The sequence below is a fragment of the Amycolatopsis sp. cmx-8-4 genome, assembly GCF_046548675.1.
GTDB lineage: Bacteria > Actinomycetota > Actinomycetes > Mycobacteriales > Pseudonocardiaceae > Amycolatopsis.
Window position 1 is genome coordinate 110,292 of sequence record NZ_JAEBDZ010000003.1, and the last position, 225,474, is coordinate 335,765.

Genomic DNA, 225,474 nt, shown 5'->3' on the forward strand with positions numbered 1-225,474 from the left:
TCGCGTCGACGTTCTGGTTGACGTCCACGCACTTGCCGAGCACGCCAACCAGCCGGCCCTTGTGCGGGTACAGCCGCTGGACGGTCCACACCCGGTTCGGCGAACCCGTGCAGGGCTGGATCGCCACCGAGGTCGCGCCCTGGGTGGAGTCCAGGCACTTGCCCGACTTCGGGTTGACCAGGCTGCCGTCCGGCCGCAGCTGCCAGAACTGCGCGGGATCACCCGTGCACTGGTACGACCACACCGGCGTCCCGTCCGCGATGGTGCCGCCCTTGACGTCGAGGCAGCGGCCGAGCGCCCGGATGCTGCCGTCCTTCGCCAGCGTCCAGGTGTCGGAGAGGGAGATCACGCAGCCGACCGTCCCGACCGTCGCCTGGTCGGCCACGACACGGCCGGTGACGTTGAGGCAACTGCCGTTGCCGTCGGTCAGCTGGCCGAACGTCGCGTTGCGTTCGCTGGGCGTCCAGATCTGCTGAGCCTGGCCGTTGCAGTCCTGGAGCGTGACCGCGGCGCCGTTGGTCGAGCCGGCGGCCGAAGCGCACCGGCCCGCGCCCAGGTTGAAGATGCGGCCGTCGGCGAAGACCTGCCACTCCTGGGTCGCCGAGGCCACGCACGCGACCGCGACCACCGCGGTGCCGGCGGCGGTGCCGCTGTTCTGGGTGTCCGCGCACTGCCCGAGCACGTGCAGCGCAAGATCACCGGTGGTCCACTGCTGTCCCGGCCCCGACGTGCACGACGACATGTTGACGACCGTGTTGTTCGGTGTGCCGCCGTTGAGGTTCAGGCAGGCACCGCCGACGCCGGTGATCGGACCGCTGCCGGCGATCCGGTTCGACCGCACCCGCAGGTTCCGGAACTTGACCTGGTCACCCGTTCCCTGCCCGTCGAGGCTCACCATGGTGCGCCGGGCGAACCCGGCGGGCGCGGTGTACTCGTTGACCTTGGTGCCGTTGAGCAGCACCGTGATCTTGGGACCGGAGAGCGTGACCTCGAACGTGTTCCATTCGCCGATGGGCTTCGCGGCGGTCGCGGTCGGCGCCTTGAGGCCCTTGACGGCACCGGTGGCGTCCGTGCCCGTCGCCGCAGCCGGACCGATCACGATCTTCGCGGCGGCCGGGGCCCCCGCGATGCGCGACAACCCGACGTTGATCGCCGACTGCGAGTTCGCGCCGACGGCCTTCCAGTCCAGCCGGAGCGAGTAGTCGTTGTCGAAGAGGTCCGCGGGGTTCCACGGACCACCCGCGCCGGCGACCGTGCCGAACTCACAGCCGTCCTGAACGGCGGAGGTGGTGCCCCACCGCGCCAGCGACGTCTCGGCGCGGCCGTCCAGCAACGGGAGGAATCCCGGCTCGTCGGCGGGGGTGACGCAGTTGCCCGCAGCCGTGGCTGCCGCGCCGCCGACGAAGTAGCCGGCGACGTCGGCAGCCAGTTCGACCTTGCCGTTCTCGGTCGCCGCGGTGAGCTTGCCGCTCGAGCCCAACGGCACGAGCGCGCTCGCCGCCGCGGTCTGTCCCTGATCGGCTTGCAGGGCCGGGAACGTGGCCCAGCCGGTTTCGGGAGCGAACAACGAAACTCCCGTGGGCAGCACCTTGTCCGCGGCGGCCGCCGTGACGAGGACGCCCGTGGCGTTCGACGGCACCCCGGCGACTCCGCCGACCTGCGCGGTCACCGGCACACCACGATCGACGGGCGCGACGGCGACGCCGGTACCGGCGCGCGTGTCGAGGACCCGGGTCGCACCGGCGCTCGGCACGAACTTCGCCCCGGTGCCCGACGCGAACCAGCCCTGCAGGTCGACCGCCAGGTGGGTGAGGCCGGCCGAGTTCCGCACGCGGATCTTGCCGTCGTCACCGATCCGGACGATCGCCAGGTTGGACCGGCGCTGCCCGACGTTGAGGTACAGGCTGCTGGTGTCCGGGGTGTAGCTCTGCGGGTACGCCGCGATGCTCGCCGGCGCGGTCGCCGCCATCGCCGTCAGGTTGACGGCGACGGCTGTCGCGTTCGTCGGAACACCGGCGGTGCCCCGCACCTGGATTGCGTACTCCTCGGCGGCTCCGAGCGCGCGCGGGTGCGCGCTCGCCGAGTCGCGCGTGTCGAGGAGCCGCGCGCCGCCGCTCTTCGCGGTGTACAGACCCGGACCGTCCGAGCTGAAGTAACCGGCGAAGTCGACCGTCACCCCCGGCGTGCCGACGGTGTTGCGGATCCGGACCGCGCCGTCACCACCCAGCGGGACGACGACCGTCAGCGCCGCCTGCCTGCTCGTGTAGACGGGGAACCGGATCGGCTGCGCGGCACCGGGGTTCTCGGCGGTGAACTGCAGCTCGGTCGGGCCGTCGGTCAGCCCGGCGGTGACGGTGAGCACGACCGCTTTCGCCCCGGTGGGAGCGCCGGGAACGGTCAGGGCGAACGTCTCCCCCGCGGTGAAGCGGCGCTGGTGGCCGCCGACCGCGGTGTTCGTGTCCAGGATCCGGACGGGGTTCGTCAGTGGGTTGTAGCCGGTCTGAGTCGGCGCGGCCGCGGCGCCCGGCGAGCCGAGCGCGAGGATTCCGGCTCCCCAGTCGTTGGCCGCACCGCCCGGCACGGCCTTCGCGTTGGTCTTCAGAAGATATTCGAGCTGCGAGGCATCCAGCTGGAGGTTGGCGCCCTTGAACAGCGCCGCCGCCCCGGCGACGTGCGCCGCGGCCGCGGACGTCCCGCCGAACCCGGTCGGGCCGGAAGTGAACGTCGAAACCTGGTCGAACCCGGTGATGTCCGGCTTCACCCGGCCGTCGACGGTCGGGCCGTGACTGCTGTAGTCCTCGAGCACGCCGGAGTTCGGCTTGGTCGCGCCGACCGCGATCGCGTAGGGCGAGCTGGCCGGTTCGGCGATGCTGCCGGCGGGCGTCGGCCACTGCAGCGCGCCCCCGCCCAGCTTGGTCACGTAGAGGTCGAACGGCGTCGTGAACGGGGCGTTGTTGTTCTTGATCCAGATGTAGAAGGTGCCCGCGGAGCCGGTGTTGTTGGTGAACGACGTCTCCTCGACCGGTGCGGCCCCGCCGGTCGTGTCCCGCTGCGAAATCGTCGACCGGGCCAGGACGTGGGGATCGTTCACCCCGGTCGGGGCGATCGCCTGGTCGGTGACGTAGACGTCGAGGTCCTTCGTCGTGAGCGGCCAAGCGTCCCAGCGGAGGGTGACCGTCGCGGACTGTCCCGCGGGCAGTGCGAAGTTGTTGACCTCGGAAGCCCCGCTGAACTCGACCCAGCCGTTGCCGCCGCTGCGGTCGGCCGCCTGGCCGGCGAAGTGGAGCTTGCCGTAGTTGCCGGCCGCCGTCGACCAGAGGATCCCGGCCTGCCGAGACCGCTGGACGACCTGGGCCGGGCTGTTCACATCCGGTCCGGTGCCATCACCGCGACCGGCACCCGGCACGGTGATCGCGGCGCTGATGACCTGGACCCCCTGCTGCTGCAACCAGTCGGCCGCAGGCGCGAAGCCCATGTCGTCCTGCACGCAGGACAGGTAGAGCTGAGCGTCCGGGGCCATGTCGTGGACGACCTCGGCGACGTTGACGCCATGGGTGTCGTCGACGGTCGCGTCGAGGCAGTTCGAACCGTTGGTGACCAGCTGGGTCCCGGTCGGCAGCTCACCGGCGGCCTGAGCGTCGGCGAGCCCGCCGAAACCGACGTCGAGGATCCCGATCTTGGTCCCAGCACCCTTGTACCCGGGCTGGATCCAGGCGTCCGCACCGGACGGGCCGACGCCCTCGGAGGTGATGCTCGCGGGCAGGACGCGCGTCGGGCGTTTCACCTCGTGCACGCCGGGCTGATCGCCCAGCGCATCGATCTTGTCCTCGGGAACGGCGGCGCGAACCTGTCCTGTTTGGACAGCGGACACGGTCCCGCCGACGTTCTTGACGGCCTGGCGCAACGCGGTCTCGTTGTCGCCGCGGACGTAGAGGAGCACGTGGCCGGCCTTGTCCTTGGCCACCCGCTCCTTCGGTCTCGCCTTGGCCACCGACTCCGCAACGGGCGCATCCCCCGGAGCCGCCGCGTCGGCCGGCAACGTGAGACAGCTCACCGCCAGGGCTGTGGTGGCGGCAATGACTGCCGCACGTCGCAAGATTTTCATTTTTCCTTCCGATCACATTACCTGAAGAATCCATTTATTCAACACCGCAGACACCGCTTCGACAGAAGGTCATCGGCGACGACGAAACCGGTGGACTACAAACCCTGCGACCAGCCCGAAAATTATGCTGACCAATAGCCCCCACGGGTAAGGATCGATAGTCGCACCACCTCGACCGATCAGATGGGAAATTCCACCCAAAATCGGTCGATAGAGAACAAACACCGCCACAAAGGTCAACCACCCGATCCACGCCGGCGTTCGCACAAGCTTGTGGATCGCGCCACCTTTCAAGAGTGCCACTCCTATTGATTCACGCGTACGCACGGTGCCCTCCCTGTCGAAAGTTCAGCCTGGACACAGTCGGAGTAAACATCATTTTTCGACCAGCCAGCCCCAGACGATGCCAAGTCCGCCACCGATTCCGGCGCCGAACCCGGCGCCGTTGGCACCAGCAGCGACACATCCCCCCGGGCCGGCTATCAGACCACCGAAACAGCCTGTGACCGCGCCTATCGCTCCACCCGCCAAAGCGAAGATCCCGGCGTCACGGTTGACCTTGTCCCAGTTGGGATGAAAGACGCGGTACCAGTCGATTCGATCTTCCACCTTGCCTTTGCAGGTGTTCCCCTGACAGTTCGAGGTGTTCCCCCAGAAATCTGGGGGAACGGGAACCGGCAAGACGTTTGGCTTGACGTTCTCCATCCCGATGGCATGAGGATTGGCCCCGACGACGATCTCTGGGTCGTTCCACGTGGTCTCACTCGTCGAGATCGCATTCTCGCCGTGTGGCATTTGAATCGGTGGAGGTACTGCCCAGTCCGACGAATCGGCCGCACTGGTCACCTCGTTCGCCTCCTCGTAGTGGCGCTGGGCCGTGTCGGTCAGCCTGAAGTCCGGGTTGCTGCTCGCCGGCCGCGAGGACTCGATCGGACGCACCGTCTGACCGGGGCTCTGCGTCGGAGCGGGCTTCCACGCGTTCTGCTGCCACAGCGGCGGCGGTGGCGGGCCGTGCGATCCACCGTTGGTGTGTCCCGAACCGCCGCCGGACTGCGTTCCGGTGCCGGAACCGTGTCCTGATCCGTGGCCGGATCCGCGCCCACTGCCGTGCATCGTTGTGGTGCCGGATGGTGCGACCGGTGCCTTCGGCGGCGGATTCACTCCCTTCGGTGGCTTCGGCGATTCGGCGTCGTCGCCGTTGTTGCCGTAGACGTCGCCCTCGAACGGGTTCCAGATGCTGTGGCCGCTCGGGTCGCTGTTTCCGACCGCGTCGCCGTTGCCATACGTGTAGCGGTTCGTCGCCGCCGACGGGTTCGGCGATAGGTTCCAGTCGTCGCGGCTGACGAAGCCGCCCCGGTTCGGGTCGTACCAGCGGGCCGTCATGTTGACCAGGCCCGTGTCCGGCGTTGTCCAGTCCCCCTGGTAGCCCAGGTTCGACGTCTCACCCGACGACGACGTCACCGTGCCGAACGGGTCGTACGTGCGCTGGCCGTCGACCACCGCACCCAGGTAGCGGCCCTCCACGTCTCCGTGGCGGTCGGCGAACAGCGTTTTCCCGCCGGCCGCTCCCTTGTCTCCCAGCGCCGTGCCGTCCGGGAGGCGGGAGACCTTGCGCGTGCCGTCGGTCACCGTCTCGTTCGAGAGGCCGTCGTACGTCAGTGCCGTGCCGTTGCGGTTCACCACCCGGTCGTTGCTGTCGTACTGGTTCGTCGACGTGCCCTCGCGGACCAAGCGATCGAACGCGTCGAACCCGTTGGTCGTCGTCACGCTGCCGCGTGTGACCGACTGCAGCGTGCCGCGCTTCTGGTACGCGTACGTCGCGCCGCCGCCGGAGAGCAGCTGGTTGCGCTCGTTGTACGTGTACGCCGAGCCGTTGACCGACGTGCGGTTCCCGGCGTCGTCCCAGCCGTAGGTCGTGGTCTGGGACCCGGCCGTCCAGCTCTTCAGCCGGCCTGCTCCGTCGTAGCCGTAGCTGTTCGCCGTGGTGGCGCCCAGCGAGCGCGTCGACGTCTTGGTCGTGACCTTGTCGTCGTTGTCGTACCCGTAGGTGTCACCCAGCAAGACACGCGAGCCGACGTCGGTGAGCTGGGTCAGGCTGTCGGATGACAGCCGGCCCAGGTTGTCGTAGCCGCTGGTGCGCATGATCCGGCCCGCGACCGCGCGGTCCTGGGTGACGGACAACCGGCCCACGGCGTCGTACTTGTAGTCCGTCGTGCGGCCGGTGAGCGGGTCCGCGGCCGACGACAACCGGCCGGCGCCGTCGTAGGTGAACGCCGTGTTGCCGGCGGCATCCGACCGCATGGCCAGCGTGCCGTCGCCGTTGTAGGTGTAGACGGCAGTTCCGGACGCACCCTGGGACGTCCGCAGGTTGCCGCGGTCGTCGTAGCGGTAGTTCGTGTCACCGCCCGGGCTGCCGATCTTCGCCAGCCGTCCGGCCGAGTCGTAGCCGTAGGTCCGGTCGGCGGTGGCGTTCTCCGCGCCGGCCCCGTGTTCCGCGGCCAGCCGGTCCTGCTCGTCGTAGTCGCGGGTGCGGGTGACCCCGCCGGGCGCGGTGAGCTTCGCCGCGCGGCCGGCCGCGTCGTACGACGTCGTCCAGGTGCGGTCCGCCGGCGCGGTCGCCCCGGCGACCGACGGCTCGACCACCGAATCCGGCAGCCCCCACGGCGTGTAGGTGTAGTCGGTCGCGTGCCCGTTGCCGTCGATGAAGTGGCTCCGGTTGCCGAGCCGGTCGTAGCCCGTCCACGTCGTGATCGACTTGGCCGAGTCGACCTTTTCGACCTGCTTCACGAGCCGGTTGAGGAAGTCGTACCCGTAGTCGACGGTCCGTCCCTCGGGCGACTTCGTGTGCAGCACGTTGCCGTTGCCGTCGTAGTCGACGGTCGAGGCCCGCTGCTGCTGCCCGCCGAAGACCTGCGCCGACCCCGTCATCCGCCCGGCGAGGTCGTACGTGTTTGTGCTGGTCAGGCCGGTCGCGTCGGTCGTGCTCGCCTCGCGGCCGGCGTTGTCGTACCCGTACGTGACGGTCCGGTTCGTCGCGTCGGTCGAGCTGACCGGTTCGTCGGCGCCGTTGTACGCGGCGGTGCTGACGAAGTTCTGCGGCGACGTCGTGGACGTGACGTTCCCGGCGTCGTCGTAGCCGGTCTTGGTGGTGTAGTAGACCGGCTGACCGTCGTAGCGTTCGACCTGCGACGCGGTGATCTGCCTGCCGAAGTCGTCGTAGGTGAACTCCTGCCGCGCACCGGCCGGATCGGTCGTGCTCGTCAGTTCGCCGTTGCCGTCGTAGCTGTTCTTCGCCACCGACGGCGTGTCGCCGACCTGCGGCAACGTCGTGGTCAGCACGTTGCCGTACGGGTCGTAGGTGCTGGCCGTGACGTGGTTGAGCGGGTCGGTGACGGTCAGGGCGTTGCCCGCGTAGTCGTACTTGGTGCGGGTGGTGGGCACGATCGGCGTCGTGGTGCCCGGCGGCGTGTACGCCGGGAGCGTGCCCGACGTCGCCCGGCCCATGCTGTCGCGTTCGGTCGTGGTGACGTTGCCGGACGCGTCCTTCGACTGCGTCACCTCACCGAAGGTGTTGCGCCCCAGCACCGAGCTCGTCGTCACCCCGGTGGTCTGGACACCGTTGACCCAGACGTCCACCGCGGGGTTGATCACCGAGACCTGCTGCCCCGTGGCGTCGTAGGTGTACTGCGTCTCGACCTGGCGCCGGTCCGACGTCTTGATCGCGAGACCGCGTTCGTCGTAGGTGGTCGTCGACGAGAGGATCAGCCCGGACGCCGCGGTGGTGTCCTCCCGGCTGAACTGCCCGTCCGGGGCGTAGGTGTAGTCGGTCGTTTCCACCCGGGACGGGTCGGCCGCACCGGTCGCGGACATCCGGGTGACGTTCCCGGCGCCGTCCCGGACGAACGTCGCCTTCCGCTTCAACGCGTCCGGGTCCACTGTGGACTCGTTGACGTATCCCGCGGCGTCGTAGCTGCTGGCCGTTTTCCGGCCGCCCGCCGTGACGTCCAGGCTCACGTTGCCGGCCGGGTCGTACGTCCGCTCGTCGAGGACGACGTCCCGGGCCGGACCACTCGGCGGCCGGTAGTTCTCCAGCGTGGCCTTCCACAGCAGGCCGTCGCCGTAGTAGCTGTAGCGCGTGGAGCGGTCCATCGCGTCCTGGACGCGCTCGAGCCGGCCGGTCGGGTCGTAGCTGCGGTTCTCGACCCGCAGGATCCCGGGCTGCCCCGGCTTCGACGGGTCGGCGCCGATCCCGTCGGCGACGCGCGACAGGAGCCGGTGCTGGTCGTCGTACTGGTCGGTCCACTTGATCCCGAGCACGTCGGTGGTGACGAGCTTCAGCAGGTCGGCGGAGTACTCGTAGGTCACCACCCCGCCGTCGGGGTACGAGACGCCGACCTGGTGGTCGAACTTGTCGTAGCTGAACACCGACTTCCGCGCGACGTCACCGCCGGTCGCGTCGGTGACCTCGATCTGCAGGAGGTTGCCGTCGCCGTCGTAGGTGTTCGCCGTCACCGGCGTGTGCGTCACACCGGTGACCGGGTTGACGACGCCCGGCGCGGTCACCTTGGCGATCCGGGACTGCGGGGTGTACTCGAACGAAGTCGTGCCGTAGTTCGCACCGCCGGCGTTCCCGAGTCTCTGGGACGTCTTCCGGCCGATGCCGTCGTAGGCGAACGTCGTGACCAGGCCCTTGACGTCCGTGCCGGAGTAGAGGTCGCCGTTCGCGAGGTAGCTGTTGCGCGCGACCTGCCCGCGGCGATCGGTCACCTGGAGCAGCACCCCGGCCGGCACCTTGCCGTTGTCGTCCGCCGCGGCCTCGTTGCCCTGCGCGTAGACGCTGACCTCGGTCGGCGCGACCGTCTGCCCCGCCGGGATCGGGAACGTCGTGGTGGTCAGCCGGCCGGCCGTGTCGTAGGCGTAGGACGTCCGGTAGCGGGTGTCGGTCGCGCTCGACGACCGCGCGTCCGAGCTGGTCGCCGGTTTGTCCGCCCGTGGATCGAGCGGAAACGCCCCGGAGACGTAGGTGAAGTACGCGGTGTTGCAGCTGTCCACGGCCCGGCACGTCTTGCGGCTGAGCACGTTGCCGCGGTCGTCGGTCGTCTGCTCGACCCGGCTGCCGACCTCGTCCACGATGGCTTTGACGAAGCCCTTTTCGTTGTACTCCCAGGACTTCGAGAATCCGCTGTGGAGCGTCGAGGTGAGGCGGCCGCCCTGGTCCGCGTCGAACTTGTACGTCCAGTCGGGGTAGGGGCCGTGCAGCGTGACCGTCCGGTCCGCGTTGACGCGCACCGGCGCGTCGAGCGTCCAGTTGCGGCCGTCGTGGTCGGTCAGCGTCTTGACCCGGTCCGCGCGGTCGTCGTAGGTGAGCTTCGCGAAGCTGCGGTTGTCCTGCGGGAGGGTGATGCCGGTCAGCTCGTCGACCGCCTGTGCGGCGTCGAAGTGCTGCTTGACCGCGAACGGGCTCAACGTGTGCTGGTAGAGCGCGACCTCGTCGATCGCCCCGGAGAAGTAGAAGTCACCGCCGTTGGTGGACGGGTAGTTCTTGCCGACCCCGCCACCGACCGACAGCTTGCCGAGGGTTCCGTGGTCGACGATGCCCGCGATCGTGCCGACGGCAGCGCCGTCGAGGTACAGGGTCTGGGTGTTCACTTCGGACGTCAGGACGGCGTGGTGCCAAGTGTTGTCGTTGACCTTGGCCGCGCTGACGACCTGGCTCGGACCCGTCACGTTCCGCGCGGTGAAGCCCCCGTAGAGGGAACCGTCGACGCCGACGTACAGCACCGGCCGCGCCTTGGGGGAGGAGGTACCCGGGAAGGCCTCGTCGGCGTAACCGAGCAGCGTGCCGCTCGCGCTCGTCTTGAACCAGAGCTCCGCCGACGCGGACATGTTCTGCGACAGCAGGTCGTCCGGCAGCTTGAGGTAGCTGGCCATGCCGTCGAACACCGCGGCGGTGTCGCCGGTCCCGGCGAGCGCGCCGCCGGCACCGAAGCCCAGGCCGTTCTGGGGCGCCGCGTCCGCGCCCGGCGTCCGCGCCGCGACGTTCGCCGCGCTCGCACCGCTTTCCTCGTCGAGCCGCCAGTAGCCGCGCGGGCCGTCGTCGAGCACCGAGCTCCGGTAGTGCGAGCCGGTGGCCCGCCCGTAGTTCGTGCAGTTCGGCGCGGGTCCCGGGGCGCAGACGCTGGTCAGCGTGTCGCCGACGTAGGTGTAGGTCCAGCTCAGCGGCGCGTCCCCGGTCTTCGGCGCCGGCGTCTGCACCTGGGTCACGTGCGCCCCGGTCCAGGTGACGGTCAGCTTCCGGTGGGAGACGTCGTTGACGATCCCGTCGACCCGCCCGTTCGCGTCGTGCGTGAGGGTCTCGGTCAGGCCCGCCGGGTCGGTGATCGTGATCAGCTTGCCCGCGTTGTCGAACAGCCACCTGGTGCCGCTGACGTCGCGCAGGGTGTAGTAGCCCGTCCCGCTGTCGTAGACCAGGTCGACGTTCTGCCCCATCGGCGGTGCGAACGTGCCGTCCGGGTTGCGGCCGAAGCGGGCCTGCCTGCCGTTCGGATAGGTCAGCAGGACATCGGTGACGACGTTCTGCGCGGAGCGGTTCGGCACCAGGCGCGTGTCGAGCCGGGACGCCCAGCCGACGCCGAAAGCGGTGTCACGCCGCGGGTCGAGGCTGTTGTACGTCCGGGTGATGGTGAGGTCCGGTCCCACGGTGGCGACGCTCGCGTCGGTCACGGCCGTCGAGTAGTTCCCGATCTGCGGGTCGAGGCCGGGGCCGTTCACCGTGTCCGGGCTGCCCGCCAGGTGCGAGGTGATCTCCGGCTGCGGCACCCGCGTGGTCAGGGCGAGCTTGGCCGCCCAGTCCGGTGACGGGCTGACCGTGTCGTGCGTCTTGATGCCCCAGTAGTAGGTCTTGCTCCAGGCCAGCGTGCCCGGCGGCGGCGTCCAGCTTTCGGGGCCCCACCCCGACTCGGTGCAGTTCTGGGTCAGCGCGACGTCGGTGCAGATCCGGAAGAGGAACTTGAAGCCCTTGTTCGGGTAACCGTCGTCGTCGACGGCGCGCGCGAACAGCGTCGGGGTCAGCGACTCGACGATCCCGCCGTTGCCCGGCTGCTGGTAGTTGGACCCCGGCGGCACGTTTTCGACCTTCAGCTGTGCCTGGCCGTAGGGCACGCCGTACACCGCGTTGAAGTCCTGATTGGACGGTGTCCACATGGTCAGGTTCAGGTCGTAGACACCCGGGGTCAGCGCGGTCAACGGCACCGTGATCGTCGTCGTCGCGCCCGGGGGCACAGCGGCCGCGGGTGCGACGCCCTGCGACGTCTTGACCACCGTGCTGCCCTGCTTGACGACGTAGCCCAGGCGGTACCCACCCCCGGCCGGCCAGGTCGAGGACCCCATGTTCGTCACGCGGGCGGTGAAGGTGCCCTCGCGGTTGTTGGTGGGCAGCAGGACATCGGTCAGCTCGTACGTGGCGCCTTCGGGCGAGTAGCTGACGTCGATGTAGGGCTGGTTGACCGTGTCCGCCGAGGCGAAGCGCTTGAACGCCGCGCTGTCACCTTCGTTGGTCGCCCGCAGGGTGAATCCGTTGCCGAGCACCTGGCCGTGCGACCACTGCGCGGGCACCTCCGGCGGCAGCTGGAAGCCGGTCCAGGACTGCCCGGAGCAACTCGGGCCCGTCAACGCGGGGACCTGCGTGGTGGCCAGGGCCCGGCCCGCGGCCGCGCCGGGCCAGGTCGTTTCGCGCCCCCAACCCTGGGTGGCCTCGAACAGCGTCGCCGGCCTGGCCTGGCACGAGTAGGTGGCGAGCACGTTCACCGTCGCGCCGAGGACGTACTGGTTGCGCAGCCGGTTCAGTGCGTCGGTGAAGTGCAGGTAGGAGCGGGAAATCGTGGCGCCACCGTTCGGCGAGCCCACTTCCAGCAGGTCTTCCGTGGAGTGGTTCGCCGTGGTGCCGGAACGCACGTAGGTGTCGTCGGTGTCGCTGGAGAACTTGCCCAGGGTCGGGTCGACGACCACGGGGAAGACGCGCGCGGAATCGTGGAGCCAAGCCGGATCGACGTCGACCTGCAGGGTCCACGTCCGCGCGTCGACCTGGGAAAGCCCGTAGCTCACGCCGTCGCTGCGCACACCTTGGCCGGTGGCCGGGTCGATCTTCGCGTCGGTCATGAACCCGGCGGGAACGGTCGCGCGGATCGCGCCGGCGGCGTCGGTCAGTTCGACCGCCCGTCCCGCGAGCCGGGGCTGCAGGCCGCCGGTGTGCAGGGTGAACGAGTAGCGCGTCTGCGCCCGTGCCGAGTGCAGGACGAGCTCTTCCTCGAGGCCGCCCGCGGTGGCCGTCAGCCGGAGGTCGGTGTCCGGCCGGGCGGCCGGGTAGGTGACGGCGTCACCGTGCACCTGGCCTGCGGTCGGAGCCGCGTCTCGCAGGGCGTACCCGAGCGACAGTCCGTCGACCCCGAACATCGCCACCGGGTCGGCGGCGGCGGAGGTGGCGAAACTGACGTCCGCGGCACTCGTCTTCGACCGGAGCCGCCCATCCGGCCCGGCGACCAGGTTCAGGTCGGCCCGCTGCCAGCTGCCGTCCGGCCGCCGGACGTTCGACGGCCCGCTGTGGACCCGAAGGGTCCGGGTGCCGTCCGGGTTGTCGAACGTTTCGGTGTTTTCCGTGCGGTCCTGCGGTCTTTCGACCGCCTTCGGGTCGATCGAAGGCCGGTCGTTGCGCTGCACCACGGCCGGCTTGACGTGCTGCCGAGCGGCCACGGCGGCCGTCTGAGCGGGCGGAACGGCCCGTTCGTCCGCTACGGCACCAGGAGGCCGCGGGGTGTCCCTCGGTGACAGGGCCGGGTTGCCGTCGTCGCCGACGCCTGCTCCCATGCCTGCGCGCTGCGCGGGGGAATCGAGTGACGCCCCGGCCGGCAGCGGCGCACCGGGCTTGGCGTACTCCACCGCCGAGCCCGCGACGGGAAGCAGAATCACCAGGACAAGCGCGAAAATCGACCAAATCCGCGCAGAACTCAGCGCGCGTGAACGCACCACGAAGACGCCCCCTCGGACCACACCAAACGCAGCCGTCCCCCGACGCCAAGCGGAGACGCTATGCAAGAGTTGATCAGTAGGTCAATCTGCCTGACGCGGAGTTAACTCGAATGTTGTAACTCAGAGACAAGGCGACCTTACTCCGAGTGGTCTAGCGTCGGGGGCAGACCGCCAGCTCACCCGCAGGCAGGGCGCGATCGCAGTCGAACCGGCCGCGCAGCCGCGTCGCGACGTCCGGCGGGAGGCGGTCGACCGCCAGCCAAGAGGACTGGACCACCAGGTACTGGGCGGCGGTCCGCTCGATGCACGCCAGGTTCTCCCGGTAGCTCTCCAGGCCGCGCACCGCCGGGACGTAGGTGCCGCGCTGCACGAACACCGGCGCCGGGTACCGGCAGTCGGCCGGGTTGCCGAAGAAGTACGCCATATCGCCGAACGCCAGGTAGAGCACGGTGGCATCCGGGCCGATCCGCGCCCGGACCGGTTCGAACAGCCGCTCGTCGAGCCGCGCGGCCGCCACCCGTCCGGAATTCGTGTAGTCGGCGTGGATCGCGTCGAACGAGTAGGGCGCGCTCGGCCACACGGGCACGACGAGGACAGCGACCGCGCCGAGTACCGCCACCACCGGCCAAGTCCGCCGTCGATCCACGAGCCCGACCAGCGCCACGGCGACCACCGACGCGACCAGCGCCGCGTAGACGATCGTCCCGTGTTCGAGACGCCACTCCGTTGTCGCAGCCGAAACGATCGGCGCGCCGATCCCGAGCGCGACCGTCAGCAGCACGAGCGCGCGGGGCGGGCCGCCGTGCTCGGCGGACCAGCGCGCCACGGCGAGCCCCCACAGCGCCGCGGCGAACGGAACCAGCGCCGCGAGGTGGTACTGGAACCACTGCCCCTGGATCACCACGGCCGCCAGCACCACGCCCACGGCGACCGCCGGCAGGACGACCCACGCCAGGCGGGCACGACGTCCCGGCGCCAGCCGCGCCAGCACCACGACGCTCACCGGGAGAAGCGCCAGCATCGGGACGGTCAACGCCTCGTTCAGCACGGTCCCGGCCAGCGCTCGCGCGTCGCTCCACAGCAGGCCCCGGCTGAGCGGGCTCCCGCCGTTGAGGCTGGACAGCTCGCCGAACCACCGCCACTCCCGCGGCTCGACCAGCACGGTCAGGCCGAACAGTCCGAGACAGATCGGCAGGCCGAACGCGCCGGTCAGCAGCGCGCGACGCCGATCGAGGACGGCGAGCGCGCCGAGCGCCACCAGCGCGGTCGGCACCGTCGTGTACTTGACCAGCACAGTCAACGCCAGTAGCACGCCTCCGGCCGTGGCCGCGAGCAGCGGCCGGCGGATCAGGAGCGCAGCCCCGACGGCGCCGGCCGCGAACACCGCGGCCAGCCACTCCGGCTGCAGGAAGTCCCAGTTCGGGGCCAACGCGAGCGCGAGCCCCGTCATCGCGGCGACAGCCGTCGCCTCACCGGCCGGGCGGCACCGCGCCAGACCCGCACGCAACAGCACCGTCACCAGCAGCACGACGAGCAGGGCCAGCACCCGCACGACCGCTTCCCGCACGGGGATCGGCAGGGAACCGCCGACGTCCCCCAAGGCCAGCACCACCCGGTAGGCCATCGGCCGGTGCACGAAGACCTCGGCCGGCGAGAAGCCCGCGCGACCGGCTGTCTCGAGCGTGCCGAGGACGAACCGGACGTCGTGGTCGAGCCCGGTCCAGGCGACGGTCAGGGCGAGCGGGACCAGGAGCAACAGTCCCCACGGAAGCAGCGCCCTCCGGGATCCGGTGGGCGCCGCGACGTCGTTTCGGCTCAGTTGCTCACCTCGGGCCGCGCTGCGAGGGACTCCTCCAGCCGCGCCAGCCGCTCTTCGTACTTCGAGATCGCCGACAGCCGAGCCCGGATCCTGGCGTGCTCGGCGCGAACCTGGTCGGCTTCGTCCGGCGCGTATTCGAGCTTGTCCGCCGGCCGGGCGACCGAGCCCGGCCGCTCGACGGCCGCGACCCGCGCTTCGAGGGCCGCGAGGTGCGGCGCCAAGCGGCGCTGCTCGTCGTACAGCCACTTCACGTGACCGTCGAGTTCTTTGGTGCACTTCTCGACGTCCTGGCGCAGTGCCGCGATGTCCCCGTGGAGCGCGTCGAGCTCGGGCCGGATCCGGTCGAGGGCGATGTTCTCGATCCGCGGCCGCACCTTCGCGACCACCGGCCGGCCGACCGCCCGAGCGAGCTCTTTCGCCCGCGAGAGCGCCCCCTGCAAATCACTCACTGCACTATCTCGATTCTTCCGGAGTCACGCCAGGCACTCAGCAGCCGGGATTCCGCGTCGAGGCGGTGCTCGGCCGTCACGCCGACCTTGCCGCCCCAAGCGTGCTCGAAGTCGGTCTGGTCGGGTCGTTCGATGATCGACACGCCGGTGAGCCGCACCACCGCGTCGGGGAACAGCTGCTTGCACAGGTAGGTCACGAGGGTGCCGGTCGTGGCCCACACGTGCTGGTCCGTCGAGAGCCCGAGCAAGTGCGAGAGCGGCTGTACGAACCGCCGGTTGGAGATCGGCACGAACCCGAGGTCGGCGGGCCACCAGTCGGGCAGCGTCTCCGGCTCCCAGAAGAGCCGGCCCGGCTCCGCGAGCAAGTAGAGGCGCGAGGTGTAGTCGGCGAAGGTGTACGGCGAGACGATGACCCCGCGGTGGACCACCACGACGTCGGTGCGGGTGCCGTAGGCCGGCTCGGCGTCCGGCTCGTCCAGCGCGAACGTCGTCATCCGGAATACCAGGTCGCTGTCGTCGATCAGCGCGGCGCGCTCGGCGTCGGGTGCCATCGGCGCGTTCCCCACGACGGCGATGGTGCCGACCCGCTGACCTCGAGCGTAGGAAAGCAGCAGTTCCCGAAGCATGTGACCCGTATCACTCTCACCGAGCCGTCCGGACGTCTCATCTTTGAACTGAGTCCGATTCATTGCTTCCTCACCGACATGTCCGGAGCTGCCGACCCCGCCAGTAACCGGGCCGCCGTCAGGCGGCAGTTGAGCAGACGGACAATAGCCGACAGACCACCGTCGTCACCCGGAAGGGGTGCACTGTGACCGCGCTGGCCATCGTCCCGGCTAGGGGCGGCTCCGTCGGGCTACCGGGCAAGAACCTGGCGCTCTTCCAGGGCCGCCCGCTGGTCGCGCACACGGTGCACACCGCCGTCGCGGCCGGGATCACGGACGTCGTCGTCACGACCGACGACGCCGAGATCGCCGCCGCGGTCGCCGAAGGCGCCCGGACCGTTGAACGCCCGGCCCACCTCGCGGACTCGGCCAGCAGGACCCTCCCGGCGGTCCTCCACGCCCTCGACGCCCTCGACGTCCCGGACTCGACCCTGGTCCTGCTGCTCCAGCCCACGTCGCCGCTGCGGACGGCGGACGACATCGCCGAGTGTCTGGACATCCACGCCGACCGGCCCACCGGCTCCGTCGTGCAGATGTGCCGGACGGCCGAACACCACCCGCTGAAGGTGTGCCTGGAGACGCCGGACGGCGGCATCGCGCCGGTGCGGGACTGGTCCGACCTCGAGGCACCGCGGCAGACGCTGCCCGTCGTACTGCGCCCGACCGGCGGGATCTACCTGGTGCGAGCCGGGGACCTGCGTACGCACGAGCGGTTCTTCATCCCCGAGGTGCGACCGCAGTTCGTGCCGGTCGAGCGGGCGATCGACATCGACTCCGCGGCCGATCTCGTGCTAGCCGAGGAACGGGCGGCCGCCCGCCGCTGACTCAGCGGTCGACGAAGGCCTTGTACAGCGAAGGCCGCCAGATCTCGTCGCCTTCGAGCAGTTCGACGATGCGCCGGTGGGCACCCGGTTCGCCGAACGCGGTATCGGGCTCGCAGCGGCCCATCGCCCGGGCCTCGGCGATCCCGGCCGAGACGGCGTCCGCGGTCGGCTCGACCGTCAGCACGCTGGGCGCGACCGCGCGGTTGCGCTGCCGCGTACCGACGGTGACCGACGGGGTGCCCAGCACCGGCGCCTCCCGGACGCCGGCGCTCGAGTTCCCCAGCACGACCGCCGCGTTCTTCATCAGGGTGACGAAGTATTCGAAGCGCATCGACGGCAGCCGCACGAACCGCGGGCCGGCGAGGCGGTCGAGCTCGCTGCGGATTTCGCGGCAGCCCTCGTCGTTGTTCGGGTCGATGACGACCCAGTTGCCTTCGGCGAGGACCGCGTCGACCACGGCGGCCGCGTTCCGCCGGTTGAGGTCGCGTTCGGTGGTGACCGGGTGCAGCGCGAGCAACCCGTAGTCGGTGAACGGGATCTCGTAGTGCCGTCGCACCTCGTCGAGGTCGGGCAGCCGCGCCGACGTCAGGACGTCCACTTCGGGGCTGCCGACGACGAAGATCCGATCCTCTTCCTCGCCGAGTTGCAGCAGCCGCCGGCGGGCCTGCTCGTTGGCGACCAGGTGCACGTGGGCGTGCTTCGACAGCGAGTGCCGGATGACGTCGTCGATGGTGCCGCTGACCTCGCCACCTTCGATGTGCACGACCCGGACGTTGGCCAGGGACCCGACGATCGCGCCCGCAAGCGCCTCGACGCGGTCGCCGTGCACGACGATCGCGGCGGGCTGCTCCTCGTGCACCAGCCGGGCCAGCGCCTGGACGGTGTTCGCGAGCACGAGCGCCATCGGCTCGTCTTCGATCTGGTTCGGGATCAGGTGCAGCCGCTCCAGCCCGGCCAGCTCGATCTCGCGCACGGTGTAGCCGTAGCTGCGCAGCATGTGCATGCCCGTGACGACGATCCGGGCCGACAGCACCGAGCTCTTCTGCACGGCGAGCATGACGTCCCGGAGCTTCCCGAAGTCGGCGCGGGTCCCGGTGAGGAAAAGGACCTCACGCCGCCCGGGCTCAGCCAAGGTCCGCCCAGCTCACCTGCGTGTTCGCGGGGAGCGCCCGCGTCGCGACCCGGCCGAGCAGGCTCTCGAAGTCCTTGGCCTTGATCTCGCCGGTGCCGGGCCGCTTGACCCAGATGTTTTCGGTGCTGAGCGACTCGCCTTCGGCGACGTCCTTCGTGGTGACCACGCAGGCGTAGGCGAAGTCGATCGTCGGCTGCTCCTCGGCGAGGATCTGCTTCGAGCCACCGCGCGCCGCGTGGATCAGCCGCGAGCCCGCCACGAGCTCCTTGAACTCGGCCGGGGTCGAGGACACCGGGATGTCCGGACCCGGCCAGCTCATGTCGGACGTGAAGTGCCGCTCCAGCACGGAGGCGCCGAGCGCGACCGCGCCCAGGCAGGGGTAGATGGTGGTGGTGTGGTCGGAAAGCCCGAGTTCGGCGTCCGGGAACGCGGCGTGCAGCTCGGCGAGCGCGCCGAGGCGGACCTGCTCCGGCGGCGTCGGGTAGAGCGAAGTGCAGTGCAGCAGCGCGAACCCGACCCCGGCCGCGCGCAGGATCTCGACGGCGGGGGTGATGGACGCGACATCGTTCATCCCGGTCGACAGGATGACCGGCTTGCCGAACGAGGCGACGTGCCGGATCAGCGGGTAGTTGTTGCACTCCCCCGAGCCGATCTTGAAGCCGGCGACGTCCAGCTCGGCCAGCCTGTCCGCGGCCGCGCGCGAGAACGGCGTCGACAGGAAGACCAGCCCGCGCTCCTCGGCGTGCGCCTTGATCTCGCGCTCGTCCTCGGCGGTGAGCGCGACCCGGTTCATCATGTCCCAGATCGGCTCGTCGGCGTTGCCGGGCACGACGTCGTTCGGGATCATCTCGTCGTCGACCACGTGGGTCTGGATCTTGACGACCTGGACGCCGGCGTCCGCGGCGTCGTCGACCATCTTGTGGGCCTTCTTGGGGTCACCCTCGTGGTTTATGCCGATCTCGGCGATCACGAGAGGCGGGTGGTCGGCACCGACCGGGTGCTCGCCGAGCATGAACATGAAAACCTCCGGGTCGCTGCGTGGCTGCGGTCCGTCCACGACCTTAGCCCGTGCCGTACCGGACCCCGGCGGCCCGACCCGAGTGCCCTACCAATGGGGCCGCTCATCCCATCGGTACCCTCGTCCACGTGCATGCCACCAGCACGGTTCAGGCCGCGGACTCACCCGTAGCGACGTCGGCACCGCCGAGGTCGGACAGTAAGACGTTCGCGCGAGCCATAGCCGACATCAAGGCCGGTTTCTCCGCCCGCGAGCTGTGGGGTCACCTCGGCTGGCAGGACATCAAGCAGCGCTACCGCCGGTCGGTGATCGGGCCCTTCTGGATCACGATCAGCCAAGCGGTCATCGCGCTCGGGCTCGGGCTGTTGTACTCGCAGCTGTTCCACTCGCCCATCGAGGTGTTCCTGCCCTACCTGAGCACCGGCTTCATCCTCTGGGGCTTCATCAGCGGCTGCCTGGCCGAGGGCATGGAGACGTTCATCGCCAACGAGGGGATGATCAAGCAGCTTCCGGCGCCGCTGAGCGTCTACATGCTGCGCACCGTGTGGCGCCAGACGCTGCTGCTCGCGCACAACATGATCGTCTACGTCGTCATCCTCGTGATCTTCTTCGGCGCGCTGGACAACCCGTATTCGCTGGGCTCCGCGGACGGCCTCTGCCGCGCGGACCTGTACTGCCACCCGGGCCTGAGCTGGAACATCCTGCTCGCGATCCCCGGCTTCGTCCTGCTGGCGCTGAACGCGGGCTGGGTGACGCTGCTGCTGGGCATCATCTCGACCCGCTTCCGCGACATCCCGCAGGTCATCAACTCGCTGATCCAGCTGCTGTTCTACGGCACGCCGATCGTGTGGCCGGTCGACCAGCTGCTCGGCGGCGGGGCTCGCGCGAGCATCTCGTGGGTGCTGCCGATCATCCAGCTGAACCCGCTGTACCACTTCATGCAGGTGGTCCGCGCACCGCTGCTCGGCCAGTCGTTCACGGCGGGCAACTGGATCGTGGTCGGCTCCATCACCATCGTCGGCTGGGCGCTCGCGCTCGTCGCGATGCGCAATTACCGTGCCCGCGTCTCCTACTGGGTGTGACACATGGTCTCCATTGACGTACAGAACGCCTTCGTCGACTTCCCGATCTTCGACGCGAAGACCCGGTCGATGAAGAAACGCGTCCTCGGCAAGGTCGGCGGCAAGATCGGCACCGACACCAAGGTGCCGATCATCGAGGCCCTCCACGACGTGACCCTCAATCTCCGCGAGGGCGACCGGGTCGGCCTGGTCGGTCACAACGGCGCGGGCAAGTCCACGCTGCTGCGGCTGCTCGCCGGGATCTACGAGCCCACCCGCGGCTCGTCGCGGATCACCGGCAAGATCGCGCCGGTCTTCGACCTCGGCATCGGCATGGACCCGGAGATCTCCGGCGAGGAGAACATCATCATCCGCGGCCTCTTCCTCGGGATGACGGCCAAGGAGATGGAGAAGCGGGTCGACGACATCGCCGAGTTCACCGAGCTCGGCGACTACCTGCAGATGCCGCTGCGGACGTACTCCACGGGTATGCGCGTGCGGCTGGCGCTCGGCGTCGTCACCTCGATCGACCCGGAGATCCTGATCCTCGACGAGGGCATCGGCGCGGTCGACGCGGCGTTCCTCAACAAGGCGCGCGACCGCCTCAAGGACTTGGTGAAGCGCTCGGGCATCCTGGTGTTCGCCAGCCACTCGGACGAGTTCCTGTTCGAGCTGTGCGACTCGGCCCTCTGGATGGACGAGGGGCACCTCAAGCAACAGGGTTCGCTGCGGGACGTCCTCACCGGGTACAAGGGCCGCGACCCGTTCATGGACATGAGCCAGGAAACGCTGCAGCGCCTGGGCATCGAGCCGGTGGCGACGACGAACGGCGGGGAATGATGGCCAGCGAGACCCAGCAGCTGCCCGACGGCGCGGTCGTCGGCGTGGTCGTCACGCGGCACCGGCGCGAGCTGCTCGCGGACTCGCTGAAGGTCATCGCGGCCCAGACCCGCCCGGTCGACCACCTGGTCGTCGTCGACAACGGGCCGGACAACTCGGCTCGCGAGGTCGTCGAGAACTACCCGCTGCCCCACACGTACCTGCCGTCGCACCGGAACCTCGGTGGCGCCGGCGGGTTCGCGCTGGGCATGCTGCACGCCCTGTCGCTGGGCGCGGAGTGGGTCTGGCTGGCCGACGACGACGGCCGCCCGGCCGACGAGAACGTGCTGGCGATCCTGCTGGAGGAAGCGGAGAAGCGGGGCCTGGCCGAGATTTCCCCGGTGGTGTCGAACATCGACGCCCCGGAGAAGCTCGCGTTCCCGCTGCGCCGCGGCCTGACGTGGAAGCGGTCGCAGTCCGAGCTGGGCGTCGACTTCCTGCCGGGCATCGCGTCCCTGATGAACGGCGCCCTGTTCCGGGCGTCCACTTTGGACGTCGTCGGCGTGCCGGACCTGCGCCTGTTCTTCCGCGGCGACGAGGTCGAGCTGCACCGGCGGCTCGCCCGCTCGGGCCTGCCGTTCGGCACGTCGCTCAAGACGAAGTACCTGCACCCGGACGGCTCCGACGAGTTCAAGCCGATGCTGGGCGGCAAGTTCCACGCCCAGGACCCGGAGAACGAGGTCAAGCGGTACTACACGTACCGCAACCGCGGCTACCTGTTGTCCCAGCCGGGAATGCGCAAGATCGGTGCGCTGGAGGTGCTCCGCTTCGGCCTGTACTTCGTGGGCGTGAAGCGCGACCCGAAGGCGTTCCTGGCGTGGCTGAAGCTGGTCCGCCAGGGCCGGGCGGAGAAGTTCTACCGCTACTAGCTTTTCAGCCGCGGTATGCGCCTTCGATCGGCACGGGTTCGGCTTCGGTCCGGACGTCGGTGAGTTCGGCGGCCGGCACGGTCTGCCGCCAGACGCGGTAGTCCACCTCGACGAGCCCGAGGTCGCGGGCGAGCAGGTAGTCCTCGTCGACCAGGTGCAGGTCGGCGTTGTCCCGCCCGCGGCCGAGGACCTCGAAGGTGCCGCCGCGCCACCGGCACAGCGTCCGCACGAAGGTCAGGTCGTCCAGTTCGACCTGCTCGACGACCTTCATCCGGAAGCCGTAGGTCTCGGTGAAGTCGGCCGGCGCGGCCGCGCCCGGCAACGGGTGCAGCACGACCCGGCCCGCACCGGCGAACTCGGCGTCGAAGTCGCCTCCGCGGTACCGGGCGGTGTAGCCGCGGCGCACCAGCGGCGGTAGCGGTACGGGCGGTGGGAAGAACGCGGCTTCGCCGAAACCGTCCTTCTGGTCGGGGATCCAGCCGACCTTCCGGCTGTGGTACTGCGCCAGCCGCGCCTCGCCTTCGTCGCGGCGGACGACCAGTTCCGCACCGGCCGGGATCTCGACGAGCCGCAGGACGTACTCGGGCAACGGGTGGTCGACCCCGGGGAAGTACCCGGTCCCGAGGAACGGCGGCGGGTAGACCCGCGCCACCCCCAGCTCGGCCGCGATCTCCCGGTCCGACGAGCCGTAGGAGGTGCGGAACGGGAAGGTGTGGCCGGCCGCGAACTTGAGCAGGTGGAGAGCGTCGAGCGAGCCCCATCCGGGAATCTTGGCCAGCCCGTAGTTCCGGAGAGCGGCGGCCGCGTCGAGCTCGGCGACGTCCTCCGCGCGTCCGGCGAACCCCTGGACCCGGTGGGGTTCGAAGCGCCCGGGGACGATGACGTTCCCCAGGTAGAGCCCGACGAGCCCGGGCTTGACCGGCAGCTGGACGACAGTGCCGCCCGCGAGACCGGCGGGAGCGTCAGGACTCATCGGGTTCCTTCTGTCGTCGGATGGTCGGTGCGAACCTCATGGATGTCGGTCACCATGTGCTTCGGCACCAAGGCTTCATAAGTGAACCGGTCCATCTGCTGGAAATGCACCTCGGGGTGTTCTTCCGGCTTGGCCCAGGTATCGGCGAGCCAGTGACCATCGCCCTTTCCCACCACACCGATGAAGAACTCGCCGTCCTCTTCGTTGTAGACCTCGAACCGGTGATCGAGAAAGGTGCCGTACGTGCGCACCGTGTACCACTCGTCCAGGTCTGCGATCGCCACTTCCTGGTCAGGAACCCCTTCGCGTCGCAGCATCACCCGGTCCGGAGGCCGCTCCGACACCGAAAAGACCGAACCCCGGTACACCCCGGACACCCGGGGGGAGATCCTCCTCGACTCAGGCACCCGCCCCTCCTCGTCCACGTACGTCGAACCACCCTCGTCCGTCCAAGTACACCCCGGCCAAGGATTCCGTCCCGTCCGCGTGCACGAAGTACATCTCGGCACGGCCGCCGTAATCCGCCCGGGTGTGCAGCCATTCCGGTACGCCTCCGCCGGTGTAGCCCGTGCCGAGGAACGGTGGATCCCACGGGCGCGGCGCCGGCTGTCCGGACAGGACCTGCATGTCGTGTGCGGACCCGGTATCCGTGCCGCCGTAACTGATCTCCATCGCACCCGCGTCACGAGAAGCGGGGAACCTGAGCTGGTAGGCCTGGGGCGCATTGGCTTCGATCGGTGTCCACCCCGCCCCTTGGTCATCGAGCGCCAGCTTGGTCCGGAACTCCGCGGGCGTTCCGTACTGTGCGGTGTCGCTGCCCCGAGCGACCGAACCACCGACCTGCGTGGGGTCGAACACCTTGGTGTCGCCGGTGCTCAGCTCCACGTACCTGGTCTTGTTTTCCAACGTGGCTTCGCCCATTTCGGGCTTCACGACCTTCGTCATGATCTCGCCCGGGTTCGCGTGCAGCTCGTTGCGCACCGCGACGATCTCCGCGCGCTGGGCCGGGGTCAGGTTCGCCGTCGGCTGCAGGGTCATCGCCAGGTGGCGGTCCGGGTCGTAGCCCAACCGGCTTGCCGCGCCGCGGATCTGGTCGTCCGTGGACGTCGGGCGGGGCTGCATCGAGTCGCGGGTGTACTGGCCGCGCAGCTCGTCGTCGGTGGCGTGGTGGCCCTGGTTGTTGTGCATGCCGCCGGGGTCGTCCGGTGGGCGGGGCGGGTTCGCACCGGGCGGTGGGGTTCCGCCGCCACCCGAACCGCTCGCCGCGGTCTTCTCCGTGGGCGCGTCGACGCGCTTGCCGGCGGCGGTCATCGTGTCCGCCGCGTTCGCCTCGGTGGTCTGGTAGTGCTCGCGGACCGCCTTGGTGCGGGTGCCGGCGTCCTCGACCGCCTTGCCCGCGCGGGTGACGTGCTCCTTGGCCGCCGAGACGGTGGTGTTGAGCGTGCCGGTCATGGTGGAGCCGACCAGGCCCATCGACTGGGCGCCGAAGTTCGCGCCGGAGACGGTCCGGCCGACCGCGTGCACCTTGTCCTTCGTCCGGCCGAGGTGGCCTTCCATGGTGCCCAGGGACTCCGTGTGCAGGGCGTAGCCGCCGCCGTGGCCGCCACCACCCGTCGTCGGACGCGGCTCGGTGGGGTGCGGGCTCGACGTCTCGTGGTGCGCCGGCGAGACGTCCGGAGTGTGGTGCGGGGTGCTCGTGTGGTGCGGGGTGCTGGTGTGGTGGGTCGCCATCACGCCTCCGCCGGCTGCTGGGTCTCGTACGGCTTGGCGGCCTGGTACGCGCCCGTCGCGAGCCCGCCGACCGTGGAGAACCGGTCGAGGCCCGTGGTGAGCTTCTCCATGGCTTCGAGGAGCTTGGCCAGCCGCCCGCCTTGGCGCGCGAAGCCTTCGAGGAGCTTGCTGATCTTGCCGGCGATCTTCGACGCCGTCGCCGCGGCGCGGGCCGACGCGACCCCGCAGAACGCGGCGATCGAGCCGCCGAAGGTGCACACCGCCGAGGCCGCCGCGATCAGCGCGTCCCGGATCAGCTCGGCGATCACCGACGAGATCAGCCCGAAGACGATGCCGCGCAACGTCGTGACGAGCATGCCGGAGATGCCGGCCACCGCGGCCGTCCCGTCGAGCGTCTTGCCGAGCGACTCCAGCTCCTCGGCCATCTTCGTGAGGCTGTCGCGGTAGGCGTCGGCGGCCTGGCCGGTCCATTCGGCGACGCTGCGCAGGTCGTCCCGGTGTTCCTGGGCGAGCGTGTGCATCTCGGCCGCGGCGGACTTGAGCTGGTCGACGTTCGCGTTGATCTCGTCGGGGTTGCCGAGCAGGGCGTCCAACGGCTCGCGCAGGAAGCTGATGTGCTCCAGCAGCCAGCCGACGCCGGCGTTGAGGACGGCGCCGAGCGGGTCGATGGCGGCGCCGACGGTGTCGACGACCGCGCCGGCCGCGCTGATGGAGACGTCGAGGACGCGCTGGCCCTCGGACTCCGAGTCGGCGGTGACGGAGTCTACGAGCCCGGCGTAGGTGTCGAAGACACCGGCCCCGGAAGTGGCGGTGGTCATGTCCGAAGTCCCCTCAGTCGCGGCGCATGATCGCGGAGCCGCCGAAGTCGTCATCGTCGTCGCGCGGCGGGCGCGTCGGACGGCGTGGCGGTGGCGGTGGCGTTTCCGGCTCTTCGTGCTGCCAGAGCCGTCGCTCGCGGATCGGCTCGGGCGCCGGCGGCTCCTCGGGTTCCGCCGACGGGACGTAGCCGGTGACCATGTGCATGGCCTCGGAGTCCCCGCCCAGCGGCGCGAACGCGGCCGCGACGTTGACCGCGGCGTCGCGCTGCGCCCTGCGGGCGAGCTTGAGGATCTCCTCGGCGAGCTTGGCCCCGGACTTGCCGGCGACCGCGGCGTCGGTGAGCCGCAGGTCGGTCAGCGAACCGTTGGGCGCGACCCCGACGTGGATCGTCCCGTCGGGCGAAGCGACGGTCGTGCCGGCGGCCTCGAGCCCGACGCGGAACTCTTCGGCCTTCTCGCGGACGTCGGCGATCTTCGTCTCGAAGTTCGCCAGCCATTCCTCAGGTGTCATCCCGGCCTCCCCGCAGTCCGACGCGCGGGGAAGGTTACTGGTTCCGTGACCAGCGTGGACGCGAAACGCCCCACACCAGGTGCGGGGCGTTTCGCGTCGCTGTTATTCGCCGATGACCGGCGGGGCCGTGCGCATGTCGGTGCCGAAAACCTCGTCGGGGTCGCCCTCGACCAGGTACGTCGGGCGCGAGTGCTCCGTGTCCTCGTCGCCCTCGCCCTTCTGGCCGCGGCCCATGCCGCCCGCGCCCATCCCGCCGCGGCCCGCTGCGCCACTGCCCGAGCCGAGGCCGCCCATACCGCGCCCCGCGGCCGCTTCGGCCGCGCCGATGCCACCCGGCCGGGCCGCACCCGAGGCGGCGCCCGCGCCGGTCGCGCTGCCGGAGCCCGAGCCACCAGGGCCGAAGCCGGAACCGCCCCGGCCACCGCCGCCCGCTCCGCCGCCGAGCTTGGAGTTGTAGGCCTCGTCGCCGCCGAAGCCGCCACCCATGCCGCCGCCCATCGGCATCGGGCTCATCGGCATGCCGCCCATGGAGGTGTTCGGGTTCCCCGCCGACCCGGTCGGCACGGCCCCCGGCTGGAAGCCCGACGGCGTGGTGGTCCCGGCCGGCAGGATCCCGGCGCCCGTGGTCGAGCCGGGCCCGGAGATGTGCGGCGTGACGTTGGGGCCGGGGACGTTGCCGCCGGTGAAGTTGCTGCCGGTCGAGTTGTTGCCGGTGGAGTTGTTGCCGGTGGAGTTGTTGCCGTTGCTGCCGCCTGGCGTGTTCACCGAGCCGGAGCCCGGCATGGTGACGCCGGAGGGGTTGTTGATCCCTTCCTTGTCGCCACCGCCGGTCGGGTCACCGGTGCCGCCCCCGGTGCTGAAGCTGGGCGGCGGCGCGAAGGCGGGCTGCTTCGACGCGGCCTCGTAGAGGTTCTTGTCGTAGGTCGACATCACACTGGCGGCCTGGTCGTGCGCCGCCTGGCTGTCCTTCTGCTTCTGCAACGACTTGTCGACGTTGTCCGGCAGGCTGAAAGGGTTGGACGTCGCCCAGTTCTTCATCTCGTCGGTCCAGCTGAACGGGATGGGGGCGGGCATCGAGTTCTTGGCCGTGGAGGCGGCTTGGCCCTGGTCGTAGATGGTCTCCGAGGCGAGCTTCGCGTTCTGCGAGTTGGCGTCGGACCACTTGCCGAGGCTGGTGAAGTAGGACTGCGCGTTCTCCGCGGCAGGCCCTTCCCAGGTGCCTTTGGAGGAGTTGACGGCGGTGTTCATCGACGTGGCGAACTTGTCGAAAACCTGGTGGACCTGGTGGTACGCGGTCGAGACATCGGAGACCTGCTCGACGTTCAGGTTGCTCTGCAGGTACGCCTGGAGCTGAGCGTGGTCGCTGCCCTTGTAGTCCGCGTTCGGCGCGTTCAGGCCGGAGACGTAGTCGACGTCGCGGCCCTTGGTGGCCTCCGCGACGTTCTTGTCGCCCATCTCCTGGGACTGGTTCTTGGCCTGCTGCTGGGCGATCCACTGCTGGAGCGGCCCGAAGAGCCAGTTGCCGGGGTCGACGCCTTCGTCGGCCTTCTGCTGGAGGTAGGCATCCCGGTCGGCGGGCGCCATGTCCTGGACCTGCTGCGGCGTCTTGTCCGGCGTCTTGGGCGCCGGAGGCTGCTGTCGCGTGCTCATCTGGGTCCCCTATCCCTTCGGCAACCGCGGCTCGACGATCTTCGTGGCCACGTCCTCGGCGAGCTGGCAGGCCCTCTCGACGGTGTTGACCGACGTGACGTTCACGTCCACTCGCGCCTTGTCCCCGACGCCGAGAGCGACCGTGCAGCCGAGCGGCGCGGTGCTGGACGCCTCTTTGGCCTTGCGGCCGTTCACCTGGAGGTCCTTGATGCCACCACCGGTGTCGACGACCGCGTCGAGCGGGACGTCGTCGCGGATGGCGGCGGTGATGGTCATGCCTTCTTCGCTCGCCGTGGTGGTCTTGTTCTCATAACCGCAGATCCGCGCTCCGCCGAGCTTTTTCTCCTCGGCGTCGCCGAACGTGCTGTACGGGCTGACGTCGGCAGCCGTCAGCAAAGTGCACGGTTCAAGAGCGGTAGTCGTGGCGCTGCTGGGGTCCGCGGTGCTCGAACTGTCGGAGGTCGGCGCGGCCGACTCCGAATTCGCCGGCGTGGCCGTGCCGTTCTGGGCGCTGGTGCAGCCGGCCAGCAAGAAGACGCCCGCGACGACGGGCAACGCAGCGCGTGCGAGGAGTTTCATCATTCCCTACGGCTTGGACTTCAGGCTGTCGAGAGCGGTGTTCTCAGCCTCGGTGTACTGACCCGCGGCCCGGGCCAGCGCCTCGTCGGCCTGCTTGGCCACCTCGCGGAGCTGGGACAGCGCAACGCCGGCAGAGCCTTCCGCGTCCGCCGCACCCTTCTGGTCGTGACTCGCGACGGTGTGACCGTACGGGTGGTTCCCCAGTTGCGGCGTCTGGTTCAGGACCACGACGTCCTTGTCCAAGTGGCGCAGGTCGGTGACCAGGTCGTTCAGCGCGTCACGGATCGGCTTCACGCCTTCGGGGGTGATCTTGAAACCGCCGCCCTTGGCGGCGTCGACCAGCTTTTGGGTCTCCGCGGTGACGCCCTTGATCGCCTCGCTCATGCTGCCCGAGGAGAGCGGGTTGACTATGTCCGCGAACGAGCCGCCACCGCCGCCGTCGGCTATCAACATCGCTGTTCCACCCCGTATCGCTTCGCCCGTGCGTGTGCACCCGGGAGTCTACTAGCCGGGTACCCTGCGCAACTGCCGTTCACCGATCTTCACCTGTGACGCGCGGCCGCCGCCGAAGGTTCCGCAGGGGTCAGAACTGGCCTTCGAGCTGGGCGTACAGCTGCTGGGCCAGGCGGGCGTTGTCGGCGGGGGCGTAGGTGATCCAGCGCTGGCCGTCGTCGGATCGGCGGGACGACATCAGCCAGCGGCCCTGCTCCGTGTCGAACCAGGCCAGCGGGGGGAACGTGCCGCCGCGGGTCTGGGCCGTGAACTGGCCGATGCGCTTCTTCGGCTCCTGGAAGACACGCTCGATCATCCGGACCTGCGGACCGCCGGCGCCGCTGTGCGAGCGCGGGCCGCTGACGCCGGCGAAGGGGTCGTACGCGTCGTCGCGCCGCTGCTGGCGGGGCTGCTCGGCCGGGCGCGAGATGGTGACCGACTGGCCGGGCGCGGCCGGGGTCAGCGGCAGCAGGTCGACGATCGCCGGGACGATGCCCGTCGGGCGGACCTCTTCGAAGACGATGAGGTTCTCGTCCTGCTTCGCGAGCACGGCGAACTGACCGTCGGAGGCGACGCGGGCGAAGAGCTGCTTGCCGCCCAGCTCGGCGACCGCGCTGATGGTCAGGCTGCCGCGGACGAAGGTGGCCAGCGCCAGCTCGACGTCCGCGTCGAGGCGCCCGCGCTGCCACAGCCCGCGCCCGGTGAGGTCGCGGACGACGGCGTCGCGGATCATTCCCCGCTGCTCGACGGTCGTGCCGACGTGCGGGACCTCGAACGGCGTCGGCGCGCGGCCGAGACCGAGGCGTTCGATCAGGATGTCCACCGCCGCCAGCGACAGCGAGAACGTGTGTGGCATCGCTTGCATCTCCCCCGCGGGTTTCAGATCTCCGGGAAACGGTAGTCCACCGCACGCGAGGACCGCAGCCGGACGGCGAAGCCGCTGCGCCCTCAGCGAACTCGCTTGCCGCGCGAAGATCGCCGCTGGTCCGATGGGTGCATGGCTGACCAGAAACCCGCACTCGTGCTGCACCTCGCCACCGGCGGCGAGCCGCTGCTGTTCGCACTGACCGTCGAAGAATCCGGGAAGCTGGCGGGCAAGCTCCCCCAGCTGGTGAAGTCCGCCGCGGTGGACACGGTGACCACCAAGAACGACGCCGAGGTGACGATCAACTTCGCCCACGTCGCCGCCGCCTACATCGACGACCTCAACCGGAAGACCAACATCTTCGGCATGCACACCTGACGCACGAAGGCCGCCTCACGACGCATCGTGAGACGGCCTTCGGGACACCTGGATCAGAGCTTGTACAGACGCTTCCAGTTCTCACGCGAGGTGAGTTCCGGCATGGCGCGCTTGTACTGCTCCTGCACCGCCGCGCCTTCCTTGCGCAGCCGCTGGACGACCTTCGCGCCGCGCTTGGCCAGGTCGAACATCTTGACCTTGTCGTAGGAACGGACGCGGACGCCTTCCTGGTTCGCGTCGGTGACGACCGCCGTGTCGAACAGGGCGATGTGCCACCAGTTCGCCTCGTCGATCGGCACCGCGCCGAGCCCGAAGCGGCTGCGGCCGAGCACCCGGTCGAGCACGCGCTTGATCAGCACCAGGCGCTGCATGCTGGGCCGCGGCGCGCTGTTGATGATGCCGATGTCGTTCGACGCGATCCCCGGCACGTCGGTGGCCTTGTGGCGCTTGGTCTCCGGGTACTGGTCCCGGATCCGGCGGATCTCCTTCATCGCTTCCACGCCACCGTCGCGCAGGACTTCAGGGCCTTCGAGGAAGTCCTCCACGGCCTTGATCAGCGTCGCCGACAGGCCGTACTGCATCCCGAGCAGGTACCGCACCAGCTGGGCCAGCAGCACCCGGGAGAGCAGGTTCAGGTTGAACGGCGAGTGCAGCGCGGCGGTGATGATGGAGTTGCGCAGGTTGAAGTAGCGGTGCCACTCGTCCCAGTCCTTCATGTGGAAGTCCGCGTGCCACACCCCCGCCCCCGGCAGCGTCACCGTCGGGAAACCGTGGGCGCGGGCCCGGTAGGAGTACTCGGCGTCGTCCCACTGGAAGAAGAACGGCATCGGGTACCCGGTGGCCTGCACCACCTCGTACGGGATCAGGCAGGACCACCAGCCGTTGTACCCGGCGTCGAGACGGCGTTCCTGCCGGTTCGGCTTCAGCGTCTCCTCGTCCACCCCGAGCAGGTCCGCGGTGGTCAGCGAGTGCTCGACCGGCTGACCGGGCTCGAGGGTGTTGAGGCGGGCGTATTCGGCGCCGACGTGGAGCTGGTTGGGGTGGAACAGGTTCAGCATCTGCCCGCCGACGATGATCGGGTTGGCGGCGCGGTTGGAGAACGCCGTCATCCGGATCACCAGGTCCGGCTCCAGCAGCACGTCGTCGTCCATGAACAGGACGTTGGCGTGGGCGGTGGCGGTGTGCCCGGCGACCTCGTAGAGGCCGCGGGTGAACCCGCCGGCGCCACCGAGGTTCGGTTGCTTGATGTAGTGCAGTTTCTCCCCGAGGTCCTTGACGACCTGGTCGAACCCGTCGCGGGATTCGACGAGGTCGGTGCCCTGGTCGGCGACGTAGATCGCGTCGAGGGTGTCGAGGGAGGAGACGTCGGCGGCCAACGCTTGCAGGTTCTTGAGGCAGTCGTCGGCGCGGTTCATGGTGCAGATGGTGACCGCGGTCGGGCGGATCGTCTCGGGGGCTTCGACGGTCCAGCGGACCTGCTCCACGCGCAGGGTCTGGCCGCCTTCGGTTTCCAGGTCCAGCCAGAGGGCGCCGCCGTCGTAGAACTTGTCCAGCTTCCCGGTGAGGGCGATTTTGTGCTGGGTGACGTCGGTGACCTGCTCGGCCTCGATGACCCGCGGTTCCCCTTCGACGTCGGAGGCACCCATCGACAGCAGCCCGGTACCGGTGACGACGGCCTCGACCGAGACTTCGGTGACGGTGGTCCAGCGCTGCCAGTAGGACGCCGGGAACCGCCCGAAATACGTGTTGCCCGAGACCTTGGAGGCGGGCTCGAGGCTGATCGCCGCACGCTCCCGCACGGCCGAGCCCCACTCGAGCTCGGCGTAGAGGTCCTTGCTGACGATCGGCGCCGGGCCGGCGTAGAGCCCGCGCTGCGCCGTCAGGCGACCCTGCGGAGTGTGCTCGGTGAACCGCGTCTCGGCGGCCGCGCCGGCTTGGGTGGTCGGCGCCGGGGTAGCTGTTTTACCGGGCATGAAGTTCCTCAGTTCTCCTCAGTCGACGGCTCGCGGAAGACGACCCACTTGAGCATCACGAAATTGATCACGGTGGCGGTGGCCTGCGACACGGCCCAGCACAGGGTGTGCTGCCACGCGGACTCCGGAAGCACCTGCAGCATCAGCTGGTTCACCCCGACCGCGACGAAGAACGTCACGGTGTAGAGCAGGACGAACGAGCCGACCTGCGTCTTCCCGTCGCGCCGCCCGCCGGAGAAGGTGAACTTGCGGTTCAGGAAGAACGCCGTGGTCGTGCCCACGATGAAACTGATAGCGCGCGCGATGTCGACCCACGGTGAAGCGGCCATCCCGGCCACCTGGGTCAGCAGCGTGTACGTACCCAGGTCGATCAGGGCGCAGAAGCCACCGATCAGGGCGAAGCGAATCAGCTGCCCGAGCAGTCCGATTGAGGACGGCTGCGCAGCTTGTACCTCAGCTTGCGGATCGGTCGCCACCACTGCTTTACCTCGTTGCCTGAGTCATGGTCACCCGCGCGGGCGCTTGTGCCTTGATGCGCAAAGTGTAGAAGCGAGCACTTCAGGGTCACGTTCCGGGCGTCGTTCGGCGTGGCTACCCTGGTCGGGTGACCCCAGGACTCGACACACAGCGTCGCACGCTCACGGGCTGGGCGCGGACGGCACCGACCACCGCCGACGTGCTGAGCACCGCAGACGTCGAAGTCATCGCGCGGGCCGTTACCCAAGCCGGCGAGCGCGGTGTCATCGCCCGCGGCCTCGGCCGCTCCTACGGCGACCCGGCGCAGAACGCGGGCGGCCTCGTCATCGACATGACGGCCCTGAACCGGATCCACTCGATCGACCCGGACTCGGCGCTCGTCGACCTCGACGCCGGTGTGAGCCTGGACCAGCTGATGCGCGAGGCGCTGCCGTACGGCCTGTGGGTCCCGGTGCTGCCGGGCACGCGCCAGGTGACGATCGGCGGCGCGATCGCCAACGACATCCACGGCAAGAACCACCACAGCGCGGGCAGCTTCGGCAACCACGTCGTGTCGATGGACCTGGTGACCGCGGACGGCAAGGTCCGCACGCTGACGCCGGAAGGCCCGGACGCCGAGCTGTTCTGGGCGACCGTGGCGGGCATCGGCCTGACCGGCATCATCGTCCGGGCCAAGATCCGGATGACCAAGACGGAGACGGCGTACTTCCTCGCCGACAACGAGCGCACGAACAACCTCGACGAGACGCTGGAGCTGGTCAGCAACGGCTCCGACGACAAGTACACGTACTCCTCGGCGTGGTTCGACACGATCTCCACCGGCTCGAAGCTGGGCCGCGCCGCCTTCGGCCGCGGTTCGCTCGCCAAGCTCGACGAACTGCCGCCGAAGCTGCGCGCCAACCCGCTGAAGTTCGACGCTCCGCAGCTCGCGACGCTGCCGGACGTCTTCCCGAACGGCCTGGCGAACAAGCTGACCTTCGGCACGATCGGCGAGCTGTACTACCGGAAGACGCCGAAGGAAGCCCACGGCGTCATCCAGAACCTGACCGCCTTCTACCACCCGCTGGACATGTTCGGCGAGTGGAACCGGGCCTACGGCTCCAAGGGTTTCCTGCAGTACCAGTTCTCGACGCCGCTGGGCGCGGCCGAGCCGCTCGAGAAGATCGTCAAGAAGATCGCCGAGTCGGGGCACGTCTCCTTCCTCAACGTGTTCAAGCGGATGGGTGAGGGCAACGCGGCGCCGCTGTCGTTCCCGCACCCCGGCTGGATGGTCTGCGTCGACTTCCCGATCAAGGACGGGCTCAGCCGGTTCTGCCAGGAGCTCGACGACGACGTCCTCGAACTCGGCGGGCGGCTGTACACCGCGAAGGACTCGCGCACCTCGCCCGAGACGTTCGCGAAGATGTACCCGCGGCTCGAAGAGTGGCGCAAGGTTCGCGCCGCCGTGGACCCCGAAGGCGTTTTCGCCTCTGACATGAGCCGGAGGCTCGCACTGTGATCGACGCCGTTGGCAACCCCCAGTCCCTGCTGCTGCTCGGCGGCACCTCCGACATCGCCCTGGCGATCGCGGAGAAGTACCTGGCCGAGAAGCCGCTGCGGGTCGTGCTCGCGGCCCGGCCCTCGCCGCGGCTCGACGCGGCCGCGCAGCGCCTGAAGGACAAGGGCGCCGAGGTCGCGACCGTCGACTTCGACGCGAAGGACCTGGCGTCGCACCCTGGCGTGCTGGACAAGGCGTTCGAAGGCGGCGACATCGACGTCGCGGTCGTGGCGTTCGGCCTGCTCGGCGACGCCGAGGAGCTCTGGCAGGACCACGCGAAGGCCGTCGAGCTGGCGACCGTGAACTACTCGGCCGCGGTGTCGGTCGGCGTCGCGCTGTCGGAGAAGCTCAAGGTCCAGGGCCACGGCACGGTGATCGCGCTGTCGTCGGTGGCCGGTGAGCGCGTCCGGCGGTCCAACTTCGTCTACGGCTCGACCAAAGCCGGTTTCGACGGCTTCTACCTGGGCCTCGGCGAGGCGCTCGCGCCGCACGGCGCGAAGGTGACCGTCGTCCGCCCCGGGCACGTCAAGACGAAGATGACCGAGGGCATGAAGGACGCCCCGCTGGCGCAGACCGCCGAGCAGGTCGCCGAGATCGCCGTCTCGGCCGCGCGCTCGGGCAAGGACCTGGTCTGGGCGCCCGCGCCGTTCCGCCTGGTGATGTCGGCGCTGCGGCACGTCCCGCGGCCGATCTTCCGCAAGCTCCCCATCTGAGATCTCTCCTGGGGTCTCCACCCGCGGGTGGAGCCGGATTTCCATCCGCGCCCGACCCGTGAGCCGATGTGTCGTGACGGCCGTCGAAACAGACTGTCGTCATGACGAACACCTCGAGTGACCGCGCCAGGCTGACGATGCTCCTGCGCGACGTCGCGCTCCCGATGGCCCTGTTCTACGTCCTGCGCTCCTTCGACGTCGACGCGCTGTGGGCGCTGCTGGTCAGCGCGCTGCCGCCGGCGATCCGCTCCGGGTACGTCCTGGTGCGGCACCGCCGGATCGACCCGATCGGCGCGTTCGTGCTGGCCATGCTCGTGGTCAACGGCGCGGTGGCGCTGATCTCCGGCGACCCGCGGCTGCTGCTGGTCCGCAGCGCCTGGGTCGGGCTGCTGCTGGGCGGGCTGATGCTGGGGAGCCTGGTCGTCGGACGGCGGCCGTTCCTGTTCCGGGCGATCTGCACGCTCCAGCCGGCCCGCGCCGCCGAACTCAAGGCCGGCTGGGCCGCCGACGAGGGCTTCCGGCAGCTGTGGCGCACGGTGACCCTCTGGTGGGGCGTGGGCGGCGTGCTGCTCGGCTGCGCCGTCGTGGTGCTGGCGTTCACGCTGCCGGTCGACGTCGTGCCGTTCCTCGACACCGCCCTGACCGTCGGCTGCCTGCTGCTCGGCGTGAAGCTCACCCGGAAGCGGTTGATCGCCGGCATCAACCGGACGGTGGATGCGTAGGAGCCAGGTCGACGATGGCCCCGGCGCGACCCGGCCGCGAGGCTCGGGGCATGGGGAAATCGCTCGTCGCGCTGCTCTGCGACATCGCCGCGCCGGTCGGCGGGTACTACCTGCTGCGGGCGTTCGACGTCGCGCCGATCTGGGCGCTGGCGTTCAGCGGCCTCCCGCCGGCGCTGCGGATGCTGTACCTGGCGCTGCGGCACCGGCGGGTCGACGGCATGGGCTTGTTCGTGCTGTTCGTCGTCGCGATCGGGCTGGTGACGTCGCTGCTGACCGGCGACGCGCGGCTGCAGCTGGTCCGGAGCGCGTGGTTCAGCATCCTGTTCAGCGTCTGGATGCTGGCGAGCCTGTGGGTGGGCCGCCGCCCGACGACGTACCAGGCCGTGCTGGCGCTGGTGCCGCACCGCGCCGACGCGCTGGAGGCGCGCTGGGCGGACACGCCGTCCTTCCGCCGGGTCTGGCGCGTGCTGACGGTGATCTGGGGCGTCGGCGGGCTGGTGCACAGCGGGCTGAGCGTGGCGCTGGCGTACACGTTCCCGGTGGACAGCGTGCCCGGGCTCGATACGGTGCTGTCGATCGCGAGTTTCGTGGTGCTCCAGGTGGTCACCCAGGTGCTGCTCGCGCGGGAGGGCACGATGAACCGGATGTGGGCGCGCCGATGATCGAGATCCCGCCACCCGGCGAGTACCGGCTGGACCCGGCGCGGTGCCGGGTCGGCGTGTCCGGCACGCACCTGTTCGGCATGTCGACGGTGACCGGCGAGTTCCCGCTGGCCGGCGGCACGGTGCTCGTCGGCGATCCGGTCACGGCGTCGCTGGTGACGGCGGAGATCGACGCCACGGGCCTCGCGACCGGCGACCGGCTGCGCGACACCGAACTGCAGTCACGCCGCTTCCTGCACGGCCGCGAGCACCCGGTGATCACGTTCACCGAGGGCCACCCACGCCAGGACGGCGCGCGCTGGCTGCTGGACGGCGTCGTGACGGTCCGTGGGACGCCAGGCCGAGTCCAGTGCGAGATCGCCGCGGTCACGCTGACACCGGACGGCTTCACGGCCCGCGCGGCAACGGTCGTCGACCGCTTCGCGTTCGGCCTCACGTACGGCAAGCGCATGGGCGGCCGCGAGTTCACGCTCACCCTCGACGTCACCGCGCTGCGGAGCTGAGCTCACGGAGCGGGCCCCACCCCCGCCCTCCTCCAGGGGGGCGTGCCCAGTTCCAGTCTATCGGCGCCGGGCGGCGAAACCGGCTTCGAAGCCGCCGGCGGGCCGAGTTGTCCACATCTGCCGTCGCCTGGGGACAAAGCGCCGGCGGGTCAGCTCCCGGACGCCGGCGCGGGCATCAGGTAGAGGTTCTGCGGGCCCATCCACGGCGAGTCGATGCGCCAGCTCGCCAGCGCCGTCGACGGTGGCGCGTGGCGGGTCGTCGCCAGGACCAGCTGCGGGCTGATCGGGGCGACACTGTGGTCGAAGTTGTGGAAGTTGGCCTCGAGCAGCGCGCGGCCCAGCTCGCCGCTGCGGCGTTTCGTCTCGGCGATCGCCGGGTCGACCGCGCCGCGGTCGGAGAACTCGTCCACCAGCTCGCAGTCGCACGCGTACGCCAGCGCGCCGACCTCGCCCGCCGTCTCGACCGTGCGGCCGTGGGCGATCGCCGCCAGTTCCTGGCCGATCTCGCGGTACTCCGTCGTCGACGCGTGGTTGCTGGTGATCGGCGCGAACTGGCGCGGGACACCCGGCAGCACGTACACCGCGACGCTCGCGGCGAGCACCGCGCCGGCGCCGGTCCACGCGGCCTGCTTCGCCCGGTGCGGCGCCGCCGTGACGCAGGCGCCCAGGAAGATCGTCGCGCCGATGATGCTCGGCGCATAGTACCAGTGGTAAGGCGGCACGCCGAGTTGGCTGTAGGCGAGGTAGTGCAACGCGCCCGCGACGGCGAGCATCGCGAACGGCGTCAGGCGGCGGGCCGTCGCCGAGCCGCGGCGTAACTGGCCGAGCCAGAGCAGCCCGGTCAGGCCGCCGAGCAGCAGCGGCAGGAACGACAGCGTGGCCGCGGCCGGGAAGTTGCGCCAGTAGAGGAGCGGGCCGTTGGTGAAGCTGAACGGGCCCCACGACTGCTGGCTGATCTTGATGACCAGGGTGTCCGGCACGGCCGAGCCGAGCACCAGCCAGCTGAAGCCGAACCACGGGAGCGTCACGGCGAGGGCGCCGAAGACCGTCCGCCAGATGCCGTCCCAGAACTCGCGGCGGGCCAGGAACACCACGAGCGCGATGAGCAGCAGGTCGATCCGGACGAGCGCGAGCAGCCCGATCACGAGCCCCAGCCGGCCCGGCCGGCGCTCCCCCGCGTAGACGAGCGTCCAGACGACGCCGGTGGCGCCGAGCGCCACCTCCAGGCCGACCGACGACAGCAGCAGCGGGTTGACCAGCAGCAAGGCGAACGTCAGGGGCCCGAACGCCGGGGGCAGGCCGGCGCGCCCGGCCAGCCGGCGCAGCCCGAGCACGAGCCCCACCTGCGCGGCGACGAACACGATCCCGGCGGCCACCACGGCGTCGCGGACGACGAACGTGACCGCGGCGAGGGCCAGCACGTTCAGCGGGGACGTCGCGGTGTTCGCCGTGCCCTGCTCGATCAGGCCCCAGTGCGCGTGGAAGGCGAGGTTCTTGGCGTAGGACAGCGTGATGTACGTGTCATCGATCAGATGGCGGCTGACCAGGGCGAACACCACGGCGGACGCCACCGCGGCACCCGCCGGGAGGATCCACGGACGGGTGACGGGCCGAGCCACCGGCAGCGAACCGGTGGCCTCGTCGAGTTCTGCGGAGGCGCTTCGCATCACGAACACCGTACTCTGCTCGTGACGCGAACGTGATCTGACCGGTATCAAGTGACACCAGAGCCGCCACTTTCACGGCGAAAGTGACGGCTCTGGGGTGGGTCAGATACCGGCTCCGGAGCCGGTATTGCCGTCGGCGCTGCCGGAGTTGCCGCCGTTGGGGTTGCCGGGGTCGGGGTTGGTGTTGCCGGAGTTGCCGCCGCCGCGGTTGCCGAAGCCGCCGCGGCCGTCCATGCCCGGGCCGGCGCCCGGGCCGGAGTACTGGCGGTGGATGCCCGGACGGCCGTCGCGGGGGCCGCCGCCGTGGCTCGTGGCCGCCGCGATCCCGCCGACGATGCCGCCGCCGATCAGCAGGCCGAGCACCCCGACGGCGACGAGCTGGGTGGCGCGGTGCCCGACGAACCGGCGGAACCCGCCGGACTGCCGTGGCGCGGCCGCCGCGGGGGCGCCCCAGGCGCCGTAGCCCGGGCCGGGAGCCCCGTAGGCCTGCCCGGGGCCGGGCTGGGAGAGCTGCGGGGTGGGCGGGCCCTGCTGGCCGTGAGCGGCGGTCTGGTCGGCCGCCGGAGCAGTGCCAGGCTGGGCCGCGGCACCGGGCTGACCCGGGGCGGCCGCGGTCGGTTGCCCAGCGGAGGGCAGCGCCATTGTCGGCTGCCCGGATGACGGCTGCCCGGTGGCCGGTTGCGCGGCGGAGGGCTGCACGGGCATGGGCTGCTCGGCTCCCGCCTGTCCGGTCGCGGACGCGGCGGAGGGCTGCACGGCCGTCGGTTGCTCGGCCCCCGGCTGCCCGGCCGCGGCCGCGGCAGACGGCTGCGAGGCCGCGGACTGCTCGGGCTGAGCCGTGGCCGGTTGCTCAGCCGCACCGGCCTGGGCCGTGGGCTGTGCGGCGGCCGGTTGCTCCGCGCCCGCGTTCGGCGGGACCTGGTTCGGGTCGCGCGGCTGGTCGGTCATGGTCGCTCCTGTGGTCTACGGGGACGAGCGCGCTGCCCGCCCCCACCACCTCAGGGTGACCCCGTCAGCTGTGCTGAACCTGAAGCCAACCTGTCGATCGGCCATGAGACTTCACAGGTAGAACGACAGGAACAGCGTGGCCACCCACGTCGCGCCGAGCACCTGGAGCACGCGGTCCTTGAGCGCGATCTCCTCGGGCTCGCCCGCGATGCCGCCGTCGACGTCCACCGCGTAGCGCAGCACCGCCACCACGAACGGCACCATCGAGATGAGCGCCCACACCGAGTTGTGCTCGGTCTGGCGGATCTCGAACGCCCACAGGCAGTAGGACATGATCAGGATCGCCGCGGACGTCGCCCAGACGAACCGCAGGTAGCTGGCCGAGTACTTCTTCAGCGACGACCGGATCTTCGCCCCGGTGCGCTCGAACAGCATGATCTCCGCGTAGCGCTTGCCGGCCACCATGAACAGCGAGCCGAACGCCGTGACCAGCAGGAACCACTGCGAGAGCGCCAGGCCGCCCGCGACACCACCGGCGATCGAGCGCATCAGGAAGCCCGAGCCGACGATGGCCAGGTCGACCACCGGCTGGTGCTTGAGGCCGAAGCAGTAGCCGAGCTGGACGGCTTCGTAGACCGCCAGCACGACCGCCAGCTGCCAGCTGGCGAGGAACGAGACGCCGAGGCCGGCGAGGAAGAACACGACCGCGGACCCGTACGCGACGGGCACCGGCACGATCCCGGCCGCGATCGGCCGGTTCCGCTTGGTCGGGTGCGCCTTGTCGGCCTCGACGTCGACCGCGTCGTTGATGAGGTAGACCGAGCTCGCCACCAGCGAGAAGGCCACGAAGGCGACGATCGCGTCGAGCAGCAGGCCCGTGCGGTCGGTCGATTTCGAGAAGGCGAAGAACGGGGCCGCGAAGACCAGCACGTTCTTCACCCACTGGCGCGGACGTGCGGTCTTGATCACGCCGCCGACCAGGCCGAACGGGCCGCGTGCCGCGGTCCCCGCCGTCGTCTCCGCCGTCACCGGTGTCTCCGGTGCCTCAGGAGTCACGGCCGCTTCGTCGCTGTTGCGCTGCTCGGTCGTCTCGCTCATGGGTTCTTCTTCAGCTTCCGTCGTATCAGACCACCGACGAGCCCCCCGAGGGCCGCACCGGCCAGAACGTCTGTCGGATAGTGAACGCCGAGCACGAGCCGCGAGGCGAGCATCGGCGGTACCAGGGCGGGCACCAGGTTACGCCCGGTCAATCCGGAGTAGAGCACCGCCGCCGCCGTCGTGGACGTCGCGTGCGACGACGGGAAGCTCAGCTTGCTCGGCGTGCCGACCAGAACCTCCACGCTCGGGTGGTCCGGACGCGGCCGCCTGACCACGCGTTTCACCGCGATCGACGCCGCGTGGGCGCCGACGACGCCGGCCGACGCGATCAGCCAGTCCTTGCGCCGCTTCTTGTCGACGGCGGCGCCGATCAAGCCGATGCTGAACCAGCCGATGGCGTGCTCGCCGAAGTGCGACATGCCGCGCGCGGCTTTCACCGAAACGTCACTCTTCAGAAAGCCCTGCGCCTTCGAGAGGACCGCGACCTCGCCCGTCGGGGCGCCCTTCTCAAGCATCGAGGGACCCGTCGAGCGGCGCGCCGTCGGTCAGGTGCGGGGCGATCTTGTTGTCGAACGCCGAGAGCGCCGACCCGATGGCCATGTGCATGTCGAGGTACTTGTACGTGCCCAGCCGGCCGCCGAACAGCACGTTCTTCTCGCGCGCCTCGGTCTTCGCCAGCTCGCGGTAGGCCTCGAGCTTCTCGCGGTTGTCCGGGGTGTTGATCGGGTAGTACGGCTCGTCCTCTTCCTTCGCGAAGCGGGAGAACTCGCGGAAGATGACCGTCTTGTCCTTGGGGTAGTCCCGCTCCGGGTGGAAGTGCCGGAACTCGATGATCCGGGTGTAGGGCACTTCCTGGTCGTTGTAGTTGACGACCGGGGCGCCCTGGAAGTCACCGGTCTCGGCGACCTCGGACTCGAAGTCGACGGTGCGCCAGGTGAACCGGCCCGCGGAGTAGCCGAAGTAGCGGTCCAGCGGCCCGGTGTAGACGGTCGGGGTGCCCGCCGGGATGTGCTCGCGGACGTCGAAATAGTCGACGTTCAGCCGGATGTCGATGTTCTCGTGCTCGGCCATCTTCTCGAGCCACGCGGTGTACCCGTTGACGGGCAGGCCCTCGTAGGTGTCGTTGAAGTACCGGTTGTCGTAGGTGTAGCGGACCGGCAGGCGCGTGATGATGTTCGCGCCCAGGTTCTTGGGGTCGTTCTCCCACTGCTTCGCGGTGTACCCGCGGATGAACGCCTCGTAGAGGGGCCGGCCGACCAGCGAGATGGCCTTCTCCTCGAGGTTCTCCGCCGTGTCGGTCTCGAACTCGGACGACTGCTTGGCGATGAGCTCGCGGGCCTCGTCCGGGGTGTGCGCCTTGCCGAAGAACTGGTTGATCAGCGCCAGGTTCATCGGGAACGAGTAGACCTGGTCCTTGACCCGGGCGAAGACGCGGTGCTGGTAGCCGGTGAACTCGGTGAACCGGTTCACGTACTCCCACACGCGCTTGTTCGACGTGTGGAACAGGTGCGCACCGTACTTGTGCACCTCGATGCCGGTCTCGGGCTCGGCCTCCGAGTAGGCGTTGCCGCCGATGTGGCTGCGCCGCTCGAGGATGAGGACCTTCTTGCCCAGCTCGGCCGCGGCCCGTTCGGCGACGGTCAGGCCGAAGAATCCGGACCCGACGACGACGAGGTCGTAACCTGCGAAATCGGCTTCAGTAATCTTGGCGGGGTTCGTGTGCGCGCTCACGGGCGTCGAGGTTACGCAGTCCGGTCACCCTGTCCGCATCCGACCTATCACATTTCGACTTACGACACACCTGGAAAGCAGTGCCTGCACCCGAGGACTTCTGGAGCTACTTCGCCGCCGTGGCCACCTACGTGGCCGTGCTGGCGGTCCCCGGCGGCGTCGTCGGGTGGGCCGCCGGCCTGCGCGGCTGGGCCCTCGCGGGCCTCGCGCCGCTGCTCAGCTACGCCATCACCGGCCTGGCCGGTCCCTGGCTGGCGATCGCCCACGTGCCGTACGGCCCGCTCAGCGTCGCCGCGTGCACGCTGCTGCTCGCGGCCGTGCTGTACGGCCTGCGCCGGCTGGCCGTGGCCCGGGGGTGGATGACGCCGGGCGCCGAGGAGCCGCACCAGGCGTGGACCCGCCGGGCGCACCTCGCCGTCGCCTGCTGCGTCGGGATCGCGACGGCGGTGTCGATCGCCGTGGTGGTGTCCGGCCGCGGCGGCACGACCGCCGTCTTCCAGCGCTGGGACACCGTCTTCCACGCCAACGGCATCCGCTACATCGCCGACACCGGCGATGGCTCGCTGACCGGCATGGGCACCCTCAACTGGTACCCCGACGGCTCGTTCTACCCGAACGCCTATCACCTGGTCGGCGCGCTGGTCTACCAGCTGTCCGGGACGTCGATCCCGGTCACGCTGAACGCCGTCACGATGCCGATCGCCGGGCTGTTCGCGCTGGCCATGGTCGCGCTGGTGCGCCAGCTCGGCGGCCGCGCGGTGTTCGCGGGCTGCGCCGCGCTGGTCGCCGGCGGAGCTACCACCGGCGCGTACGAGTCGGTGTCGAGCGGGCTGCTGCCGTTCGCGCTGGGCATCGTCCTGACGCCGCTGGCCGCGGTCGCGCTGCAGCGGTTCGTCGTCCGGCCGGGCGTCGACACCGGCGCGGTGCTGGCCCTGAGCGCGGCGGGCCTGCTCGCCGCGCACTCGAGCGCGTTGTTCGGCGCGATCCTGTTCGCGTTGCCGCTGGTCGTGCAGCGCTGGTACCGGGCGCTGCGCGGCCGCCGCGTCGACGGCGTCCCCGACGGCAAGGCCGCTTGGCGCGTCGCGGGCGGCGACGTGCTGAAGATGATCCCGGTGATGGCGGGGGCCGGCCTGCTGGCCGCGCCGCACATCCTGGGCGCGATCACCTTCACGTCCGGGTCCTACCCGTACCACCCGTGGGGCTCGCACATGGCGGTGTGGAAGGCCCTGGCCATGCTGGCGACGTTCAAGCAGGTGCTGCCGGTGCCGCAGATCTGGCTCACGGTGTTCCTGGCGTTCGGCGCGCTCACGCTGGTGGCGCTGCGGCGGCTGCGCTGGGTGGTGCTCTCGGCGCTGGGCCTGTCGGCGCTGTTCGTCGTCGTCGCGTGCTTCGGCGGCGAAGACTGGGTGATCTCGCTCTCGCGGCCGTGGTGGAACGACCGGTTCCGGCTGATGGCGCTGGCGGCGATCCCGATGTGCCTGATCGCGGCGCACGGCATGAGCGAGGCCCAGCGGTGGCTGGCGAAGCTCGCCGGCGGACGCGCCTGGGTGCGCGCGCGGCCGTGGCTGACCGGCCGGGTCGGGCTGGCGACGGCGGTGCTGATCGTGGTCGCGATGGGCGTGCTGACCGGCGGGTTCTACCGCGCGGCCAACGCCAAGACGGTGTCGCTGCTCTACTACAACGGCCTGCCCGGCGAGGTGGTCCCGCCGGTCAGCCAGGACGAGATCGACGCGATGGACCGGCTGGGCACGCTGGGCATCCCCGGCGACCAGAAGGTGCTCAACGACCGCCTCGACGGCACGGCCTGGATGTACGCGCTGACCGGCGTGCACCCGGTGGCCGCGCACTACGACGCCGGCGCGGTGAACCCCGACGCCGTCTACCTGGCGGCGCACTTCCGCGACTACGACACCGACCCCCGGGTCCGCGCGGTGGCGCAGCAGCTGAACGTGCACTACGTGCTGGTCGGCAGCGGCACGATCCGCCGGGACACACCCATCTCGCCGGGCCTGCAGAAGCTGGACGGGCTGGACTTCGTGAGCGTCGTCTACCGGAACCCGGGCGCCGTCATCTACCGGATCACCAAATAGACAAAGCCCTCGTGGCCGCGGCGCCCCGTGCCGCGGCCACGAGGGCCTCCCGTCCCCCAACCACCCCCGGGGTGATCCTTGGCGTCTGCTCTGAAGGACGCCTGAGGGACGGCAATCGGTTTCCCGGCTACCCGGATGTCACCCGTTCGGCCCAGCGTGCAGCTCCGGCAGGACGTCGCTCGCCACCTGCTCCAGCACGGCTTCGTGGCCCTCGTACGGCGACGACGACCGCGGCCAGTGCGCGATGACGTCGGTGAAGCCCAGCTCGCCCGCGCGGCCGGCCGCGTCGCGGAACGCGTCCACGCTGCTCAGCGAGAACACCGGGCACGAGTCCAGGCTGAGGTGACGCTGGATGCCCGCCCGCTCGCGGCCGACGGCGTCGAGGCGCTCGTCGAAGACCTCGGTCAGTTCCTTGATCCCGCGCCACCAGGCGTCGACGGTCTCGCCGCCCTTGCCGGTGGTCACCCAGCCCGCGCCGAACCGGGCCGCGAGCGTCATCGTGCGCGGGCCGTTGGCCGCGACCACGAACGGCAGCCGCGGCCGCTGGACGGTGCCTGGCAGGTTTCGGGCGCCGCGGGCCTTGTAGTACTCGCCGTCGAAGTCGAACTTGTCGGTCATCAGCAGCCCGTCGAGCGACTCGACGAACTCCGTGAAGCGGTCGACGCGCTGCTTCGTCGTCAGCTCCGGCGCGTCGAGCACCTCGCCGTCGTAGTGCCGGTGGTCGACACCCGCGCCGACACCGAGGACGAACCGGCCGTCGGAGACGTCGTCGAGGGTGGTCAGCTCGCGCATGAACGGCACGGGGTGCCGCGCGACCGGCGACGCCACGAAGGTGCCGAGCCGGATGCGGGACGTCACCATCGCCGCCGCGGTCAGGGTCGGGATCGCGGAGAACCACGGGCCGTCGACCAGATTGCGCCAGCCCAGGTGGTCGTACGTCCACGCGTGGTCGAAGCCGTACTCCTCGGCGGCCCGCCACTTCGGCTCGGCGGCCCACCAACGATCTTCCGGGAGAATCACGATGCCTACTCGCACAGTGCGGGACGGTATAGGCAACAACCGACATTCTCACGGACGGGCGGGACCTCACCCGGACGTGTCAGGGACAATGACGGGGTGGAGAGACCCCTTCTGATCGCGTCCGACGTCGACGGCACCCTGCTCGGCCCGTCCGAAGCCCTCAGCGAGCGCACCATCGCGACCGTGCGCCGGGTGATCGAGGCCGGTGTGCCGTTCGTACTGGCCAGCGGCCGGCCGCCGCGCTGGATCGCGCCGATCGCGCGGCCGCTCGAGCTGACCGGGTACGCGGTGTGCGCGAACGGCGCCGTGCTCTACGACTGCGGCACCGAGGAGATCGTCGAGGTCCACGGCCTGCTCGAACCCTCGCTGCTGCACGACATCGCGAGCGCGCTGGATAAGGCGCTGCCCGGCTGCCGGCTGGCCTCGGAACGCGTCGCCATCGGCGCGGTGGACCACGACATGCGCAACTTCGTGATCGAGCCGGACTACCACAACCCGTGGGGCGACAACGAAGGCCGCACCGGGCCGCGCGCCGAGGTGCTCGGGCACCCGGCGATCAAGCTGCTGGTCAGCCACCGCGGCATGACCTCCGAAGAGATGGCCGAAGCCGTGAACTCGCTGTTCGGCCGCGAGGTCGACGCCACCTACTCGTCGTCCGGCGGGCTGGTCGAGATCGCCGCGCACGGCATCACCAAGGCGACCGGCCTCGCCGACGTCGCCGCGCGCTTCGAGGTCCCGGCCGACCGGGTGATCGCCTTCGGCGACATGCCCAACGACCTCGAGATGCTCAGCTGGGCCGGCCACGGCGTGGCCATGGAGAACGGCCACCCGGCGGTGCTCGGCGTGGCCGACGAGGTCACCGGCCCGGCCGGGGACGACGGCGTCGCGCAGGTCCTCGAGCGCTGGTTCTGAGGCGTCAGGAGCGGTTGTCGAGCTCGGCCGCTTCCTCCGGCGTGGGCGCGGTCCCGCCCAGGTGGGCGGGCAGCCACCAGCGTTCCTCGTCGGACGCGGGCCGGTCCGGGTAGTCGGCTTGGGCGCGGTCGACGAGCGCGCTCATCCGGTCGCGCAGCTCCTTCGTCACGACGTCCCAGTCGTCGCCCTTCGCCGGGTGCATCGGCTCGCCGATGAGGATCGAGACCGGCACGTGCCGCCGCGTCAGGTCCTTCGGCCGGCCCTTCGTCCAGAGCCGCTGGGTGCCCCACAGCGCCATCGGCACGACCGGGACGTTCGCCGCCGCGGCCATCCGGACGGCGCCCGACTTGATCTCCTTGACGGTGAACGACCGGCTGATGGTCGCCTCCGGGAAGACACCGACGACCTCGCCGTCCTTCAGCTTCTGGAGGGCCTCGCGGTAGGAGGCGATGCCCGCGGCGCGGTCGACGGGGATGTGGTGCATCCCGCGCATCAGCGGCCCGGCGATCTTGTTGTCGAAGATCTCCTGCTTCGCCATGAACCGCGTCAGCCGCTTGGCCTGCCGCCCGCCGAGGCCGCAGAAGATGAAGTCCAGGTAGCTCACGTGGTTGCACGCGATGACCGCGCCGCCGGTGCGCGGGATGTGCTCCGCGCCCTCGATCCGGATACGGTTGTCCAGTACCCGGAACATCGTCCGGGCCGCCGCGATCACGGGCGGGTACACGAAGTCAGCCATCCCGCCAGGTTACGGGACCGTAGGTTGGGGCCGTGCGTTCAGCGGGGAAGAACACAAACCGGGCGAACCTCACGCCGCCCGCACGCCGGCCCGCCGGCCGGGCGCGGCGAGCACCAGGGCCAGCAGCAGCGTGAACAGCGCGACGGACTGGTGCTTGATACCTTCGATGCCGTCGCCGAGCGCCGCCATGCCGAACTGCGTCACCGAGACGACCAGCAGGAACGCCAGCACGACGCCCAGCGCGGCCCGGCGCCGGCGCCACGCCCGGGCCGCCACCAGCAGCCACAGCGGCACCAGTGCGAACAGCCCGAGCGGCGCGATCAGCCCGGTCAGCCACGACACGACCGGCACCCGGTACTCCTGCGCGTGCGGCGCGAAGCCCGCGGACTGGTCGAAGCTGCCGAGGTAGTCCGGCCGCGCGGTGAGCTGGTCGGTCGCGGCGCGGTTCAGCACCCCGAGCGTCCGGCCGGGGTGGCTCGCGAAGTAGGCGATGACGTTCGCGCGGTCCATCCGGTCGCGGTAGGCCGGGTAGAGCGGGTCGATCCGCGCCGGGTGCGGGTGCCACCAGCCGTTGCCCGCGTACTGCGCGAACGACGGCGGCAGCCCGAGGTCCGCCAGGTCGGCCCGGGTGTCGTGCCGGCCGTCGACGATGTTCAGGAAGATCGTGTTGAACATGTTGATCTCGCGCGAGTCGTCGCCGGGCAGCTCTGCGAGCGTTCCCTCGGGGGTGACGGCGGGCTCGACGCTCAGCTGCGCGGCGAGCGTGCAGGCCCCGAGCGCGCCGATGACCAGCACCGCCGCCGCCCAGCGCCGGGCCCCGCGCAGCGTGCCCGGCCGGACCAGCAGGATCGCGACCACCAGGATCGGCAGGATGGTCAGCGTCTGGACCTTGGCGTTGACCGCCAGGACGCCACCGGCGAGCGTCACGGCCATGCCCGCGTAGCTCCACCGGCCGTCCCGCGCGGTGAGCAGCAGGCCGCCGGCGATCAGCAGCAGCCCGAGGAAGGCCGCGCCTTCACCGAGCACCGCCGCGAAGTACCCGAAGAACGCCGAATCGGCGACGACCAGCAGCAGACCGGCCGCCACGGCGAGCCGCGCCCGGCGGCCGTACGGCAGGCCGAGCACGATCGCGGCGACGGCCGCGGCGGCGATCAGGCTGCTCAGCAGGCCGAGGACGACCAGGCTCAGCGTCGCGGGGGAACCGAAGAGGCCGCCGAGCCGGACGGCCAGGTCGGCCAGCCAGCTCTGCGTCAGCAGGTAGGTGGGCCGGCACGGCGCCGCGCCGGGCGGGGCGCTGTAGGCGAGGTGGATGAACGGCTCGGGCCCGCCGTGCCAGGTGATGCCGGCGCCGCAGAGCACGCGCAGGCCATCGCCGTTGTTGGACATCGCGATCGGGCGCGGCACCAGGAACCGCAGCACGAACAGGGTCAACGACGCCGCGAAGACCCCGATCCCGAGCGCGGCCTCGGAGGTCAGCCGCTGCTTCGGGACGTCGAGTTTCACGAAGGACAGGGTACGTAGCGGAAGTCCGGATCCTTGTCGAGGTCGTCGACCACGGACTTCGCCTGCTCGGCCCGCGGGTAGACGGAGACCCAGTACGGCGTGCCGACCCGGCGGAACGTCGCGACCTCGTACTGGCCCGCGTAGACGGGGTCGATGGTGCAGTGCTGGCTGTCGGCGTAACCGCCGTCGGCGGGCACGGCGACGGTCGGACGGCGGCCGTTGACGACGTAGTCGTAGTCCGTGGCGTACCCGCCGTCGTGCGTCCCGTCACGCGCGATGTGGTCGTCGGTGCGGCCGAGGACATCGACGATGAGCAGCTGCCCGCCGCGGGCCGAGAGCGCGCCGGGCGCGGCGGCGCTGACCACCGACCCCGGCGGCAGGTACGTGCCCAGCCAGCCGCCGATCTCGGTGAGCTCGGTGCCGTAGGTATGCCAGTCGCGCACCCGGCCGAGCATCTCGGGGCTGAACACCGAGACGAGCACGGCGATCCCGGCCAGGCCGCAGGCGGTCACCGGGACCAGCCGGGTGCCGGCGGGCCAGGCGCGCGGCCGCGGTGACGGCTTGACCTCGACGTCCGCCGTCAGCACGCCGTAGGCCGCGACGGACCCGACCGCGAGCAGGGGCGGCACCGCGGCCAGCAGCCGCCACGACGGCCCGGCGTCGCCGCCCGACAGGACGGCCGCGGCGGCGAGGCCGGCCGTCATGGCGAACATCAGCCAGATCAGCGCCCGGGACTCCAGCGCGGCACCGGCCGCGCGACGCAGCAGCAGGGCGACCGCGGCGACCAGCGCGAGCAGCAGGAAACCCTGGTGCACCAAGGCGAACCCGGACAGGTACGGCCAGCCGCCCGCCACCTGCACGCCGAACGGGCCGCCGAGTTTCGCGGCCAGCGGCGCCGGGACGTAGTGCTGGTAGAACGTCAGCCGCCAGGCCAGCCGGGGGATCAGGAACACCAGCGCGCCCAGCGTGTAGCCCGCGGGCGCCCACCAGCTGTGCTGCTTCTTCACGGCGGCACCGGCCAGCCAGAGACCGCCGAGGACCGCGATCACCACGCCCTCCGGGCTCGTCATGACGGCGAACGCGACGAGCACCCCGGCCACGAGCGGGCGGCGCGCCGCGAGCGAGTAGCAGACGGCGAGGACGAGGAGCACGAACAGCGGCACCTCGGAGCCGGACGGCCCGTAGACGGCCAGCCCGCCGGCGGCCGCGGTGAGCACCGCGGCGGCGACCCCGATCGCCGGCCGCGGCTCGGTGCCCTCCGGCGTCGCGGCGGCGACCACCCGATTGACGAGGAAGTAGGAAAGCAACACACAACCGAGGGCCGAGAGAACTCCGAACACGACGGCGGTGGTTTGCACGTCGGCGCCGAATGCGGCGCGTGGAAGGGCGATCAGCACCAGCCAGAAGAAGTTCGTATATCCCTCGACGCGTTCACCGGGGTTGAAGACCGGGCCGTTGCCGTCGGCGATGTTCGTCGCGTACCGGAACGAAACGAGCGCGTCTTCCGTGACGGTCGCGAACAACAGCTGGTGCAGCAGCGAGAGACCGAGCGTGAGGGTGAGGACGACCCCGCGCAGGCCGCGGTCGGTGCCCAGCCGGCCCCAGGTCAGCACCACGATCGCGGCGAGCACCAGCCACGCCACCACGACCGCGTAGACCACCCGGCCCCCTCACCTCGTCGCCCTGCCGGCCCCGCCAGGTTATCGGGCATCGGGAGGCGAACCCCGGGCCAATATAACCCGATCGGGTGGCAATTCCGACGATTGCCGCGACGCCTTCGAAATTACGCGCAAAAGCCCTGATCAGGGCCTTCCCCCGGGCTGTCCGGCCGGCCGTTGTCGGCTTAGTCTCCAGCGTGCTCTCCGTCTGCGTTGCCATTGCCGTCATCGCCGTCCCGGGCCTCCTGACCGGGTACGCGGCGGGCGTGCGCGGCTGGGCCCTGGCCGGGCTGACGCCGTTGCTGAGCTACGCCGTCGGCGGGCTGACCGGACCGTGGACCGCGGCGGCGGGCCTGTCGTTCACCCCGCTGACCTACGCCGTGTCGACCGTCGTGTTCGTCGCGATCGCTTTCGGGGTCCGGAAACTGACCATGCGCCGCCGGCCGCCGGAGCCCGGGCCGGGGCTGTGGGCGCGGCGCGGGCACCTCGCGGTGGGGGCGTGCCTGCTGTTCGCGGCGGTGATCGGCGGTTACGCGACCCTGCTCGGCCTCGGGCACCTCGGCGCGCTGCCGCAGGGGTTCGACGCGGTGTACCACGGGAACGCCGTCCGCTACATCGCCGACACCGGCGACGGCGGGCTGTTCGGCACCGGCCACGTGAACTGGTACGGCGACGCGGCGCCGGTGTTCTACCCCAACGCCTACCACCTGCTCGCGGGCGTGACCTACCGGCTGAGCGGCGCGTCGATCCCGGCGGTGCTGGACGCGAACACCGTGCTGCTGCCGGGTTTGCTGGCGCTGTCGCTGGTGACGCTGGTGCGCGAGTTCCGCGGCCGCGCGGTGCTGGCCGGCGCGGTCGCGCTGACGGCGGTGGCGCCGGTGATGGGCGTCTACGAGTCGATGGACCGCGGCCCGCTGCTGCCGTTCGCGCTGGGGCTGACGCTGACGCCGTTGAGCGCGGTCGCGCTGCGCCGGTACCTGGAGCGGGTCGCGCCGGACACCGGGCTGGTGCTGCTGCTGGCCGCGGTCGGGCTGCTGTGCGTCCACTCGTCGACGTTGTTCGGCGGGATCCTGTTCGCCGGCCCGCTGCTGGTCCAGCGCTGGCTCGGCGGGTGGCGCCGGATCGGCCGCGACCTGCTGGCGCTGCTGCCGATCGCGGTGGTGGCGCTGCTGGTGGCGTGGCTGCAGCTGTTCGGGGCGCTGGGCCTGGCGAACAGCGCGGTGCCGTACTACGGCTGGCCGAGCGAGTGGCGCGCGTCGACGGCGCTGGGCGCGCTGCTCGGGTTCCAGCACCAGGAGCCGCACCCGCAGATCTGGCTGTCGGTGGCGTTGTTCCTGGGCATCGTGTTCTTCGCCCGCGCGGGGGCGCTGCGCTGGATCGGCCTGACGGCGGCGGTGACGGGCCTGGCGTACATGGCGGTGGCGTCGTCGAACGCCCCGCTGGTGATGGCGCTGTCGAGGCCGTGGTGGGACGACCCGTACCGGTTCTTCGCGATGGCGGCGGTCCCCCTGTGCGTCCTGGCGGCGCACGGCTTGGCGGAGACGCAGGCGTGGCTGTCTTCGCGGTTCTCGCGGATACCGGCGGTCGCCGTGGCGGTGGTGGTGCTGCTGGGGTTCGTCCTGCTGTCGAACGGCCTGTACTTCCGGTCCAACGGTGCCCGGGTGGCCGCGGGCTACCAGGCCGCGGACCCGGCGAAGCTGCGGGTGACGCCGGGCGAGGCGACGGCGATGGCGGAGCTCGGGAAGCTGGCCAAGCCGGGCGAGTGGGCGATGAACGACCGCTTCGACGGGACGGCGTGGACGTACGCGCTCTCGGGCGTCCGCACGGTGGCGGCGCACTACGACGAGACGCTCCCACCGTCGGACGCACTGCTGCTGGCGGACCGGTTCCGCGACTACGAGACGGACCCGGCGGTGCGGGCGGCGGTGCGGCGGTTGAACGTGCGCTGGGTGATCTTGGGGAAGCCGTCCACGGAGCCGGGGAAGCCGTACCAGCCGGGGCTGATCGGGCTGGCCGGGGAGCCCTTCCTGCAGGAGGTCTGGCGTGACTCGGACGCGGTGATTTATCGACTCCGGCCCTGAAGTTGTCCACAGGTGCACAAGCGCCTGTGGACAACTTGGGTACAGGCCTGTGGGTAGCTGCCCGATCGTGCGGAAATCGGGGTGGAATGCTGTGACAGCCCCGGAAAGCCCGCTTGCGTCACGGTGACGAAAGGCCCCGGTTCCGGCTCCGAAGAGGGCTCTGGCGGCCTAGTTGTCCACAGGCCAAGAGCGAATCGGCAGGTCAGGCGGCTGCGGGGGTCTTGCCGCGCAGCGAGCGGGCCGCGAGGGCCGCGCCGCCCGCCGTCAGCAGGTCCGCGACCGTGAACATCACCCGGGAAGCCACCGCGAACGCCGTGGCCTGGCCGACCGTCAGGCCGCTCGCCGTGAGGACCGCGACCTGGGCCACTTCGCGGACGCCGACGCCGCTGGGCAGGATGAACGCGAACGTGCCCACCGTCATCGCCACGGCCATCGCGCCGACGCAGAGGATGAAGCCGCTGATGCCGGGGGTGCCCACGGAGTTCGCCAGGAGCCACAGGTGGACGCCCTGCAGGCACCACGCCGCCGTGGAGGCGCCGAAGACCTTGCCGACGACCTTCCAGGTCAGCGGCTGTTGCAGCGGCGGGCGGCGCAGCACACGCAGCACCAGCGACGTGCCCCACGTCAGGATCTTCGGGTGCAGCATCGCCAGGCCGACCGGGATCAGCACGAACAGCCACAGCGCGCGCGGGCTGTTGCTGAACACCGCCGGGGCCGCCAGCAGCGACACGACCAGCGCCGACACGATGCCGACGCCGAGCTGGATCAGCGAACCGGTGAAGATGCGGGCGCGGGCCAGGCCCGCCTTGCGGCCCAGCTCCATCTGCAGCAGGTACGCCCAGACCGAGCCTGGCACGTACTTGCCGAGCGAGCCGACCAGGCAGATCTGGGCGCCGCGGGCGTAGCCGATCGGCTTGCCCAGGTCGTCGACCATCACCTGCCAGCCCCAGGTGGACACCATGATCGCCGCGACCAGGGCCACCAGGCTCAGCAGCGACGACTGCCAGGCCACGTCGTGCAGGGTGCGCCAGAACTCACCCCAGTTCGCCGCGAGCTGCTTGGCCGCGAAGCCGATGACCAGCAGGATCGCGACCCACCTGACGACGTCGAGGATCTTCGCCTTGGTGGACTTCGGCTGCTTTTTGGCAGCCGGCGTCTCCCACTCCGGCGACTCCAGTGTCGTCATTGACGCATCTCCTCAGGCCTGCACGGTGACCAGGCGGCTGAACTCGGCCAGCAGATCGTAACCGTCCCAGACCGCGGAGAACGTCAGGGCGGACCCGAACGGCACGATCCGGTCGACTCCGCGACCGGCCAGTTCGTACGCGAACGCCGTCAGCTCTTCCGTGGTAAAGCCGAACTGGCCGACCGTCTGGTCCTTGCGGAGGACGGTCGGGACCAAATCGGACAGAGACGCGACCCGCGCGTTGGCGAACGTGCCAGCGCCGAGCCACTCGCGCGGCATGGTCGCCGGGTCGGCCAGCTCCAGCGTGGCCAGCCCGTTGCCCGCGAAGGAGATGTCCTTGACCAGGCCGTCGACCGCCGCGCCGTACGCCGAGACGCGCTTCTGGACCGCCATCGCCGGCTCGGTGACGTGCTGCTTCGTCTCGAGCACCTGCGCCAGCAGCGTGCGGAACTCCTGCCCCGCGACGCGCGCGCCGTCTTCGTCGCCGACCCAGAACACCGCGCGCGGAGACGAGCAGGCGGCCTGGTCGAACCAGTACGAGTCGTTGTAGAAGCCCTCGGCGGCCGCGCGGCGTTCCGCTTCGGACGCTCGCTGCCAGCCCGCCACCGACGCGACGGCGAACGACGAGCGGTCCGGGAACGTCAGGTCACGCGCGTGCGGCGCGAGCGGGTACTTGCGCAGCGCCGCCACCGAACCGTCGCCGCCCCAGATGACGCGCAGGTCGGCGGCCAGCGACAGGGCGCCGCTCACCTCGTCGCTGCGGTCGTAGGTGACCATCCGCTGGGTGGCGGTGATCGCCGCAGCTGTAGCCGGGTCCACTTCGGACAGTGCGGCGTTCAGCGCCTCCAGCACCGCTTCGGCGGCACCGGCCGAGCGCGACGACACCCGCACGACGTTGTGGTTGCCCGCCAGCGCGGACAACGCCCACGAGTAGACGAAGATCGTGTCGACGTTCGCCGGCGGCACGTGGAACACGAGCCCGCGCGGGAACCGCAGCGCGCCGCCCTTGGTGTCCAGAGTGGACAGCGCCTTGGCGATCTCGCCCTTGCGCAGGAAGAACCCGAGCGACGCCAGCTCCGGGAACCGGCGCGCGGTGGCCGGGGCCAGCAGCTTGCGGGCGAACTTCGTGACGAACTCGACGACCCGCGGGTCACCGACGCGCAACCGGCCACCGGGCGGCTCGACGCGCAGCTCGTCGACCAGGTCGCTCACGGAAACCGCGTCGGACAACGGAAAACGCTGGGTAAGAGTGCTCACGCCGCCGCTCCCGAGAACGTGTCGGAGCAGCCGCGGGCCTCGGCCTTCGGCAGCCGCCCGAGGACGGAGAAGTGCTTGCCCGGCCAGTCGCCGTCGTCGATCCCGTTGTAGACGCCGAGGTCTTCGGTGAGCAGCACGTGCCCGGGGTACGAGCGCGGCAGCGTCGAGACGACCTCGATCACGCCCGGCTCCCCCATCGGCTGCTCTTCCCAGGTCTCCGGGTTGCGGATCACGACGTCGGCGAAGTCCGGGCAGTACAACGAGTTGCCGGACGGGCCCTCGAGGAACACGGTGCCGATCTGCTCGATCATCCCGTAGTAGTTGTGGATCCGGGTGAGCCCGGTGTCTTCCTTGAAGCGGCGCCGGAACTCGGTGTTGTCGACCGCGCGGTCGATCAGCTTCTTCCAGCCACCGGAGTGGACCAGGATGCCGTTGGACAGGTCGAGCTGGTTCTCCCGGGCGACCTCGTAGAGGTACTGCCAGACCATGAACGTGAAGCCGAAGATCAGGAACGGCTTGCCGCCGTACTCGGCCAGGAACTTCTTGACGGCCTCGACGTCCGGCCGGTCGTTCTCGTCGAGCACGTAGGTGTGCTTGCGGCCGAAGTTCGCCATGCCCAGCACCCCCGCGCCGCGCGCGGAGAACGAGCGGCGGTTCTTGATGATGCCGATGGTGTCGACCATCAGCATCGGCAGCCGCTCGCCGCCGAGGACCTCCTGCAGGGTCGCGCCCAGCTGCTTGGTCTGCGCGCCCGCGGCTTCCTTGTCGAGGTAGATCCGCGACGCGCCGGCGCCGGTGGTGCCGGACGACGTGAGGGTCTTGAACACCTCGCTGTCCGGAACGGACTTCAGGTCGTGCGTCTTGAACATCCGCACCGGCAGCCACGGAAGGTCGGCGATCGACGCAAACTGAGCGCTCGGCGCGATTCCCAGCGACGACAGGATTCGTTCGTAGCCTTCGGAATTCGCCCGGTGGTGTGCGGTCAGGGCGGCGAGCTCGGGCAGCAGCAAAGCCTCCCGGTCAGCCTGCGACCGAGTGAACACACTCATGCGCCGACCTCGCTGACGCTCAGCTCGGCCTGAGCGGCGAGCGCTGTGTTGAATGATTCACTCGCAGGCTCGCTCATACCTTCGCCTCCAACGACCGGTAGTCGATCTTGCCGCTGGCCAGCAGCGGCACGGTGTCGATCGGGCGCACGTCGAACCCGCTCGTGTGCAGGTGCAGCCGCTCGGACAGCGCCTTCGACGCGTCCTTGCAGATGTCCTTGCCGACGCCCTCGGCGAACAGCACGACCTTGTCGCCGGCGGGCACCGCCGCCACGACGTCGATCCCGACCGCCGCGGTGCGGACGGCCTGCTCGAGATCGTCGAGGCTGACGCGGTTGCCGAAGACCTTGCCGATGCGCTTGAGCCGGCCGGTGATGAACAGGAACCCGTCTTGGTCGAGGTACCCGAGGTCACCGGTGGCGAGCACGCCGCCGCATTCGTCACCCTTGGCCAGGCCGGACTCGTCGTCCGCGTAACCCAGCATCACATTGGGCCCACGGTAGACGACCTCACCGACAATTTTCGGGTGCGTGGTCTCCGACCCGTCGTCGCGACGGACGGCGAACCTGCCGCCCGGCAGCGCCGGCCCGGCGGAACCGAGCTTCTCGGCCAGCCGCTCGGCCGGCACCGTCGTCATCCGCGGGGCCGCCTCGGTCTGGCCGTACATCACGTACATCCGGCCGCCGACGGCGATCATCTTGTCGTTGAACTCGGCGATCAGGTCGTCGCGCAGCTTCCCGCCGGCCTGCGTCAGGGTGCGTAGCGTCGGGTACTTCGCGGGGTCGAACTTGAGCCGCCGCAGCATTTCGTAGTGGTACGGGACGCCCGAGAGGGACGTCACGCCGTGGGTGTTCACCGCGTCCCAGAAGCCGCGGCCGAGCACGCCGGACGGCTCGATCACGACGGTCGCGTCGCGCACCAGGTGCGAGTTCAGCACCGACAGGCCGTAGCTGTAGTGCAGCGGCAGGCAGGTGGGCGCGACCTCGTCGGCGTCGATGCGGAGCACCTGCGCGATGGCGTCGGCGTTCGACAGGATCGCCTGGCGCGAGAGCCGGACGAGCTTCGGGTTGCCGGTGGACCCGCTGGTCGGGAGCAGCACGGCGAGGTCGGGATGCGGCGGGACGCCCTCCGCGGAGTCGCGGATCCAGTCGTCGCCGCGGGTCGTGTACCCGGCAGGCGCGTCACCCGAAGCGGACAGCACGGCGGCCGGCCGGAAGCGTTCGACGAGCCCAGCGAGCACGTCCACGTCCAGCGCCGGGTCGATCAGCGCGATCGCGCGACCGGACTCGAACGCGCCCAAGTACGTCAGCACGCTCGGCAGGTCGACGGACATCCGCGCGAACACCACACCGACCGGCAGTTCCGCCAGGGCTTCCATCCGGCGGCCGACCTCGGCCGACAGTTCCGCGCCCGTCAGCGTGCGGCCCCCGGCCACGTCCACCAGCCGAGCTCCCGCACCCAACAGCGTCACAACACCAAGCCTCCGTCGACGCCCAGCACCTGGCCGGTGATGAAGGACGCATCATCACTCACCAGGAACCGGATCGCGTTCGCCACGTCTTCCGCCCGGCCGAGCCGCCCGAGCGGCGTCCGGCTCGTGTTTTCGGCCTTCGCGTCCTCGCTCAGGCCCGCCGTCAGGTCGGTTTCGATCACGCCGGGCGCGACCGCGTTGACCCGGATGCCGGACCGGCCGAGCTCCTTCGCCGCCGACCGCGCGATGTTCGCCACCGCCGCTTTCGACGCCGCGTACACCGTCTGGCCGGCGCTTCCGTGCTCGCCGACGATCGAGGCGAGCACCACGATCGAGCCGGTTTTCTTGCGCATCATCGCCCGCGCGGCGGCCTGGACCGTGTGCAGCGTGCCGGCGACGTTCGTGCTCAGCGTCGTGTCGACGAGCTCTTCGCGGATCATCCCGAGGAGCGCGTCCTCCATGATCCCGGCGTTGGCCACGACGATGTCGAGCCGGCCGTGCTCCTTCGCGACGCCCCTGACCAGCGAAGACACTGCCTTCGCGTCGGTGACGTCCAGCGCGAGCCCGGCCGCCGCGCCGGCCGCCGAGGCAGCCTCCTTGGCGCGGGCCTCGTCGCGGCCGGTGAGCACCACCGTCGCGCCCGCCTCGGCGAGCGCGCGGACGGTGGCCAGGCCGATCCCCCGCGTCCCGCCCGTGACGAGCGCGACGCGACCGGACAGGGACTCGTCAGTCATTCTTCGACTGGAGCTCGGTGACCATGTCCACGGCGACCTTGAAGCTCGACATGTCGATGACCTGGTCGGTGTCGAACTCGACGTCGAACTCGTCCTCGATGGCCGCGACCAGCGCCATGTGGCCGACGGAGTCCCACGCCTCGATCTCGCGGTACTTCAGGTTCTCGACGTCCACATCGCCGTCGAGGTCCAGCGCCTCGACGAAGACCTCGCGCAGCTTGGGGGCCACTTCAGACATGCTCACGACTCCTAGTGCTCTTCGCGCGGGCGGGCGTCCCACGCCTTTACCAAGGTAGAGAGGTCGCCGGGCAGGGTGGCGTCCGGGAGACCTTCCTTACCCTTCAGCCACGGCCCGAGCGCCTCGATGGTCGCCTCGTCGAGGCCGCGGCGCGACAGGCCCACCACGTTGACGCCGGTGACCCGGGCCGGGTTGCCGACGGCGATGGTGAACGCGCCGATCTCGCGGCGGACCGCCGAGCCCATCCCGACCATCGCGCCGGGGCCGATCACGACCTTCTGGTGCAGCACCGCGCCCATGCCGAGGTTCGCGCCGTCCCAGATGTGGCAGTGACCGCCGGTCACGACGTTGGACGCGATGGTCACGGCGTCGCCGACCAGGCAGTCGTGCGCGATGTGCGAGCCGCGCAGGTAGTAGCCGTCGCTGCCCAGCGTCGTCGTGCGCCAGGTGCCCTGGTGGACGCTCACGTACTCGCGGATCTTGTTGCGGCTGCCGATGACGACGCCGTGGCCGTCGTGATCCGGGTCACCGGTCGGTGCCTCGTCCCAGGCCGCGGGGTGGGGGCGGCCGCGGTCCTCGCCGGGCGTGCCGATCGTCACGTGCGGGCCGATCCAGTTGCCGTCCCCGATCCGCGCCGGCCCGGCGATCACCGTGAACGGGCCGATCACGTTGTCGTCCCCGAGTTCGACGCCTTCGCCGAGGACGGCGGTCGGGTGGATGCGGTTGGCCACGGGTCGGGTGTCCGTTCGTCGGCGGCTGGGTACTGGGCGTGCTACCGCGCCCGGTAACGTGTGGCCCGCGTTCATGCAGGGCGGCCGGGCGCAGAACCGGCGGCTCACTGTACCGGACGCGTCGAAATCGCCTGCCGAGAGAGACTGCCCATGATCCCCATCACCGTGGTCGACGTCCGCGACGCGGAGGACCTCGTCGTCGAGGTCCTGCGTTCCGGCGCCATCGCACAGGGACCGATGGTCAAGCGCTTCGAAGACGCCTTCGCGGCGGTCTCCGGGACGAAGCACGCGATCGCGGTCAACAACGGGACGACGGCACTGGTCGCCGCGCTCCAGGTCCTCGACCTGAAGCCGGGCGACGAGGTCGTCACGTCGCCGTTCACCTTCGTCGCGACGCTCAACGCGATCCTCGAGGCCGGCGCGACCGTCCGCTTCGCCGACATCCGGCGCGACGACTTCGCGATCGACCCCGACGCCGTCGTCAAGGCCGTCACCGACCGCACCAAGGTCCTCATGCCCGTGCACCTCTACGGCCAGACCGCGGACATGGGCAAGCTCGCCCCGCTCGCGGCCGAGCGCGGGCTGAAGGTGATCGAAGACTCCGCGCAGGCCGTCGGCGCGTCCTTCGAGGGCAAGCAGGCCGGCTCGTTCGGCATCGGCTGCTTCTCGCTGTACGCGACGAAGAACATCACCACCGCCGAGGGCGGCGTCATCACGACGGACGACGACGCGCTGGCCGACAAGCTGCGCGTGCTGCGCAACCAGGGCATGCGTGCCCGGTACCAGTACGAGGTCGCCGGCCACAACTACCGGATGACCGACCTGCACGCCGCCGTCGGCATCCCGCAGCTGGCCAAGCTCGACCAGCTGACCGCCGCCCGCCAGGCGAACGCGAAGCGGCTCTCGGAGGGCCTCGCGGGCACGCCGGGCCTCGACGTCCCGCAGGTGCTGCCGGGCCGCGAGCACGTGTGGCACCAGTACACCGTGCTGGTCGGGCCGCACGCGTTCCTCTCGCGCGACGAGCTGGCCGCGGCGCTCACCGAGCGCGGCATCGGCAACGGCATCTACTACCCCAAGATCGTCTTCGACTACGACTGCTACCGCGGCCACGACCTGATCCCGGGCGCGCGCGTCGAAGACTTCCCGGTCGCGAAGTCAGTCGCCGACCAGGCGCTGTCGCTGCCGGTGCACCCGCACCTGACCGAGTCCCAGCTGGACACCATCATCGAAACCGTTCGCGAGGTACTGGGCGCATGACGCATCGGATCGCTGTTGTCGGGACCGGGAACATGGGTTCCCTCCACTCGCGCGTGCTCGCCGCCAACGAGCGCGTGGAGCTGGTCCGCGTGATCGATCCGCGCGAAGAGGCCGGCAAGGCCGTCGCCGAGCGGTACGAGACGAAGTGGACGCCGGAGATCGGCTCACTGTCCGATGTGGACGCCGTCGTGCTCGCCTCGGCCACCGAGGTGCACCACGACCTGGCGCAGGAGATCCTCGGCCAGGGCAAGCCGATGCTGGTCGAAAAGCCGGTGTGCAACAGCTACGAGAAGTCGCAGGAAATCGTGGCGCTGTCGAAGAAGCAGGGTGTCGCGCTGATGTGCGGGCTGCTCGAGCGCTACAACCCGGCGGTGATGACCGCGCGAGCGCTGGTGCAGGAGCCGATCCACCTGATGGCCCGCCGCCACGGCCCGTACGCGCCGCGCATCAAGACCGGCGTCGCATGGGACCTGCTGGTGCACGACGTCGACCTGGCGATCCAGTTCTTCGGCGGCGCGACGCCGGCCCGCGTGACGTCCGGCGCGGGTTACTTCCACCCGCAGTCGGTCGAGGGCGCCGAGGACACCATCGAGACGGTGCTGTCGTTCCCGACCGGCCTGGCCACGGTGTCGGCGTCCCGCTTGGGGCAGAAGAAGGTCCGGTCGCTGGTGGTGTCCGAACTGGACCGGCTGATCGAGATCGACCTGCTGCGCCGCGACGTCACCATCTACCGCCACATCTCGCACGACTCGGTCACCCCGGACGGCCTCGGCTACCGCCAGCAGACGGTCATCGAGATCCCGGAGCTGATCACCGCGCGGGAACCGCTCGCCACCCAGCTGGACCGCTTCTGCGACCTGCTGGAAGGCAAGATCGACGCCGACACCGAGCGCGACCTGATCCTGCCCTCGCACCACGTCGTCGAGCAGGTCCTCACCCAGGCCGCCGCCTGACGCTCCTCGGGGCCGTGTTGGCCGTTCCGGTCAGTGTGTTGGCCGCTCCGGTCAGCGTGTTGGCCACTCCCGCCGCCGTGTTGGCCACTCCGGTCAGCACGGCGGTCGGCAGCTGAGTTGTCCACATCGGGTCGAGTTGTCCACAGATTCTCGGCGACGTCACTCATGGCCATCAGCTCGAGGCAGTCTGTGACGTGTGGAACCGAACTTTCCCGCGCGGCACGGTGCCGCAGGCCGCCCGCAGGTGCGCGACGTACTCGGCGACCGGGCCTTGCGTGCCGCCCTTCAGAACCGCGCGCTCGTCCAGCCGTGGCGGGGCGTGATCGTCCTGGGCAGCCGCGAGCTGGATCCGCTGACCCGCGCGTCCGCCGGTCTGCTCGCAGCCGGGCCCGACGCTGTCCTGTCGCACGACACGGCGGCCGTTCTCCACGGCTGCACCGCACTGGCGACCACCGATGTGCACGTGACCGTTCCGTATTCCCACTGGGCCAAGTCCCGTAAGGGATTGATCGTCCACCACGATCGTTTCGCTCGCGAAGACGTCGTCGAGCGGCACGGTCTTCCGGTGCTCGACCTCGAAACGGTCGTCGCCGAAGTTCTGTGTACCCGCAGGCCGTGGCGTGCCCTCGCCTGCTTGGACCAGGCATTGACGGGACTCGGCGACCGGGAGGCCCGTGCACTGATCGCGAAGATCGATCTCCGTCTCGTCGACCGCGACGACCGCCGAGGCACCCGAGTCGCCGAATCGTTGCTCTGCCTCGGATCCGGTCAGGCCGAGTCGCCGCAGGAAAGCCGGCTGAGACTGCTCGTCATCCAGGCCGGCTTCCCGGCGCCGGTGCCCCAGTACGAGGTTCTCGGCCTGGCCGGCACTCCCTTGTACCGTCTCGATCTCGCCTGGCCGGCGCTGCGGATCGCTCTCGAATACGACGGCTACGAAGCGCACGAAGACCGCGAGGCCGAAGACGACGAGCGTGACCGCCGGCTGACCGCCCGAGGATGGCTCGTCATCCGGGCCCGCAAGGACGTGTTCACTGCCCCGGACAGTTTCCTCCGGGAGATCGAAGACGCGTTTCGAAGACGGGCGTCGCTCAGTGCTTGACCGGAACGGCCAACACGGCGACCGGAACGGCCAACACGGCGACCAGAGTGGCCAACACGGCGACCGGAACGGCCAACACGGCGACCGGAACGGCCAACACGGTGAGGTGGGCTACTTGGTGAGCCGGCTTCCCTTGCTGTCGTAGGCGATCAGCGGCGTCAGCGAAGCGGAGTCCGGGACCGCGACCGGGTCGAACCAGAAGATGACCACGTTCGGGTCCTTGCTCCACTTCGCCACGTTCGCCTGGATCGTCTTGCCGTGCACCGTCGTGGTGATGCTCGCGGCCGCGCCGGCGAAGTAGCCGAACACCGGGATGGTCTGGTCCTGCAGGACCTCGCCGCCGTCGGTGGCGTGGAAGCCGAACGAGCGGTCGGAGCCGCGGAACTCGTTGGTGGCCAGGACCGGCTCCAGGTTCCCGCCCGAGCGGAAACCGGCGACCAGTCCGAAGTGGATGTCCGGCAGGATCTGCGGCTCGTCGACCGCTTTTGCGAAGATCACGATCTCCCCGGCCGCGGTGCGGATGCCGGTGCCCACGACCTCGCCCAGTGGCTCGGCCGGGGGCGGCCCGGTCGTCGTGGGTGGCGTGATCGACGTCGGCGCGGGCGGGGCCGGCGGCTGCGCGACCGGCGCGGGCGAGGGCTGCCGCAGCTGGACGGCGAACACGACCACCAGCACGACGACGGCCGCGGCGGCGAGCCCGCCGGTGGTCGTCAGCACGCGGCGGCGACGCCGGAGACGCGTGCCGTCGGCCATGATCCTGCTCAGGTCCGGCTCGGCGAAGGGCTCGGACGGCGGCCGCCGGAGGGCGGCGCGGAAGTCGTCGAGATCGTTCATCGCCCGCTCCCTCCGATCAGCGTGTCTTCGGTGCCCGCTTCGATCCGCAGCTTGGCCAGCGCCCGCGAATTCGTGCTCTTCACGGTACCCAGCGAAACGCCCAGTTCGCGCGCCACGTCGGCTTCGGGCAGGTCGAAGAAGTGCCGCAGCACGACGACGGCGCGCTCGCGGGCGGTCAGCGTCTTGAGCACCGACGTGAGCCATTCCCGCTGGGTGACGGCCTGGTCGACGTCGGCGCGGTCCGGCCGCTCGGGCATCTCCTCGGTGGCGTACTCGCGGATCGGGCGCCGCCAGCCGTCGATGACGTGGTTCATCAGGACGGTCCGGGCGTAGCCGTAGGCGTCCTTGTGGCGGACCCGCGACCACGCCGCGTACGTGCGGGTGAAGGCCGTCTGGGCGGCGTCTTCGGCCTGGTGCCGGTCGCCCGTGAGCAGGAACGCGGCGTGCGTGAGGCGAGCCGAGGACGCGCGCACGAAGTCCGCGAACTCGTCGTCACCGCGCGCCATGCGTCACCCCTTTCGCCCCCAGCGACGGCCGGGCCCCGGAAAGGTTGCGCGGGCGCGTCTCAACCTTTCCGAGCCTACGCCCGTAGTCACCGGCGGACGATCTTGCCGATCCGGGAGGAAACCCGTGAAGAACCGCCTCGTCATCGCCGGTACCGTGGTCGCCGCTTGCGGCGCGCTGGTGGTACCCGGCCTCCTGACCAGCGCGAACGCCGAGACGAAGCCGGCGCCGGTGGCCGCCGCCGCACCGGCCGCTCCGGTTTCGCCGCCGCCGACCCGGGACGCCGCGCCCGAGCACGAGGTGCTGGGCGACGTGATCGGCACGGGCCTCCGGAACAGCTCCGGCGAGCTGGTCTTCTACGGCGTCAAGCTGCAGGAGCCGCGGCTGCCGGACACGACGTTCGGCATCATGGGCGGCATCCGCGACGCGGCGGGCGGGTTGACGGACTTGATCGTCGCCAACGAGTTCGCGGGCCGCGACAAGGCCCCGGGCTTCCACGCGGTGACCGGCGGCGCGAACCTGGCCGGCCACGACGTGCCGAGCTTCGGCTACTACGCCGGCCCGGCCGCGAAGATCACCTCCGCCGGCAGCGTGGTCGCGCACCAGGCGACGTGGAGCGAGGACCCGAACGTGGTGGTGTTCTGGTTCGACTCCGCGGCCGATCCGGGCCGCCTGCGCGCGCACGACGCGGCGGGCAACAAGCTCCCGACGGGCCACACCGGCGTCGGCCACGGCTGAAACGTTGCGTAACCGATATCCTGCGCTCGGTGACCGAGCGCTAGATTGACCTCGGTGCGCACCTTGGGGGAAATCTTCGCCGCGGCATGCCTGCTGACCTGCGTCACAGCGTGTTCCGGCGGCTCCACGACGGCGGCGCCGGCGACCACGCCGGCACCGCCGTCATCCACTTCGGTGAGCAAACCGAAGACCACGGCTCCGACCTTCACGCCGGCCGCCTCACCGGCCAAGCTGAGCGCGGCGTGCCCGTTCCTCGGCTCGGACGAACTCATCAAGGCGATCGGCCACTCCGTCAGCGGCGGCGCGAAGGAAACCGAGCCGCTCCGGACGAAGGTCGGCACGGCGCTCGTGTGCGAATACGGCGGCGGCCAGACCGCCTCCTTGTTCGTCGGCCCGGACACCTCGGTGGCCCGGTTCGTCGCGGGGGTGAAGTCGGGGTGCAAGAACCCGGTGACGCTGCCGGGCACCGGTGAGGCCGCGCTGCACTGCGAGTCGACGGGTCAGGACGGCGGCACCGAGCTGGCGGTCGCGAAGCACAGCCAGGGTGAGCTGCGGACCGCCGAGCTGAACCTCTACGTCTCGGTCGGCGAGGACACCTACGCCACCCTCGGAAAGCTCCTGGCGGACCGGCTCTAGGACCTCGGCGCGTCGGGAGTCAACGCGTTCAGGTCGAACTCGAGCGGCGTGCCTTCGAACTCGAGTTCCGCGTGACCCGACTGCTCGCCGAAGTCCTCGTAGTCCTCTTCGATCAGCCGGTAGCGGACCAAGCTCACTGGCGGATCCAGGTCGACGATCCAGTAGTGGTCGATCCCCGCCTCGGCGTACTCGGAGAACTTCGTGACCCGGTCGGTGCGCCTGCTGCCCGGCGAGATCACCTCGATCGCCAACCGGACGTCGGCGGCGTCACAGTGCGCCGGGTTGGCGTGGACCACGGTGTTTTCGACCACGATCACGTCTGGCACCCGGACGGTGAGCGGCTTCTCGGCGACAACCACTTCCACCTCGCTCAACGCGCTGTAACCGACCGGCAGCCGCTCGTCGAGCCAATAGGTCAGCCGGTTGACGGCTCGCTGGTGGAGGAACAATGGACGCGGCGACACGACGAGAACCCCTTCGACCGCTTCGACCTGGTACTCCGGGGTTTCCGGCAGATCGATCCAGTCTTCAAGGGACAAGAGGTGGTGAGGCCACTCCATGACACTCATCGCCTTCTCCTCGCCGCAGTTACTGGACGTCATCTTCGCACGTCAGCCTGCCAGAAAGCTACTGCTCCGAGTAGTCGCCCGATGGGGCTCCCCAGCCCGAAGTGTTCTGCCCGTGTGACTCCGCGATCTCGCGGCGGCGGGCGTTGTCCGCGCGGACACGGTCCACTTCGGACTGGATGTATTCCTCGTCGTAGCGCTGGAACACCCGGGCCGGGTTGCCCGCGACCAACGTCCGCGGCGGGACGTCCTTGGCCACCACCGAGTTCGGCTGGACCGTGGCGAAGTCGCCGATCGTCACGCCCGCCATGATGACCACCAGACCGCCGATGAAACAGCCCTTGCCGATCTTCACCGGCTTGCGCTCGATCAGGTCGCTGCCCGAATGGTTCTGCAGCGTCATGTTCGCGAGCCAGCTGGAGTGCGTGAAGATCAGCGTGTTCAGCCCGATGCTGGTGTGCTCGCCGATCTCCAGGCCGCCGCTCGCGTCGAGCGCCGCGCCTTCGCCGACCCAGCAGTGATCGCCCATCTTGAGGTTCTCGGGGCTGATGATCTTGACGCGCTCGCGCACGCGGCACGTCGAGGGCAGCCCGTAGAACTGCGCCCGCTCGGCGTCGTTCATGTACTGCGAGACGAGCTCGGTCAGGATCTGCGGACGCAGCCGGTGGCTGCGCTCGTCATCGAAGAACATGGGCGTCCGACACCAGTTTCTCGAAGGTCCGCAGGTGCTCCTCGGCGACGACGTCGAGGCCGAAGTTCGACCGCACCATCTCGCTCGCCCGCTGCGCGATCTGCGCGCGCCGCTCGGGGTCGTCGAGCAGCTCGATCACCGTCGAGGCCACTGCTTCGGAGTCGTCCGGGCGCACCAGCAGCACGTTTTCGCCGTTGCGCAGCTCGATGCCCGGGTAGTTGTCCTCGGTGACCGACGCGATCGTCGCCGTGCCGGACAGCATCGCCTCCAGCGACGCCGTGCCGCAGCCGCCGTTGAGGTCGTGCGTCACGATGTCCGCCGCCGCGAAGTACGCCGGGACGTCCTCCTTCGGCACCGCGCCGGTGACGACCAGCGCCTCGGAGACGCCCAGTTCGGCGGCCCGCTTCAGGAACGCGTCGTGGTAGACGCGGCCGACGACGACCACCCGCACGCCGGGGTGTTTGTCCAAAATGGACGGCAGGGCCTCGATGAGCGGCAGCCGGTTGCGCAGCGGGATGACGTGCCCGAGCGAGACGATCAGCGGCGCGTCGCCGATTTCGTGCTCCGCGCGGACGTCCTTCGTCACCGGCTTCGCGAAGTGGCCGGTGTCGACCGCGATCGGGAAGTACTCGGAGTTCGCGTCGCTGGTGCCGTAGCGGTCGACGCAGTAGTCGACGCCGAGCTTGTCGAGGATGACGTACCGCGGCCGGATGTAGCGCAGGATCGGCCGCACGAGCACCGCGTCGAGCACCCGGAACACGCCGCCGTACAGCTTGTTGTCGCTGATCAGCAGGGTGTGGATGGTCAGCAGCACCGGGATGTGCCGCCGCCGCGCGTAGATCCCGGCCAGCCACGACAGGTCGAAGAACTGGCCGTGCAGGTGGATAGCGTCCGGCTTGAACTCGTCGAGCAGCTTCCACAGCCGCCGCCAGTTGCCCGGCCGCACCGACGCGAAGCTCATGTCGAAGTCGATCGACAGGCCGACCTGCGGCATCTTCGTCGATGGGAGGCGCACGACGCGGTAGCCGTCGCGCTCCTCCTCGGCCGGGGCGTCGGCGTAGGCGGCCGTGATCGCCAGGACCTCGTGGCCCTCCTCGACGAACTGCGCCGCGAGCGAGGCCGACATGTGCGCGCTCCCACCCACCCGGGGCGGGAAGAAGTTGTTGACCACCGCGATGCGCATCGCACGTCCTCGGGCAGGGCCCGCGGCGGCACTCACTCGGAGTCCTTGACCAGCTGTCGCATGCCTTCTTCGACAGTGATCCGCGGCTCCCAGCCGAGCACGTCGCGGGCGCGGGTGATGTCGGCGGCGCGCCGCGAAACCAGCACGTCACGCTCGTTGAACAGCGGCTCGACGTCGACGCCGACAGCCTCGATCAGGATCTTGGCCAGCGCCGCGATCGAGGTGTCGATGCCGGTGCCGATGTTGATCGGCAGGTTCGCCTGCTCGGACTCGAGCGCCGCGACGACGGCCCGCGCCAGGTCGGTGACGTGCACGAAGTCCATCGACTGGTCGCCGCGGCCGTCGATGATCGGCGGCTGGCCGGCGCGCAGGCGCTGGATGAAGTGGTTGATCACCGAGGTGTAGTACGCCTCGATCTTCTGGCCGGGGCCGTACACGTTGAAGAAGCGCAACGCGTTCCAGGACAGGCCCTTCTGGCGCTCGTAGAAGCCGAGCATGTCCTCGCCGGCGCGCTTCGAGATGCAGTACGGCGTGAGCGGCTTGAGCTCGTCGTCCTCGTGCATCGGCAGCCGCTTCGGCTCGCCGTAGACCGACGCCGTCGACGCGAACACCAGGCGCTCGACGCCTTCGTCGGCGGCCGCGGCGAACACGTTGTGGTTGCCGGTCATGTTGATGTCGAACGACTCGTGCGGGTCGGCGATCGACTTGTTGATCGAGACCGTGGCGAAGTGGATGACGTGGGTGCAGCCGCGCATGGCCTCGCGCACCGCGCCGCCGTAGCGGACGTCCTTCTCGACCAGCTCGACCTTGCCGGTGGCGACGAACTCGTTGACGCGGGCGCGGTCGCCGCGGGTCATGTTGTCGAAGATGCGGACGGTGTAGCCGCCCTCGATGAGCAGCGGGATGACGTGTGCGGCGATGAACCCACCGGCCCCCGTGAACAGGACCTTCTTGTCGGACACCAAATTCTCCTCGGTCGGTGGCTTCAGGACAGGGACTGCACGGCGGCGCGCACGACCTCGCCGACGCGCGCCACTTCGGCGTCCGTCAGGTTGGCGTGCATGGGGATGGCGAGCTGACGCGCGAACGCGTCGGCCGACACGGGCAGCGGGTTCTGGGGGCCGTAGATCGGCTGGAGGTGGGAAGCGTAGGTGCCGAAGTTGCACTGGACGCCCTGCTCGCGGATGCGCAGGGCCAGCTGGTCGCGGCTGACCTCCGGCGCGACCGTGAGCAGGTAGGCCTGCCACGGGTGCTCGCGGTCGGGCAGCTCGACGGGGACGGTCAGCGCGTCGACGTCGTCGAAAGCCTCGTGGTAGCGCTTCGCGACCGAGCGGCGGGCGGCGAGGAGGTCGGGCAGGCGGTCGAGCTGGACGTTCATGATCGCGGCCTGGACGTCCGACATGCGGAAGTTGTAGCCGAGCTCGTGGAACTCCGGGATCGGCAGCGTGGTGGAGCCTTCGCGGCTGATCGCCGGTTCGATGCCGTACGTGTGGAGCTTGCGGGCGTGCGCGATGAGGTCTTCGCGGTCCGAGACCAGCGCGCCGCCTTCGCCGGCCGTGATGCCCTTGCGGCCGTGGAAGGAGAACGCGGCCAGGTCGGCGAGGCTGCCCGCCGGGCGCGTCTTGTACGTCGCGCCGGCGGCGCACGCGGCGTCCTCGAAGAGCCAGAGGCCGTGCTCGTCGGCGATCGCGCGGTACTCGTCGAAGTCGCCCGGCTGGCCCGCGACGTCGACGGCGAGGATGCCGACCGTGCGCGGGGTGATCAGGGTTTCGATGTGCGCCGGGTCGGCGCTGAAGACGTCCGGGCGGATGTCGGCGAAGACCGGCTTCGCGCCGGCCTGGACGACGGCGTGGCCGGTCGCCGGGAAGGTGTAGTCGCCGACGATCACCTCGTCGCCCGGCTGGACGCCGAGCACCTTGAGACCGAGGAACAGCGCCGACCCGCAGTTCGCGGTGGTCAGCGCGTGCGCGGTGCCGGTGACCTGCGCGAACCGTTCCTCGAAACGGCGGCACGCGGGACCGGCCCCGGCCAGCCAGCCGGAGCGGAAGACTTCGGCGACGGCGGCGAGCTCTTCCTCGCCGACGGTCGGCTGACCTAGGGCAATGCTGTCGGGCGACATACCTCTCCCATTGCGTGGGGACCCGGCGAAGTGTATATACGTACGCTCAGCTGATTCACAGGCCCACGCCGAACCCCTCTTTCGAGTGACGCCCACCATGAGCCTGACCACGCCCTACGCTGGGCGCATGCGATTCGGGGTCCTGGGGGCCGTCACCGCGTGGCACCCGGACGGCACACCAGCGGCGGTGGGCGGCCCGCGCTCACGCACGCTGCTGGCCCTGCTCGCCCTCGACGCCGGCCGGTTCGTCCCGGCCGAGCGGCTGATCGACGGCATGTACGGCGAGGAGCCGCCGGACGGCGCGGCGAACGCCCTCCAGTCCCAGGTCTCGCGGCTGCGGACGGCGTTGAAGGACTTGGCGCCGGTCGAGTTCACCACCGCGGGCTACCGCCTGGTCGTCGAACCGGACGAAGTGGACGTCCACCGCTTCGAACGGCTCGCACGCGAAGGCCACGCACTGCTGAAGGCCGGCTCGCCCGCCGCGGACGTGCTGGGCGACGCGCTGGCGCTGTGGCGCGGGCCCGCGTTCAGCGACCTGGCGGACGCGCCGTTCGCCGCCGCCCAGGCCGCCCGGCTCGACGAGCTGCGGGCCGAGGCGGCCGACGACCACGTCGAGGCCCGGCTGGCCCTGGGCCAGGCCGAAGACGTCCTCGCCGGCCTGCGCGAGACCGTCGCCGCGCGGCCGCTGCGGGAACGGCCGCGCGCGCAGCTCGTCCGGGCGCTGCACGCGGCGGGCCGGTCCGCCGACGCGCTGGCCGCGTTCGAGGACGCCCGCCGCACCCTGGCCGAGGAGCTGGGCGCCGATCCCGGCGCGGAACTCGCCGAAGCGCACCTCGCGGTGCTTCGCGGCGAAACCGAGAAGCCGGCGATCTCGGCGCTGCCCGCGCAGCTGACCAGCTTCGTCGGCCGTGACGACGAGCTGCGGCAGGTCGCGGAGCTGCTGGCGCGCGCTCGGCTCGTGACGCTCACCGGGCCCGGCGGCACCGGCAAGACACGCCTGGCCGTCGAGGTCGCGGCGACCGAAACGGGCCCGGTCGCCTTCGCCGAGCTGGCGCCGCACGGGCCTGCGGACGTCGTCGGCGCGGTGCTGACCGCGCTGGGCCTGCGGGACACCCCGCTCCGGCAACGCGAAGCGCAGGACCCCGCCGATCGGCTGATCGCGGCACTCCGCGACCGCACGACGCTGCTGGTGCTCGACAACTGCGAGCACGTCGTCGACGTCGCGGCCCGGCTGGCCGGGCGGCTGCTCGGCGCGTGCCCCGGCCTGCGGGTGCTGGCCACCAGCCGCGAGCCGCTCGGCATCACCGGCGAGCAGCTGGCGCCGGTGCCGCGCCTGGCCGTGCCACCGCCCGGGACGTCCGCCGCGCGGGCGGGCGAGTTCGCGGCGATCCGGCTGTTCGCCGACCGCGCGGCCGCGAGCGATCCCGCGTTCGCCGTCGACGAGTCGACGATCGGCGACGTCCAGCACATCTGCGCGGCCCTCGACGGCCTGCCGCTGGCCCTGGAGCTGGCCGCGGCCCGCGTCCGGACCCTGGCCGTCGGCGAGATCGCGGCCCGGCTCGACGACCGGTTCCGGCTGCTCGCACGCGGCAGCCGCACGGCCGAACAGCGGCATCGGTCGCTGCGCGGCGTCGTCGAGTGGAGCTGGGACCTGCTCGACGACGAGGAGCGGGAGCTGGCGCGGCGGCTGACGGTGTTCCCCGGCGGCGCGACCGTCGCCGCGGCCGCCGAGGTGTGCGGCGCGGACGTCGACCTGCTGCCGGAGCTGGCCGACAAGTCGCTGGTCGAGGCCGTCGGCGGGCGGTTCCGGATGCTAGAGACGATCCGCGCGTTCTGCGCGGAGAAGCTCGGCGAAGCGGGCGAGACGGACGCCCTGCACCGCGCGCACGCCGAGTACTTCCTGCGGTTCGCCGAGGAAGCCGACCCGATGCTGCGGACGGCGGCACAGCTGGAGTGGCTGGCGCGCATCGACGCCGACTACGACAACATCCTCGCGGCTCTGCGCTGGGCGGCCGAGGCGGACATCGTGATCGCGTTGCGGCTGGTCACGCCGCTGGCGATGTACTGGTGGATGCGCGGCCGGCGGTTCGAGGGCGCGGGGGTGGCGCTGGAGGTCGTCAAGCGCTGCGGGCCGGAGGTGCGGGCGGAGTACCTCGAGGAGTTCCTGCTCTGCATGCTCACCGCGCTGGCCGGCATGCCGAACGAAGAGGCACTCGCGCCTTACGTGCCGATGGCGCGGCGGTACGCCCGGGACTCGATGTGGATGCCGCGGCACCCGATGCTGATCATGGTGCTGGCGGTGGTGGTCGGACCGCCGGCCGACGACGCGGAGCTGTACGGGCGCGGCGAGGCGATGCTGGCGCACGGCGACGCGTGGAGCTGGGCGCTGGTGCCGACGGGGCTCGGCCTGCGGTCGATGATGACCGGCGACCTCCGCCAGGCCGAGGAGGGCCTGCGCGAAGGCGCCGTGCAGTTCCGGGCGCTGGGCGAGCGGTGGGGCCTGTCGATGGCGCTGGACCACCTTTCGCAGCTGCTGAGCTGGCGGGGCGAGCACGCCGAGGCGCTAGTGAAGATGGACGAGTCGCTGGCCCTGATGCACGAACTGGGCGCGACGGACGACGTCGCGGACCTGATCACGCGCCGCGCCTGGACCCGGGTGCTGCAGGGCGACCACGACGGCGCGCGGGCGGACTACGAGCTGGCCGCGTCGACCGCCCGCCGCTCGGGCATGCCGGAGTCCCGGGCGGCGGCCTACGTCGGCCTGGCCGACCTGTCCCGGCTGGCCGGCGACCTGACCACGGCGCGCGCCTTCTGCGAACGCGCGCTGGCGGAGTGCGAAGGCGGGTCGTTCGCGGCCGAGACGGCCCACGCGCGCGCGTTGATCTCGCTGGGCTGGCTGGCGCTGACCGAAGGCCGGGTTTCCGACGCGGCCGAGTCGCACCGGAAGGCGCTGCTGCTGGGCCGGCACTGGCACGCGGGCGACGTCGTGGCGTTCGCGCTGGAGGGTCTGGCCGGCGCGGCGACCCACCCGGACCAGGCGGCGGTGCTGCTGGGCGCCGCGGCGGCGGTCCGCGGCACGGCGATCAGCGGCGACCCGGACGCCTCGGCCGTCCGGGCCCGGGTGCGGGAGTCGTTGGGAGCGGCGGGTTTCGAGCGGGCCTACGGCACCGGGCTGGGGATGAGCGCGCAGAAGGCGCTCACGACGGCCGGGCTGGCGGACTGACCAGCGGGACCGCGTACCGGTCCCCGGACTTCACCATCGCCAGCAACGGCTTCGTCAGCACGCTCAGGACTCGCGCGGCCCACCGGCGGCCGTTGCGCCGGGCGATGTCCGGGCCGAACCGGTCCATCAACGCCACCAGCCCCGGCAACGTCCGCACGAACAACGTCGCCTCTTCGATCAAGCCGGCGGAGTTCAGCCGCAGCAGCGCCGCTTCCTCGATCGGCTCGCCGCCGATGCGTGCGGTGTAGACGACCACGCGGGTCCGGTCGTCACCGACGTCCGTGTGGAAGCGGATCTCCGTCAGGTGCGAGTACGCCACCTCGATCAGCGCTCGCAGCTCCGCGTGCCCGGTGAAACGCACCCGCGAAGTCAGCGGTGAGTGCAGCACCGCGTCCGGGGCGAACGCCGTCATCGCCAAGTCGGCGTCGCCGGTTTCGGCCGCGAGCCGGTACGTCTCGGTGCTCATCGCTCCCCCTTGGTCAGCGTGGCCAGGCCGCGCCACAGCAGGTCCACCGTCAGCGCCACGACCTCGTCGCGCGGGACTTCCCGGTGGCGCCACCACCACGTCGCCACCGCGTTCAGCGCGCTCTTGCTCGCGTCCGCCAGGACCTCGTCGGCCAGCTCGCGCGGGATGCGGGCGGTCAGGTCGAGCTTCGGGATGCCGCGGAACAACGCCGTCAGGTTGGCCGTCGCCCGGTCCTGGCCCGCCCGGTGCGTCGCCGCGACCGCCGGGTCCGACGGCGGCTCCGCGAAGATCATCCGCCAGCCGCGCTCGTGGGTTTCGATCCACGCGAAGATCGCCGACACGCGGCTGCGCAGCAACACTTCCGGGTCATCCGAGAGCGGCAGCTCGGCCCAGCCCGCGAGCAGATCGTCCACTTCGGACTCCAGCAGGGCCGCGTACAACTGGGCCTTGGCCGGGAAGTGGTCGTAGAGCACCGGCGTGCTGATTCCGGCCGCTGCCGCGACTTCGCGCATGCCGGCCGCGGCGTAGCCCGCCGAGGCGAACACCTCGGCGGCCGCGGCGACGATCAGCTCGCGCCGCGCTTCCCGGGTCAACCGCTTACCTGACATCGGTCAGGTACGTTACCTGACGGACGTTAGGTAACGCCAGGGGGCGGCGCGCACCAGGGACTCGCGTAGCCTGGTCGATCGTGCGCAACGTGGTGGTCGTCGGGGGCGGGATCGTCGGTCTGGCTGTGGCCTGGGAGCTGACCAGGCGCGGGCTGGACGTCACCGTGCTGGAGAAGGAGCCGCGGTGGGCGGCGCACCAGACCGGGCACAACTCGAACGTCGTGCACGCCGGGCTCTACTACAAGCCCGGCTCCTTCAAGGCGCGGATGTCCGTCGCCGGCAACCGGTCCATCGTGGACTTCGCGCGGCAGTACGGCGTGCCGGTCGAGGTGTGCGGGAAGCTCGTCGTCGCCACCGACGAGAAGGAGATCCCCGCGCTCGACACGCTCGCCGAGCGGGCCGAGGCCAACGGTGTCCCGGCCAAGAAGATCTCGCCCGCCGAAGCGCGGGAGTACGAGCCCGAGGTGTCCTGCGTCGCCGCGCTGCGCGTCGAGTCGACTGGGATCATCGACTTCCCCGCCGTCTGCGCGGCGCTCGTGCGGCTGCTCGACGAAGCCGGCGTCGACCTGCGGCTGAACAGCCCCGCGATGGCCATCCGGGCCGGCGCGAACGGCGGCGTCGAGGTCGCGACCGGGTCCGACGTCATCGTCGCGGACGGGCTCGTCAACTGCGCCGGCCTGCACTCCGACCGCGTCGCGCGGCTGGCCGGGCTGACGCCGTCGGCGAAGATCGTGCCGTTCCGCGGTGAGTACTACGAGCTCAAGCCCGAACGCCGCGGCCTGGTCAAGGGCCTGATCTACCCGGTGCCGGACCCGACGCTGCCGTTCCTCGGCGTGCACCTGACCCGGATGCTCGACGGCAGCGTGCACGCCGGCCCCAACGCCGTGCTCGCGCTGCGCCGCGAGGGCTACCGCTGGGCCGACTTCTCCGCCAAGGACGTCGCCGAGGTCGCGGCCTTCCCCGGTGTCTGGCGGCTCGCGAAGAAGTACGCGTTCCCGACCGGGCTCGACGAGGTGCGGCGCTCGTTCTCGAAGAAGCGCTTCGCCGCCAGTCTCGCCCGGCTGGTCCCGGCCGTCACCGAGGACGACATCGTCCGCCACGGCTCGGGCGTGCGCGCGCAGGCGATGCGCCGTGACGGCTCGCTCGTCGACGACTTCCTCATCGAGACCGCGCGCGACCAGGTGCACGTCCTGAACGCGCCGTCGCCGGCCGCGACGAGCGCGCTGGAGATCGCGCGTCACATCGCGGACCAGGTCTCGGCCTGAGGTTCAGCCCGGCAGGTTCGCCGTCACCAGCGGCAGGCCCTGCTTGACGACGTCGCACGTCTTGGTGTCGTCGCCGATGAACCCGCTGACCACCTGCACCGACGACGTGTCCGTGATCGGCAGGGTCGCGCCGCAGGTCGCGCGCAGGCCGCCCATGTTCGGGAAGACGCCCCACTTCTTGCCGCCGACGTCGACGGTCTCGGTCGGCTGGACGTCCTGCGTGCCCGGCCACTCGGCCACCGGGGTGCTGGGGCCGACCCAGACCTCGAACGCCTTCTGGCCGTCGTCGCCGTCGGTGTCGTCCCACAGGCAGTAGGACGAGTTCGGCACCACGGTCGAGACGGTCTTCTCGCCGCTCGGCGAGATGTTCTTCAGCTGCGCCAGCTGTTCGGGCTTCATCAGCGTGCACGGGTCGACCGACAGCAGCGGTCCGCCCGGCTCGGGCTTCGCCGACGTCGACGGCGTGATCGAGGGCGCGTCCTGGCCGCCCGGCAGGTGCGAGGCGACCTGGGGGATCGCCGGTTTCGCCAGTGCGCAGGACTTGGCCAGGTCCGTGCCGGAGACGCTGACGTAGGCGAACGACTTCTCGCCCAGCACGGTGTAGAGCGAGCAGTCACCGGCCAGGATCGACGCGTACTGCGTCCAGCTGAAGCCGCCGATCCGCTCCGGCGAGGACTTCGGGACGGCGCCGGCGAGGTACTCGTCGATGCTGAAGTCCACCGCCATGCCGACGTTCAGCACCGACGACATCTCGGCGTCGTCCTTCGAGTTCCAGAGGCACATGGCCGCTTGCTTCCGCGTTTTGTCGCTCGGCACCGACCGGCCCGCCCCCTGGTAGCCGAGGGCGTCGACCTGCTCCGGGGTCAGCAGCGAACAAGCGTCGACGACCTTGGTCACCGGGCCCTGGCCCGGCACCGGCGACGCCGACCCGCCGACCGTCACCGTGCAGCCGGTCACCACGGTCGCGGCGGCCGCCAGCGCGACCACGGCCTGCCACTTCATGCGCATCCGAAGAATCCTCCCGTTCGGCCCGCACGATACTGGGCCGAACGGGTGCGCACCTGGCATAACCCCGAATCAGCGGGGCGTGAGGACTTCCTTGCCGCCGACGAACGGGCGCAGCGCCTCGGGAACGCGCACGGAGCCGTCCTCCTGCTGGTGGTTCTCGACGATCGCGACGATCCAGCGGGTGGTGGCCAGCGTGCCGTTGAGCGTCGCGGCGATCAGCGGCTTGCCGTTTTCGCCGCGGTAGCGGACCGAGAGGCGGCGGGCCTGGAACGTCGTGCAGTTGGACGTCGAGGTCAGCTCGCGGTAGGCCTCCTGGCTCGGGACCCACGCCTCGCAGTCGAACTTGCGGTGCGCGGACGTGCCGAGGTCGCCGGTGGCGGTGTCGATGACCCGGTAGGGCACCTCGATCTTCGCCAGCATCTGCTCTTCCCAGTCCAGCAGCCGCGCGTGCTCCGCCTCGGCGTCCGCCGGCTTGGTGTAGACGAACATCTCGACCTTGTCGAACTGGTGCACGCGGATGATGCCGCGGGTGTCCTTGCCGTACGAGCCGGCCTCGCGGCGGTAGCAGGACGACCAGCCCGCGTAGCGCTTCGCGTCGTCGTTCAGGTCGAGGATCTCGTCGGCGTGGAAGCCGGCGAGCGGCACCTCCGACGTGCCGACGAGGTACAGGTCGTCGTCCTGGAGGTGGTAGATCTCGCTCGAGTGCTGACCGAGGAAGCCGGTGCCGGCCATGATCTCCGGGCGCACCAGCGACGGCGTGATCATCGGCGTGAAGCCGTTTTCGAGCGCCTGCGCGATGGCCATGTTGAGCAGGCCGAGCTGCAGCTGCGCGCCGACGCCGGTGAGGAAGTAGAACCGCGAGCCCGACACCTTCGCGCCGCGCTCCATGTCGACGCCGCCGAGCGCTTCGAGCAGCTCGAGGTGATCGCGCGGGGTGAAGCCGAGCTTGGTCGGCTCGCCGACGTGCTTGACGACGGCGAAGTCGTCCTCGCCGCCGATCGGCGCGTCCGGATGCACCAGGTTCGGCACGGTGCGGAAGAGCTGGTCGAACTCCTCCGACGACGTGTTCTGCTCCGCCTCGGCGGCCTTGACCTGGGCGGCGAGCTCCTTGGCCGTGGCCAGCAGCTGCTGCTTCTCCTCGGGCGAGGCCTTCGGGATCTGCTTGCCCAGGATCTTCTGCTCGTTGCGCAGCTTGTCCGCGGCCGCGATCGAAGAGCGGCGCCGGGAGTCGAGGGAGAGCAGCTTGTCGACCACTCCTTCGTCCTCGCCACGGGCGCGCTGCGACGCGCGCACGGCTTCCGGGTCATCGCGCAGAGTCCTGGGGTCAATCACGAAGACAGAGGGTAGTCCGTACAGACTGTGCGCCCGTCATCGGTTGTCCCGACAGTCTGATCGTTGAAGCTCGGTTCGCGGGCTCCTCATACTCCAAGGAGACCCCGAGGAGGCGCCCCGATGACCGACGAGCTGCTCGCCCGCCACCGCGCTGTGATGCCGTCCTGGATGTCGCTGCTCTACGAGGAGCCGATCGAGATCGTGCACGCGCACGACCGGCGGATGACCGACTCGCAGGGCCGCACCTACCTCGACTTCTTCGCCGGCGTGCTGACGAACTCGATGGGCTACGACGTCGCCGAGATCGGCGACGCGGTCCGCAAGCAGCTCGACACCGGCATCCTGCACACCTCGACGCTGTACCTGATCCGCTCGCAGGTCGAGCTGGCCGAGCGGATCGCTTCGCTGTCCGGCATCCCGGACGCCAAGGTGTTCTTCACGAACTCCGGCAGCGAGGCGAACGACACCGCGCTGATGCTCGCGACGCAGTTCCGGCGCAGCAACCAGGTGCTGGCGATGCGGAACTCCTACCACGGCCGGTCCTTCGGGACGGTCGCGATCACCGGCAACCGCGGCTGGTCGGCGTCGGCGCTGAGCCCGGTCAAGGTCAACTACGTCCACGGCGGGTACCGCTACCGCAGCCCCTTCCGCGACCTGTCCGACGCGGCGTACATCGACGCCTGCGTCGCCGACCTGGTCGACGTCCTCGACACGGCGACGGCGGGCGACGTCGCCTGCCTGATCGCCGAGCCGATCCAGGGCGTCGGCGGCTTCAGCCTCCCGCCGGACGGCCTGTTCCGCGCCATGAAGGAAGTCCTCGACTCCTACGGCGTGCTGTTCATCTCGGACGAGGTCCAGACGGGCTGGGGCCGCACGGGCGAGCACTTCTGGGGCATCGACGCGCACGGCGTGACGCCGGACATGATGACCTTCGCGAAGGGCCTGGGAAATGGCCTCGCGGTCGGCGGCGTGGTCGCCCGCGGCGACGTGCTGGACTGTTTCCAGGCCCAGTCGTTCTCGACGTTCGGCGGCAACCCGGTCTCGATGGCCGGCGCGACGGCGGTGCTGGACTACATCAAGGACCACGACCTCCAGGCGAACTGCGCGGCGCGAGGCCGTCAGCTGCTCTCGGGGTTGCGGGCGGCTTCGTCGCCTCTGGTGGCGGAGGTCCGCGGCAAGGGCTTGATGATCGGCATCGAGCTGATCAAGCCGGGCACGACGGAGCCCTTCGTCGCCGCGGCGGCCCGGATGCTGGAGGAGACGAAGAAGCGCGGCCTGCTGATCGGCAAGGGCGGCCTGCACGGAAACGTCCTGAGGCTGGGCCCGCCGATGACGTTGACGGCGGAGGAAGCCCAGGAGGGCCTGGACATCCTGGTGGACGCACTGGCGGCCACCCAAGCGGCGCTCGCCTGAGCAGCCCCCGAATTCCAGCCTAGCGAGCACCCCCGACAACCCGGGGTCATGAAAAGCCGTGAAGGCCTCCTTACCGGCCATAAGAGCCGGTAAGGAGGCCTTCACGGCTTTCGGGCGAGCGGAACTGTCGGCCCGTCCCGGTAGCGTGGAAATCGGGGGCTGCTCAGCCCCGGATGAAGCGCACCACGTGCTCGGCCAGCTCCTCGCCCGCGTCTTCCTGCAGGAAATGGCCCGCCCCGGCGATGACCGGGTGCGTCAGCCCCTGCGCGCCCTTCAACGAGGCCTGCAGTACCGGGGCCAAGCCGCCCGTGATCGGGTCGCCGTCGGAGAAGGCCACCAGGAACGGCAGCTCCAGCTCGGTCAGGACCTGCCACGCGGCGCGGTTCGCCGCGGCTGCCGGGTTGTCCGGGCGGAACGGCACCAAGCCCGGCATCGCCCGCGGGGCGGCCTTGTACATCTCGTTCGGGAACGGCGCGTCGTACGCCGCGCGCACCTCGTTCGACAGGGGCGACTTGCAGCCCGACTGGACGAAGCGCGAGACGTCCAGCACCTGGGCCTTCTCGACGGCTTCGCGGAACGCGTGCCACACCGCCGGCATGTCGTGGTCGCCGGTCGGGAGGCCCGTGTTGGACGCCACGACGCGCGCGAACCGTGACGGGTGCTCCGCGACCAGGCGGAGGCCGATCAGGCCGCCCCAGTCCTGGCCGACGAGGGTGACGTCGTGCAGGTCGAGGGCGTCGAAAGCGAACCCGCGCATCCACTCGACGTGGCGGGCGTAGGTGTGGTCGACCATGTCGCCGGGCTTGTCGGACCGGCCGAAACCGACCAGGTCCGGCGCGATGGCGCGCAGCCCAGCGGCCGCCAGCACCGGCAGCATCTTGCGGTAGAGGTACGACCAGCTGGGCTCGCCGTGCAGCAGCAGCACCGGCGGGCCGTCCGCGGGGCCGGCCTCGACGTAACCCACTCTTATGACGCCGCCGCGCGGGTCGTCGAGCTCGACGTACCGCGGCTCGAAGGGGAAGTCGGGCAGGTCCGTGAACCGGTCGTCCGGTGTCCTCAGCAGGCGCACGAACTCCACGCTAGTGGGAACAAGAGAGCCGGGCCACGGACGTGGCCCGGCTCACCTGGATGCGGAGAAGTTCAGGAAATGCCGACCGCCACCACGAGGCCCAGCCCGATGTGCGCGGCCGCGACGACGATGCTGACCGGGGCGAACTTCTCGCTCTCGATGGTCGACGCGACGTCGATGCGGGTCGCCCACTCCAGCAGCCGGACGGCGATCACCTGGACGGCGATCCCGAGCAGGCCGTAGACCAGCGAGGTGATGAGGCCCTCGGTGAGGTCGCTCGCCGAGTTGAAGATCGCCACGACGACGATGAACGACATCGCGAGCAGCCCGGACGCGGTCACGATCACCGCGTTCGGCAGGCCCGCGTGCACCAGCTTCGACAGCTTGCCGGGCGTGGTCCAGTCGATGGCGTAGAAGCCGGCGAACATCAGCAGCAGGCCGATGACGCCGTAGAGCAGGATCGCGCCGATCCCCCGCACGAGGTCGGAGCCGAACGTGTCGGACAGCGCAAGGGTCGTGTTCACGAGTTGTCTCCCAGAGAAAAGAGCTGATCAGCAGCGGTGTTGTATCACGACTCGGGGATGCGATGTGGGACGAATGCGGCACCGTCGTCGGTGACCAGGCCGCCGGTCTCCCGGATGCCCAGCCCCGCGGAGCTGTCGCCGACGATCCACGCGCCGAGCGCCGGCCGGTAGCCGTCGAACTCGGGCAGCGGGTCGAACGCCTGGTAGACGAAGCCTTCGGCGCCGTAGACGCCGTCGGTCTGGGTCTCGTAGCCGGGGGCGACGATCTGGACGTTCGCGCCCTCACGGCCCAGTTTCGGCTTGCGCACGTACTCGGTGAGCAGGCCGGGGTCGTCGGCGAACGCGGGCAGCAGGTTCGGGTGGCCCGGGTAGTTCTCCCACAGGATCGCCAGCAGCGTCTTGTTGGAGAGGATCATCTTCCAGAGCGGCTCGACCCACAGCGTCCGCGGCAGCGACTCGACGGCGTTGCGGCCGAACTCCTCGTCGACCAGCCACTCCCACGGGTACAGCTTCAGCACGGTCGCCATCTGCTGCTCTTCGAGGTCGACGAACCGCTTGAGCACCGGGTCCCAGCCGACCTCCTCGATCGCCAGGCCCACGGTGTCCAGGCCGGCCTCGGCCGCCGTCTCCTGCAGGTACGCCGTAGTGACGTTGTCCTCACCGCTCGGGTCGGCCGCCGACCAGGTGAAGTGCAGCTCGTTCGACGGCAGCTTCTCCTGCAGCGACGACCACCGCTCGACGAGCTTCTCGTGGATCGAGTTCCACTGGTCGTCGTCCGGGAAGACGTCGGTCTTCCAGTGCCACTGCAGCAGCGACGCCTCCAGCAGCGTGGTCGGCGTGTCCGCGTTGTACTCGAGCAGCTTCGCGGGCGACCGGCCGTCGTAGCGCAGGTCGAACCGGCCGTAGACGTGCGGGTCCTGCCGCTTCCACGACTCGGCGATGTGCGGCCAGACCCACTCCGGGATGCCGAACCGCTGGTAGCCCTCGGTCGTCACGACGTTATCGACGGCTTCCAGGCACATCGAGTGCAGCAGTTCGACGTCGGCTTCGAGCGAGAGGACCTCGTCCATCTCGAAGACGTAGTGCACGGACTCGTCCCAGTACGGCCGCACGCGGCCGCTGCTGTCACGGGCCGGCGTGCCGTAGACGAGCCCCTGCTCCTCGACGATCCGCTGCCAGTCGCGCCGCGGCTCACGCCGGTCCCGGTACACCTAGGATCCCCCGCTCTTGCCGCTGCCGCCGGTGCTGCCGCTCTTGCCGCTGATGCCGAAGCCGCCGCGCTGGACGGACTTGCCCGACTTGGTGTTGACGTTGGTGCGCGACGACGGCGCGTCGAAGGAACCGCCGGACACGCGCTGCCCGATGGTGCCGGTGCCGCCGTAGTTGTACCGGTAGCTGTTGTAACCGCCCCCGCCGATCGGCAGGAACAGGAAGCCGCCACTGGAGTACCCGCCGTGGGTGGTGACGTAGTTCTCGTCGCAGTTGTCGTCGCCCTGGACGATGCCGTTCGAGTCGGTGCAGACGGCGGTGACGTCACCGGCCGGCTTCGCGACCGAGTAGAACGTCGCGACCAGGCCGACGAGCCCGACCGTGACGCCGCTGCCGATGAGGATCTTGCGCCGGGTGGCCGCCTTGGCGTCCGCCTGACGGGCCAGTTCCTCGTCGCGTTCTTCCTGGACGAGCGCCTGCTGGCGGGCTCGCTGTTCGGCGAGCGAAGGCTCGCGCCGTTGCGTACTGGAGTCCTGGAACCTCATGGAACCGCGCTTCGGCGGCTCCGGGGGCGGCTGGTCCCCAGTGTTGTTGTCCTGCGTCATATACGCTCCGTAATCACCGGCCACCACGAAACCGTGACCACCCTAACCACCCGGATCGCGCACGTCGCGCGCGACGCGGGCATCATGGACTGCGATGTCTCCCAGCGCCGATCGGTTCCCTACCGCCACGCAGACGCTGCGCACCCGCGTCGTGATGGGCGGGATCTTCGCGGGCGCGCTCATCGCGCTTGCCCTCAGTGTCGTCTTCTCTTGGAGCGACGGCATCGCAGGCGGGGCCGGCGGTGGGGCCGGCAAGCTGTCGGCCGCCGCCGAAGAGGCCTTCCACTCGCCCCCTGGCAGCTGCCTGACCTGGGACAACCCGGATGCGAGCGACGCGCGCAAGGTCGTCTGCACCCAGCCACATCTGTTCGAAGTGACCACGCTCGTCGACATCGGCGCCCAGTTCCCGGAGGGCGCGCCGACCCCGACGCTGGACCAGTGGCAGCAGATCGCGCAGCAGAAGTGCACCGCCGACGTGAAGCCGTACCTCGGGCACAACCTCGATCCGTACGGAAAGCTCACGACGAACCTGCTGCGCCCGACGGCGTCGCAGTGGGACGACGGCGACCGCCAGCTGCGCTGCGGCCTGCAGTGGGCCGGCCCCGGCGGCAAGCTGCTGCCGACCACCAGCCCGGCGAAGGAGCAGGACCAGTCGCTGGTCTTCGAGCCCGGCACCTGCCTCGGGCTGCTCGGCAAGGGCGTCGGCGACCCGGTCGAGTGCACGAAGCCGCACTCCTACGAGATCATCGCGACCCTCGACCTCAAGTCGAAGTTCAAGGACGGCTACCCGAAGCAGGACGACCAGAAGACCTGGCTCGACACCGAGTGCACCAAGTCGGCCGCGGACTACACCGGCGGTGCCGACCTCGACGCCAAGCACCTCATCCTGACCTGGGACCTGCGGGAGCAGGAGAGCTGGGACGCCGGGTCGAGCAAGGTCAACTGCAAGGTGGCGGCGAAGCTCCCCGACGGCAGCGGCCTGCAGGCCGTGACCGGCAGCATCAAGGCCGCCCCGGCGGGCACCGACGGCGGCCAGCCGGGTGACGGCCCGCCCGCCGACGGCCCGCCGTCCGACGGCGGTGGCGGCCCGCAGACGTCGAGCTCCGCGCCGCCGACCTCGAGCGCGCCGCCGACCTCGAAGCAGAACGGCTGATGCCCGTCGAGATGAGCCGGGAGCGGTTCGAGGAACTGGTCTCGGAGGCCCTGGACGAGGTACCCGCGGAGTTCGCGAAGGCGATGGACAACGTCGTCGTGCTCGTCGAGGAGTTCAACGACGAGGCGCCGGACATCCTCGGGCTCTACCACGGGATCGCGCTGACCGAGCGCACGTCCTCGTACGGCGGGGTGCTGCCCGACCGGATCTCGATCTACCGGCAGCCGATCCTGTCGATGTGCGAGGACGAGGACGAGGTCGTCGAGGAAGTCCTCATCACGGTCGTGCACGAGCTGGGCCACCACTTCGGCATCGACGACGCCCGCCTCCACGAGCTCGGCTGGGGCTGACCCGCACCGCTCGCCGGATGACGAATCGGCCTCAGCCGGGGCGCTTCCGCACCAGGATCCGTAAATGTGAGCTGGAATGTCTCATCACCCAGGTGGTGGGAGGCTGATATGCGCACCGTGGACCCCGGGACCGGCACCGACGCCGGTCCCGACTACGAAGAGATTTCGGCCGAGCCCGGCGAGGTCGCGGCCCCCGCGCCGCCGTCTCGCCGGTTGCTGGTGCTCTGTGCCGTGGCCGGGTTCGTGCTGGGCGGCGGCGTGCTCGGCCTGCTCTGGGGGCTGTCCGGGGTGCACGCCGGGGCGCTGGACGACGCCCTCGCGGCGTGCCAGGCGCTCGACCGCGTCGGCGACCTGCCCGACACGAGCCGCGACACGCAGCCGGCGCTGACACCCGGGCTTACGCCCGAACGGCTCCACCGGGTCACCGCCGCCCGCGAGCTCTCCGCGGCGGCCGCCCAGGTCAACGAGAACTACCAGCCGCTGGCCGACCACATCGACGGGGTCAGCCGGATGGTGCTGAGCCTGCACTTCAACGACATCTCCGGCCAGCGGCACCTGGTCCAGGCGCGGGAGATCTGCGCGCGAATCTGAACCGCCGGGCGAAGCCCGTCCGTTGAGGGCGGTGGCGGGGCGGGGCCTGGGTAAAGCCTCAGGACGGGTGGACCGTCTTCACCGCGAGCTGGTTGCCCGGGATCTTCGTGCTCGCGCAGCCGGTGCCCGGGGCCGGCACGAAGTTCGACGCCGTCTCCTGCGGCAGGTAGATCCGCAGGCCCTTGACCTCGGTCGGCTGGCAGGTGGCGGAGTCGAAGTTCCGCACGTTGACGAACTGGATGTCGGCGGCCGCGCTCTGGCCCGGGTTCAGCTTGACCGCGTTGCCCTTGGTGCCCTCGCGGAAGGCGTCCTTGCCGACCTGGTGCCCGTCGGTCCCGCCCACGTAGGAGACCCCGGGGAAGCCCTGGATCTCGCACGGCTTGCCGCTGGCGTTGGTGATGACCAGCGACCGGTACAGCGAGCCGGCGCCGGCGTCACCCTGGCCGAGCGCGAGCTTGACGTCCCCGGACTTGCAGAGGCCGTTGTCCACGGGCGCGGCGGTCGGCGACGTGGCCGGTGCCGGGGCGCTGGTGCTCGGCGTCGCCGTGGAGGCCGTCGAGGAGGTGGCGGACTCGGACGTCGAGGGTGTCGAGCTGCTCGCCGCCGGCGTCGTCCCGCCGCTGCCGCAAGCGGAAAGCGCGAGGACGCCCGCCGACGCCGCGACGACCGGGAACAACCGTGAAAGCCTCGTGCGAACCATGTCACTCGCCTCCCTGGTACTGGGTGCTACTAGTGGGTAGACGCACGGGCCCCCCACCAGGTTGTTTCCGCCCCGTGAATCACTCACGAACCCTATGCGGATCTTGTCCGAAGTACCCGGCGGTGACCTGCGCCAACCCGCCGAACTCACCCAGGCGTGTCAGGGCGGGATGTCAGAGTGGCGTGTCGACCCAGGTGAGGCAGAACCACTGCGCGTCCGGCCGCGCCTGCAGCTCGACGATGCCCGTGTTCGGGATCAGGGCCGCGTTGGCGACGTCGGCGTGGACGTTGGGTGCCAGCCACTCGGCGCCGAGGCGGATCGCGCCACCGTGGCTGACCAGGGCGACGACGCCGTCCGGGTCGGCCTGCTCGTGCTTGGCGCGCAGCCGGCCCACGGCGTCGAGCATCCGGGTGCGGACGCTCGTGCCGTTCTCGCCGCCCGGCAGCGCCGGTTCGAGCTCGCCGAGCGTCCACTTCTTCACGGTGTCCATGTAGGTCCGGATCGACGCGTGGTCGGTGGCGCCTTCCAGATCGCCGGCGACGACCTCGTGCACGCCGTCGACGACCTGCACGTCCAGCCCGAACTGCTTGGCCAGCGGCGCGGCGGTCTGCTGGGCGCGGGTCGCCCGCGACGCGTACACCGCGACCAGCGGTTCCGCCGCGAGCCGGCCCGCGAGCGCCGAGGCCTGCGACTGCCCCAGCTCGGTCAGCGGCGGCCCGGGCAGGGCGGTGTCCAGCGCGCCGCGGACGTTCCCGTCGGTCTGGCCGTGGCGGATGAGCAGCAGCCTCACGCCAGGTCCCCCTTGCGAACGGCGTCGGCCCACCCGGCCGCGTCGACGAAGTCGTCGTTGCCGAAGCCGGGCTCGAGCGTGGTCCGGGTCCCGTCGGCCCGTGGGTGCGAGCCGAGGAACCGCAGGTTGCGGCAGTGCCGGCGCAGCGCCGTGAGCGCGTCGAGGATCCGCGGCTCGGCCACGTGGCCCTCGAAGTCGATGAAGAAGCGGTACTCGCCGAAGTTGCTGCGCGTCGGCCGGGCGTCGAGGCGGGTCAGGTTGATCCCGCGGTCGGCCAGCGCGGTGAGCAGCTCGGCCAGCGTGCCGGTGCGGTTCACGGCCGCGGCCACCACCGACGTCCGGTCGGCGCCGGTCGGCTCGGGCAGGTCGCCCGGCGGGCGGACCAGCAGGAACCGGGTCGCCGCGTCGGTGACGTCGGCGACCTCGGTGGCCAGCACCTCGAGGTCGTAGTGCTCGACCGCGACGGGCGCGCAGACCGCGGCGTCGAAGTCGCCCTGGAGCACGCCGACCGCGGCCGCCGCCGTCGAGGACGCCGCCACCGGCTTCGCGTCCGGCAGGTTCGCCTCCAGCCAGTCGCGGACCTGGGCGAGCGCGTGCGGGTGGCTGGCGACGGTCCGGATCTCCCGGTCACCCGGCCGGGTGAGCACGCTGAAGTGGACCGGCAGGATCGCTTCGGCGACCGCGACCAGCGGCGTCGACTCGCTGAGCGCGTCGAGGGTCGTGGGCACCACGCCTTCGACGGAGTTCTCGATGGGGACGCACGCGGCGTCCGCCTCGCCCGTGCGGACGGCCGTCATCGCCAGCCGGACGGTCTCGACGGGAATCAGTTCCTCGCCGCCGGCGAGGACCCGCGCGGCCTGCTCGGTGAAGGTCCCCTGGGGGCCGAAGTATGCGATCCGTGACACAACACCCAGGTTACGGGGCCCGGGCGTGGCCACATTCACTCGGACAGCCGGTACGTGACCCGGTTACGCCGGGTGGCATTTTTTGCGATGCTGGACGGGTGACCGCCGACTCGGGCACGCACGCCGGCCACGAGGGCGCCCACCCGCCGGTTTCCCCTCGGTCCCCGGAGCTGGTGCTGTGCGCCGTCGATGAACCGCTCGCCACCGCCTGGACCACCGCCACCCGCTCGCTGGGCGGCCGGATCCGGGTGCACCGCGGGTCGGTGCTCGACGTCCTCGCCCAGGCCGTGGTCAGCCCGGCCAACTCCTACGGCCGGATGCGCGGCGGCATCGACGCCGTCTACGCGCGGGCGTTCCCCGGCGTGGAGCAGTCCGTCCGCAGCGCCGTGCTGGCGTTTCACGGCGGTGAGCTGCCGATCGGCGAGGCCGTGATCGTGCCGACGGGCGAGGCCGAGCCGGCCTGGTTGATCAGCGCGCCGACCATGCGGGAGCCCGGCGAGGTGCTGCCCGCCGACACCGTGCACCCCTACCTGGCGGCGCGCGCGGTGTTCCTCAAGTGGCGGGACGGCGTGCTCGACGACGGCCCGGTGCGCGAAGCCGTCGAGACGATCGCGATGCCCGGGCTCGGCACCGGCATCGGCGGTGTGGACCCCGCGACGTGCGCGCGTCAGGTCGCCGCCGCGTGGGACGACGTCTTCCGTCACTCCAGGTGAGCGCCACCCGGTGGGGTGGACATCACAGCGCGTTCGGCGGCCGCAAGCCCTACCGTTGATGGACGCAGGTGAACGTCCGCCAGTGCAGGCGACGGCCGGAGGAGTATGCGATGACCCGGGTCCGCGAACTCAGCCCCTATGTCGAGCTGCACCGGGAACAGTGGAAAGAACTGCGAAGTTCGACGCCGTTGCCGTTGACGGCGGAAGAGCTGCTGCGCCTGCGCGGCCTCGGTGAGCAGGTCGACCTGGCCGAGGTGGCCGACGTCTACCTCCCGCTGTCCCGCCTGATCAACCTGCAGGTCGCCGCGCGCCAGCGGCTCTACGAAGCGACCACGACGTTCCTCGGTGACGACTCCCGCGGCACGAAGGTCCCGTACGTCATCGGCATCGCCGGGAGCGTCGCGGTCGGCAAGTCGACCACCGCCCGCGTCCTGCGCACGCTGCTCGCCCGCTGGCCGGACCACCCCCGCGTCGACCTCGTCACCACCGACGGCTTCCTCTACCCGGGCGCCGAGCTGCAGCGCCGCGGGATCATGCACCGCAAGGGCTTCCCGGAGAGCTACGACCGCCGCGCGCTGCTGCGGTTCGTCACCGAGGTCAAGTCGGGCGCCGAGCGCGTCGCCGCGCCGGTGTACTCGCACCTCGCCTACGACATCCTGCCCGGCGAGGAACAGGTCGTGCGGCGGCCGGACATCCTCATCCTCGAAGGCCTGAACGTGCTGCAGCCCGGCCCGCGGCTCACGGTGTCGGACCTGTTCGACTTCTCGATCTACGTCGACGCGCACACCGACGACATCCAGCGCTGGTACGTCGAGCGGTTCCTGAAGCTGCGGCACACGGCGTTCGCGGACCCGGCGTCGCACTTCCACCACTTCGCCGACCTGCCCGACGACGAGGCCCGCGCCGAGGCGCGGCACCTGTGGCACTCCATCAACGAGCCCAACCTGATGGAGAACATCAAGCCGACCCGCCCCCGGGCGACGCTGGTGCTGCGCAAGGACGCCGACCACACCATCAACCGGGTGCGGCTCCGCAAACTCTGACACTGTTACCCCGGCCGTTCACCCACATGTCGTCTTTTCCACTGTGGGCGAACGGCCGAGCACGCGTGGTGGCTCTCAGCTCCCGTTTCCCGGCCGATCGGCCGAGGTGACCCGCGCAGCCGTAACCGGTTGGCCGATACCGGCAACCGGTTCCGAAAGCGACCCTGAAGGAGTCAGGAAAACGGCTCTGAGCTGGGGAGGAGGCCCGCGATGTTCACGATGATCCTCACGTGGGTCGGTGCGGTGCTCGGTCTGGCCCTGCTGATCGCGATGGCCGCCGGGGCGTTCGTCGTCGACTTCGACGACAAGCTCCAGGAGCGGCACCACCGCACCAAGCCCGTCGAACCGGCGGGCCCCCTCCCCTGATTCAGCCCAGCTCGGCCAGGGCCTCCAGGTAACCGTCGGCGTCGTACTCGAGCTCTTCCGATTCGAGCAGGGTGCCCGCCAGCGCGTCGATCAGCCGGTCGAAGATCTCGACGCGGTCGAGCTCGCCCTCCCGCAGGCGCTGCACGGCCTGCCAGGCTTCGACGGGCTCGTCCTCCCACAGCTGGTCGACGACGGTCGCGCGCAGTACCAGGCGCTCTTCTTCCTCGTCCTCGTCCGCCTCGGCGATGACGAGCGCCCGCCGCTGCTCGGGGTCGCCGGGGTCGAGGTCGACCTCCTCGTCGCCGATCTCCGCCGTCAGCGACGGCACGGCGAACATCCGGCGTTCCAGCGCGTCGGCCAGCTCGGACGGCGACAGGTCACCGACGTCGCCGAAGTAGCGCTCGAGCGGGGAGTCGTCCTCGTCGTTGTACTCGCCCAGGTACTCGGCGACGGCCTCTTCGAGCGCCGCCGTCGCGGTCTCGGTCAGGCCGTCCCGCCCGGCCGCCCACTGCGCCCAGGCCAGCACCACCGGCTCGACGGCTTCCTCGTGCTCGGCGTCGAGCTCGTACTCCTCGCCCAGCAGGCCCTCGAGGAACCGCGCGAGCTTCTCCGGGCCGACGCGCAGCGGGTTCGCCGGGTCGGTGCGCAGGCCGTGCTCCAGCAGCAGGCCGCCGATCGCGCGCGCCGAACCGGCCTCTTCGCCGCTCGCCACGACGAACTGCTCGACGACTGCGGCCCGCTCGGTGCCGGACCACTCGGCCACCTCGGGCACGAGCGACGGCTCCGGCAGCGCGCGGCACCAGGTGAGCGCGACGGCGTGGAAGCGCGCGTAGTCCTCGCTGACGTCGGCCTCGTCGAGGTGGTCGGTCGTGTCGAGGCCGTCGGCGATCATGCGGTGCGCGTCGGCGGGGTCGACCGCTTCCAGCACGACCAGCTCGGGGTCGGCCTCGGCCTGTTCCCGCATCTCCTTGAGGACCTCGCCGGGCTGGTCGATCACGACGAGGTCGCGCACCCGGCCGCCCTCGGTGAAGTCCAGCAGCGCGAGCAGGCCGTGCACCTGGTCGCCGTGGCCGAACACGATCAGCAGGGACGACTCGTCGCCGTAGACGTCGCCGGTGCGCCAGCACTCGCCCGCGGTGACGCGGCCCAGCCCGCCGGCCCACGGCGGGGCGGGGATGCCGCGGCCGAGGACGGTCTCCAGGCCGGCGTCGGCGGCCTTGCGCTCGACGTCGGTCTCCGCCACGACGGCCAGCGCGGCCAGCAGCGCGGCCGCGCCCGGCGTGATCTTGCGCTGCGCGAAGGCGATCAGCTCCAGGCCGAGCGGCTCCTCGCCGTCTTCGAGCGGGACGTCGTGGAACTGGCCGAGCACCTCGGAGGCGAGCAGTTCGACGTCCACCGGCGCCGGGTCGGCGCCCATCGCCGAAAAGTCGTTCAGGACGTCCTTGAACAGACCGGTCACGCTGTGCGTGACGGGTTGGGGGGCCTTCTTGCGGGCGCGACTCACCGGGCTCATGGACTCATGTTTTCATGCACGCTCGGCGAGCAGGTCGCGGTGGCCCTGGCGCGGGTCCCACCGGCCGCTCGACGGGGAGGCGCCGAGCCGGACAGCGGAACAGGGCCACCGCGACATCACTGGCCAGAAGCGGTGTGACCGCCTTGGCGGGCTCGATGCCGGCGATGCACGTGCAAACCGGTTCAGCCGGTCAACGAGCCGCGCGCGGCGAGGTTACGGCTTTCGGCAGGGCGATGCGCGCGGTGCGGATTTCCGTGATCAGCCGCGTTTTCCGCTTGTGGGTTTCCACCAGCGTGCCGAGGTAAGCGGTGAATTCGTCCGGGGTCCCGGCGCGTTTGTGCAAGGTGCGCAACAGCTTCAGCCGGCGCGCGGCCTCCTGGTAGGACTGCGGGTCCTTGCGCTCGATGAGCTCGTCGACCGCCGCGCGGAACACCGGGATCGTCTCGGCCGGGTGCTCGGCCGAGCGCAGCTCGGCCAGGTCGAGCCTGACCTGCGGCGATGCCTCGAACCGGACGCAGGCGCGCCAGGCCTCGTCGGCCCGGCCGTCCTCGAGCAGGACGCGCGCCAGCTCGTCGGCGCGCTCGACGCCGTCGGCGGCCAGCTCGCGCAGGCGGGCCAGCGCGGCCTGGCGCTGGACCGGCCACTTCCCCGCGTCGATCGCGGCTTCGCGCAGCGCGGCGTAGGTCTCGCGGCCGGGCCGCTCGTCGAACTCCTTGCGGCGCCGCGAAACGTCGTCGTCCTCTTCGGGCTCTCGGGGTGGCGGCGGCTGGAGGTGCTTGTGCGGCGTGAGCGCGCGAGCGGCGTGCGCGATGGCCTCGCTGTGCCGGCCCGCGGCCCGCAGCACGCGCACGATCTTGAGGCTGACGTCGACGCGCGGCGGCTTGGCCGACAGGATCGCGACCAGCCCGTCGACGTCGCCGAGCACCTCGGCCAGCTGCTCCCGCAGGCGCTCGGCGACGTCGCGCCGGTGGCCGGGTCCGCTCGCGGCCAGCACGTCGTCCACAGTGGACTTGATCCGGCGGAGGCCGGGCTCGCCCAGCGCCGTCGCGAACTCGGCGAGGTCGATCACCGGGCGGCCGGGGCCGTCGAACTCGACCTCGAGGATCCAGTCGGCCAGCTTCTCCGGGTCCGGCGGCCGGGCGGTGCACGCGCGGGCGTAGATCTCGACGGCCCGGTCCAGCCGGTCGCCGAGGTCGCCGGGGTGGTCGCCGGCCTGCTCGTACATCGCGCTGATGTCGTCGACCGTGCGGCGGGCCAGCGGCGCGAGGTCGGCGCGGCTGCCGGCGTCGAGCATCCGCCGCAGGGTGTCGAGGACCGCGCCGACTTTCGCGGTGTACTCGACGTTCCCGTCGGACACCGCGGTGTCCAGGAGCCGGTGCGCCTCGCTGACGTCACCGGATTGGGTCGCAGCGCGCAGTTCGAGTGAATGGCGTAGCTCAGGGTCACGCTCGGCTTGGGCGTGCAGGAGGTCCGCCAGCGTCTCCGCGTCCAAAGTGCGCAGGTAGGGGCGAAGATCCGAGGGGGGACTCACGCGCACCAGTCTGCCCCACGGTGACAAGGCGGCGTGTGGGCCAACCGCGTGCTCTTTTCGGAGTAGCCGATGACGTTCGGTGAGCGCCTCATCGGCGTCGCAGGTCTTCGAACACGGCTTTCATCGGCCACGGCTCGGGTTCCCGCGGCGCTCGTGACCGTGTGTGCCGGGGCCGCGGGATCGCCGTGTGGGCCGCCGGGTGGATCGTCGGCACCATGATCGGCACGACCGGCACCGGCACCCGCGCCACCAGCCGCCGGACGACGAGCAGCAAGAGCACGGCGCCGAGCAGGATCCCGGTGCTCGCCGCGAGCGCGCCGGCGAGGGTCCGGCGGCCGTCGTCGAGGGTCAGCTGCACGGCGTACTGGCTCTGCCGGGTGTAGAGCTGACCGAGCTGCAGCGAGACGGTGTAGGCGGCGCCGCGCCACGTGGATTCGGGGATGGGCAACGGTTCGGCGGCCGCGAGCGCGTCTTCGGCGGCGGCCAGCCTGCTCCAGTCGGCGCTGCGGGTGACGGCCTCGTAGGCCTCCCGGCCGGTCTCGGTGAGCTGCCCGGAGACCTGCGCCAGCTCGGCCCGGTAGGCGGCGACGGCCGAGACGAACGACCGCCGCGTCACGTTGTCGAGCCCCACCAGCGCGAGGGAATCGGCGCGGTACATGCCTTCCGCCACGGAGAGCAGCTGGATCGCGGTGGTCTGCTGGTACCCGGATTCCGCGTCCGGCGCGCGGCGCGCGTAGTCGCGGAGCCCGGCGATCGCGGTGTCGATCCGCTGGGTGAAAATCGCGTACGCCGAGGACCGGTGGTCGGGTGTCCCCATGGCGGCCGCCCGCTGGGCCTGCAAGGAGACCACGGCCCGAGCCGTCCGATCGGCCGCGGCGGCCGTGTCCATCGCCTGCTCGCGCGTCCGGACCGCTTGGTGGACCAGGAAACCCGCGATCACCAAAGCGACGACGACGAGAGCTGACCCGGGGATGAACGCGATGCCCAGCATGCGTCCACGCACGGATCGCAGGTACTTCAAGTACGTTCCCTTCCCAGCACCTGGCCCCGCAACCATCCCGACGGTGGTCAACCTATTGAGTGAGAGATTCACCGGTCAACGCCAGTCCGCCATACGGCCGTTAGCGGTCCGTGACCGCCCGAGGACAATCGCCCCGGTGACCTTCGACGACGTGACCCAGCGCCTCCGCGACTTCGCGGCCGCCCGCTCCTGGGAGCCGTTCCACACCCCGAAGAACCTGGCGATGGCCCTGTCGGGCGAGGTGGGCGAGCTGACCTCGCTGTTCCAGTGGCTGACGCCGGAGGAATCCGACGCGTGGCGCGCGGATCCCGCGCTGGAGAAGAACGTCCTGGACGAGATCGCCGACGTCACGCTGTACCTGCTCCAGCTGGCGGACCGCCTGGGCGTCGACCTCGCGGAGGCGGCGCACGCGAAGATCGACCGCAACGAGCTGCGCTTCCCCCCGCCCTCGCCGAGCTAACCCCAGAAGATCCCATCGGGATTGCGATCGATCTCGGCCAGCAACGGCGGCGGCGTACTGGCGACCGGCGCGTCCGGGTAGGTCAGCCACTTGCCGTTGCGATCGGCCCAGCGCACCGACCAGATCCCGTGCTCGTCGAGACGCAGCTGCGCGATCTTCTGTTCGGTCCACTCAGGCCCGGCTTCCGGCGACCAGGGCGCGCGGCACTCCAGGATCGTGACCGTCCGGCCCCGGGTCCGGCACTCGACCCGGACCTGGTCCAGGACCCGCTCGGGGACCCGCTGAGCGCACCACCGTTCGATCTGCCGCAGGGCCAGTTCCGGAATCGCCGCCATGGACACAGTGAACCCGATCCCGCCTCAGAGCACGGCGACGACCTCGTCGTAGGTCCGACCGGGAGCACACCCATCGGTCCGCACGACGACACAGCCGGGCCGCAACGGGAGGTAGGCCGCGAGCTGGTCGTGGATCCGCGCCACGACCGCGGTCCCACCCCGCCCCTGGACGACGTCGTCGACGCCACTGTTCGTCCCGCTCGCCACCCGCGCGGCGAACCGCTCCAGCACGACAGGCTTTTCGGCGGTCAGCAGGATTTCCCGGTACTCGCCGCCCGCCCGCAGCTCGGCGTACCGCTGCGCGATCGTCGACTTCCAGATCCCGGACGGCCCGTTCAACCGAACCAGTCTCGGCACCGGACCGAGGGCTACCGAGTCTCCGGCTCCGCGAGCCACCAGCCGCCGAGCAGCGCCCCGACGCCCAGCACAGCCAGCACGATCCCACCGGCCAACGCCTCGCCGCCGAACATCGCGATGACGACGATGAACATCAGCAGCAGCCCGACGCCCATCAGGACCCGCCCGCCGACCCGCTTTCCCTGGACCGCCACGATCGGACGCGCCACCGGCGGCGGCTCGAACCCGAGCGCGACCGGCGCTTCCCGGACGCCGAGCACGACGACGCCCAGTTCACCGGCTCGTCCCAGCCGGGGCTCGTTCGACGCGACGGTCGTGTCCGCCACCAGGTGCGTGACGCTCCCGGTCAGCTTCTTCGCCAGCTGGACGCCTTCCGCGAGCACGCGGGCCCGCAGCTGGTCGGCCGCGGCCGTCGTGCCGAGTACGAGCACCCGCGTCGGCTTCCCGGCCGCCGTGGGCCGCAGGTCGCGGACGGCTTCCGCGACCCCGAGCGCCGTCGCGACCTGACGCAGTTCGCGTGCCTCCGCCGCGGTCACCACGCCGTCCCCTTCCGCGACCGCCCGCAACGCCGTCACGAACCGCTCGTGCGTCGCGCGCACGCTCTCGCTGTCCCAGCCCGCTTCGTCCGCCAGCGCGGCCAAGGCCGACACCTCGGGCGGCGACAGGTGCTGGTCGGCGACGACGCCGGCGAGCAGGTCCAGGTACGCGTCCTCGCCGGTCCGAGCGGCGACGACCCGCTCGACGGCTTCGGCCATCCAGCCCGGCTCGGCCGCCGGGACGTCTTCCCGTGGCCGCAACGGGCCCGCGGCGAACGCCGGCAGCGTGGGCAGCACCGGCCGCGCCGCGAAGGTGAAGCCGTGCCGTCCGAACAGGCCGGTCGCCAGCTGCGCGACGGTCCGCGCGCCGCTCAACGCGGACGGCCCGGGCCGCGCCACCCCGAACGCGGGCGCCACCGTCGCGAGCCGGTAGTTGGGCAACCGGACGGCGGACCGCGCGGCCGTCAGCACGTCGACGCCCGGCAGCACCGGCACCCGGGAGCCGAGGCGCGCGGCCTCGCTGCCCAGGAACGCCGTGAGGAACGGCAGGTCGTGGGCCACGACGACGCTGCCGCGGCACAGATTGAGCAGTGACCCCAGCACGGCGCCGAACGACGGCGCGGCGTCCAGCTCTTCCCGCGTGATGCCGTGCAGGACGACCGGGCCGGGCGGCACGCCGGGCCCCGGGTTCACCAATGTCGTCAGCTCGCCGGCGAGCACGCCGTCGGCGCGGACCCGCACCGCGGCCAGCTCGACCACGCGCCCGGGGCGCAGGCCGGTCGTCCGGATCTCGAGGGCGGTGAAGTCGATGCCCTGCGCGGGGTAGCCGCCGGCCCCGAGCAGCGGGAGGGATTCGATCACGTCCCCCAGGTCGCTCGACCGCGCGCCGTCGTGACGGTTTTTCGCGACGAAAAGGGTGTTCGTGACGCGATCGTGACGGTTACATTCCGCCGGATAACGACTGGTGGTCGATCACGGTCCCCGGCGTAACAACGGCGGGAGATTTCCCGAGTACACCGTCGGCACGTCGCGTCGAAGAGCAAGGAAATCCGTCATGAAGCGCCTACCGAATTGGCTGAAGATCGTCCTGGCCGCTTTCGGCGTCCTGTTCGTGCTCGGCGCCGTCTTCGGGAAGGCGCCCGAGCCGAAGCTCACGGCCGCCGCACCGACGACCACGGCTCCCACCAGCACGACCAGCGCGACGCCGACCCCGACACCGGTCGCCGTGACGTACACGGTCGAGACCGTGACGGACGGCGCGAACGTCGTGGTGAACGGCAGCGACGGCACCCGGAGAACGGTGCGCGTGCTCGGCGTCGTCGCCCCCGCCACCACCGTCGGCTGTTACGCGGCGGAATCGCTGGCCTGGGCCGCCACGACCCTTTCCGGGAAAACCGTCCAGCTCGGCGCGGAAACCGCCGACGGCATCGCCGTGACGCTGGCCGGCGGGCAGGATTACGCGACACTGGCGCTCCAAAACGGCTATCTCAAGTACGCGACGAGTGCCGCGTCGCCGGCCCTGGCGGCGGCCGAAAACGCGGCGCACCAGGCCGTCAGCGGACTGTGGGCGGCGCCGTGCAACGGCACCATCGACGTCCCGGCGCCGACCCCCACACCGAGCCCGACGCCGATCCCGCAGCCGCCGGCCCCGGTGACCACCAAGGCGGCCCCGAAGCCGCCGCCCGCGCCGGTGACCACCGAGGACGCCCCGGCGCCGGAGCAGGATTCCGCCGCGTACTACAAGAACTGCACCGCCGCCAAGGCCGCCGGCGCCGCACCGCTGTACCGCGGTGAGCCCGGCTACCGGGCCGCACTCGACCGTGACGGCGACGGCGTGGCCTGCGAACGGTGATCTAGCCTGGGCCGATGACCACCGCCGACGGATTGCTCGGGCGGCTCGCGGGGCTCGACCGGGAGCGCCTGGCGACGGTGCTGGCCCACCGGCCGGACGTGCTCGGGGAGCCGTGGCCGCGGCGGCTGGACGTCGTCGCCGTTCGGCTCGGCACCGCCGCCTCCCTGAACGAGGCCCTGCTCGGGTTGCCGACGCCGCACGCGCAGGTCGTGCGCGCCCTGCAGCTCTGCCACGCGCTGGGCACCGGACCCGCGTCGATCGACGACGTCGCGCGGCTGCTCGGCACCGGGCCCGCCGTCGCCGAGTCCTTTGTGGACGAACTGGCGGACCGGGCGCTGGTCTGGCGCGAGCCCGGCGGCGTCACGCTGCCGGAGCTGCTGCACCGGACGAACTTCCAGGCGGACGGCCTCGGCGAACCGGCCGCGCACCTGCTCGGCGAGCTCGGCACGACGCGGCTCGCGCAGCTGTCGCGGGCCGTCGGACTGCCGGGCGACGTGCGGCGAACCGAGCTGCTGCGCGGTCTCGTCGGGTTCTTCCGGGACGCCGACGGCCTGCGCGAGCTGGCCGGCACCGCGCCCGAGCCCGTTCGGAAACTGTTGCGGGACATGGCCGACGGCGTTCCCGAGATCAACGCCGTGACGCCGCTGCCGGGCACGCCGGAGGCCTGGGCGTTCGAGCGCGGCTTTCTGTTCGGGACGTACTACGGCAGCGCCGCCATGCCCGTCGAGGTGTCGCTGGCCCTGCGCGGCCCGGACCACCCCCTGCCGTTCACGCCGGTGGAGCCCGAAGCCCCCGTCGTCCACATCGGAGCCGAGTCGGCCGAAGCCGCGTCGTCGGCGGCCGCGTTGCGGCTGCTCGACCGCGTCTCGGCGGTGCTCGAGCTCGCCGCCGCCGAGCCGTTTCCGCTGCTCAAGGACGGCACGATCGGGTCGCGGCTGGTCAAGAAGGTGGCCAAGGAGGTCCGCGCGACGCCCGCGGAGATCGAGCTGGCCATCGACCTCGCCGTGCAGACCGGGCTGCTGCTGGCCGAGGAGCCCAACCCGCCGCGCCGGGGCCAGAAGGCGCCGCCGCCCACGCTCGAACCGGATCCCGACGTCGTCCGCCCCGGCCCGGCGCTGCTCCACCGCCTGCTGCTGACGACCTGGTGGGAACCCGCGCCGCCGGCGGAAGGCCCGGGCCACGGCGCGCAGGTGCGACGGCTGGTCGTGCGGTTGCTGGCCCGGCTGGCACCCGGCACCGGGATCACCGACGTCGACGCGCTGACGCGGCTCGCCGAGTGGCACGCGCCGATGCTGGCGGCCGAGGACTTCGCCGGCCACGTGCGGGAGGCCCTCGCCGAGGGCGAGCTGCTCGGCGCCATCGCGCACGGTGCCGTCACCAAGGCCGGGCGCGCGCTGCTCGACCCGGGCCAGCTCGTGGCCGTCACCGAAGAACTGGTGGCCCACGCCCGCACGACGGCGTTGTTCGGCACCGACCTGACCGCGATCGTGCCCGGCTCCCCCGACGCCCGCCTCGCCGCGCAGCTGGACCGCGCCGCCGATCGCGAAACCCAGGGCACGGCGACGAGCTGGCGGTTCTCGCCGTCGACCGTCCGGCGGGCCTTCGACCAGGGCGCGACGGCGGCCGAGCTGCTCGGCGAGCTGGGGGCGATCGCCGGCGGCGAGCTGCCGCAACCGTTGGTGTACCTGGTCAACGACGTCGCGCGGCGCCACGGCGAGGCGCAGGTGTTCGACGTCGCGAGCGTCGTCACCGGCGAACCCGCGGTGCTCGCCGAGATCGCCGCGCACCGCAAGCTCGTGAAACTCGGCCTGCGCTCGGTGGCCCCGACGGTGTTGACGTCCACAATGGACGCCTCGCGCACGCTCGAGGCGTTGCGCGACACCGGTTACGCTCCGACGCACCACGCCGCCGACGGGAGCATCGTGCTGCCGGCGCGGGAGCAGGGCGAGCCGAAGGTCGCCATCCGCGATCCCGAGGCCGCCGACCGGAAACCCGACCCGCTGGACCACGCGGACCGGCTGCTGGCGGCCCCGCCGAGCGGCCCGGGCCTGCTGCGCGGGCAGCTCGCGCGGGCGATGAGCGACCGCTACGCGGGGCGGCTCACGCCGAAGCAGCAACAACTCTGCTGGCAGCTCGAAGCCGGCATCCCGGTGGACGTCGTCTACCGCGCGGACGGCGCCGAGCCCGCGCGGCTCGTCATCGCGTACCCGGAGCTGGACGACGACGTCCTCGACGTCTGGTCCCTCCACGATCGCGCCTACCGCCGGCTCGAGCTGGCGCGGATCGACCTGGCTTAAGCCTCGACGGCGGTGAGCTTCGCGAAGGCCACGACGTTGTCGAGGTAGTTCCCGCTCGACCGGTCGAACGCGCCGCCGCAGGTGATGAGCCGCAGCTCGGGCTCGGTCGTGTCGCCGTAGACCTCGTCCGTCGGGAAGCCGGCCTTGGCGTAGCTGTCGACGCGGTAGACGGTGAAAACCGCCGTCCGGCCGTCGGTGCGGCCCACCCGCACCAGCTCGCCGGAGCGCAGGTCCTTCAGCTTGCTGAACGCGCCGGGCACGTGCTTGTAGTCGACGTGCGCGGCCAGCACCGCCGGCCCGACCTCGCCGGGCGACGGCGCCCCGGTGAACCAGCCGACGGTCGTCGCGTCGGGCGGGACCTGCAGCTCACCGCCGGGCGTGAGCCCGAGATCGGCGATCGACCCGGCGCGCACCCCGATCGCCGGGATGCTCAGCGACGCCGGTTTCGCCGCCGGGAGCCCGCCGTGCGGTGGGGTGGTCGTGGTGCCGGCGCTCCCCGCGGCGCTCGTGTAGGGCGGCGACGGCGGCGGCGCGACCTCGTCCGTCGCCGGTGAGGAGAAGGCCAGGACGAGTGCCACGACCACGACCACGCCGAGCGCGGCGGCCACCGCCGCGATCGCCGGCCACAGCGGTGGGTGCGGCCGCCTCAACTCGCGCGCCGGCGCAGGTAGAGCACCATCCCGCCGGACGTCGCCGCGGCCAGCAGCGCACCGCTGAGCAGGAGGAACCCGGGGGTGCCTTCGTCGGGCTCGCCGCCGCCGGTGGCCACGCCGCCGACCGGCTTGACCTTGACCTGGCCGCCCGTCGTGGCCTTCTTGGTGGTCGTCGACTTCGGGGTGGTGTGGGTCTTCGTCGAGGTCGACGGCTGTGCCGAGGTGGGCACGGGCTTGGTGGTGTTCTGCACCGGGCGGTGCGGCAGGGACTCGCAGGCCTTGCCGTCGTTGTCGTCGCCGTCCAGGCCGTTGGGGTCCGACGGGTCCTGGTTGTAGACGGCCTGCGCGTCTTCCTGGTACTGGAAGTCCGAACAGTTCTTGTCGCCGACCGCGAGCGGTGTCGCGAGCTGCGCGGAGGCGAGGGAGACGGAGCCGAGGAGAGCGAGCCCGGCGACGGCTGCGGCCGTCGTCAGGGCCCGACGAAATAAGGACAACGGAAGTCCTTCCGGGGAAGAATCGGAGTCGACCACGGCTCTGGCGCCGTGATGTGTGGTTAATATCGCGGCCGCGTCGAGGCCGTTACGGACATTTCCGAAATTCGTGCGGTCGTCAGGAAACGCCAGCGCCCAACCAAAATCCGGGCGCCTCGTGATTCTTCGCCGGATTGATGATCGAATCGCGTTGACCAGCGTTTTCGTCCGCCCGGAAATTCGTTGTAATACGTACCGGTCGGAATGTCGGACGATCTCCGTCACCTCTTCGAGCGAATTGGCCGTCCACCCCGTAACCTGGGGGTATGCCGATCCAGGTACTGCTCGTCGACGACCACGAACTGGTCCGCCGCGGGCTCCGCGACCTCCTCGGCGACGAGCCCGACATCGAGGTCGTCGCCGAAGCGGGCAGCGTCGAAGAGGCGCTGGCGGTCGCGATGCACGTCGAGCCGGAGGTCGCGGTGGTCGACGTCCGCCTCGGCGACGGCGACGGCATCACGCTCTGCCGCGAGCTGCGGTCGAAACCGAACCCGCCGGCGTGCCTGATGCTCACGGCGTTCGACGACGAAGAGGCGATGGTCGGCGCGATCATGGCCGGCGCGGCGGGCTACCTGCTGAAACAGGTGCGCGGGCAGGACGTGGTGACCGCGGTCCGCGAGGTCGCGGCCGGCCGGTCGCTGCTGGACCCGGTGAGCACCGCGCGGGTGCTGGACAAGATGCGCCACCCGCCGACGGACGAGCTGGCCGCGCTGACCGAGCGCGAGCGGGACGTGCTCGAGCTGATCGGTCAGGGCCTGTCGAACCGGGAGATCGCGGAGCGGCTCTTCCTCGCCGAGAAGACGGTCAAGAACTACGTCACGTCGGTGCTGGCGAAGCTCGGCATGCAGCGCCGCACGCAGGCCGCCGCCTGGGTCGCACGCCGGGAGAAGTAACCCGCCGCGGCCGGACTGTCCGCAAGCCGCCGTTCGCTGCGTACTTTTCACGGTCGTGTCACCGTGCGCCACGTCAAGCGGGGTTTGTGGACTCCGGATTCACTCGAACGTGAGTCGAATATATGTTCGAGAATTCGATAAGATCCTTCCTGAGGACGTGGGAAGGAGGCTTGGATGACCCGAGAAGGGTGAGGCCGAGTCGGTTGTGCTCGTCAATCGAGTGGCAGGTCGAACGCGACCAGGGTGCCGAGGCTGGGCGAGGAGTTCAGGAAGAACTTCCCGCCCGCGGCGTCCGCGCGTTCGGCGAGGTGGCGCAGGCCACGGGTGGCGACACCTTGGGGGACGCCGGAACCGTTGTCCCGGACGCGGAGTTTCACTCCGTGCGAGTCCCGGGCCAGGGTGACGCGGGTTTCGCTCGCGCCGGAGTGTCTGACCACATTGGACAGTGCTTCACGCAGGGCGGCCCGGATGTGGTCGGCCCGTTCGGCGGGGACGTCGGCGAACTCACCGGACAGCTCCAGGGTCGGCGGGTAGCCGAGCAGCTCCCCCGCGATACGGACCTCGCCGCGCGCCGATTCGGCAAGATCGGCAGGCGTGCCGGTGTCGTGGCGAGGTTCTGCGGACCGCAGCGCGCGCACCGTCCCGCGGATCTCCTCGATGGTCTGGTCCAGCTGGTCGATCGCGTCGGACAGGCGAGCACCGTCGGCCTGGGCGAACCGCTTGCGCATGTTGCGCCGCACCCGGTCGAGCTGCATCCCGGCGCCGTAGAGCCGTTGGACGATGACGTCGTGGAGCTCGCGAGCGATCCGCTCCCGCTCCTCGTACAGCGCGACGCGATGGCGAGCATTGGCGCCCTCGGCGAGCGCGAGCACCACCCCGGCTTGCGCGGCGAAGGCGACGAGCATTTCGACGGTCCCCGCGGAGAAGGGCTCACGCCCCTGCTTCCGGTAGACGGTGAGCGCGCCGAGAACCCGCCCCCCGGACCCAAAGGGAGCGGCGGCAAAAGGCCCATAGCCGTGAAGCTCGGCCGGGACGTAGGGCGCGGTCCGCGGATCGACGGTGAAGTCATCGCTGGCGATGGGCTCGCCACCCCGGGCCACCCGCCCGGCCGCGGAGTCGGCGGAAAGCGAAAGCCCACGGAGCGACTCACCGACGACTGGAGCGGCGTCGCCACTGTCGCCGGCCGATGCCGGTTCGCTGCCGCGCGCGCCTGGCGCCGCGACGGTGTCGGAGGCCGAGGTTTCCGGCTTGCCCGCACCCTCAACCGGGGAATCACCCTCCGACTCGGTCCCGGAAGCGTCGGGGGCCGCAACGACATCGCTGGCTTCCGAACGCGTCGCCGCGGCGATCTCGCTCGGGTGCGGTGTGGCGTAGTGCGCGGCTTCGACGACGACGCGGCCGTCGTCGGCGCTGACCATGGCCAGGCCGAGGTCGGCGTCGGCGAGTTCGGCGGCGCGGGCGACGACCGTGTCCAGCACCGCGCCCGGGTCGTCGCCGGACAGGGCGGTGCTGGTGATCTCGGTGGCGGCGGACAGTGCCCGCGCGGCAAGCGTCGGATCCATGAGTTCCGTCATTATCGCGCGGCGTGGCGGCGGCGCGGCAAGGACACAGCGGGAATCGATCACGTCGCCCCGGCCACCGGCACTCGCGTGACGACCCGGCCGTCACGGACCTCGAGCACCACGTCCGCGTGTTCGGCCTCGTCGGCGCGGTGGGTCACGTGCACCACGGTCCGCCCCGCGAGCACCGCACGCAGCTGTTCCCGCACGGCGCGCGCGGTCGGCTCGTCGAGGTGCGCGGTGGGCTCGTCGAGCAGGACGAGCCCCGCCGAAGACGCCCCGAGCAAGGCCCGCGCCAGTGCGACGCGCTGCGCCTGCCCGCCGGAGAGCCCACTGCCACCACTGCCGAGCACGGTCTCCGGCGCGACATCGTCGAGCGCGGCCTGGTGCAAGGCTTCCCGCAGTTCGTCCTCGGTGGCGGTCGGCCGCGCCAGCCGGAGGTTCTCGCCCACGGTGGTGGCGGCCAGCATCGGCTCCTGCGGCGCCCAGGCGACGCCATCGGGCACGTTGACGACGCCTCGCGAAGGCGAGAGAAAGCCGAGAAGCGCGGCAACCAGCGTCGACTTGCCGGCCCCGCTGGGCCCGACGACGGCGGCATAGGTCCCGGGAGCAAGAGCCAGATCGACCCCGCGAAGCACGACGGGCCCATCCGGCCACCCGAGGTCGGCCCCGCACAGTTCGACGGACGGCCGCTCGCCACCCCCGAACTCGCCCTGGTGCAACCCAGCGACCCGAGACCGAGCGCCATCCCCAAAGTCGGCGGATCGCGGCTCGGCAACAGCCGCGAGAGATCCCGCCGACTCGGCCCAAGACCCAACGGCGCCTACGACATCAACCGGCCCCTGCTCGGCAGACCTGCGCAACCCAGCGACCGCCACTTCGGCCCGAGACCGAGCGGCATCCTCGATGTCGGCCGGGCGCTGTCCGGCCCGGTGCGGCTCCGCGGCCACCAACCCGACCCGCGGCCGAGCCAAGCCCGCTGGGCGCGACTTGGTCGGCGCCGAGTTGGTGTGACCGGCCGCGGCCGGGGTGTCGGCCAGGCGGTGGCGGGCCTGCTTCAGCGTGTCCCAGTGCTGGGCCACCGGTGGCAGCAGCGCCAGCACCTCCGCCAACGCCAACGGCACCAGCGCCAGCAACGGCGCGAGCACCGGGTCGAGACGACCGGCCGAGACCGCCTGGGACGCGAAGGCCGTGCTCACGATCGCCGCCGTGCCGCAGGCCAATGTCACCAAGGCTTCCGCCGCGCCGGCTCCGAATGCCTGGCGGCGAGCCTGGGTCACCAGCCGGGTGTCCGCCTCGGCCAAGGCACAGCGGCGATCGTGAGCACGGCCGAAGGCCAGCAGTTCGGCCGCTGCCTCGAACAGCGCCAAGACCCGGGCAGCGACGTCACGTCGGCCGGTCGCCAAGGCCGACGTTGCCCGACGTTCGGCTCGCAGGGCGACCAGTGGGGCGCACAGCCCGAGGGCGACCGCCGCCGCGAGGGTCCAGCCTGCCGCGGGGAGGACCCACGCCTGGACGGCGATCGCTCCGGCCGCGACCAGCGCGACCACCAGCGGCGGCGAGACCACCCGGGGCAGCAGGTCGCGCACCGTGTCGACGTCGGCGACCAGGCGCCGCTGGCCCTCGCCCGCGCGCAGGCTTCGCGCCGGGCCGAGGCGGACCAGGGACGTCCACAGCCGGACGCGGAGGCGGCCCGCGATGCGGAACGCGGCGTCGTGCGTGACCAGGCGTTCCACGTACCGGAGGCCGGCTCGGCCCAGGCCGAACGCGCGGACGCCGACCACCGCGACCGTCAGCGTCAGGATCGGCGGCTGCTGGGACGCCTTGGCGATCAGCCAGCCGGACGTCGCGGTCAGCGCGACGCCGGCCAGCAGGGCTACCGCTCCGAGGAATGCCCCGCCGAAGAGACGTCCGTCCAGGAGGGCGCGCCAGGGCAGCGGCGAAACCGAAGAGTCCACTGTGGATGTTTCAGGCGCGCCCGAAGACGAGGTCGACATATCGACCGCCGCCGTGCGCTCGTGGGCCGCGATGATCGCCGCGGCTCCGTGGTCGACGGCGCGCTGCACCGCGTCCAGCACCAGGCGCGCGCTGGCTTCGTCGAGATGGGCGGTCGGCTCGTCGAGCAGGAGGAGCCAGGCTTCGTCGCGCACTCGCAGCAATGCCCGCGCCACCGCGACGCGCTGTCTTTGGCCAAGGGAAAGCTTCGCCACCGGACGGTCCGCCAGCCCGGCCAGGCCGAGTTCGGCGAGGACGACGTCCGAGCCGACCTCTTCGCGGACCGTGCCGCCGGTGAACACCGGCGACTGCGGCACCCACGCGACCTGCTCCCGCCAGCGCGCGAGGTCGGCGTCGGCGAGGTTCGTCGTGCCGATGGTGATGCTTCCGTCGTGCGCGGGAACGAAGCCGAGAAGCGCCGAGAGCGTTGTCGACTTGCCGCCACCGCTGGGGGCGCGCAACCAGACCGTCTCGCCGGGGCGGATCGCGAACGTCTCGCCGTCCGGGGCGAAACCACCGCGCCGCGCCACCCGCAGAGCGGAAACCCGCAGGTCACGGCCGTCGACGAGCGCACTGCCAAGGGAAGGCGCGGGCACCGCCAGCAGGTCGGCGACCCGGCGGACCGCTTCGACGCCGTCCTCGCTGGAGTGGAACGCCGCGCCGACCGCGCGCAGCGGCTGGTAGCACTCCGGCGCGAGGATCAGCACACCCAGCCCGATGGCCAGCGGCAGGTGGCCGCCCGCGAGGCGGACACCGATCACCACCGCGACGAGCGCGACCGACAGCGTCGCGATCAGTTCGAGCACGAACGCCGAGGAGAAGGCGACCTTCAACGTCTTGAGCGTCGCGCGGCGGTGGCGTTCGGAGAGCTTCCGGACCGTCTCGGCCTGGGCGTCCGCGCGGCGGAACGCGGTCAGCACCGGCAGCACGCGCACCAGCTCGAGCAGCCGCTCGGACATCCGGTGCGTCGCGTCGGTGGCGCCGGCGACGCGGCCGGCGGTGTACTTGCCGACCAGGATCGCGAACATCGGCAGCAGCGGCACGGTCAGCGCGACGATCACGCCCGACGGCCAGTCGGCGAACAGGATCGCCGCGCCGGCGCCGAGCGGGACGACGGCCGCCGTCACCAGCGCGGGCAGGTACTCGCGGAAGTACGCGTCGAGCGCGTCGAGGCCGCGGGTCGTCAACGCCGTCAGCTCGCCGTGGCCGCGGCGGGCGATCCACTCCGGGCCGAGCCGCAACGCGTGGTCGACGGCTTTCGCGCGCAGTTCGCGCTGCGCCGTCGCGGCCGCGCGGGCGGCCACCGTGCGCACCGCCCAGCCGGTCAGCGCGCGCGTCGCGACGAGCGCGAGCAGCGCGGCCAGCTGGGCGGTGCGTCCGCCGGACCCTGCTCCGACGATCGCCGCGAGGACGTCGGCGAGCAGGAAGGCCTGGGCCACCAGCGCGGCGGCGTTGAGGAACGACAGGAACCCCACCAGGGCCAGCGCTCGGCGCACGGCCGGCACGAGGGCCGGCAGTGCGCCGAGCGGGCCCTTTCCCGGCCGCGCCGAGTCCACTGTGGACTCCGAGGCGAGAAGGGGAGCGCGCCCGGGAAGCTGCGTCATGGTGCGTGGACCGCCGGGATGTGCTGGGTGCCGATGCGCTTGCGGAACACCCAGTACGTCCAGCCCTGGTAGATCAGCACGGCGGGGGCGCCGAAGACGGCGACCCAGGTCATCACCGTCAGCGTGTACGGGCTCGACGCCGTGTCGGCGATGGTCAGCGTGGTGGCGGCGTCGAGCGTCGAGGGCAGGACGTTCGGGAACAGCGAGCCGAACATCGTGACGGCGGCGCCGGCGATGACGACGCCGAGCGCGGCGAACGCCTGGCCGTCGCGGTCGGCGCGCAACCGCAGCCAGGCGACGACGGCGGCGAGAGCACTGATCCCAAATGCGAGCAGTGTCCACAGCGTGCCTTCGCGCCACTGGACGACGGCCAGGAAGGCGACGACCGGCACCATCGCGAGCGGCACCATGCGCAGCGCCAGGGTCCGAGCGCGTTCCCGCAGGTCACCGGTGGTTTTGAGGGCGAGGAACGCGGCGCCGTGGGTGATCGAGAAGGCGGCGACGGCGACCGCGCCGAGCAGGGTGTCCCAGCGGAAGGCGGCGAACGCGGAGCCGACGCGGTTGCCTTCGGCGTCGAGGGGCAGGCCGAGGACGGTCGTCGCGAGGATCAGCCCGACGCCGAGCGGCGGAATCCACGAGCCGGCCACGATCACGCGGTCCCACGCGCGGCGCCAGCGGTCGGAGTCGACCTTGCCGCGGTATTCGAAGGCGACGCCACGGCCGATGAGGGCGAGCAGCAGGAGGAGAAGCGGCAGGTAGGCGGCGGAAAACAGGCTGGCGTACCACCCGGGGAAGGCGGCGAACATCGCCCCGCCGGCGACGATCACCCAGACTTCGTTGCCGTCCCAGACGGGCCCGATGGTGTTGACCATGACGCGGCGCTCGGTGTTGTCGCGCGCGAGCACGGGCAGCAGCATCCCGACGCCGAAGTCGAAGCCCTCGAGGAACAGGTAACCCGCCCAGAAGAAGGCGATGACGCAGAACCAGATCATCGGGAGGGTCATCGGACGCCTCCTAGCACGACACTCCGACGTTCGGCCGCGGCCGGGCCCCGATCGCCGTGAGTTATCCACAAGTGGTCGAGTTGTCCACAGATTTGCTGTGGGTAACCCGTGAGAGTGACCAAGCCGATACGCTGGGTTCGGGGCCGCCCCCCGGGACGGGTGGGGGCTGCCTGGGGGGTGGTTGGGCCCGAAGCAGGGGGTTTTGCCTGGTCAGCGGGCTTGGGGTGGGTCAGGGTGCTCATCGTCGCCGCCTCAGTAGGCGAACGCGAGCGTGTCGCCCGGTTCGTTGTCGTCGTCTTGCTTCTTCGGGGGCATCACCGCGTCGACGCCGCCGCGGATGTACTTGCGCATCAGGTACAGCTCCACCACGCCGAGCACGGCGTACACCGTGGTCAAGGCGATGAGGGACGTCCAGACCTCGCCCGTCGACAACCGCGAGACCGCTTGTGCGGTGAACATCCAGACGCCGTCGACGCCCGACGGGTTCGGGGCCACCACGAACGGCTGACGGCCCATCTCCGTGAAGATCCAGCCCGCGCTGTTGCCGAGGAACGGCGTCGCGACGCCGGCCAGGACCAGCCACGGGAACCAGCGGCTCGTCGGGATGCGGTCGCGGCGGGTCAGCCACAGGGCCAGCAGGCCGATGCCCGCCGACACCGCGCCGAAGCCGATCATCATGCGGAAGCCCCAGTACGTCACCGGGAGGTTCGGCACGTAGTCGATCGGCTTTCCCGCCAGCGAGCCCAGGTCCGGGTCGTCCGGGTAGTTCGTGCCGTACTTCGCCTGGTACTCCCCGATCAGGTCCTCGACGCCCTTGACCTCGGTCTTGAAGTCGTTGTGCGCCAGGAAACTCAGCAGCGCGGGCACGTTGAACGTCTTGACGTCCTCGCAGTTCGAGCCCGCGACGTCGCCGATCGCGATGATCGAGAAGCTCGCCGGCTGTTCCGTGTGGCACAACGCTTCCGCCGACGCCATCTTCATCGGCTGCTGCTCGAACATCAGCTTGCCCTGCGTGTCACCGGTGATCGCCAGGACGGCGAACGCGGCGATGCCGACCCAGCCGCCGAGGCGCAGCGACGTCCGCCAGACGTCCTGGTGGTCGCCGCGTCGCCACAGGTGCCAGCCGGCGATGCCGACCAGGAAGGCCGCCGCCACCGAGAACGCGCCGGCGAGCGTGTGCGGGATCGCGGCCAGCGCCGTGTTGTTCGTCAGCACCGCCCAGATCGAGTTCATCGTCGGCTTGCCGTTCTCGAACGTGACGCCGACCGGGTGCTGCATCCACGAGTTCGCGGCCAGGATGAAGTACGCCGAAGCCATCGTGGCCAGCGAAAACGCCCAGGCGCACGTCAGGTGCACCTTCTTCGGCAGCCGGTCCCAGCCGAAGATCCACAGGCCGAGGAACGTCGACTCGACGAAGAACGCGAGGAGCCCTTCCATGGCCAGTGGCGCGCCGAAGACGTCGCCGACGAAGCGGGAGTACGCGCTCCACGTCATCCCGAACTGGAACTCCTGCACGATGCCTGTCACCACGCCCATGGCGAAGTTGACCAGCAGCAGCTTGCCCCAGAACTTCGTCATCTTCAGGTGCCGCAGCTCGCCGGTGCGGACCCAGCGGGTCTGCATCGCCGCGACCAGGATCGACAGCCCGATGGTCAACGGGACCATCAGGAAGTGGTAGACGGTGGTGATGCCGAACTGCCACCGCGCTAGCTCAAGGACCTCCACGTAGCCCAGCGTGCTCCGGGCCCGGCGGCGCGACCAGTTCAACTGGTCCCGATGTGCCCAGGACCAACGTCCTGGGTGACTACATCCGGTCGAGTGCCGCCCGCGCTTCCTCGGCGACGGCCCGCCGCGGACCGGTGTCGCCGAGGTCGAGCACGTGCTTCAGCGCCAGCGCGTACGCCGTGTCGAACGCCTTGTCCGCCTCGACCGGGATGTCCGGGCGGACGCCGGTGCCTTCCCAGTTGTCGCCGGTCACCGGGTGGAAGCCGCGCGCGATCGAGACGGTCACGTCGAGGTGGGTGTCCACTTTGTACTGGTTGCGGGGGTGGGCGCCGCCCCGGGTCGCCGTGCCGACCGTCTTCGCGCGGCCCAGCCGCTGCAGCGAGAAGCTGACGTCCTCGCCGCCGGAGAACGTGTCCGGCCCGGTCAGCACCCACACCGGCTTGACCGAACCGAACAGCGTGCCCGGCACGTACGGCCAGGTCCACACCTCGCTGGTCTTGTTGCCTTCGCGCTCGTAGATGTTCAGGTAGTGCGTCGGCTCGTCGACGAGGTAGCTGATCAGCATCGCGACCGTGCGCGGGTCGCCGCCGCGGTTGCGACGGACGTCGAGCAGCAGCGCGTCGGTCCCGGAGAGCAGCGTCATCGCCCCCGCGACCGCGTCCCGCACGATCTCCGCCGGGTAGAACATCGTCGTGTCGAGGTAGCCGACGTTGCCCGCGAGCCGCCGCGCGGTCGCGAGGCCGTAACCCGAAAGTTCGGCTTCGAGCCGGTACGCCTCCATGTCGATGGCTTCGTCGTCGCCTTCGGCGTCCGGAACCGGGTCGACGTGGTGGCGCAGCCGCACGTGCTTGTCGCCGTTCACCGACTGCAGATCCACTGTGACGACCGTCGCGAACTCGACGTCGTCGAGGTCCGCGTACGCGCCTTCATCGAGACGCCGGCGAAGCACCTCCGCCAGCTTCGCCGCGACGTCCGGGAAGACGTAGTGCGCGTCCAGCCGGCGGATGACCTCGTTGACCTGCGCAGTACGCGCTTCCGTCCCCATGACCGCAACCTACCGCAGGCCACAACCGGAAATTCGGCGTGCCGAAGAAAATTGTGCGACCGACCGCGATGACAAATTCATGGGTACCGATTCGGCAATTTCGCAGAAGCCATCAGCTTGCGACCCGCTGAACCGCCCCTTTATCGTTGCAGCGAAAGGGGCGAGAAATACTCATGACTACCGCGATGGTGGCGTTGATCAGCGCGTTCGGCCTGGTCCTTGCCGTGGAACTGCCGGACAAGACGCTGGTCGCGACCTTGGTGCTGACCACCCGTTTCCGGGGCTGGCCGGTATTCGCCGGGGTGTGTGCCGCGTTCGCCGTGCAATGCGTCATCGCGGTCGCGTTCGGCAGTGTGTTGACGCTGTTGCCGGACGTCGTGCTTTCCCTGGTCGTCGCCGCGATGTTCGGTCTCGGCTCTTTCATGCTCCTTCGCGAGGGATTCAGTGACGCGGACGAAGCCGGCGAAGACGCTTCGCGCACGGGACCCTCGCCGGCGACCTTCTGGCGCTCCGCGCTGACGTCGTTCGGCGTGCTCTTCGCCGCCGAGTGGGGTGACGCCTCCCAGCTCGCGACGGCGAGCCTCGCCGCCCGGATCGGCAACCCGATCGCGGTCGGCGTCGGCTCCTTCGCCGCGCTCGTCGTGGTGGCCGGGCTCGCGGTGTTCATCGGCGGCAAGATCCGCGGCAAGATCCGGCCGAAGCTGATCCAGCGCGTCGCCGGGTTCGCGTTCGCCGGGTTCGCGGCGTTCGCCCTGCTCCAGCTGGCCTTCTGACCGGGACGTACGAGTTCTTCACAGGATCACGCGGTAACCTTTCGGGAACGAAAGGGTGAGGGCAAGGTGAACACCACCTTGCCCTTCTCCATGCCTCGACCAGCAGGAGACCGCAGGTGACCGCTCCGAAGCCGCAGACCGCCGTCTCGCCGGTGCACGGCAGGCTCGCGCTGGGCGGCATCGGCCTGGCCGTGGCCATCTCGATCGACCTGCACCTGCGCCTGTCCGGCCAGGTCAGCCCGATCTGGCAGACGCTGTCGGAGTACGTCTACGGCAAGCTCGGCGGCTCGTCGGCCGCGCCGCTGTTCAGCGCGATGTGCTTGGCGCTGGCCCTCGGCTCGGTCGCGCTGCTCACCGGCATCGCCAAGGCGCGCCGCCCGGGCACCACCGCCGTCTGCGTGCTGCTCGGCGTCTGGTCGGCCGGGCTGCTGGTGTGCGGGCTCGTGCCCGTCGACCCGGACGGCGAAGCGCGTTCGCTGTCCGGACAGGTGCACAACATCGCCGCGCTGACGGCGTTCGTCGCGCTGCCCGTGGCCGCGTTCGTGCTGACCCGCAGGGGCCGCGAGCGCTGCCCGTGGGAGCCGCGGCGCACCACGATCCGGCGCTTGGCCACGGCGAGCTTCGCCAGTGTCGGCGTCGTGCTCGGCGGCTTCGTCGTCACGCTGGTCATCGGCCCGGCGCACCAGGAGGTCACGCTCGGGCTGTTCGAGCGGCTCCTGTTCACCGTCGACGTCGCGCTGCTGCTGAGCATGGTCCGGCCGCTGGTGGCCGCGTCGCGGCGCTAGTTCGACTCCCCCGGCCCGACCAGGATCGGCTCGATGCCGTGCCCGGTCAGCCACCACGACTCGTACGCCGGATCCGGCCAGACGGACAGCTCGGCGCCGTCGTCGAACGTCAGCGCGAGACTGCCGGACCGCAGCCGGACGGCCGTCACCGTGCGGCCGAACAGGTCGAGCACGGGCGCCAGCGCGGCCCCGGTCGCCGGTCTGAGGTCGTGGCAGCGGCCTTCGGCGTCACGCAGCCGGAACGACGTCTCGACGACGAGTTCGGCGTCGACGCGCGGCTCGTCGTCCTCCGGCTCGTCGACGAGTTCGAGACGCACCTGGAAGTCGAACGCGGTCCGGCGGACCGCGCAGCCGACGAGCTCTTCGGGAATCTTCACCGCACCCCCGGCCGGGTCACGGCGGCTCCCCGCTGAGCCGCCTCTGACACCACGAGATCACATCCCGGCGTCGATGCGCCAACTACGCGTCCGTTCGGAGCACCTCGGTCAGCCGGGCGGCGGCCGCCACGACCTGTGGCCCGACCTCGGCGGCCTTGAGGGGTTCCAGGGAGACGACGCCGACGCTCGCCCGCAGCCCGGGCACCCCGCGCACCGGCGCGGCGACGCCGGACGCGCCCGCTTCCAGCTCACCAGCCGACGTCACCCAGCCGTCGCCACCGGGGCGCAGGGTCATCGCCTTGCCGGCCGCGCCCGAGTTCAGCGCGTGGCGGCTGCCGACGCGGTAGGCGACGTGGAAACTCGTCCAGGACGGCTCCACGACGGCCACCGCAAGCGCTTGCGCCCCCTGCTCGACCGAGAGGTGCGCGGTCGCGCCGACCTTCTCGGCCAGTTCACGCAGCACCGGGCCGGCCGCGTCCCGCAGCTGCGGGAGCACCTGGCCGGCCAGCCGGAGCAGGCCGACGCCGAGCCGGACCTTGGTGCCGTCGCGCCATACCAGCCCGCGCTCGGACAGCGGCACGAGCAGCCGGTAGACGGCCGCGCGGCTGGCCCCGATGGCCACGGCCAGCTCGGAGATGGTCGCCGCGTCGCCGCCGGCGTCGGCCACCGCTTGCAGCAGCGCCAAGCCGCGGTCGAGCGTCAGCGACCCCTCCCGGCCGGTCACAGCAAGCCGAGTTCGCCCATGTCGGCGACCGGCTCGTCGAACGAGGCCGCCGCGTACGACGCGAAGAGCTCTCGCACGGCCTTCGCGGCCGGCTCGGGCAGCGCGCGGGCCTCGTCGGCCAGCGCCTGGCCGTCGGTCTCCTCCAGGGCCGCCCGGACGTCCCCGCCGGACAGGCTGCGCGCGGACGCCACGAGCAGGTTGAGGAAGCCGTGGTGCACGAAGCCGGTGCCGGGGTCGGCGTGCCGGACCGCGCGGTGCAGGCTGTTCGTCGCCTTGAACGAGGCGCCGGCGGACCCGCTGACGACGGCCAGGAAGTCCGCCACCTCGTCGACGCTCGGGAAGTTCTCGCCCGCCTTGCCGCCGCAGCGGATCTTCGGCCAGCTGCCGTGCTCGATCACCTTGCGGACGCCCTCGAGCCAGCCGACGCCGCGCCGCGGCTCGACGACCCGGATGACGTCCTCGGGGACGAACTCCGAGACGCGTTCCAGCCACACCTCGTCGACGTCGGAGGGTGCCGGCATCTCGACCATCCGCAGCGCGAGCAGCTCACTGCGCGACTCGACGATGGAGATCGCCTTCGGCACGCCGCCGAGCCCGGTGTCGATGATCAAGGAAAGCGGCAGCGGCTGCTTCGGCTTGATCTTGATCAACTCGGTGATCAGCTCGGGCAGACGGGACGCCTGGCAGAGAAAAACCCCCAGTACACCCGCGTGTTCGGACTCCCGGCTCGCGAAGTGCGCGCGCAGGGCTTCGGGCATGGCCGCATCGCCCGGCGGGAACAGCGCCGAGTCGTCGACGAGCCTCGCGAACAGGGGAGGGATCCCACGGGGGCCGGGGGGCGTGAGTTCCACAGCGCTTGACACGAATGACACGCTAGTAGCGTACGACATGAGGACAAAATCGTTCGCACAACGGACACGTCAGGAGGGGACATCGATGCCTTACTACCGGCGAGTAGGCGAGATCCCGCACAAGCGGCACACGGCCTTCCGCAAGCCGGACGGCGGGCTCTACGCCGAGGAGCTGATGGGCGTCGAAGGCTTCTCCGCCGACTCCGCGCTGCTCTACCACCGCGGGCTGCCGACGGCGATCGTCGACGCCGTGGCCGTCGAGGAGGACCGCGGGTCGCTCACCCCGAACCACCCGCTCAAGCCGCGGGCCTACAAGACCGGCGAGCTCAAGTTCGGTGGTGACGCCGACGCGGTGACCGGCAGGCGGCGGCTGTTCGGCAACGCCGACGTCTCGATCGGGTTCGTCACGGCGACCGCGCCCAGCCCGCTGTACCGCAACGCGGCCGGCGACGAGCTGTTCTACGTCCAGGGCGGCTCCGCGACCGTCGAGACGATCTACGGCAGCCTCGAGATCGGCGACGGCGACTACCTCGTCATCCCGACGTCGTGCACCTACCGCGTCCTCCCCCACGGCGAGGTCGGCCTCTTCACGCTGGAGGCGCGCGGGCACATCGGGCCGCCGAAGCGCTACCTGTCCGCGAAGGGCCAGTTCCTGGAGCACTCGCCGTACTGCGAGCGCGACGTCCGCGGGCCCAGCGAGCCGCTGCTGGCCGACGGCGAGGACGTCGAGGTGCTCGTGCGCCACCGCGCCGGGCTGACCCGCTACACGTACGCGACGCACCCCTTCGACGTCGTCGGCTGGGACGGGTGCCTGTACCCGTGGGCGTTCAACATCGACGACTTCGAGCCCATCACCGGCCGCGTGCACCAGCCGCCGCCCGTGCACCAGACGTTCGAGGGCCCGAACTTCGTGGTCTGCTCCTTCTGCCCGCGGAAGGTCGACTACCACCAGGACTCGATCCCGGTGCCGTACAACCACGCGAACGTCGACTCCGACGAGCTGATGTTCTACGTGCGCGGCAACTACGAGGCCCGCAAGGGTTCGGGGATCGGCGTCGGCTCGCTGTCGCTGCACCCGTCCGGTTTCACGCACGGCCCGCAGCCGGGCGCGGCGGAGGCGTCGATCGGCGCGGAGTTCTTCGACGAGACCGCCGTCATGGTCGACACTTTCGCCCCGCTGGAACTGGGCGAAGCCGCCGACGCGTCCGAAGACCCCGGTTACGCGTGGACGTGGTCGCGCCGCGGCCCTAAGGGTTAGTCAAGTTTCGGCAACACGCCCCCGGTGCTCCCCCGCCGACCGGATAATGGACTTTCCGGTCGACGGAGGGGGCAATTTTCGATGATCAATTCCCAGCCAGCGCGAAGAAAGCGGAAAATTCTTCCCTTCATCGCCGCGATCGTGGTCGCCGCGGGGTTGATCATCGGGATCCGGGCCTGGACCAGTAGCTCGGACGACACGGCCGACGCGCCGAAGTGCACCGGCTCGGACGCGATCGCGTTGCACGTCGCGTCGTCGCCGGAAAAGGTCGGCATCGTCCAGGAAGCCGCGAAGGCCTACTCCGGGCGGTCGGTGGCCGGCCACTGTGTCGACGTCATCGTGCAGTCGAAATCGTCGGGCGTCGCGATGCAGGCGCTGGCCAACGGCTGGAACGAAGCCACCGACGGCCCGCGCCCCGACATTTGGACGCCGGCCGCAAGCGGCTGGGTCAACCTCCTGCGCGTCAACGCCAAGGGCGACAGCGCGTCGATCGTGCCGGACGGCGACACGCAGTCGGTCGCGAACTCGCCGCTGACCATCGCGATGCCGAAGCCGATGGCCGAGGCGCTCGGCTGGCCGGGCAAGCCGATCGGCTGGAAGGACCTGGCCGCGCTGGCCACGGACCCGGCGGGCTGGGCGAAGTTCGGGCACCCCGAGTGGGGCAAGTTCCGGCTGGGCAAGACGAACCCGAACATCTCCACGGCCGGCCTGAACGCCACGATCGGCGCGTACTACGCCGCGACCGGGACGTCGTCGGACCTCACCGCCGCCGCGCTCGAGAAGCCCCAGGCGAAGCAGTTCGTCACGAACATCGAGCAGGCGATCGTGCACTACGGCGACAACACGCTGACGTTCCTGTCGAACCTGCAGAAGGCCGACGACAAGGGCGCGGCGCTGTCGTACATCTCGGCGGTGACCGTCGAGGAGAGCTCGCTGATCGGCTACAACCAGGGCAACCCGACGAACGACCCGGCGAAGGTCGGCCAGCACGCGCCGCCGAAGGTGCCGATCGTCGCGATCTACCCGTCGGACGGCACGCTCAACTCCGACCACCCGTTCGTCACGCTGAACTGGACCGACCCGACGCGCAAGCAGATCGCCACGGACTTCCTCGGCTACCTGCGCGGGCCGGAGACGCAGCAGAAGTTCGCCGCGCTGGGGTTCCGCTCCTTCGACGGCAAGCCGGGCCCGCAGGTGACCACCGCCAACGGCGCGCAGCCGGACGCGAAGATCAGCTTCCTGCAGCCGCCGTCGCCGTCGGTGCTCTCGAAGCTGCTGACGACGTGGACCGAGCTGCGCAAGAAGGCGAACGTGCTGCTGGTCGTGGACGTTTCGGGCTCGATGGGTGACGAGGTCAAGGGCACCGGCAAGAGCAAGATCGACCTGGCCAAGCAGGCCGCGATCGACGCGCTCGGCCAGTTCGTGCCGCGCGACCAGGTCGGGCTCTGGCAGTTCTCGACGCAGCTCGACGGCGACCGGGACTACCAGGAGCTGCTCCCGGTGCAGGCGCTCGGGAACAGCGGCAAGGAAACGCTGGCGCAGCGGCTGAGCGGGCTGACGCCGCAGGCGGGCACGGGACTGTACGACTCGTCGCTGGCCGCCTACGAGTACATGAAGGCGCACCTCGACCCGGCCGCGATCAACGCCGTGGTCGTGCTCACCGACGGCCGCAACGAGGACTCCGGCGGCGTCGACCTCGACCACCTGCTGCCGCAGCTGCGGCCCGAGGGCAACGCGGAGACGGTCCGGCTGTTCACCATCGCCTACGGCGGCGACGCCGACCAGGACGTGCTCAAGCAGATCGCCGAGTCGACCGAGGGGTCGGAATACGATTCGTCCAAACCGGACTCGATCAACCAGGTCTTCACGTCCGTGATCTCGAACTTCTGATGAGATTCGTCCGCGAGCTGGCCGAACCGTGGGGGCTGCTGCTCGGCGCCACGTCGGCCGGCGTGGCGTGGGCCGTGCAGCTGCCGGTGGTCGCCGCGCTCGGCGTCGGCGTCGCGGTACTGGCCGCCCGGGCCGGCGTCGCGCTCGCAACCCGCGAGAAGGAGCCTCAGCCTCGCGAAGCGCGGGTCCTGGACGTCACGCCGGGGTCGGCGGAGGCCAACTGGCTGCAACGCGCCGAGCACGCCGCCGACGGGTTTGCTTCGCTGAGCGCCTCCCTCGGCGCGGGCCCGCTGGCCGACCGCGTCGCCGACATGGAACCGGTGGTCCGCGAGACGCTGTCGACGCTGGAACGCCTGGCCGGCCGAGCTTCGGCGACGGGAAAGGCGCTGTCACGCGTCGACCTCGACGCCGTCGCGCGGGAGAAGCGCCGGCTGCAAGGAGAGTTGAAGTCGGCCCACGAGGACGTCCGGGGTGACTTGGAGTCGGCGTTGAGCGCGGTCCAGGCCCAGGCGGACGTCCACGCGCGGCTGTCCGGAGCGCGGGACAAACTGCTGGCGCAGCTGCAGTCGGGCGCGCTGGGCCTGGACAGCCTGGTGGCACGGGTAGCGGAACTGACCGCGGCGACGACCGACTTCGCGGTGGACACGGGCGCGGTCCGCGAGCTGAGCGACCAGCTGGAGGGAATCCGCCAGGGAGTCCTGGAGACGGAACAGGCAACGCGACGATCGCTGGGCTGACCCGGATTTTGCCGGCCGCCCGGCCTACGAGGGTCCAGACATCCCCCACCACTCCCAGGGGGGCGACCCCGGGACCAGTCTATCGGCGCCGGCTGACCGGAAGGCCGGAAATCGTTCTGGCCCACGGAGTTGTCCACAACCTGCGCCGGGTGTGGACAACTGCGGCAGCCGGGTGAGACCGCGACCGAGCGCCCCGCGTGCTTGACCGGATCACCCGCTGGTGTGAACTTCCCTCCCATGAAGGCAGAGTCGCGAAGTCAGTGGGTCCTGGACGCGAAGGGCGTCGACGACGAGCCCGTGCCGCCGTCGGTGCTGGCCGAGTGGCGGCGCTACCAGCGGAACTCGTGGGCCGCGCGGCGCCGGCACTCGGTGGTCGAGATGTCGAGCCTGGTCGTCACCGCCACGATCCCCGTGCTGGCGGCCTTCGCCATCGACGCGCGGCTCATCGCCGCCGTCGGCTCGCTCGCGGTGCTGATCAACGGCGTCCGGGCGCTGGGCGGCTACAAGGAGAACTGGACCAGCCGGACGCGGGCGCGGTACGCGATCGAGAAGGAGATCGCGCTCTTCGCCGCCCACCACGGCAACTACGCCACCTCCGGTGCGGCCGCCGTCCTGGTGGAGACCGTCGAGGAGATCTGCGCCGGGGAACGCGACGGCTGGGTCGCGCTCCGGCTCTCCTACGGCAGCTCCCGGGCGGCGAAGACGACCTAGCCGGCCCAGCTCGGCCGCCAGGTCGTGGCGGCCCGGGCGCCCGGGCGCAGGTGCGCGCGCAGCCGGGCCAGCGCGGGGTGCGCGTTGTCGGCGCGCCAGATCAGCGAGTGCGGGTAGACCGGCGTCGGGTCTTCGAGCGGGACGCGGCGCAGGTCGAGGCCGGGCGGCCACGACAGCCGGATCTCCGCGCCGACCAGGGTGGCGACGTCGGGGGCGTCGGCGATGGTTTCGAGGAGGACCTCGGTGCCGAAGTTCGGGCCGAGCGCGTCGATCGAGAGGCCGAACGCGGTGGCCAGCTCGGCGTAGTAGGCGGTCCACTCGGCGCCGGGCACCAGGCCGGGCATCCAGATCCGGTGCCCGGCCAGCTGGTCGAGCCGCAGGACAGCGGCGTCCGCCAGCGGGTGTGCGGGGCCGGTGAGCAGCTGGAGCGGCTCGTCGAGGACCAGGGTCGCCTCGACGCCGTCGGGCAGCTCCCGGACGGCCACCGCGCGGAACGACGCGTCGATCGAGCCGTCCCGGACCGCCGCGACCGCCGCGTCGGCGTCGGACAACGTCGCGACTTCGAGGGCGACGTCCGGGTGCGCGCGGTGGAAGCCGCGCAGCAGCGTCGCCGTCCCCAGCCGCCGGCCGATGACGTCGACGCGCAGGGCGCGGCGGCCGGACCGCACGGAAGCCACCGCCCGCGCCTCGGCCAGCAGCAGCTCGCGGGCGTGCGGCAGGAGCGCCTCGCCGTCGCCGGTCAGCCGGGCGCCGCGCGCGGTGCGCGTGAACAGCCGCACACCAAGGGTTTTCTCCAGCGCGGCGATGCGCTTGGACACGGCCTGCTGCGTGACCGCGAGGTCGGTCGCGGCGTCCTGGAACCGGCCCGCGTCCGCGGCGGCGACGAACGTGCGCACGGCATCGAGGTCCACGACAGCCGACTCTAGGCGGTGTCCTGCGAGTCAAGCTCGCGGTCTTCGCGCCCAGGCGGCCCCTGACGGCACGGGCGGGATCACCCGAGTACGACCCGGTACGAGGGCGACCCGCCCGCACCGCCAGGAACCACCTGGATCACGAAGCCCATCGAGCAGACTCACAGGACACCGCCTAGAACCACAACGCCGCGTTGTGGCTCGCCGCCACGGCGGTTGTTTGCCCCGCGGACGTCTTCTTCGCTTTGCTCTCCGGGTGATGCGCAGGCGGTCGCTGGGGCCGCGGTTCAGATGGCTGTGGACGGCTTACGCCGTCAGCACGCTCGGCACGTGGCTCGGGTTCGGCGCCTTTCCCCTGCTGGCGATCCTCGTGCTCCACAGCGGGCCGACGGCGGTTTCGGTGCTGGCCGCCGTCGGGCCCGCGGTGGGGGCGCTCGTGGCGGTGCCGCTGGGGCCGTGGATCGAGTTCCGGCCGAAGCGGCCGGTCATGGTGCTGATGGACGTGGTCCGGTTCGCGGCCCTGATGACCGTGCCGGTGGCCTACGCGCTCGGCTGGCTCGGTTTCGCGCAGCTGCTCGTCGTGTCGGTCGTCGTCGCCTCCGCGGACATCGCCTTCACCGCGGCGAGCGGCGCTTTCCTGAAGGCGCTGGTGCCGCCGGAAGACCTGCTCGTCGCGAACGGCCGGTTCGAGTCGACGACCTGGACGGCCACCGCGCTCGGCCCGCCTCTCGGCGGCGCCGCGTTCGGGCTGCTCGGGCCGGTGACGACGGTGGTCGCCAACGCCGTCAGCTTCCTGCTTTCGGCGCTGGGGATCCGGGCGATCGGCGGGACGGAACCGCCACCCGCGCGCACGGCGTCGCGGCTGCGGGCGAGCGATCTGGCCGCGGGGTGGCACTTCCTGCTGACGCACCCGGGCCTGCGGCCGCTGTTGCTCAACACGCTGCTGTTCAACGGCCTGATCATGGGGACCGAGCCGCTGCTGGCCGTGCTCATGCTCGGGCAGCTCGGGTTCACGCCGTGGCAGTACGGGCTCGCGTTCGCGGTGCCGTGCCTCGGCGGGCTCGCCGGCTCGCGGCTGACCCCGCGGCTCGTCGCGCGGTTCGGGCGGCACAACGTGCTGTGGACGTCCGGGGTGCTGCGCGCGTTCTGGCTGCTCGGGCTGGCTTTCCTGCCCGCGGGCCCCGGCGGGCTCGCGTTCGTGATGGCCATCGAGTTCGGCCTGATCTTCTTCTGCAGCGTCTACAACCCGGTCCTGGCCACCTACCGGCTCGACCAGCTCCCCGCCGACCGCGTCGCGCGGACACTGTCGGCGTGGTCGGTCAGCACCCGGGCGAGCATCGCGGCGATGACCGCGCTCTGGGGTGTGCTCGCCGGCGTCACGGGCCCGCGCGTCGCGATCGGCGTCGCCGGTGTGCTGATCCTGGCGACGCCGTTCCTGCTGCCCCGCCGCGACCGCACGCCCGCTCAGCCGAGCCGGACCGTCCCCAGCACCGGGTAGCCGGGGACGCCGGCGGCGGCGCGGCCCGGGCGCGGGACGCCGGCGATCCACAGCCGGCCGGTCGCCGCGACGTTCGCGGCCATCGACGGGTCGGCGTCGTGGATCCGGAACGGGACGACCCGGCCGTCGGCCAGCATCGTCAGGCCACTCACCCGGGCGGATCCGTGCGGGCTCATCCGCACCGGACCGTCCGGCACCGCGCGCAGCTCGGTCCAGTGGTCCGCCGGCTGCGGTCCGAGGTAGGCCACCGATCGCGCCGCGACGGCGATCGCGGCCACCAGCGCGAGCGCCGCGATCCCGGTGAACACCAGGACGACGAACCCGCTCGCGCGGTCGTCCGCCGGGAAGTCGAGCCGCACCCAGAGCGAGAACCCGGCCAGGGCCAGCAGGAACGTGGCGGCTTCCCGCAGGTCGCGGGCGTGCCGACGGCGGTGCGCGGCCAGCACGGGGTCCAGGCGCGGCGAGCCGGACCAGGCCGTCGGCGCCACCGCGACGGCGCCGGCGGGCGGCGTGTCGTGGATCCGGGCGCGGCGGACCCGCACGACACCGGGGAAGCCGACGAACACCTTCGGGCCCGAGCCCAGCAGCCACACCCGCCGGTCACCGGCCAGCAGCAGCCGGAACGCCTCGTCGAGCCGGATCCGCAGCCACCGGCCGTCCGGCAACCGCACGCCGACGGTCCGGCCGGCGGCGACCAGCCCGTCCGCGGCGACGTCGACCCGCCGGAACCGCTCGCGCTTCAGCCGCTTCTCGGGCACCCAGACGCGCCCGCGGTGGAGCCAGAACACCTGGAAGAAGCCGAACAGCCCGACGAGGAACACCGGGATGGCGACGCCGTTCCCGGTGAAGAACTGGGAGACGCCGAGGAGCACGAACGGCCAGCCCGCGAGCCGCTGGTTCGTGAGGCTGCGGCCGATCCGGTCGAGGTACTCGCCGAAGATCGGCAGCGCGCCGGACGGCATGGCGGAGTCGAACTCGAACGCTCGCACGCGTTCGGGAACCGGGACGATCTGCACGCTGGGCCCCCACCGTGTCGGCACTGGTCACCGACCCTTTCGGCAAACCGGTCATCGGCGTTACCGGATGCTCCGTTCAGCGGAGCGGCTCGTGACCTCCGCCGCAAACGAGCGACTATCCAGACCGGCGGATTCAGGTTAGGCTCACCTAAGTAGGAGGTGAGCCGTGGCCGAAGCACCGACATCCATCCGCCGCCCGCCGGCCCCGAACCCCGCCGAGCGCGCGAAGACGATCGCGACCCGCAACGGCCCGGCGTCGCTGATGCCCACCTGCGAGCGCGCCGGACTGGAGTCCGAGCGCGTCGTCCCGGTCCTGCACCACGTGCACCACAGCGGCAGCGTGAGCGTGCTGCTGCCCGACGAGCACCCGATGGTCCGCGCGAGCAAGGAAACCCAGCGCGGCGAGCTGGCCGTGATGGTGGAGCTCGCCGACCAGGCGCCGGTCGACCTGCGCGAGCCGATCCGCGGCCTGCTCTGGATCACCGGCTGGCTGCGGCCGCTGTCGCCGGTCTCGGCCCGCGCGCGGGCGGTGGCGATCGCCGAAAGCCGGCCGGACGAGCGGCTCCTCGACGTCGGCCACGGCCTGACGCTGCTGCGGCTCACCCCGGCGTCACTCGTGCTCGCCGACGCCGAAGGCACGCACTCGCTGCGGCCGCACATGTTCAGCGCCGCGCCGCCCGACCCGTTCCACGACTACGAGGCCCAGTGGCTGCGACACCTGGAAAGCGACCACTCCGACGTCGTCGAGCAGCTGGCCAAGCACCTGCCCACGGACCTGCGCGGCGGCCGGATCCGCCCGCTCGGGCTGGACCGGTTCGGGCTGCGGCTGCGCGTCGAGTCCGACGCCGGCGACCACGACGTGCGGCTGGCGTTCTCGAAGTCCGTGGACAGCCCGCCGCAGCTCGCGACGGAGCTGCGGCGGCTCGTCGGCTGCCCGTTCCTGCGGGGCGCGTCAGGCTAGTTCGGCGGGGAAGCCGCCCTTCGCGAGCGGGCCCCAGCTCTCGATCGTCACGCGGATGATGCTCTTGCCCTGCTTGACCATGGCTTCGCGGTATTCGTCCCAGTCCGGGTGTTCGCCCGAAATGCTGCGGAAGTAGTCGACGAGCGGCTCGACCGAATCCGGGATGTCCAGCACCTCGGCGGTGCCGTTGAGCTGGACCCACCGGTCGTTCCACTCGTCGGACAGGATGCAGGCCGACACCTGCGGGTTCCGCTTGATGTTCACGATCTTCGCGCGCTTCGGGTAGGTCGAGATGACCAGCCGGCCCTCGGCGTCGACGCCGCAGGTGACGGGCGAGAGCTGCGCGCCGCCGTCGGCCTTCGTCGTCAGCAGGATCGCGCGGTGGCGGGTGGACAGGAACTCGACCAGCTCGGCGCGGTCGACGGTTTCGTTGGTGGCGATAGTGCGGGGCATGACCCGACGGTAGCGTGCGGCCATGACGTTCACCGCGCGATCGTGGCTGGCCCCGGCCCGCCCGGACTTCCCCGACGCGATCGAAGACCCGCGGGAACGCAAGGCGATCAAGATCGAGCTGCTGATCGTCTTCGGGATCACGCTGGGCCTGTCCGGGGTGCGCAGCCTGCTGTCCCTTGTGGACTCCCTGCTGCAGCCGGCCCCGCTGGCGCAGCAGCAGGTGCAGCTCAACGTGCCCCAGGCCGCGGCGAGCCTGATCGACCTGCTCAAGCAGCTGCTGTCGGCCGCGCAGCTGGTCGGCTGGGGCGCGCTCGGGCTGTACCTGCTGTGGCGCGCGGGCGTGAAGATCACCCAGGTGGGGCTGGACCGCCGCTCCCCCGGCCGCGACGCGCTGCTGACCGTCGCGCTCGCCGCCGTCATCGGGATTCCCGGGCTGGCGCTGTACTTCATCTCCTACCACCTCGGCTTCAGCCTGGCGGTGCAACCGTCCACTTTGAACGACACGTGGTGGCGGCCGATCTCGCTGACGCTCTCGGCGTTCGGCAACGCCTTCGCCGAAGAAGTGCTGGTGATCGGCTACCTGCTGACCCGGCTGCGCCAGCTCGGCGTCCGCGAGAACAACGCGCTGTTCGGCGCGGCCGTGCTGCGCGGGTCGTACCACCTCTACCAAGGCTTCGGCGGGTTCGTCGGCAACCTGATCATGGGCCTGGTGTTCGGGCGGCTGTGGCAGAAGACCAATCGCCTGTGGCCGCTCGTCGCCGCGCACACGCTGTTCGACTTTGTGTCGTTCGTCGGGTACGCCCTGCTGAAGGGTCACGTTTCCTGGTTGCCCTGACAAGCACTGTGGCGCGAAGCGTCTCGGTTGAGGGTGGTGGCGGGGGCATGGATGGATAGAGTCGGGGGGTGATCGACGAAACGACACCTCCCCGGGTGGACAGCGAAGTCGGACCTCTGCGCGCGGTGCTGCTGCACCGGCCCGGCAACGAGCTCAAAAGGCTGACGCCCCGCAACAACGACCAGCTCCTGTTCGACTCAATCCCCTGGGTCGACCGGGCCCAGGCGGAGCACGACGCGTTCGCCGACGTGCTGCGCGGCCGCGACGTCGAAGTCCTGCTGCTGGCCGACGCGCTCCGCACGGCCCTCGAGGACACCCGCGCGCACGCGTCGGGCGTCCACGCGGCGGTCGACGACCGGCGTCTCGGCGGCGACCTGGCCGACTCGCTGCGGTCGCACCTTTCGGGCGTCGACGCGGCCGGCCTCGCCGAGGTGCTGATGGCCGGGATGACGTTCGAGGAGCTGCCGTCGGCCGAAGGCGCGTCCCTGGTGCGGATGATGAACCACCCGCACGACTTCGCCGTCGACCCGCTGCCGAACCTGCTGTTCACGCGCGACTCGTCGGCGTGGATCGCCGACCGGGTGGCGATTTCGTCGCTGACCATGCCCGCGCGGCGTCGCGAAACTGCCGTGCTGGACCTGATCTACGCCTACCACCCGTACTTCCGGCACGCCGCCCGCGCGTACGGCGCGCATTCGGCGCCGATCGAGGGCGGCGACGTCATGCTGCTGGCGCCGGGCGTGCTCGCCATCGGCGTCGGCGAGCGCACGACCGCGGCCGGCGCCGAGTCGCTGGCCCGCTCGGTGTTCGCCGACGGCATCGCGCACACCGTGCTGGCCGTGCCGATCGAGCAGTCCCGCGCGACCATGCACCTGGACACGGTGTGCACGATGGTCGACGCCGACGCGGTGGTGATGTACCCGCTGGCCCGCGACTCGCTGACGGCGTTCACCATCCGCCCGACCGGCGACGGCGGCGTCAAGGTGGCCGGCCCGACGCCGTTCCTGGCGGCCGCGGCCGAGGCGATGGAGATCGACCGGCTGCGCGTCATCGACACCGGCCTGGACCCGGTCACGGCCGAGCGCGAGCAGTGGGACGACGGCAACAACACGCTGGCCCTGGCGCCGGGCGTGGTCGTCGGCTACGAGCGGAACGTCGAGACGAACGAACGTCTCGAGGCGGCCGGCATCGAGGTGCTGCCGATCGCCGGGTCCGAGCTGGGCTCCGGCCGGGGTGGCCCGCGCTGCATGTCGTGCCCGGTGCGCCGCGACCCTCTGTGAATGAAAATAAGCCTTCCCTAAACGGCGTCGACAATTTAGGGAAGGCTTACCAAAATTAGGTTCGTCTTTCTTTAGGAATGGTAGCCTAATAGGGGGTAGATCACCACTCTGAAGTGGCATTAAATCGCATTCTGACGTACCGTAAGCGGCATGGCCCTCATCAACAAGAAAGAACCGCGCTCCAAGTTCTACGAACTGCTGCAGGCGCAGATCCACAACGAGTTCAACGCGTCCCAGCAGTACATCGCGCTCGCGGTGTGGTTCGACGCCGAGGACCTGCCGCAGCTGGCGAAGCACTTCTACAAGCAGTCGGTCGAAGAGCGCAACCACGCGATGGCGCTCGTGCAGTTCATGCTCGACCGCGACCACCACGTCGACATCCCCGGCACCGGGGAGGTGCGCAACGACTTCTCCGGCGTCACCGAGCTCATCGAGCTCGCGCTCGAGCAGGAGAAGGAGGTCGCCACCGACATCTCCACGATGGCCAAGGCGGCGCGCGACGAAGAGGACTACATCAGCGAGCAGTTCACGCAGTGGTTCCTCAAGGAGCAGGTCGAAGAGATCTCGCAGATGAACACGCTGCTGACGATCGTCAAGCGCGCGAACGGCAACCTGTTCGAGGTCGAGGCGCACCTGCACCGCGAGTCCGTCGGCGACGCCGGCGCGGACGCGCAGATGCCGCCGGTGGCCGGCGGGGCGCTCTGACAGCGCTCACTGACTTCCCACCACGAAGAACGCGAAAACCCGGGCTCTCCCCCTGTGGACAGCCCGGGTTTTCCGTGTGCGGCGCCGGTCAGCCGGCGCAGTCCTGGTTGAGGCTCATCAGACTGGTCTGCACGACCCCGGTGTCGTCGAGCCGGAAGTGGTACTCCGACGTGCTGCGGGCCGGAGCGACGATGCCGCCCGGCTCCGGTTTGGCCTCGGGGTAGGTGGCGAGCACCTGCTCCTTCGTGGACCCGGCGCCGACGCCCTCGGCGGTGTGCGCCGCCTGTTCCGGCGTGACGACGGTGAGCCCGACGGCCTTCGAGATGACGACGGTCGCCGCAGCCGGCACTCCGCTGCCCTGTGCCGTGTACGTGGAACAGCTCGCGCCGGCCTGCTCGTCGCTGAACGTGACCCCCTGGGCCGTCAGCTCGGCCTCGGACATCCCCAGTTTGAGGGTGCCGAAGCCGTCCGAGGCGAGCAGTGGGCCGCTCAGGACGGCCGGGAGCTTCGACGGCGGCTGGGCCGACGGCGGCCGCACCGTCCGCGAGGGCGATGACCCCGCCGGCGGGGAGACGTCGATGTCCTGCGTGCTGGTCGGCGCGGGAGCCGGCGGCTGGGGCTGCCGGCCGGGCGTGAGGTTCTCCGGCGGTTTGACGCTGATCGGGGCGCCGTCGGCGGACATCACCGCGGTGCCTTCGTCCGTGTGGAGCCGCACCACGGTGAGCCCCCCGGCGACGAACACCACGGCGGCCGCGACGCCGACCGCGGTCAGCGCGCCTTGACGACGGTGACGACGACGGCGCGCACCGGCGACGATGACCGTGCCGGCGTCGGGTGGCGGGGGCAAGTCGAGCCGCTCATCGGCGAACAGGGCGCGCAGGCGCTGCTCCAGTTCGTCCTCGGAGATGTTCAACCCGCGTCACTCCCTTCGCCTTCGCCTTCGCCGTCGGCCGCCTTCAGTTTCATCCGCAGCGACGCGATCGCCTTGCTGGCCTGGCTCTTGACGGTGCCCTGCGTGACACCGAGCGCACCGGCGATCTCCGCTTCCGAGAGACCTTCGTAGTAACGCAGCACCATCACGGCGCGTTGCCGCGGCGGCAGCGTTCGTAACGCGCGCCACAGCGGCTCGTGCTCGAACGGGTCGTCCGGGACGTGCGGATCGGTGTCCGGCAGGTCGGCCACCAGGTTTTCGCGGCGCGTCCGGCGCCAGCGGCTGACGTGCGCGTTCGCCATCGAGCGGCGCACGTAGGCCAGCGGGTCGCCGGTCTTCTCGTGCACGTAGGTCCAGCGTGAACCCATCTTCTCGAGCACGGTCTGGACCAGGTCCGCCGCGTCGTGCGGGTTGCCGGTCAGCGCGTGGCCGTAGCGCAGCAACCCCGGCAGCACGGCCTGCACGAAGTCCCCGAAGTCGGCGAGCTCACCCGGCAACGTCGCGGCCCTCCCTCGGCCTGCGCTGGTCACCCAGGTATCTCCCCCGGTGAAGACGGGTGCCGCAGCGGTCACCGTATCGCCTCCCATCGGGGTCGGGTAGCCAGAAGCCGAGTCACCTTCCTCCCCAACACGCATCACAACCCCCTCAGGTTGCTCGCGTCCCCGCACGAATCCGGAGACGCTCTGACGTGCTCCGCGTCAGCGGAGCGCGAGCGACTCCGGCAGCCGGAAGCCGCCGTCCGCCACTTCGGTGAACTCGTGGACATCCACGACGGCGGCACGCGGGATCGGGCCGTACACGTGCGGGAACCAGACCCCGGCCGGATGCGGCGGCTCGCCGTCCTCCCAGCGGACCGGGACGCCCAGCTTCGCCGGGTCGATCTCGAGCAGCACCAGGTCGGTACGGCCCTGGTAGAGCGCGTTGGCCGGCAGGTGCGCCGTACCGAAGTCGGAGCAGTGGATGAACCCGACGTCATCCAGCGACGGCGCCCGGTATTCACCGCCTTCGACGGCCTCGGCCCAGTCGGCCGCCCCGCAGATGTGGAGTATCACGCCGAGAATGGTCCCACCAGCGCGATCCGGCGGCGGTGTCTCGTGCGCCACATAATGCCTGGTTGAACGCTCATCGAGCGCGTGGAAGAGCACCCGGTGACACCGGCAGTCCGGTGCCGGATGACGAAGGGCCGCCCCGTGTGGGACGGCCCTTCGTCGTTCAGCTGTCGTGGCTCGGTCAGCGCAGGGTGAGCTGACGGCCGATCAGGCCGTCACGCGCCCGCCGCTCGGCGGCGTTCAGCGGCTCGGCGTCGAGGGACTTGAGCGCCGTGTCGAGACGGGCACCCAGGGCGTCCTTCGCGTCCGCCCACTCGCGGGCGTGGGCCTCGGAGTCGAGGTCCCAGACCGGGACGAGCAGGCCGTGCGCCCGGAACGAGCCCGCGTAGCGCGAGCCCTCGCCGAGGCCCAGTTCGCCGGCCGCGGACAACCGCGCCAGGGCCTGGAGCAGCAGGTTCTCCGGCTCGGGCCGGACCCAGCGCAGGTGCGCCTTCTCGCCGGCGAGCACCCAGTAGGCGCCGAAGCCGAGCCGCTCGGTCGGCATGATCGCGGCGTTGGCGCGCTCGAGGGACACCGCGACGTCACCGGTGGCGTCCGCGTCCTCGGGCAGCCACCACGCGAAGTCGCTGTGCAGCGTGACGTCGAGCTCGGCGCCCGGGGTCAGCAGGTCCTGCAGCCGGGCGTGCTCGTCAGCCTCCGGTGGGGTGGTGGTGTCCGGCACGCCGAGGACGTCGCCCTCCTTGGCGTCCAGCAGCCACTTCAGCGAGCGGCCGAGGTCGCGGCTGATGTCGGAGGACCGGGTCTGCACCTGCAGGCCGAGGTAGCGCTCACCGTCGGAACGGACGAACGCGGCCGCGGCCATCGGCAGCACGGTGGCGATGGTGACGTCCCCGCCGTCGGCGAGGGTGAGCTTGGCCGTCGCGGACGGCACGAACTCACGCAGCGCGATCAGCTCGGGCTCCGCCGCCAGCCCTTCGAACGGCTGCCCGACGAAGACGTCGCGCACCTTCGGCTTGCGGTCCGACGCCTGCTTGGGACCCTTCTTGCGCGCGCCCTTGCCCACGGCTGCCTCCTCTGGCTCGGCCTGGAACGCTATCGAAGGGTTAGTCTCGCGACGTGTTCGACCCCCGCGATCCTGACTTCCTCGAAGACCCGTACCCCGCCTTCGCCGCCCTCCGCGCACAGGGCGACGTCCATTTCCACGAGGAGCTCGGCCTGGCGTTGACGGTGTCGCACGCCGCGTCGTCGGCCGTATTGCGCCACCGCGGGCTGGGCCGGATCTGGCAGGACGCCCAGCCACTCGAACGGTTTGCCTCGTTCAACCTGCTGCACCGCAACTCGCTGCTGGAGAACGAGCCGCCGGCCCACACCCGGCTGCGCCGCCTGATCGCGGGCGCGTTCGGCCGCGGCCACGTGCAGCGCCTGCGCCCGATGGTCTCGACGCTCGCCGCCAAGATGGTCGACGACCTGGCCGCGGCCATCGCCACCGACGGCAGCGCGGATCTGCTGGAGCACCTCGCCCAGCCGCTGCCGGTCGCGGTGATCGCCGAGCTGCTCGGCGTCCCGGGCACCGACGGACCGCGGATGGTGCAGCTGTCCAACGCGATCGTGAAGATGTACGAGTACGACCTGCCCGAAGAGGGCCGCGACGCCGCCGAGCAGGCCGCCGGCGAGTTCGTCTCGTACGTCCGCTCGGTCGCGGCTTCCCGGGCCGCCGCGCCCGGTGACGACATCATCAGTGACCTCCTGCGCAGTGAGCTGACGCCCGACGAGCTGGTCGCCACGGCGGTGCTGCTGCTGATGGCCGGTCACGAGGCGACGGTCAACGTGCTCGGCAACGGCATCACGGCCCTCCTCACGCATCGCGACCAGTGGGATCGGCTGTTGGAGACGCCATCGCTGCTCGATCCGTGCGTCGAGGAGCTGATCCGGTTCGACGCGCCCCTGCAGCTGTTCGAGCGGACGGCGAGCGAGGACGTCTCGATCTCCGGCTTCGTGGTGGAGCGCGGCCAGAAGATCGGCGCGCTGCTGGGCGCCGCGGCCCGCGATCCGAAGGTGTTCGAGGAGCCGGACCGCCTGGACATCGGCCGGACACCGAACGCGCACCTCGGCTTCGGCATGGGGATTCACTACTGCGTGGGCGCTCCTCTCGCTCGGGTGGAGATCGCGGCGGCGCTGACCGCGTTGACGGAGAAGTTGCCGGGGCTGCGGCTGGTGGAGACACCGCCGCGACGGCCGGAGTTCGTAATCCGCGGGTTGCGGGAGTTGCGGGTCACGGCCTGAGCTGCGGACGTGGGGCCGGCGCCGGGAGAGCCGCAGCTTGCGCGGGCCCGGGGGCCCGCGGTGGTGCTCGTGTTGCCGGTCCGGCCGATGGCTGGACTGCTGCGGTGGTCCCACGGTCGGGGCGTGAGCCGCGGTCTGTGTGGGCGGTCGTCGTCGCGGGCTGGGAGGACCGCGTGGCGAACGTAGTGGCTCGGCTGCAGGAACCTCCGGCCTGCGTGGACAGTCGCCGTGGTGGGGGTGGGTGCGCCACGGCAGGTGGGGCGTGGGTGGCGGGTCATGGGGTGAGTCCCGCGAACAGGTCTGTCTCCAGGTCGGGGCCCGGCGCTGGGTGGGCTCGGTGGTAGTCCTCGAAGGGCCAGGCCTCTCGCTCGATGTCGCGGGAGTGGCTGAAGAACGGGTGCGCCGGGTCCACCTGGGTGGTGTGGGCCAGGAGCGCACGGTCTCGGGTTGCGAAGTGCGTCTCGCAGCGGATTTGGGTGGTGATCGGCAGCTTGTCTTCGGGTGGTAGTTCGTCCAGGACCGGGCCCATGGCCGATGCGAGGCCGGCGGTGAGGGTGGCCTTGTGGATGGCCTCGAACCACGCTCGGCTCAGGGTTGCTTGGTAGTACAGCTTTTGCGGTCGCCACGGGTCACCGGTGCCGGGGTAGCGGGTGGGGTCGGCGGCCGCGGTGAATGCCTCGATCGTCACCTCGTGGGTGCGGATGTGGTCCGGGTGGGGGTAACCGCCCGTTTCGTCGTACGTGATCACCACGTGCGGGCGGAACTCCCGGATCAGTGCGACCAGCGGGGCGGCCGCCTCTTCGAGGGGGAGGGCAGCGAACGAGCCTTCGGGTGGTGACTCGCCTTCGGCCGGGAGGCCGGAGTCCGTGTGGCCCAGGAACTGCTGGCGGACGCCCAGGATCTCGGCCGCCACGGCCATTTCCCGGCGGCGGATGGCCGGGAGGTCGGCGCGGATTTCGGGGGTGTCGAGGGCCGGGTTGAGGACGTCGCCGCGTTCGCCGCCGGTGCACGTTGCCACCAGGACGTCGACGCCTTCGGTGGCGTAGCGGGCGAGAGTTGCCGCGCCTTTGCTGGACTCGTCGTCCGGGTGGGCGTGGACGCTCAGGAGGCGGAAGGTCATGCCAGGCTCCTCTTCGGACTCGGGGACTTCGGGAAGAACGCTGCGGGGATGAGGGTCAAGGCCGACAACGCCAAGGCCCACGTGAAGGTGGTGCCGAACGCCGTGGGGGCGGCGGTTCCGGCCAGTTCGTGGTGGAGGATCGCCGCCAGGAGCGCGGCGCCCAGGGAGCCACCGATGCGGTTGACCACGTTGAACGCGCTCGCCGCTCGGGGGATGCGGGATCGCTCCAGGGAACCGTAAAGCGTGGTCATGCCTGGAGTTGTCGCCGCGCCCAGGCCCGCACCGCGGATCAGGAGCGACACGGTCAGCAGGACGCCGCCGGGAGACGAACCCAGCTGCGTGAACGCGATCGTGCCCAGCAGGGACAACGTGATCCCGGCCAGCATCATCGTGCGGGGACCGAAGCGCGCGAGGAGCCGGCCACCCATGAGCAGCACCACTGCCGAACCCACCGCTTGGGGAGCCAGGAGCAGGCCCGCCTGCAACGCGCTCGCGCGCTCTACCTGCTGGTAGTACAGCGGGAGCAGCAACATCGAGCTGTACAGCGACGCGCCCAGCAGGAACGTGCTCGCGCTGGCGACCGCGAAACCCTTGTCCCGGAACAACTTCAGGTCCAGCACCGCCGATCGGGCACGGGCCGCGTGGACGCCGTACGCCAGCAGCAACGCCGCTCCGGCGACCGCGGCCACGATGACGCCTTCGGCCAGGCCGTACACGAACGCGCCCAGACCCGGGGACAGCAGCGCGATCCCCCGGACGTCGAGTGGTTCGCGCACGCCACCCGGTTCCGGCGCCGGGAGCAGGCGGCGGGCGCACACGAACGTCGCCACGCCCAGCGGGACGATGCCGAAGAACATCCAGCGCCAGCCGAAGCCGGCGACGAGGGCGCCGCCGACCATCGGGCCGAGCGCCGGGGCGACCGTGGCCGGCAGGGTGATCACGCCGATCATGCGACCCAGCGCCAGGCCCGCTTCCTGCGCGAACACCGCCTGGCCGACCGGCTGCATCAGGCCGCCGCCCAGGCCGTGGAGCACCCGAAATCCGATCAGCGCGGGTGCCGACCACGCGAAGCCGCACAGCAGCGTGCCCGCCGTGAAGAGCGCGACCGCGGTCAACCAGACCGCGCGGCCACCGAACCGGTCGGTCAGCCAGCCCGACAGCGGGATCGCCGCCGAAGCCGCCAGCAGGTACGCGCTGGCGACCCACTGCACGGTCGTCAGCGAGCTGCCGAGGTCACGGGCGATCGAGTCGATCCCGACGGTCACGATCGTGGCGTCGAGGATCGACAGCACCGCGCCCATGATCAGCACACCGCCGAGCCGCCAGAGCGCTTTGTCCGGCCGGACTGCCGTGGTCATGCCCACCCCCGTTCATTAGGTCCGACCTCAGATTAGGTCGAACCCACTCGATGGGTCAAGCACAAGTTTGGGTCCGACCCAGTAGAGTGACGGCATGAGCGAGGGACTCCGGGCCCAGAAGAAGCACGAGACCAGGAGGAACATCTCCGACGTCGCGACCGGCCTGTTCATCCGGAACGGCTTCGAGGACGTGACGATCGCGGAGATCGCCGCCGAGGCGCGGGTGGCCAAGATGACCGTGACGAACCACTTCCCGCGCAAGGAGGACCTGGTCTTCGACATCCGCGCGGACTTCGCGGCCTGGCCCACGTCACTGATCCACGACAGCGCCTTCCACGACACGCGCGAGGTCTACTTCGAGGCCCTGGGCGCCGAACACGCGCTCGTCGGCTTCTCGGGCCGGGGGTTCGCGCGGATGATCAAGGAGAGCCAGGTCCTGACGAACGCGCTGCACGAGATGCACCGCGAGCGCGAGGAGGCGCTCACGCACCTCCTGATCGGCCGGCACCCCGAGCGGGAGCTCGAGCCGGTGCTGGCCGCCGCGCACCTCGCGACCGTGCTGCGGGTGCTCTTCCAGGAGGTCTTCGACCGGACGCTCGAAGACGAGCCAGCGAAGCAGATCGCCGACGCCGTGTGGCCCCTCGCCGAACAGGCCTTCGACCAGCTGGAGCCGGTCTTCGGGACCTACTAGCGCGCCGCGCCGGCCGGGCGCTTGGTCCGCAGCTCGGGCTCGGGCGCGCCGTCGACCTTCAGCACGCGCAGCTCGCGCACGCCCATCGCGTCCGACGGCGCCAGCAACGCCGTGAACCGCCGCACGACCAGCGCCGTCACGACCGCGAGCGCGGCCGCCGCGAGGTCGGTCAGCGCGACCAGGACGACGCTGTCCGCCATCGACTGCACGTCGGTGCGGAAGCGCCAGACGATCGTCACGCCCAGCATGATCCAGTTCAGCAGCCAGGCACCCCACCAGACGAGCACCTGGCGGGACGGCTTCGGCCGGACGTCACGCGCGCGGCCCAGCACCGCGTGCTCCAGCTCGCCGACGATCGACAGCGCCATGGGCAGGTTCGCGATCGGCACCAGGATGCCGACCAGTACCTGCCACACCGGGCGCGGCGGGTCGTCGCCCGAGGCGTCCGCGGCCGCGTGCCGGGCGACCAGCAGCCACCAGACGGACAGCCCCGCCGGCAAGAGCGCGAGGATCGAGGCGAGCAGGCCCGCGGTGAGCACGAACCCGTCGGAGAACGCGACGACCGAGCGGGTCAGCGCGGAGTCGCGGCCCTGGACGAGCAGCACGTACCGCCAGACCTCGGCGCCGGCGGCGACCACCGTGAGCACGGCGAACGCGAAGAGGATGCCGACGAGGCTGCGGCTGAGCACGCGCACGCGGTCGATCGGGCGGACGGCGTCGGAGGCCGTGCCCGGGACCGACGTCGGCCGACGCCAGACCAGGTTCGGGAAGCCCCAGCGCGGCGGCACCGGGTAGGACGGCGGGCCGTAGTAGCGCTCGGGGGCCACCGCCCGCCGACGCGGCCAGGCGCCGGGCGGCGGGGTGGCCACCCAGCGCAGCTTCGGCCGGTGGACCGGACGGCGGTGGTACGGGTACGGCTCCGGGTGCGCGGCCAGCGCGCGGCCCTGCAGCTGCTGCGGGTTCGGCGGCGGCACGGCCGGGCGCGGCCAGTACCCGGGTGGGTACGGCTGTCCAGCCGGAGGCTGACCCGGGTGCAAGGCTAGATCACTTCGGGATCGATGCCGGGGTGCTCGCCGACCATCGGCCGCCCTTCGCGGTGCCACGCGCCCATGCCGCCGGCGACGTTCACCGCGTCCCAGCCGCTCTGGTTCAGCCACGCTGTCGCGCGGGCGGACCGGCCGCCGCTACGGCAGATCACGTGGATCGGCTGGTCGTCGGGCAGGTCGGTCAGCTCGCCGACGCGGGCCGGGAGCTCCCCCATCGGGATGTGCACGGCGCCGGGCGCGTGCCCGGCGGCCCACTCGTCGTCCTCGCGGACGTCAAGCAGCACAAGACCGTCTTGGGGCAGGTCGCGGACCTCGGCGGTCGGCAGTTCAGCGGGGCTCACCACGTTGACCATGCTGCCATGTCAGGGCGTTGCCCGCGTGTGAGGTGTGCGTACGAACGGTCCGTTCGCGACGGAAGAGGCGCGAACGGGCCGTTCGTGCCGGAAAGCGCGGCCGGATCCGGATGACGGAACCCGGATCTCGCGTGATTGGGAAGCCGACACGCGTGATTGGGGGGTCGACACGGCGAAGGGGGCCTTCCGCAGACACGCGCGGAAGGCCCCCTTCGTGACGTGGAGCTAGTGCGAGACGGCCTTTTCGGCGCCCGCGCCCGTCAAGGCCCGGACCTCCATCTCGGCGTACTTCTTCTTGTTGTGTTCCTTCGACAGGACCGTGCCCAGCCAGCCGAGGAAGAACGCGATCGGGATCGAGAACAGCCCCGGGTTGTCGAGCGGGAACCAGTGGAAGTCGACGCCCTGGATCATCGACGCGCTCTTGCCCGTCTTGGCGTCCACCGGCTTCCCGGAGACCGCCGGCGAGAACACGATCAGCACGATCGTCACCAGCAGGCCGCCGTAGATCGACCACAGCGCGCCCTGGGTGTTGAACCGCTTCCAGAACAGCGAGTAGAGGATCGTCGGCAGGTTCGCCGACGCCGCCACCGCGAACGCCAGCGCCACGAGGAACGCGACGTTCTGCGTCTTCGCCAGGATGCCACCGACGATCGCGACCGCGCCGATCACCAGCGCGGTGATCCGCGCGACGCGCACCTCCGACCCCGGCGACGGCTTGCCCCGCTTCACCACGCTGGCGTAGACGTCGTGCGCGAAGGACGCCGACGCCGTGATCGTCAGGCCCGCCACCACCGCGAGGATCGTGGCGAACGCGACGGCGGAGATGAACCCGAGCAGCACCGGGCCGCCCAGCTCCAGCGCCAGCAGCGGCGCCGCGGAGTTCGTCGTGCCCGGGGCCTTCGCGATCTTCTCCGGCCCGACGAGCGCGCCGGCGCCGTAGCCCAGCACCAGCGTGAACAGGTAGAAGATGCCGATCAGCACGATGGCCCAGACCACCGAGCGCCGCGCGTCCTTGGCCGTGGGGACCGTGTAGAAGCGCATCAAGACGTGCGGCAGGCCGGCGGTGCCCAGCACCAGCGCGACGCCGAGCGACAGGAAGTCCAGCTTGGTCGTGCCGGTCTTGCCGTACTGCTTGCCCGGGTCGAGCAGCGCAGCGCCGCCCTTGCCGCCCTTGTCGACGGCGGCCTGGAACAGGTCGGACAGGTTGAAGCCGTACTTCCCCAGCACCCACAGCGTCATCGCGAACGCGCCGACGATCAGCAGCGCGGCCTTGATGATCTGCACCCAGGTGGTGCCCTTCATGCCGCCGATCAAGACGTACAGGATCATGATCACGCCGACCACGGCGATCACCAGGTCCTGCCCGAGCTCGCTGTCGATGCCGAGCAGCAGGTTGACCAGACCACCCGCGCCCGCCATCTGCGCGAGCAGGTAGAAGAACGAAACCGCCAGCGTCGAGACGGCCGCAGCGGCGCGCACCGGACGTTGTTTCATCCGGAACGCGAGCACGTCGCCCATCGTGAACTTGCCGGTGTTGCGCAGCAGTTCCGCGACCAGCAGCAGCGCGACGAGCCAGGCGACCAGGAAGCCGATCGAATAGAGGAAGCCGTCGTAGCCGTTGACCGCGATCGCGCCCGCGATGCCGAGGAACGACGCCGCCGAAAGATAGTCACCGGAAATCGCGATGCCGTTCTGCGGGCCGGTGAACGCTCGCCCGGCGGCGTAGTAGTCGGACGCCGTCTTGGAGTTGCGGCTGGCCCGGAACACGATCACCAGCGTGATCGCGACGAAGACCAGGAAGATGATGATGTTGAGGGTGGAGTTGGAACCCTCCACGCCCGCGGCGAGGTTCATCGGCCGGGGTCTCCTTCGATGCTCGCGCGGATCTCGTCGGCCACCGGGTCGAGCTTCCGGTTGGCGTAGCGCACGTACAGCCCCGTGATGACGAACGTCGACACGAACTGCAGCAGGCCGAAGACCAGCCCGACGGTGATGTTGCCGAACAATCTGGTGCTCATGAACCCGTGCGCGTAGTCGGCGAGCAGGACGTAGAGCAGGTACCAGAGCAGGAACAACGCCGTCATCGGGAACACGAAGACGCGCAACCTCCGGCGCAGGCCGGTGAACTCGGGGCTTTCCTGGATCCTCTCCCACTCGGTCTGCGACTCCGCGCCACCGACGTCTTCCTCGGTGCTGCTCACAGAAGATCTCCACCTTTCCCGTTTTTCCGTACTGTCCGTACTGTTTGAAGCCAACGGACCGTAAAGAGTTAACGGCGTGGTTGGTAAGCCCCCAATCGGGCGCTTGACCTTGTGTAGAAAATCCGCTTGAGATTCGTGCGGGATGTCCGTTTAGCGCACGGGTGATCACTCGAACGGGTAATGCGTTCTCACGGCGAGTCAGCGAATTACTTGCGGTGCCGTCCCCGACCGGCGACCCGGGTCTTCTCCTCGGCTTGACCGAATCGGGCGACAGCGCGGTCGTGCATGAAGCCGAGCGGGTCCGGAGCGTGTAGGCGCAGCATGATGTCGTGCACGTGGTCCGGGCGGCCGTAGCCCGTGACGCGGCTGACGAGGTACGTCGTGACGAACGCGACCGGCACGGTGATCAGCGCCGGCTGGGTGGCGAACCACGGCGCCCAGCCCCCGGTGTAGCCGCTCACGATGTTGACGACCAGCGCGGCCAGCACCAGGCCGCCGCCGACGAACATCCCGGCCAGCGCGCCGGGCCAGGACAGCTTGCGCCACCAGATGCCCAGCACCAGCAACGGGCTGAACGTCGACGCCGCGAGCGCGAACGTCATCCCCACCGACAGCGAGATGTCCTCCGGCCGCAACGCGACGGCCAGCGCGACCGGGAACAGCGCGACCAGCACGGTCGCCACGCGGAAGTCGCGCACCCGGCCGGGCAGCAGGTCCGTCGACACCACGCCGGCCACGCTCACCAGCAGCCCGGACGTGCTGGACAGGAACGCCGCGAACGCGCCGGCCGCGGTGACCGCGCCGAGGATCTGGCCGCCGATACCCGGCAGCATCGCCGAGGGCAGCCGCAGGATCGCCGCGTCCGTCTTGCCGGTGACCAGCAGCTCCGGCACGTACATCCGGGACAGCGCGCCCAGCAGCGTCGGGAACAGGTAGAACAGGCCGAGCAGCAGCAGGACGTGCACGGTGGTCCGGCGCGCGGCCTTGCCGTCGGGGTTGGTGTAGAAGCGGACCAGCACGTGCGGCAGGCCCATGGTGCCGAGGAACGTCGCGAACATCAGCGAGTACGTCTGGAGCAGGTCGGTCAGGCTGCCCGACCCCGGGTGCAGCCAGTTCCCGTTGTCGGCGACGGCGTCGGTGACCACCGGCACCGGCGTGCCGGCCAGGAACTTCAGCTTGGTGCCTTCGGCGACCGTGTGCGGGGCCAGCGGGGTCCAGTGCGTCGGCCCGGCGGCCGGGCCGTTGTCCGCGAAGCCATACGCGTAGAGGAACGTGTCCGAGGTGACGTGCAGGGTGACGTCGGTCTGGACGTCCACTGTGGTGTCGGTGGTGAACACCGGCGGGGCGGCCGTGCCGAGCGGGCGGAAGCCGTCCGGGCCACCGCCGGAGAAGAACACCATGCACAGCACGAACGCGGGCACCGAGATCGCGAACAGCTTGAGCCAGTACTGGAACGCCTGGACGACGGTGATCGCGCGCATCCCGCCGGCGATCACGTTGAACGCCACCAGGACCATCACCACGACCGCGCCCGCCCAGGCCGGCACCGGCAGGATCGTCGCGAGCGTCAGCCCGGCGCCCTGCAGCTGCGGGACCATGTAGAGGATCCCGATGAACACGACGAACGCCGTGGAGAACCGGCGCAGGCCGATCGAGCCGAGCCGCATCTCGAGGAAGTCCGGCAGCGTGTACGCGCCGGAGCGCCGCAGCGGCGCGGCGACGAAGAGCATCAGCGCGAGGTAACCGGCGGTGAAGCCGATCGGGAACCACAGCGCGTCGGCGCCTTCCTTGAGCACGATGCCGGCGATGCCGAGGAACGACGCCGCGGACAGGTACTCACCGGAGATGGCGGCGGCGTTGCGCCGCGACCGCACGGTGCGCCGCGCGACCAGGAAGTCGTGCGTGCTCGTGGCGGACCGCGAAGAGCGGTGACCGAGGTAGAACGTCACCACGGCGACCAGCACGATGCCGGTCAACGCCCACGGGTTCAGCTGCACGGAGGAATCCTCGCACGGGGAGGCGCGAAACTAGTTTTCGATCATGTCCACGAAGGCGCGCTCGTTGCGTTCGGCCAGCCGGTTGTACCAGAGGCCGACGCCGAACAGGAACGGGAACGGCAGCACGCCGAGGATCAGCCACGCCACCGGGATACCGGCCAGGCTCAGCCGGGAGAACCCGGGGAGCAGGTAGAACAGCACCGGCAGCGAGCCGAACACCACGACGACCAGCAGGGACAGCAGCAACGCCGTCCGCAGCTGCACCTTCACCAGGTGGTCCCGGACGAGCAGCTTCCCCCAGCTGGTCTGTTCCTCCAGCTCGACGCGGGCCCGCAGGGTGCCGGCGCCGCGCTTCGGGTCGCTGAGGATCACGCGTTCGCGCTTGGGTTTCGCGTGCTGCTCGTGCTTCGCCGGCTCGTCCGGCGCGGGTGGCAACGGCTCGACGACGGCCTGCTCGGTCGGCTGCGGCAGCGGCCGCTGCGGGCGCCGGCCGAGCGTCGGATCGGGCTCGCGCACGCCGTTCGCGCGGCGGTCGTAGAAGTCTTCGGTCATGACCGGTCCCGGCTCAGCCGTTCCGGCCCGAACCGACCAGCCGGTCCTTCAGGGCGCGGGTGTGCCGCCGGCTGACCGGCAGCACCTTCTCCTCGTTGCCGATCACGACCTGGTAGCCGCCCTGGCCCATCCGCAGCTCGGTGATGAGCGGCAGCGCGACCAGGAACGACCGGTGGATCCGGACGAACCCGGCTTTCTCCCAGCGCTCCTCGAGCTGCGCCAGCGGGATGCGGACCAGGTGGCTGCCTTCGGTGGTGAACAACCGCGCGTAGTCGCCCTGGGCCTCGACCCAGCGGACCGAGGAGCGCGGGATGAGCTTGGTGGTGCCGGCCAGCTCGACCGGGATGACCTCGTCGTCGTTCTTCACACCGGGCTCGCCGCCGACGGCACCGGGAGCGGGCGCCGCGGCCGAGGCCAGCTTTTCGATGACGCGCGTGATCGCGCGGTCGAGGCGGTCCTGCTGGTACGGCTTGAGCACGTAGTCGAGGGCGCCGAGGTCGAAGGCGTTGACGGCCTCCTCGGCGTGCCCGGTGACGAACACCAGCGCGGGCGAGGGCCGGAGCGCGGCGAACACCCGCGACATCTCCATCCCGGACAACCCAGGCATGTCGATGTCCGCGAAGACGGCGTCGACGATCGGCAGGCCGCGCTCCTTGCGCTCGCGCAGCCTCGGGTCGTCGGTCGACAGCAGCCTCAGTGCCTCCGACGCGTCGATCGCCGGGAACACCTTCGCCACGTTCGGGCTGTTGCGCAGGCAATGGACGAGTTCGTCCAGACCTCGAGGCTCGTCGTCCACAGCCAGGACCACGAGCTTCCGGGTGTCATCGTGAGCACTCACAGTGAAACGCATCCTGCCCATTGCCGAGTGCAATGTCCAGCCCCCGTCCGCCTGAAGTGGGGGCCCGCGGACGGCAGCGCCGCCCGCGGGTCCCTCGTCTCAATGCACGAAGGTGAACCAGTTGAGGTTCACGAAGTCGGCGGGCTGGCCGCTCGTGAACGTCAGATACACGTTGTGCACGCCCGTCACGGCGCTGGTGTTCGCCGGCACCGTCCGCCAGGTCTGCCAGCCGCCCGTGCTACCGACAGCGAAGCTCCCGATCGGCGCGTTGGACAAGCTGTCCAGCCGGACTTCCACCAATCCGCTGACCCCGTTCGCGGCACCGGACGCCACACGCGCCTGGAAGTTCGTCGCCGCGCTGTTCCCGAAATCAACGCTCGGGTAGAGCGCCCAGTCGCCGTTGCCCGCCGGGCCGATGTTCTGGCCGCCGCCGGTGTCGGTGGTCGTCTGCTTGGCCAGGCCGTTCTGCTGGGTGTACGACTCGGCCTGGATGGTGCTGTACGCGCTGCCGCCACCGCCCGGTGGCGTCGTGGTCGTGGTCGGCGGTGTCGTCGGGGTGGTCGTGCCGCCCCCGCCGGAGCCGCGGGTGCTCACGGTGACGTAGTCGACGACCATCGGGTGCCCCGGCACGATCCCCGCGCCCGGCGTCGTGGTGCCGGAGTTGTTGTTGGGGAACGCGCCGCCGATCGCGACGTTCAGCAGCACGAAGTAGCCGGCGTGGCCGGTCATGTTGGCCCAGGTCGTGGCGTCGACCTGGTTCTGGCTGACCGAGTGGAACTGCTGCCCGTCGACGAACCAGCGGAACACCTGCGGGCTGACGCTGGCGTCCCATTCGAAGCGGTAGGTGTGGAACCCGGCCTGGCAGGTCGCGCCCGGACAGGCCCGGTTGTTGACGATGCCGGTGGTCTCGTTGCACGGGCCGCCGGGGTTGACGCCGCAGTGCATGACGCCCCAGACGGAGTTGATCCCGTTGACGTTCTCCATGATGTCGAACTCGCCGATGGCGGGCCAGTTCCACCAGTTGCCGCGGTAGGGCCCGCCGAGCGCCCAGAAGGCCGGCCAGTAGCCGAGCGCGGCGGCGCCGGTGACGTTCGGCATCTGGATGCGGCTCTCGATCCGCATCACCCCGCCCGCCGGCGGCTTGAAGTCGGTGCGCTGGGTTTCGATCCGCGCCGACGTCCAGTTGCCCGCGCCGTCGCGCAACGGCGTGATGCGGAGGTTGCCGGAGCCGTCGAGCGCGAGGTTGGACGTGCTCGACGTGTAGTTCTGGATCTCGCCGGTGCCCCAGTTGCCGGGGCCGCCGGGGCAGGCGTGGCCGGTGTCGATGATCCAGTTCGAGCCCGACGGCAAGGCGCCGGAGCCGCCGGTGAAGTCGTCGGCGAACACCGTCGTCCAGCCGGATTCCGGCGGCGGGATGGACGCCGACGCGGGCAATGTGAGCGGGATGGCGATGAGCGCGGCGCCGGCCAGGGCGCCGAGGGCCAACCGTGTCGAGGTGCGGGAGAGGTGGGGCATCGGGGACGACCTCCTCGTCGAACCGGATTTGTTGCGGGTCACAACAAAGCCCGTGACGAGGAGACCTCTCCGAGCGGAGTGATCGCTATACACGGTTACGAAGCAAGAGTGATACAGGTCACAAAGTCTGCCCCGAAGTACCCGAAACGGACAGTCCAAGCAAAGCCGACCCGATGGCGTGGACGGCGTCCTCGGCTCCCGGCAACGCGCGTAGGTGCGGCGTCCGGGCGACGTCGTTGACCACCGTAAGCGCAGCCTGGACGCGCACGCGTGCCAGGTCCGGGTGGACGTCGCGCAGCAGCCGGACCCAGGCCTCGACGTACTCGCGCTGGGTGCGGCGCAGCTCGTGCCGCTCGGGTTCCGGCAGCAGCCCGACCTCGGTGATCAGCAGGTCGACGACGTCGTGGTGGGCCAGCGAGTACCCGGCGTACGACCGCAGCAGGGCAGGCAACGGCGCCGTCCGCAGGCCCTGGCCGAGCGCGTCGGCGCCGGTGCGCAGGGCCGTCATCAGCAGCTCGGCCTTGCTCTCGAAGTGGTGGTACACGCTCGGCCCGGCGATCCCGGCCGCCGCGCCGACCTCCTCGATGGCCACGCTGTGGAAGCCGCGCTCGGCGAAGAGCCGGGCCGCGGTCGTCAGCAGCAGCTCACGCCGGGACGCAGGCTCGACGGCTGGTTCAGGTGCTCGTTCGCCCAGATCCGGGAGCCGGACGGCGGCTACCGCGCCGGCCAGCGACGTCATCAGCTCGTCGTAGGCCGGGCGCGGCAGCTCGACGCGCTGGAAGGAGACGCTGACCAGCACCGCGAGCGCCGCCCAGGCCAGCAGCCCGGCCTGGTCGGCGGTCAGCTCCGGGCGCCGGTCCCGCAGGTGCCCGGCGAGCTGCCGCGCTACCCGCCGCAGTGGTGCGCCGACGCGGTGGCGTTCGGCCGGGTCGAGGTGCCGGGACTCGCGTTGCCACAGGACCCCGACGTCGCGCCGGTCGAGCACACTGGTCGCCAGTCCGGCGAAATCGGTGGCGGCGAGCGCGGTCAGCGCGTCTTCGACCACCGCGGCGAGCAGCTCCTGCTTGCCGCGGAAGTGCCGGTACAGCGCGGACGGGCCGATCGCGACGGCGTCGGCGATGTCGCCCATCGCGACGTGCGGGTAGCCGCGGCGGACGAACAGCTCGGCGGCCGCGGCCACGATCAGCGCGCGGCGGTTGCGCGGCCGGGTGCCGCGGGCGGGTGCGGACAACTCAGTGGACCCCGCGGTCGCCGTCGGTCCAATGCCGCTTGCGCAGCTCGCGCTTGAGGATCTTGCCCGCGCCGGACATCGGCAGGGCGTCGGTGAACTCGAACGTGCGCGGCACCTTGTAGCCCGCGATCGCCTCGCGGCAGAAGTCGCGCAGCTCGTCGCCGGTCGCCTCCCGGCCGTCGAGCAGCACGACGACGGCATGCACCCGCTCGCCCCACCGCTCGTCCGGCACGCCGATCACCGCGCACGCGGCGACGGACGGGTGCTTCGCGAGCGCGTTCTCCACCTCGGCCGAGTACACGTTCTCGCCGCCGGACACGATCATGTCCTTGATCCGGTCGACGACGAAGACGTAGCCGCGCTCGTCCATGTAGCCGCCGTCGCCGGTGTGCATCCAGCCGCCGCGCAACGCGGTCGCCGTCTCCTCCGGCCGGTTCCAGTAGCCGAGCATCACGTGGTCGCCGCGGCAGACGATCTCGCCGACACCGCCGCGCGGCACCTCGACGTCGTCGACGTCGACGATCCGGACCTCGGCGTGCGGCGCGGCCCGGCCGGCGGCCCGGCGCAGCGCCGGGTCGTCGTGGTCCTCGGCGGACAGCAGCGTCGCGACCGGCGAAAGCTCCGTCATGCCGTACGCCTGCACGAAACCCGCGCCGGGGAAGGTTTTCCGGGCGCGGTCGAGCACGGCTTCGGAGATCGGCGAAGCGCCGTAGACGACGTGCTTCATCGACGTCAGGTCGTGCTTCGCGACGTCCGGGTGGTCGACGAGCAGCTGGATCATCGTCGGCACCAGCAGCGTGTCCGTGACGCCCCGGCCGCTGATCGCCTCGAGCACGCCGTCCGGGGTGAACATCGGGACGATCACGTGCGTGGCGCCGACGAGCTGCCCGGCCGCCCAGGCCGCGCCGTCGGCCAGGTGGAACATCGGCGCGGCGTGCAGCAGCTTGCCGCGGGCGGTGAGGAACCGGCCGGTGGCGAGGCTGCCCAGTGCCGACGTCAGCAGGTTGCGGTGGCTGAGCATGACGCCCTTGGGCGTGCCCGTGGTGCCGCCGGTGTAGTAGACGCCGAGCAGGTCGTCACCCCCGCGGCGCGCGTCGTCCACCGGATCGGCGCCGGCGACGAGGTCCTCGTACCCCAGCATCCCGTCCGGCGTCGGCGTCTCGCCGATGTGGACGACGGTGGTCACGCCGGCTTCGCGCAGCTTCGGCACCATCGGGACGAAGGCGTCGACGACGAGCAGCACGCGCGTGTCGGATTCGGCGAGCGAGTAGGCGATCTCCGCCGGGCTCCAGCGGATGTTGATCGGATTGAGCACGGCGTTCGCCCACGGCGTCGCCAGGAGGTACTCGTGGTAGCGGTCGGAGTTGAGGGCGAGGATCCCGACGCGGTCACCGGCGCCGACGCCGAGCTCCTTGAGCGCCCCGGCGAACCGGGCGACCCGCCCGGCGACCTCGCCGACGGTCCGGACCCGGTCGCCGAACTCGGTCATCGGCCGATCCGGCCCTTGCTGCACGGCCTGGTGAAGGGTCTGCGTGAGGTGCATCCGCCGCTCCTTTGCGGTCCGGTCCCCTAGCGCTGATTCACATAGCCTAGCGCCGATTCACTTAGGAGACCAGACCTCGACGGCCGGAGGACCGTCGAGGGAAGGGGTCAGAGACCGAAGCGGGACCAGGCGGCCTTCTGGGTCACGGCGTCGAGCACCGCGGATGCGGCGGCCGGGGCGCCGATGCCGAGGCGGGCCAGCAGGGGCCGCTTCGGTTCGGCGACCGAGATGTCGGCTTCCGGGTAGCGCTCGGTGATGATCTGGCGGAGGCTGCCGAGGCCGTCGATCAAGCCCAGCTCGACGGCCTTCGCGCCGAGCCAGACATCGCCGGTGAAGAGGTCTTCGGTGTCGGTCAGCCGGTCGCCGCGGCGGTCCTTCACCCAGCTGACGAACAGGTCGTGGAGCTGGGTGTGCATCTTCTTCAGCCACTCGACGTCTTCGGGCTTCTCCGGCGAGAACGGGTCGAGGCGCGACTTGTTCGCGCCCGCTGTGTGCAGCCGGCGCTCGATGCCGAAGCGCTCCAGCAGCCCGGTGAAGCCGAAGCCGCCGCTGATCACGCCGATCGAGCCGACCATCGACGTCCGGTGCGCGTAGATCTCGTCGGCCGCGCAGGCCAGCCAGTAGCCGCCGGAAGCGGCGACGTCCTCGCAGAACGCCAGGACCGGCACGCCCTTCTCGTCGGCCAGCTGCCGGATCCGCTCGGCGACCAGGCCGGACTGCGTCGGCGCGCCGCCCGGCGAGTTGATCAGCAGCGCGACGGCCTTGAGCCGCTCGTGGCCGAACGCCCGGGTCAGCGCGGACTCGACCGCGTTGAGGTTGATCGCGCCCCTGGCCAGCGGTGACGGCGACGGCGTGATCACCCCGTGCAGCTTCACCACGGCCACGACGTCCTTGCGCTCGACCCGGTCGGCCAGACCCGGGATCCGCGAAGCCAGCTTGTCCGTAACGCTCATAAGGCCAGGCTAGCCGGATTCAGCCCATGGGGAGGATGCCGGACCGGGTGCCGTTGACGCCGTTCGCCTCGGCGCCGTTGAGCTGCGCCGGAACGCCCTGCGACGGGACGTCGGCGCTGTCGTTGTCGGAGCTGTAGTCCGGCATGTTCGGGCGGACGCCGGGGACGAACTTCGGCACCCGCAGCGTCACCTTCATGCCGGCGCCGGGCGCCGTCTCGACCATCACCGCGTAGTCGCTGCCGAACACCTGCTGCATCCGCTGGCTGATGTTGCCGAGCCCGACGTGGGCGCCGGCGCTGTGCGCGTTCTTGACGTCCTTCAGCCGCCGCGGGTCCATGCCGATGCCGTCGTCCTCGACGCTGATCAGCGCCTCGGTGCCGTAGTCCTGCGCGATCACTGTGACGCAGCCGCCGCTGGGCTTGCTGGCCAGGCCGTGCTTGACCGCGTTCTCGACCAGCGGCTGGATGATCAGGAACGGCACGACCACGCTGAGCACCTCGGGCGCGATCTTCATCCGCACCTCGAGCCGGCCGCCGAAGCGGGCGTTCTCGATGGTCAGGTAGCGGTCGATGTTGCGCAGCTCCTCGGCGAGCGAGGTGAACATGCCCGACGAACGGAACGAGTAGCGCGTGAAGTCGGCGAAGTCCTGGAGCAGCTCTCGCGCCTCTTCGGGGTCCGTGCGGATCAGCGCGGAGATGGTGTTCAGCGCGTTGTAGACGAAGTGCGGCGAGATCTGCGCGCGCAGCGCCTTGATCTCGGCCTGCTGCAGCTGCTGCTTCGACTCGTCGAGCCGGGACAGCTCGAACTGCGTGCAGACGAACTGCGCGACGGCGTCGGCCATCTGCACCAGCCGCCCGCGGGTCCGGCCGACGACGATCAGCGCCGCCTCGGTCTCGCCCTCCACCAGCAGCGGCACGATCACGGCGGTCTTCATCCGGCAGGTGCCGCGGTGGTTGCAGGGCATCCGGTCGTGCGCGACGACCTCCCGGCGGTGCTTGCGGATGGCCGCGCTGATCGCGTCGACGAGGTCGACGTAGTGCTCGTTCGCCTCGCCGTCCCACGACAGCAGCGTGCCCTCGCTGTCGGTGATGCCGACGGCGACGCAGTCGAGCATCTGCAGCAGCTGGGTGGTGATCTTGTCGGCGGCGTCCTCGTCCAGGCCCGAGCGGAGGTTCGGCGCGGCTTTCGACATCCGGTGGACCGCCTGCAGCATGGCGTCTTCGACGACGCTGGCCGGCTTCCGCTGCTTGAACAGCAGCACGATCACCGCGATGCCGAGCAGCACCGCGAGGCCCCACGGAACGATCTGCGCAAGCGGAAACCCGGACACGGCGTCCATGCTCTGCGCTCGACCAACCGGGTGCAAGGCCTGATCCCACTTTCTGTTCAAACGTGACGACCGAGGGTGGGGACGACCCTACTAAGAGTCGGGCAACGGCCACCCCGGTCACCGTGCGCAACACGCGGACGCGGCGTCTTGTTCCACCACATCCGGGGATATGACCAGGAAGAACGCCTTTTCGGCGGGCACCGGCCGACGGGCCGCCGACGTCGCACGCGCGGTGGCGCAGCACGTGCGGCCGAACGGGGGAATCCGGACCGTGACGCCGTGACCACACGTGTCACGCGCCGCCGGCGCTACTTCAGCAGGCGGGACATCCGGCGGTCGGCCAGCGGCTTGCCGCCGGTCTGGCAGGTCGGGCAGTACTGGAACGACTTGTCGGCGAAGGAGATCTCGCGGATCGTGTCGCCGCAGACCGGGCACGGCAGCCCGGTGCGGGCGTGCACGCGCAGGCCCGACCGCTTCTCGCCCTTGAGCCGCGCCGCCTTCTGCCCGACCGAGCGCTCGACGGCGTCGGACTCGATCTCGCGGATCGCCTCGGCGAGGATCTCCAGCGCGCCTTCGTCGAGCTTGCCGATCGTGGCGTACGGCGAGAGCTTCGCGCGGTGCATGATCTCGTCGGAGTAGGCGTTGCCGATGCCGGCGAGCAGCGACTGGTCGGTCAGCGCCCACTTCAGCCGGGTGTTCCTCCCGGCGAACAGCTCCCGCAGCTGCGTGGCGTCCAGCGCCAGCGCGTCCGGGCCGAGGCGGGCGACGCTCGCGATCTCCTGCGGGTCCTTGACGATCCACACCGCGAGGCCCTTCTTCGTGCCGGCCTCGGTCAGGTCGAAACCCGGCCCGGTGGCGGACTCGAGGTGCACGCGCAGCGAGATCGGGCCCTTACCCGGCTTGAGCGGGGTCGCGGACAGCCCGTCCGACCAGCGCAGCCAGCCCGCGCGGGCCAGGTGGACGACCAGGTGCAGATCGCCGGCGACGACGTCGAGGTGCTTGCCGTGCCGGGTCGCGCCCGTGATCTCGCGGCCGTGCAGGTCGGTCCACGGCGGGGTGGCCGTCTTCAGCACGCTCAACGATGCGACATCGATCCGGAAGATCGTCCGGCCGACCGCGTTCTCCCGCAGGAAGTGGGCCAGCGCTTCGACCTCGGGTAGCTCGGGCATGCCCTCAGTCTCACCCTTTCGGCCGCAATCCGGTACCGGCTATTCGACCGGGTGCAGCGGCCCGTCGAAGTCCGGCAGCGAGTGCCGCTGGATGGTCTTGGAGATCTTCTTGACCTCGCCCTGCACGGTGAACATGCCGCGGATGGTGCCGACCCAGCGCTCGGACGGCCGGTCGCCGGTCATGTCGCCCTCGGTCTCCGCGACGACCGTCCACGGCCGGCGCAGGATCCACCGCAGGGGGAAGAACAGCATGATCAGCAGCAGTCCGAGCAGCACCCACGCCGGCACGCTGACCTGGTCAGGCGTCCAGACCACAAGGATCACGGCCAGCAGCGCGGTCACGACGATCATCGCGATACCGGGGCCGTAGCTGCCCGCGACGTCGTGCTCGAAGTCGTCGGCCGTGGCCGGGGCCCGCCATTCCATCTGGGCACGGACCACCCAGTCGCGGCCGTCTTCGCCGCGCACCAGCCGGTTCATTCAGTAGCCTCCCGGGCCGCCCGCAAGATGAGCAGCACAACGGTACCTTGCGCGGCCGCACCAGCGCGAGAGCGGAATCGGACATCCCGCCACGCGGAGTTGATCACCGCTGTTCAGAAGCCCGACGACGTGAACGCCATCGAATCCGGCGATTCGCCCGAATCGGTGACTTCGGTGCTGCGGCCCGGGCACGGCTTCCCGGACGTCGGCGTCACCGAGGTCGAGGGTTCCGCGGTCGCGGAGTCGTCGCCGGAGGGCTCCGGCTTGGTCGTCACGGTCGGCGAACCCGTCGGGCGGTCGGTCGGCGACAGCTCGGGCGCGTCGGCGCTCTCCGGCTCGTCGGGGTCACTCGACTCGGTGATGGTCAGGTCCGGGCCCGGCGTCTCCGTGTCGAGCCGCGGCGACGTCGAGGAGTGGTCGGGCGCGCTGAACGTCGAGGGGGCTTCCTCGTCGTCGCGCGGGGCGACGAGCCCGCCGGTCCCGTTGCCGGTGTCCCCGGAGGTGGTGCCGCCCGGGACGTCGCCGCCGCCCGGCACGCTCGGCACCTCGTTCGCGCCGAGCTGCCGGTGCCCGGTGCCGCGGGCCGCCCGGCCCGGGACGGTGATCCCGGTGCCGCGGCCGTTGAGCACGCCGATGCCGATCCGCGGGTCCTGCTGCGGCTGGGGTGGTGGCTGCTGGTGCGTCTCGCTCGGCGGCGCGACCACGAGCTCCGGCGCGCCGCCGGTCAGCCCGACGTCCTGCACCGGCGTCGAGCCGAACAGCACCGGCCCGGCGGCGACGCCGACGGCCCCCACGGCCGCGGTCGACGCCAGCGCGAGCCCGATCTTGACCTTCGAGCCGACCAGGACGCCCTTGACGGTGGCGCCGAGCCCGGCCAGCACGCCGCTGCCGCTGACCGCGGCGCCCGCGGCCGGCACCAGCAGCACCAGCACGCCGGCGTGCGCGCGCAGCGACGAGCAGACGTCGCGCAGCTCGTCCTGGGTGGCGCGGCACGACGGGCAGCCGTGCAGGTGCGCCTTGATCCGCTCGGCCTCGGCCCCGGTGACGCTGCCCGCGGTGAACCCGCCGAGCTTCTCGACGACCGCGCGGCACGAGTCCGGCCCGCGGTTCACCGAAAGGTGGGCCTGCAGGTAGGCCGCGCGCAGCCCCTGGCGGGCCCGGCGGGCCAGCGCCGCGGTGGCGTTGGCGCTCAGCCCGAAGTGGGTGGCGACCATGGCGGGCTGCTCGCCCTCGACCTCGGTCTGCCACAGCACGGTCCGCCAGCGCTCGGGCAGGCTGGTGAACGCCGTCGTGATCAGCGTGTGCTCGGCGGTGCGGGCGTGGGTGTCCGCCCCGGCGCCGGCGCGGAAGTTCAGCTCGTCGTCGGAGACCGGGACGTCGCGGCGGGCGCCGTGCCACTCCCACGACACCCGGCGGGCGACGGTGAGCAGGTAGGCGCGGACGTAGTCCCGGGGACCGGAGCCGCGGCGCAGGGCCTGCAGCACGCGGAAGAACGTCTCCGCGGTGATGTCCTCGGCCTCGGACCGGTCGGACGCCAGGCTCTGCGCGAGTCTCCGGACGGCGGCGGCGTGCAGCTCGAACAGCTCCCCGAACGCGGCGTCCTCGCCGTTTCGAAGTCGATGCAGCAGCGCTTGCTCGTCGGATTCCGAGGCCGCTGGTGGCGGCACAGTGCCCAGCTCGGTCATCCGGCCCGGCACCTCCTCCCCGAAGGTCTCCCCATTCGGTCGAATGGGGACACCATACGGAGGGAATCAGCCGTCGTCACCCCTTGTACGCCAGCTGTGACACCGAAGCACCGGGTCAGGGCACCGGGGGACCCGCTCATCGGAGCAATTCAGGCAGGGTATAGAGTTCATCTCACAGCAGCCGCAAGGACGCTGTACGCGGATGTAGCGCAGCTGGTAGCGCATCACCTTGCCAAGGTGAGGGTCGCGGGTTCGAATCCCGTCATCCGCTCGAGTGCGAGAGGGCTGTATCGGCAGAAAGCGCCGATGCAGCCCTCTCGCCGTTTCACCCGGGGGCCGAGCCCCCCGCCCCCCACGGTGCCTTTCTTGGGCTTCCGGGGCTGCCGCAGCTTCTCCGGGCTCGCCTAGCGCTGGTTCTCCCCGTGCTCGCCTGGTGCTGGTTCTCGGTGTTCCGGTGGGTGCTACTCCTTGCGTCTTTCGGTCCATTGTCTGGACCAATGGCACCAGTACCCGGCCCGCGAAGTTCGGCCGGACAGTGGTCTGAACCATTGCCGTGAATTCTTCACACTTCTGGGGTACCTGTTGTGAGAGGAGTCACATGGTCAAGAAGCTCGTCCTCGCCGTCGCAGCCGCTCTCGCCCTTCCGCTCCTGTTCACCGGTGTCGCCTGGGGCCACGGCTACACCACCACCCCGCCCAGCCGGGCGTACAAGTGCAGCACCGGCGCCGTCACCGGCTGCGGCGCCATCCAGTACGAACCGCAGAGCACCGAAGGCCCGAAGAACTTCCCCAGTGGTGGCCCCGCCGACGGGAAGCTCTGCTCCGCCGGTGTCTCGCGCTTCGCCGAACTCGACGACCAGCGCGGTGGCACCTGGCCGGCCACGAAGCTCACCAGCGGGGCGACCTACACGTTCAAGTGGACGCTGACCGCGTCCCACGCGACGACGTCGTTCCGGTACTTCGTCACCAAGAACGGCTGGAACCCCTCGGCGCCGCTCACCCGGGCGCAGCTGGACACCACCCCGTTCCTGACCGTGCCCTTCAACGGGCAGCGGCCCGGCAGCTCGGTGTCGCACAGCGGCAAGCTGCCGTCCGGCAAGAGCGGGCGGCACATGATCCTCGCCGTCTGGGACATCGCCGACACGGCCAACGCGTTCTACCAGTGTTCGGACGTTACTTTCTGACCTGATTCGTACCGGTTCGGCAGCGGTTTTCACTTCGTGTTCCGCTCGCGTTCCCGGTTGCCACCTTTTCGGGTGACACCCGGGAACGAAGGTGTCAGCCATGACCGAACTGACTCGTCGCCGTCTTCTCGGATCTGCTGCCGGGGTCGCCGCCACCGCGGCCGCGGCCACCCTGATGCCCCCGAACGTCCAGCGCGCGCTCGCCCAGGGCGCCCCGAAGCACGGCTCGCTGCGGGACATCGAGCACGTCGTGCTGCTGATGCAGGAGAACCGCTCGTTCGACCACTACTTCGGCACACTGTCGGGCGTCCGCGGGTTCGGCGACCCGCACGCCGCGCGGCTGCCGAACGGCAAGCCCGTCTTCTACCAGCCGGACGCGGAAAACCCGGCGGGCTACGCGCTGCCGTTCCACCTCGACACGCACGCGACCAACGCGCAGAAGATCCCGTCGACGTCGCACGCCTGGCAGGTCCAGCACGACGCCTGGAACGGCGGCAAGATGGACAGCTGGCTGCCGGCGCACCGCAAGGCCGACGGCAAGAACGGCCCGTACGTGATGGGCTACCACACCCGCGCGGACCTGCCGTTCCAGTTCGCGCTGGCCGAGGCGTTCACGATCTGCGACAGCTACCACTGCTCGGTGTTCGGCCCGACCTGGCCGAACCGGATGATGTGGATGACCGGCACGATCGACCCGGACGGCGAGCACGGCGGCCCGATCCTCGACAACAAGGCGCCGGCCGGCGGCTACACCTGGACGACGTACGCGGAGCGGCTGCAGGCGGCCGGCGTCAGCTGGAAGGTGTACGAGCAGAGCGACACCTACGGCTGCAACATGCTGGAGAACTTCGCGAACTTCAAGAACGCGCCCGCCGGCTCGCCGCTGGCGGTCAACGGCCTCACGCACCGGCCCGAAGGCCAGTTCGAGTACGACGCGCGCAACGACAAGCTGCCGACGGTCTCCTGGATCATCTGCACCTCGACGGCGTCGGAGCACCCGCAGTACACGCCGGCCGAGGGCGCGGCGTTCGTCGCGTCGAAGATCGACGCGATCGCGGCGAACCCGGAAGTCTGGGCCAAGACGGTCTTCATCCTCAACTACGACGAGAACGACGGCCTGTTCGACCACGTCGTCCCGCCGACGCCGCCCGCGGGCACGCCGGGCGAGTTCGTCACCAAGACGTCCCCCGGCGGCACCCCGGGCAACGGCCTCCCGGTCGGCGCGGGCTACCGCGTCCCGGCGATCGTCATCTCGCCCTGGACCGCGGGCGGCTGGGTGTGCAGCGAGAACTTCGACCACACGTCGACGCTGCAGTTCCTGGAAAAGGTGACGGGCGTGGCGGAGCCGAACATCTCGCAGTGGCGCCGTCGCACCTTCGGCGACATGACGTCCGCGTTCCGGTTCAACGACCACAAGGCCCAGCCGCCGGTGCTGCCGGACACGTCGGGCCCGCTGACGCTGTCGCGGTACGAGGCGGCGAACCTGCCGGCGCCGACGTTCCCGGGCACCGGCCAGAAGCCGCCGAAGCAGGAGCCGGGCGGCCGGCCGCGGGTGCCGCGCCACTGAGGTCTTGCGGACGGCCACCCTCTTCGCGAGGGTGGCCGCTCCCCGTTAAACGGTGGTTTTGTAGGGATCGTGCTCGGCGAGCAGCTTGTCGAGCCGCGCTTGGTCGACGCGGGGGTGACGCTGCGGACGAACCGGACTTGGTCATGTCGCCACGGGCCCGCGGGTGTCTTGAGCAGTACTACTCAGCCCGCATTGCGATGCGGCTACACAACCCCCGCGCGCGTAAGCAGCCCCCACCCGCCCTGGGGGGCGGCCCCGCTTCCAGCGTATCGGGGGCCGCCGACAAAGCCGGGGGACGAGACGGAATCCGGCGGACTTGTCCACATTCGGGCGGGCCTGTGGACAACGGCGCTGTGCAAGCGGATCCGGCGGCGGCGCTGGTGCCGGGGATGGCGGCTACAGCTCGTAGACGTCCAGGACCGTCGGGGCCACCGGCGTCAGGTGCGGGTCTTCGCGCTCCGTCACCTGGCCTCGGGCCATGCGGTAGACGCGGAAGTCGTTGTCGTGCTCGGTGTCCTGGTCGTCCCAGACGTGGAGCAGGCCGTACGAGCCCGCGGCCAGCTCGCCGACCCTGGTGAACATCTCCAGGAGGTCCGGGGCCAGCTCGCCGCCGTGTTTGTCGAAGCCGCCGAAGTGGAGCATCGGCATGCCCGCGCTCCAGCGGAGGTCGACCAGGTCGAAGTCGCCCGCGTCGCGGATCGCGCGGTGCACGCGGTCGACCAGGCGCTCCAGGAGCGCCGCGTCGTCATCGCCGCTCGCGGTCGCCTGGATGGTCACCCAGCCGTGGTATTCGAACACCTGCACAACGGTAGCAAGAGATCAACCAGCGCAGATGCCGGGCTCAGCGGGCCAGCGCGGACGGCTTCCCGTCGCGGCGCAGGACGTTGCCCAGCACGCCTTCGCCGAGGCGCTCGAACGCCGACACCAGGGGCTCGCCGAACACGCAGAGCGTGCGCTCCCACGGGTGGCCGAGGGTGCCGAAGGAGAAGTCCGGGGCCAGGAACAGGTGGTAGTCCGCGCGCGGGAACACCGGCACCGGCCAGCGCGCGCCCGGGGTCATCCGGTGCGGGCGGACGCGGTAGGACTGGTGCTGCCAGTGCAGTGCCCACAGCCAATCGTCCGGGCCGCAGACCTCGCGGAACGCGGCCAGCGCGATGCTCGCGACCTGGTGCTCGTCGACCGCGTACGGGCCGAGGCGGAACTCCGCCGACCCGCGGTCCAGGTCGCCGGGCGACAGGTCCCACGTGCGCGACGGCGCCGGCTCGCGGAACCCGGGCCAGGCGTGGGCGTAGGTGCTCGGCAAGAACGCCAGCTTGTCGTACACCCAGTACCAGGCGGGCTCGTCGGCGACGCGGGAGACGGCTTCCCAGGCTGCATTCACTTTTCGACCTCTGACTTGGCCGGGCACGAAAGAACACGCGAAAGCTTCGTGTTCGGCCTCCGGTTTGTCCAGTCCTCGTCCGCTCCTCGCGAACTGTGTCACTCGACCGGGTGGGTTCTGTCAGGTTGTCACCATGCGAGTCATCTTTGTGCACGGGGCCTTCGTCCGCGACGGCGAGTGGTGGTGGCGGCCGACCGCCGACGTCCTTGCGGGGCACGGTTTGCGCAGTTCGGCCGCGGTCCTGCCGAGTTGCGAAAGCGACCCGCGCGGTGATCTCCACGACGACGCGGCGGCCGTCCGGGCGCTGCTCGACGCGGCCGGGGAGCCCGTTCTGCTCGTCGGTCACTCGTACGGGGGCATGGTGATTTCCGAGGCCGCCGCCGGCCACCCCGCGGTGCGCCGGCTCGTCTACGTGACGTCGTTCCTGCCCGACGCCGGCGAGGCGCTCGCCGACTTCGGCCCCGGCGAACCGCCGCCCTGGCACCTCAGCCACGGCGACGGCACCGCGGGCGTCCGGGAGGAGTTCGTGCGGCCGCGGTTCGCGCAGGACTTCGACGACGCCACCTACGCCGGGGCCGCGGCCCGGCTCACCGCCCAGAACGAGGTGGTGTTCGGCCAGCGGACGACCGCGGCGGCCTGGCGGGAGATCCCGTCGACGTACTTGCTCTGCGCCGACGACCTCGCGACGCCGCCCGCGAAGCAGCGGGAGCACGCGGCGCGCGCGAGCGACGTCGTCGAGCTGTCCGTGCCGCACCACCCGTTCGTCACGCGGCCGGACCTCGTGGCGGACGTCCTGCTGGCTCAGACGACGACGTAGCCCAGCAGGAACTCCTTCTGCTTGCCTTCGCAGCCGGCGTCCAGCGAGTCGAAGTGGCTCGCGCCCGCGTTGCAGCGGTAGAGCGCCCGCGAACCGGACCACGCCGGCGGGTTGGCGTAGACGTAGCCGAGCAGGCCGAGCGCCTGCTGGCCCTCGCACTTGCCGCTCTGGTCGGGCGAGGTGAACCAGTCCTTCTTGTCCTTCACCTTGCAGGCGAACAGCTTCCGCGTGCCGGGCTCGGCCGACGCGACCAGCTCCCCGAAGAGGCCTTCCTTGGTGAAGCCGGCCGGCGCGCCGACCTTCTTCGTCCCGCTGAAGTGGCCGCCTTCCGGGTGGTGGAAGCGGACCAGCGGCACTTTCACCGGCTCCGGTTTCCCCGCGGTGGACGACGGCGCGGTGGAACTCGCGGACGGCGTGGGTTTCTTGCTGCTGCTGTGTTTCGTGGTCGTCGGCGTCGCGGACGACGTCGGCGTGGGGCCCGGCGCGCCCGCGGCCACCGGTGTCGTGCTGTCCGGCTTGAGCAGGAAGATCGCACCGAGCGCGGCGATCACCGCGACCGCCACCCCGGTCAGCACCAGCGGCAGCCGCCGCTTCCGGTCCACTGTGGCCGGTACCGCCTGGAAGGTGGTCGTCGGCAGGTCGACCGGCTCCACGGCTCGTGTCACCGTGCCGGTGCGCGCGGATTCCAGCAGGCGCCGCGTTCCGGCCGCGGTCGACCGGTCCGAAGTGGACTGCGTCAGCAGCCCGAGGACGGCGTCGGCGAGCGGGCTGCGGCAGCGTTCGAGCACCGGCCGGTCGTACATGATCGCGTGCAGCGTCGCGGCCGTTGTCGTGCGCTGGAACGGCGCCCGGCCTTCGGCGGCGTGGAACAGCGTCGCGCCGAGCGACCAGAGGTCGGACGCCGGTGACGGGCCGGCGCCGGCGAACAGCTCGGGCGGCATGTAGCCCGGCGAGCCCATGACGCCGCCGGTCTGGGTCAGGCCCGGGTCGTCCATCGCCCGCGCGATGCCGAAGTCGGCGAGCTTCACGCGGTCGCCGGGCAGCACCATGATGTTGCTGGGCTTGACGTCCCGGTGCACGATCCCGGCCGCGTGCGCGCTTTCCAGCGCGCTCAGCACCTGCAGGCCGAGCGCGGCGACGCGGTCGTTCGCCAGCGGCCCCTCGCGGCCGACGACGTCGGCCAGCGTCGGCGCGATCACCAGCTCCATCACGATGAACGTGGCGCCGTGTTCGCTGACGACGTCGTACACCGTGACGACGCCGGGGTGGTTCAGCCGCCCCGCCGTGCGGGCCTCGCGCAGGACGCGCTCGAGGTGCGTCGGCGACGCGCCCGGCGGCGTGGCCAGCTCCTTCAGCGCCACCGGCCGCCCGAGGAACTGGTCCTCGCCGCGCCAGACGACGCCCATTCCGCCCCGGCCCAGTTCGGCCGAAATCGCGTACCTGCCCGCGACAAGTCTCATTCGTCGCCCCCCTGAGCTCGGGGGCCGATGCTAGAAGACGACCGAGGAGGCGCAGGGAGAGGGCCCTGCGCCTCCTCGATCTCAGGCGACGTCCCAGAGCGTCAGGAACGCCGAGGCCTCACTGCGGGCCCAGGGCCGCAGCCGTTCGCGGTCGCGTGGCGTCAGCTGGAACTCCTTCGCCCGGCGGACGTCGATGACCAGCGCCTCGCCGCCCGGCAGGATGTCCGGCATCGCCTGCTCCAGCACCCACAGCGCGAGCTGGGCCGACGACTTGGTCAGCGTCTCCTCCTTGAAGTACAGCCAGGTCGCGTAGCGCCGGCCGTTGCTCTTGCGCAGCCCGATCTGCGGGCTGACGCCGATCTCGAGGTCGCCCAGCCGGCACCGGCCGCGGCCGACCTCGATGAGCCGGGGCGACTTGCGGCCGAGGTAGCGCAGCCAGCCCTCGGCGATCGCGCTGTAGTGCGGCTTCGTCCGTTCGTCCGCCGCGTTGACGAGCGCCCGGAGCGCCACCTCGTCCTGGTTCGCCGCGCGTCCCGAGCGCACGGCGTTGGCCGCCCGCCGGTAGTAGTTGAACGCGGCTCGCGCCGGGTCCTCGTACAACCGCCGCTGGCGCCGCACGAACGACGACCGCGACGGACCGGAACTGGCGCTGTAGCCCACGAATGTGGGCAGGGTGATGTAGGCCATGGCCCTGCCTTCCTCCATCACACCACCCGCGGTTGCGAGCGGCATCTCCCCTGTACAACGCCAATTTTAGAACATATGTACGACAGTTTCGGGGGCCTGACGGGTGACGCGGCCGGGTTGGCCTGCGGGACTCCCGAAATCCTGCGACTTGCGCTACGTTGCCGATCAACCTCAAACCGCAACCTCGCTGGTCGGCAGCCCGTGCCAGACTGATGCCCCGAATGGTGGATGGGGGTCCAAGGATGAGCTGGCAGGAAGAGCTTCGCCGCCTCGACGCGGAGCTTGCCGAAGGTCGGATCGAGCCCGCTGACCACCGCAAACAGCGGGACGAGCTGCTCGCACAGGCCTCCGGATCGACGGTGCCGTCACCGGTTCCGTCCCCGCTACGCCGTCCGGGTGAAGCCTGGCGGAGCACCAACCCCGCCGGCCACCCCGCACCGGCCCAGCAGGGCCCGCCGCCGCAGCGCATGGAGTCGCCGCGGCCGATGGTGCCGCACGCGCAAGCGCAGCGGCCGCACCCGCCGTGGCAGCGCACCGGGCTGCCGAAGGCGATGTCGACCAGCAGCGTGCCGGCCCTGCCGGACCACATGACCACCGCGCCGAGCCCGGCCGACATCACCCCGACCCGCTACCTGCGGGTCGACGGCCAGGTCGAGCAGCCCCCCGGCAGCCGGTTCCCGCCGATCACCCCGCCGGGCGGCGAGACCCGGCAGCAGGAAACCGAGCCGGACGACGACGGCCCCGGGAAGCACCGGTGGGGCGTCGACGACGTGGAGTCGTCCGGGCGGACCTGGACGACGTGGCCGTTCGTCGCCCTCGGCGTGCTGGTCGTGCTCGGCATGATCATCGGCGCGACGATGTGGCTCGGGCGGGACGACCCGGCGCCGAACGCGCTGACGACGTTCACGCCGAGCGTGACGCAGCCGCCGGCCGCCGCGGCCCAGCCGCAGCTGGAGGACCAGGTCCCGCCGCTGCCCGGCGTGCAGCACCCGGAGAGCTCGACGATGTCGCTGGCCAAGGGCCTCGACCTGAACCTCTACCCCAAGGAGACCGCGCAGGTCTTCTCGCAGCACGGCGTCACGCAGCTCGTCTACCGCGCGTCGAACTCCGGGGACACCGGCTTCCTCGCCTACGCGATCCCGACGGAGAACGAGGACGGCGCGAAGGCCGTCGTCGAGTACCTCCGCGCCGCCGCCGACGCCGGCGGGTTCAAGCCGCTCGACGCCGACGGGAAGATCGTCAGCGGCCGCAGCGGCGAGCAGCGGATGGACGGCACCTGGTACACCTCGGGCAAGGTCGCCGTCGTGCTCTGGGCGTCCCTGCCGTTCGACCAGGACAAGGCCGGGCTGAAGACCAGTTTGGACAACGCGCTCGCCGTGTTCCAGAAAGCGTTGCCGCCCAGCTGATCACGAACCGTCGAGCACGCCTTCCAAGGTGCGGCGGGCGACGTCCGCACCGAACAGGCGGTCCACCACGGTCTTGCCCTCTTCGGACAGCCGCTGCCACAGCTTGTCGTCGTCGAGCAGGGTGACGATCTCCTCAGCGAGCTCTTCGGCGGTGCTGCCGACGAGGACGTCCCGGCCGTGCGTCAGGTGCATGCCCTCGGCGGCGAGCGGGGTGGCGACCACCGGAACGCCGTACCCGAGGCTCTCCCCCAGCTTTCCCTTGACGCCGGCGCCGAAGCGCAGCGGCGCGACGACCGCCCGGGCCTCGCGGTAGACGCCGTCCAGGTGCTGCACCCAGCCGCGGACGACGACGCCGTCGCGCTCGAGGTCGAACATCTCCTGCGGCGGGTTGCTGCCGACGATCTGCGCGACCGCGTCCGGCCGGCGGCGCCGCACGAGCGGCATGATCTCGGTCGCCAGCCAGCGCGCCGCGTCCCGGTTGGGCAGGTGGTCGAAGCTGCCGACGAACAGCACGCCCGACCGTCCTTCCGGGACGGCCACCGAGCCGTCGGCGTGGTGCACGTTGGACAGCACCTCGACGCGCGCCGACGGCACGAGCTCGCCCAGCAGCGCACGCTCCACATCGGACACGACGAAGGTGACGTCGGTGGCGCGGGTCAGGCCCAGCTCGGACTCCCGCAGCACCTCGGCGCGGCGCCGCAGCGTCAGCTCCTCGCGGGTGTCGCCGAGCCGCGCGGCCAGGTCGGCCTGCCGGTTGAGCCGGACGAAGTGCAGGTCGACGGTGTCGTAGGCGATGAGGCAGTCCGGCGCGTGCTCGCGGACCTGCTCCAGCAGCTGCCACGCGACGTGCGGCCGGGAGAGGATCGTCAGCTTCAGGTCGGCGCCGGCCTCGCGCAGGAACTCCAGCTGTTCGCCGAGCCCGGTAACGACCGTGACGCCCGCGCGGTACAGCGCGCCGGCGTACGGCTCGGGGAGCGCGTTGTTGAGCGGCATGAACACGACGCGGTGGCCGAGCCCGACGAGCAGCTCGAGGATCCGGAACATCCGCACCGAGCCGGAGTCCTTGTCCGGCATGGGCACCTGGTGGTCGGCGACGAGCACGGTGCCGCCGCGGTGGCCGTCCTTCGTGCGCTGCCGCCCGGCCCAGACCGCGCGCGGGCTCGCCTCCGGGAAGTGGTCGCGCAGCTGGACGCTCCACTTGTCGACGAAGACGCCGCGGTTGAGCTCCTGGTGGCGCTTCACGCCGGAAGAGACGTCCGTGCCGTTGGTGATGCCTTCGTGGTGCACGACGACCGACGCGGGCTGGACCATCGTCCGGTACCCGGCCGCCCGCACGGCGAACGCGAGGTCGGTGTCCTCGTAGTAGGCGGGCGAGAAGCGCGTGTCGAAGCCGCCGACGCGCTCGAACAGGTCGCGGCGGACCAGCAGGGCCGCGCCGGAACAGTAGTCGACGTCGCGCAGGGCCTGGTACCAAGGCGCGTCCGGCGACTGCAGCCGGCCGTAGTTCCAGCCGGTGCCGTCGGCCCAGATGATGCCGCCGCACTCCTGCAGCCTGCCGTCCGGGTAGACGAGCTTCGAGCCGACGAGCCCGACTTCCGGGCGCGTCTCGACGACGCCGACGAGCTCGTCGAGCCAGCCCGCCGTGACCTCGGTGTCGTTGTTCAGGAAGAAGATGAAGTCGCCGCGGGCATTTTCGGCGCCGAGGTTGCAGGCGCCGACGAACCCGAGGTTCTTCGGCGCGCGGACCAGCCGGATCCCGGCGCAGCCGGCGACGCGGTCGGCGGAGTCGTCGCGCGAGGCGTCGTCGACGACGATGACCTCGAACGGCGTCGAGGGCAGGTGCCGCTGGATCGAGTCGAGGCAGCCGCGGGTGAACGGCCAGTTGCCGTAGACCGGGATGACGACGCTGACGATCGGCTGGTCGCTGGTGGTCACCGCGACCGGGCCGGGCACCGCGGGGGCCTGGCCGGGCAGCACGCCGGCCGGGCGCCCGAGCGCCGTCTCGTAGAGGTCGCGACGGCGGGTGCCGCGGGGCGCGACCTTCTCGATCGAGCCGCGGTACTTGCCGATCGCGCGCTGCACCAGCGCGGACGTCTCGGCGCGCAGCTTCTCGTTCTCCGCGGCGAGCCTGCCGATGGTCTCGGAGAGGCCGGAGTTGTTGCTCGCCAGCCACTCCAGCCGTTCGCTGTCGTAACCGGCCTTGCGCTGCAGGCGGTTCAGCTCGCCGGCCGCACGCTGCCGGTCTTCGCGGGCGCGCTCGGCCTGGCGCAGCGCCTCGTCGCGTTCCGTCGCGGTCTGCCGCTCGGCGGCGGTGACCTCGGCCAGCTCGGCGGTCAGCTGGGCGACGGACGCGCTCGCCTGCGCGCGCTCGGCCTCGGTGCGGCCCAGCTCTTCGCGCAGCCGGCCGGCCTCGGCGGCGGCGCGCGCGACGAGCGTCAGCTTCGGGTCGACCATCGCGGACGTCGAGGGCACGTCGATCGGCTTCGCGGAGGCGACCGAAACGAAGTAGGTGTGCGGCGCGCCGGTTTCGACGACCCAGCCGTCGGCGTCGTCCTGCTCCACCGTGAGGACCTCGGCGCCGGAGCCGGCCCCGCCGTCGTGGATCAGCGAGCCGACGGCGACGTTCTGGCGCAGCACCACGACGTGCTCGAAGCTGCCGGCGAGCAGCGAGCGGAACGCCGACTCGGTCAGCTCGTGCACGTGGTACGGGTTCTCGTTGCCGTGGTCGTGCGTGTAGACCTCGATGTCCGGCGTGCTGCAGAGGAAGACCCCGCCCGGCGCGAGCCGGTTGCGAACCAGCTCCATGAGCTTGTCTTGGGCGTCGACGTGCTCGATCGCCTCGAAGCAGGTGATGACGTCGAACGTCTCGCCGTCGAGGGCCTTCGGGTCGGTGATCGAGCCGACCTCGAAGCGCGAATCCGGGTAGCGGGTCCGGGCGTGCTCGACGGTCCGCGGGTCGATCTCGAGGCCGACGACCTCGGCGGCCGTGCGCGCCAGCAGCGCGCCGCCGTAGCCCTCGCCGCTGGCCAGGTCGAGGACGCGCTTGCCGGCGACGAACCGGGCCGCGAACGCGTAGCGGTGGTAGTGCTCGTAGATCACCTGGAGGTCTTCGGTCCACGGCACGCACCGCTCGCCGGTCCAGTCGATCAGCCGCTCGGCGTTCGTCCCCTTGCCCATGCCGGGCAGATTAGCGGCCCGACCAGCACCGCCGGGCCGGACCTCAGTTTTCGATCCGTTCGAGCAGCGACAGCCCGACGAGGATGTAGGAGAGCGTCCGCCGGTCGCCGCCGAGCCCGGCGGTCAGCGACCAGTCGGCGTCGACGGACAGCCGCACCTGGCGGTGGGCGTCGAGCCGGACCGGCAGGACCTGCTCGACCAGCCCGGGTCCGACGTCGGCCTTCGCGACCGGGACGCCGTCCACGGAGACGGTGACGCCGCCGTACTCGGTGGCGTCGTCCGGCAGGTAGGTGCGCAGCTCCAGGGCGCCGACGGCGGTGGTCGGCAGCAGCGGGAACTCGATCGACGGCGCCGCCCAGTCGTCGTGGTAGAGCCCGTTGATCCGGCCGGTGACGATTCCCGCGCCGCGCACGAGCCGCTCGCCACCCGTGTCGCCGGGGCGGAACGACGCGCGACCCGCCGGATCGACGACGCGGGTGTCGCGAACGGACCGTTCGGGCGTCCGGGTGCCGTGCACGCGCAATGGCTGCGGCGTCGGGTGGAACAGCGCGGTCAGCCGCGTCCCGGTGACGAGCCCGAGGTCGAGCAGGGCGTCGTCGAGCACGCCGACCTGGTCGAGCAGCTCGACGTGCACCGGGTTGTCCAGGTCGACGTTGTGGCCGTAGATCCGGTCGACGAACGGGTCGATCACGTTGCCGTAGGGCAGGAACAGGCTCGGGTGCAGGTGGTCGAGCAGTACAGGCAGGACGTCCTGGGCGCGGATGCCCTCGAAGCCGTCCGCCGCGCAGTCGATGTCGACGAACTGCTCGTCGACCTGCCCGGTCAGCGCGTTGCGGCGCAGCTCCGGCGGCAGCGTCGCCCAGATCCGGTCGACGACCTCCAGCGCCTCCGGCCACCGGCGGTGCCCGTTGCGGCCGATCATGTCGTGCACGACGAGGACGCCGTCCCCGGTGAGGCTGCTCGTAATCTGCGCGTAGAGGTGTTCGAGGTCGAGCACGTGGTGCAGGGCCTGGAAGCCGACGACGACGTCGTGCTCGGCGTCGGCGCGCCAGGTGTTGAAGTCCGCGGTGATCAGCTCGACGCGCTCGGCCACGCCCTGCTCGCGGGCGGCCGCCTCGGCGCGGGCCTGCATGTCCGGGTTCAGCTCCAGCAGCCGCAGCCGGACGTTGTCCAGACCGGCCTCGGCCAGCCCGCGCAGCCAGCCGAGCTCCTGGTCGCCGTTGCCGCTGCCCAGCGACAGCACGACGGTGTCGCGGTCGAGCCGCGAAGCGCGTTCGGCGATCTGCCCGACGATCAGCTCGTCGATGCCCGGCACGCCGAGCGCGTCGAGCTTCGGCCGCACGTGCTTGTTGGACCAGCGGTGCGCCGACGGCGGCAGGTTGCCGTGGATGTCCTCCTGGTCGGCGAAGGTGTCCCGTTCCCGGGCCAGCCGCTGGTCGTAGCCCGGCCCTCGGCCACCGTTCATCGCACGTCCCCTCGCGTTCACCTGTTCGGGGCCGCCACGCTCCGGCCCGGCGCTAGGATACGGCCGTGTCCTCCCGTCCTCCGTCGCAGTTGCCCACCGACCCGGGCCTGCCGAGGACCCCGGAGTCCTGGCTGCCGAAGGAGCACAACCTCTACCGGCCCCGGCACAGCAAACGCCAGCGCACGGCCCTCGCTTGCGCGGCCTTCTTCTTCGTGACGCCGCTGCTGCTGTCCGCGGTCGGCGTGCACCCCACCGCCTTCGAAAACCGGCCGCTGCGGGACTTCCCCAGCCTGGGCGACGGCTGGGGCTTCTTCACCGGCATGGCCGGCTGGGCCACCGACCACCTGCCGTTGCGCCAGGCCGGCGTCCAGGCCGCCGACGGCATCAGCACCGGTGTCTTCGGCGACCCGCCCGGGTCCGGCCAGGGCACCAGCCACGAGGGCGGCACCGTCGGCGTCGACCAGGGCCAGCCCAGCACCGGCGACGTCCCGGGTTACGTCTACCCGACCGTGCTCCCGGGCAAGGACGGCTGGATGTACCTCGGCGAGGACGTCAACGCCCGCTGCCGGCCGGTGATGGACACCGACCACGTCGTCGCGGCGCTGCGGAAGCTGCGCGCCGCCGTCGAGAACTCCGGGCGGAAGTTCGAGCTGGTCATCGCGCCCGACAAGTACAGCGAAGAGCCGTCGCACCTGCCGGACAACTACGTCGGCAAGCCGTGCGCCCAGGCCCGCACGGCCGAGTTCTGGAACCGCGTGCCCCGCGAGACGGGCGCGATCGACCTGCGGCCCGCCCTGGCCGACGCCGAGAAGCGCACCGGCCACTCGCTGTACGACCCGAACGACACGCACTGGTCGTTCGACGGCGGCCTGGTCATGACGTACGCGCTGGGGCAGTCCATCCAGCCGGGCAGCACGGTCCGCTGGCAGGCGGCGCCGAACGGCACCCGGCCGTGGCCGGCGGACCTGGCCCGGGTGCTCGGCCGCGAAGAACAGCGGAAGCTCACGACCTACAGCCTCTCGACCGACGGCGGCGCCGACCGCACCCGCTACATCGCCAGCGACTTCAAGACGCCGCTGCACCTGACCCAGCCCGACGGCGCGAAGCCGGCCGGTTCGATCGGGCAGAACACCGCCGTCGTGGCCGACTCGTTCACCCAGTTCGCGAGCCCGTTCCTGGCCGCCACCTGCCAGGACGTCACCATCGTGCACGCCGAGACGACGGCGCAGAGCAACGCGCAGGAACTCACCGGGTTGTTCGCCGACCGGGACGTGATCACGTTCGAACTGGTCGAACGGAGCGTGATCGGCGGATCGTCGCCGCTGCTGCGGAACCAGACCATCGACCAGCTCGCCGCCGTGCTCGCGCAACACCCCAGGTGACCTGGGAAGCGGGATGCGCCACCCGAAGGTAACGACGGGGTGGTGGGCGACGAACAGGTGAGCACACCCGTGCACAATGACTCCGTGCGGTCACGCGGCTGCACCCATACACTCGCACGATTTCGCAGGCGATCTACCCGAAGGGGGTACCGGGGTGACCTGGCAGGAAGAGCTGCGCAGGCTTGACGAGGAGCTGGCGGCGGGAAACCTGACGGCCGACGAATACCGGACGCGGCGTGATCGGGTGCTGTCCATGGCCGTCACGACCGGCGACAGCCAGGCCGCCCCCGCCCAGCCCGCGCAGCAGCCGATGGGCGACAGCGCCTCCGAGACCCAGATCATCGCACCGGTGAGCCCGGCCGCGCCGCAGCAGCAGGCCGACGCGGCCGAGGCGACGCAGGTCGTCTCCGCCACCGACGCCGGGGGTGGCGAGCGGACCCAGGTCGTCCCGCAGTGGCAGCAGCAACAGCAGCCGCAGTACAGCCAGCAGTCCCCGGCCGGCGGGTTCCCCCAGCAGCAGTACGGCCAGCAGTCCCCCGCCGGCGGCTTCCAGCGCCCGCCGCAGCAGAACCAGCAGAACCCGTGGGGCGCGCAGCAGCAGGACGTCAGCCCGCCGTGGGGCGGCTCGGACTTCCCGCCGATGGCGCAGCCGGGCAACGCGGACTGGATCAGCCAGGGCCCGGAGAGCTTCCAGGCGCAGCCGTCGTCCGGCAAGGGCAAGAAGATCGCCTTCGCCGTGATCGCCGTCCTGGTCGTGGCCGGTCTCGGCTACGGCGTCTGGGCGCTGTTCATCAAGGACAACGGCACCACCCCGCCGGTCGCCCAGCAGAGCACCACCCAGCAGCCGCCGCCGGCCCCGACGGTGAAGCCGCTGCCGGAGCCGCCCGCGGCCAAGCCCGAGCCGAGCGACAACTCCGCGGCGCTGGTCACCCCGGCCGGCACGACCCGCGCCGGTGGTGGCGAGTTCGACCTGGACAAGCTGCAGTCGGCCAAGTACCTGCCGACCACGGTCATCGAGAAGCTCAAGTCCGGCGGCATGACCGACGGCCTGCTCAAGACGACCAAGGACGGCGACGTCACGCTCGGCCTGTTCGCGCTCGAACTGCCGAACACGCAGGCCGCGTCCGCGGTGGCGGCGGAGTACGCGAACGCCGAGCAGGAGGGCGGCCTGACCGCCAACCGCAACCTGTCCCTGCACGGGGTCCAGGTGTTCTCGGCGGCGGACAGCAGCCAGCAGGTCTACCGCGCGGTCTACGTCCTCTACAACCGCGTCGTCATCGTGGACTCGTTCGGCCCGTCGAAGGACGCGACGCTCGCCTCGTTCAAGACGCTGCTGACCGCCCAGGTCGAGAAGGCGCCGCCGACGGAGCGCACGAACAACTGAGCACGGCTCAGCGCTGCCGGAGTGAGTCCGCGTGACTTGCTCCGGTAGCGCTTAGCCCGAAGGTGTGACTTACGCCGTGTCGGTGAACCCCCTCCCCCTCCCGGACGCCCTCTGAACAGAGCATCGTCCGGGAGAGGAGGCGCCGTGATCTGGATCTGCCTGGTCGCCGTCCTCGCCGTCGTGTTCCTGGTGCGGGCGGTTCGCCTGGTCCGGCGGGTCAAGCGCGGCTGAGCTGTGGTTGGGTCGTCGGCGTGCCCAAGCTCGTGACGCGCCGGATCACCCCCGCCGGCTTCCTGCTCGCTTTGCTGCTCTTCCTGTTCCTGCCGTGCCTGGCCGCGTCCTGCGACGCACCGGACGGCACCCGGGCCGCGGTGACCTACTCCGGCGCCGATCTGGCCTCCGGCCAGCAGAAGTTCACCGGGATAGACGGCCTCGGCCTGACCCCGGCGGAGCAGACGGCCGTGGCGGACAAGTTCGACATGCCGGGCCTGGTCCAGGTCCTGGCGATCGTCGCCGCGGTACTGCTGGTCCTCGGCCTCGGGGCGGCGTTGCCGCGGACGCCGAAAGTCCGCGCGCTGACGGCGGTCGTCGTCGCCGGCGCGGCCGCCGCGCTGCTCGTGGTGACCGAGGTGTTCGCGCTGCGGAACCTCACCGACTACACCCGGACGATCGCGGCCACCGTCTCGACGCTGTCGACGAGCCAGGCCAACCTCGACGACGAGGCCACCGCCGCCGTCGACCTGCGGCTCGGGTTCTGGCTGGCGGTCGGCCTGGTGCTCGTCGTCTTCGTGCTGAACGTCTTCGTCGCGCTGCGCCGGTCCGGCGTCACGGCCGACGTGGAGTGACCAGGCCGGACTCGTAGGCGAGCACCACGAGCTGGGCGCGGTCGCGGGCGCCGATCTTCGTCATGATGCGGCTGACGTGGGTGCGCGCGGTGGCCGTCGAGATCACCAGGTGGGCGGCGATCTCGTCGTTCGACATCCCGCCCGCGACCAGGCCGAGGACCTCGCGCTCGCGGTCGGTGACCTCCCGGACGGCGCTGGTGTCGATCCGCCGGTTCTCCGGGCGGCCGACGAACTCCTGGATCAGCCGGCGCGTGACAGTCGGCGCCAGCAGCGCCTCCCCCGCCGCCACGACACGCAGCGCGCGCAGCAGCTCGACCGGCTCGGTGTCCTTGAGCAGGAACCCGCTGGCCCCGGCGCGAAGAGCCTCGTAGACGTACTCGTCGATGTCGAAGGTGGTCAGGACCAGCACCTTCGTCCCGTCGAGCTCGGGGTTCGCGGAGATCCGGCGGGTGGCTTCGAGGCCGTCGACGCCCGGCATCCGGATGTCCATCACGACGATGTCCGGCTTGTGTTCGATGGCGAGCGCGACGGCCTGTTCGCCGTCACCCGCCTCGCCGCAGACGTCGAAGCCGTCCTCGGTCTCCAGCAGCACCCGGAACCCGGCGCGGACCAGCACCTGGTCGTCGGCCAGCAGGACGCGGATCATGCGTCTCCCTCGATCGGTAGCTCGACGAACACTTCGAAACCGTCGCCGAGCGGCTGGGCCGTGAAGCGCCCACCGAGCGCCGCGGCGCGTTCGGCCATGCCCCGCAGGCCGTGGCCCAGGACCGGCTGGGTGGTGCCGCGACCGTCGTCGCGCACCCGGAGTGTGAAGGCGCCCGCCGGCCGCCCGAACCGGACGTCGACGTGGCGCGCCTGGTCGGCGTGCCGGACGACGTTGGTCAGCGACTCCTGCAGGATCCGGTACCCGGCGGCGTCGACCGGCGCCGGGAGCTCGCCTGCCTCGCCGTGGACGTCGACCGTGAGCCCGGCGTCACGCGCGTGGGCCAGCAGCTCGGCGGCCTGGGCGAGGCTCGGCGCGGGCGCCTTGTCCTCCCCCGACCGCAGGACGGCGAGGGTGGCGCGCAGGTCCTTGAGCGCGGAGGCGCTGGCCTCCTTGATGTTGAGCAGCGCCTCCTTCGCCTGCTCGGGCCGCCGGTCGGCGACGTGCGCGGCGACGCCGGCCTGGACGTTGATCATGGCCAGGCTGTGCGCGACGACGTCGTGCACCTCGCGCGCGATCCGCAGCCGTTCCTGCTCGGCGAGCCGGTGCCGGTGCTCGTCGGCCTGCTCGCGCCGGGCCGCGACGGCGGCGAACTGGTACCGGACGGCGGTGCCGATCCCGATCACGGCGACCAGCCAGACGACGAGGAACCCGGCGCCGACGGCCAGCACGAACGACCCCGACGTGACGATGTGGCCCAGGTAGAGCACGGCCAGCGCGCCGGCGCCGGTGATCCCGGCGACGAGCGGGCCGCGCTGCCGGGTGAGCACGAACAACGCGATGGTCGGCACGACGATGACCGGCCCGCCGGGAAAGCCCGAGGCGTAGTAGCCGAACGCGGACGCCGTCGTGACCAGGAAGAGCGTCAGCGGGAAGCGGTGGACGAGCAGCAGCGTCAGCGTGGTGGCGACGAGCCAGGCGCCGGCGACCGGCGTCAGCTGCGGCGAACCGGGCTGCCAGCGTGACGCGCCGCTGGTCGCGCCGAGCACGAAGACCGTGACGACGACCGTGCGCACCACCCGCCCCACCCACGGGGACAGGCTTGACTGCGGCGGCCGTCTCATACCGCGAAAGCTACCGGGCGGACGAGCACCGCGCGTCCGTCCTGAAGCGACTCTCCGCGTACGTCGGGTGCCGTAGTCAGCCGGACATGAGCGGCAGCTTCGCCGCCGTCTCCGCGTCGGCCGGGGTGTAGGTCGACACGGTGATCTCCGAGCGGCGGCCGAAGTAGAGGTAGGTGAAGTTGAAGCACAGCAGGCCGACGTCCGGGTGCAGGTAGCGCTTGGTGCGGATCGGCTCGGAGTTGACGTCGTGGTGCGGCCAGAGCTCGGCGAACAGCGGCGACTCCGCCTTCAGCCGCTTGACCAGCTGCTTCCACGCCGGCTCGGCGACGTGCTCGGCCATCGCCGCGCGGAACGACGCGATGACGCGCGGGATGTTCGTGTCCCAGTCCAGCATCCGCTCGCGCCACTGCGGGTTGAGCAGGCACTGGACGAGGGTGTTGCGGTCCTCGAACGGGATGGCGTCGACGTCGCCCATCAGCCAGCTGTAACCGCGGTTGTAGCCCAGCAGGTCGCAGCGGGCGTTGCGCACCGCGACCGGGTACGGCTCGAGCTTCTTCAGCATCATTTCCAGCTGCGGCGAGAGGACCTGGCAGTCCTTCCCGCTCTCCGGCTCGGGCGCGCCGGCCAGCCGGAACAGGTGCGTGTGCTCGTGCGGGTCGAGGCGCAGGGTGCGCGCGATCGCCAGCAGGACCTGCTCGGACGCGTTGATGTCGCGACCCTGCTCGAGCCACGTGTACCAGGTGACCCCGACGCCGGCGAGCTGCGCGACCTCTTCGCGGCGCAGCCCCGGTGTCCGGCGGCGGCCCATCAGCGGCAGGCCGACCTGCTCGGGCGTGATCCGCTCACGCCGGCTGCGCAGGAACCGCGCCAGCTCCTGGCGGCGGAGTTCGGATTCGACGGCGGTGGTCATGGTGCCAGGATCGCACGCCACCGAAACTGGTACCAGGTAGTGGCGGTACCCGGATAAACAACAACTGGTACCAGTTTAGCTCGAGGTCGATCGTAGTACCCATGACCACGACCTCACTCGCGCCGACTGCGGCCGGCGCCCCCGCCCGGCCGGGACTGACCCCCGCCGGCCTGGTCACCGTGCTGCTGGGGGCGGCACTCCCGATCATCGACTTCTTCATCGTCAACGTCGCCCTGCCCACGATCGACGCCGACCTCCACGCGTCCACGGCCACGCTGGAGCTGGTGGTCGCCGCCTACGGCATCGCGTACGCGGTGCTGCTGGTGGTCGGCGGCCGCCTCGGCGACTCGTTCGGCCGCCGCCGGCTGTTCTTCGCGGGCCTCTGGCTGTTCACGCTGACGTCCCTGGCCTGCGGAATCGCCCCGACGGCGACCACGCTGGTGATCGCCCGCGCCGCGCAGGGGGCGGCGTCGGCGTTGCTGCTGCCGCAGGTGCTCTCGATCATCCAGGCGACGACGTCCGGCGAAGAGCGGTCCCGTGCCCTGGGCTTGTTCGGGGCGACGGGCGGCCTCTCGACGGTCGTCGGCCAGCTCGCCGGCGGCGCCCTGGTGGCGGCGAACCTGTTCGGCACCGGCTGGCGCCCGATCTTCCTGGTGAACGTCCCGATCGGGCTGGTCGTGCTGCTGCTCGCCCGCCGCCTGCCGGAAAGCCGCGCGCACAACCCGCTGGGCGTCGACCGGCTCGGGACGACGTTGCTGGCCGTGACGCTCTTGTCGTTCCTGGTCCCGCTGATGGAAGGCCGCGCGCTGGGCTGGCCGGTGTGGACGATCGTGCTGCTGGCCCTGTCCCCGTTCGCCGCGGCGGCGTTCGTGCACGTCGAGCGACGTCTCGAGCGGCTCGGCGGGACGCCGTTGCTGCCGCCGTCGGTGATGCGGCTGCCGAGCGTGCGCCGCGGGCTGCTGGTGGGGGTCCCGTTCTTCTGCGCGTTCGGCTCGTTCATGTTCGTCTACGCGATGACACTGCAGGAGGGCCTGCACTTCGGGCCGCTCGGCGCGGGCGCGGCGCTGACACCGATGGCCGTCGCGTACTTCACGGTGTCGATGCTGAGCAGCCGCCTGGTGACGCGGTACGGCCAGAAGGTCGTCGCGGTCGGCGGCGCGATCAACGCGGTGGGCATGGTGGCGCTGCTGTGCACGTCGCTGGCGCAGTGGCCGAACCTGACGATCCTCGACCTGGCGCCGTCGATGGTGGCGATCGGCGTGGGCAACGCGCTCGCGATGACGACGTTGTTCCGGATCGTGCTGTCCCACGTCCCGACGGACCTGGCCGGCGTCGGCTCGGGCGTCATGACGACGACCCAGCAGACGTCGCTGGCGCTCGGCATCGCCACGCTCGGAAGCCTGTACGCGGCCTTGTCGGCGCCGGGCGTGCTGGGCGTCCGGGACGCGTTCGCACTGGTCATCGGCCTGATCGCGGTGCTGGCGGTGGTCGTCGCGATCACCGCCAGGCGGCTGCCGGACCCGCGAGCGTGAAGTCAGCTGCCCGGCTGCTCCCAGAGCCAGAACTCGATGCCCTGGTTGTCGGTGCAGTCCGCGGTGAAGCCGTACGGGTGGTTCTCGACTTCGCCCGCCTGGCCGCCCTGGTCACGCACCCGGGCGAGCGCGGCTTCCAGGTTTTCCACCGCGAACATCAGCTTCCAGCCGACCTGGCGGCCGGGCCCACCCCACAGGCCGCCCGGGCGGCCGTGGCCCTCGATGTTCCAGGCGCCTTCGACCGAGCCGGGCGCGAACTGCCAGCCGAGCACCGCGCCGTAGAACGTCTTCGCGGGTTCGGCGTCCGGGACCTGGAACGTGAAGTACATCGACTCGCCCGGCTTGGGCTGCGGCTCCGGTTTCGGCGCGGCCTGGGAGACCAGCCAGCGCTGGCCGAACGGGTCGCGGAACGAGCCGCCGCGGCCGTACGGCGAGTCGCTCACCGCGCGGATCAGCGTCGCGCCGAGTTCGAGGGCGCGGGTGACGCTGACGTCCGGGTCCGGCACCTCGACCCGCACCGACGCGCCACCCTCGGCGGCGACGTGCCCGATCTCCGGGTACTCCTCGGCGAGCATCAGCACGGCGTCGCCGATGGCCAGCTCGGCGTGCCCGATCCGGCCGTCGTCCATCAGGATCGGCTCGCCGCGCCGGGTCGCGCCGAAGACGTCGACGTAGAAGTCGAGCGCCGCGCGGGCGTCGGACACAGCGAGGTACGGCGTCAGCGACCGCAGTTCGGCGGTGGTCGCAGGGGCTTCCGTGGTGGTCATGTCGGCTCCGTTCAAGATCACGCGACGCAGGTTGTCGCGCAGTTCGGCGGCGAAGTCCGGGTCGGGGTCGACCCGGTCGGAGGGCCGGCGGAGCGCGTCGAACGGCTCAGGCATCGCGACCCCCCTTCTCGTAGGAACGCCGGAACGCGGCGCGGGCCCGCACGAGCAACGCCTCGGTGGCGTGCACGCTGCGGCCCAGGTGGCCGGCGACCTCGGGCACCCCGAGGCCGTCGACGTAGCGCAAGGTCAGCGCCGCTTGGTGGTGCGGCCCGAGGGATCCGAGCACTTGACGCGCGCGCAGGGCGTCGAGCTGCTCGTCCCAGGGATCCTCGACGTCCGGCTCACTGTCGTGGACCAGCCGTAGACCGCGTTCCTCACGTTCTTTGCGCCGCCAGTGGTCGGCGAGCTTGTGCCGGGCGACGCCGATCAGCCACCCGGTGCTCACTGGAGGTGCGTATTCCTTGCGACAGGCGGCGACCGCCCCGAGGAAGGTCTCGGAAGTGAGCTCCTCGGCGAGCGTCCGGTCACCGCACCGGGACAGCAGGTACCCGTAGACCTCCGGCAGCGCGGTCTCGTAGAGCCCGAGCAGCGCGAAGGCCGGGTCCGGTTGCACCCGAGGTTCCGTCACACCCTCATCGTCGCTCGGGGGCGAGGTTTTCCGACGGGTGAATCCCGGATTTCTTCGATCGGCGCTACCGGCCCGCCGCGTACCCCTGCATGCCGCGGGCGTTGGCCGCCGCTCGAAGCACGCCTTCGGAGCGGGAGACCGCCGAGAGGCGGCCCAGCGCCCAGTCGCCGGCGTCGATCAGCTCGTGGCCGCGGTTTCGCAGGCCGGCCAGGGTGGCCGCGCCCAGGCGGGACTCCACCACCAGCTCGCGCGGGTTCCACGAACGCGGGTAGAACGAGCTGGGGAACGCCGTCGTGTGCCAGGCCGGCGCGTCGATCGCCTCCTGGAGGTTCAGGCCGCCGTAGACGTGGGCGAGCCAGAAGCACAGCTGCCACTGGTCCTGCTGGTCACCACCCGGCGTGCCGAACGCCAGCGTCGGGACGCCGTCGCGCAGCGCCAGCGACGGCGACAACGTGATGCGCGGGCGCTTGCCCGGGGCCAGCGAGTTCGGCAGGCCCTGCTCCAGCCAGAACATCTGGCCGCGCGAGTCGAGGCAGAAGCCCAGCTCGGGGATCGTCGGGCTGGACTGCAGCCAGCCACCGGACGGCGTCAGCGAGACCAGGTTGCCCGCCGCGTCGACGACGTCGAGGTGGACCGTGTCGCCGCGGGTCTGGCCCTGGGGACCGACCGTCGGCTCGCCCGTCGCGCCGCCTTCCGCGCGCAAGCCCTGCAGCGAGTTCAGGATCGCCGGGAGCCGGGCGGGCCCGCGGGCGTCGCCGGGCCGCAGGTCCGCGGACGCCGTGTCGGTGATCAACGCGCGCCGGGCATCGGTGTACGACGCCGAGAGCAGCACGTCCAGCGGGACGTCGGTGTCGCCGTACCAGGCCTCACGGTCCGCGAAGGCGAGCTTCGCCGCCTCGACCGACAGGTGCACTGTGCGCTCCGACGCCACGCCGTCCACAAAGGACAGTTCGTCGCGGAAGCCGTGCATCAGCAACGCCTGCTGCAGCAGCGCCGGGCCCTGCGTCCAGCCGCCCAGCTTGACCAGGCGCCAGTCGTCGACGTCCACCGAGACCGGGTCTTCGTAGCCCGCCGACCACGACGCGAGGTCTTCGCCGGTGAGCAGGCCCGCGTGATCGCGGCCCGAGTCGTCGCGGAACGCCGTGCGGCTGAACGCGTCGATCGCTTCGGCGACAAAACCCTGTGACCAGGCACGACGACCGGCGTCAAGCTGCGCTTCGCGGCCGGAGACGGCTTCGGCCTCGCGCAGGAGACGCTCCCACGTGTCCGCCAGTGCGGGGTTCTTGTGCAGGCCCGCCGCGGGCTTGCCGTCCGGCAGCCAGAGCGCCGCCGACGTCGGCCAGTGCTCGACGAACAGCCCTTCGACGGCGCGGATCGTGTCGCCGACCCGCGAGACCAGCGGCGTGCCGTTGCGCGCGTAGCCGATCGCGTAGCGCAGCACCTCGCGAAGGGACTTCGTGCCGTAGTCGCGAAGCAGGAGGAGCCAGCCGTCCCAGGCGCCCGGGACGGTCGCCGGGAGCAGGCCGCTGCCCGGGATCAGGTCGAGGCCCAGGTCGGCGAAGTGCCCGGGCGTCGCGGCCGCGGGCGACGGGCCCTGGCTCGCGAGCGCCCGGGGTGTCGGGTCGTCCGCCGTCACGAAGATGCCGGGCACCTGGCCCGCCGGCCCGCACAGGTGCGGCTCGGCGACCTGCAGGACGAACCCGGCGGCGACCGCCGCGTCGAACGCGTTGCCGCCGTCCTCCAGCACCGCCATCCCGGTGGCCGAAGCCAGCCAGTGCGTCGACGCGACCATCCCGAAGGTGCCGGCCAGCTCGGGCCTCGTCGTGAACATGCCCCGATAGTACGCATTGCTAAGGACCCCGCGCGCCCCTTGGGACGCACGGGGTCCGATCAGCTACCAGGAGGCCGGGCGTTGCCGCTCCGGCTCGTACGGCTGCGTGATGATTTCCATCCCGTTCCCGCCGGGATCGAGGAAATAGACACCACGGCCGCCGTGGTTGTGGTTGATTTCGCCGACCTGCTGGCCCATCGGATCGGCGTGGTAGGTCACGCCGGTTTCGACGAGCCGCGCGAAGACGGCGTCGAAGTCGTCCTCCGGGATCAGGAAACAGTAGTGCTGCAGGCGGAGGTCCTGCTCGGGGACGGTCGCGAAGTCCAGGCGGACGCCGTTGCGGACCTCGACCGGGATGAACGGGCCCCATTCCTCCCCGACTTCGAGGCCGAGCAGGTGCGCCAGGAATTCGGCGGATTCCCGGTTGTTCCGGGACGGGACGATCAAGTGGTTCAATTCAACGGAAACTGATACTGACACGGGTGAAATGCCTCCGGGGCACTCCCGCCACCTCCATGCCTCACCCAGCCGGTGACCGACACGCGATGCCGTGCCGACGATCTTAGCCAGCCGGGCGCCCTCAGGAAACCTTAATCCGCGCCGCCGCCCGCGGCCGGCCGACGCCCTGCCAGGACAGCCCCGCGTCGACGATCACCCGCGGGTCCAGCAGGTTGCGCGTGTCGACGATGTCGACGCCGTCCATCAGCTCGGCCATCGCGGCCCAGTCGAGGCGCTTGAACTCGGCCCACTCGGTCAGCACGACGACGGCGTCCGCGTCCTTCGCGACCTGGTAGGCGTCGTCGACCACGGTCATCCCGGGCAGCTCGCAGCCGACCGCCGGGTCGTAGGCGATCAGCTCGGCGCCGAGCGCGCCCAGCACCGAGCACACGGCGAGCGCGGGCGAGTCGCGCAGATCGTTCGTGCCCGCTTTGAAGGCCAGGCCCAGCACGCCGATCCGGGCCCCGGCGAGCGTGCCGCCGACCGCGCCGGCGATCTTCGCGACGATCCGGTCGCGCTGGGCGATGTTCTCGTCGATGGCCGAGGTCAGCATCTTGAAGTCGTAGTTCACCGACTCGGCCACCTTGACCAGCGCGCTGGTGTCCTTCGGCAGGCACGAGCCACCCCAGCCCGGGCCGGGCTTGAGGAACGTCCGCCCGATCCGCCGGTCGTGGCCCATGCCCTCGGTGACGAGGTCGATGTCCGCGCCGAGGCGCTCGCACAGCTCGGCGATCGAGTTCACGTAGGACAGCTTGAGCGCGAGGTAGCAGTTCGCGGCGTACTTCACGAGCTCCGCGCTCGCCGCGTCGGAGACGACGACCGGCGCCGCGAGGTCGGCGTACAGCTCGCCGACCCAGCGCGCGGCGGCGAGATCGTCCGAGCCGACGACGATCCGGTCCGGGCCCAGGAAGTCCGCGACGGCGGTGCCCTCGCGCAGGAACTCGGGGTTCGACACCACCGGGACGTCGGTGCGGCCCAGCATCGCCTCGATCCGCTTCGCCGTGCCGACCGGCACGGTCGACTTGGTGACCAGCGCGCACCCGCCGGGCAGGACGTCGCCGATCTCGGCGACCACCGCTTCCACCGCGCGCAGGTCTGCGGAACCGCCGGCGCCCATCGGCGTCGGGACGCAGAGGAACACGGCTTCGGCGTCGCGGACCGCGTCCCGCGCGCCGACGACGAACTGCAGGCGCCCGGCGGCGACACCGCGGCCGACCAGCTCGGCCAGCCCCGGTTCGAGGATGTCCACGCGCCCGGCGCGCAGTCTCGACACCTTGGCGCGGTCGACGTCCACGCACGTGACGTAATGCCCGAGACTGGCCAGGCAAGCGCCCGTGGTCAGTCCGACGTAACCCGTTCCCACCACCACGATCCGAGCAGGCGTCATGGTGCTGAAGGTGACAGCCGGACGTGACCACCGCGCTAACGGGAACAGTCGCCCTCGGGAGCGGTGAGCGAAGACACGAATCGCGGCCACGCCGCTTTTCGGGGGTTCCGGGTGGCGAAGCCCCCGGCCCGGGGCCGGGGCCCCGGCTGTCACGGCGAACGAGCGTTAACCTGGGGCCGGATCCAACGCAGCAGTCCGAAGGGAACGGCACAGATGCAGATCACCGACACCGCGGCGCTCGTCACCGGGGGTGCGTCCGGCCTCGGCGGGGCGACGGCGAAGGCCCTCGCGGCCAGGGGCGCGCGGGTGTTCGCGCTCGACCTCGCCTCCTCGATCGAGAAGGCCGAGCAGGTCGACGGCATCACCTACGTCGAGGCCGACGTCACCGACGTCGACCAGGTCGAGGCCGCCGTCGCGACCGCGTCCGGCTCGGGGGTGCCGCTGCGGACCGTCGTGAACTGCGCCGGCATCGGGCCGTCCGCGCGGATCCTGTCGAAGAAGGGCCGCCACGACCTCGCGCTGTACGCGAAGGTCGTCCAGATCAACCTGATCGGCAGCTTCAACGTGCTGACCATCGCGGCCGAGGCGATCGCGAAGACCGAGCCGCTCGAAGACGACGCCCGCGGCGTCATCATCAACACCGCGTCCATCGCCGCCTTCGACGGCCAGATCGGGCAGGTCGCCTACGCGTCGTCCAAGGGCGGCATCGTCGGCATGACCCTGCCCGCGGCCCGCGACCTGGCCTCGCAGGGCATCCGCGTGCTGACCATCGCGCCCGGCATCGTCGACACCCCGATGCTCGCCACCGTCAGCGACGACTTCCGCGCGTCGCTCGCCGCCGGTGTCCCGTTCCCGAAGCGCCTCGCGCGCCCGGACGAGTACGCGCAGCTCGCGCTGTCCCTGATCGACCACGACTACCTCAACGGCGAAGTCGTCCGCATGGACGGCTCACTGCGCATGGCCCCGCGCTGACCCCAAGGGCGGCACTTTCCCTAGGAAAGATGCGTCCGAGGGGCCCTCGGACGCATCTTTCCTAGGGAAAGCTCGTCTCAGCGGGTGAGACGGACCTCCAGGCCGATGCCGGCCTGGGTGACTGAGCAGCCGCCGAACTTGCTTTCGGTGGCCAGCTCCTCGAACTGCGCCGGGGTGAACGCGCGGCGCCGCAGCCAGCCGAGCGTCTGCCGCACGGTGAAGCCGCTGAGCACGCCCACGTCCATCGAATCGACCTCACGCTGGATGTCCGCGCCGGTGGCCTGGTGGTTCAGGTCGTGGATCACCGCGAACCCACCCGGCCGCAGCACCCGGTGCATCTCGTTCAACGCCGTCACCGGCTGCCGGAAGTTCTTGAACGCGGCCTGACAGACCAGCAGGTCGAACGACTCGTCGGCGAACGGCGCCGTCGTGACGTCGCCCTGCCGGAAGTCGACGGCCATCCCGGCACGCGCGGCCTCCTCGAGGGCGATCTCGACCATCGTGTGGCTGATGTCGAGCCCGGTGACGCGGAAGCCGAGCTTCGCCAGCTCGATGGCGAAGAACCCGGGGCCGGGTGCCACCTCCAGGATCTCGGCGCCGGCCGCCAGCCCGGCCGCGACTTCGGCCGCCTGACGCCGGTACTGCTTCAGCTGCGCCTCGGTCCCCCGGTTCTTGGCGTACCAGCGAGCCTGGCGGCCCTCCATCTCGGGCACTTTGTGCTTGCGGGTCGTTTCCATGGATCTCTCCTCTTCGGGTGAGCCGAACCGAAGAGCCGCCCGGTTATCCTTACCGGTGCCACCTCGTGACCGGGCGTGCTCGGTTCGGGGTCGAGGACCCCGGGCGGTGTGCCAGCACTGCCCGGGGTCCGTGCTACTTCTCTTTTTCCACGAGCTCCCCCAAATCAGCGGGAAGTTCGCCGGTCTCGTAATAGCGCCGCCAGGCCTCGATGCCGGGCACGGCGCCGCTGGTCAGCTCGCCCAGGAAGGCCCGGGTCCACTCGACTTCGGCGAGCGTCATCGCCAGGTCGTACTCGACCTCCACCAGGAACAGCCGCGGCATCATCGGACGCAGCTGCTCGAGTGACGCCCGCTGCGCCTCGACGTGGTCTTCGAGCTGCTCGATGCGCTGCCGCAGCAGGCTGATCGTCTGGTCCGGGCCGAGGACGCCCATCATCGACAGCCCGGACTGGAACCGCGGCGGCTCCCGTTCGACCGTGCCGACGAGCTCGCGGACCCAGTCCTCGAACTCCTCGTGCCCGGCCTTCGTGATCCGGTAGACGGTCCGCTCGGGCCGGCCGCCGTCCTTGACGCTGCCGACGGCCTCGAGGAAGCCGTGTTTCTCGAGATTCGCGACGACCGTGTAGAGCGAGCCCCACTTGATCGGCAGGTCGGCTTCCTTGCCGCGGTACTTGAGCACGGCCGCCATCTCGTAGGGGTGCATCGGGCGTTCCAGCACGACGGACAGCACGGCCAGCCCGAGCAGGTTGCCGACCTTCCGCCGCTTCATCCCGCACTCCTCGTAGACGAATATTCGTGGACGAGTATACGCAAGACGCGCCAGCAGGCAAGTGTCTTAGTGAACGAAACAATCAGAGGTCAAACATGTACGGGACCTCGACCTGGGCCCGCTCGCTGATCCAGCCGCGCAGCGCGTGGGTCGCGAGGACGTCGTCCTCGTTGTAACGCAGGAGCCGCTCGCGCTGGGTGTCGTCCGGCGCCTCGCCGTCCATCCCGACGGCGTCGCGGTACCAGCGCATCGACGCCTCGCCGCCCGCCTCCGGGTCACGCCAGGAGAAGCCGGCGGCCGGGGCGATCACCTTCAGGCCCTTGCCTTGGGAGCACAGGAACTGGTCGGTGACGCTGCGGAAGAGGTCGACCCACTCCTCGGAGTCCACAAAGGACTGGACGTCCTTCTTCGCAGGGATGCCCGGGTGGTCGCCGAAGCGCTCGACCGAGCCAAAGAGCCAGCGGTTCTCGGCGAGCGCGTTGTAGCAGTAGGCGCGGAAGGTCAGCCCCGCCGCTTCGGTGCGCTCGCGGACGTCGGTCAGCCAGGCCCAGAACTCGGCGAACGAGCGGGCTTCGTCGCCGGTCGGCAGCGGGGCCCACGTCGCGAACGCGCGGTAGCCCGGCTCCAGGCCGATGTCGGCGCCGCTGAGCAGGCAGCCCCAGAGGTAGGCGCCGGCGTCGCCGAAACTCTCCATGTCGACGTCGACCTCGACGTCCCCGCGTGGCACGTCGACCCGGTCGACGCGGCGGACGAGCGTGAGGCCGGCCAGCCAGGCGCGGGCGAGCACCACGGCGTCCGGGAACGTGACGCCGGTCCAGTTGATCACCGGCGCCTCGCCCGCCGGGTCGAGCGCGGCCAGGTTGTCCACAGTGGACACGCCGGCGCGGCGCAGCTCCATCGCGTCCTCGCCGCGCACCACGAGGCTGACGTCCCGGGTCTCGGTGAGCAGCGCTTCGCACGTCGGCCACCAGGGACAGCCGCGGCACTCCAGCACCCGCGACGGCTCGGCCAGCGGCTCCTCGCCGTTCGCGGCGGCGTTGGCGATGGCGAGCCGGTCGGCGAACCGGGCCTGGTACTCGGTGATCGCGCTGCGCCCGTTCGGCCAGGTGCCCGCGGTGAGGTCGTGCCAGACGACGACATCGGCGTCGAGGCCGATCACGCCGCCGAGGACGAGGCCTTCGTCGGCCTGCCCGAGCGTCTGCAGCATCCGGCGGATGTGCACCAGCCGGAGCTGGTCACGCGGCTGCGAACGGACCTTGCGGCCGCTGTCGGAGGCGCGGTTGGCCGGGTCGAGGTCGGTCATCTCGGTGACGATCGCGCCGGCGCCGCGGTCGGTGATGCGGTGGCGCACGACGAGCACCGGCACGTACCCGCGGCCGGTGCGGACGAGCAGGTCGATGCCGCCGCGCCGGTGCCCGGCCGGGTCGACCGGCAGCAACGCGCCCCAGATGTAGCGCGCTTCGGCGGCGAAGGCCTGCTCGGTGCGTTCGACGCGCTCGCCGGCCGGGAGGTCGCGGTCGATCTTCACCCACTGATCGGGTCCGCCGGACGCGGCCATCAGCCGGGTGACGATGTCGTCCCGATGCGCCGCGGCGTCGGCGATCCGCTGCTGCGCCGTCGGATCCGGCGGCGACAGCGGGACCCCGCGCATCAGCGGATCGTGCTCGAGGTGCACCCGGCGGCGGCAACGGCTGACCGCTCCCGCGTCGAGTACCACCTCGCCCTTCATGGAGATCACTCTAGAGGCCACCGCCGAGCCGCCATGCCCGCCACGGGCAAGACCAGTAAGTTCGACTTCGACACGTCGCAGGAGGTGCCATGGCGCGCAAGGCCAAGGTCGAGGGTGAAGGCCGATTCACCCCCAAGAAGGCGAAGAACGCGATCGCGGTGGCCAAAGTACTCGGCCCCGTCGTGATTCCCGTGGTCGCGCCGTACGCGGTGCGCGCGGCGGGCGCCGCCCGGGAGGTGTACGACCGCTACCAGGCGCGGAAGCTCGGGGTCGAGGTCGACCAGCTCGGCAGCTACACCGGCCGCGGCGCGGCGTTGCACGCCCGGATCGCGGGCATCGCCGAAGGCTGCCGGGACCTGCAGAAGTCCGAGAAGGCGACGCCCGCCGACGTCGAGTTCGTGAAGGACTCGCTCGGGACGCTGGAGCAGCTGTCGGCGACGGTCCGCGCCGCCGAGCGGATGCCGGCGGCGCGCCGGAAGTCGGCGCACCGCGCGGTCGCCGGCGAGCTGGAGCGGTTGGAGGGTCAGCTGCTGCACCGCCTGGGCATCTAGGCGGTGTCCTGCGAGCGAGACTTGCAGGACAGCGCTTAGGCCTCAGCGCATCCCCACCTGCTGGCTGGTGGGCTCGATGAGCACGGCGAAACGCTCCTGCTCACGCGGGTACGGGCCGCCGGTGTACTTCTTCGCGATGGTGTCGACGATGGCCCAGCCGGCGTCGCCGTCGACCCGTTCGACGACCGTGCCGCGGATGATCACCGGCTGGTACGGGTTGTCGGCCGGCGTCAGGGAGATCGCGACGCGAGGGTCGCGGTCCCAGTTGCGGGCCTTGCGCGCGCCCGGGCCGGTGAAGACGGCGATGTGGTCGCCGTGGGTGCCGATCCAGACCGGGACGGCGTGCGGGCCGCCGTCGGGCAGCACGGTGGCGATGTGGGCGATCGGGGTGCCGTCGAGGATCTCGCGGACGTCGTCGTTGATCATGGTCAGTTGCTCCTTCAGTTTTCGACTGCGTATCGAAGATGGGTGACACCGGGCGCCGGGACAACTTCGAGCAGGCGGAGGCGCACGTGCGCGGGCAGCGCCCGGAAGAACGGACGCCCGCCGCCGAGCAGGACCGGCACCTGGTGCAGGACGACTTCGTCGACGAGCCCCGCCTTGAGCCCCTCGGTCAGCACACCGCCACCCATCAGGGTGACGTCCTTGTCGCCGGCGATCCCGCGCGCCGCCGCGACGGCGTCCTCGATCCCGGTGGTGACGAGCGTCTGCCGGTCGGTGATCCCGGGCGCCGGGCGGTGGCTGAGCAGGACGAGCGGCGCCGTCGGGTGCGGGCTGCCGCCGCCGAAGCGGTCGGAGTCCTCGTAGGTGTTGCGGCCCGCGACGACCGCGCCGACGCGGCCGGCGACGTCGTCGAAGACCCGTGCGCTCGGCTCGCTCAGCTTGAAGCCGTCGAACACCGCGCTGGGCGTGTCGCCGGCGAAGTACCAGTCGAAGAGCAAACCGCCGTCGCCGAGCCCGTGACCAGGGCCGGGTCCGGCGCCGGTGATGTACCCGTCGACCGACACCGCGTGTGCGCCGAAGACCTTGCCCATCTCGTCATCCTCCCAGGGTTCCTTCAAGAGACTCCAGAACCGTAGCAGTCAGAGTTCCCTAAGGGAACCCCGAGGCGTAGACTGGGCGCATGCAGCGGACGAACTTCGGCGAAATGGCGTGCTCGATCGCCCGCACGCTCGACGTCATCGGCGAGCCGTGGTCACCGCTGATCCTGCGGGACGTCTGGGTCGGCTTCACCCGGTTCGAGCAGCTCCAGACGGACCTCGGCATCTCGCGCAAGGTCCTGACCGAGCGGCTGAACCACCTCGTCGAGCACGGCGTGCTCGACCGGCGGCCCTACGACCAGCGGCCGCGCTACGAGTACGTCCTGACAGAGAAGGGCACCGACCTCGTCGACCTGCTCATGGTGATGGCCGGCTGGGGTGACAAGTGGCTGGCCGGCGCGGCCGGGCCGCCGGTGGTCTACCGCCACCGCGGGTGCGGCGAGTTCAGCGCGGCCGGCGTGCGGTGCACCCACTGCGGCGAGCCGATGCACGCCCGCGACGTCGACCCGCTGCCCGGTCCCGGCGCGGCCGCCTGAGACAGCGGAACGGCCGGGCAGCGTGTGCTGCCCGGCCGTTCCCCGTCGTGGCGGGCTACTTCACGAAGCCCTTCTTGACCATCCAGTCGTGGGCCACCTTGCCCGCGTCCTGACCGTCGACGTCGACCTGCTTGCAGAGCTGGACCATCTGCTCGTTGTCGATCGCCGCGCTGATCTTCTCCAGCGGGCCGCGGATGTCCGGGTGCGCCTTGACGAAGTCCGTGCGCAGCGTCGCGACCGCGTTGTACTGCGGGAACGCCTTCTTGTCGTCCTCGAGCACCCGCAGGTTGAGCCCGGAGATCCGGCCGTCGGTGGTGAACACCTCGCCGACCGGGCACGTGCCGCCCGCGACCGCCGAGTAGATCGTGCCGATACCGAAGTTCTCGATCTTCGGGTTCTGGAAGCCGTAGGCCTTCACCGCGGCCGGGAACCCGTCCTGGCGGCTGGTGAACTCCGTCTCCAGGCAGAACACCGCCTGGTCCGGCTTCTGCTTGATGAACGCCGCGAGGTCCGACGTCGTCTTCAGGTTGTTCTGCGCGCCGTACGCCTCGGTGACGGCGAAGGCGTACTGGTCGTTGAGCGGCGAGTAGTTCAGCCAGGTGACGCCGAACTTCTCTTCGTCGGCCTTGGCCGTCGCCTCGTACTGGGCCTTCTCGCCGCCGGGCACCGGGAGCTCGTTGCCCTGGTAGTTGATCCAGCCCGTGCCGGTGTACTCCCAGGTGACGTCGGTCTGCCCGGAGAGCAGCGCCTGCCGCGAGGAGTTGGACCCCTTGATGTCCGACAGGTCGACGACGTCGGCGCCCGACGCGGTCAGGGCCATCTCGGCCATGTACGCCAGGATGATGTTCTCGGTGAAGTCCTTCGACCCCACCGTGACCTTCAGGCCCTGCAGCGACGGGATCGGCTGGATCGTGCCCGGCTGGATGTCGTAGGGCACGGCCTGGTTGACCGTCAGCCCGCACGCGGAGAGCGTCGCGCCCAGCACCGCCGCGCCGAAGACTGCCGTAATGCGCCGGAATTTCATCGCAGCCCCTTCGGTCCGAAGAACTGTTCGGCGACCGCGCCGAGCCAGTCGACCAGCAGCGCGAGCGCCACGGCCAGTACCGAACCGGTGACCAGCACCGAGGTCAGGTTCAGCTTGTACCCGGTGTCGATGAGCAGCCCGAACCCGCCGGCGTTGACGAACATGCCGAACGTCGCGGTGCCGACCGCCAGCACCAGCGAGGTGCGCAGGCCGGCCAGGATCAGCGGGACGGCCAGCGGCATCTCGACGCGGAACAGCACCGCGGTCGCCGACATCCCGATGCCGCGGCCCGCGTCGATCAGCGACTCGTCGACCTGCTGGATGCCGACCATCGTGTTCCGCAGCACCGGCAGCAGCGAGTAGAAGGCCAGCGGCAGCGCCGCGACCCACAGCCCGCCGGTCGCGCCGGTGACGATGAACCACAGCACCAGCACGCCGAGCGCGGGCGCGGCCTGGCCGATGTTCGCGATCGCCAGGAAGATCGGCGCGAGGAAGCGCGCCCACGGCCGCGTCACGATCACCCCGAGCGGCACCGCGACCAGTACGACGATCGCGGTCACCACCAGCGTCATCAGGACGTGATCACCCAGCGCCGTGAACAGCGACGACGCGTTGAGGGTCTCCTTCTCGGTCGCGGTCAGGCCGCTCGAGAACACCCAGATCAGGGTCACGGCGACGATCACCAGCACCACGACGGGCTGCGCGAACAGCCGGACGCGTTCCGCGCGCTTGGAGCCGGACTCGGTGGAGAAGCCGGTATCGACGGCAGCGGTCATGCGGACACCTCCTCGCCGTTCGTGTGCTCCTCGCGCAGCTGCTGGATGGTCGCGATCACGGTGTCCAGCTGGATGGTGCCCGCGTACTCGCCGCGCGCGCCGGTCACCGGCACCGAGCCGCCCTCGGCGAGCATCGCCTCGAGCGCGTCCTGCAGCGTCGACTGCAGGCTGACGATGTCGCGCAGCGGCCGGCCGGCGGTCGCCAGCGAGGACCCCGCCGTCAGCTCGCGCGCGTGCGCCCAGCGGATCGGCCGGTTGCGCTGGTCGAGCACCAGCGCGAAGTGCTTGCGCTGGTCTTCGAGCTTCTTGCGGACCTCGGCCGGGTCGTCGGTGACCGTCGCGGTCAGCGCGTCCTGCTGGAGCTCGACGTCGCGGACCCGCAGCAGTGTCAGCTGCTTCAGCGACGCACCGGCGCCGACGAAGCCGGCGACCGTGTCGTTGGCCGGGTTCGCCAGGATCGCCTCGGGCGTGTCGTACTGCAGGATCGACGACTGGTTGCCCAGCACGGCGATCTTGTCGCCGAGCTTCACAGCCTCGTCGAAGTCGTGCGTGACGAAGACGATGGTCTTCTTCAGCTCCGTCTGCAGCCGCAGGAGCTCGTCCTGGAGGTTGCCGCGGGTGATCGGGTCGACCGCGCCGAACGGCTCATCCATCAGCAGCACCGGCGGGTCGGCCGCCAGCGCGCGGGCGACGCCGACACGCTGCTGCTGACCGCCGGAGAGCTGCCGCGGGAAGCGGTCGCGGAAGTCGGACGCGTCGAGGCCGACCAGGTCCATCATCTCTTCGACCCGGTCGTTGACCTTCTGCTTGTCCCAGCCGAGCAGGCCCGGCACGACCCCGATGTTCTGCGCGACGGTGAAGTGCGGGAAGAGCCCGGCCTGCTGGATCGCGTAGCCGATCCGGCGGCGCAGGGTGTCGACGTCCAGCTTGAGCGCGTCGTCGCCGCCGATGGTGATCCGGCCGGACGTCGGCTCGATCAGCCGGTTGATCATCCGCATCGTGGTGGTCTTGCCGCAGCCGGACGGGCCGACGAAGACGACGATCTTCCCGGCGGGCACGACCATGGAGAAGTCGTCGACGGCGGCTTCGCGGGTCCCGGCGTACTTCTTGGTGACGTGCTCCAGTTCGATCTCGACGCCGGAGACGCCGTTTTCTTCGGTCACAGCGTTCTCAGCCACGGACACCCCTCGAGATGGTGAAGCGCTTGATCAGGACGTAGACGCCGTCGAGGATCAGGGCGAGGATGACGACCCCGACCGTGCCGGTGACGGCTTGGTTCAGGGAGTTCGTGCTCCCCGCGTTCGTGAGCCCGGAGAAGACCTCGGCGCCGAGGCCGGGGCCCTTCGCGTAGGCCGAGATCACCGCGATGCCCATCAGCATCTGCGTGGAGACCCGCATCCCGGTGAGGATCGCCGGCCAGGCCAGCCGCAGCTCGACCCGGGTCAGCACGCCGAACCGGCTCATCCCGATGCCGCGCGCGGCATCGGTGATCGCGGGGTCGACGCCGTCGAGTCCCACGATGGTGTTCCGGACGATCGGCAGGAGGCCGTAGAGCACCAGCGCGATGACAGCGGTCGTCGGACCGAGCCCGGAGATCGGGATCAGCAGCCCCAGGAGGGCGAAGGACGGCACCGTCAGGATCGTGCTGGCCAGGGCGGTGGCGAGCGCCGAGCCGATCGGGCTGCGGTAGACCGCCACCCCGATCAGCACGCCGAGCACCGCCGCGAGGATCGTGCACTGCACCACCAAGCTGGTGTGCAGGTAGGCCTCCAACCACAACTTGCTCGCCCGGTCCGAGATGTACTCGAAGAGATTCATCCGTGTCCGCACTCCCGCCCGCGTCCGTGAGGCTTCACCCGAACGGGCTAGCTCCTGACCGACGGCTCAGTACCCACCGTGTGCCGAAGCCAAACCCCCGTTCCAGGCCTCATTGATTCCGACACCGTTCCGTATCCGAGCGTGATCGGCAACAAAAGGCCGATTTTTCGGGGGTTCCGGGTGGCGGAGCCCCGGCCCGGGGCGGAGACCCGGCGACGACAGCGTTGAACCGATCCCGTACGTGAACCGTGAACTTCGTGTGTGCTCACTTGACGGGATCGGACGATCACCCGTCGGGGCGTCACTTAGGCTGCTCGGCATGAGCACTCCAGGACGGCGTCCCGCCGTGCTGGGTGCTACTCGCGGCGCGTTGCTCGCCGTGACCGCGGGTGCGCTCACCGTCACCGCGCACCGGCTCGCCGACGGCGGCCTGCCGGATCCGGCGATGACCGCGCTGCTCAGCGGCCTGTTCGGCTGGACGGCGACCGCGCTGGCCCGCAAGGCGCGCGGCCCGCTCGCCACCATCGGCCTCCTGGGCGCGGCCCAGCTCGTGATGCACCTGCTGCTCACGACGCTCGCCGGGCACCACGACATGTACGCCATGCCGGGCACCGAGAGCCTCGGCATGGTCACCGCGCACGCCGTCGCGACCGTGGTCACGGCGCTGCTGCTCGCCCGCGCGGACGAGACGCTGCTCGCCCTGCTGGCCGCGTTGCGCGCGATCCTGCCGCGGCTGCTCGGCCCGCTGCCGGTGCCGGTCGCGCCCGCCTCGCTCGTCCCGGCCCGCACCGCGGCGCCGAGCCACCTCGTCGGCGTCGACCTGCGCCGGATCCGCGGGCGGCGCGGCCCGCCCGCCCACTCCTGAACCGAGCTTCTTCCCCCGCACCAGCGAACCCCCGAGTTCGCTGTCCCCTTTTGAGTTCATCAGGAGTGAACGCATGTCCCAGCACGTCTTCAAGCGCGCCGGTTTCCTCGCCGCCACCATCGGTGTCGCCGGTCTCCTCGGCACCGGCGTCGCCTCCGCGCACGTCACCGCCAACGTCTACGGCGCCCAGCCGACGAAGGGCGGCTACGCGGCGATCGTGTTCCGCGTGCCGAGCGAAGAGCCGACGACCATGACCACCAAGGTCGCCGTCGACTTCAAGGCGGACTACGGCATCGGCAGCGTGCGGACCAAGCCGATCCCCGGCTGGACCGCCGAGGTCACCAAGTCGAAGCTGCCGGCCCCGATCACCAAGGACAACGGCACGCAGATCACCGAGGCCGTCACCGCGGTGACGTGGACCGCGGCGCCGGGCAGCGAGCTCAAGTCCACCAACTACCAGGAGTTCGAGGTCAGCTTCGGCCCGCTGCCGTCCAACGTGGACGAGGTGGAGTTCCCGGCTCACCAGACCTACAGCGACGGCAAGGTCGTCGACTGGAACCAGCCGACCCCGGCCGGTGGCGAAGAGCCGGAGCACCCGGCGCCGGCCGTCAAGCTGGCCGCGAAGGCCGCGGACGGCGACGACCACGGCGGCATGGGCGCGAACACCGCGTCGACCACCGGAGAGCACACTGAAGCCGCGGCGTCGTCGACGTCGGACAGCACCGCGCGCTGGCTCGGCGGAGCCGGCCTGCTCGTGGGCGCGATCGGTCTCGGTGTCGGGGCCGGCGCGACCATCCGGGCCCGCAAGGCCACAGCGAAGCCGGGAGGCGCCAGCTAAATGCGGAAAGCGCACGTGGCGCTGGCGTTGACGGTGGTGGCCGTGCTCGGCACGGCCACCCCGGCGCTGGCGCACAACGTGCTGATCTCCGCGGACCCGGCGAACGGCTCGTCCGTCGCCGCCGGGCCGCAAAAGGTCAGCCTGACGTTCGACCAGTACGTGCAGGGCGCGGACGTCAACCAGATCGCGGTGACCGGACCCGGCGGCGGCCAGTGGGCCGAGGGACCGATCAGCGTGGTGAACAACGTCATCAGCGCGCCGCTGCGGCCGCTCGGACCGGCCGGGAAGTACACCATCGGCTACCGGGTGCTGTCCGCGGACGGCCACCCGGTGACCGGCGAGCTGACGTTCACCCTCACCGCCGCGGGCACCGGCACGCCGGCGACCGTGGACGCGGCGAAGTCGCCCGGCGGCTCCTCCTCGCAGGCGACGTCGCAGTCGTCGTCCACCGGGGTGCCGATCTGGGTGTGGATCGCCGGCGCGGTCGTCCTGCTGGCGATCGGGCTGGTCGTCGCGCTGCGCTCGGGCGGCAAAGCGGTCGAGGAAAAGAACTAAGGCGATGACCCAGGCCGAGACCACCACCAAGCCCCGCTACGTCACGCTGCTCTGCGTGGTGACGGCGGGACTGCTCGGCGCCCTCATCGGCGTCGCGCTCACCGCCAGCACCCCGGTTCCCGGCGTGGTGGAGCCCAGCGCGGTGGTCTCGGCCGGCATCCCGATCGTCCGCGTGCTGCTCGACCTGTCCGCGGTCACGACGATCGGTCTCGCGCTGCTGTCGGTGCTCGTCGGGTACGACCGGCCGAAGCTCACCGAGCCGATCATGCGGCTGGCCCGGCCGGCCGGCGTCGCGGCCGCGCTCATCTGGGCCACGACCGCCGTCGTCACGCTGGTCCTGCAGACCGCGGAGTACAAGCCGGGGTCGTCGACGCTCTCGGCGTCCGACATCGGCGGCTACATCGCGAACGTCGGCGCCGGGAAGGCGCTCGTCATCGTCGCCGTGCTGGCGCTGGCGCACGCCGGGATCGGCGCGCTCGCCCTGCGGTACGGCGAGAAGATCCCCGCCGAGGTCCGCGTCGGGCTCGGCCTGTTCGCGCTGCTGCCGCTGCCGGTCACCGGGCACGCGTCGAACTGGAGCTACCACGACTACACGATGATCTCGATGGAGCTGCACGTCATGAGCGCCGTCGCCTGGACCGGCGGCCTCGGCGCGATGGCCGTGCTGCTCGTCGCGAACCGGACGCTGCTGGCGCACGCGATGCCCCGGTTCTCGAAGCTGGCGTCGCTCTGCCTGATCATCTCGGCGGCGACCGGCCTGTTCAACGGCCTCATCGAGATCTCGCTCAACCCGACCATCGGGTTCTGGGCGGCGATCTTCACGACGCCGTACGGGCAGCTGCTCATCCTCAAGCTCGCCTGCACCGGGGTGATCGCCCTGCTCGGCGCGAACGTCCGCTGGCGGCTGATGCCCCAGATCGTCCGGCACAACCGTACGGCGCTCGCCTCGTGGGCGACGCTCGAGCTGACGGTCATGGGATTGGCGTTCGGCTTCGCCGTCGTGCTCACGCGCGCGCCGGTCGTCGCGTCTTGAACGCGCACCAATGCAGCTAGAACCGATGTCGAGTCACGGCGTGTAGCTGCAACTTGCGCATTGGAATGACTGGGCATCCATTGGAGGTGACCGGTCGGGCAGAACTTTCTACCGTGAGCAGACGACATTCCGTAAGCGACGAACGGTCATCCGCGGTCGTCGAATGCACGTGCAGAATGTGGCGCCGGTCACATAATGCGACAGCGTCCGCTCAGCGGTAACGCGTCCACCGGACGTCCGTCCGGCCGTGCCGGAGATCGTCCAGCCGGCGGAAGAGCTCCGGCCGCACCTGGGGCCGGCTGCGCAGGATGGGCAGCACGCTGGTCGTCAGCTTCAATTCGCGGATCCCCCGCAGCACGGCGAAACCGGGCCAGGACGTCACGTCGAAGCCGTAGGCCGCGGCGAACGTCCGGTACTGCACCGGCGGGTCCCCGAACCGCTCACGGCCGACGGCGAGCGGCGTCAGGTCCCATTCCGGCGGGCCGACGCACGAGGAGTCGAAGTCGCAGAGCACCGGCCCGTCCGGGCCCGGGATGACGTTGCCGGGGTACGCGTCACCGTGGACCAGGCCGCGGGGCAGCGGGAACTCCAGCCCGGCCAGCGCGGCCTCGAGCTCGGCGCAGCGCTCCAGCAGGAACGCGCGGTCGGCGGCGCTGATCTCCTCGGCGTCGGACACCCGGGCCCGCACGGCGGCGAACGGCGCCCACTCGGCGAGGCCGTCGGGCGCGGGGAGGGCGTGCACCTGGCTCAGCAGGCGGGCCAGGTCGGCGGGGGACGCCGGCCGGCCGATGCTCGGCACCTGGTGCCACACGGTCACGAGGTGCTCGCCGACCGCCAGCGGCTGCTCGACGCCGCCGAGCAGCCGGATCGCCGGGACGCCGTGGGCTTCGAAGTGGCGGGCGACGCGGACCACGGTCCCGACGCGGTGCCGGAGCCGGGTCGAGCCGACGATCCGGACCACGACCGGGGCCGTGACCAGTGCGTACACCGCGTTGTTGGTGAACCGCAGCAGCCGCGCGCCGGTGGGGTCGAGGCCGAGCAGCGTGCAGGTCTCGGCCAGCACGCCGCGCAGCTTCTCCGGGGTGAACCGTCCGTCCAAGACGGTTCCGGCGTTACGCGGCGTAGAAAGCGTGGAGGCGATCGGCGAGGTCACGGGCGTCGGCGTTGTTGCGGCGGCGCTCGGCCTCTTCCTGCAGGGGCCGCATCCGGTCTTTCACGCGCTCGGACTTGATGCCCTCGGCGCAGTCGATGGCCTTGCCGCCGACCTTGGAACCGTGGTCGAGGTCGCCGTCCAGCAGGTGGTTGGTGGCCAGCGCGCTCAGCATGAAGGTCTTGGAGCGGGCCATCTCGTCGTCGTAGGAGTCGACGGCCCTGCTCAGCGCGGGGATCGCGAACTTGGTGTGCTCGGCGTTCTTCTGCGCGAGGACCGTGTGGACGGTGCCGACCATGGCGTAGACGTCGGTCTCGGTGAAGAACTTCACCCACGACTCGGCTTCGGCCAGGTTGGCGCGCTCGAACTCGTCCTTGCTCCGGCCGAGCAGCTTCACCGCCTGCTCCTCGTTGCCCATCATCGCGTAGGCCCAGGCCTCGTTCGCGCAGAGCACGGACACCGCCAGCTCGGAGCCCGATTCCTGGGCGGCGATCTGGCCGAGCTGGAACAGCTTCAGCGCGTCGTTCGGGGCGTCCTGGTGCAGGTAGACGCGGCCCATGCGGTAGAGCACGTTGGCCACCAGCGGGTGGTTCTCACCCTGCTTGGCCAGGTCCAGCGCGTTCGCGAAGTGGCCGCGGGCGGAGTCCATCAGCCCGGTGTCGAACGACGTCCACCCGGCCAGCGAGTGCAGGTCGGCGAGCGCCACGTACAGCCGGTTCTTGACCAGGTCGGTGCCGTTGGACTCCAGCATCTGCTGGCCCCAGGACAGCTGCGCCACGACGGCGTCGCGGCAGAACCCGCCGCCGTACTGGTAGTCCAGGGCGCGCAGAGCGCGCGTCGCGGCTTCCACCTGGCGCACGTCGGTCATCCCGATGCGCCCGGGAGCGGGCGTTCGCGCCGGTCCCGCCGACCACGTGCCCGATTCCGGACCGAACACCGCCGCACCCATCGTGACCTGGGCGGCGTGCGCGAGGAACCTCCGTCGCTTCACGGACTCGTCCTCCTCAGCCTGCTGGCCGTCGGCGGAGCCGACGACGCGTATCGCCGTGGCCTCGTCGTAGGCGAGGCCCATGTATCCACGCGGGACACCCAGGCCGTCGGCGATCCTGGTGAGGACGTCGTAGGCCATGACCTGGCGACCCTTGAGGATCTCCGACACCTCGGACTGGGACTGGCCGGTCATCGCGGCGATCTGGCGCTGCGAGACACCATGCTTGCGAAGGAGCCGGTAGACGGCGCTGATCTCACGGGCGGCGAGCGCAGCTCTCATCTCGGGCTGCTCCCACGCGTCAGCGGGAACGGCGTGGCTCTGCCGGGCGTCGGCACTGCCACCGTTACTGGCGTCCATCGCGCCCCCTCCACTGTCCGGTCGGGCGTCTGTGAATCAGCGTAAGCAAAGCTGCCGAACCTTGTGAACCAGGCGAACCGCGGCCTGATCGGTCCGGGCGAAGTCCGTTGACCGCTTACCGTGGAACCGAGTCCGGTCACCGCTATGACGCCATTTCGACCTTCTATCGCACCCGGTTTCACCTCACTGTAGTTGTCAGATCTCCGTCACCGTCCGGACACCGGTTGCGATCACGGAGAGCTACGAAAACCGCAGCGCTGTGACAACGCGAAGACGAAGCGATGTCGCAGAAGGCAGTTTCGAAGAGGACGACAGAGCGGAGAAGGGCGTGGAGTTCGTGGACTCGTTCGCAGGGGGACATGTCGGTACGGCCACTCGTGCCGTGCGGCCGGCGGTCTCTCCCATCTCCCCTGTCCGTCCGGTCACCCCCGCCGCCGCGGTGGACCCCCGCACCGCGGCCGTCCGCCACTACGAAGGCGGCCAGCTCGTGTGGCGGGTGCAGTGCGGAGACCTCATCGAGCGCGAACGCGCGGTGACGGTCTTCGTCGAGGACAACCAGGTGGTACTGGTCTCGCCCCCCGGCGAGACCGCGCGGTTGACGTCCGGCCAGCTCGGACAGCTGCGCGCCGCGCTCAACGAAGCCGCCAAGATGGCGGAAAGGTAACGGTGAGCTGACAATGGATCAGGTACTCGGGCAGGTCCTCCGCAATGCGGTCTGGGAGCGCCTCGACATGCTGACCGACCTGGCGAACCGCGCCGACGCCCAGTCGCTCGTCTCGGTCGCGCGCTCCGAACTCCCCCGCCTCACGGAGGCGTGGCGCGCGATGCTGAAGATGCACGAGCCCGACGAGCGCGGCGACTGCCCCACCTGCTCGACCCGGTGGCACCGCTGCAAGGCGCCGTGCTCGGTCTGGCAGGTCGCGCACGAGCACCTGGTGGCCGGCGGCCTCGCCCCGCAGCAGGCCTCGGCAGCCCGCGGGCTGCAGGGCCGGGGCTCGAGCCCGGTGCCGGCCCAGGGCCGTCCGGTGCCCGCCCCTTCTCCGGCCGAGACCACCGGGCGGCACGCCCTGGTGAACCCGCGCCGCGCGCTCACCGCCTGATCCACCCCGGTCCGGGAGCGCGGCCGACCGATCGCCCCATCGGACCCGCGCCGGCTCTCGCCTTGGCCGGGGACTGTTTCGCCCGCACCCCCGAGCAGCGCGAACCAGTCCCCGGTCAACCCTTCGGCCCCCATCGCGATTAATCGAAAAAAATACGCGTTAGCCCTAGCCGGGGTGGTAATCGCCCGCTAGATTGATCATCAAGCGCAGCGTGATCATGGAGTTGATCCGCAGCGCGCCCGCCCCTTACGTGCGGCCCCGAATTCCGCGGGCCGGTGCCGTTGCACTCCCCTCCCCCGACCGGCACCGGCCCGCGGTTCCACGTCTGCATCCGGTCGCTACCGGACCGCCTTCACCCGCAGGACCAGCACCGCGGCCAGCAGCGTCGCGACGGCCGAAGCGGCGAAGAGTCCCGAATAGCCACCGAGGTACGCGAGCACCAGCGGCGTCAGCAGCGGGGCGACCACCTGCGGCAGCGAGTTCGCGATGTTGATGACGCCCAGGTCCTTCGCGCGGTCCTGCGCCGTCGGCAGCACCTGCGTCAGCATCGCCAGCGCGACGGCCATGTACGCACCGAAACCGACGCCCAGCAGCGGCGACGCGGCGAGCGCGACCGGCCAGCTCTGCCAGATCACCAGCAGCAAAGCGGCCAACGCCATCACACCGGAGGCCGCAAGGACGTACGGCTTACGCCGTCCGGACTTGTCGGAGAAGTGCCCGGCGAGCACGGCCCCGATCACGAGCGCCACGCCGTAGAGCCCCATCATGATCAACAGGCCCGTGTCGGGGTCCGGGTAGTGCACCGCGTCCTTGAGGAAGAACAGCAAGTAGAGCGTCCCGAACGCGTTGCCGAGGTTGATCATGAAGTGGCACGACCAGGCCCACGCGAAGTCCGGGTGCCGCCGCGGCGAGACCCAGAGGTTGCGCAGCACCTCGCCGGCCGCCGACGACGGGCGGTGCTCGACCGGCAGCCGCGCGTCCGGCGTCCGGAGCACGAAGAACGCGGCCCCGACCAGGACGATCCCGGCACAGACCGCGTAGGCCAGCGGAATCCCGGCGATGCCGAGCATCACGACGACCACCACCGCGCCCAGCACCGTGCCGAGCATCTGCGCGATGCCGACCAGCCCGCCGACCTGCGCGCGCTGCCCGACCGGGACCCGGTCGGCGATGGCGGACATCAGGGTGGCGAGCATGCCGTTGAGCCCGGCCTGCACCAGGCACCAGCCGGTGATCAGCAGTGCGACGTCCGGCGCGAACCCCAGCACCAGCAGGCCCACCGCGGCGACCACCGCGCCGATGACCGTCCACGGGTGGCGACGGCCGAAGCGCGAGCACGTCCGGTCCGACAGCAGCCCGACCGCCGGGTTGACGATCAGGGCCACGATCGCGCCGGCACCCATCACGATGCCGAGCACGAACTCCTTGTTCACCTGGTCGAGCAACTCCGCCTGTTGCGGCAGCAGCACCTGGATGGGCGCGTAGATCCCCAGCCAGAGCGCGATGTTCGCGAAGAACAGCAGGCTCATCCAGCCGGGCCGCACCCGCACGACGGGCTCGGCGAGGGCTTCGGGCAGGCCCGTGGCCTCGGTCGTCTCACTGCTCATCCCGCACCAGCTTCCGGTACCAGTGGAACGAGTCCTTCGGCGTGCGCCGGAGGGTCTCGTAGTCGACGTGCACCAGGCCGAAGCGCGGCGCGTAGCCCTTGGACCACTCGAAATTGTCCATCAGGGACCAGCAGAAGTACCCCCGGACGTCGACTCCGGCGTCCATCGCCTCGCGCACCGCGACGAGGTGACTGTGCAGGAAGTCGATCCGCTCGGGGTCGTGCACGCCACCGTCTTCGCCGACGACGTCGGCGAAGCTGCAGCCGTTCTCGGTGATCTGGATCGGCGGCAGCTTGTCGCGGTAGCGCCGGTGGAAGTCCAGCAGCAGTTCACGCAGGGCGTGCGGGACGATCGGCGAGTCGTTGGTCGTCATCGGGTAGCCCTCGATCGGGCGGAGGTCGAACGGCAGCGGGTTGCCCGGACTGGGCTTCGCGACGCCTTGGGGCTCGTAGTAGTTGACGCCGTAGAAGTCGAGCGGCTGGGCGATCGTCGGCAGGTCGCCGGCGAACCCGGCGGGCAGGTGCTCGTGGAGCTGCTCGGGGTAGGTGCCGAGCAGAACGGGATCCGCGAAGAGCCGGTTGAGCAGCGCGTCGAGCCACACCGCGGCCGCGTCGTCCTCCAGACTGTCGTCGACCGGCCAGATCGGCGAGTGGTTGTTGGCCGTGCCGATGTTCGTGGCGCCGGCCGCGCGCAGCGCCTGGACGGCGAGGCCGTGCGCGAGGTTCTGGTGGTGCGCGGTCGGGATGGCGTCGAGCAGGAGGGTCTTTCCGGGTGCGTACTCGCCGATCGCGTAACCGAAGATGGACATCACCATCGGCTCGTTCAACGGGATCCACAGCTTCACCCGATCGGCGAAACGTTCCCCGAGGATGTGGGCGTACTCGGCGAAGCGCCCAGCGGTACCGCGGGCGAGCCAGCCGCCTTCGTCTTCGACGGCCTGCGGGGTGTCCCAGTGGTAGAGCGTGACGGCGGGCGCGATGCCGGCCTCGCACACGGCGTCGATGAGCTTGTCGTAGAACCCGAGACCCTCGGCGTTGGGCGCGCCTTTCCCGTCGGGCTGGATCCGGGGCCAGGCGATGGACATCCGGTAGGCACCGACGCCGAGTTCCGCCATCAGCGCGATGTCTTCGGAGTAGCGGTGGTAGTGGTCGGCGGCTACGTTTGCCTCTTCACCGCGAGCGATCTTGCCTTCCGTCGCGGTGAACGTGTCCCAGATGGACGGACCGCGCCCGCCTTCGGTGGTGGCGCCTTCGATCTGGAACGCCGAGGTCGAAACACCCCAAAGGAAGTCTGGCGGGAAGTTCGGGTTCTGCACCGGCTGCTGACCCCTTCGTCAGGCCACCCGTACGGGTGAACATGAAAAGTTCTCATATACTAGGTCTTCACTCGTCCGGGGGGAAGCCCGTCGGCGCGATAAAGTCCCAGATCAGACGAGGAGGAGTGCCGTGTCCGACATCCAGGCCGCGAAGGTGCCGGCAGAAGCGACCCCCCTACGCCGGCAGCCGGTCCAGCAACGCAGCGCGAAACGGGTCGAGCAGATGCTCGACGCGAGCGCGGCGCTGATCGACGAGCTCGGCTACGACGCGCTGACGACCACGCTGATAGCCAAACGAGCAGGGGTCGCCGTCGGTTCGCTGTACCAGTTCTTCCCCGACAAGCGTGCTGTCGTGCAAGCGCTTACCGCCCGGAACCTCGAACGGTTCGTCGGCGCGGTCAACGAGCGCCTCAACCAGCTCGGCCCGGAGCACTGGTGGGACGTCGTCGACTCGATCCTCGACATCTACCTGGAGATGCACCGCTCGGTGCCCGGCTTTTCGAAGGTCCACTTCGGCGACATCATCGACCGCCAGCTGCTCGACGAGACCCGCGACAACAACGCGGTGATCGTGGACTCCCTGACGGATCTCCTGGCCTCCCAGGTCGACCGCCCGGTGGAGGACCTCCGGTTCGCGATCACGATCGCCAACGAGGTCGCGGACGCGCTCCTGAAGCTGGCCTTCCGCAAGGAGCCGAGCGGCGACGAGAAGTTCGTGGCGGAGGCGAAGTACGTGGTGAAGGGGTACCTGGCGGCGCGGTTCGGGGAGAAGTCCTAGCTGTCCACAGAAGTTGTCCACAGGCTTCCCCAGTTGTGGACAAACCTGGGGTCTCGCCCGCTTCCGGCCGGGTTCGTCCGGGGGCGCCGATAGACTGGACGTGGGGACGCCCCCCTGGGAGTGGTGGGGGCTGCTTTCCGGGCGGGGGTGCTGGCCGGGGGCCTTGGTTCGCCCGTCCGGGGTTGGGGACAACGCCGAGGTTGCGGCCGGTTCGGTGGGGAAATCGGTGTTCACGCGCACGGACGTGGCGGGCCCTTGCTGCTGGTCGCAAGCCGGCCGCCGGTAGTCCGCTGCGGTCGGTTGCGGCGACGGTTTGGCGGTCACCCGCGGCAGCCGCTGCGGCGACGGTTTGGCGGTCCCCGCGGCAGGCTCAGCCGAAGTTCTGGTGCTCGCCCCGGTACGTCGGGACCGTGCGCTCCACCCGGTCACCCAGCACCAGGTGGTAGTGCGTGAAGCGCTCCGCCAGCTCGCCCGCCTTCGCGTGGCGCAGCCACACCCGGTCGCCCAGTTGCAGGGTTCGGGCGGCTCGGCCCGTCACCGGGGTCTGGACCTCTCCCGCGCCTTCGAAGCCGAGGAACTTCAGGCCCGCCGGCAGGTACGGCTTCGGCTGGCGCGACGGGCCCGTCGGGCCCGAGGCGATGTAGCCGCCGGAGTACAGCGTGGCGATCTTGCGCGTGGGGCGGCGGACCACCGGGAGCGCGAACAGCGCCGCCGGGCGGGGGTGGAAGCGGGTGTACGCGTCGAACAGCGTCGGGCCGATCAGGCCCGAGCCCGCGGCGATCTCCGTGACCACGGCGTCCGCGCCCGTCGACTCGATGCTGCCGGTGCCGCCGCCGTTGACGAACTCCAGGTCCGCCACCTCGCGGACCGCGCGGACCACCGCGCCGCGGCGGCGGGCCAGTTCGGCCGCTGACCGGCGTTGCATCCAGCCGACCACCAGCTGGTTCGCGCGACGACCGGCCGCGTCGCCCAGGCCGGCGATCTGGCCTTCGTAGGCCATGACGCCGACCAGCCGGAAGCCGGCGCGCGCCACGATCTGACGGGCAAACGTCGAGGCCTGCTTCGGCGTGAAGATCGGGGACCGCCGGGTGCCGACGTGGAGGCCCGGGACCGGGCGCCACGACGCGTCGAGTTCGAGGCAGACGCGGATTTCCGGGTGGCCGTGGCCGAGAGCGGCGTCCACCAGGTCCAGGTGCTCGGGCGAGTCGACCATGATCGTGATCGCCGCGCGCGCTTGTTCGGACGCGGCCAAGCGGCGGAGGGCGTCGTGGTCGGCCGTCGGGTAGGCGACGACGACGTCGTCGGTCGTACCCTGCTCGACGTGCCAGATGGCCTCGGCCAGCGAATAGCACATCAGGCCTTCGAAGCCCGGCATCGCGAGCACGCGCTCCAACAACGCCCGGCAGCGGACCGACTTGCTCACGACGCGGATGGGCTTGCCGCCCGCGCGTCGGTGGAGGTCGTCGGCGTTCGCGTCGAAGGCAGCCAAGTCGACGACGGCCAAGGGTGGATCGAGGTCCTTGGTCGCCAAGTCGTACACCGTCGCACTGGTCACGAGGTCTAAAGTACGACAACAAAGCTTGAAACGCGAATACTATTCACTTACTGTCTCGGACATTCGACCGATGGAGGGGGCGCACATGACCCGGTGGACCAACTGGGCGGGCACGGCGTCCGCCTCACCACAGCACGTTCACCAGCCACGGAGCGCCGCGGAGATCGCGGCGACCGTCGCGAGCATCGCCGCGGCCGGCCGGACCGTGCGCGCCTGGGGCAGCGGCCACTCGTTCACCGCGATCGCCGTCGCCGACTCCGACGCGCTCGACCTGCGCGGCTGGACCGGCATCGAGCGCGCCGACCTCGAAACCGGCCACGTCACCGTCCGCGCGGGCACCACGATCAAGCAGCTCAACGCCGCGCTCGACACGCTCGGGCTGGCCATGACCAACCTCGGCGACATCGACGCGCAGACCATCGCCGGCGCGATCTCCACCGGCACGCACGGCACCGGCGCCCGTCTCGGCGGCATCGCCACCCAGATCGTCGCCCTCGAACTGGTCCTGGCGGACGGCTCGGTCATCACCTGCTCGGCCGGCGAGCGCCCCGACCTCTTCGCCGCGGCCCGCGTCGGCCTCGGCGCGCTCGGCGTGATCACCACCGTGACCCTGCAGTGCGAGCCGTCGTTCGTCCTGCGCGCGCAGGAACGGCCGGAGCCGCTGGAGCAGGTCCTCGAAGGCTTCGACGACTCCGCCGCGAACAACGAGCACTTCGAGTTCTACTGGTTCCCCTACGGCAAGAGCGCGCTGGTCAAGCGCAACAACCGGTGCGAGACGGCGGAGCCGTTGAGCAAGATCCGCGAGTTCGTCGACTACCAGGTCATGGAGAACGTCGCGTTCGGCGGCCTCTGCCGGACGGGCCGGCTGATGCCGCGGCTCGTGCCGTCGCTCAACAGCTTCGCGTCGAACATGCTCTCGGCGCGCGAGTACAGCGACCTCTCCCACCGCGTCTTCGTCACCGCCCGGAACGTCCGGTTCACCGAGACCGAGTACGCGGTTCCACGTGAATCACTGCACGACGTCCTCACCGAGCTGCGCGCCCTGGTGCCCAAGCTGAAGGACCCGGTGATGTTCCCGGTCGAGGTCCGCGTCGCGGCCGCCGACGACATCTGGCTCTCGACCGCGCAGGGCCGCGACTCGGCCTACATCGCGATCCACCAGTTCACCGGCATGCCGTACCGCGAGTACTTCAGCGCGTTCGAAAAGATCGCCGGCGCGGTCGGCGGCCGCCCGCACTGGGGCAAGATGCACGACCTCGACGCCGGCGTCCTCCGCTCGCGCTACCCGCACTTCGACGACTTCCTGCGCGTGCGCAAGGAAACCGACCCGAGCGGCGTCTTCACCAACACATACCTGGACCGGGTGCTCGGGCCCGTCGGTTAGAAGAGCGCCGAGACCGATTCGCCGTTGTGGATCCGGCGGATCGCTTCGGCCATCGCCGGGGCGATCGAGAGGATCTTCAGCTTCTCGGTGCGTTCCTCTTCGGGGACCGGGACGGTGTTGGTGCAGACGATCTCCAGCACCTCCGGCCGGTCGCCGATGCGCTCGATGGCCTTCGCCGCGAACAGGCCGTGCGTGCAGGCGACCCGGATCGACCGCGGCTCCAGCTCGGCCAGCCGGTCGAGCAGTTCGAGGACCGTGCTGCCCTTGGCGATCTCGTCGTCGAGCACGATCACGTCGCGGCCGGTGATCTCGCCGATCACCGAGGTGATCTGGACGCGGTCGTCGGGGAAGCGTTCCTTCGCACCGGCCGCGACCTGGACGCCGAGGAGCCGCGCGAAGTGCGACGCCTCCTTCGCGTTGCCCAGGTCGGGCGAGACGACGGTGGTGCGCGAGAGGTCGTACTGCCGGAAGTGCTTGGCCAGCTCCTGCAGCGCGTGCAGGTGGTCGACCGGGACGCTGAAGAAGCCGTGCACCTGCGGCGAGTGCAGCGTCATCGCGAGCACGCGGCTCGCGCCGGCCGTCACCAGCAGGTCGGCGACCAGGCGGCCGCCGATGGAGATGCGCGGCGCGTCCTTCTTGTCCGAGCGCGCGTACGAGTAGTGCGGCATCACCGCGGTGATCCGGGACGCCGAGGCGCCGCGGGCCGCGTCGAGCATCAGCAGCAGCTCGACGAGGTGTTCCTGCACCGGCTTCACCAGCGGCTGGATGATGAAGACGTCCCTCTCGCGGCAGTTCGCCTGCAGCTGGACGCCGAGGCAGTCGTTCGCGAAGCGCTCGATCTCGACGGGCCGCAGCGGCACGCCGAGCTGCTCGCAGATCTCTTCGGCCAGTTCGGGGTGCGCGCTGCCGCTGAAGACGGCGATTTCTCTGGATTCTTCGTTCACAGTGCTGAAATCGCCTTGTCGATCGCGGTCTCGCCCGAAATCAGTTCCAGGGTGCGACGCGCGGTCGCCGGGGCTTCGAGGAGCGCGACGAGCATCGCGGCGACGTCGTCACGCGGGATCGGGCCGCGGCCGGTCTTGTCGGCCAGCAGGACCTGGCCGGTGCCGGGGTCGTCGGTCAGCGCGCCGGGCCGGAGGATCGTCCAGTCGAGGTCGCGGGCCTTGAGGTCGTCCTCGGCCGCGCGCTTGGCACGCAGGTAGACGCGGAAGTCCTCGGTGACGTCGGGGTTCTCCGGGTTGTCCGCACCCATGGAGCCGACCTGGATGTGGCGCCGCACGCCGGCCTGCACGGCCGCGTCGGCGAACAGGGCCGCAGCGCCGCGGTCCACAGTGTCCTTGCGCGCGGATCCGCTGCCCGGCCCGGCGCCCGCTGCGAATACCGCGGCGTCGGCGCCCTTCAGCACCTCGGCAACGGTGTCCACATCGGAACTCTCCAGGTCGAGCACGACGGCTTCGGCGCCGGCGGCTTCGAGGTCCGCCGTGTGGGCGGGATTCCGGATGATCCCGACCCCTTCGTCACCGCGCGCGGCGAGCAGCCGCTCGAGCCGCAACGCGATCTGACCGTGTCCACCAGCAATGACGACTCGCATGCCACCGACCCTAGTGGGGATCGATCAAGGCCGTCAGTCGAGCTCGGCAGGCATTTCGGCGGTGCGCAGCAGGTGGTCGTAGACGACCTCGTTCACCAGGCGGGAAACCGGGTCTTCCGCCAGCACGACGCGCTCGGTGCGGCCCTCGAGGTCGAGGTCGACGACCGCGTTCGGGTCGGCCGAGACGATCGCGAGGCCGTACGCGCGGGCCCGCGGCAGGCAGTTGCCGACGTAGTCCTCGGTCAGCACGGCCGGCGACGGCAGCACCATCGCGGCCTCGCCGTAGCGGGCGAACGGAACCGCGGAGGCCATCGCGGTGCGCCAGTGGCGCGCGACGGCCAGGACGCCGATGATCTCGGCGGCCGGGGCGGGGGCGGTTCCGGCCAGCTCCGGCCAGGTCCAGGTGTCGACAGTGGCCCGATCGGCCACCGGGCCGACACCCATCGCGATGCGCTCGGCGTGCACGTCGGTGCGAAGCTTGGCCACGACGCAGACCTTGCGGCCCAGGATCGTGATCTCGGGGAGGACGACGCCGTTCCAGCCCAGCTGGGCGGCGGCGGTGCGGGCGAGTTCGTCGACGCTCGCGGGGAGCTCGATCGGCGGCACCACTCGGCTCGGCATCGACCGGCTGCGCTTCGCGCCACCGGCGACCGTCGAGCGCTCGGTGTTCTGAGGTGTAGCCGCCACGAGTCCGCCTCCTTCAAACCTGCACTGCTTCGTGACCGGGGAAAACCGGCACCTCACTTGTCTAACAGCGCGGCGGCGCGACGTCGCCGGGTAGCGCGAGTGGCTGCGATCGGCGGCGGCCAGCGGTCGATGACCGGTCGGTAGGCGGTCATGGGACTTCGGTCGAACGGTGCGGCCAACCGAGTGATCGCGGGGTGAGTGGCACTACGGTCCGCCCGCGAACGATTACCCAGGGCGCGAATCCGGACTTGTGGATCACCCCGGTCCGACTAGCCCGTTCGGCGCAACCCGGGAAGAATCCACAGTGGACGCAGGCCGCTGAGCTGCGGTTGCCCGCCGTCACCCACATGGCGGTGAGCTGCACCGCAGCGCTCAAGCGCCCCCGCGACTAAAGTTACCGACCAGTCACTTAGTCGTCGCCGTGGAGGACCGATGCGCTCCCCGAAGGACTTCTTCGCCCCGCTCGCCCTGGGCGCGCCCGCCCCCGTGCGGGAGATCCCGGTGACGCCGTCCCGGATGATCCACTTCTTCGACCCGAGCAACGAGAAGATGGCGGCCAAGGCGCCGGACATCGCGAAAAAGGTTGATGTCCTGCTGGGAAACCTCGAGGACGCCGTGCGCGCCGACCGCAAGGAGGCCGCGCGCGCCGGGCTCGTCGCCATCGCCAAGGCGAACGACTTCGGGAAGACGCAGCTGTGGACCCGGGTCAACAGCCTGGACTCGCCGTGGGTGCTCGACGACCTGGTGACGCTCGTCACCGAGATCGGCGACAAGCTCGACGTGATCATGGTGCCGAAGGTCGAGGGCGCGCAGGACATCCACTACGTCGACCGGCTGCTGGCCCAGCTCGAAGCGCGCGCCGGCCTGACGAAGCCGTTGCTGGTGCACGCGATCCTCGAGACGGCGAGCGGCGTGGCCAATGTGGAGGAGATCGCCGGCGCGAGCCCGCGGATGCAGGGCATCTCGCTCGGCCCGGCCGACCTGGCCGCGAGCCGCCGGATGAAGACCACCCGCGTCGGCGGCGGCCACCCCGGCTACCTGGTGCGCACCGACCCGGCCGGCGACGACCTGACCGAAGGCCGGACGACCTACCAGCAGGACCTCTGGCACTACACGGTGGCGCGGATGGTCGACGCCTGCGCGATGCACGGGATCCTGCCGTACTACGGGCCGTTCGGGGACATCCGCGACGTCGTCGCGTGCGAGGACCAGTTCCGGAACGCGTTCCTGCTCGGCTGCGTCGGCGCGTGGAGCCTGCACCCCGTGCAGATCGACATCGCGAAGAAGGTGTTCTCGCCTTCGCCGTCCGATGTGGCCTGGGCGCGCAAGGTGATCGCCGAGATGGGCGACGGCACCGGCGCGGTGATGATCGACGGGAAGATGCAGGACGACGCGTCGGTGAAGCAGTGCCGCGTGGTCGCCGAACTGGCCGACGCCCTCGCGGCGGACGACCCCGAGCTCGCGAGCGCCTACGACGCCGCCACCAAGGAGATCCTCGGATGACCGAGCTGAAGCCGAGACGCTCTGTTCTCTACATGCCCGGCGCCAACGAGCGCGCGCTGGAGAAGGCCAAGACCATCCCGGCCGACGCGCTGATCCTCGACCTCGAGGACGCCGTCGCGCCGGACGCCAAGGAGGCCGCCCGCGAACGCGTCTGCGCGGCCGCGTCTTCGGGCGGCTACGGCGACCGCGAGGTGACGATCCGCGTCAACGGCCTCGACACCGAGTGGCACGACGCCGACCTGCGCGCGGCCGCGTCGGCCGGCCCGGCCGCGGTGGTCGTGCCGAAGGTGAACTCGGCGGCCGAGGTGCACAACATCGAGCGCGCGCTGGAGCTGGGCGGCGCCCCGGACCACACGAAGATCTGGGCGATGGTCGAGACGCCGGTCGCGATGCTGCACGCCGAGGAGATCGCGGCGGCGTCCGAGCGGCTGACCGTGCTGGTCATGGGCACGAACGACCTCGCCAAGGAGCTGCACGCGGAGTTCGTCCCGGGCCGCGGCCCGCTGCTGGGCGGGCTTTCGCTGTGCCTGCTGGCCGCGCGCGCGACCGGCAAGGTGATCCTCGACGGCGTCTACAACGACGTGAAGGACCTTTCCGGGTTCGAAGAGGAGTGCGTCCAGGGCCGCCAGTACGGCTTCGACGGCAAAACGCTCATCCACCCCGGCCAGGTCGAGCCGTGCAACCGGATCTTCGCGCCGTCCGAAGAGGAGATCGACCGGTCGCGCCGGATCATCGAGGCGTTCGAGAAGGCCGGCAGCGGCGTGGTCACTGTGGACGGCCGGATGATCGAGAACCTGCACGTCGACAACGCGCGGCGGGTGCTCGCGCTGGCCGAGGCGGTCAAGACCTGACGCAAATGTCGGTGGTCGCCCGTAGAGTGAGGTCATGGCCAGGCAGCCGCTGAAAGCGATCCGGATCGAGGGCTTCACCTCGATCCGGTCGGCGACCGTCGGCCTCGGGCAGTTGAACATCCTCGTCGGCGCCAACGGTGCCGGGAAAAGCAACTTCGTCCAGGCCTTGGAGCTGCTCGGCCGGATCGTCGAGAACGAGCTGGGCTTGTTCGTCGGGCTGAACGGCGGCGCCTCCGCCCTGCTCCACCTCGGCGACGAGCCGACCAACATCCGCCTCGAGCTGGACGCCGATCCGAATTCGTACGAAGCCACACTGATGCCGGCGGCGAACGACGAACTGATCTTCATGCAGGAAAAGACCTCGTTCTGGGCGGAGGGCTACGACCGGCCGTATACCGACGTCCTCGGCTCCGGACACCGGGAGACACGGTTGACGGAGGAGGCCGAGCGCAGGCCGGGCAGGATCGCGTCCTACGTCATCGATCTGCTGAAGGGCTGCAAGGTCTTCCACTTCCACGACACCAGCGTCGACGCTCCGGTGAAGCGATTGGTACCGACTGCCGACAACGTTTCCTTGCGCAAGGACGCAGGCAACCTCGCGGCCTATCTGCTTCGCCTGAAGGAAAGCACGGATCGCGCCGATCAAGCGGGTTACCGCCGGATAGTCAAGACGATCCAGCTCGTCGCGCCGTTCTTCCGGGACTTCGTCCTGGTCCCCGACAGCAACGACCGGATCCTGCTGCGCTGGCTGCAGCAGGACTCGGATGCGGTCTTTTCCGGCAACCAGATGTCCGACGGCACGCTTCGGTTCGTTTGCCTCGCGACTTTGCTGCTCCAACCGGAGCTGCCTGCTTTGGTCGTGCTAGACGAACCCGAACTGGGCCTGCACCCGTTCGCGATCGTCCAGCTCGCCGGGCTTCTCCGGCAGGCCTCGGCGAAGAGCCAGGTGTTGATCGCCACGCAGTCCGTGACCCTCATGAACCAGTTCGAGGTCGAGGACCTCATCGTCGTAGAGCGGAAAACGGGTGCTTCCGAGTTCACCAGACCGGATCTGGCGGCGCTGCGGGTATGGCTCGACGAATATTCCCTGGGTGAGCTGTGGGAGAAGAACCTCCTCGGTGGACGCCCCCGCCGCGAGGAATCCGCACGAAACGGTCGGCGAGTGGATCGCTCCACCGCGGCGGTGTGAGCAGCTGGGCCAAGATCGAACGCGAGATCCGCCTTCTCCTGCGGAACAGCGATCTGGACGTACTCACCACGCTGTTCGATTTCTACGCCTTCCCGGAGGACGCCCCCGGCATGGATTCACGTCCCGCGGCGGATCCCTACCAGCGGGTCGAACATGTCGAGAACGCCATTGCCGAATGTGTCGGTGACCGGCGCTTCGTTCCGCACCTGATCCTCCATGAACTCGAAACCTGGGTCTTCGCGGCCGCCGAGCAGCTCGGTTGGCTGCTCCCCGATCCCGGCCTGGTAGCGCGGCTGGAGGCCGACGTGGTCGACGCGGGTGGGCCGGAGCTGGTAAACGATCATCCGGCGACCGCACCGTCCAAGCGGTTGGCCGCCTACTGCGCCACTTTTTCGAAGACGAATGACGGGCCGCTGGCGATCGCGGATCTGGGCATCGAGCCGCTTCGTGCACAGTGCCCGCATCTGAACCGATGGCTCTCGGTCTTGGACAGCTGACGCCGGTGGCCGGGCTACCCCATGGCCCGGCCACCGGAGGAGTTCACTTCGGCAGGTTGTCCGTCCACCCGGAACCGATCTCGAAGGTGGTGCCCTCGGCGGCCTGGGCCACCGCGCCGTCCGCGGTCACGTACATCGATGTCTGGTTCACGCGGCCGGTCGCCGGGTCGACGACGAGCAGTGCGCTGCCTCCCGGTCCCGGCACCTGCAAGCCCTGCCCACCCGGCACCGCGCCGACCGCGCGCACCCCGGGGTACGCGGCGATCGCCCGGAACGACGCGGCCCGGACCGCCGGGGGCGCCGGCAGCGTGGACACGAGCGAGACCAGGCCTTCGAGCACCGCCTGCTTCCGCTGATCCGCGGTCAGCGGTCCGGCGCTGGTCCGGATGTCGCTGTGGGCCACCAGGTTCGCGATCCAGTCCCGCAGGGCCGCCGGTTCTGCGGGGAGGGCCTGGATCCGGTCCATGGTTACCTCGGCACCACCCAGCCTGAAGGGCGTCGGCATCGTCAGCGGCACAACCCGGTGCCCGGACTTCGCGCCGCGGAACCACACGTGCCCGTCGGCCTTGGTCCAGTACTCGTAGGTCTCCGACTCGGCGATCTTGAGGTGCCAGTAAGTGCCGGTGTTCGCAGGGGCCTTCGCGGCGACTGTGGCCGCCGCGAGCAGGACCTCCTGGCCGGTGACGGCGACCGGCGCCGCGGCCTGCGGGGCCGGCGTCGGGGCCGGGGTTCCGGGCACGGTCGCCACCACGACGGCGGCCGCGGCCGCGACGGCGACGAGGCCGGCCCCGACCGCCACGCGGCCGGTGCGCTTGCGCCGGCCGGTGAGCATGTGGTTCCGCAGCCGGTGCCGGCTGCGGTCGGCGACGTCCTGGGCGGGCTCTTCGGGGGTCAGCGCCGCGCGCAGCGTCTGCAGGTCATTCATCACGGGCCTCCTGGGCGAGAACGGGGGTGAGCTTCCTGCGGGCCCGCGTCAGCCGGGAGCCGACCGTGCCCGGGGAGATGCCGAGCGCCTGAGCTACTTCCGCGTAGCCGAGGTCGGCCAGGGCCACGAGCAGCAGCACGTCACGCTCACCCGAGGACAACCGCGACAACGCTTTCGCCAGCTGCCCGCTCAAGGCGACGCGGTTTTCGTGGCCCTCGGCGGGCCGGGGCGTTTCGAGCCGCGAGAGCGCCCGGTAGTGCCGGGCCTCCTTGCGGCGGTGCCGCGAGACGAGGTTCGTCGCGATGCCGAACAGCCAGGCCCGCAGGTCGCCGCGGGTGGCGTCGCCTTCGCCCGCCGGTCGAAGGCGACGAGGAACGTCTCGGCGGCGACGTCCTCGGCGGCCTGGGCGCCGAGCCGGCCGGCGACGTACCGGTAGATGGCGGCGAAGTGCCGGTCGTGCACCTCGGTGAACAGCTCGGTGCCGAGCACCGGGGCCGCCGTCATCGGGCTGCCTCTGTCATGCGGATCCTTCCCGTCGGCGACAGCTTCACCACCACTTCGCCGCGGGCCCGGATCTTCTTCCCTCGTTCGCTAGCCCACCGGCCAGGGCCGCTGCGGTGGCCGGAGGCGCTCGTACGCCGCGGCGGCGCGCAGCACGCCGACGTCGTCGAAGCGGCGGCCGCTGAGCTGGAGGCCGATCGGCCGGCCGTCGTCGGTGTAGCCGCAGTTCAGGGACACCGCGGGCTGGCCGGACATGTTGTAGGGCACGGTGAAGCCGATGTGCTCGAACGGCCGGGCGGGGTCGTTCGTCGGCGACGCCCATTCCGCGGGCGGCGCCGCGACCGGGCAGGTCGGCGAGAGCACCACATCGAACGGCTCGGTCGCACGGAGGGTCGCGACGCTGATCGCGTCGATCTGGGCGAACCCGCGGTAGACGTCCACTCCGGACAGGTCCGCGCCGCCCGCCGCCCACTCCGCGATGTACGGCAGCACCTTCGCGCGCCGGTCGAGCGGCAGCCCGGACATGTCCGACCAGGCGCGGGTGCGCCAGAAGACGTCCAGGCCGTCGAGCATGCTCCGGTCCAGGAACGGCGCGACCGGCTCGACGGTCGCGCCCGCGGCCTCGAAGGCCCGGGCCGCCGCGGCGACGGCGTCGCGGGTGGCCGGGTCCACCGGGAGGCCGGGGCCGGACTCGAGCTGCAGCCCGACGCGCAGGCCGTCGAGCGTGCCGTCGAGGGACGACCACGGCAGGTCGGCCGGCGGCAGGCTCAGGTGGTCACGCGGGTCGGGCGCGGACAGTACGCTCATCAGCAACGCCGTGTCGGCGACCGTGCGGGTCAGCGGGCCGGCGACGCGGCCGAGGAACGGCGGGTCGACCGGCACCCGGCCGAAGCTCGGCTTCAGCCCGACCAGGCCGCACCAGCCCGCGGGCAGCCGGATCGAGCCGCCGATGTCGGTGCCGACGTGCAGCGGGCCGTACCCGGCGGCGCCCGCGGCACCGGCGCCCGCACTCGACCCGCCCGGCGACGCCGACGGCTGCCACGGGTTGCGCGCGGTGGTGTGGAAACTCGACAGGCCGGACGTCAGCATCCCGTAGTCCGGCATGGTCGTCTTGGCCAGCAGGACGCCGCCGGACTCGCGGACGCGCGCCGCCGCCGGGGCGTCTTCGGCCGCCGGGACGAGCGCGGTCGCCGCGGTGCCCAGCGGGACCGGCGTACCGCGGGTGGCGATGTTTTCCTTGAGCGTCAACGGGACGCCGTCGATCGGGCCCAGCGGTTCACCCGCGTGCCACCGCGCTTCGGCCGCCTTCGCATCGTCACGCGCGCTCGACGGGTCGTACGCGTACAACGCGTGCAGCTCGGGCTCCCGCGCTTCGATGCGTTCGAGGACGGCTTCGGTCACCTCGACCGGCGAGAGCGTCTTCGCGCGGTACTGCGCGACGAGTTCGACGGCGGTCAGGTCGGGCAGCTCGGTCATGAGCCCTCCTTCACGAAGCGGGCGGTTCGAAGCGGCCGTCGACGGCGGTCCAGCCACCGTCCACCGCCAGCACCGAGCCGGTGACGAACGTCGACGCGTCCGAAGCGAGGTACACGACGGCCCCGGCGAGCTCGTCGGGACGCGCCCAGCGGCCCAGCGCGCCCTTCCGCGCGTACGCGTCGTACCACTCCGGATTCGCCTTGATCTGCGCGGTCAGCGGGGTCTCGACGACGCCGGGGGCGATCGCGTTGACCCGGACACCGGCCGGCCCGAACTCCGCGGCGGCCGTCCGGAACAGCTGGACGAGCCCGGCTTTGGTTGCCGCGTAAGGGCCTTGACCAGGCTCGACGGTCGTGCCGCGGATCGACGAGAAGCCGATGATGCTCCCCCGCTCGCGCGCGACCATGTCGGCGCCGAACGCGCGGACGACCTCGAACGTCACACCGAGGTTGAGCGCGAGGACGCGGTCGAACTCGTCACGGGTGTAGTCGAGCAAGCGTTTGCGGACGTTGGTCGCGGCGGTCAGCACGACGACGTCGAGCGGCCCGAGGTCGGACGCCGCGCGGTCGACGGCACCCGGTTCCAGGAGGTCGATCTCGTACGCCTCGCCGACGCCGGTTTCGCGGGCCGCGGTGATGTTGCGGTCCGCCACCACCACTGAGGCGCCGTGCGCGGACAGGGCTCGCGCGGCTTCGCGGCCGATCCCGCTGCCGCCGCCGAGCACGACGGCACGACGTCCGTCCAGCCGGAACAGGTTCTCGTAGTTCACGGTCGCAGCACCGCCATCCTCGTCACGGTCAGCTCTTCGACGGCGAAGCGCGGGCCCTCGCGGCCGATGCCGGAGTCCTTCACACCGCCGTACGGCATGGTGTCCGAGCGGAACCCGGGCACCTCGTTGACGACGACCCCGCCGACGTCCAGCTCGTCCAACGCCCGGAAAGCAGTGTGCAGGGAGCGGGTGTAGACGCTGGCGTGGAGGCCGTAGCGTGAGGCGTTGACCGCGGCGAAGGCTTCGTCCACATCGGACACCGTGCGCAGGCAGACGACCGGGCCGAAGATCTCCTCGTCCCAGGCTTCGACGCCGTCCGGGACGTCGAGCAGGACCGTCGGGCGCAGCACGGTGCCCTCGATGCCACCGCCGACCTGGCGGGCACCGGACTGCTCGATCCACGCGGCGACGCGGTCGGTGGACGCGGGGTCGATCAAGGCCGAGACGCGGGTCTTCTCGTCGCGCGGATCGCCGACGACGACCTCGTCGAGCCGCGCCAGCAGCCGTTCGGTGAACTCCTCGGCGACCGACGCGACGACCAGCACGCGCTGCACCGAGATGCAGGCCTGGCCAGAGGCGTAGAAGCCACCGCGCAGGACGGCGTCCGCGGCCGCGTCGAGGTCCGCGTCTTCGGCGACGACCAAGGCCGCGTTGGAACCCAGTTCCAGCAACGTCTTCGTAGGCGCCGCGTCGCGGGCGATGCGGTGGCCGACCGCGGCCGAGCCGGTGAACGAGACCGCGCCGATCCGGCGATCGGTCGTCAGCGCGGCGCCCACGGACGCGTCCCCGGTGACCAGCTGGACCATGGCGGCGAAAGGGGCCATCGAACGCACGAGGTGGACCAGCCACAGGGTCGCGAGAGGCGTCTGCGGCGCGGGCTTGATGATCACCGGGCAGCCCGCGGCGATCGCGGGGGCGATCTTGTGCGACGCCAGCAGCAGCGGGTAGTTGAAGCCCGCGATGCCGACGACGACACCGATCGGCTTGCGCTTCCAGAACCCGACCAGCCCGTCGCCCGAGGGCAGCAGGTCCAGCGGGACGGTCTCGCCGTGCAGCCGCGACACCTCTTCGGCGGCGGCTTCCCAAGTGACGATCGTGCGCGCGACCTCGACGCGGCAGTCGGCCAGGGGCTTGCCGGTCTCCAGCACGAGCAGGTTCTCGAACTCCTCGCGGCGTTCGGCCAAGGCCGCGGCGACTTCGTTCAATAAAGAACGACGAGTCCGCGAAGGCAGCGAAGCCACTTCGCGCGCGACGGCGACGGCCTCGTCGACCGCCCGGAGCGCCAGCTCAGGCGTGCCGACGGGTGCGGTCCCGATGACACTCCCGTCGTACGGGAACACGACATCCGAGGTGTCCACAGTGGACACCCAGCCCGCACCGATCGGCAGGCCGTCGGGGTACTCAGGCATCGTCGCCTCCCCTCAACCGGGCCAGTTCCGCGCGCAGGTTCGGCGCGGCGGCCAGGAGTTCCCGGGTGTACTCGTGCCGCGGCGCGTCGTAGACCTGCTCGACGTCGCCGAGTTCGACGATCTCGCCGCGGCGCATCACCGCGACGCGGTCGCAGACGTGCCGGACGACACCGAGGTCGTGCGACACGAAGATCAGCGTCAGCGCGAACTGCTCGACGAGCGAAGCGAGCAGGTCGAGGATCTGGCCGCGCACGGAGACGTCGAGGGCGCTGACGGGCTCGTCCGCGATGAGCACGCTGGGGTTCGGCGCGAGCGCACGCGCGATCGAGATCCGCTGCCGCTGGCCGCCGGAGAACTGGTGCGGGTACCGCCCGGCGGCGTCCGCGGGCAGGCCGACGGCGGTGAGCAACTCAGCGACCCGGTCCGGATCGCGGTGGCCGAGCGGCTCGGAAATGATGTCCCGCACACGCATCCGCGGGTCGAGCGAACCCATCGGGTCCTGGAAGACGATCTGCAGTTCGGACCGCAGGAAGCCGAGTTTGCGTTCCGGGAGGTCGTCGATGCGCCGGCCCTGGAACGACACCGTGCCCGCGGTCGGCTTGTCGAGCGCGGCCAGCAGCCGGACCAACGTGGACTTCCCGGAACCGGATTCGCCGACGATGCCGAACCGCTGGCCGGCCTCGACGTCGAAGGTGACGCCGCGCAGCGCGTGCACGTCCCGGCGGGCGTACCGGCGTTCGAGGTCGCGGACTTCGATGATCATCGGCGCGCCTCCAGGTCCGACGCGTCCAGGAGCTTGCGCGTGTACTCGTGCTTCGGCGACGTCAGGACTTCGCGCGTCGAGCCCGCTTCGACGATCTCGCCGTCGAGCATCACCAGCACGCGCTCGCACACCGACGCGACCACCGCGAGGTCGTGCGTGATGAACAGAAGGGCACTTTCACGTGAAAGTGACGTCTTGATGAGCGAGAGGATCTGGGCCTGCACGGTGACGTCGAGCGCGGTCGTCGGCTCGTCGCAGATCAGCAGGGACGGCTCGTTGGCCAGCGCCATCGCCAGCACGACGCGTTGCCGCTGGCCGCCGGACAGCTGGTGCGGGTACGCGCGAGCCGTGTCCGGCAACCCCACCGAAGAAAGCAGCTCTTCGGCGGACCGGCGACGGCCGTGGATCCGGCCCGGCTCGGTGACCTGGCGGCCGACGCGCATGGCCGGGTTCAACGCCGTCATCGGCTCCTGGAACACCATCGCCAGCTCGTCACCGCGCAACCGCGAAAGGTCCTTTTCGGACATTCCCAGCAGCTCGCGGTCGCCCAGCCGCACCGAGCCGGACGCACGCAGCTCGTCGGGCAGCAGGCCCATGATCGCCAGCGCCGTCAACGACTTCCCGGAGCCGGACTCGCCGATCAGGCCGACGCGCTCACCCGCGCCGATGTCGAACGAGACGTCCCGGACCAGCGCGTTCACGCTGAGCCCCGTGACCGAGAGAGTCATACGCGGGCCGCCAATCGGGGGTCGAGGCGGTCGCGCAGGCCGTCACCGAGGAGGTTGAACCCGAGGACGGCGACGGCGATCGCGATGCCCGGCACCAGCGCCAGCCGCGGCTGCACGGTCAGCAGTTCTTGGGATTCCTGCAGCATCCGGCCCCACGACGGCGTCGGCGGCCGGGTGCCGAACCCGAGGAACGACAGCGCCGCCTCGGCCAGCACGGCGATCGCGAACGACACCGACGCCTGCACGATCAGCAGCCCGGAGATGTTCGGCAGCACGTGCCGCACGGCGATGGTCAGCCGCGACCGGCCGCCGGCGCGGGCGGCGAGCACGAACTCGGTGCTCATCACCTGCAGCGTCCCGGACCGGGCGATCCGCGCGAACGACGGGATCGTGGCGATGCCGATCGCGACCATCGCGGTGAGCGTGTCCGCGCCGAACACCGCACCGAACATGATCGCCAGCAGCAGCGCGGGAAACGCGAGCACCAGGTCGTTGACCCGCATGACGAACTCGCCGAGCCACCTCGGTGACATCCCGGCGAGGATCCCGAGCGGCGTCCCGATCACGGCGGCGATGCCGACCGCGACCACGCCGACGTACAGCGTGGTCCGCGCGCCGACCATGAGCTGGCTCAGCAGGTCACGCCCGAACTTGTCGGTGCCGAAGAGGTTCTCTCCCCCGAAGCCCAGGAGCCGGTGGGCCGCGTCGACCTTCACCGGGTCGAACGGCGTCCAGAAGAACGACAGCACGGCGGCCAGCACGACCAAGCCGACGAGAACTCCGCCGATCACGAGATTGCGCATCACGAACCTCGCAATCGCGGGTCGAGCACGGTGTAGAGGACGTCGACGACGAAGTTGACCAGCAGCACGCCGACCACCAGGACGAGCACGATCCCCTGCACGGTCAGCAGGTCACGCGACGCGACGGCGTCCAGCAGCATCGACCCCAGCCCCGGCAGCACGAACACGCGCTCGACGACCACCGCGCCGATCAGCAGCGTCGCGAGCTGCAGCCCGAGCACCGTGACGACCGGGACGGACGCGTTGCGCAAGCCGTGCCGTACCAAAGCTTGTCCTGGACGAAGGCCTTTCGAACGCGCGGTGCGCAGGTAGTCCTGGCCGAGCGTGTCGAGCACGGCCGTGCGCACATAGCGCGTGAGCACCGCACCCTGCACCAGGCCGAGGGACAACGCCGGGAGGACCAGGCCGCGGAAGAACTCCCCGAAGTCCTGGTCCGGCGGGGTCCAGCCGCCCGACGGCAGCCAGCGCAGCTGCACCGCGAAGATCTGCACCAGGATGATCCCGGCGAGGAACGCGGGGATCGCGACGCCGATCTGCGACAGCCCGGAAACGCCCGCACCAGAAGCCTTCCGGTGCTTCACCGCGGCGAACGTCCCGGCGGGGATGGCGATCACCAGCGCCACCAGCATCCCGGCGCCGACCAGCCAGAGCGTGACGCCGAGGCGGTCGAGCAGCTGCGGGCCGATGGTGTCGCGCGTGACGTACGAGCGGCCGAAGTCCCCGTGCAGCACACCGGAGATCCAGTCGAAGTACTGCGTGACCAGCGGCCGGTCGATGCCGAACTCGGCGCGGGTCTTGGCGAGCAGCTCCGGCGTCGCGTTGACACCGAGCGCGACCTGCGCCGGATCACCCGGCAGCACGGCCATGAAGAGGAACACGACGATCGACGCGACCAGCACGCTGACCACGAAGATCGCCACCCGGCGCAGCACCTTGGCGGTCATCGCGGCGCCAGCCCGGTCAGGTCGAACGACTCGCTGACCTGGTTTGCCGCGAACCCGCCGACCTTGGCCTTCGCCACGATCACGTTGGGGAACAGGAAGAGCCAGTCCGCGGCGGCGTCCGTGTTGAGCTGCTCGGCCACGAGTTTCATGTCCGCGACCTGCTGCTCCGGCGTCCCGCTGTCGGCTTCGGCGAGCAGCTGCTGGACGCGCTTGTTGTCGTAACCCCAGTAGTAGGTCGGCTTGCCGAACGTCGTGATGTCACGCGCCTCGACGTGCTGGATGATCGACAGGTCGTAGTCGTGGTCGGTGAACACCTGCTTCAGCCAGACGGCCGGGAAGTCGAGCGGCTCGATCGTCGTCCGGACGCCGACGTCGGCCAGCTGCGACTGGACGACCTGCGCGGCCGACACGGCGTACGGCAGGTTCGGGATCCGCAGGCGCAGGTTCAGGTTCGTCGCGCCCGCCTCGCTCAGCAGCGCCTTCGCCTTCCCGGGATCGAACGGGTAGACGGTCGCCAGGTCCTCGTACCAGGGGTCGGTCGGCGGAACCATGCTGCCGATCAACGTGCCGCGCCCGGCCCACGCCGTGTCCAGCAAGGCCTTCCGGTCGATCGCGTACGTCAGCGCCTGGCGGACGCGCGGGTCGGTCAGCGGCGCGCGCTTGTTGTTGAACGCCAGCGTGACCTCGCTGTTCGACGTGCCCTGCACCACCTGGAACCGGTCATCGGCCTGGAACTGCGGGATCGAGTCGGGCGCGGTGATCGCGGAGATGACGTCGATGCCGTTGCTGTACAGCGCGTTGTTCAGCGCGGTCGGGTCCTTGATGTACTTCAGTACAACTGTCCGATACGCCGGTTTCCGGCCCCAGTACGCGGGATTCGCCTTGAGTACGACGGAGTCGCCGCGCTTCCTGGCGGCCACGACGTACGGCCCGGTGCCGATCGGCTTGTTCGCCAGGTCGGCGACGCCGGCCGGGCTGAACATCGCGCCGAGCCGGCTCGTGAGGCTGAACAGCCAGCCGTTCGACGGCTTCGACAGCACGACCCGCGCGTGGTCCGGCGCCACGACGTCGACGTGGTCGACGACGTCCATTGTGGACTTGATCGAGATCGTCCAGTCGGTCTTCACGCGCAGCAGCGAGAACTTGACGTCCTCGGCGGTGAACGGCGCGCCGTTGCTGAACTCGACGCCCGGCTGGAGCTGGAAGTCGTAGGTCTTCCGGTCCGGGCTGATGGTCCAAGACTTCGCGAGCAACGGGACGACCTTGCCCTGCGAGTCGAGCTTAACCAGGCCTTCGTAGACGTTGTAGAGCAACGCCTGCGGGATCGCGGCACCGTCGGTCCTGGTGAAGTCGAAGTTGGCCGGCTCCGCCGTGAAGCCGACGGAAAGCGTATCCGGACCAGCGGAAACACTCGCCGACGAGCCAGCCGAGCAGCCCGACACCACGAGCAGCAGCGCCGCCGCCAGCACGTGAATCCGGGCTTTCATCTGGCCTCCAGGTAGGTACACTGGTCTGACCAGTAGCCTGCACGCGACGGACGTCGAGGTCAAGGATGCGGTTCGAACCGGTGGCTCCGGTCCGCGCGTACGAGCGGGTCGTCGAGCAGATCGAGCAGGCCGTGTTCAGCGGGGCCCTCAAACCGGGGGAACGCCTGCCCAGCGAGCGCGAGCTGATGATCCAGTTCGGCGTCGGCCGCTCGACGATCCGGGAAGCCCTGCGTGTGTTGCAGGCCGCCGAACTGATCCGGTCACGGCCCGGCGATCCGCGCGGGCCCGAGGTGCTGGCCGCGTCCCCGGTGGCGTTGCACCGCTCGATGCACCGGCTCGCGCGCGCCGACCACGTCGGGCTCGCGGAGCTGTTGCAGTTCCGGATGATCCTCGATGGCTCGGCGCACCTGCTCGCCGCGGAGCTGCGCACCGACGACGACCTGACCGGCCTGGCCGAGGCCCTCGACGCGATGCGCGAAGGCGTCTCACGCGGGTACGCCGAGTTCAGCCGCGCGGACGTCGCGTTCCACGAAGTCATCGCGCGGAGCTCGCGAAACCCGTTGCTGGTGGTCAGCGAGGAAGTCGTCCGCGGGGTCGTGCTGGAACTGATCGAGGACAAGCTGGAGCACGCCAGCAACCGGACGTCGCTGATGCGCACCTGGCTCGCGCACCACGCCGAAGTGCTCGACGCGGTCCGCGCGGCCGACGGCGCCGGCGCGTCACAGCTGGCCAAACAGGCGTTGTACGACAACTACGCCGAATACGTCCCGGCCGGGCAACGCACGCTGCTGACACCCTTGCTGCGGTAATACACTCGGCCGGGTGGATTCCACGGAACGTTCCGGCGTCGGCCTGGCTTTGTCCGGCGGCGGCTACCGCGCGATGCTCTTCCACACCGGCGCGCTCTGGCGCCTCAACGAACTCGGCTGGCTGCCGAAGCTGACCACCGTCTCCAGCGTGTCCGGCGGCTCGATCGCGGCCGGCGTCCTGGCCCACGCGTGGCACCAGCTGTCCTTCGGGGACGACGGCATCGCGGACAACTTCGGCAAGTTCGTCGTCGAACCGATCCGGAAGCTGGCCCGGACGAACCTCGACGTCCCGGTGACGCTCAAGGCGATGTTCATCCCGTGGCGCAGTGCGGGCGAGGAACTCGCGCGCGTCTACGCGAAGCACCTCTTCGACGACTTCCGCCTCGACCAGCTCGACCCCGCGGGCCCGCACTTCGTGTTCACCGCGACCAGCCTGCAGGACGGCTCGCTGTGGTGGTTCTTCCGGCAGGACGGCCCGCACGGGCAGATCCCGCTGGCCACCGCCGTCGCCGCGTCGTCGGCGTTCCCGCCGCTGCTCTCGCCGGTCGTGATCCCCGACCCGAACCAGGCGGACCGCAAGATCGTGCTCAGCGACGCGGGCGTGTACGACAACCTCGGCCTGGACCCGATCGAGAACCAGCGCGCGGTCGTCCTGGTCAGCGACGCCGGCAAGAAGATGAAGCACGAGGACAACCCGAAGCGGAACTGGCCGATGCAGCTGCTGCGTGTGCTGACCGTGATGGACAACCAGGTCCGCGAGCTGCGCACCGGCACGCTGCTGAAGTCCTACCAGGACAAGACGTACGCCGGGACGTACTGGGCGACCTACAGCGACATCGAGCACTTCGAGCTGCCGGACGCGCTGACCGCGCCGGTCGAGCAGACCCACGCGCTGGCCGTGACGAGCACCCGGCTGACGCGTACCTCGGAGCGGCTGCAGGACCAGCTGATCAACTGGGGCTACGCCGCCTGCGACGCGGGCATGCGCAAGTGGGTCGACCGGGCCGCGGTCGCGCCGAAGACGTTCCCCTACCCCGGATCCGGCGTCGGCTAAGCCGCGAGGTTCGCGTAGACGACGATGTTGTCCTCGTAGCTGTGCGCGGCGTGGTCGAACACTCCGCCGCAGGTGATCAGCCGCAGTTCCGGCTTGTCGCTGTTGCCGTACACCGCCTCGCGCGGCAACGTGTCCTTCGGGACCTGCGTGACGTGGTCCACGACGAACTTCAGCTTCTTGCCGTCGCTGCGGTCGACGTCCACCTCGTCGCCGGGCGCGAGGTCCTTGAGCTTGTAGAAGATGCCGGGCTTCTTGTCGCCGTCGACGTGCCCGAGCACGATCGCCGGGCCGACGTCGCCGGGCACCGGCGAGAGCTTGTACCAAGCCGCCTGCATCGGCGTGTGCACCGACGGGACGGAGATCGAGCCGTCGGTCTTGACGGCGACCGCGAGCAGGCTGGACTCCGCGCCGATCTTGGGGATCTTCACCGACGTCGGGCGCAGGCCCTTGAACGGCGCGGTCACCGGGACCGACGACGGCACCGGCGCGGGTGCCGCTTTCGGCGGCTCGGCGGAACCGCAAGCGGCCAGCGTCAGCGCGAGGGCGACCGCGGCGACCGCCGCGCCCGCCCGGCGGACGGTCACCAGGCCGTGCCGCCGAAGCCCGTCTCGACCCCGCCGTGGGGCGTGACCTTGACCTGGGCCTTCGGTGCGGCGTTGCCGGGGGTGCTGGTGGTGGTGCTGCTGCTGCTGGTGGTCGACGTGCTCGGGACGCTCGACGTCGTGGCCGGCGCGCTGGTCGTGATCGGCGCGCTGGTCGTGGCCGGCGCACTGGTCGTGGCCGGCGCGCTGGTCGTCGTGCTGGTCTCCGGCGGCGGCGCCTGCTCGAAGTCGACGACGCCCTCGCCCTCGACGCCGGCGCAGGTCCAGCTGAACTTGCCGGTGGTCGTGCCCGGGGGCAGGTTGTCGACGCGCACGGAGTAGTTCCAGGTCCGGCCGTCGGACTCGTCCTGGTCCGGGCCGCCGGTGACGTCGAGGTACTGGGTCGCCACGTTCCCGGGCGCGCCCGCCGCGCAGTTGATGACCAGCACGCCCTCGCCACCGACGCCGACGAAGCCGTGGCCGGTGTTGTCCTGGTAGTCGTCCGCCGGCGGCTCGGCCGTCGTGGTCGTGGTTTCCGGCGTCGTGGTCTTCGTGACGTCGGTCGAGGGCGCCGAGGTCGTCCCGGTGGTCGTGACCGGGCTCGAGGACGTCGTCTCGGTCGTCGGCGGGACCGTCGTCGTGGTCGTCTCGGAGGTGGAGGTCGTCGTCTCCGTGGTCGACGGCGCGGTCGTCGTCTCGGTCTCCTGCGCGAACGCGGCCGGCGCGGCGGCGAAAGTGATCAGCGCGCCCGCGGAAACGATCCCCGCGACCCGGTGCAGCGTTCTACCCACGGTGACTCCCAACGACATGGACCTGCGATGCCGCGAGTATCGAGGATTCCGCCGTTGGTGTTACTCCGCGAGGGCGATGGACAAATCGCGCCAGAGGTCTTCCGGATCTTCGAGGCCGACGCTGAACCGCACCAAACCGGCCGGTACGCGCTCCTCCCCCGGCAGCCACGCCCGCCGCTCGACCAGGCTTTCGACGCCGCCGAGGCTGGTCGCGGACCGGATCAGCCGGACGGCCGCGCAGAACTTGTCGGCGGCCTCGCCGCCGGCCAGCTCGAACGCGACCATCATCCCGAAACCCGGGTAGCGCACCCGCGTCACCGCGGGGTGCTCGCGGAGGCGCTCGACGAGCAGTGCGGCGGTCCGGGACTGCTCGGCCAGGCGCACCGGCATGGTCCGTAGCCCCCGCAGCGCGAGCCAGGCCTCGAGGGCACCCGGCGTCGACCCGACGCGGGTCCGCGCGCCGCGCAGCTCGTCGGCCACCGCCGGGTCCTTGGCCACGGTGATCCCCAGCAGCAGGTCGCTGTGCCCGCCGATGAGCTTGGTCGCGCTGTGCACGACGACGTCGGCGCCGAGTTCGAGCGGCCGCTGCCGCAACGGCGTCGCGAAGGTGTTGTCGACGACGACCCGGCCCCGCGCGGCGGCGGCGATGGTCTCGATCTCCATGACGTCGAGCGTCGGGTTGGTCGGCGACTCCAGCCAGACCAGGTCGGACGTCGCCGCCTCGGCCACCCAGGCGGCCGTGTCGGTCGGCTCGAGCTCGGTGACGGCGAGCTTGCCGAGCTTCTGCGCGTGGGCGAGCACCCCGCGCGTCACGGCGTAGCTGAACGTCGGGACGACCACCCGCGACCCGACCGGCAGCAGGTCCAGCACCGCCGACAGGGTGGCGACGCCGGACGCGAACGCCGTCGCGTAGCCGCCTTCGAGCGCCCCGATGGTCTCCTCGAGGGCGTGCCAGGTGGGTGTGCCGTCGCCGCGCGCGTAGACGAAATCGCCACCGGCCTCGTACGTGCTGGTGGCGACGAGCGGGGTGTTCAGCGGCTCGCCGGGACCGTGCGGCCGGCCGGCGGCGATGGCCTTGGTGCGAGGCGTCCAGTCGTCCATGTGATCACCGTAACCGCAGGTCATCTCCCCGGTCACTGTGACGAAGACGGCCGGCCCTCAGTCGAACAGCCCTTGGGTGCGGGGCTCGGTGGCGAGCTTGCGCATGCCGTCCGACAACTCCGCACGATTGGCTACACGACGACCACCTGCCGTCAAAAGAGCCTGGTTCCCGGGCGGGTCCTCACCGGGGAAGCCGAGAACCCAGAGCTGCTTGCCTGTCTGCAGAGCCGCTTCTCCCGCCCGCAGCGTGCCGCCACCTGCTCCAGCTTCCACTACGACGACTGCGTCTCCCAACCCCACGATGACCTGGTTACGGGTCATCGCAGCTCCAGCCGTCCAACGCTGCCTCGGAGGGAACTGTGAGATCACCAGCAACCGGCTGAGTGCTCCGTCCGGCAAGTTGCCGTAAGACTGTTTGAGCCGAAAATCGGAGATACCTTCAGCAAGCACGGCGACAGTGCTCCCTCCGGCAGCGAGAGCACTCAAGTGCGCTTCGGTATCGACGCCCTTTGCGTAACCCGAGACCACGACCATCCCGAGAGCCGCGGCGTCCTGGCCACAGGCCCGGGCTGCCCGTAACCCGTTGGAACTGGCGTTCCGGGAGCCGCAAACGCCGACCGATGTCTGCTCAAGCAGCTCGATTGGACCTCGGCAAAAGAGCGCTAGCGGCGCACCTGGCGCTCGGCGCAACCGGTCGGGGTACCTGGGGTCGTCGAAGAAGACCACCTCGACGCCCTGCTCGCGCAAGTGAGTCGCAATCTCAATCGCTGATTGTCGTTCATCGACCGGCAGTCCATCGACGAGCTGTTCGAGTCCGCGGCGTCCCGACTGCAGCAGGATCTTCGCAGCGCGTCTCGGCCCCCCGGCTGCCCGTGGCGCCAGAAGCGCGAGCAAGAGATCACGATCTGCGGTCGTTCTCTCAACCGTCATGACAGGACTGCTCTCCATCGGCGGGCCGGTGAGCGTCATTCCATCAAACCACCCCAATAGAACATGTGTTCGAGTGTGACACGACGCGAGATGCTGGTCAACGCGGCACCGACACGCCGCCCCAGGTTGCACACACAAAGCAAAACCTACGCAACACTGAGTAGCCCAAAGGAGGCTGTTCGGCGTTGACCCACCTGGCTAAACCCTTCACGCCCGATCGTCGAGGCGACCGCCTCGAGGATTGGAACTGGGAGCACGTGGGACAGGAGAGGCTCCTGTTGCTGCGGGGTTCCGATGAGACAGCTCACCACGTGTGCAACGGATTCCCCGGAGCCGTGCGTGTCGATCTTTACCCGAAACACCGACCGCGCTGGACGCATCGACTACGGCTGCAGGCCGGCGACGACGCCACCGAACTCCTTTCGCTTCTGCAGCGAGTCATGGTCCTGCGGGTACCGGCTGAGCTTGACGCAGTCATCGCGTTGGACCTGTACAGCCGCCCGTGCGCGAGAGGTACCAACGGGCTGGCCCACACATCGGTAGGCGAACTCATCCACACGATCAAGTACGAAAACCGCAGCTCCGCCAAAGTGCGCACGGCCGGTCGAACCTTGTCCAGTTCGCTCACAGAGGTCGTGCTCGCGCACCCCTGGTTCCAGACCTGCGACCTCATCCTGCCAGTGCCCGGGCACGACCAGACGCGACTGGCGGCAAGTGACCGTATCGGCGCGACAATCGCCAAGAGCACGGAAATAGACCAGGGCTCAGTCGCCACTCGTCGAGAGTTCCGGCGGTCTGTCAAAAACATGAGCCGCAGTGAACGCGCCCTGCTCATGGACGAATATTCGATCGACCAAGATCTAACCGGGCACAAGGTCGTGGTAGTCGATGACGTCTACCAAACCGGAAGCACGATGCGCGGCGTCGCACGGGCAGCTAGGCGCGCCGGCGCGTCCACTGTTCTCGGCTTGGTCGGCGCTCGCACCTTGAGCTGGTGATCACTCAGTAACCGACATAGTCGGCTGTGACCAGCGAAGACCCTTCTGGCGGGACCGCCCGCACGAGTTGTCGCAAGGCGGAACGGACATCTCCGAGAGTCTGGCTATCCGGCAAGGATCGCGCCTCGGCCATGTGGATCAGCTGACCGATCAACATCGGATGCGAACGCAGAAGATCTCCGCCATCCGCAGCGATCCGCAGGTGCGCGGCAGCACGCATCAAGTTGCCAGCAGCTTCCTCGGCGACCGCTCCGTCCAGGACAGCGGACTCGACGATCTCCCTGGCAACCAGCAGGGCGACACCTGGTAGGTGATCGGCCGGGCTGAGCTGCTCGGTCAGCAAACGCACATCCACCTGGAACACCTCCCAACCTCTGCACACTGGATCTTGGGCCCGTCGACGTTTAAACTACAACCAACAGTAGTTTAAACGTCGCAGGCTCGCCCGGGAGCCGACCATGTCTCCTTCTCGAATAGGCCGCCCGCCTGGTAGCGGACCACCTACTCGATTCACCGAGGACGAAAAGTTCACAGGTGCGGCCCGCTGGCTGGTCCGTGAGAGCGACCAGGCTGGCGAGGTCGCGGCAGCTTTTGCGCAACAGCAACTCATCGCGAACATCCGCCGACAGCGCGGCCTCGGCATGTCTGCGGCGGATGCCGCTGAACAACTCGGACGGGCCAGGACCGATCGCACGGTTCTGAACGTGTGGGCGGGACGAAGTGCGATAAGCCTGCAGATGCTCCTCGCCCTTGCCCTGGCGTTCGACGTCGAACCGCTTGCATATTGCGACCGAGCGGACATGACGACACTGCTGCCCGATGCTCATCGAAGTTGGCTGGGTTCTTGGCGGCCAGGAAACGGCCTTCCCAGGTTCCAGGACCCGGTCGGACCTGATGGTGAGCCCGCATGGCGTCGCGCTGCGCAGCGAATAGCCACGTGGATCTTCAAAGAATCCGAGGCCCGAACGCTTCACCTCGCCACAGATGCCGTGGCGACACACGTGGCTTCGGGTGCTCTCATGGCGGCGGGCCTACCTGCGGAACTAGCCACGCTCGTACAAGGACCACATGGATCTGTGCACCTGCACTATGAGACGGCATCTGAGATCGATGTCCGAGTGGCCTTGCTGCACGAGAGTGATGGCCCCTCTCGCCTTCGTCTGCTCCGCACCGTCAGGCAACTATGGGACTTCCGGCGCTCAATGGTCGACCGAGCGGTCGTCATCTTGGCCACAGCACCCAAGGAGGCTAGGCGGCTCGAACCCCTCCTGCCCGGTTACCTCGACGCAGCGGATGGCGAGACCATACGAGTACCCCCTGCAACGCTCCGTACGGCAGGGATACCGAACGTGGATGCCTCGGGTCAGGAATTTGAGATGCTCCAAGTGGCCGACGAATTGGCGCTGAACAGCTACGTCGTGAAGGTCTACCAACTCACCAAGCCCGGCTGAGCTCCACCGGGAGCAGCATCCCCGGTCACTGTGACGAAGACGGCCGGCTCGCCCGCGCGTCCGCGGGCGAGCCGACCTGGTCTCAGTGGGCGTAGACCTCGAACTCGTAGAGCGAGTAGCCGTACTTCGTGCCGCGCTGGACGCCCTGCAGCTTCACGAACCGGGCCTGCGTCGGCGCGAAGGACACGTTGTCCTGCCCGCCGTTGCCGTCCGTGACGACCGCCGAGTCCGTCCAGTGCACGGCGTCCGGCGAGGTCTGGATCTTGTAGCCCTTGCCGTACGCCGATTCCCAGCTGAGCTGCACCCGCGAGACCGGCTGCACCGAACCGAGGTCGACGGTGATCGCCTGGTCGTCGCTCCAGTCGCTGGCCCAGCGGGTCGAGGCGTTCCCGTCGATCGCGTTCGACGCCGGCGAGGGGTAGAAGCCGGTTTCGGCGCTGGTGGCGCTGACCGTCTTGCCCGGCGCGAGGTTGGCGATGTTGTCGCCGCGGTGCGCGGTGTACTCGACGACCTGCTGGAACGTCGGGCGGTTCTGCCAGCTGATCTTGTCCTGCGTGATGCCGCCCAGCGCGTTGTGCACGATGGTGTCGGCACACCACTGGTCGCCCGCGGCGCAGCTCGCGTCACCGGGGTAGACGGTGTTCGCGGCCTGGCCCGCGGCGGTGGTCAGCGAGTCGACGAGCGCCTGGCGGCACGTGGTGACGTCGCCGCCGCCGCAGAACGTGCTGCCGAGCGGGCCGGCCACCGGCTGGCCGAGGACCTGCCGGATGTCCTTGCTGACGTACCCCCACCAGCCGAACTGGAACGACGAGCCCTTGTGCGGCTGGCCGGTGTGCTGGCCGTTGCCGTTCTGGAAGCCGGACGGGCTTTCGTTGATGCCCAGCACGCCCGTCATCGCGTTGTAGGCGTTGTCGCCCATGCCCGGCTTGAACTCGGCCTGGACCAGCAGCGGCCACCACGCGTCGAAGATCCGGATCGCGTCGGCGTCGGCGTACGCCTTGCTGCCGGCCGTGGTTTCCGTCCGCTTGTGGCCGTTGGCCATCCACGTCTTCAGCTTCGCCTCGGCATCGGCGGCCGCACCGGTGGTCGGCGTCTTGTCGAGCACCTGCAGCAGCAGCGGCAGGACCCGCTCGGCCCGCAGGTCGGCCAGCGCGGCGTCTTCCATCGCCTGGGTCAGGTTGAGCCGGGTGACCTTGGTGCCGGTGAGGATCATCGTCTTGACGCGCGTGTCGAGCAGGTCGACGCGGTGCACGGCGGACTTGTCGGCACCGGCGGCCGCGTAGCCGTTGGCCTGCGCGTTGTTCCAGCTGACGTAGTAGTCCTGGTTGACCGACTGCGGGTGCTGCGACGCCGGGGTGTAGGTCGCGACGTTACCCGCCGGGTTCCAGCCGGTCCAGTCGTGCCCCTGGTCACCCCACACCGGCATGTTCGGGTCCACATTGGACTGCCGGGCCGGGTTGGCCCCGGAGTTGAAGTACGCGATGTCCTTCGAGTCGGCGTAGAACCAGTTGAACGTGAAGTTGATGTCGGCCGCGGCCCGCTGGAAGTCCGCCGCGGACTTGACGTAGCCCGGGTCGTTCAGCTCCTGGAAGCCGATCAGCGAGTCGGCCTCGTGGAAGAGCGAGGACCGCAGCTGCGCGTACGCCACGGGCTTGCCGCCGACCGTCGCCCGGCTGAGCACCGGGCCGTACTTCGTGCGGTAGCTGCGCAACGTGTACGAGCCGGCCGCGGTGCCGTCGGCCACCGTCGGGTTCCAGGAGTTCTTGACCTCCACGGTCTCCATCGGGAGGCACTGGCCCTTGTAGGTGTAGTAGTTCGAGTCCTTCGTCGGCGCCTTGCCGCTCGGGTCGCACAGGTTCAGCGCGTAGGTGTCGATGATGTCCTGCGCCGACGTCGTCGCGCTCCACGAGTAGTCCTGGCCGCGGCCCAGCAGCACGTACATGCTCAGCCCGGCGAAGGCCGCGCCGCGGGCGCTGATGCCCGGGCCCTGCAGTTCCTGCAGCATGAGCAGCTGCGGCGCGAAGTACCCGGTCTGCGGGCCGAAGACGGCGACGGGGTGGCCGCTGGCGGTCTTCGAGCCGGACACGACGAGCGCGTTCGACATGCCGTGCTTGTCGGTCAGCATGTCGCCCGGCAGCACGCCGTTGTCGAACATCCCGCGGGCGGGCTCCTGCGCGGCCGGGGCCGGGACGTCCACAGTGGACGGAGTCGCGGTCGACGCCGAGCCGGTCTGGTCGAACACCAGCTGCTGCGGGGTCACCGAACCCTTGTCCGGCAGGGCCTGGCCGACGGCGTTGGCCGGGGTCTTGCCGTACGGGAACGTCTGCCCGTCGTGCAGTGTCTTGACGGCCTCGGGGTCGTCCTCGGACCGCAGGCTCTGCCAGACCTTCTCGCCCTGCACCGCGCCGTACTGCTCCTGCAGCGCCAGCTTCGCGACGGCGTTCTGCACCTCGCCACCACCGCCGGCGCCGAACTCGGCGCCGACCAGCGAGGCCAGCGCGACCAGGTCGGTCAGCTTGAACGGGTCGATGGTGCCGGCGTTGGTGATCGCGTCGACGTGCCCGGTGAGCACGTACTCACCCGGGAAGTAGCGGCCGCTGTGGGAGTCCGAGATGTACTTGTTGATGCCGTCG

The 225,474-nt window shown here is 70.7% G+C and carries 211 protein-coding genes and 1 tRNA gene (2 of these 212 running past the window's edge); 72 read left to right on the plus strand and 140 right to left on the minus strand.

Annotated features, from left to right (window positions below):
* The 5 genes from ACLJQZ_RS06610 to ACLJQZ_RS06630 form a co-directional block, all read right to left on the minus strand.
* On the minus strand, positions 1-3,991 hold the 5' portion of the coding sequence (locus ACLJQZ_RS06610; protein WP_410619196.1) for a ricin-type beta-trefoil lectin domain protein. The gene continues 323 nt to the left of window position 1, outside the view; the window shows 3,991 of its 4,314 coding nt (coding positions 1-3,991); it begins with the start codon at positions 3,989-3,991; the stop codon falls past the left edge of the window.
* Positions 3,992-4,480: 489 nt separating this feature from the next.
* Positions 4,481-13,069 carry a LamG-like jellyroll fold domain-containing protein gene (locus ACLJQZ_RS06615; protein ID WP_410619197.1) on the minus strand — a complete coding sequence of 2,863 codons (8,589 nt, stop codon included), beginning with the start codon at positions 13,067-13,069 and terminating at the stop codon, positions 4,481-4,483.
* A gap of 211 nt (positions 13,070-13,280) precedes the next feature.
* Complete coding sequence (locus tag ACLJQZ_RS06620) at positions 13,281-14,885, minus strand: hypothetical protein (RefSeq protein ID WP_410619198.1); 1,605 nt, start codon at positions 14,883-14,885, stop codon at positions 13,281-13,283.
* A 59-nt stretch (positions 14,886-14,944) separates the two neighbouring features.
* Positions 14,945-15,397 carry a hypothetical protein gene (locus tag ACLJQZ_RS06625; protein ID WP_410619199.1) on the minus strand — a complete coding sequence of 151 codons (453 nt, stop codon included), beginning with the start codon at positions 15,395-15,397 and terminating at the stop codon, positions 14,945-14,947.
* Positions 15,394-15,963, minus strand: coding sequence for a hypothetical protein (locus ACLJQZ_RS06630; protein ID WP_410619200.1), 570 nt, complete (start codon positions 15,961-15,963; stop codon positions 15,394-15,396). Before ACLJQZ_RS06630 ends, ACLJQZ_RS06625 begins: the two co-directional genes overlap by 4 nt.
* Positions 15,964-16,208: 245 nt before the next feature.
* Here ACLJQZ_RS06630 and ACLJQZ_RS06635 point away from each other — a divergent pair, with 245 nt between their 5' ends.
* Complete coding sequence (locus tag ACLJQZ_RS06635) at positions 16,209-16,886, plus strand: cytidylyltransferase domain-containing protein (RefSeq protein ID WP_410619201.1); 678 nt, start codon at positions 16,209-16,211, stop codon at positions 16,884-16,886.
* 1 nt (position 16,887) lies between these two features.
* Here the strand turns inward: ACLJQZ_RS06635 and neuC are convergent, their stop codons facing one another.
* Together neuC and ACLJQZ_RS06645 are read right to left on the minus strand one after the other, a co-directional pair.
* A complete protein-coding gene (neuC, locus tag ACLJQZ_RS06640; protein ID WP_326945631.1) occupies positions 16,888-18,018 on the minus strand; it encodes a UDP-N-acetylglucosamine 2-epimerase in 1,131 nt (376 codons plus the stop codon).
* A complete protein-coding gene (locus tag ACLJQZ_RS06645) occupies positions 18,011-19,075 on the minus strand; it encodes an N-acetylneuraminate synthase family protein (RefSeq protein ID WP_410619202.1) in 1,065 nt (354 codons plus the stop codon). Before ACLJQZ_RS06645 ends, neuC begins: the two co-directional genes overlap by 8 nt.
* A gap of 89 nt (positions 19,076-19,164) precedes the next feature.
* On the opposite strand from ACLJQZ_RS06645, the gene ACLJQZ_RS06650 reads away from it, so the two are divergent.
* From ACLJQZ_RS06650 to ACLJQZ_RS06660, 3 genes are read left to right on the plus strand one after another with little or no spacing between them, the layout of a single operon-like run.
* Entirely contained in the window at positions 19,165-20,118 is a 954-nt protein-coding gene (locus ACLJQZ_RS06650; protein WP_410619203.1) for an ABC transporter permease, read from the plus strand.
* A 3-nt stretch (positions 20,119-20,121) separates the two neighbouring features.
* Positions 20,122-20,937: an ABC transporter ATP-binding protein gene (locus ACLJQZ_RS06655; protein WP_247059962.1), complete on the plus strand. Its 816-nt coding sequence runs from the start codon at positions 20,122-20,124 to the stop codon at positions 20,935-20,937.
* Positions 20,937-21,845 (plus strand): glycosyltransferase family 2 protein, encoded by a 909-nt coding sequence (locus ACLJQZ_RS06660; protein WP_326945628.1) that lies wholly within the window; start codon positions 20,937-20,939, stop codon positions 21,843-21,845. The genes ACLJQZ_RS06655 and ACLJQZ_RS06660 overlap by 1 nt, the downstream gene beginning before the upstream one ends.
* Positions 21,846-21,849: 4 nt before the next feature.
* On the opposite strand, the gene ACLJQZ_RS06665 is transcribed toward ACLJQZ_RS06660, so the two are convergent.
* From ACLJQZ_RS06665 to ACLJQZ_RS06705, 9 genes are all read right to left on the minus strand, one after another.
* Entirely contained in the window at positions 21,850-22,818 is a 969-nt protein-coding gene (locus ACLJQZ_RS06665; protein WP_410619204.1) for a hypothetical protein, read from the minus strand.
* The gene (locus ACLJQZ_RS06670; RefSeq protein WP_410619205.1) at positions 22,815-23,195 is read right to left on the minus strand and encodes a hypothetical protein; all 381 of its coding nucleotides are present in this window, start codon (positions 23,193-23,195) and stop codon (positions 22,815-22,817) included. The genes ACLJQZ_RS06665 and ACLJQZ_RS06670 overlap by 4 nt, the downstream gene beginning before the upstream one ends.
* Before the next feature lie 22 nt (positions 23,196-23,217).
* Positions 23,218-24,549, minus strand: a complete 1,332-nt coding sequence (locus tag ACLJQZ_RS06675; RefSeq protein WP_410619206.1) for a hypothetical protein — start codon at positions 24,547-24,549, stop codon at positions 23,218-23,220.
* Positions 24,549-25,367, minus strand: a complete 819-nt coding sequence (locus tag ACLJQZ_RS06680) for a WXG100 family type VII secretion target (protein ID WP_410619207.1) — start codon at positions 25,365-25,367, stop codon at positions 24,549-24,551. The genes ACLJQZ_RS06675 and ACLJQZ_RS06680 overlap by 1 nt, the downstream gene beginning before the upstream one ends.
* A 13-nt stretch (positions 25,368-25,380) precedes the next feature.
* Complete coding sequence (locus ACLJQZ_RS06685) at positions 25,381-25,878, minus strand: YbaB/EbfC family nucleoid-associated protein (protein WP_410619208.1); 498 nt, start codon at positions 25,876-25,878, stop codon at positions 25,381-25,383.
* Positions 25,879-25,980: 102 nt separating this feature from the next.
* Positions 25,981-27,528 carry a hypothetical protein gene (locus ACLJQZ_RS06690; protein ID WP_410619209.1) on the minus strand — a complete coding sequence of 516 codons (1,548 nt, stop codon included), beginning with the start codon at positions 27,526-27,528 and terminating at the stop codon, positions 25,981-25,983.
* A gap of 9 nt (positions 27,529-27,537) precedes the next feature.
* Complete coding sequence (locus ACLJQZ_RS06695) at positions 27,538-28,107, minus strand: DUF3558 domain-containing protein (protein ID WP_410619210.1); 570 nt, start codon at positions 28,105-28,107, stop codon at positions 27,538-27,540.
* 6 nt (positions 28,108-28,113) lie between these two features.
* Positions 28,114-28,560, minus strand: coding sequence for a hypothetical protein (locus ACLJQZ_RS06700; RefSeq protein WP_326945619.1), 447 nt, complete (start codon positions 28,558-28,560; stop codon positions 28,114-28,116).
* A gap of 130 nt (positions 28,561-28,690) precedes the next feature.
* Complete coding sequence (locus tag ACLJQZ_RS06705; RefSeq protein WP_410619211.1) at positions 28,691-29,455, minus strand: ESX secretion-associated protein EspG; 765 nt, start codon at positions 29,453-29,455, stop codon at positions 28,691-28,693.
* A gap of 141 nt (positions 29,456-29,596) precedes the next feature.
* Between ACLJQZ_RS06705 and ACLJQZ_RS06710 the strand changes: the two genes are divergently transcribed.
* Positions 29,597-29,842, plus strand: coding sequence for a hypothetical protein (locus ACLJQZ_RS06710; protein ID WP_410619212.1), 246 nt, complete (start codon positions 29,597-29,599; stop codon positions 29,840-29,842).
* A gap of 53 nt (positions 29,843-29,895) precedes the next feature.
* Here the strand turns inward: ACLJQZ_RS06710 and ACLJQZ_RS06715 are convergent, their stop codons facing one another.
* On the minus strand, positions 29,896-31,815 hold the full coding sequence (locus tag ACLJQZ_RS06715; RefSeq protein WP_410619213.1) for a glycosyltransferase: 1,920 nt from the start codon (positions 31,813-31,815) through the stop codon (positions 29,896-29,898).
* A gap of 8 nt (positions 31,816-31,823) precedes the next feature.
* Complete coding sequence (locus ACLJQZ_RS06720; RefSeq protein WP_410619214.1) at positions 31,824-32,294, minus strand: GtrA family protein; 471 nt, start codon at positions 32,292-32,294, stop codon at positions 31,824-31,826.
* A gap of 125 nt (positions 32,295-32,419) precedes the next feature.
* On the opposite strand from ACLJQZ_RS06720, the gene ACLJQZ_RS06725 reads away from it, so the two are divergent.
* The 5 genes from ACLJQZ_RS06725 to ACLJQZ_RS06745 all read left to right on the plus strand — a co-directional run bounded on the left by ACLJQZ_RS06725 (position 32,420) and on the right by ACLJQZ_RS06745 (position 36,429).
* Positions 32,420-33,790, plus strand: a complete 1,371-nt coding sequence (locus ACLJQZ_RS06725) for an FAD-binding oxidoreductase (RefSeq protein ID WP_326945615.1) — start codon at positions 32,420-32,422, stop codon at positions 33,788-33,790.
* Positions 33,787-34,542 carry a decaprenylphospho-beta-D-erythro-pentofuranosid-2-ulose 2-reductase gene (locus tag ACLJQZ_RS06730; RefSeq protein ID WP_326956319.1) on the plus strand — a complete coding sequence of 252 codons (756 nt, stop codon included), beginning with the start codon at positions 33,787-33,789 and terminating at the stop codon, positions 34,540-34,542. The genes ACLJQZ_RS06725 and ACLJQZ_RS06730 overlap by 4 nt, the downstream gene beginning before the upstream one ends.
* Before the next feature lie 101 nt (positions 34,543-34,643).
* On the plus strand, positions 34,644-35,264 hold the full coding sequence (locus tag ACLJQZ_RS06735) for a VC0807 family protein (RefSeq protein ID WP_410619215.1): 621 nt from the start codon (positions 34,644-34,646) through the stop codon (positions 35,262-35,264).
* Positions 35,265-35,314: 50 nt separating this feature from the next.
* Positions 35,315-35,926 carry a VC0807 family protein gene (locus tag ACLJQZ_RS06740; RefSeq protein WP_410619216.1) on the plus strand — a complete coding sequence of 204 codons (612 nt, stop codon included), beginning with the start codon at positions 35,315-35,317 and terminating at the stop codon, positions 35,924-35,926.
* Positions 35,923-36,429, plus strand: coding sequence for a YceI family protein (locus ACLJQZ_RS06745; RefSeq protein WP_410619217.1), 507 nt, complete (start codon positions 35,923-35,925; stop codon positions 36,427-36,429). Before ACLJQZ_RS06740 ends, ACLJQZ_RS06745 begins: the two co-directional genes overlap by 4 nt.
* Positions 36,430-36,578: 149 nt before the next feature.
* On the opposite strand, the gene ACLJQZ_RS06750 is transcribed toward ACLJQZ_RS06745, so the two are convergent.
* The 5 genes from ACLJQZ_RS06750 to glf form a co-directional block, all read right to left on the minus strand.
* Entirely contained in the window at positions 36,579-38,096 is a 1,518-nt protein-coding gene (locus tag ACLJQZ_RS06750) for a hypothetical protein (RefSeq protein WP_410619218.1), read from the minus strand.
* A gap of 102 nt (positions 38,097-38,198) precedes the next feature.
* Positions 38,199-39,044: a hypothetical protein gene (locus ACLJQZ_RS06755; RefSeq protein WP_410619219.1), complete on the minus strand. Its 846-nt coding sequence runs from the start codon at positions 39,042-39,044 to the stop codon at positions 38,199-38,201.
* Positions 39,045-39,155: 111 nt separating this feature from the next.
* A complete protein-coding gene (locus ACLJQZ_RS06760; protein ID WP_410619220.1) occupies positions 39,156-40,142 on the minus strand; it encodes a decaprenyl-phosphate phosphoribosyltransferase in 987 nt (328 codons plus the stop codon).
* Positions 40,139-40,657 carry a phosphatase PAP2 family protein gene (locus ACLJQZ_RS06765; protein WP_328613390.1) on the minus strand — a complete coding sequence of 173 codons (519 nt, stop codon included), beginning with the start codon at positions 40,655-40,657 and terminating at the stop codon, positions 40,139-40,141. The genes ACLJQZ_RS06760 and ACLJQZ_RS06765 overlap by 4 nt, the downstream gene beginning before the upstream one ends.
* Positions 40,650-41,873: a UDP-galactopyranose mutase gene (glf, locus tag ACLJQZ_RS06770; protein ID WP_247059928.1), complete on the minus strand. Its 1,224-nt coding sequence runs from the start codon at positions 41,871-41,873 to the stop codon at positions 40,650-40,652. Before glf ends, ACLJQZ_RS06765 begins: the two co-directional genes overlap by 8 nt.
* A gap of 80 nt (positions 41,874-41,953) precedes the next feature.
* Between glf and ACLJQZ_RS06775 the strand changes: the two genes are divergently transcribed.
* Positions 41,954-43,963 (plus strand): DUF6541 family protein, encoded by a 2,010-nt coding sequence (locus ACLJQZ_RS06775; RefSeq protein WP_410619221.1) that lies wholly within the window; start codon positions 41,954-41,956, stop codon positions 43,961-43,963.
* Positions 43,964-44,101: 138 nt separating this feature from the next.
* Here the strand turns inward: ACLJQZ_RS06775 and ACLJQZ_RS06780 are convergent, their stop codons facing one another.
* Complete coding sequence (locus ACLJQZ_RS06780) at positions 44,102-44,998, minus strand: LLM class flavin-dependent oxidoreductase (protein WP_410619222.1); 897 nt, start codon at positions 44,996-44,998, stop codon at positions 44,102-44,104.
* A gap of 96 nt (positions 44,999-45,094) precedes the next feature.
* On the opposite strand from ACLJQZ_RS06780, the gene ACLJQZ_RS06785 reads away from it, so the two are divergent.
* Positions 45,095-45,895, plus strand: a complete 801-nt coding sequence (locus ACLJQZ_RS06785) for an HAD family hydrolase (RefSeq protein WP_410619553.1) — start codon at positions 45,095-45,097, stop codon at positions 45,893-45,895.
* Between the two features lie 4 nt (positions 45,896-45,899).
* Here ACLJQZ_RS06785 and ACLJQZ_RS06790 read toward each other — a convergent pair whose 3' ends face one another.
* The 3 genes from ACLJQZ_RS06790 to ACLJQZ_RS06800 form a co-directional block, all read right to left on the minus strand.
* On the minus strand, positions 45,900-46,631 hold the full coding sequence (locus tag ACLJQZ_RS06790; RefSeq protein ID WP_410619223.1) for a lysophospholipid acyltransferase family protein: 732 nt from the start codon (positions 46,629-46,631) through the stop codon (positions 45,900-45,902).
* Positions 46,632-46,700: 69 nt separating this feature from the next.
* Entirely contained in the window at positions 46,701-48,134 is a 1,434-nt protein-coding gene (locus ACLJQZ_RS06795) for a hypothetical protein (RefSeq protein WP_410619224.1), read from the minus strand.
* On the minus strand, positions 48,131-49,795 hold the full coding sequence (locus ACLJQZ_RS06800; RefSeq protein ID WP_410619225.1) for a hypothetical protein: 1,665 nt from the start codon (positions 49,793-49,795) through the stop codon (positions 48,131-48,133). Before ACLJQZ_RS06800 ends, ACLJQZ_RS06795 begins: the two co-directional genes overlap by 4 nt.
* Positions 49,796-49,989: 194 nt before the next feature.
* On the opposite strand from ACLJQZ_RS06800, the gene ACLJQZ_RS06805 reads away from it, so the two are divergent.
* Positions 49,990-51,873 carry a DUF6541 family protein gene (locus ACLJQZ_RS06805; protein ID WP_410619226.1) on the plus strand — a complete coding sequence of 628 codons (1,884 nt, stop codon included), beginning with the start codon at positions 49,990-49,992 and terminating at the stop codon, positions 51,871-51,873.
* A 202-nt stretch (positions 51,874-52,075) separates the two neighbouring features.
* Here ACLJQZ_RS06805 and ACLJQZ_RS06810 read toward each other — a convergent pair whose 3' ends face one another.
* The 7 genes from ACLJQZ_RS06810 to ACLJQZ_RS06840 form a co-directional block, all read right to left on the minus strand.
* Positions 52,076-53,059 carry a lysylphosphatidylglycerol synthase transmembrane domain-containing protein gene (locus tag ACLJQZ_RS06810; protein WP_247059918.1) on the minus strand — a complete coding sequence of 328 codons (984 nt, stop codon included), beginning with the start codon at positions 53,057-53,059 and terminating at the stop codon, positions 52,076-52,078.
* 12 nt (positions 53,060-53,071) lie between these two features.
* Positions 53,072-54,316: an acyl-CoA reductase gene (locus tag ACLJQZ_RS06815; RefSeq protein ID WP_410619227.1), complete on the minus strand. Its 1,245-nt coding sequence runs from the start codon at positions 54,314-54,316 to the stop codon at positions 53,072-53,074.
* Positions 54,313-55,365 (minus strand): acyl-protein synthetase, encoded by a 1,053-nt coding sequence (locus tag ACLJQZ_RS06820; protein WP_410619228.1) that lies wholly within the window; start codon positions 55,363-55,365, stop codon positions 54,313-54,315. The genes ACLJQZ_RS06815 and ACLJQZ_RS06820 overlap by 4 nt, the downstream gene beginning before the upstream one ends.
* A 73-nt stretch (positions 55,366-55,438) precedes the next feature.
* Positions 55,439-56,833, minus strand: coding sequence for an AMP-binding protein (locus tag ACLJQZ_RS06825; protein ID WP_410619229.1), 1,395 nt, complete (start codon positions 56,831-56,833; stop codon positions 55,439-55,441).
* Entirely contained in the window at positions 56,830-57,567 is a 738-nt protein-coding gene (locus ACLJQZ_RS06830) for a glucose 1-dehydrogenase (RefSeq protein WP_410619230.1), read from the minus strand. The genes ACLJQZ_RS06825 and ACLJQZ_RS06830 overlap by 4 nt, the downstream gene beginning before the upstream one ends.
* The gene (locus ACLJQZ_RS06835; RefSeq protein WP_247059911.1) at positions 57,560-57,805 is read right to left on the minus strand and encodes an acyl carrier protein; all 246 of its coding nucleotides are present in this window, start codon (positions 57,803-57,805) and stop codon (positions 57,560-57,562) included. The genes ACLJQZ_RS06830 and ACLJQZ_RS06835 overlap by 8 nt, the downstream gene beginning before the upstream one ends.
* Before the next feature lie 11 nt (positions 57,806-57,816).
* Complete coding sequence (locus ACLJQZ_RS06840; protein ID WP_410619231.1) at positions 57,817-58,536, minus strand: UDP-N-acetylglucosamine acyltransferase; 720 nt, start codon at positions 58,534-58,536, stop codon at positions 57,817-57,819.
* 150 nt (positions 58,537-58,686) lie between these two features.
* Between ACLJQZ_RS06840 and ACLJQZ_RS06845 the strand changes: the two genes are divergently transcribed.
* The 3 genes from ACLJQZ_RS06845 (at position 58,687) to ACLJQZ_RS06855 (ending at position 61,845) form a co-directional block, all read left to right on the plus strand.
* On the plus strand, positions 58,687-59,793 hold the full coding sequence (locus ACLJQZ_RS06845; RefSeq protein ID WP_410619232.1) for a DegT/DnrJ/EryC1/StrS family aminotransferase: 1,107 nt from the start codon (positions 58,687-58,689) through the stop codon (positions 59,791-59,793).
* Positions 59,790-60,746: a Gfo/Idh/MocA family protein gene (locus ACLJQZ_RS06850; protein ID WP_247059905.1), complete on the plus strand. Its 957-nt coding sequence runs from the start codon at positions 59,790-59,792 to the stop codon at positions 60,744-60,746. Before ACLJQZ_RS06845 ends, ACLJQZ_RS06850 begins: the two co-directional genes overlap by 4 nt.
* 196 nt (positions 60,747-60,942) lie before the next feature.
* Positions 60,943-61,845: a DUF559 domain-containing protein gene (locus ACLJQZ_RS06855; protein WP_410619233.1), complete on the plus strand. Its 903-nt coding sequence runs from the start codon at positions 60,943-60,945 to the stop codon at positions 61,843-61,845.
* Between the two features lie 111 nt (positions 61,846-61,956).
* Here the strand turns inward: ACLJQZ_RS06855 and ACLJQZ_RS06860 are convergent, their stop codons facing one another.
* Entirely contained in the window at positions 61,957-62,679 is a 723-nt protein-coding gene (locus ACLJQZ_RS06860; protein ID WP_410619234.1) for a hypothetical protein, read from the minus strand.
* Positions 62,676-63,185, minus strand: a complete 510-nt coding sequence (locus tag ACLJQZ_RS06865; RefSeq protein WP_247059903.1) for a SigE family RNA polymerase sigma factor — start codon at positions 63,183-63,185, stop codon at positions 62,676-62,678. The genes ACLJQZ_RS06860 and ACLJQZ_RS06865 overlap by 4 nt, the downstream gene beginning before the upstream one ends.
* A gap of 124 nt (positions 63,186-63,309) precedes the next feature.
* On the opposite strand from ACLJQZ_RS06865, the gene ACLJQZ_RS06870 reads away from it, so the two are divergent.
* Positions 63,310-63,921: a hypothetical protein gene (locus tag ACLJQZ_RS06870; RefSeq protein ID WP_410619235.1), complete on the plus strand. Its 612-nt coding sequence runs from the start codon at positions 63,310-63,312 to the stop codon at positions 63,919-63,921.
* A 54-nt stretch (positions 63,922-63,975) separates the two neighbouring features.
* Entirely contained in the window at positions 63,976-64,557 is a 582-nt protein-coding gene (locus tag ACLJQZ_RS06875; RefSeq protein WP_410619236.1) for a hypothetical protein, read from the plus strand.
* Here the strand turns inward: ACLJQZ_RS06875 and ACLJQZ_RS06880 are convergent.
* The 5 genes from ACLJQZ_RS06880 to ACLJQZ_RS06900 are packed head-to-tail and all read right to left on the minus strand — an operon-like array spanning position 64,554 to position 69,116.
* Positions 64,554-65,126 carry a Uma2 family endonuclease gene (locus tag ACLJQZ_RS06880; protein WP_410619237.1) on the minus strand — a complete coding sequence of 191 codons (573 nt, stop codon included), beginning with the start codon at positions 65,124-65,126 and terminating at the stop codon, positions 64,554-64,556. The genes ACLJQZ_RS06875 and ACLJQZ_RS06880 overlap by 4 nt on opposite strands.
* Positions 65,127-65,184: 58 nt before the next feature.
* The gene (locus tag ACLJQZ_RS06885) at positions 65,185-65,814 is read right to left on the minus strand and encodes an acyltransferase (protein WP_247059897.1); all 630 of its coding nucleotides are present in this window, start codon (positions 65,812-65,814) and stop codon (positions 65,185-65,187) included.
* Positions 65,801-66,997: a glycosyltransferase family 4 protein gene (locus ACLJQZ_RS06890; RefSeq protein WP_410619238.1), complete on the minus strand. Its 1,197-nt coding sequence runs from the start codon at positions 66,995-66,997 to the stop codon at positions 65,801-65,803. Before ACLJQZ_RS06890 ends, ACLJQZ_RS06885 begins: the two co-directional genes overlap by 14 nt.
* Before the next feature lie 32 nt (positions 66,998-67,029).
* A complete protein-coding gene (locus ACLJQZ_RS06895) occupies positions 67,030-67,959 on the minus strand; it encodes an NAD-dependent epimerase/dehydratase family protein (protein WP_326945588.1) in 930 nt (309 codons plus the stop codon).
* A gap of 23 nt (positions 67,960-67,982) precedes the next feature.
* Positions 67,983-69,116 carry a DegT/DnrJ/EryC1/StrS family aminotransferase gene (locus ACLJQZ_RS06900; protein WP_410619239.1) on the minus strand — a complete coding sequence of 378 codons (1,134 nt, stop codon included), beginning with the start codon at positions 69,114-69,116 and terminating at the stop codon, positions 67,983-67,985.
* 127 nt (positions 69,117-69,243) lie between these two features.
* Here ACLJQZ_RS06900 and ACLJQZ_RS06905 point away from each other — a divergent pair, with 127 nt between their 5' ends.
* The gene (locus tag ACLJQZ_RS06905) at positions 69,244-72,339 is read left to right on the plus strand and encodes a BTAD domain-containing putative transcriptional regulator (protein WP_410619240.1); all 3,096 of its coding nucleotides are present in this window, start codon (positions 69,244-69,246) and stop codon (positions 72,337-72,339) included.
* Here ACLJQZ_RS06905 and ACLJQZ_RS06910 read toward each other — a convergent pair.
* Positions 72,314-72,805 (minus strand): nuclear transport factor 2 family protein, encoded by a 492-nt coding sequence (locus ACLJQZ_RS06910; protein ID WP_410619241.1) that lies wholly within the window; start codon positions 72,803-72,805, stop codon positions 72,314-72,316. The genes ACLJQZ_RS06905 and ACLJQZ_RS06910 overlap by 26 nt on opposite strands.
* Entirely contained in the window at positions 72,802-73,398 is a 597-nt protein-coding gene (locus ACLJQZ_RS06915; RefSeq protein ID WP_410619242.1) for a TetR/AcrR family transcriptional regulator, read from the minus strand. Before ACLJQZ_RS06915 ends, ACLJQZ_RS06910 begins: the two co-directional genes overlap by 4 nt.
* A gap of 95 nt (positions 73,399-73,493) precedes the next feature.
* Between ACLJQZ_RS06915 and lhgO the strand changes: the two genes are divergently transcribed.
* Complete coding sequence (gene lhgO / locus ACLJQZ_RS06920) at positions 73,494-74,678, plus strand: L-2-hydroxyglutarate oxidase (protein ID WP_410619243.1); 1,185 nt, start codon at positions 73,494-73,496, stop codon at positions 74,676-74,678.
* 3 nt (positions 74,679-74,681) lie between these two features.
* Here the strand turns inward: lhgO and ACLJQZ_RS06925 are convergent, their stop codons facing one another.
* Both ACLJQZ_RS06925 and serS read right to left on the minus strand, forming a co-directional pair.
* Positions 74,682-75,686 (minus strand): DUF3558 family protein, encoded by a 1,005-nt coding sequence (locus ACLJQZ_RS06925; protein ID WP_410619244.1) that lies wholly within the window; start codon positions 75,684-75,686, stop codon positions 74,682-74,684.
* Between the two features lie 69 nt (positions 75,687-75,755).
* The gene (gene serS, locus ACLJQZ_RS06930; RefSeq protein WP_410619245.1) at positions 75,756-77,018 is read right to left on the minus strand and encodes a serine--tRNA ligase; all 1,263 of its coding nucleotides are present in this window, start codon (positions 77,016-77,018) and stop codon (positions 75,756-75,758) included.
* Between the two features lie 120 nt (positions 77,019-77,138).
* On the opposite strand from serS, the gene ACLJQZ_RS06935 reads away from it, so the two are divergent.
* Positions 77,139-78,431, plus strand: coding sequence for an aspartate aminotransferase family protein (locus ACLJQZ_RS06935; protein WP_326956346.1), 1,293 nt, complete (start codon positions 77,139-77,141; stop codon positions 78,429-78,431).
* Between the two features lie 163 nt (positions 78,432-78,594).
* Here ACLJQZ_RS06935 and ACLJQZ_RS06940 read toward each other — a convergent pair whose 3' ends face one another.
* From ACLJQZ_RS06940 to ACLJQZ_RS06955, 4 genes are all read right to left on the minus strand, one after another.
* Positions 78,595-79,500, minus strand: a complete 906-nt coding sequence (locus tag ACLJQZ_RS06940) for a haloalkane dehalogenase (RefSeq protein ID WP_410619246.1) — start codon at positions 79,498-79,500, stop codon at positions 78,595-78,597.
* Between the two features lie 71 nt (positions 79,501-79,571).
* Positions 79,572-80,024 carry a DUF350 domain-containing protein gene (locus ACLJQZ_RS06945; RefSeq protein ID WP_410619247.1) on the minus strand — a complete coding sequence of 151 codons (453 nt, stop codon included), beginning with the start codon at positions 80,022-80,024 and terminating at the stop codon, positions 79,572-79,574.
* Positions 80,025-80,068: 44 nt separating this feature from the next.
* Positions 80,069-81,235 carry a glutathionylspermidine synthase family protein gene (locus ACLJQZ_RS06950; RefSeq protein WP_326945578.1) on the minus strand — a complete coding sequence of 389 codons (1,167 nt, stop codon included), beginning with the start codon at positions 81,233-81,235 and terminating at the stop codon, positions 80,069-80,071.
* Positions 81,236-81,778, minus strand: a complete 543-nt coding sequence (locus ACLJQZ_RS06955) for a hypothetical protein (protein WP_410619248.1) — start codon at positions 81,776-81,778, stop codon at positions 81,236-81,238.
* Between the two features lie 154 nt (positions 81,779-81,932).
* Between ACLJQZ_RS06955 and ACLJQZ_RS06960 the strand changes: the two genes are divergently transcribed.
* The 3 genes from ACLJQZ_RS06960 (at position 81,933) to ACLJQZ_RS06970 (ending at position 83,932) form a co-directional block, all read left to right on the plus strand.
* On the plus strand, positions 81,933-82,991 hold the full coding sequence (locus tag ACLJQZ_RS06960; RefSeq protein ID WP_410619249.1) for a septum formation family protein: 1,059 nt from the start codon (positions 81,933-81,935) through the stop codon (positions 82,989-82,991).
* Positions 82,991-83,341: a metallopeptidase family protein gene (locus ACLJQZ_RS06965; protein WP_155548455.1), complete on the plus strand. Its 351-nt coding sequence runs from the start codon at positions 82,991-82,993 to the stop codon at positions 83,339-83,341. Before ACLJQZ_RS06960 ends, ACLJQZ_RS06965 begins: the two co-directional genes overlap by 1 nt.
* A 108-nt stretch (positions 83,342-83,449) precedes the next feature.
* Positions 83,450-83,932, plus strand: coding sequence for a hypothetical protein (locus ACLJQZ_RS06970; RefSeq protein ID WP_326945575.1), 483 nt, complete (start codon positions 83,450-83,452; stop codon positions 83,930-83,932).
* A gap of 58 nt (positions 83,933-83,990) precedes the next feature.
* Here ACLJQZ_RS06970 and ACLJQZ_RS06975 read toward each other — a convergent pair whose 3' ends face one another.
* The 3 genes from ACLJQZ_RS06975 to pheA form a co-directional block, all read right to left on the minus strand.
* Positions 83,991-84,632: a DUF4232 domain-containing protein gene (locus ACLJQZ_RS06975; protein ID WP_410619250.1), complete on the minus strand. Its 642-nt coding sequence runs from the start codon at positions 84,630-84,632 to the stop codon at positions 83,991-83,993.
* A gap of 172 nt (positions 84,633-84,804) precedes the next feature.
* On the minus strand, positions 84,805-85,422 hold the full coding sequence (locus tag ACLJQZ_RS06980) for a histidine phosphatase family protein (RefSeq protein WP_410619251.1): 618 nt from the start codon (positions 85,420-85,422) through the stop codon (positions 84,805-84,807).
* Positions 85,419-86,327, minus strand: coding sequence for a prephenate dehydratase (pheA, locus tag ACLJQZ_RS06985; protein ID WP_410619252.1), 909 nt, complete (start codon positions 86,325-86,327; stop codon positions 85,419-85,421). Before pheA ends, ACLJQZ_RS06980 begins: the two co-directional genes overlap by 4 nt.
* A 98-nt stretch (positions 86,328-86,425) precedes the next feature.
* On the opposite strand from pheA, the gene ACLJQZ_RS06990 reads away from it, so the two are divergent.
* The 3 genes from ACLJQZ_RS06990 (at position 86,426) to ACLJQZ_RS07000 (ending at position 88,449) form a co-directional block, all read left to right on the plus strand.
* Positions 86,426-87,040, plus strand: coding sequence for a macro domain-containing protein (locus tag ACLJQZ_RS06990; protein WP_328645649.1), 615 nt, complete (start codon positions 86,426-86,428; stop codon positions 87,038-87,040).
* Between the two features lie 110 nt (positions 87,041-87,150).
* On the plus strand, positions 87,151-88,083 hold the full coding sequence (gene coaA, locus ACLJQZ_RS06995) for a type I pantothenate kinase (RefSeq protein ID WP_410619253.1): 933 nt from the start codon (positions 87,151-87,153) through the stop codon (positions 88,081-88,083).
* A 210-nt stretch (positions 88,084-88,293) separates the two neighbouring features.
* Positions 88,294-88,449, plus strand: coding sequence for a hypothetical protein (locus tag ACLJQZ_RS07000; protein WP_247059869.1), 156 nt, complete (start codon positions 88,294-88,296; stop codon positions 88,447-88,449).
* Between the two features lies 1 nt (position 88,450).
* Here ACLJQZ_RS07000 and ACLJQZ_RS07005 read toward each other — a convergent pair whose 3' ends face one another.
* The 3 genes from ACLJQZ_RS07005 to ACLJQZ_RS07015 form a co-directional block, all read right to left on the minus strand.
* A complete protein-coding gene (locus ACLJQZ_RS07005) occupies positions 88,451-89,962 on the minus strand; it encodes a hypothetical protein (protein ID WP_410619254.1) in 1,512 nt (503 codons plus the stop codon).
* 190 nt (positions 89,963-90,152) lie between these two features.
* Positions 90,153-91,493 (minus strand): DUF6880 family protein, encoded by a 1,341-nt coding sequence (locus ACLJQZ_RS07010; RefSeq protein ID WP_410619255.1) that lies wholly within the window; start codon positions 91,491-91,493, stop codon positions 90,153-90,155.
* An 88-nt stretch (positions 91,494-91,581) separates the two neighbouring features.
* Positions 91,582-92,514, minus strand: coding sequence for a nitrate- and nitrite sensing domain-containing protein (locus ACLJQZ_RS07015; protein ID WP_410619256.1), 933 nt, complete (start codon positions 92,512-92,514; stop codon positions 91,582-91,584).
* A gap of 136 nt (positions 92,515-92,650) precedes the next feature.
* Between ACLJQZ_RS07015 and ACLJQZ_RS07020 the strand changes: the two genes are divergently transcribed.
* Positions 92,651-92,974, plus strand: a complete 324-nt coding sequence (locus ACLJQZ_RS07020) for a nucleotide pyrophosphohydrolase (RefSeq protein WP_410619257.1) — start codon at positions 92,651-92,653, stop codon at positions 92,972-92,974.
* Here the strand turns inward: ACLJQZ_RS07020 and ACLJQZ_RS07025 are convergent.
* The 3 genes from ACLJQZ_RS07025 to ACLJQZ_RS07035 are packed head-to-tail and all read right to left on the minus strand — an operon-like array spanning position 92,971 to position 95,063.
* Positions 92,971-93,309, minus strand: a complete 339-nt coding sequence (locus ACLJQZ_RS07025; protein WP_247059865.1) for a DUF3024 domain-containing protein — start codon at positions 93,307-93,309, stop codon at positions 92,971-92,973. The two genes, ACLJQZ_RS07020 and ACLJQZ_RS07025, sit on opposite strands and share 4 nt — an antisense overlap.
* Before the next feature lie 24 nt (positions 93,310-93,333).
* Entirely contained in the window at positions 93,334-93,648 is a 315-nt protein-coding gene (locus ACLJQZ_RS07030) for a hypothetical protein (protein WP_410619258.1), read from the minus strand.
* Between the two features lie 29 nt (positions 93,649-93,677).
* On the minus strand, positions 93,678-95,063 hold the full coding sequence (locus ACLJQZ_RS07035) for an exonuclease domain-containing protein (protein WP_410619259.1): 1,386 nt from the start codon (positions 95,061-95,063) through the stop codon (positions 93,678-93,680).
* Positions 95,064-95,256: 193 nt separating this feature from the next.
* Here ACLJQZ_RS07035 and ACLJQZ_RS07040 point away from each other — a divergent pair, with 193 nt between their 5' ends.
* Both ACLJQZ_RS07040 and ACLJQZ_RS07045 read left to right on the plus strand, forming a co-directional pair.
* Positions 95,257-96,054, plus strand: a complete 798-nt coding sequence (locus tag ACLJQZ_RS07040) for an excalibur calcium-binding domain-containing protein (RefSeq protein WP_410619260.1) — start codon at positions 95,257-95,259, stop codon at positions 96,052-96,054.
* Between the two features lie 14 nt (positions 96,055-96,068).
* The gene (locus ACLJQZ_RS07045; protein WP_410619261.1) at positions 96,069-98,351 is read left to right on the plus strand and encodes a helicase-associated domain-containing protein; all 2,283 of its coding nucleotides are present in this window, start codon (positions 96,069-96,071) and stop codon (positions 98,349-98,351) included.
* Here ACLJQZ_RS07045 and ACLJQZ_RS07050 read toward each other — a convergent pair.
* Both ACLJQZ_RS07050 and ACLJQZ_RS07055 read right to left on the minus strand, forming a co-directional pair.
* Positions 98,348-99,001, minus strand: coding sequence for a class F sortase (locus ACLJQZ_RS07050; RefSeq protein ID WP_410619262.1), 654 nt, complete (start codon positions 98,999-99,001; stop codon positions 98,348-98,350). The two genes, ACLJQZ_RS07045 and ACLJQZ_RS07050, sit on opposite strands and share 4 nt — an antisense overlap.
* The gene (locus ACLJQZ_RS07055; RefSeq protein WP_410619263.1) at positions 98,998-99,498 is read right to left on the minus strand and encodes an excalibur calcium-binding domain-containing protein; all 501 of its coding nucleotides are present in this window, start codon (positions 99,496-99,498) and stop codon (positions 98,998-99,000) included. The genes ACLJQZ_RS07050 and ACLJQZ_RS07055 overlap by 4 nt, the downstream gene beginning before the upstream one ends.
* Before the next feature lie 302 nt (positions 99,499-99,800).
* Here ACLJQZ_RS07055 and ACLJQZ_RS07060 point away from each other — a divergent pair, with 302 nt between their 5' ends.
* Entirely contained in the window at positions 99,801-100,427 is a 627-nt protein-coding gene (locus ACLJQZ_RS07060; protein ID WP_328446429.1) for a response regulator transcription factor, read from the plus strand.
* 212 nt (positions 100,428-100,639) lie between these two features.
* Here the strand turns inward: ACLJQZ_RS07060 and ACLJQZ_RS07065 are convergent, their stop codons facing one another.
* The 5 genes from ACLJQZ_RS07065 to ACLJQZ_RS07085 all read right to left on the minus strand — a co-directional run bounded on the left by ACLJQZ_RS07065 (position 100,640) and on the right by ACLJQZ_RS07085 (position 109,359).
* Complete coding sequence (locus ACLJQZ_RS07065) at positions 100,640-101,989, minus strand: histidine kinase (protein WP_410619554.1); 1,350 nt, start codon at positions 101,987-101,989, stop codon at positions 100,640-100,642.
* A 59-nt stretch (positions 101,990-102,048) separates the two neighbouring features.
* Positions 102,049-105,585 (minus strand): ATP-binding cassette domain-containing protein, encoded by a 3,537-nt coding sequence (locus tag ACLJQZ_RS07070; RefSeq protein ID WP_410619264.1) that lies wholly within the window; start codon positions 105,583-105,585, stop codon positions 102,049-102,051.
* Positions 105,582-106,589, minus strand: a complete 1,008-nt coding sequence (gene cydB, locus ACLJQZ_RS07075) for a cytochrome d ubiquinol oxidase subunit II (protein WP_410619265.1) — start codon at positions 106,587-106,589, stop codon at positions 105,582-105,584. Before cydB ends, ACLJQZ_RS07070 begins: the two co-directional genes overlap by 4 nt.
* Positions 106,590-106,841: 252 nt before the next feature.
* Entirely contained in the window at positions 106,842-108,314 is a 1,473-nt protein-coding gene (locus tag ACLJQZ_RS07080) for a cytochrome ubiquinol oxidase subunit I (protein WP_410619266.1), read from the minus strand.
* Between the two features lie 79 nt (positions 108,315-108,393).
* Positions 108,394-109,359: a S41 family peptidase gene (locus tag ACLJQZ_RS07085; protein WP_410619267.1), complete on the minus strand. Its 966-nt coding sequence runs from the start codon at positions 109,357-109,359 to the stop codon at positions 108,394-108,396.
* A 185-nt stretch (positions 109,360-109,544) separates the two neighbouring features.
* Between ACLJQZ_RS07085 and ACLJQZ_RS07090 the strand changes: the two genes are divergently transcribed.
* Positions 109,545-110,132: a TMEM165/GDT1 family protein gene (locus ACLJQZ_RS07090; protein ID WP_410619555.1), complete on the plus strand. Its 588-nt coding sequence runs from the start codon at positions 109,545-109,547 to the stop codon at positions 110,130-110,132.
* Positions 110,133-110,248: 116 nt separating this feature from the next.
* On the plus strand, positions 110,249-110,917 hold the full coding sequence (locus ACLJQZ_RS07095; protein WP_410619268.1) for a DUF998 domain-containing protein: 669 nt from the start codon (positions 110,249-110,251) through the stop codon (positions 110,915-110,917).
* On the opposite strand, the gene ACLJQZ_RS07100 is transcribed toward ACLJQZ_RS07095, so the two are convergent.
* The 3 genes from ACLJQZ_RS07100 to ACLJQZ_RS07110 all read right to left on the minus strand — a co-directional run bounded on the left by ACLJQZ_RS07100 (position 110,914) and on the right by ACLJQZ_RS07110 (position 112,869).
* Positions 110,914-111,294 (minus strand): DUF6188 family protein, encoded by a 381-nt coding sequence (locus ACLJQZ_RS07100; protein WP_410619269.1) that lies wholly within the window; start codon positions 111,292-111,294, stop codon positions 110,914-110,916. The genes ACLJQZ_RS07095 and ACLJQZ_RS07100 overlap by 4 nt on opposite strands.
* 82 nt (positions 111,295-111,376) lie before the next feature.
* Entirely contained in the window at positions 111,377-112,018 is a 642-nt protein-coding gene (locus ACLJQZ_RS07105) for an IclR family transcriptional regulator (protein ID WP_410619270.1), read from the minus strand.
* The gene (locus tag ACLJQZ_RS07110; RefSeq protein ID WP_305879381.1) at positions 112,015-112,869 is read right to left on the minus strand and encodes a hypothetical protein; all 855 of its coding nucleotides are present in this window, start codon (positions 112,867-112,869) and stop codon (positions 112,015-112,017) included. Before ACLJQZ_RS07110 ends, ACLJQZ_RS07105 begins: the two co-directional genes overlap by 4 nt.
* Positions 112,870-112,954: 85 nt before the next feature.
* Between ACLJQZ_RS07110 and ACLJQZ_RS07115 the strand changes: the two genes are divergently transcribed.
* From ACLJQZ_RS07115 to ACLJQZ_RS07130, 4 genes are all read left to right on the plus strand, one after another.
* Positions 112,955-114,127, plus strand: coding sequence for a homogentisate 1,2-dioxygenase (locus ACLJQZ_RS07115; RefSeq protein ID WP_410619271.1), 1,173 nt, complete (start codon positions 112,955-112,957; stop codon positions 114,125-114,127).
* 81 nt (positions 114,128-114,208) lie between these two features.
* The gene (locus tag ACLJQZ_RS07120; RefSeq protein WP_410619272.1) at positions 114,209-116,017 is read left to right on the plus strand and encodes a substrate-binding and VWA domain-containing protein; all 1,809 of its coding nucleotides are present in this window, start codon (positions 114,209-114,211) and stop codon (positions 116,015-116,017) included.
* A complete protein-coding gene (locus tag ACLJQZ_RS07125; protein ID WP_410619273.1) occupies positions 116,017-116,754 on the plus strand; it encodes a hypothetical protein in 738 nt (245 codons plus the stop codon). The genes ACLJQZ_RS07120 and ACLJQZ_RS07125 overlap by 1 nt, the downstream gene beginning before the upstream one ends.
* A 237-nt stretch (positions 116,755-116,991) precedes the next feature.
* Positions 116,992-117,465: a DUF4231 domain-containing protein gene (locus ACLJQZ_RS07130; protein ID WP_410619274.1), complete on the plus strand. Its 474-nt coding sequence runs from the start codon at positions 116,992-116,994 to the stop codon at positions 117,463-117,465.
* Here the strand turns inward: ACLJQZ_RS07130 and ACLJQZ_RS07135 are convergent.
* Positions 117,462-118,376 carry a LysR family transcriptional regulator gene (locus tag ACLJQZ_RS07135; RefSeq protein WP_410619275.1) on the minus strand — a complete coding sequence of 305 codons (915 nt, stop codon included), beginning with the start codon at positions 118,374-118,376 and terminating at the stop codon, positions 117,462-117,464. The genes ACLJQZ_RS07130 and ACLJQZ_RS07135 overlap by 4 nt on opposite strands.
* Before the next feature lie 256 nt (positions 118,377-118,632).
* On the opposite strand from ACLJQZ_RS07135, the gene ACLJQZ_RS07140 reads away from it, so the two are divergent.
* Positions 118,633-119,874, plus strand: coding sequence for an MFS transporter (locus ACLJQZ_RS07140; protein WP_410619276.1), 1,242 nt, complete (start codon positions 118,633-118,635; stop codon positions 119,872-119,874).
* On the opposite strand, the gene ACLJQZ_RS07145 is transcribed toward ACLJQZ_RS07140, so the two are convergent.
* On the minus strand, positions 119,841-120,890 hold the full coding sequence (locus tag ACLJQZ_RS07145; protein WP_410619277.1) for a hypothetical protein: 1,050 nt from the start codon (positions 120,888-120,890) through the stop codon (positions 119,841-119,843). The genes ACLJQZ_RS07140 and ACLJQZ_RS07145 overlap by 34 nt on opposite strands.
* Before the next feature lie 166 nt (positions 120,891-121,056).
* Between ACLJQZ_RS07145 and ACLJQZ_RS07150 the strand changes: the two genes are divergently transcribed.
* Positions 121,057-121,851: a DUF2470 domain-containing protein gene (locus ACLJQZ_RS07150; protein ID WP_410619278.1), complete on the plus strand. Its 795-nt coding sequence runs from the start codon at positions 121,057-121,059 to the stop codon at positions 121,849-121,851.
* On the opposite strand, the gene ACLJQZ_RS07155 is transcribed toward ACLJQZ_RS07150, so the two are convergent.
* Entirely contained in the window at positions 121,843-122,304 is a 462-nt protein-coding gene (locus ACLJQZ_RS07155; protein ID WP_326945549.1) for a PPOX class F420-dependent oxidoreductase, read from the minus strand. The two genes, ACLJQZ_RS07150 and ACLJQZ_RS07155, sit on opposite strands and share 9 nt — an antisense overlap.
* A gap of 22 nt (positions 122,305-122,326) precedes the next feature.
* On the opposite strand from ACLJQZ_RS07155, the gene ACLJQZ_RS07160 reads away from it, so the two are divergent.
* The 3 genes from ACLJQZ_RS07160 to ACLJQZ_RS07170 all read left to right on the plus strand — a co-directional run bounded on the left by ACLJQZ_RS07160 (position 122,327) and on the right by ACLJQZ_RS07170 (position 125,124).
* The gene (locus tag ACLJQZ_RS07160; RefSeq protein WP_326945548.1) at positions 122,327-123,139 is read left to right on the plus strand and encodes a CPBP family intramembrane glutamic endopeptidase; all 813 of its coding nucleotides are present in this window, start codon (positions 122,327-122,329) and stop codon (positions 123,137-123,139) included.
* A gap of 95 nt (positions 123,140-123,234) precedes the next feature.
* A complete protein-coding gene (locus ACLJQZ_RS07165) occupies positions 123,235-124,419 on the plus strand; it encodes an arginine deiminase (protein ID WP_410619556.1) in 1,185 nt (394 codons plus the stop codon).
* Positions 124,420-124,569: 150 nt separating this feature from the next.
* A complete protein-coding gene (locus tag ACLJQZ_RS07170) occupies positions 124,570-125,124 on the plus strand; it encodes a ferritin (protein ID WP_410619279.1) in 555 nt (184 codons plus the stop codon).
* An 88-nt stretch (positions 125,125-125,212) separates the two neighbouring features.
* Here ACLJQZ_RS07170 and ACLJQZ_RS07175 read toward each other — a convergent pair whose 3' ends face one another.
* The 4 genes from ACLJQZ_RS07175 to ACLJQZ_RS07190 form a co-directional block, all read right to left on the minus strand.
* Positions 125,213-126,037, minus strand: a complete 825-nt coding sequence (locus tag ACLJQZ_RS07175; protein WP_410619280.1) for a hypothetical protein — start codon at positions 126,035-126,037, stop codon at positions 125,213-125,215.
* Positions 126,034-126,552 (minus strand): SigE family RNA polymerase sigma factor, encoded by a 519-nt coding sequence (locus ACLJQZ_RS07180; protein ID WP_410619557.1) that lies wholly within the window; start codon positions 126,550-126,552, stop codon positions 126,034-126,036. The genes ACLJQZ_RS07175 and ACLJQZ_RS07180 overlap by 4 nt, the downstream gene beginning before the upstream one ends.
* Positions 126,553-126,753: 201 nt before the next feature.
* Positions 126,754-127,107, minus strand: a complete 354-nt coding sequence (locus ACLJQZ_RS07185) for a DUF952 domain-containing protein (protein ID WP_247059826.1) — start codon at positions 127,105-127,107, stop codon at positions 126,754-126,756.
* A gap of 178 nt (positions 127,108-127,285) precedes the next feature.
* Positions 127,286-128,167: a DUF5926 family protein gene (locus ACLJQZ_RS07190; RefSeq protein WP_410619281.1), complete on the minus strand. Its 882-nt coding sequence runs from the start codon at positions 128,165-128,167 to the stop codon at positions 127,286-127,288.
* A gap of 53 nt (positions 128,168-128,220) precedes the next feature.
* Between ACLJQZ_RS07190 and ACLJQZ_RS07195 the strand changes: the two genes are divergently transcribed.
* Positions 128,221-129,387 (plus strand): cytochrome P450, encoded by a 1,167-nt coding sequence (locus ACLJQZ_RS07195; protein WP_410619282.1) that lies wholly within the window; start codon positions 128,221-128,223, stop codon positions 129,385-129,387.
* Positions 129,388-129,661: 274 nt separating this feature from the next.
* Here ACLJQZ_RS07195 and mca read toward each other — a convergent pair whose 3' ends face one another.
* Both mca and ACLJQZ_RS07205 read right to left on the minus strand, forming a co-directional pair.
* Positions 129,662-130,507 carry a mycothiol conjugate amidase Mca gene (gene mca / locus ACLJQZ_RS07200; protein WP_410619283.1) on the minus strand — a complete coding sequence of 282 codons (846 nt, stop codon included), beginning with the start codon at positions 130,505-130,507 and terminating at the stop codon, positions 129,662-129,664.
* Positions 130,504-131,865 carry a DHA2 family efflux MFS transporter permease subunit gene (locus ACLJQZ_RS07205; RefSeq protein ID WP_410619284.1) on the minus strand — a complete coding sequence of 454 codons (1,362 nt, stop codon included), beginning with the start codon at positions 131,863-131,865 and terminating at the stop codon, positions 130,504-130,506. The genes mca and ACLJQZ_RS07205 overlap by 4 nt, the downstream gene beginning before the upstream one ends.
* Positions 131,866-131,959: 94 nt before the next feature.
* On the opposite strand from ACLJQZ_RS07205, the gene ACLJQZ_RS07210 reads away from it, so the two are divergent.
* Positions 131,960-132,556, plus strand: coding sequence for a TetR/AcrR family transcriptional regulator (locus ACLJQZ_RS07210; protein ID WP_410619285.1), 597 nt, complete (start codon positions 131,960-131,962; stop codon positions 132,554-132,556).
* Here the strand turns inward: ACLJQZ_RS07210 and ACLJQZ_RS07215 are convergent.
* The 15 genes from ACLJQZ_RS07215 to ACLJQZ_RS07285 form a co-directional block, all read right to left on the minus strand.
* Positions 132,553-133,593 carry a DUF4328 domain-containing protein gene (locus ACLJQZ_RS07215; RefSeq protein ID WP_247059819.1) on the minus strand — a complete coding sequence of 347 codons (1,041 nt, stop codon included), beginning with the start codon at positions 133,591-133,593 and terminating at the stop codon, positions 132,553-132,555. The two genes, ACLJQZ_RS07210 and ACLJQZ_RS07215, sit on opposite strands and share 4 nt — an antisense overlap.
* Before the next feature lie 2 nt (positions 133,594-133,595).
* Positions 133,596-133,955, minus strand: a complete 360-nt coding sequence (locus tag ACLJQZ_RS07220) for a rhodanese-like domain-containing protein (protein WP_323325508.1) — start codon at positions 133,953-133,955, stop codon at positions 133,596-133,598.
* A gap of 225 nt (positions 133,956-134,180) precedes the next feature.
* Positions 134,181-135,809: a cation acetate symporter gene (locus tag ACLJQZ_RS07225; RefSeq protein ID WP_410619286.1), complete on the minus strand. Its 1,629-nt coding sequence runs from the start codon at positions 135,807-135,809 to the stop codon at positions 134,181-134,183.
* Positions 135,806-136,156, minus strand: a complete 351-nt coding sequence (locus tag ACLJQZ_RS07230) for a DUF485 domain-containing protein (RefSeq protein WP_410619287.1) — start codon at positions 136,154-136,156, stop codon at positions 135,806-135,808. Before ACLJQZ_RS07230 ends, ACLJQZ_RS07225 begins: the two co-directional genes overlap by 4 nt.
* Before the next feature lie 206 nt (positions 136,157-136,362).
* A complete protein-coding gene (locus ACLJQZ_RS07235; protein WP_410619288.1) occupies positions 136,363-138,153 on the minus strand; it encodes a cation acetate symporter in 1,791 nt (596 codons plus the stop codon).
* Positions 138,154-138,183: 30 nt separating this feature from the next.
* Positions 138,184-138,705, minus strand: a complete 522-nt coding sequence (locus ACLJQZ_RS07240; protein WP_326945537.1) for a hypothetical protein — start codon at positions 138,703-138,705, stop codon at positions 138,184-138,186.
* A 13-nt stretch (positions 138,706-138,718) separates the two neighbouring features.
* Positions 138,719-139,555: a LytR/AlgR family response regulator transcription factor gene (locus ACLJQZ_RS07245; RefSeq protein WP_410619289.1), complete on the minus strand. Its 837-nt coding sequence runs from the start codon at positions 139,553-139,555 to the stop codon at positions 138,719-138,721.
* Between the two features lie 87 nt (positions 139,556-139,642).
* A complete protein-coding gene (locus tag ACLJQZ_RS07250) occupies positions 139,643-141,058 on the minus strand; it encodes a carbohydrate-binding protein (protein WP_410619290.1) in 1,416 nt (471 codons plus the stop codon).
* Positions 141,059-141,176: 118 nt separating this feature from the next.
* On the minus strand, positions 141,177-142,289 hold the full coding sequence (locus ACLJQZ_RS07255) for a TetR/AcrR family transcriptional regulator (RefSeq protein WP_410619291.1): 1,113 nt from the start codon (positions 142,287-142,289) through the stop codon (positions 141,177-141,179).
* A 1-nt stretch (position 142,290) separates the two neighbouring features.
* Entirely contained in the window at positions 142,291-143,832 is a 1,542-nt protein-coding gene (locus ACLJQZ_RS07260; protein ID WP_410619292.1) for a long-chain-fatty-acid--CoA ligase, read from the minus strand.
* Between the two features lie 107 nt (positions 143,833-143,939).
* The gene (locus ACLJQZ_RS07265; protein WP_247059805.1) at positions 143,940-144,785 is read right to left on the minus strand and encodes a S49 family peptidase; all 846 of its coding nucleotides are present in this window, start codon (positions 144,783-144,785) and stop codon (positions 143,940-143,942) included.
* 19 nt (positions 144,786-144,804) lie between these two features.
* On the minus strand, positions 144,805-146,124 hold the full coding sequence (locus ACLJQZ_RS07270; RefSeq protein WP_247059804.1) for a histidine kinase: 1,320 nt from the start codon (positions 146,122-146,124) through the stop codon (positions 144,805-144,807).
* A 299-nt stretch (positions 146,125-146,423) separates the two neighbouring features.
* Positions 146,424-147,284, minus strand: coding sequence for an Fpg/Nei family DNA glycosylase (locus tag ACLJQZ_RS07275; RefSeq protein WP_410619293.1), 861 nt, complete (start codon positions 147,282-147,284; stop codon positions 146,424-146,426).
* A 39-nt stretch (positions 147,285-147,323) separates the two neighbouring features.
* On the minus strand, positions 147,324-147,764 hold the full coding sequence (locus ACLJQZ_RS07280) for a DUF983 domain-containing protein (protein ID WP_410619294.1): 441 nt from the start codon (positions 147,762-147,764) through the stop codon (positions 147,324-147,326).
* Between the two features lie 113 nt (positions 147,765-147,877).
* Positions 147,878-149,449, minus strand: coding sequence for a sigma-70 family RNA polymerase sigma factor (locus ACLJQZ_RS07285; protein ID WP_410619295.1), 1,572 nt, complete (start codon positions 149,447-149,449; stop codon positions 147,878-147,880).
* Between the two features lie 198 nt (positions 149,450-149,647).
* On the opposite strand from ACLJQZ_RS07285, the gene ACLJQZ_RS07290 reads away from it, so the two are divergent.
* From ACLJQZ_RS07290 to ACLJQZ_RS07300, 3 genes are all read left to right on the plus strand, one after another.
* Positions 149,648-149,720 (plus strand) — tRNA-Gly (locus ACLJQZ_RS07290).
* A 327-nt stretch (positions 149,721-150,047) separates the two neighbouring features.
* Positions 150,048-150,632: a lytic polysaccharide monooxygenase gene (locus ACLJQZ_RS07295; protein ID WP_410619296.1), complete on the plus strand. Its 585-nt coding sequence runs from the start codon at positions 150,048-150,050 to the stop codon at positions 150,630-150,632.
* A gap of 100 nt (positions 150,633-150,732) precedes the next feature.
* Positions 150,733-152,199 carry a phosphocholine-specific phospholipase C gene (locus tag ACLJQZ_RS07300; RefSeq protein ID WP_410619297.1) on the plus strand — a complete coding sequence of 489 codons (1,467 nt, stop codon included), beginning with the start codon at positions 150,733-150,735 and terminating at the stop codon, positions 152,197-152,199.
* A gap of 396 nt (positions 152,200-152,595) precedes the next feature.
* Here ACLJQZ_RS07300 and ACLJQZ_RS07305 read toward each other — a convergent pair whose 3' ends face one another.
* Both ACLJQZ_RS07305 and ACLJQZ_RS07310 read right to left on the minus strand, forming a co-directional pair.
* Positions 152,596-152,997, minus strand: coding sequence for an immunity 7 family protein (locus tag ACLJQZ_RS07305; protein ID WP_247059795.1), 402 nt, complete (start codon positions 152,995-152,997; stop codon positions 152,596-152,598).
* A 43-nt stretch (positions 152,998-153,040) separates the two neighbouring features.
* Positions 153,041-153,580, minus strand: coding sequence for a DUF2716 domain-containing protein (locus ACLJQZ_RS07310; RefSeq protein WP_410619298.1), 540 nt, complete (start codon positions 153,578-153,580; stop codon positions 153,041-153,043).
* Positions 153,581-153,713: 133 nt separating this feature from the next.
* Here ACLJQZ_RS07310 and ACLJQZ_RS07315 point away from each other — a divergent pair, with 133 nt between their 5' ends.
* A complete protein-coding gene (locus tag ACLJQZ_RS07315; protein WP_410619299.1) occupies positions 153,714-154,397 on the plus strand; it encodes an alpha/beta fold hydrolase in 684 nt (227 codons plus the stop codon).
* Here the strand turns inward: ACLJQZ_RS07315 and ACLJQZ_RS07320 are convergent.
* Positions 154,382-155,857 carry a serine/threonine-protein kinase gene (locus ACLJQZ_RS07320; RefSeq protein WP_410619300.1) on the minus strand — a complete coding sequence of 492 codons (1,476 nt, stop codon included), beginning with the start codon at positions 155,855-155,857 and terminating at the stop codon, positions 154,382-154,384. The genes ACLJQZ_RS07315 and ACLJQZ_RS07320 overlap by 16 nt on opposite strands.
* 81 nt (positions 155,858-155,938) lie before the next feature.
* On the minus strand, positions 155,939-156,544 hold the full coding sequence (locus ACLJQZ_RS07325; RefSeq protein WP_410619558.1) for a hypothetical protein: 606 nt from the start codon (positions 156,542-156,544) through the stop codon (positions 155,939-155,941).
* A gap of 242 nt (positions 156,545-156,786) precedes the next feature.
* Here ACLJQZ_RS07325 and ACLJQZ_RS07330 point away from each other — a divergent pair, with 242 nt between their 5' ends.
* The gene (locus ACLJQZ_RS07330; RefSeq protein WP_410619301.1) at positions 156,787-157,950 is read left to right on the plus strand and encodes a hypothetical protein; all 1,164 of its coding nucleotides are present in this window, start codon (positions 156,787-156,789) and stop codon (positions 157,948-157,950) included.
* On the opposite strand, the gene ACLJQZ_RS07335 is transcribed toward ACLJQZ_RS07330, so the two are convergent.
* The gene (locus ACLJQZ_RS07335) at positions 157,951-161,127 is read right to left on the minus strand and encodes a glycosyltransferase (protein WP_410619302.1); all 3,177 of its coding nucleotides are present in this window, start codon (positions 161,125-161,127) and stop codon (positions 157,951-157,953) included.
* Between the two features lie 43 nt (positions 161,128-161,170).
* Positions 161,171-162,592, minus strand: coding sequence for a class I SAM-dependent methyltransferase (locus tag ACLJQZ_RS07340; RefSeq protein ID WP_410619303.1), 1,422 nt, complete (start codon positions 162,590-162,592; stop codon positions 161,171-161,173).
* A gap of 65 nt (positions 162,593-162,657) precedes the next feature.
* On the opposite strand from ACLJQZ_RS07340, the gene ACLJQZ_RS07345 reads away from it, so the two are divergent.
* From ACLJQZ_RS07345 to ACLJQZ_RS07355, 3 genes are all read left to right on the plus strand, one after another.
* Complete coding sequence (locus tag ACLJQZ_RS07345) at positions 162,658-163,974, plus strand: alginate O-acetyltransferase AlgX-related protein (RefSeq protein ID WP_410619304.1); 1,317 nt, start codon at positions 162,658-162,660, stop codon at positions 163,972-163,974.
* Between the two features lie 154 nt (positions 163,975-164,128).
* Entirely contained in the window at positions 164,129-165,358 is a 1,230-nt protein-coding gene (locus tag ACLJQZ_RS07350; RefSeq protein WP_410619305.1) for a DUF1707 domain-containing protein, read from the plus strand.
* A gap of 251 nt (positions 165,359-165,609) precedes the next feature.
* Complete coding sequence (locus ACLJQZ_RS07355) at positions 165,610-166,203, plus strand: hypothetical protein (protein ID WP_410619306.1); 594 nt, start codon at positions 165,610-165,612, stop codon at positions 166,201-166,203.
* On the opposite strand, the gene ACLJQZ_RS07360 is transcribed toward ACLJQZ_RS07355, so the two are convergent.
* The 3 genes from ACLJQZ_RS07360 to ACLJQZ_RS07370 form a co-directional block, all read right to left on the minus strand.
* A complete protein-coding gene (locus tag ACLJQZ_RS07360; RefSeq protein ID WP_410619307.1) occupies positions 166,184-166,849 on the minus strand; it encodes a response regulator in 666 nt (221 codons plus the stop codon). The genes ACLJQZ_RS07355 and ACLJQZ_RS07360 overlap by 20 nt on opposite strands.
* The gene (locus ACLJQZ_RS07365) at positions 166,846-167,970 is read right to left on the minus strand and encodes a sensor histidine kinase (RefSeq protein WP_410619308.1); all 1,125 of its coding nucleotides are present in this window, start codon (positions 167,968-167,970) and stop codon (positions 166,846-166,848) included. The genes ACLJQZ_RS07360 and ACLJQZ_RS07365 overlap by 4 nt, the downstream gene beginning before the upstream one ends.
* 76 nt (positions 167,971-168,046) lie before the next feature.
* A complete protein-coding gene (locus tag ACLJQZ_RS07370; protein ID WP_410619309.1) occupies positions 168,047-168,880 on the minus strand; it encodes a helix-turn-helix transcriptional regulator in 834 nt (277 codons plus the stop codon).
* Positions 168,881-168,981: 101 nt separating this feature from the next.
* On the opposite strand from ACLJQZ_RS07370, the gene ACLJQZ_RS07375 reads away from it, so the two are divergent.
* Positions 168,982-170,412, plus strand: a complete 1,431-nt coding sequence (locus tag ACLJQZ_RS07375) for an MFS transporter (RefSeq protein ID WP_410619310.1) — start codon at positions 168,982-168,984, stop codon at positions 170,410-170,412.
* Between the two features lie 2 nt (positions 170,413-170,414).
* On the opposite strand, the gene ACLJQZ_RS07380 is transcribed toward ACLJQZ_RS07375, so the two are convergent.
* The 5 genes from ACLJQZ_RS07380 to ACLJQZ_RS07400 all read right to left on the minus strand — a co-directional run bounded on the left by ACLJQZ_RS07380 (position 170,415) and on the right by ACLJQZ_RS07400 (position 175,523).
* A complete protein-coding gene (locus ACLJQZ_RS07380) occupies positions 170,415-171,293 on the minus strand; it encodes a VOC family protein (protein WP_410619311.1) in 879 nt (292 codons plus the stop codon).
* Complete coding sequence (locus ACLJQZ_RS07385) at positions 171,286-171,807, minus strand: RNA polymerase sigma factor (RefSeq protein ID WP_247059772.1); 522 nt, start codon at positions 171,805-171,807, stop codon at positions 171,286-171,288. Before ACLJQZ_RS07385 ends, ACLJQZ_RS07380 begins: the two co-directional genes overlap by 8 nt.
* 64 nt (positions 171,808-171,871) lie before the next feature.
* A complete protein-coding gene (locus ACLJQZ_RS07390) occupies positions 171,872-173,638 on the minus strand; it encodes a gamma-glutamyltransferase family protein (protein WP_410619312.1) in 1,767 nt (588 codons plus the stop codon).
* Positions 173,639-173,701: 63 nt separating this feature from the next.
* The gene (locus ACLJQZ_RS07395; RefSeq protein WP_410619313.1) at positions 173,702-174,085 is read right to left on the minus strand and encodes a VOC family protein; all 384 of its coding nucleotides are present in this window, start codon (positions 174,083-174,085) and stop codon (positions 173,702-173,704) included.
* A gap of 133 nt (positions 174,086-174,218) precedes the next feature.
* The gene (locus tag ACLJQZ_RS07400) at positions 174,219-175,523 is read right to left on the minus strand and encodes a UDP-glucose dehydrogenase family protein (RefSeq protein ID WP_410619314.1); all 1,305 of its coding nucleotides are present in this window, start codon (positions 175,521-175,523) and stop codon (positions 174,219-174,221) included.
* Between the two features lie 213 nt (positions 175,524-175,736).
* Between ACLJQZ_RS07400 and ACLJQZ_RS07405 the strand changes: the two genes are divergently transcribed.
* Positions 175,737-176,495 (plus strand): SDR family NAD(P)-dependent oxidoreductase, encoded by a 759-nt coding sequence (locus tag ACLJQZ_RS07405; RefSeq protein WP_410619315.1) that lies wholly within the window; start codon positions 175,737-175,739, stop codon positions 176,493-176,495.
* 77 nt (positions 176,496-176,572) lie between these two features.
* On the opposite strand, the gene ACLJQZ_RS07410 is transcribed toward ACLJQZ_RS07405, so the two are convergent.
* The 3 genes from ACLJQZ_RS07410 to ACLJQZ_RS07420 form a co-directional block, all read right to left on the minus strand.
* A complete protein-coding gene (locus ACLJQZ_RS07410; RefSeq protein WP_410619316.1) occupies positions 176,573-177,232 on the minus strand; it encodes a class I SAM-dependent methyltransferase in 660 nt (219 codons plus the stop codon).
* 133 nt (positions 177,233-177,365) lie between these two features.
* Positions 177,366-178,001 carry a PadR family transcriptional regulator gene (locus tag ACLJQZ_RS07415; protein ID WP_410619317.1) on the minus strand — a complete coding sequence of 212 codons (636 nt, stop codon included), beginning with the start codon at positions 177,999-178,001 and terminating at the stop codon, positions 177,366-177,368.
* An 82-nt stretch (positions 178,002-178,083) separates the two neighbouring features.
* Positions 178,084-179,730 carry a TM0106 family RecB-like putative nuclease gene (locus ACLJQZ_RS07420; protein ID WP_410619318.1) on the minus strand — a complete coding sequence of 549 codons (1,647 nt, stop codon included), beginning with the start codon at positions 179,728-179,730 and terminating at the stop codon, positions 178,084-178,086.
* A gap of 89 nt (positions 179,731-179,819) precedes the next feature.
* On the opposite strand from ACLJQZ_RS07420, the gene ACLJQZ_RS07425 reads away from it, so the two are divergent.
* Complete coding sequence (locus ACLJQZ_RS07425; RefSeq protein WP_410619319.1) at positions 179,820-180,281, plus strand: DUF6474 family protein; 462 nt, start codon at positions 179,820-179,822, stop codon at positions 180,279-180,281.
* 42 nt (positions 180,282-180,323) lie between these two features.
* Here ACLJQZ_RS07425 and ACLJQZ_RS07430 read toward each other — a convergent pair whose 3' ends face one another.
* A complete protein-coding gene (locus ACLJQZ_RS07430; protein ID WP_410619320.1) occupies positions 180,324-180,707 on the minus strand; it encodes a PPOX class F420-dependent oxidoreductase in 384 nt (127 codons plus the stop codon).
* A 14-nt stretch (positions 180,708-180,721) separates the two neighbouring features.
* Positions 180,722-181,315, minus strand: a complete 594-nt coding sequence (locus tag ACLJQZ_RS07435; RefSeq protein WP_410619321.1) for a dihydrofolate reductase family protein — start codon at positions 181,313-181,315, stop codon at positions 180,722-180,724.
* 89 nt (positions 181,316-181,404) lie between these two features.
* On the opposite strand from ACLJQZ_RS07435, the gene ACLJQZ_RS07440 reads away from it, so the two are divergent.
* A complete protein-coding gene (locus tag ACLJQZ_RS07440) occupies positions 181,405-181,857 on the plus strand; it encodes a winged helix-turn-helix transcriptional regulator (RefSeq protein WP_410619322.1) in 453 nt (150 codons plus the stop codon).
* Positions 181,858-181,912: 55 nt separating this feature from the next.
* Here ACLJQZ_RS07440 and ACLJQZ_RS07445 read toward each other — a convergent pair whose 3' ends face one another.
* From ACLJQZ_RS07445 to ACLJQZ_RS07460, 4 genes are read right to left on the minus strand one after another with little or no spacing between them, the layout of a single operon-like run.
* Complete coding sequence (locus tag ACLJQZ_RS07445) at positions 181,913-182,881, minus strand: glycine betaine ABC transporter substrate-binding protein (RefSeq protein ID WP_326945504.1); 969 nt, start codon at positions 182,879-182,881, stop codon at positions 181,913-181,915.
* A complete protein-coding gene (locus ACLJQZ_RS07450; protein ID WP_395920072.1) occupies positions 182,878-183,657 on the minus strand; it encodes an ABC transporter permease in 780 nt (259 codons plus the stop codon). The genes ACLJQZ_RS07445 and ACLJQZ_RS07450 overlap by 4 nt, the downstream gene beginning before the upstream one ends.
* Complete coding sequence (locus ACLJQZ_RS07455; protein WP_410619323.1) at positions 183,654-184,841, minus strand: ABC transporter ATP-binding protein; 1,188 nt, start codon at positions 184,839-184,841, stop codon at positions 183,654-183,656. Before ACLJQZ_RS07455 ends, ACLJQZ_RS07450 begins: the two co-directional genes overlap by 4 nt.
* The gene (locus ACLJQZ_RS07460; protein WP_247059756.1) at positions 184,828-185,475 is read right to left on the minus strand and encodes an ABC transporter permease; all 648 of its coding nucleotides are present in this window, start codon (positions 185,473-185,475) and stop codon (positions 184,828-184,830) included. Before ACLJQZ_RS07460 ends, ACLJQZ_RS07455 begins: the two co-directional genes overlap by 14 nt.
* A 370-nt stretch (positions 185,476-185,845) precedes the next feature.
* On the opposite strand from ACLJQZ_RS07460, the gene ACLJQZ_RS07465 reads away from it, so the two are divergent.
* From ACLJQZ_RS07465 to ACLJQZ_RS07480, 4 genes are all read left to right on the plus strand, one after another.
* Positions 185,846-186,340 carry a hypothetical protein gene (locus tag ACLJQZ_RS07465; RefSeq protein ID WP_410619559.1) on the plus strand — a complete coding sequence of 165 codons (495 nt, stop codon included), beginning with the start codon at positions 185,846-185,848 and terminating at the stop codon, positions 186,338-186,340.
* Between the two features lie 73 nt (positions 186,341-186,413).
* A complete protein-coding gene (locus tag ACLJQZ_RS07470; protein ID WP_410619324.1) occupies positions 186,414-187,178 on the plus strand; it encodes a YcnI family protein in 765 nt (254 codons plus the stop codon).
* On the plus strand, positions 187,179-187,733 hold the full coding sequence (locus ACLJQZ_RS07475) for a copper resistance protein CopC (protein WP_410619325.1): 555 nt from the start codon (positions 187,179-187,181) through the stop codon (positions 187,731-187,733).
* Positions 187,734-187,737: 4 nt separating this feature from the next.
* The gene (locus ACLJQZ_RS07480; protein ID WP_410619326.1) at positions 187,738-188,766 is read left to right on the plus strand and encodes a copper resistance D family protein; all 1,029 of its coding nucleotides are present in this window, start codon (positions 187,738-187,740) and stop codon (positions 188,764-188,766) included.
* Between the two features lie 211 nt (positions 188,767-188,977).
* On the opposite strand, the gene ACLJQZ_RS07485 is transcribed toward ACLJQZ_RS07480, so the two are convergent.
* A complete protein-coding gene (locus ACLJQZ_RS07485; protein ID WP_410619327.1) occupies positions 188,978-189,865 on the minus strand; it encodes a phosphotransferase family protein in 888 nt (295 codons plus the stop codon).
* Positions 189,866-189,878: 13 nt separating this feature from the next.
* Positions 189,879-191,264: a tetratricopeptide repeat protein gene (locus ACLJQZ_RS07490; RefSeq protein WP_410619328.1), complete on the minus strand. Its 1,386-nt coding sequence runs from the start codon at positions 191,262-191,264 to the stop codon at positions 189,879-189,881.
* Between the two features lie 328 nt (positions 191,265-191,592).
* Here ACLJQZ_RS07490 and ACLJQZ_RS07495 point away from each other — a divergent pair, with 328 nt between their 5' ends.
* A complete protein-coding gene (locus ACLJQZ_RS07495) occupies positions 191,593-191,928 on the plus strand; it encodes a hypothetical protein (RefSeq protein WP_247059747.1) in 336 nt (111 codons plus the stop codon).
* 13 nt (positions 191,929-191,941) lie between these two features.
* Positions 191,942-192,364: a hypothetical protein gene (locus ACLJQZ_RS07500; protein WP_410619329.1), complete on the plus strand. Its 423-nt coding sequence runs from the start codon at positions 191,942-191,944 to the stop codon at positions 192,362-192,364.
* A gap of 338 nt (positions 192,365-192,702) precedes the next feature.
* Here ACLJQZ_RS07500 and ACLJQZ_RS07505 read toward each other — a convergent pair whose 3' ends face one another.
* Positions 192,703-193,971, minus strand: coding sequence for an MFS transporter (locus ACLJQZ_RS07505; protein WP_410619330.1), 1,269 nt, complete (start codon positions 193,969-193,971; stop codon positions 192,703-192,705).
* On the minus strand, positions 193,961-195,286 hold the full coding sequence (locus ACLJQZ_RS07510) for a GH1 family beta-glucosidase (RefSeq protein WP_410619331.1): 1,326 nt from the start codon (positions 195,284-195,286) through the stop codon (positions 193,961-193,963). The genes ACLJQZ_RS07505 and ACLJQZ_RS07510 overlap by 11 nt, the downstream gene beginning before the upstream one ends.
* A 130-nt stretch (positions 195,287-195,416) precedes the next feature.
* On the opposite strand from ACLJQZ_RS07510, the gene ACLJQZ_RS07515 reads away from it, so the two are divergent.
* Positions 195,417-196,064, plus strand: coding sequence for a TetR/AcrR family transcriptional regulator (locus ACLJQZ_RS07515; protein WP_247059740.1), 648 nt, complete (start codon positions 195,417-195,419; stop codon positions 196,062-196,064).
* Between the two features lie 370 nt (positions 196,065-196,434).
* Here ACLJQZ_RS07515 and ACLJQZ_RS07520 read toward each other — a convergent pair whose 3' ends face one another.
* Positions 196,435-197,619, minus strand: coding sequence for an amino acid deaminase/aldolase (locus tag ACLJQZ_RS07520; protein ID WP_410619332.1), 1,185 nt, complete (start codon positions 197,617-197,619; stop codon positions 196,435-196,437).
* 85 nt (positions 197,620-197,704) lie between these two features.
* Between ACLJQZ_RS07520 and ACLJQZ_RS07525 the strand changes: the two genes are divergently transcribed.
* Positions 197,705-199,003: a D-arabinono-1,4-lactone oxidase gene (locus tag ACLJQZ_RS07525; RefSeq protein WP_410619333.1), complete on the plus strand. Its 1,299-nt coding sequence runs from the start codon at positions 197,705-197,707 to the stop codon at positions 199,001-199,003.
* Here the strand turns inward: ACLJQZ_RS07525 and ACLJQZ_RS07530 are convergent.
* The 3 genes from ACLJQZ_RS07530 to ACLJQZ_RS07540 are packed head-to-tail and all read right to left on the minus strand — an operon-like array spanning position 199,000 to position 201,281.
* Positions 199,000-199,947 (minus strand): ribose-phosphate diphosphokinase, encoded by a 948-nt coding sequence (locus ACLJQZ_RS07530; RefSeq protein WP_410619334.1) that lies wholly within the window; start codon positions 199,945-199,947, stop codon positions 199,000-199,002. The two genes, ACLJQZ_RS07525 and ACLJQZ_RS07530, sit on opposite strands and share 4 nt — an antisense overlap.
* The gene (locus tag ACLJQZ_RS07535; RefSeq protein ID WP_410619335.1) at positions 199,944-200,594 is read right to left on the minus strand and encodes an SDR family oxidoreductase; all 651 of its coding nucleotides are present in this window, start codon (positions 200,592-200,594) and stop codon (positions 199,944-199,946) included. The genes ACLJQZ_RS07530 and ACLJQZ_RS07535 overlap by 4 nt, the downstream gene beginning before the upstream one ends.
* 33 nt (positions 200,595-200,627) lie before the next feature.
* Positions 200,628-201,281, minus strand: coding sequence for a hypothetical protein (locus ACLJQZ_RS07540; RefSeq protein WP_410619336.1), 654 nt, complete (start codon positions 201,279-201,281; stop codon positions 200,628-200,630).
* A gap of 432 nt (positions 201,282-201,713) precedes the next feature.
* Between ACLJQZ_RS07540 and ACLJQZ_RS07545 the strand changes: the two genes are divergently transcribed.
* The 4 genes from ACLJQZ_RS07545 to ACLJQZ_RS07560 are packed head-to-tail and all read left to right on the plus strand — an operon-like array spanning position 201,714 to position 205,321.
* Entirely contained in the window at positions 201,714-202,784 is a 1,071-nt protein-coding gene (locus tag ACLJQZ_RS07545) for an HpcH/HpaI aldolase/citrate lyase family protein (protein ID WP_410619337.1), read from the plus strand.
* On the plus strand, positions 202,781-203,635 hold the full coding sequence (locus ACLJQZ_RS07550; RefSeq protein ID WP_410619338.1) for an HpcH/HpaI aldolase/citrate lyase family protein: 855 nt from the start codon (positions 202,781-202,783) through the stop codon (positions 203,633-203,635). Before ACLJQZ_RS07545 ends, ACLJQZ_RS07550 begins: the two co-directional genes overlap by 4 nt.
* A gap of 34 nt (positions 203,636-203,669) precedes the next feature.
* The gene (locus ACLJQZ_RS07555) at positions 203,670-204,824 is read left to right on the plus strand and encodes an AAA family ATPase (protein WP_410619339.1); all 1,155 of its coding nucleotides are present in this window, start codon (positions 203,670-203,672) and stop codon (positions 204,822-204,824) included.
* Positions 204,821-205,321 carry a DUF4276 family protein gene (locus ACLJQZ_RS07560; RefSeq protein ID WP_410619340.1) on the plus strand — a complete coding sequence of 167 codons (501 nt, stop codon included), beginning with the start codon at positions 204,821-204,823 and terminating at the stop codon, positions 205,319-205,321. Before ACLJQZ_RS07555 ends, ACLJQZ_RS07560 begins: the two co-directional genes overlap by 4 nt.
* A 43-nt stretch (positions 205,322-205,364) precedes the next feature.
* On the opposite strand, the gene ACLJQZ_RS07565 is transcribed toward ACLJQZ_RS07560, so the two are convergent.
* The 11 genes from ACLJQZ_RS07565 to ACLJQZ_RS07615 form a co-directional block, all read right to left on the minus strand.
* Positions 205,365-206,246: a CU044_5270 family protein gene (locus ACLJQZ_RS07565; RefSeq protein WP_410619341.1), complete on the minus strand. Its 882-nt coding sequence runs from the start codon at positions 206,244-206,246 to the stop codon at positions 205,365-205,367.
* Complete coding sequence (locus ACLJQZ_RS07570) at positions 206,239-206,550, minus strand: RNA polymerase sigma factor (RefSeq protein ID WP_410619560.1); 312 nt, start codon at positions 206,548-206,550, stop codon at positions 206,239-206,241. Before ACLJQZ_RS07570 ends, ACLJQZ_RS07565 begins: the two co-directional genes overlap by 8 nt.
* Positions 206,436-206,750, minus strand: a complete 315-nt coding sequence (locus ACLJQZ_RS07575) for an RNA polymerase sigma factor (RefSeq protein ID WP_410619342.1) — start codon at positions 206,748-206,750, stop codon at positions 206,436-206,438. The genes ACLJQZ_RS07570 and ACLJQZ_RS07575 overlap by 115 nt, the downstream gene beginning before the upstream one ends.
* Before the next feature lie 87 nt (positions 206,751-206,837).
* On the minus strand, positions 206,838-208,223 hold the full coding sequence (locus tag ACLJQZ_RS07580; RefSeq protein ID WP_410619343.1) for an amidase: 1,386 nt from the start codon (positions 208,221-208,223) through the stop codon (positions 206,838-206,840).
* A 10-nt stretch (positions 208,224-208,233) separates the two neighbouring features.
* Entirely contained in the window at positions 208,234-208,992 is a 759-nt protein-coding gene (locus ACLJQZ_RS07585) for an SDR family NAD(P)-dependent oxidoreductase (RefSeq protein WP_410619344.1), read from the minus strand.
* A complete protein-coding gene (locus ACLJQZ_RS07590) occupies positions 208,989-210,401 on the minus strand; it encodes an aldehyde dehydrogenase family protein (RefSeq protein WP_410619345.1) in 1,413 nt (470 codons plus the stop codon). The genes ACLJQZ_RS07585 and ACLJQZ_RS07590 overlap by 4 nt, the downstream gene beginning before the upstream one ends.
* A complete protein-coding gene (locus ACLJQZ_RS07595; protein WP_410619346.1) occupies positions 210,394-211,164 on the minus strand; it encodes an ABC transporter ATP-binding protein in 771 nt (256 codons plus the stop codon). The genes ACLJQZ_RS07590 and ACLJQZ_RS07595 overlap by 8 nt, the downstream gene beginning before the upstream one ends.
* Positions 211,161-211,892: an ATP-binding cassette domain-containing protein gene (locus tag ACLJQZ_RS07600; protein ID WP_410619347.1), complete on the minus strand. Its 732-nt coding sequence runs from the start codon at positions 211,890-211,892 to the stop codon at positions 211,161-211,163. Before ACLJQZ_RS07600 ends, ACLJQZ_RS07595 begins: the two co-directional genes overlap by 4 nt.
* The gene (locus tag ACLJQZ_RS07605; protein ID WP_326945481.1) at positions 211,889-212,695 is read right to left on the minus strand and encodes an ABC transporter permease; all 807 of its coding nucleotides are present in this window, start codon (positions 212,693-212,695) and stop codon (positions 211,889-211,891) included. The genes ACLJQZ_RS07600 and ACLJQZ_RS07605 overlap by 4 nt, the downstream gene beginning before the upstream one ends.
* Positions 212,695-213,639 (minus strand): ABC transporter permease, encoded by a 945-nt coding sequence (locus ACLJQZ_RS07610; protein ID WP_410619348.1) that lies wholly within the window; start codon positions 213,637-213,639, stop codon positions 212,695-212,697. The genes ACLJQZ_RS07605 and ACLJQZ_RS07610 overlap by 1 nt, the downstream gene beginning before the upstream one ends.
* Positions 213,636-215,126 (minus strand): ABC transporter substrate-binding protein, encoded by a 1,491-nt coding sequence (locus tag ACLJQZ_RS07615; protein ID WP_410619349.1) that lies wholly within the window; start codon positions 215,124-215,126, stop codon positions 213,636-213,638. Before ACLJQZ_RS07615 ends, ACLJQZ_RS07610 begins: the two co-directional genes overlap by 4 nt.
* Before the next feature lie 65 nt (positions 215,127-215,191).
* Between ACLJQZ_RS07615 and ACLJQZ_RS07620 the strand changes: the two genes are divergently transcribed.
* Together ACLJQZ_RS07620 and ACLJQZ_RS07625 are read left to right on the plus strand one after the other, a co-directional pair.
* Positions 215,192-215,935: a FadR/GntR family transcriptional regulator gene (locus ACLJQZ_RS07620; RefSeq protein ID WP_410619350.1), complete on the plus strand. Its 744-nt coding sequence runs from the start codon at positions 215,192-215,194 to the stop codon at positions 215,933-215,935.
* A gap of 13 nt (positions 215,936-215,948) precedes the next feature.
* Positions 215,949-216,989, plus strand: a complete 1,041-nt coding sequence (locus tag ACLJQZ_RS07625) for a patatin-like phospholipase family protein (RefSeq protein ID WP_410619351.1) — start codon at positions 215,949-215,951, stop codon at positions 216,987-216,989.
* Here the strand turns inward: ACLJQZ_RS07625 and ACLJQZ_RS07630 are convergent.
* The 4 genes from ACLJQZ_RS07630 to ACLJQZ_RS07645 are packed head-to-tail and all read right to left on the minus strand — an operon-like array spanning position 216,986 to position 220,431.
* Positions 216,986-217,573, minus strand: a complete 588-nt coding sequence (locus tag ACLJQZ_RS07630; RefSeq protein ID WP_410619352.1) for a class F sortase — start codon at positions 217,571-217,573, stop codon at positions 216,986-216,988. The two genes, ACLJQZ_RS07625 and ACLJQZ_RS07630, sit on opposite strands and share 4 nt — an antisense overlap.
* Positions 217,570-218,361 carry a hypothetical protein gene (locus ACLJQZ_RS07635; RefSeq protein ID WP_410619353.1) on the minus strand — a complete coding sequence of 264 codons (792 nt, stop codon included), beginning with the start codon at positions 218,359-218,361 and terminating at the stop codon, positions 217,570-217,572. Before ACLJQZ_RS07635 ends, ACLJQZ_RS07630 begins: the two co-directional genes overlap by 4 nt.
* Positions 218,362-218,421: 60 nt before the next feature.
* Entirely contained in the window at positions 218,422-219,462 is a 1,041-nt protein-coding gene (locus ACLJQZ_RS07640) for a trans-sulfuration enzyme family protein (RefSeq protein WP_410619354.1), read from the minus strand.
* Between the two features lie 57 nt (positions 219,463-219,519).
* A complete protein-coding gene (locus tag ACLJQZ_RS07645) occupies positions 219,520-220,431 on the minus strand; it encodes a DNA-processing protein DprA (protein ID WP_410619355.1) in 912 nt (303 codons plus the stop codon).
* 146 nt (positions 220,432-220,577) lie between these two features.
* Here ACLJQZ_RS07645 and ACLJQZ_RS07650 point away from each other — a divergent pair, with 146 nt between their 5' ends.
* Positions 220,578-221,390 (plus strand): ComF family protein, encoded by an 813-nt coding sequence (locus ACLJQZ_RS07650; protein WP_410619356.1) that lies wholly within the window; start codon positions 220,578-220,580, stop codon positions 221,388-221,390.
* 4 nt (positions 221,391-221,394) lie between these two features.
* On the opposite strand, the gene ACLJQZ_RS07655 is transcribed toward ACLJQZ_RS07650, so the two are convergent.
* Complete coding sequence (locus ACLJQZ_RS07655) at positions 221,395-221,754, minus strand: hypothetical protein (RefSeq protein WP_410619357.1); 360 nt, start codon at positions 221,752-221,754, stop codon at positions 221,395-221,397.
* A 712-nt stretch (positions 221,755-222,466) separates the two neighbouring features.
* Here ACLJQZ_RS07655 and ACLJQZ_RS07660 point away from each other — a divergent pair.
* On the plus strand, positions 222,467-222,841 hold the full coding sequence (locus ACLJQZ_RS07660) for a hypothetical protein (protein WP_410619358.1): 375 nt from the start codon (positions 222,467-222,469) through the stop codon (positions 222,839-222,841).
* Between the two features lie 82 nt (positions 222,842-222,923).
* Here ACLJQZ_RS07660 and ACLJQZ_RS07665 read toward each other — a convergent pair whose 3' ends face one another.
* Positions 222,924-225,474 carry the 3' portion of a penicillin acylase family protein gene (locus ACLJQZ_RS07665; protein ID WP_410619359.1) on the minus strand. Its footprint extends 668 nt past the window's final position, so 2,551 of the gene's 3,219 nt are visible here — the last part of the coding sequence; its start codon lies off the right edge, out of view — the gene reads right to left on this strand; its stop codon occupies positions 222,924-222,926.

What these genes read in the sequence shown, in the direction of transcription:
- ACLJQZ_RS07335 (WP_410619302.1), bottom strand. Translation starts at nt 161,127, where the DNA reads ATGGGCAAGGGGACGAACGCCGAGCGGCTGATCGACTGGACCGGCGAG.
- ACLJQZ_RS06735 (WP_410619215.1), top strand. Translation starts at nt 34,644, where the DNA reads ATGACGAACACCTCGAGTGACCGCGCCAGGCTGACGATGCTCCTGCGC.
- ACLJQZ_RS06905 (WP_410619240.1), top strand. Translation starts at nt 69,244, where the DNA reads ATGCGATTCGGGGTCCTGGGGGCCGTCACCGCGTGGCACCCGGACGGC.
- ACLJQZ_RS06935 (WP_326956346.1), top strand. Translation starts at nt 77,139, where the DNA reads ATGACCGACGAGCTGCTCGCCCGCCACCGCGCTGTGATGCCGTCCTGG.
- ACLJQZ_RS06760 (WP_410619220.1), bottom strand. Translation starts at nt 40,142, where the DNA reads ATGAGCGAGACGACCGAGCAGCGCAACAGCGACGAAGCGGCCGTGACT.
- ACLJQZ_RS07160 (WP_326945548.1), top strand. Translation starts at nt 122,327, where the DNA reads ATGACGTTCACCGCGCGATCGTGGCTGGCCCCGGCCCGCCCGGACTTC.
- ACLJQZ_RS06810 (WP_247059918.1), bottom strand. Translation starts at nt 53,059, where the DNA reads ATGACGACACTGGAGTCGCCGGAGTGGGAGACGCCGGCTGCCAAAAAG.
- ACLJQZ_RS06965 (WP_155548455.1), top strand. Translation starts at nt 82,991, where the DNA reads ATGCCCGTCGAGATGAGCCGGGAGCGGTTCGAGGAACTGGTCTCGGAG.
- ACLJQZ_RS07085 (WP_410619267.1), bottom strand. Translation starts at nt 109,359, where the DNA reads ATGGGGACGGAAGCGCGTACTGCGCAGGTCAACGAGGTCATCCGCCGG.
- ACLJQZ_RS07615 (WP_410619349.1), bottom strand. Translation starts at nt 215,126, where the DNA reads ATGAAAGCCCGGATTCACGTGCTGGCGGCGGCGCTGCTGCTCGTGGTG.
- ACLJQZ_RS06830 (WP_410619230.1), bottom strand. Translation starts at nt 57,567, where the DNA reads ATGACTGACGAGTCCCTGTCCGGTCGCGTCGCGCTCGTCACGGGCGGG.
- ACLJQZ_RS07545 (WP_410619337.1), top strand. Translation starts at nt 201,714, where the DNA reads ATGCGCTCCCCGAAGGACTTCTTCGCCCCGCTCGCCCTGGGCGCGCCC.
- ACLJQZ_RS06880 (WP_410619237.1), bottom strand. Translation starts at nt 65,126, where the DNA reads ATGAGTGTCATGGAGTGGCCTCACCACCTCTTGTCCCTTGAAGACTGG.
- ACLJQZ_RS07610 (WP_410619348.1), bottom strand. Translation starts at nt 213,639, where the DNA reads ATGACCGCCAAGGTGCTGCGCCGGGTGGCGATCTTCGTGGTCAGCGTG.
- ACLJQZ_RS06845 (WP_410619232.1), top strand. Translation starts at nt 58,687, where the DNA reads ATGATCCCCATCACCGTGGTCGACGTCCGCGACGCGGAGGACCTCGTC.
- ACLJQZ_RS07565 (WP_410619341.1), bottom strand. Translation starts at nt 206,246, where the DNA reads ATGAATGACCTGCAGACGCTGCGCGCGGCGCTGACCCCCGAAGAGCCC.
- ACLJQZ_RS06900 (WP_410619239.1), bottom strand. Translation starts at nt 69,116, where the DNA reads ATGTCGCCCGACAGCATTGCCCTAGGTCAGCCGACCGTCGGCGAGGAA.
- ACLJQZ_RS07225 (WP_410619286.1), bottom strand. Translation starts at nt 135,809, where the DNA reads ATGAACCTCGCCGCGGGCGTGGAGGGTTCCAACTCCACCCTCAACATC.
- ACLJQZ_RS07220 (WP_323325508.1), bottom strand. Translation starts at nt 133,955, where the DNA reads ATGGTCAACGTGGTGAGCCCCGCTGAACTGCCGACCGCCGAGGTCCGC.
- ACLJQZ_RS07265 (WP_247059805.1), bottom strand. Translation starts at nt 144,785, where the DNA reads ATGAGCGTTACGGACAAGCTGGCTTCGCGGATCCCGGGTCTGGCCGAC.
- ACLJQZ_RS06695 (WP_410619210.1), bottom strand. Translation starts at nt 28,107, where the DNA reads ATGAAACTCCTCGCACGCGCTGCGTTGCCCGTCGTCGCGGGCGTCTTC.
- ACLJQZ_RS06910 (WP_410619241.1), bottom strand. Translation starts at nt 72,805, where the DNA reads ATGAGCACCGAGACGTACCGGCTCGCGGCCGAAACCGGCGACGCCGAC.
- ACLJQZ_RS07425 (WP_410619319.1), top strand. Translation starts at nt 179,820, where the DNA reads ATGGCGCGCAAGGCCAAGGTCGAGGGTGAAGGCCGATTCACCCCCAAG.
- ACLJQZ_RS07620 (WP_410619350.1), top strand. Translation starts at nt 215,192, where the DNA reads ATGCGGTTCGAACCGGTGGCTCCGGTCCGCGCGTACGAGCGGGTCGTC.
- ACLJQZ_RS06755 (WP_410619219.1), bottom strand. Translation starts at nt 39,044, where the DNA reads ATGACCGACCAGCCGCGCGACCCGAACCAGGTCCCGCCGAACGCGGGC.
- ACLJQZ_RS07505 (WP_410619330.1), bottom strand. Translation starts at nt 193,971, where the DNA reads ATGAGCAGTGAGACGACCGAGGCCACGGGCCTGCCCGAAGCCCTCGCC.
- ACLJQZ_RS07390 (WP_410619312.1), bottom strand. Translation starts at nt 173,638, where the DNA reads ATGTTCACGACGAGGCCCGAGCTGGCCGGCACCTTCGGGATGGTCGCG.
- ACLJQZ_RS07090 (WP_410619555.1), top strand. Translation starts at nt 109,545, where the DNA reads ATGGTGGCGTTGATCAGCGCGTTCGGCCTGGTCCTTGCCGTGGAACTG.
- ACLJQZ_RS07115 (WP_410619271.1), top strand. Translation starts at nt 112,955, where the DNA reads ATGCCTTACTACCGGCGAGTAGGCGAGATCCCGCACAAGCGGCACACG.
- ACLJQZ_RS07600 (WP_410619347.1), bottom strand. Translation starts at nt 211,892, where the DNA reads ATGACTCTCTCGGTCACGGGGCTCAGCGTGAACGCGCTGGTCCGGGAC.
- ACLJQZ_RS06790 (WP_410619223.1), bottom strand. Translation starts at nt 46,631, where the DNA reads ATGGCTGACTTCGTGTACCCGCCCGTGATCGCGGCGGCCCGGACGATG.
- ACLJQZ_RS06975 (WP_410619250.1), bottom strand. Translation starts at nt 84,632, where the DNA reads ATGGTTCGCACGAGGCTTTCACGGTTGTTCCCGGTCGTCGCGGCGTCG.
- ACLJQZ_RS07240 (WP_326945537.1), bottom strand. Translation starts at nt 138,705, where the DNA reads ATGACCGAAGACTTCTACGACCGCCGCGCGAACGGCGTGCGCGAGCCC.
- ACLJQZ_RS07590 (WP_410619345.1), bottom strand. Translation starts at nt 210,401, where the DNA reads ATGCCTGAGTACCCCGACGGCCTGCCGATCGGTGCGGGCTGGGTGTCC.
- ACLJQZ_RS07375 (WP_410619310.1), top strand. Translation starts at nt 168,982, where the DNA reads ATGACCACGACCTCACTCGCGCCGACTGCGGCCGGCGCCCCCGCCCGG.
- ACLJQZ_RS07475 (WP_410619325.1), top strand. Translation starts at nt 187,179, where the DNA reads ATGCGGAAAGCGCACGTGGCGCTGGCGTTGACGGTGGTGGCCGTGCTC.
- ACLJQZ_RS06660 (WP_326945628.1), top strand. Translation starts at nt 20,937, where the DNA reads ATGGCCAGCGAGACCCAGCAGCTGCCCGACGGCGCGGTCGTCGGCGTG.
- ACLJQZ_RS07285 (WP_410619295.1), bottom strand. Translation starts at nt 149,449, where the DNA reads ATGACCGAGCTGGGCACTGTGCCGCCACCAGCGGCCTCGGAATCCGAC.
- ACLJQZ_RS07575 (WP_410619342.1), bottom strand. Translation starts at nt 206,750, where the DNA reads ATGACGGCGGCCCCGGTGCTCGGCACCGAGCTGTTCACCGAGGTGCAC.
- ACLJQZ_RS07060 (WP_328446429.1), top strand. Translation starts at nt 99,801, where the DNA reads ATGCCGATCCAGGTACTGCTCGTCGACGACCACGAACTGGTCCGCCGC.
- ACLJQZ_RS07605 (WP_326945481.1), bottom strand. Translation starts at nt 212,695, where the DNA reads ATGCGCAATCTCGTGATCGGCGGAGTTCTCGTCGGCTTGGTCGTGCTG.
- ACLJQZ_RS07025 (WP_247059865.1), bottom strand. Translation starts at nt 93,309, where the DNA reads ATGGCGGCGATTCCGGAACTGGCCCTGCGGCAGATCGAACGGTGGTGC.
- ACLJQZ_RS06685 (WP_410619208.1), bottom strand. Translation starts at nt 25,878, where the DNA reads ATGACACCTGAGGAATGGCTGGCGAACTTCGAGACGAAGATCGCCGAC.
- ACLJQZ_RS06690 (WP_410619209.1), bottom strand. Translation starts at nt 27,528, where the DNA reads ATGAGCACGCGACAGCAGCCTCCGGCGCCCAAGACGCCGGACAAGACG.
- ACLJQZ_RS07205 (WP_410619284.1), bottom strand. Translation starts at nt 131,865, where the DNA reads ATGACCACGGCAGTCCGGCCGGACAAAGCGCTCTGGCGGCTCGGCGGT.
- ACLJQZ_RS06765 (WP_328613390.1), bottom strand. Translation starts at nt 40,657, where the DNA reads ATGCTTGAGAAGGGCGCCCCGACGGGCGAGGTCGCGGTCCTCTCGAAG.
- ACLJQZ_RS07040 (WP_410619260.1), top strand. Translation starts at nt 95,257, where the DNA reads ATGAAGCGCCTACCGAATTGGCTGAAGATCGTCCTGGCCGCTTTCGGC.
- ACLJQZ_RS07125 (WP_410619273.1), top strand. Translation starts at nt 116,017, where the DNA reads ATGAGATTCGTCCGCGAGCTGGCCGAACCGTGGGGGCTGCTGCTCGGC.
- ACLJQZ_RS06960 (WP_410619249.1), top strand. Translation starts at nt 81,933, where the DNA reads ATGTCTCCCAGCGCCGATCGGTTCCCTACCGCCACGCAGACGCTGCGC.
- ACLJQZ_RS07580 (WP_410619343.1), bottom strand. Translation starts at nt 208,223, where the DNA reads ATGACCGAGCTGCCCGACCTGACCGCCGTCGAACTCGTCGCGCAGTAC.
- ACLJQZ_RS07550 (WP_410619338.1), top strand. Translation starts at nt 202,781, where the DNA reads ATGACCGAGCTGAAGCCGAGACGCTCTGTTCTCTACATGCCCGGCGCC.
- ACLJQZ_RS07320 (WP_410619300.1), bottom strand. Translation starts at nt 155,857, where the DNA reads ATGAGACTTGTCGCGGGCAGGTACGCGATTTCGGCCGAACTGGGCCGG.
- ACLJQZ_RS06835 (WP_247059911.1), bottom strand. Translation starts at nt 57,805, where the DNA reads ATGTCTGAAGTGGCCCCCAAGCTGCGCGAGGTCTTCGTCGAGGCGCTG.
- ACLJQZ_RS06850 (WP_247059905.1), top strand. Translation starts at nt 59,790, where the DNA reads ATGACGCATCGGATCGCTGTTGTCGGGACCGGGAACATGGGTTCCCTC.
- ACLJQZ_RS07420 (WP_410619318.1), bottom strand. Translation starts at nt 179,730, where the DNA reads ATGAAGGGCGAGGTGGTACTCGACGCGGGAGCGGTCAGCCGTTGCCGC.
- ACLJQZ_RS06715 (WP_410619213.1), bottom strand. Translation starts at nt 31,815, where the DNA reads ATGCCCGGTAAAACAGCTACCCCGGCGCCGACCACCCAAGCCGGCGCG.
- ACLJQZ_RS07430 (WP_410619320.1), bottom strand. Translation starts at nt 180,707, where the DNA reads ATGATCAACGACGACGTCCGCGAGATCCTCGACGGCACCCCGATCGCC.
- ACLJQZ_RS07525 (WP_410619333.1), top strand. Translation starts at nt 197,705, where the DNA reads ATGACCCGGTGGACCAACTGGGCGGGCACGGCGTCCGCCTCACCACAG.
- ACLJQZ_RS07325 (WP_410619558.1), bottom strand. Translation starts at nt 156,544, where the DNA reads ATGGCCTACATCACCCTGCCCACATTCGTGGGCTACAGCGCCAGTTCC.
- ACLJQZ_RS07360 (WP_410619307.1), bottom strand. Translation starts at nt 166,849, where the DNA reads ATGATCCGCGTCCTGCTGGCCGACGACCAGGTGCTGGTCCGCGCCGGG.
- ACLJQZ_RS07405 (WP_410619315.1), top strand. Translation starts at nt 175,737, where the DNA reads ATGCAGATCACCGACACCGCGGCGCTCGTCACCGGGGGTGCGTCCGGC.
- ACLJQZ_RS06710 (WP_410619212.1), top strand. Translation starts at nt 29,597, where the DNA reads ATGGCTGACCAGAAACCCGCACTCGTGCTGCACCTCGCCACCGGCGGC.
- ACLJQZ_RS07280 (WP_410619294.1), bottom strand. Translation starts at nt 147,764, where the DNA reads ATGAACCGGCTGGTGCGCGGCGAAGACGGCCGCGACTGGGTGGTCCGT.
- ACLJQZ_RS07435 (WP_410619321.1), bottom strand. Translation starts at nt 181,315, where the DNA reads ATGGGCAAGGTCTTCGGCGCACACGCGGTGTCGGTCGACGGGTACATC.
- ACLJQZ_RS07595 (WP_410619346.1), bottom strand. Translation starts at nt 211,164, where the DNA reads ATGATCATCGAAGTCCGCGACCTCGAACGCCGGTACGCCCGCCGGGAC.
- ACLJQZ_RS07555 (WP_410619339.1), top strand. Translation starts at nt 203,670, where the DNA reads ATGGCCAGGCAGCCGCTGAAAGCGATCCGGATCGAGGGCTTCACCTCG.
- ACLJQZ_RS07640 (WP_410619354.1), bottom strand. Translation starts at nt 219,462, where the DNA reads ATGGACGACTGGACGCCTCGCACCAAGGCCATCGCCGCCGGCCGGCCG.
- ACLJQZ_RS06705 (WP_410619211.1), bottom strand. Translation starts at nt 29,455, where the DNA reads ATGCCACACACGTTCTCGCTGTCGCTGGCGGCGGTGGACATCCTGATC.
- ACLJQZ_RS06860 (WP_410619234.1), bottom strand. Translation starts at nt 62,679, where the DNA reads ATGAACGATCTCGACGACTTCCGCGCCGCCCTCCGGCGGCCGCCGTCC.
- ACLJQZ_RS07000 (WP_247059869.1), top strand. Translation starts at nt 88,294, where the DNA reads ATGTTCACGATGATCCTCACGTGGGTCGGTGCGGTGCTCGGTCTGGCC.
- ACLJQZ_RS06955 (WP_410619248.1), bottom strand. Translation starts at nt 81,778, where the DNA reads ATGAGGTTCCAGGACTCCAGTACGCAACGGCGCGAGCCTTCGCTCGCC.
- ACLJQZ_RS06700 (WP_326945619.1), bottom strand. Translation starts at nt 28,560, where the DNA reads ATGTTGATAGCCGACGGCGGCGGTGGCGGCTCGTTCGCGGACATAGTC.
- ACLJQZ_RS06750 (WP_410619218.1), bottom strand. Translation starts at nt 38,096, where the DNA reads ATGCGAAGCGCCTCCGCAGAACTCGACGAGGCCACCGGTTCGCTGCCG.
- ACLJQZ_RS07370 (WP_410619309.1), bottom strand. Translation starts at nt 168,880, where the DNA reads ATGACCACCGCCGTCGAATCCGAACTCCGCCGCCAGGAGCTGGCGCGG.
- ACLJQZ_RS07470 (WP_410619324.1), top strand. Translation starts at nt 186,414, where the DNA reads ATGTCCCAGCACGTCTTCAAGCGCGCCGGTTTCCTCGCCGCCACCATC.
- ACLJQZ_RS07130 (WP_410619274.1), top strand. Translation starts at nt 116,992, where the DNA reads ATGAAGGCAGAGTCGCGAAGTCAGTGGGTCCTGGACGCGAAGGGCGTC.
- ACLJQZ_RS07415 (WP_410619317.1), bottom strand. Translation starts at nt 178,001, where the DNA reads ATGAAGCGGCGGAAGGTCGGCAACCTGCTCGGGCTGGCCGTGCTGTCC.
- ACLJQZ_RS07480 (WP_410619326.1), top strand. Translation starts at nt 187,738, where the DNA reads ATGACCCAGGCCGAGACCACCACCAAGCCCCGCTACGTCACGCTGCTC.
- ACLJQZ_RS07170 (WP_410619279.1), top strand. Translation starts at nt 124,570, where the DNA reads ATGGCCCTCATCAACAAGAAAGAACCGCGCTCCAAGTTCTACGAACTG.
- ACLJQZ_RS06675 (WP_410619206.1), bottom strand. Translation starts at nt 24,549, where the DNA reads ATGGCGACCCACCACACCAGCACCCCGCACCACACGAGCACCCCGCAC.
- cydB (WP_410619265.1), bottom strand. Translation starts at nt 106,589, where the DNA reads ATGACCCTCCCGATGATCTGGTTCTGCGTCATCGCCTTCTTCTGGGCG.
- ACLJQZ_RS07490 (WP_410619328.1), bottom strand. Translation starts at nt 191,264, where the DNA reads ATGGACGCCAGTAACGGTGGCAGTGCCGACGCCCGGCAGAGCCACGCC.
- ACLJQZ_RS07315 (WP_410619299.1), top strand. Translation starts at nt 153,714, where the DNA reads ATGCGAGTCATCTTTGTGCACGGGGCCTTCGTCCGCGACGGCGAGTGG.
- ACLJQZ_RS07365 (WP_410619308.1), bottom strand. Translation starts at nt 167,970, where the DNA reads ATGAGACGGCCGCCGCAGTCAAGCCTGTCCCCGTGGGTGGGGCGGGTG.
- ACLJQZ_RS06680 (WP_410619207.1), bottom strand. Translation starts at nt 25,367, where the DNA reads ATGACCACCGCCACTTCCGGGGCCGGTGTCTTCGACACCTACGCCGGG.
- ACLJQZ_RS06820 (WP_410619228.1), bottom strand. Translation starts at nt 55,365, where the DNA reads ATGAGTGTGTTCACTCGGTCGCAGGCTGACCGGGAGGCTTTGCTGCTG.
- mca (WP_410619283.1), bottom strand. Translation starts at nt 130,507, where the DNA reads ATGACCTTCCGCCTCCTGAGCGTCCACGCCCACCCGGACGACGAGTCC.
- ACLJQZ_RS07340 (WP_410619303.1), bottom strand. Translation starts at nt 162,592, where the DNA reads ATGAACGGTGGCCGAGGGCCGGGCTACGACCAGCGGCTGGCCCGGGAA.
- ACLJQZ_RS07445 (WP_326945504.1), bottom strand. Translation starts at nt 182,881, where the DNA reads ATGAAATTCCGGCGCATTACGGCAGTCTTCGGCGCGGCGGTGCTGGGC.
- ACLJQZ_RS07300 (WP_410619297.1), top strand. Translation starts at nt 150,733, where the DNA reads ATGACCGAACTGACTCGTCGCCGTCTTCTCGGATCTGCTGCCGGGGTC.
- ACLJQZ_RS07245 (WP_410619289.1), bottom strand. Translation starts at nt 139,555, where the DNA reads ATGCGTTTCACTGTGAGTGCTCACGATGACACCCGGAAGCTCGTGGTC.
- ACLJQZ_RS07275 (WP_410619293.1), bottom strand. Translation starts at nt 147,284, where the DNA reads ATGCCCGAGCTACCCGAGGTCGAAGCGCTGGCCCACTTCCTGCGGGAG.
- ACLJQZ_RS07210 (WP_410619285.1), top strand. Translation starts at nt 131,960, where the DNA reads ATGAGCGAGGGACTCCGGGCCCAGAAGAAGCACGAGACCAGGAGGAAC.
- ACLJQZ_RS07250 (WP_410619290.1), bottom strand. Translation starts at nt 141,058, where the DNA reads ATGCCCCACCTCTCCCGCACCTCGACACGGTTGGCCCTCGGCGCCCTG.
- ACLJQZ_RS06745 (WP_410619217.1), top strand. Translation starts at nt 35,923, where the DNA reads ATGATCGAGATCCCGCCACCCGGCGAGTACCGGCTGGACCCGGCGCGG.
- ACLJQZ_RS07535 (WP_410619335.1), bottom strand. Translation starts at nt 200,594, where the DNA reads ATGCGAGTCGTCATTGCTGGTGGACACGGTCAGATCGCGTTGCGGCTC.
- coaA (WP_410619253.1), top strand. Translation starts at nt 87,151, where the DNA reads ATGACCCGGGTCCGCGAACTCAGCCCCTATGTCGAGCTGCACCGGGAA.
- ACLJQZ_RS07260 (WP_410619292.1), bottom strand. Translation starts at nt 143,832, where the DNA reads ATGCACCTCACGCAGACCCTTCACCAGGCCGTGCAGCAAGGGCCGGAT.
- ACLJQZ_RS07005 (WP_410619254.1), bottom strand. Translation starts at nt 89,962, where the DNA reads ATGAGCCCGGTGAGTCGCGCCCGCAAGAAGGCCCCCCAACCCGTCACG.
- ACLJQZ_RS06665 (WP_410619204.1), bottom strand. Translation starts at nt 22,818, where the DNA reads ATGAGTCCTGACGCTCCCGCCGGTCTCGCGGGCGGCACTGTCGTCCAG.
- ACLJQZ_RS07500 (WP_410619329.1), top strand. Translation starts at nt 191,942, where the DNA reads ATGGATCAGGTACTCGGGCAGGTCCTCCGCAATGCGGTCTGGGAGCGC.
- ACLJQZ_RS07400 (WP_410619314.1), bottom strand. Translation starts at nt 175,523, where the DNA reads ATGACGCCTGCTCGGATCGTGGTGGTGGGAACGGGTTACGTCGGACTG.
- ACLJQZ_RS07410 (WP_410619316.1), bottom strand. Translation starts at nt 177,232, where the DNA reads ATGGAAACGACCCGCAAGCACAAAGTGCCCGAGATGGAGGGCCGCCAG.
- ACLJQZ_RS06885 (WP_247059897.1), bottom strand. Translation starts at nt 65,814, where the DNA reads ATGTTCTTCGATGACGAGCGCAGCCACCGGCTGCGTCCGCAGATCCTG.
- ACLJQZ_RS06740 (WP_410619216.1), top strand. Translation starts at nt 35,315, where the DNA reads ATGGGGAAATCGCTCGTCGCGCTGCTCTGCGACATCGCCGCGCCGGTC.
- ACLJQZ_RS07295 (WP_410619296.1), top strand. Translation starts at nt 150,048, where the DNA reads ATGGTCAAGAAGCTCGTCCTCGCCGTCGCAGCCGCTCTCGCCCTTCCG.
- ACLJQZ_RS07155 (WP_326945549.1), bottom strand. Translation starts at nt 122,304, where the DNA reads ATGCCCCGCACTATCGCCACCAACGAAACCGTCGACCGCGCCGAGCTG.
- ACLJQZ_RS07045 (WP_410619261.1), top strand. Translation starts at nt 96,069, where the DNA reads ATGACCACCGCCGACGGATTGCTCGGGCGGCTCGCGGGGCTCGACCGG.
- ACLJQZ_RS07440 (WP_410619322.1), top strand. Translation starts at nt 181,405, where the DNA reads ATGCAGCGGACGAACTTCGGCGAAATGGCGTGCTCGATCGCCCGCACG.
- ACLJQZ_RS06925 (WP_410619244.1), bottom strand. Translation starts at nt 75,686, where the DNA reads ATGCGCATGAAGTGGCAGGCCGTGGTCGCGCTGGCGGCCGCCGCGACC.
- ACLJQZ_RS06890 (WP_410619238.1), bottom strand. Translation starts at nt 66,997, where the DNA reads ATGCGCATCGCGGTGGTCAACAACTTCTTCCCGCCCCGGGTGGGTGGG.
- ACLJQZ_RS06865 (WP_247059903.1), bottom strand. Translation starts at nt 63,185, where the DNA reads ATGGCGCGCGGTGACGACGAGTTCGCGGACTTCGTGCGCGCGTCCTCG.
- ACLJQZ_RS07270 (WP_247059804.1), bottom strand. Translation starts at nt 146,124, where the DNA reads ATGGACGCCGTGTCCGGGTTTCCGCTTGCGCAGATCGTTCCGTGGGGC.
- ACLJQZ_RS07065 (WP_410619554.1), bottom strand. Translation starts at nt 101,989, where the DNA reads ATGGATCCGACGCTTGCCGCGCGGGCACTGTCCGCCGCCACCGAGATC.
- ACLJQZ_RS07070 (WP_410619264.1), bottom strand. Translation starts at nt 105,585, where the DNA reads ATGACGCAGCTTCCCGGGCGCGCTCCCCTTCTCGCCTCGGAGTCCACA.
- ACLJQZ_RS07380 (WP_410619311.1), bottom strand. Translation starts at nt 171,293, where the DNA reads ATGCCTGAGCCGTTCGACGCGCTCCGCCGGCCCTCCGACCGGGTCGAC.
- ACLJQZ_RS07645 (WP_410619355.1), bottom strand. Translation starts at nt 220,431, where the DNA reads ATGACGCTCACCGGCCCGCCGATGGAGAGCAGTCCTGTCATGACGGTT.
- ACLJQZ_RS07330 (WP_410619301.1), top strand. Translation starts at nt 156,787, where the DNA reads ATGAGCTGGCAGGAAGAGCTTCGCCGCCTCGACGCGGAGCTTGCCGAA.
- ACLJQZ_RS06970 (WP_326945575.1), top strand. Translation starts at nt 83,450, where the DNA reads ATGCGCACCGTGGACCCCGGGACCGGCACCGACGCCGGTCCCGACTAC.
- ACLJQZ_RS07120 (WP_410619272.1), top strand. Translation starts at nt 114,209, where the DNA reads ATGATCAATTCCCAGCCAGCGCGAAGAAAGCGGAAAATTCTTCCCTTC.
- ACLJQZ_RS06655 (WP_247059962.1), top strand. Translation starts at nt 20,122, where the DNA reads ATGGTCTCCATTGACGTACAGAACGCCTTCGTCGACTTCCCGATCTTC.
- ACLJQZ_RS07460 (WP_247059756.1), bottom strand. Translation starts at nt 185,475, where the DNA reads ATGAATCTCTTCGAGTACATCTCGGACCGGGCGAGCAAGTTGTGGTTG.
- ACLJQZ_RS07450 (WP_395920072.1), bottom strand. Translation starts at nt 183,657, where the DNA reads ATGACCGCTGCCGTCGATACCGGCTTCTCCACCGAGTCCGGCTCCAAG.